Origin of the sequence: Arthrobacter sp. SLBN-53 (assembly GCF_006715585.1) — a bacterium.
GTDB classification, from domain to species: Bacteria; Actinomycetota; Actinomycetes; order Mycobacteriales; family Mycobacteriaceae; genus Mycobacterium; species Mycobacterium neoaurum_A.
The window spans coordinates 2569971-2799370 of sequence record NZ_VFNN01000001.1; the positions used below are offsets into that span (position 1 = coordinate 2569971).

Here is a 229400-nt window from a genome sequence, read left to right on the forward strand (position 1 = left end):
CACGCCCCAACACTATCGGGCCGGGGGTTGCCGGCCACTACGCCGAGAGCAAAACCTTGCGCAGTCCGGGCGACTTGTAGTTAAGTAAGGCTTACCTCACTAAGGGAAGGTGGCAGATGACTGTGACGGCGCCGACCACAGCCGAACGGATCCGCAGCGCATGCGCACGCGCCGGCGGGGCAATGCTGGCCGTGGAGGGATTCAACGGGCCCACGTCCATCGAGCCGATCGCCACCCCGGTGCACCATCTGCTCGCCGACGGGTCGTTCGCCATCACGGTGCCGGCCGACGGACTGATCACCGGCATGGCGGTCTCGGCCGGATCGGCAGGCATCCAAGCCGTCCTGGAGATGACCGACTACGCGCCCCTGCCCCTGCGCGAACCGGTGCGCGCGCTGGTGTGGATTCGTGGACGGATGTTCCTGGTACCCGACGCCGAGGTCGCGCCCATGTTGGACGTGATCGCCACCGAGAACCCCAATCCCGCTCTGCTACAGGTGAACACCGGCATCGGCGGTCGTGACGACGAGACCCCGTACGCACTGGCGCGCCTGGAGATCGAATCGGTCGTGGTGGCCGATTCGACCGGCGCGGAGTCCGTCGGCCTCGGTGCGCTGCTCGCGGCCGATCCCGACCCCTTCTGCGGCCTGGAATCGTGCTGGCTACGCCACCTCGAATCGGCACACCGCGACGTGGTCGACCGACTGGCCGACCGGCTGCCGCACACTCTGCGCAGCGGCCGGGTCCGGCCGTTGGGCCTGGACCGCTACGGCGTACAACTGCGCGTCGAGGACGCCTCCGGTGACCACGACGTGCGCCTGCCGTTCGCCAAACCCGTCGATGACGTGACCGGACTGAGCCAGGCCATCCGGGTATTGATGGGCTGCCCGTTCCTCAACGGGCTGCGCGCGCGCCGCATCTGATCCGTCTAGCCTGGCGCGGTGACCGGTCCGTCCCTGCCGAGCGAACATCTGCCCTCGCGCACCATCCGCCTCGAGATCGGCGTCGTGCTGGCGGTCACCTTCGGGTTGAGCGCGTACACCGCATCGTTGCGCCTGATCGAGGCGGCGCTGCTGGGGCTGAGCGGTCAGACGGTCACCCTCAACGAACGCCGATCGCCGTTCGACCTGATCGACCTCGGACTCAACATCGCCTCGTTCGCGCAACTCATCGGATGGGGCGCACTGGCCCTGTACCTGTTGTGGCGCAGCGGTTACGGGCCCGCCTCGATCGGACTCGGCAGATTCCGGATACACCCCGACCTGACCGGCGGACTCGGCCTCGCCGCATTGATCGGGCTGCCCGGGCTCGCCCTGTACATCGGCGCCCGGCTACTGGGCCTCAGCGCCGCCGTCGAACCTGCCGAGATCAACGACACCTGGTGGCGGATTCCGCTGCTGCTGGCCATCGCATTCGCCAACGGGTGGGCCGAGGAGATCGTCGTCGTGGCCTTCCTCATCACCCGCCTGCGGCAGCTGCGCATCACACCCGCCGTCGCACTTCTCATCTCGGCGCTGCTGCGCGGCACCTACCACCTGTATCAGGGCTACAGCGCCGGGCTGGGCAATATCGTCATGGGCCTGGTGTTCGGCTACGTCTGGCTGCGAACCGGTCGGCTGTGGCCGTTGATCGTCGCGCACGGACTCATCGACGCGGTGGCCTTCGTCGGCTACTCATTGGCCGCCGACGAGCTGGCTTGGTTGGGCTGAGATCGTCGCGGTGAGCGCTACATTCGCAGAGTGAACTCCGACCGGTCGCCGCGCGAACCCGTGCCGGAGATCCGCCGCCGCTCGGGCCACCGGCCGCCACCGACATGGCCACCGAATCCGGCGACGCCGCCGCCCCGCATGCCTCCGCCACCCACCCCACGCGCGGCACCGCCACCCACCCCACGCGCGGCACCGCCACCCACCCCACGCGCGGCACCGCCGCCCACCCCACGCGCGGCACCGCCGCGGCGGCACCCGGGGCCACCTCCCCCAGTGCGCAGGCAGCCCGCACCGCGACCACCGGCCCCGCCGCCGCCCGCCACGAAAACCCGCCGCCCGCACCGAGCCCGCCGATGGGGAGCCGTCCTGGCCGCCATCCTGATCGTGATGACCAGTGCCGCCATCGGCGGCACACTGTGGCTGGACTCCGCGCTGCAACGCATCGCCGCGCTGCCCGACTATCCCGATCGGCCACCGGCCGGTCGTGGCACCACCTGGCTGCTGGTCGGCTCGGACAGCAGGCAGGAACTGTCGGTCGACGAGCAGAACACCCTGGCCACCGGCGGTGACCTCGGCAACGGGCGCACCGACACCGTGCTGTTGCTGCACATCGGCGGGCTGTTCGGCGGAGCCTCACCCACCATGGTGTCGCTGCCCAGGGACTCCTATGTGTCGATACCGGGGTACGGCCAGGACAAATTGAATGCCGCCTACGCGCTGGGCGGGGCACCCTTGCTGGTGCAGACCGTCGAACAGGCCACCGGCATCAGGCTCGATCACTACGCCGAGGTCGGTTTCGGGGGATTCGCCCAGCTGGTGGATGCCGTCGGCGGGGTGACGATGTGCCCGGCCGAGCCGATCATCGACCCGCTCGCCGGTATCGACCTGCCCGCCGGATGCCAGGAACTCGACGGGCGCAACGCGCTGGGTTTCGTCAGGTCCCGGGCCACCCCGCGCGCGGATCTGGACCGGATGATCAACCAGCGCGCGTTCATGTCCGCCCTGCTGAAACGGGCAACCAGTCCCTCCGTGCTGCTCAATCCACTGCGCTGGTATCCGATGGTCGACGCGGCGGCCGACGCCGTCAGCGTCGACAAGGGCGGTCATATCTGGGATCTGGCGCGGCTCGGCTGGGCCCTTCAGGGCGACCCCATCACGACGACGGTGCCGATCGCGGAGTACACGACCAGCGATGTCGGGTCCATCGTCGTGTGGGACAGTGCGGCGGCCGAGCGGCTTTTCGCGGCGCTGGCCGCCGACACCGCGGTTCCTGCCGATGTGCTCGACACCGACCACCCCTGACCATTCCAGCAAACTTTTCCGCCGCCCTGTAACCGCCGTCACAGCGTTTAGGAGTGGCTAACCTGAATAAGGTTCACCTTGGATGACACGCCGTCTGACCTGGTCTATCTTGGTGATCATGACCGACGCAACCACACTCGAAACCAAGTTCAACAGCCTCCTGCGTGAGCAAATCCGCAGTGAATTCACCGCGTCGCAGCAGTACATCGCCATCGCCGTGTACTTCGACGGATCCGACCTGCCGAGGCTCGCCGCGCACTTCTACGGACAGGCTGTCGAGGAACGCAATCACGCCATGATGCTGGTGCAGTACCTCCTCGACCGCGATGTCGACGTCGAGATCCCCGGCGTGGACTCCGTCCTCAACAGCTTCGAGACTCCGGCCCAGGCCCTGCGCCTGGCGTTGGAGCAGGAACGCTCCGTCACCGAACAGGTGTCCCGGCTGGCCAGCGTCGCCCGCGACGAGGGCGACTACCTGGGTGAGCAGTTCATGCAGTGGTTCCTCAAGGAGCAGGTCGAAGAGGTCGCCACGATGACCACTCTGGTGCGGATTGCCGAACGAGCCGGCTCGAACCTGTTCCATCTGGAGGATTTCGTGGCCCGCGAGCTGAGCACCGCCACTGCCGACCCGAGCGCACCGAAGGCCGCGGGCGGCAATCTCTGACGGTTCCCGCCCGCCCGGTGAGTCAGTCTCGGCCGGCGCCGGTCAGTCCGTTCTCCAACCAGTCCTTGGTACGGCCGGGGTGATTGGTGGCCACCCACGCCACCTCCAGATCCCGGCAGTACCGGACATCTTCGTAATGGTCGACGGTCCAGCAATACAGTGCACGTCCCTGCGCCGCGGCGCGGTCCACCAACTCGGGATGCTCCCGCAAGGTCGCAATCGACGGCCCCACCGCCGTCGCCCCGACCGTGGTGGCCGCGCTGCCGCCGAGGAAACGCGAGGTCTCGCCGAGCAACACCGTCGGTAGCATCGGCGCCGCCCGGCGAATCCGCCAGACCGCGGCCGCCGAGAACGACATCACCACTGCCCGCGCAAGGTCCGCCGAAGCCGGCGCGGCGACGCCGTACCGGTGCAGCAACGCGAGCACCTTGCTCTCGACGAGCGCTCCGTAGCGCACCGGATGCTTGGTTTCGACGAAGATCTTGACCGGCCGCTTGCTGTCGAGCACCAACGTCAGCAGCGTGTCCAGGGTCAGCAGGCCGGTGTCCCCACCCCCGCCCCCGTCGCGGCCACCGGTGTGCCAGGAACCGAAGTCCAGTTCCCGCAACTGGGCGAGCGTCATCTCCGACACCAGGCCGGTCCCGTCGGAGGTGCGGTCCACCCGGCGGTCGTGCACGCAGACAAGGTGCCCGTCGCGAGTGAGCCGGACATCGCACTCGACGCCGTCGGCGCCCTGCTGCAATGCCAGCTCGTAGGCGGCAACGGTGTGCTCGGGGCGCTCCGCGGATGCACCGCGATGGGCGACGACGAACGGGTGTCCGGTCTGCGCGCCTTCGGCTGCCTCACCCGCGGTCATATCGCTATGCTGCCGGGTTCCGGTCTTCAGCCTCAACCGTAGCGACAGATTCCATCGGCTCAACGGCGGGATCGGAGGTCTTCGGCGGCTCGGCCGCGACCATCACCCAGCGATGCGCCGGGCGGTCCACCGGCGTCCGCTCGAAGCCCTGATATACCTGCCACACCAGCAGCAACGTGGCCAGCGCCACAAGGTAGGCGATCGTCGTGATGACCGTGTTGTCGGCGATGCGCTGGGTGTCGGTGTAGAAGACCGTCAGGATCGTGGTGACGATCGAGGCGATCGACACGACGTAGCTGACGAACCACGTGATCCACCAACTGACGATCCGTAGACCGCGTCGACGTTCCAGCCTGGCCAATTCGACGACGTACACCGGGGCCAAGACCAGGTTGATCGGCGGGACCATGCAACCGATCCACAGCCGACCCGGGGTGCGCGGATCCTCGGCCCCCTGGTGGGCGAACGCCGCGGCCCGCCGCGCGATCAGCCAATTGGTCAGGATCAGCCCGCTGGCCAGCACCCCGAAGAAGGCGAACGCGCTGGCCGCCACGGGCACCCACGTCGCAAACCCGGCGACGAACGGATTGAGCAGAGCACCGCGGTTGTAGAGCATCAAGGCGTAACGCAGCATGTGCAGCACCGCGGCCGCGCCGAGCAGGATCAGCGTGGTCACCACAACCAGCCGCACCGCGCTCGGAGCCGGGCCCCGACGGCCCGTCTCGGTGGCCTCGGCGCCCGCAGCCTGATCGAACCTGTCGTAGAGCCCCCATCGCGGGATCGCGCTGTACCGCGGGGTCGGCCCCAGCGGTCGGGGACGCCGTCGCGGCGGTGGTGGGGCTCCCGGCCGTACCGCGATCCAGCGGTAACCGGACGGGGGTTTTCCGGGACCGGACGGCCGCGGCGGCTGTGCCGGGGTTGCCGGTTCGGACCCGGGCGCCATGAGAGTGCCGCGGCAGCGTGGACACCACGTCCGCTGGCGGTCGCGCACATTCCACCGCGTCCCGCACTGGGCACAGACCTGGATCACGCGACCAGCCTACGACCCCGAGCTGACCGGACGGCCCGCCTGTACCCAGGACAGCATGCCGCCGGAGACGTTGATCGGCTCGAAGCCGTTGCGGGCCAGATACTGGGCCACACGCTGGGACCGCCCACCCGCGTGGCAGATGACGTACAGCGTGGCGTCGCGGTCGATCTCATCGATCCGCGCGGGCACATCTCCCATCGGGATGTGCTGCGCGCCGGCGATGTGCCCGCTCTGCCATTCGTCGTCCTCGCGCACATCGAGCAAAACGGCATCGGCTCCGAACTCCGCCGGCAGTTTGCCGACCTCTATCTGCTGCACATCTCCGTCAGACATGCCGACCATGCTGGCATGGCCCGGGCGACCGCGCATCGATTCCCCGGCAGCAATGTCCTTGCTATCCACAGTTTCCACAGATTCATCCACAGGCTGGGGGCCGATTTGGCCCTCAGAGCCCGGCCTCAGCTGTGAATCCGCCCAGAGCCTGTGGATAAACCCCACCCGAAGGCCCCTGCCGATCAACAAGCGGCGCATCCGCTGAGCAAAAATATTGGCCATCTAACTTTCCGAGACGGCATTTTTCGACCGGTTGCAATCTGTCGGATTCGGACTCCGGGGCAACCGACCGAGCGATCTACAGACTCGATTTTTCTGCGCGGCAAACACGGTCTATGATCGGCGTCACAACAGTCCGTGTGACAGATCTCACTGGGGGGACAGGTTGATCGTGCAGGTCAGGAGCGTCTGATGGCAGTACACCCGCTTGGGCAAGGATCGGCGGTCCCGCCGTCGGACTGGCAGTCGTCGCCGCGTTACACCAACAACCAGGTCGTGGCCCTCATCCGGGCGGCCGTCATCGCGCTCGTCCTGATCGGCGTACTCGCCGTCATCGTCCTGTTCTGAGCCGCCTTCCGAGCGTGCCGGGACCCGCTCCTTGCGGTGCGCCCAGGGATGGAGCAAGGTTGAGCTCGAGCTTGTTGTCGAGATATCCGACGCCGAACTCCACCGCGATCCCCATGACTAGGAAGGAACCCAGTGGCTGAATACACCCTGCCCGACCTCGATTACGACTACGGCGCCCTGGAACCCCACATCTCCGGCCAGATCAACGAACTGCACCACAGCAAGCACCACGCCACCTACGTCAAGGGTGTCAACGACGCCGTGGCCAAGCTCGAAGAGGCCCGCGCAGGAGACGACCAGTCGGCGATCTTCCTCAACGAGAAGAACCTGGCCTTCCACCTCGGCGGCCACGTCAACCACAGCATCTGGTGGAAGAACCTCTCCCCCAACGGCGGCGACAAGCCCGAAGGTGACCTCGCGGCCGCCATCGACGACCAGTTCGGCAGCTTCGACAAGTTCCGCGCCCAGTTCACCGCGGCAGCCAACGGACTGCAGGGCTCGGGCTGGGCCGTCCTGGGCTACGACAGCCTCGGCGACCGCCTGCTGACCTTCCAGCTCTACGACCAGCAGGCCAACGTCCCGCTGGGCATCATCCCGCTGCTGCAGGTCGACATGTGGGAGCACGCCTTCTACCTGCAGTACAAGAACGTCAAGGCCGACTACGTCAAGGCCTTCTGGAACGTCGTCAACTGGGCCGACGTCCAGGACCGCTACACACGCGCCACCACCAAGACCGGCGGCCTCATCTTCGGGTAAGTCCCCCCGTTCGTCGGAAGCCCCGCGTGCCATGGCACGCGGGGCTTCCTGCATCTGGTTGGCACTCCGCTCCTCTTGCGTGCTAACCCGCCACTGCAGCATCCTGAGTCACAGCGACCCACAGCTGTGTCGGAGTAGCAGCGAGCGACTGTCGGGAGGCCAGATGGACACCGGTGCCGGTAAGGCGATCGAGATTGCCCCGTTCCATTCGCGAGGCACCCTGAAGGGGTTCGTGGTCTCGGGCCGCTGGCCGGATTCCACCAAGGAATGGGCGCAGCTGCTGATCGTCGCCGTCCGGGTGGCCTCACTGCCCGGCTTGCTGTCCACCACGACGATCTTCGGTGTGCGAGAAGAACTTCCCGATCAGCCCGAGCCGGGCACGGTCGGACTCGTCCTCGCCGAGGGGCCGGTGGTGGGGGATTCGGCGCTGCCGCCCGGGTTCTTCGCCGACCACCAGCCGCCCGCACTGTTGATGCTGCACCCGCCGTCGGAGACGACGCCGTCGCTACCCGAGTGCGCCGGCGCAGCCTCCGGATGCGTCCTGTTGCCCGGGATTCCGCACCTCGGTCTGGAGCACAGGGCGGCATGGGTGGAAGCGGAATCCGACGGCACCATCACCTCCATGGTGAGCCGGGTGGGCGTCGATCCGATCAGCCATCCGGACACCGCCATCATGGCGATGCTGCTGGCCGCCTGAGCCGCCCGCATCGGTACCGGTTCGGCCACGAACCGGCGGGAATGGCTGCGTAGTGGCCAGCAATTCTGTTGCACCCGTCGAGGTGGCGGGTGTCTACCTGCCCTGGACTTCGCCCGTTACCCCAGCAAAGCAGACCACCGTCTTTGCTGTGTGACGCCTGCGCACAGGCGATCAGCTCTGGGGTCAGAGTGACAACATGTCAAGATCAGTTGATCTCGGCAAAACAACGTCTGCGTCATTATTTTCTTCGCCAGCTTTGACAGCGTTTCGGCGATCACATCGTTGACGTGCACTACATGCCCTCGCCCGACACCCAAACTGGGGGTAGTGTTACTTTTCAGTGGTTTGCACTTGGTTGTGGCGTTAACTCTCGCTACGATGATCAGCAAATACGAAGCACGTGCATTCCGCTCGTACGCCATGTGGAGGAAAGTTAGATGAGCAAGACGTTCGCCGCCCGACTGAACCGCCTCTTCGATACGGTTTACCCTCCGGGCCGGGGACCGCATACGTCTGCTGAGGTGATCGGCGCCCTGAAGGCCGAGGGCGTCACGATGTCCGCTCCGTATCTCTCCCAGCTGCGCTCGGGCAACCGTACGAACCCGTCGGCCACCACGATGACCGCCCTGGCCAACTTCTTCCGGATCAAGCCGGCCTACTTCACCGATGACGAGTACTACGAGAAGCTCGACAAGGAACTGACCTGGCTGGCCAGCATGCGCGACGAGGGCGTGCGCCGTATCGCCGCGCGCACCGTCGGCCTGTCGCAGGAGTCGCAGCAGGATCTCGCGCAGAAGGTCGACGAGCTGCGCCGCCGGGAGAACCTCGACGGCTGAATCCCTCCACGGATCACCAACCGAACGGTGCCGAGCGCATGAGCGCGCGGCACCGTTCGTGCGTTCAGGGGTGCTCGACCAGATCCTGATACTGCTCGGCGATCGCCAGGATCCATTCCCGGTCGGACAAGGTCATCGGCTGGCGTAGCCAGTTCAAGCCGGGGAACGACGCGTGCGTATCGGCCGCGGTGTCGTCGCGGCCCTCGTATATCCACCTGGCGATGCCGCGAGCCTGTTCCTCGGCGGGCACCGGCGGTGAGTCCAGGTCGGCGATATCGGCGATGTTGAGCGCCTGTTCGGTATCGGGCTTGGCACCCACCGAGGTGGCACGGCGATGCTCACTCTCGGCGGCGATCGCCTCCAGGTAGAGCGAGTCGGATATCAGGGACATCTGCTCGGCCACCCGGAACAACAACGGTCCGCGGGGTCGCACACCGATACCGACATCCGGGTGACGCTCGTTGAGTTCGGCCAGCAGCGGTGCGATCATCCGCATCTCGCGGCGCGCGCCGAACCAGTCCTCGATGCTGGGTAACAGCGCCCCGCCGGCGACGACCGCCATGGCGCAGCCCAACAGTGTCGCGGCTGCGCCGACGCCGAGCGCGTCGGTGGTTCCGACTGCGCGAAGCAGGAAGAAAGCGCTCGCCAGCACGATGAGCACCATGCCCATGCTGAAGACGAACAGCGCCCGCCCACGTCGGGTGCGATTGGAGTGGCGGACTCCCGCCCATGCGACCAGTGTCAACGCCAGAAGCACGTAGAGCATCGGCAGCAGCCAGGCCGAGGAGCCGCCCGGCGCCAGGTGCCGACGCAGGTACTCCTCGGGCGCCATCTCGGCTTCCTTCTCCCTACGGAAGAACCCGACAAGGGTGACCACGGCGATGCCGGCGGCGAAGACGTACTGCCCGACGGCAATCCGGCGGATGGTGGCCGGCGTGCGATCGGAGGCCACCGTCGTGATCATCACGCAGCTGCCCGCCGCGCACGCGATCAACGCCACCTGACTCAGCGCCACCGAGACATTGGGCCAGCGCAACGCGGTGTCAATGAGCAGGGTCAGGGGCTGCCAGTTGAGGGCCGCCACGATGCCCAGACTCCCCAGCGCGAGGATCATCGCAGTACTCACCAGGGATTGCTTGTTCACCAACGCCCAGCCGATTCGTAGGCCGGTGGCCAGTCCGAGCAGACCGGCGATCACCCAGACCGTCAACCAAACGCCTCCCCGAGCCGAACCTGCACGATCGACGATCGATCCGAGGGCAACCGGCCCAATCGGTAGATCAACAACGCCGCGAAATCCTCGGCCTCCTGCTCGGCTTCCTCACCCGCCGGGCCCATGCAGCCGGTGCGCTGATTGAGCATGTAGCCGATCAGGTCAGAGCCGGCGAGCTCGGTGACCTCGCGGGCGGCCTCCACGACCGGCGTGCCGGCATGTCCGAGGACCAGATGGCCCAGTTCATGGGCCAGCGTCCGGTCCCAGGCCGGCAACCCCTTCTGGATCAGGAAGACGTCGTGATCGGCGTACTGACGCCATTGACCGCACACTCCGGCGGGGAGATCGGCCATCTTGATCTGGATCGGGCGGCCCTGGTCGTCGGCGACGGCCTCGACCAGACGTGGCAGCGTGACCTCACCCCGGCGCGGGGCGAGATCGAGAACGGAACTCACGGCACGGGTCACCCGACGGCTCGCAGGCATGAGATCTCCTTTCCGACCATTCCACTATGGCGCTGACGTTCGCTGAACGGGAGTGAAACGCTCAACTCGCGAGCCACCCCGGCCTGCCCGCCGAGGCGACGGCGCTGCCGGATTTGCTGGCGCGGCTCCGAATGCACGTCGTCACCATCCTTTGCACGTCGGCAGGCAGATCCGCAGGCCTTCCGGCAATTCTCGCACACCATGTCGGATGTGTTTGCTGGCGCCATTCCTCGGCCAGGTCGGCGGGGCAGCGAAATGCGGGGCATGGTAAGAGCGATAGGGTTGGCCGCGACGTAGGCATGTGCTGTGCCGACCGCATGACACATCGACGATTATGACCGGGAGGCGCCGCCGATGGCCCTGTTCAAGCGACGCAAGAGCCGGGCGACACGGCGCGCCGAAGCCAAGGCGATCAAGGCGAAGGCCAAGCTCGAGGCCAGGCTGGCGGCCAAGAACGACGCCCGGCGCATCAAGGCCGACCGCAAGGCGGCGACCCGAGCGGTCAAGGCGCAGCTCAAGGCTCAGCACGACAGCGACCGCGCGGCCCTGAAGGTGGCCGAAACCCAGTTGAAGGCGGTGCGCGAGGGCAAGCTGCTCTCGCCGATCAAGATCCGCCGTGCGCTGACGGTGTCGCGTCTGCTGGCTCCGGTGCTGGTGCCGCTGGCGTATCGGGGAGCGATCGCGGTTCGTGGTCTGCTCGACCAACGGCGCGCGGATCAGCTCGGCGTCCCGCTGAGTCAGGTGGGCCAGTTCTCCGGCCACGGCGCCGCGCTGTCGGCACGCATCACCGGCGCCGAGCAGGCGGTGCGCCGGGTCGCCGAGAAGAACCCCAAGGATGCCGAGACGCGCGCCTTCGTCTCCGCGATCAACGATCGGCTCACCGATCTCGCGGCAGCGGTGACGGCCGCGGAGAACATGCCGTCAGCGCGCCGCCGGCAGGCGCACGCGGCCATCGGCGATCAGCTCGACGGTATCGACGCTGACGTCCTGGCCCGGCTCGGGTTGCCGTGATCCGGCTTCTTGCCGCCGTGGTCGCGGCACTGTTCGCCCTCCTCGGTTCCAGCGGCGCCGGTGTCGCGTCGGCGCACGCCGCGCTGGTGTCCTCCGATCCGGCGGCCGATGCGCAGTTGGCTGAGGCGCCGAGCACGGTCCGGGCGACCTTCAGCGAGGACCTGCAGAGCGCATTCGCCGCGATGACGGTCGTCGGTCCGGACGGCAACCTCTGGTCGACCGGGGACCCCCGGATCACCGGTCCGGTGGCCGAGGTCGACCTGCGCCCGCTCGGTCCGGCGGGCACCTACACCGCCAATTACCGTGTCACCTCCGCGGACGGACACGTCATCAGCGGATCCTGGTCGTTCGAGCTGACCGTGGCCCGCACCGCGACACCGGGTCCGCCGGTCGCCGCGCCTGCGGCCGCCGACCCGGCGGTCGAGCGCGGACTGCCGGTATGGCCCTTCGTCGCGGGCGCGGTGGTGCTCGTCGGCGCCGGGGTGTGGTGGAGCCGACGCCGACGTTCGTGAGCGGGCTGCGGCGCGCCGGGCAGGGTGTCCTGGTCGCGACGGCTGGTGTGGTGCTGGCCTGGGCGCTGGCGCGTCCCCAACTGTCGGTGCCGATCGCGTCGACCCGCATGCTGGCCGACGGTGCGGCGGTGGTGGTGCTGGGCTTGGCCGTACTGCCGTATCTGGACGTCGCGCGTTATCGGACCGAGCTGGCGACCCGCAGATCGCCCGCGCTGGCCACGGCCGCGTGGCTGTGGCTGGCCGCCGAACTCGTGCGGTTGATCACCGCGGCTGCCGCCACCGCAGCGGTGGACATCGGCGATCTCGCGGTCGGGACCACACTGCAATACGCGACGGCGACCGTTGCCGGCCGCACCGACCTGATCACGGTGCTGTGTGCCGCCGCCGTCGGAGCGGCCGCGATCGCGGCTCGCGGTGCCGTGGCATCAGCGACGATCACCGGTATCGCCGCGCTGGGCCTTGCCGCACGCACGCTGTCCGGTCACCTTTCCGAAAGCCCGCTCGGCGGTGTCGCGGTGACCCTGCACGTCCTGGCCGCGGCCGTGTGGTGTGGGCTGCTGGCGGCGATGCTGCTGACGGTGCGGCACCGCGGGCAGTGGGCGCGCTTGTTGCCGCGGTTCTCGATGTTGTCGCTGTGGTGTGTGCTGGTCCTGATCGCGGGCGGCATCGTGAGTGCGGCAGCGGCGGTTCCGCTGGATTCGCCGTCGGCGCTGGTGGCGACGGGGTACGGGCGGCTGTTGTTGGCAAAGGTGGCGGTCACCGCGGCGTTGATGGTGCTGGCCTGGCGAAACCGGCGGTCATGGGTGCCTTCGGCGCGCGGGCACCGGGTGAGCGCCGAGGGCTCCAGTCGGCGCTCGGGCATAGAGCTGGCACTGATGGCGGTGGCGCTGATGTTGGCGGCCGCGCTGGCGGTCACCGGTTAGCCGAATCCGGGAGCTGGCATGATGGGAATTCCGACCACTTCCTGCAAAGGAGCAACAGACATGGCCGACGAGCAGGACCTTCCCGAGCAGAAGGACCCGGCTGAATCGGCTCTGCCCGCGGACGGGCCCGCCGAGTCGGCGCCGGCCGAGAAGGCTGAGCCGGTGACGAACGCGCCCGCGAAGAAGGCCGCCCCGGCCAAGAAGGCTGTACCCGCCAAAAAGGCCCCCGCCAAAAAGGCCGCGCCGGCGAAGAAGTCTGCCCCGGCCAAGAAGGCCGTGCCTGCAAAAAAGGCCCCCGCCAAGAAGGCGCCACCGGTCAAGGCCACCCCGGCGCCGGCGGCTCCGACAGCGATCGCCAAGGAAGCCGCCAAAGAAGTTGCCGCCCAGGCCAAGTCGACTGTCGCGACCGCGTCGCCCGGCCCTGTCGTCGCACCGGCAGTCGGGCCCGATCAGTCCCGGCTGCCGCTGGCCGTGGCCGTCGCCGTCGGGCTACTCGCCGTCATCGTGGTCCTGCTGTCCCGCCGCGGAGACAACGACTCCTGATCCGCACTTGACCCTGACGTGGCTCAGGGCTCATAGCCAAGGGCAGGGACTAACGGACCGTCGGCAGTGTCGCCGCACTCACCGGCGTCTCTGTGCGCACTCTGCATCACTACGACCACATCGGGTGGAGGCGCCCAGCGTGCGGACCGCCGCCGGGTACTGCGGTGACACCGATGCCGACGTGTGGAGCGTGCAGCGCACCGCTGGGGCATCCCATTGACCGCCCAGGAGCAGGTCGAGATCTTCGGCACCACCGCATTCGGCGCCGCTGAGCCGTCGGGGCTGGCCCAGTTCGTGCACGACATCGTCATCGATAGCATCATGGAATGACTGTCCAGCCCCGCGCCACGGCCGATCTGGTCGACGAGATCTACCCCGACGTCCGCAGTTGTGATCTCCAGTTGCGCAACTACGGTGCACGCGCCGCGTTCGCCGGTCCGATCACGACTGTGCGGTGCTTCCAGGACAACGCGCTGTTGAAGTCGATCCTGTCGACTCCCGGTGAGGGTGGCGTCCTGGTGGTCGACGGGAACGGTTCGCTGCACACCGCGCTGGTCGGCGATATCATCGCCGGGCTCGCGGCCGACAATGGCTGGGCCGGGGTGATCGTGCACGGTGCGGTGCGGGATGCGGCGGCGCTGCGCACCATCGACGTCGGCATCAAGGCGTTGGGCACCAATCCGCGCAAGGGAACGAAAACCGGTGCCGGAGAACGCGATATCGAAGTCAGCTTCGGTGGCGTGACGTTCGTTCCCGGTGAGATCGCCTACAGCGACGAGGACGGGATTGTGGTCGTCGCCGGAGGCGACGCATAAGCCCCGTCGCCGGAGGCGACGCATAAGCCCGTCGCCGGAGGCTGCGAATAGGCCTCCTCACCCCGTCTGCATTGCGCCGACTGGGGCACCTCCCACTGGCGAGCAGACGCGTATACCCCCGAAATGAACCCATTTCGGGGGTATACGCGTCTGTTGAGGGTCAGGCCGAGACGGCCGCGCGGTGCTTTGTGAACAACAGCGACTCCTCGTCGACCTTGCCGTACCGGATGGTGCGCAAGTCGATGAAGTAGTTCTGCTTGAGCCGCCACGGCGCCTCCGAACCCGACTTGGGCAGTGTGTCCATGGCCCGGCGGAAGTAGCCAGGGGTGAAGTCCATGAAGGGCTCTTCCTTGACCGCGGATCCGGGATGCTGCGCCTCGACACGGTCGAATCCGTTGTCGTCCATGTAGTTCAGCACCCGGCAGATGAACTCGGACACCAGGTCGGCCTTGAGCGTCCACGACGCGTTGGTGTAGCCGAAGGTGATCGCCATGTTGGGCACACCCGAGAGCATCAGCCCCTTGTAGGTCATCGACTTCGTCAGGTCGATCGGCTCGCCGTTGCGCAGGGCCTTGGCGCCGCCGAACAGCTGCATGTTCAAACCCGTTGCGGTGATGATGATATCGGCGTCCAGATGCTGCCCGGAGGTCAGCTGGATTCCGGTCTCGTCGAAGCGCTCGATGGTGTCGGTGACGACATCGGCCTTGCCGGAGCGGATGGTCTTGAACAGATCACCGTTGGGGGCCAGGCAGACTCGCTCGTCCCACGGGTTGTAGCGCGGGCTGAAGTGCTTGTCGTAGTCGAAATCCTTGGGCAGTCGACGGGTGGCCATCTGGCGCAACGCACGCTTGAACACCGACGGGAATCGCCGAGCGATCTGATACTGGCCGGTGGCATAGCCGATCGCCTTCCAGCGATTCACGAAGTGCGCCATGTTCTTCGGCAGATACTTGTTGGCCTGCGCTGCCACCGGATCCTCCAGCGGCAGGGCGCCGATGTAGGTCGGCGAGCGCTGCAGCATCGTGACATGACCGGCTCCCCCGTCGACCAGCGACGGGATCAGGGTCACGGCGGTCGCGCCGGACCCGATCACGACGATCCGCTTGCCCGCGTAGTCCAGATCCTCCGGCCAGTGCTGCGGGTGGATGATCTTGCCCGTGAAGTCCTCGGCGCCGGCGAAGGTCGGCGAGTAGCCCTCGTCGTAGTTGTAGTAGCCGCTGCAGACCGACAGGAACGAAGCGGTGATCTGCTTCTCCTGGCCGTCGACCTCGACGGTGACGGTCCACCTGTTGTCGGCATCGGACCAGTCCGCCGCGGTGACCTTCTGACCCGTGCGGATGTGCTTGTCGATGCCGTTCTCGACGGCGGCCTCGTTGATGTAGTTCCAGATCGAGGCGCCATCGGCGATCGACCGGGACGAGGTCCACGGCTTGAACCGGAACCCGAGGGTGAACATGTCGGAGTCCGAGCGGATACCGGGGTACTTGAAGAGATCCCAGGTGCCGCCGATGTTCTCCCGACGCTCCAGGATGACGTAGCTCTTGGATGGGCAGCGGTCCTGCAGATGCCACGCGGTGCTGATACCGGAAATGCCGGCACCGACGATCACGACGTCGAAGTGTTCGTTCATGGGACCGACGGTATCAACATGGTGTTGACTGAGTCAACGGTGTGTTGAGAAAGTCGACACGGTGTTAAGGTTGGGCCGTGACCACCGCCAGCCCGAGTCGCGGACGTCGTGCCGCGCGGCCCTCAGGGGACGAACGACAGCAGGCGATCCTGGACACCGCATCCCGACTCATCCAGGAGCGGTCCTTCTCTGACATCTCGGTCGACGACCTGGCCAAGGGGGCCGGCATCTCGCGCCCGACCTTCTACTTCTACTTCGCCTCCAAGGAGGCGGTGCTGCTTTCGCTGATGGATCCGCTGATCAAGCGCGCCGACACCGGTTTCGACAACGCCATGGACACCATGCCCGCCGAACCACACAAGGCGATTCGGCGCGGTATCGAGATCTTCTTCAGCTCCTTCGGGTCACACCCGGCCACCGCGCGCGCCGGAGTGGAGGCCGTCCACAGCGTTCCCGAATTCCGGGCCGTGTGGGCCGGTCTGATGCAGAAGTGGATCGGATTGACCGCCGCACTGATCAACGCCGAACGGCAGCGCGGCGCGGCCCCGGACACGTTGCCCGCCCTTGATCTCGCGACCTCGTTGAACCTGATGAACGAGAAGATGATGATGGCGGCCCTCGCCGAGGACCGACCGTCGGTCCAACACGATCGCGTCGTGGACACCCTCACCCACATCTGGCTGACCAGCATCTACGGCACCGCACCCTGATCTTGTCGGAGGCAGATGCGAACATATGTTCGTGTCCGGTGCGACTGCTGGATCGTCGGCGCAGAAGGCGGTCATCCTGCACGCTGATCTCGACTCGTTCTACGCCTCCGTCGAGCAGCGCGATGACCCGAGCCTGCGGGGCCGTCCGGTCATCGTCGGCGGCGGAGTCGTGCTCGCGGCGAGCTACGAGGCCAAGGCCTACGGCGTGCGCACGGCGATGGGGGGCCACCAGGCCAAGCGCCTGTGCCCGCAGGCAGTCGTCGTCCCCCCGCGGATGCGGGCGTACTTCGAGGCGAGCCGCGCCGTGTTCGAGGTCTTCCACGACACCACGCCGCTCGTCGAACCGGTGTCGGTCGACGAAGCCTTTCTCGACGTGGGCGGTCTCGGCCGGGTGTCGGGCACGCCCATACAGATCGGCGCGCAGTTGCGGGATCGGGTCCGCGTGGATGTCGGGCTGCCCATCACCGTCGGCATCGCCCGCACGAAATTCCTGGCGAAGGTCGCCAGCCAGGAGGCCAAACCCGACGGCCTGCTCCTGGTCCCGCCGGACGGCGAACTGGCATTCCTGCATCCCTTGCCGGTCCGTCGGCTCTGGGGCGTCGGCGCCAAGACCGCCGACAAGCTGCGCGCGCACGGTATTCAGTCGGTGGCCGATGTCGCCGAACTGAGCGAGACGTCCCTGGGTGCCATGGTCGGCCCAGCGATGGGCAGGCAACTGTTCGCCCTGGCGCACAACATCGACCGCCGCCGGGTCAGCTCCGGCGTCCGGCGACGCTCGGTGGGGGCGCAGCGGGCGTTGGGGTGGTCGGGCAGTGATATGTCCGCAGCCGAAATCGATGCCGTCGTCATCAATCTCGTGGACCGCATCACGCGACGGATGCGCGGATCGGGACGCACCGGGCGCACGGTTGTATTGCGCCTACGGTTTGCCGATTTCGGCCGGGTGACCAGGTCGCACACCATGCCGAGGGCGACCTCGTCCACCGATGCGGTGCTGGCGGCGGCGCGGGACCTGATGGCTGCCGCGGTCCCGTTGATCGCAGAACGCGGGCTGACGCTCATCGGCTTCGCGGTGTCCAATATCGATCGCGATGGTGCCGCACAGCTGGAGCTGCCCTTCGGCGCGTCGGCTGATCACGATGCGCTGGACGCGGCCGTCGACGAGGTCCGCCAGCGCTTCGGCAACGCCTCGGTCACCCGTGGGGTGCTACTGGGTCGCGATCCGGGACTGGAGATGCCGATGCTGCCGGATTGAGTAGTCTCACCGATTCGCCGCACAGCCGCTCTGCGGCAGCATGGCGCCATGAACGCATTCAGCGATACGGCGAAAGTCACGGCGGCATTCGCCCTGCAGGCCCACATCGCCTTTGGGGTGAGCTTCGTCAAACGCTGATCGCCGAACACAATCCGTTCACGTCAGCGAGCTAGCGTTTCCGGCCGGCCCACGCCAACAGTCGATCCGCCGACCAGCTGTTGACGATGCGATCCAGCGGGACCGCGGAGTCGAGTGCCCTTTGCGCGCCGTAGCCCAGGAAGTCGAGCTGACCGGGGGCGTGCGCGTCGGTGTCGATGGAGAAGTCACACCCGATCTGCAGTGCCAGATCGAGCAGCCGGGTGGGCGGATCGCGTCGCTCGGGCCGCGAATTGATTTCCACCGCAACACCATTGTCCCGGCAAGCAGTGAAGACCGCTTCAGCGTCGAACTGCGATTCCGGGCGCGTCCCCCGGCCACCCTCCACCAGCCGACCGGTGCAATGGCCCAGGATGTTCGCCTGGCCGCCGCTGACCGCGCGCACCATTCGGCGGGTCATCGACGGTGCGTCCATCTTGAGCTTGGAGTGCACGCTGGCGACGACGATGTCGAGTCGCTCGAGCAGCTCGGCCTCTTGATCCAGTGTGCCGTCATCGAGGATGTCCACCTCGATCCCGGTGAGGATGCGCATCGGCCAAAACTGTTCGCGCAGTTCGTCGATGACGTCGAGTTGACGGCGTAGACGTTCTGCCGACAGTCCGTTGGCCACCGTGAGCCGCGGGGAATGGTCGGTCAACGCGCAGTATTCGTGGCCCAGTTCGGCTGCGGCGGACATCATCTCCGGGATCGGCGCAGATCCGTCCGACCAGTTCGAGTGCAGGTGAAGATCTCCCTTGAGTGCGGTGCGGATCTCGCCGCCACCGAGGTCGGCCGCCGACTCGCGCAGCGCGACCAGCGTCTCGGGCTCGCGGCCGGCCCACGCCTGCGCGATCACCGTGGCGGTCTTGGGACCGATGCCCGGTAACGTCTGCCAGCTGTTCGCCTTGCCGACCTTCTCGCGCTGCTCGGGCGTCATGGCCTCCACCACGTCGGCGGCCTTGCGGTAGGCCATCACGCGCCGCGAATCCTCGCGCGCGCGATCCTTGTAGTAGGCAATCCGGCGAAGAGCCTGCACGGGATCCATGCCTCCAGTGTGCTCCCGGCCGCAAATTTGATGCACTGCGCCACCGACGACTGGCGGTAATGTCGAGAGGGACCTGCGGGGAGGTTTCATGAGTCTGTTGAGCAAGGCATTCGACCTGTTGAGAAAGTACGGAGATGTCGTCGGCTTCGACTGGTCCAAGGGTCCCGGCCCGCTCGACAAGATTCCGAACTTGGGTGAACTCGGCCTGACATCGTCACCTATTCTCGCTGCGGCGCAACTGACCATCAAAGGCATGAAGCAGACGACCGGATCCGGCGACCCCGAGGACGGTGCCGATTTGAAGAAGTCGGCTGCGAAGTACACCGAGGCCGGAGATCTGATCTTCGATGCGGCCCCGAAAGAGGACCGTTGGGACGGGACAGCCTCCGGCGTGTACAGGGAGAAGAACGCAGGGCACTACTCCCGTACATACGGCGTTGCGGATGCGGAGGCAGATATGCACCGCCTCATCCACCAGCTAGCGGCACAGGTCACCGTCGCACGACGAGACCTTGATGACCGTATCCAGTTCCTTGCAGACGTGGATACCGCGACCTCCTGGATGAACGCGGTCCCGGGTGGCGCAACGGTGAAAGCCGCCTCGGATTTGGCAACCGCCACCGTCGTCCTGGGACAAGCCACCTCGGATCTGGCCATACTGACAGCCGAATCGGTGTCTAAGAGCAGCGAGATCCGGTCCTTGGTGAAGGTGTACAACGACGCTGCGGGACAGATCATCATTGGCGCGCCCATCGGGAAAGACGACAACAACGACGGCAAAGATGACAACGCAGTCCCCTGCGACGAGCCATTCGGCGATGAGCGGACCGAAGGGACCCTTCCGTCACGGACCGATCCGAACGAGAACTTCACCTTGCCCCAACCGCAGGGGCCGACCGTCGAGTACCCGCCCGCAACCCCGTACGCCGAACATCGATAGAGGAACAACCGTGGCAACCGATTCCGAACAGAATCTCCGTGTACTAACCGAGCATATCGACCAGATCGCGGCCAGCCACGGCACGGCCGCCGGAGTGCTCAAGGTAGCCGGAGAGACGGTGAACGATATCGGCAACCGAGTTTCCGACACTCACGGTGTCGCGTGTTTCGCGAGCAACTCGGCCATAGCCGATGTTGAGAGGGCGCGCGACGAAGCACGAAAGAAACTGTGGCACATGTCCTATGACCTGAGTCAGAGGTTGACCATGGCTTCGCAGAACTACAACAACGCCGATTGGCGCGCCTCCAAAGATATCGGCGCGTGCGAGTTCTGAGTGCCCTCGGTGCCCGACTACATGGACCCTTGGGATAACGAGACCAACGAGGTGCTCGAATCCGACACGCCGATAAGTGATCTAGGCGCTTTCGACGAGTACCTCCCACCGGTGCCGAGCGGCACAGCAGTGCACAGTTGGGATTCGGAGCTGCCTGACGATGCAAATGGTTCACCTGATGTCTTCTTCACGGTCAGCAATCCCGCTGGGGATGTAGCTGTCACCGCACTCCTGGGCGGGAGAATCGATCGCATCGATCTTGAACCCAGCGTTTGCAAAATGACCGAATCGGAATTGTCCGAAGAGATTACGTTCCTTTCTGCGCTGGCCTCTCAGAAAGCGCTTGCCGCGCAACATGGTGTGATCACGCTGCTGATGCAGGACATGGGATACGAGGGCGGGCTTGTGCACGAATTCTTGGAACGCGATCTAGGCCTGCCGTCACCCGAGAGCTACGTCGAACGTGTCGCCACTGCTTTCTCCGGCCGGTACGGGCAAGGATGACGATCCGTTTGCGTCGCGGTCGAGCGCTGCTCGTACTGGTGCTCGTAATCGCAGTCCTCGCCGCATTGGCCACCTTTTGGTGGCTTCGCAACGGTCGATACGTGTACGGTCGGTGGGTCTGGCAACCCGAGCAGGTCGAACTACTTCCGGACATGCGCCAAGCACCTGTAACGGGCTGGCGGACAAGCACCTTCGATCTCGGGCTGCCATCCCCAACTGCGAACGGATCCGCACCGACCATCGCGGCGAGCAATGTCCCCGGCTCTCCGAAACCGCTGATCGGAGCATCAGGTGAACGCGCGTACTTCCTGGCCACCAGTTTGGCGAGTGCAGATCCGAAGTGGTGGTTGGCAGGTATCGATACCGGTAACGGCCACAGCATCTTCGATGCCGTATTGCTCAGCACGGGCACGCTGGCACCTACCTGTTTGCTCAACGGACCGGACCAGATCCTCTGCGTCGAACGATCCAGCGAGGGAGGGGCGACGATCATCGATGCCGATTCGGGCGACGTGATCTATCGCGGACCCACGGACATCAAAGCCAACAACGGCAGTTTGAATCTGAGACAACTCGGTCCCTACGCCGTCGCGACCTCACAGGACAAGGGCATCTACGGCATCGGCGACCGCGCTGAGACGACATGGTTCGTGCCAGGAGACGGATCACCGACTGCGGTGTCTGACGCACGCGTCGGCATGGAGGGTTCCGTGCTGAGCGCTCAGCGGAGCACCAATCCCCGGCGCGGAGATTCCATGGTTTTCTCGGTGGCGGACGGTAGGCCAGTTGAGCCCGACGTCGAAAAGGGCGCCAGCCTGCACGATCCTGTCGTCTATCGCGGCGGTTTCGCTGCAAACGTCCAGTCGGAGGACCGTAGATACCTCGGCACATACTTCTTCGACGAGTCCGGCAGAACGCTTGCCGAAGTAGACGGCAGGTTGGTCGGAAGCACGCTCATTGATCTGCCGGTGATCGCACTTGGCGACTCGGATGAAGTCACGGTATTCACTCCCGACGGCTACCGGTTGCTTGATGTCGCCGGACAGGGATTCAATCGGGTCGGGACCACCCTGTTCCTCATGGAGAACGGCACCCGGGAGTTTCCCGAATGGCGCCAGTACGACCTCAAGACCGGCGCCAAGGGTCCGGTGTGCGATTTCCCGATGCACCGTCTTCTCGGCACCGACGGTTCGGCGCTGGTGTTCGAGACCACGAATCGCCAGGCGGGACGTCTCGCCAGCGCCCGCGACATGGCGACCTGTGCGGACCTGTGGGTTCTTCCTGCCGAACCCAATTCCCTTCAACGGGTGTGGCGTATCGGCTCCAATCTGATTCAGCTGTCGGCCGATGGCACGGAACTCAGCTCGCTGGTCCCGCGAGGACAGTGACGCAAGCCGGAATTTCTCGGCAACGTGACGAGTTCCCCAAGTGTGGACTTTGCCTTCAAAACCTCGCCGCAGAACACCACCTGGTCGGACATGCTGGCCATCTGGAAGACCGCCGATGACATCGACGTCTTCCAGTCAGGGTGGACCTTCGACCACTTCTATCCCATCTTCTCCGATTCGAGCGGCCCGTGCCTCGAGGGCTGGACGACGCTGACCGCGCTCGCCCAGGCCACCGAGCGGCTGCGGGTCGGAGTTCTGGTCACCGGTATTCATTACCGACACCCCGCCGTGCTGGCCAATATGGCCTCGGCGCTGGACATCATCTCGGGCGGCCGCCTGGAGCTCGGGATCGGTGCCGGCTGGAACGAAGAGGAGTCCGGTGCCTATGGCATCGAACTCGGCACCATCAAGGAGCGTTTCGACCGCTTCGAGGAGGCCTGCGAGGTCCTCAAGGGCCTGCTGAGCCAGGAATCCACCACATTTGACGGCAAGTTCTACCAACTCAAGGACGCCCGCAACGAGCCGAAGGGCCCGCAGCAGCCGCACCCCCCGTTCTGTATCGGCGGCAGCGGCGAGAAGCGGACTCTCCGGATCACCGCGAAGTACGCCGACCACTGGAACTTCGTGGGCGGCACCCCGGAGGAATTCGCCCGCAAGCGCGCTGTGCTGGCAGCGCATTGCGCCGATATCGGTCGCGACCCGAAAGAGATCACGCTGTCGGCCCACATCCGGCTCGGCGAGGATCGCAACTATCGCAGAGTCGTCGAAGACGCCATAGCGCTGGGCGCCGAAGGCCTGGACCTCGCGATCATCTACCTGCCGCCGCCGTACGACCCTGCGGTGTTGGAACCGCTCGCCGAAACCATCAGGGATTCGGGGCTGCTGACACGTCCTTAAATATGACGGTCACGAAATTATTACGATTCGGCAAACCTCGCTCGATCCGGTCCGCCGCTCGCCGACGGGCCGGATCAGCAGCCGTATCGAAGTAACTCTGCGGACGTGATGAGCCGCTCGTGCTTAGCTGGGAAATCGCGACTGCGGCGGGGATGACGTAGCCATGACCAGGCGATTCGACTCACCCGCGACCGCGAATTGGGCGTCATGTACACGGTAGGAACTCCTACGGTCGGCGAATAGCTGCACCGTGGGGTCACTTTACCCGAAGACCCCTGTGCCGCCATTAGACACCTGTGACGCGGCTAACACCAACCGGCACGCCGATTAAAAATCGGATGTTTCTGGTGTGGCTGATGTTGCTGATGTGATTCAGCGTAGGTAGCTACCCGGCAATTGGTAGCCCGCCGGCGCACACCCTCAGCGCTGCGGCGCCGCCGTCGGCGCAATCGGTCGCGGCAACGCGGACTCACCCATCAGGTAACGGTCGACACCCGCCGCGGCAGCCCGGCCTTCGGCAATCGCCCACACGATCAGGGACTGTCCACGGCCCATGTCACCGGCGACGAACACGCCGGGGACATTGGTCTGGAAGTCCTCGTCGCGGGCGACGTTGCCGCGATCGGTCAGCTCGACGCCGAGCTCGTTGAGCAGGCCCTCGCGCTCCGGGCCCACGAAGCCCATCGCCAGGAAGACGATGTCGGCCTCGAGCTCGAAATCCGAACCCTCGACCTTCTCGAACTTTCCGGCCTTCATCTGGACCTCGTGCACCTTCAGTGAGGACACCCTGCCGTCGGTGCCGCGGAACTCTTCGGTGTTGACCGAGAAGACGCGCTCGCCACCCTCTTCATGCGCCGAGGCCACCCGGTACATCAGCGGATACGTCGGCCACGGGGTCGACTCGGCCCGGGTCTCCGGCGGGCGCGGCATGATCTCGAACTGGTGGACGCTGTGCGCTCCCTGCCGATGCGCAGTGCCCAGGCAGTCCGCACCGGTGTCGCCGCCGCCGATGATGACGACCTTCTTGCCCTTGGCGGTGATCGGCGGCTCGCCGTCGGCCCCGGCGACATCGTCACCCTGCTGCAGGCGGTTGGCCCACGGCAGGTACTCCATCGCCTGGTGGATGCCCTCGAGTTCACGGCCGGGGATCGGCAGATCGCGCCAGGCAGTGGCACCGCCGGCGAGCACGACGGCGTCGAACTCCTCGTCCAATTGCTCGACGGTGATGTCCACACCGACGTTCACGCCGGTGCGGAACTGCGTGCCTTCGGCCGCCATCTGCTCCAGGCGGCGGTCGATATGCCGCTTTTCCATCTTGAATTCGGGGATCCCGTAGCGCAGCAACCCACCGATGCGGTCGGCCCGCTCGAACACCGTGACGCTGTGGCCGGCCCGGGTCAACTGCTGCGCGGCAGCCAGCCCGGCCGGGCCGGAGCCTACGACGGCGACCTTCTTCATGGTCCGAACAGTCGGGACCATCGGCGTGACCCAACCCTGGTCGAAGGCGTTGTCGATCAGCTCGACCTCGACCTGCTTGATGGTCACCGGGTCCTGGTTGATTCCCAGCACGCAGGACGCCTCGCACGGTGCGGGGCACAGCCGCCCGGTGAACTCCGGGAAGTTGTTGGTGGCGTGCAACCGCTCGATACCGTCGCGCCAGCGGTCCCGGTACACCAGGTCGTTCCACTCGGGGATCAGGTTACCCAGGGGGCAACCGTTGTGGCAGAACGGAATACCGCAGTCCATACACCGCGATGCCTGCACCTGCAGGGTCTCGTGGTCGAAGTCTTCGTAGACCTCTTTCCAGTCCTTCAGGCGCAGGTCGACCGGCCGCCGGGCCGGGGTCTGCCGGACGGTGTGCTTGAGGAAACCGCTCGGATCAGCCACGGGCCGCCGCCATGATCGCCTCGCCCACGTCCTGGCCGGAGTTCTCGGCCTCCTCGATGGCTACCAGCACCCGCTTGTAATCACGGGGCATCACCTTGACGAACTGCTTGGCCGAACCATCCCAGTCGGCCAGGATCCGGCGGCCCACTGCCGAATCCGTCGTATCGACATGCGCCACGATCATCTCCTGCAACACCTCGAGGTCCTCGGCGCTCAGGTCGTCCAGATCGACCATCTCGCCGTTCACATTGCCGGGCAGCCGGCCGTCCGGGTCGTAGACATACGCGACACCGCCGGACATGCCTGCCGCGAAGTTGCGCCCGGTGCGGCCGAGAATCACGACCTTGCCACCGGTCATGTACTCACACCCGTGGTCACCGACGCCCTCGACGACGGCGTGGGCACCCGAGTTGCGCACCGCGAACCGCTCACCGACCTGACCGCGCAGGAACGCCTGCCCGGTGGTCGCGCCGAACAGGATCACGTTGCCCGCGATGATGTTGTCTTCGGCCACATAGTCACTGGGCGCGTTGCCCGGCGGGCGCACCACGATCCGGCCACCGGAAAGACCCTTGCCGACATAGTCGTTGGCGTCACCGTGCACCCGCAGCGTGATACCGCGCGGGACGAACGCCCCGAAGCTGTTACCGGCCGAACCCTCGAAGGTGATGTCGATGGTGCCGTCGGGAAGCCCTTCGCCGCCATAGGCTTTGGTGACCTCGTGGCCCAGCATGGTGCCGACGGTCCGGTTGACGTTGGCGATCTTTGTCGTGAACCGCACCGGCGTGCCGGCATCCAGCGCCTCGCGGCACTGGGTGATCAGCTGCTGGTCAAGCGCCTTGTCCAGACCATGATCCTGACGCGAGCTGCAGTACAGGTCCTGGTTCATGAACGCCGACTCGGGCTCGTGCAACACCGGCGCGAGGTCGAGCTTGTGCGCCTTCCAGTGCGCGGCGGCCTCCGTGGTATCCAGCGCACCTACCTGGCCGACCATCTCGTTGACGGTGCGGAAACCCAACTGCGCCATCAGTTCCCGAACCTCTTCGGCGATGAACATGAAGAAGTTCTCCACGAACTCGGGCTTGCCGTTGAAGCGCTCGCGCAGCACCGGGTTCTGGGTGGCCACACCCACCGGGCAGGTGTCCAGATGGCACACCCGCATCATGATGCAGCCCGAGACCACCAGCGGAGCCGTCGCGAATCCGAACTCCTCGCCGCCGAGCAGGGCGGCGATCACGACATCGCGACCCGTCTTGAGCTGGCCGTCCACCTGGACGACGATGCGATCGCGAAGACCGTTGAGCAGCAGGGTCTGCTGGGTCTCGGCCAACCCGAGCTCCCACGGGGCGCCGGCGTGCTTCTGCGAGGTCAGCGGGGTGGCACCGGTACCGCCGTCGTGCCCGGAGATCAACACCACGTCGGCGTGCGCCTTCGAGACACCCGCGGCCACGGTGCCGACGCCGTTCTCGCTGACCAGTTTGACGTGGATGCGCGCCGACGGGTTGGCGTTCTTCAGATCGTGGATCAGCTGTGCCAGATCCTCGATCGAGTAGATGTCGTGGTGCGGCGGCGGGGAGATCAGGCCGACACCGGGTGTGGAGTGCCGCACCTCGGCGACCCACGGGTACACCTTGTGACCCGGGAGTTGGCCGCCCTCACCGGGCTTGGCACCCTGCGCCATCTTGATCTGGATATCGGTGCAGTTGGTCAGGTAGTGGCTGGTCACACCGAATCGACCGGAGGCCACCTGCTTGATGGCGCTGCGCCGCCAGTCCCCGTTCTCGTCGGGTTCGAAGCGGTCGACGCTCTCGCCGCCCTCACCGGAGTTCGAGCGTCCGCCGAGGCGGTTCATGGCGATGGCCAGCGTCTCGTGCGCCTCTGCCGAGATGGATCCATAGCTCATGGCACCGGTCGAGAATCGTTTGACGATCTCACTGGCCGGCTCGACCTCGTCGAGCGGAACCGGTTCGCGCACACCCTCTTTGAACTTCAGCAGGCCGCGTAGCGAAGCCATCCGCTCGCTCTGGTCATCGACCAGCTTGGTGTACTCCTTGAAGACCTCGTACTGCCCGGTGCGGGTCGAATGCTGCAGCTTGAACACGGTGTCGGGGTTGAACAGGTGGTATTCGCCCTCACGGCGCCACTGGTACTCACCGCCGACCTCGAGCTCACGGTGCGCCCACTCGTCGGGCCGGTCCAGGTAGGCCAGCTCGTGGCGGGCCGCGACATCGGCGGCGATATCGTCGAGATCGATACCACCGGTGGGACAGTGCAACCCGGAGAAGTACTCGTCGAGCACCCGCTGGTTGATACCGATCGCCTGGAACAGCTGGGCACCGGTGTAAGACGCCAGGGTGGAGATGCCCATCTTCGACATCACCTTCAGCACACCCTTGCCGGCGGCCTTGACGTAGTTGGCCTTGGCCGCGTCGCTGGACAGGCCGGTGATGACGCCACGGTCGATCATGTCGTCGATCGACTCGAACGCCATGTAGGGGTTGATCGCGGCGGCACCGAAACCACACAGCATCGCCATGTGGTGCACCTCGCGGGCATCACCGGACTCGACGACCAGACCGACCTGCGTGCGGGTGCGCTCGCGGACCAGGTGGTGGTGCACGGCGGCGACCGAGAGCAACGACGGGATCGGAGCCAGCCACTCGGTGGATTCGCGGTCGGAGAGCACGATGATGCGGGCCCCGTTGCGGATCGCCTGGCTGACCTTGGTGCGGACGTCCTCCAGCGCGCGGCGCAGACCGGCACCACCATCGGCGACGGGGTACAGGCAGCTCACCACGGCTGCACGCATGCCGTGCTGGTGGCCGTTGATCTCATGATCGGGGTCGACGTCGACGAGCTTGGACAGATCGGCGTTACGCAGGATCGGCTGCGGCAGCACGATCTGGCGGCACGAGTTCTCGTCCGGGTTGAGCAGGTCGCCCTCGGGGCCGACGGTGCCCTGCAGGCTGGTCACCACCTCTTCGCGGATGGCGTCCAGTGGCGGGTTGGTCACCTGGGCGAACAGCTGCTGGAAGTAGTCGTAGAGCATCCGCGGCCGCTGCGACAGCACGGCGATCGGGGTGTCGGTGCCCATCGAGCCCAACGCCTCGGCGCCGGTGCGCGCCATCGGCGCCACCAACAGGTTGAGCTCTTCGTAGGTGTAGCCGAACGCCTGCTGACGCAGCACCACGCGGTGGTGCGGCATCTTGACGTACTTGCCGGGAGGCAGATCGTCGACGTGGAAGAGCCCGGCGTCCAGCCACTCCTGATAGGGATGCTCGGCGGCGAGCTGCGATTTGATCTCCTCGTCGGAGACGATGCGGCCCTGCGCGGTGTCGACCAGGAACATGCGACCCGGCTGCAACCGGATCTTCTGCACGACGGTGGACGGGTCGAGGTCCAGCACGCCGGCCTCCGAAGCCATCACGACGAGGCCGTCTTGGGTCACCCAGATGCGCGAGGGGCGCAGGCCGTTGCGGTCCAGCACGGCGCCGATGACGGTGCCGTCGGTGAAGCAGACCGATGCCGGGCCGTCCCACGGTTCCATCAGCGAGCCGTGGTACTGGTAGAACGCCCGCAGCGCGGGGTCCATCTCGGTATTGCGCTCCCAGGCCTCCGGGATCATCATCAGCACCGCGTGCGCGATGCTTCGCCCGCCAAGGTGCAGCAGTTCGAGGACCTCGTCGAAACGGGCGGTGTCCGATGCGCCGGGGGTACAGACCGGGAAGATCTTGTTCAGGTCGTTGTGGTAGCCGAACACGTCGGTGTGGATGAGCGCCTCACGGGCCTTCATCCAGTTCTCGTTGCCGGTGACGGTGTTGATCTCACCGTTGTGGGCGACGCGGCGGAACGGATGCGCCAGCGGCCAGGACGGGAAGGTGTTGGTCGAGAACCGCGAGTGCACGATGCCCAGTGCGCTGGTCAGCCGCTCGTCCTGCAGGTCCAGATAGAAGGCGCGCAGCTGCGGGGTGGTCAGCATGCCCTTGTAGACGAATGTCTGTCCGGAAAGGCTTGGGAAGTAGACGGTTTCGCGCCCGGGGCCGTCCTGACCGGGACCCTTGGTGCCCAGCTCGTGCTCGGCGCGCTTGCGGATCACGTAGGCCCGGCGCTCCAGATCCATGCCGGAGGCACCGGCGATGAAGACCTGTCGCAGCGTCGGCATCGCGTCGCGGGCGAGCGCGCCCAGCGAGGAATCGTCATGCGGGACGTCACGCCAGCCCAGCAGCTGCAGCCCCTCGGCCTCGACGATCTTCTGCACGGCCTCGCAGGCCAGGTTGGCATCGCGGGCGGACTGCGGGAGGAAAGCGATACCGGTGGCGTAGCTGCCCTCGGCAGGAAGCTCGAAGCTCAGGCCCTGCTCTTTGATCACCGCGCGCAGGAACTCGTCGGGAACCTGGATGAGGATGCCCGCGCCGTCACCGGTGTTGGGCTCGGCCCCGGCGGCACCGCGGTGCTCCAGGTTCAGCAGCGCGGTGATCGCCTTGTCGACGATGTCGCGGCTGCGGCGACCGTGCATATCGGCCACCATGGCCACGCCGCATGAGTCGTGCTCGTATGCGGGGTTGTAGAGGGCGCTGGGCACATTTCCCATCGGTAATCCACCTGACCCTTACTCTCATGCCTGCGTGAATCGGCGTCCACTGTCGGCAGTTACCAGTGGCCTGGCGTTCGCGGCGCCTTCGTGCAGCACTGAACGACGGCTTTTACCCACTCGCCACAAGTTGCCAAAACGATATGACAAAGACCGCAAGGCATGCCAACTTAGCCAGCCCTAACTAGACTGTATGGCCCGCTTTTCTCCGGATCTGCGCGGCCACGCCACACATCGGCCGATAACGTTGTCCGGCAATCCATTTCACAACACCTCCCGCGGCCGCGCGCCACCGCAGCCTGACAGTCACTCTTGGCACCCTCGGTCAAAATGTTTGCCGTGCAGAATACAATAGGCTTTGAACTGCACTTTTTATGCGTCATTAGTTTGCTCAAAGACTAGCCAGATTCTTAGACAATCCCGCGGATACCCCCCCAGTGGTACGGGCCGCGTCCGGCGGGGCGAAGCTGAACGGTGATGTCATACCCACTGGACACCCCGACCGGCCGTTTCGGCATCCACGATGTCGAGCAGGGACCGACCACGTATTCGGCCGCCCTGCCGGTCGCAGCATGGCGCAATCCGTTCACCGGGGCACCGAGTATGGCAGCGCTGGGCGTCTTGGTGGATCACATCGCCGGCTACCCCAACCACGCCCGGCGGCCTGACGGCCATTGGACGGTAACCAGTGAACTGACAATCGAATTCTGCCCGGGCGCACAGCACACGCTGACCGCCGAGCAGGCTGCGCCGATCATGGCAACCAGTCGGACACTCGGCGTCCCGGCCGGAACGTCGCTGTCGGTATGCGACCTCACGCACGACGGCCGCCCGATCGGCCATGCCACCATACGTTCCTTCTACATCGAAGCCGCTTCGGGCATTGCAAATCTGCCCGCCCTGGAGCCGGACTCCGACACGATTCTGCCGACCGAACTGAGCGATCTGCTTGCCGTCGAGGTGGCCGAGCCAGGTGGTGAGGCGGGCGGCGCACGGGTATTGCGCCAGCATGCGCACCCGGCAATCAACAACCACCTCGGCGCGGTGCACGGTGGAATCGTGGCCGCCGGCCTGGAGCTGGTGGCCGCAGCCGCACTGAACACCGACCCGGCGCGGCCCCCGATGCACACCGCTTCGCTGCGCATCAACTATCTGCGCCGGCTGATCGGCGGCGGGAAGGCTCACTACCGCGGAACCGCGCTGCACGCCGGGCGGAGCAGCGGAGTGGCCGAGGCCCAAGGCATCGACGCCGACGGCCGGCTGGCGCTGACGGCCCGCCTGACGGCGTACCGGGACTAGGTCACGCGGCGGTGGAGATTCGGCGGCGCCGCATCTCCATTGCGGAGCGATCGTGTCTCGACCGGTCCGAACGGCGCGCCCGCGGTGGGACTCTCGGCGAATCAGCTGTTGCCCGACCTAGGAGCGGCGCCGTGTCCACAACCGCCATGTCCACACCCACCATGACACATCGACTCGCAGCCGAGTTCATCGGCACCTTCTGGCTTGTGCTCGGCGGATGCGGTAGTGCCGTGTTCGCCGCCAAGTTCCTCGCCGGCGACGGTGTGTCGCTCGGCATCGGCTTCCTCGGTGTCGCATTGGCGTTCGGGCTCACGGTGCTCACCGGCGTGTACGCCTTCGGCACCATTTCGGGCGGCCACTTCAATCCCGCGGTGACGCTGGGTGCGGCACTGGCGAAGCGGGTGGAGTGGAGCGCGGTGCTGCCATACTGGATTGTCCAGGTGATCGGCGGGTTCGCAGGCGGTGCAATCATTTACGCGATCGCCAGCGGGGCGCCGGACTGGAGCCCCACGGGGAACATGGCCGCCAACGGCTACGGCGTGCACTCACCCGGCGGATACTCGATGTGGGCGGTGCTGATCACCGAAGTGGTCCTGACCTTCATCTTCCTGTTGGTCATCCTCGGTTCGACCGATGATCGCGCTCCGAAAGGTTTTGCCGGACTGGCAATCGGATTGACGCTCACCCTGATCCACCTGGTATCCATCCCGATCTCGAACACCTCGGTCAACCCGGCGCGCTCCACCGGCGTCGCGTTGTTCAACGCCGATGGAGCGCCGAGCCAGCTGTGGCTGTTCTGGCTTGCCCCGCTGGTGGGAGCGGCCATAGCCGGAGTCGCCTATCCGCTGTTGTTCGGTGTCGCAGAGGAATTGGCCGATCGACCGGTTCGGGACGACGCGCTCGACGGACGCTGAACGGCCTCGGCGGAGCCGACGTCAACGGGCCTTGTCGGCGGAGCCGACATCAACGGGCCTTGTCGGCGGCGCCCTTCTCGGTCGACTTGCCCTCGTGCACCAGGGTGCCACCGGCACTCTCCAGGTGCGCGCGCACGAACCACTGGAACTTCTCCAACTCGCCGGCATGTCCGATGAGCATGTCCTGTGAGACCAGGTCGATGTCATCGAGGCGCTCGATGTTCTTGCGGGTGTCCTCGATGATCCCGGTGTAGACCAGGTCCAGGGCGGCCAGATGGGCCTGGACCTTGTCACGGTTCACCGAGTAGTCATCCCAGGTGCGATCATTGATGATCGCGCCAGGTGTTCCGAGCGGTGACGCACCGAGTGCCGCAATACGTTCGGCAACTTCGTCGGCATATCCGCGGACCAGGTCGACCTGCGGGTCGATCATCTCGTGTACACCGATGAAGTTCGGCCCCACGACATTCCAGTGCACGTGCTTGAGGGTCAGGTGCAGGTCGTTGTAGCGGCTGAGTTGCTTCTGCAGCAGCTCGGCCACCTCGGCTCCCTGCTTGTCGGTCAGTCCAGGGATGGTGAACGCAGTCATGGTCGCTCCTTCGCGTGACGTCGTGTTGTCTTCGGCATCGACGTGCCCGACGCTCGTTTACCCAACCGCGCCGCGCGGTAATCACCGGCCGATCAAAGCGCCCGCAGATTGGGAATGGCTTGTCTCGGTGCCCGGCGCGGGTTGATCGCGAGCCCACTGGCGTAGAGCAGTCGGACTGCGCGCTGACGATGCGGCCGCAACGGCTCGAGCAAATCCACCATCGCGGCGTCGTCGATCGGGACGCCGAGCAGGCTCAGCCCGACCGTGGTGGCGAGATGATAGTCACCGACCGAGATTTCGTCGGCGTCGCCGAAAGCGCGCTGCACCGTTTCGGCGGCGGTCCATATCCCCACGCCCGGCAGCGATCTCAGACCGCGGACCGCCTTCTCGGCGGTCAACCGTTCCAACGCGTCGCCGCGCTGTGCACACCCGACGACGGTTCGGGCCCGCCCAGGGTCCACGTTGGCCAGATGGAACTCCCAGGACGGAATGCGCCGCCACACCTCCGCGCTCGGCGGCACGCGCATACCGGCCGGCGCCGGACCAGGGGCCGGCCCGCCGAATTTGGTGGTCAGGATGCGCCAGGCCCGGAAAGCGTCCTTGCCATAGACACGCTGTTCGATGATCGCCGGGATCAGGGCCTCCAGCACCCGGCCGGTGCGGCCCAGCCGCAGGTGCGGAACCCGTCGGCGCGCCACCGCGATGGTGGGGTCGGTGGGCATGAATCCGGCATCGTCGTCGTCGACGCCCAGCAATGCGGGCAGCCCGTCGATGAACTCGGCCGCCCCAGCTCCCCATGCTTCGCACTCCACGGTGTCGACGGCGGTCTTGGCTATGCGGGCGGTGACCGGGCCGGTGCGCATCAGCGATGTCCGCCAGATGTCGGTGCCGACGATCTGATAGCACGGGTCGCCGCCGCCACGTCGCAACGGGGCCAACGTCAGACCGGGACTGACGGGCCCGTCGAATCTGAGCGTGGCGGACGGCACGCCACCCAATCTAGGACAGTTGTACGCGTGCCTTGTCCGGGTAGAAGGCGACCCGGCCGGCGATCTCGGCGACCGCCGGGTAGGGCTGCCGATAGCTCCAGATGACATCGGGCACGTCACCGACGTTGTAGTAGTTCGCGTCGCCCTTGTACGGGCAGTAGGTCGTCGTCGCGCTGTCCGAGAGCACGGCGGGGTCGACGTCGGCCAGCGGGACGTACTGGACCGGCGGATAGCTGGCCTCCTGCAGGGTCAGCGCGTCGTCGGTACGGGCCACGACGGTATCGCCGACGGTGACGGTGACCCGCCGTCCGGTGGGCGTGATGGTGATCGGGTGCTCGGCATCGGGCTGCCGGGGTTGCCGGGCTGTCATGGCCACTTCAACACAGCGGTGGCGACCGTGATTCCCGTCACCGGCCGGTGGTTACCATCGCTGCATGAGTGCACCGGTCCAAGCATCCGTCACCATCGCTGCCGAACCCGCCGCGGTCTACTCGCTGATCACCGACCTACCGACGATGGCGTCCTTGGCCGAGGAGGTGCACGCCATGTCGTGGACGAAGGGGTCCGCGGCTGCACCCGGTGCGGTGTTCAGGGGGCGGAACCGCAACGGCGCGAAGTCGTGGAGCACCACCTGCACCGTCACCGCGGCCGATCCCGGTAGCGCGTTCGCCTTCGACGTGAAGTCGGCGATACTGCCGATCGCGCACTGGCGCTACGACATCGTCGCCACCGAGGGTGGGTGCACGGTCACCGAATCGGTCTGGGACCGGCGCGCCGGGTGGTTCAAGAAGTTCGCCGGGCTCGCCACCGGTGTGAGTGACCGTGACAATGCCAATGCCGAACACATCCGGCTCACTCTGCAGCACCTCAAGGAGCGTGCGGAAGCCTAGGGTTTGCGGGTGATCAGATCGGCCACCCGCGCGATCGGTGATGTCTTCGCCGATCCGCTGCGCGCCTCGTGCCGATCGGCCACCTTGTACGCGGTGTAGAGACCACGGACCCCGAGCCAGCGCAGCGGTTCCGGTTCCCAGTTGCGCGACTGGTGACCGACCCACGGCAGTTGGGTGCGGTCGGTGCGGTGCCCGAGGACCAGGTCGGCCAGCGTGCGCCCGGCCAGGTTGGTGGCGGTGACCCCGTGCCCGACATAGCCGCCCGCCCAGCCGAGGCCGGTCGCGCGATCCAGCGCCACCCCGGCCTCCCAGTCCCGCGGTACCGCCAGAACCCCACACCAGCCGTGGGCGATCGGAACCTGACGCGCCTGGGGCAGCAGCGAGTGCAGCACCTCGGTCAGCGATCGGATGGTCCGCGCGGGCACCCGGCCGTCATCGTCGGTGCGCGAACCGAACCGGTAGGGCACACTGCGCCCGCCGATGGCGATTCGGTCATCGACGGTACGCTGGGCATAGAAGAAGCCGTGCGCAGTATCGCCGACGAGCTCTCTTTCCCCCCAACCGATCTCATCCCACAACGCGACGGGGATGGGCTCGGTGGCGATCATCGAACTGTTCATCGGCAGCCAGCGGCGGTGCAGACCCGGCAGCGCCGAGGTGAATCCTTCGGTGGCGCGTAGCACGATGGGGGCCCGCACGGTCCCGCTCACCGTGACGGCGCGGCCCTGGACGATCTCGTGGACAGGAGACCGCTCGTAGAGTGCGACCCCGAGGCGTTCCACGGTGTCGGCCAGGCCACGAACCAGTGCCGCCGGTTGAACGCGCGCGCAGTGCGGGGTGTGGTAGGCCGAGAGCATTCCGTCGAATGCGATCCGTTGCGCCGCTTCCTCTTTGGTCAGCTCGGTGACGTCGTTGAGCCACCTGCGTTCCTCGGCGACGGCGGCGGACAGCCGGGCGGCCTGCGCGGGATTGCGGGCGATTTCCAGATTCCCGCCCTTGACGGCGCCGGCGTCGATACCCTCGGCGGCCGCGACCGCGATCACCTCGTCGACCGCGTCGTTCAGCGCCCGCTGCCAGGCCAAAACCTTTTCTCGGCCATGGCTTTTCGCCATCCTGTTCCGGTCCCCGGGAACCAGACCCGACAACCAGCCGCCATTTCGACCGGACGCACCGTAGCCGGCGAACCGTGCCTCGAGCACGGTGATCCGCAAGGACGGGTCGGCCTTCTTGAGGTAATAGGCCGTCCACAATCCGGTGTATCCGGCGCCGACGATGCACACATCGGCATCGCGATCACCCGGCAGGCCGGACCGCGGCGTCGGAAGCGTGTCGAACCAGTGCGATACCTGACCGTTGATCGTGGGCACCTGACGATTCTGCCAGTCGCGTTGTCGGTGGTCAGGCGGATGGTGGGGCCCAAGCACTCACGGAAGGGGCACATCATGTGCTGGCAATGCGATCATCCCGGAGCCACCCGGGCCGATTACCTGGAAGTCCTGCGCCGCGCAGCGAGAAAGACCGGCTGGGCCGTGCAGTACGTCGAGACCGATCCGCCATTCGCGTACACCATCGGCTTGGCCGACGCGGGACTGCCGGAACTACTCATCACCGGCCTGCCGCCGGAACGTTCCCTGGGCCTGTTGAACGCGGCGGCTCACTACATGGTGCACGAGACTGAGCCGTTGCCCGGCGACACCATGGACTTCGGGGACGATGTGGTGGCCGAATTCGTCGAGGTGAGCGCACCCGATGTGCACATGGGGTGGGCGGTGGCCTACCACGGCGGACCCGTTCGCGGCATGCAGGTTGCCTGGCGCGATCACGACGGCCACTCCCCATGGTGTCCCGATTTCAATCTCGGCGGTCCGCGACAACCTGTGCTCGGTATCCGGGGGCCGACCGCGGGCTGACGCGGAGCGCCGGTAACCCCGCCCCCGCCCGCGAGCTCGCACGAGTTGTCATACCCCGGTTTGTCATACCCCGGTGGCATGATCGAACGTATGAGCGAACGGTCGGGTGTGGGGGTCCACCTCGATGCCGCGCGCGATCAGCTACTGGCCGAACGGGCCGCGGTGGCGGCCAAGGTGCTCGCGGCGGGCCGGTTCGCCCTGGCCCGGATGGCCGAGCTCGGGCACGGATTGCAGGATCTGATTGTCGATGACTGGGAACTGGTGGCCGCCGAACTGGGTGCGGAGCTGGGAATCAGCCGGGGCCGGGCCTGCACGCTGATCACCCAGGGCCGTGACCTGCTCACCCGACTCCCGGCCTTCGCCCAGGTGTTCGCCGGGGGTGGGGTGGACCTGCGGGTGCTGCGGGTCATCCTGCACCGCTGTGCGTTGATCACCGACCCCGACATCACCGCCATCATCGACACCCAGCTCGCCGCGGCCGCCCCCTCGTGGAACGCACTGTCGGATGAACGGATCGCCGAGCTGATCGACTGGATGATCATCGAGATCGACCCCGTCGCGGTCCGCCGCGCCCGCGAGACCCGGCGGCGCCGCCACCTGACCGTGGCACCGGTCGGGGACGGGATGGTCGAAATCCACGGCCTCGTCGACGCCACCAAAGGGGCGGTCTTCGACCAGAGCGTCGACGCCCTGGCCCGCACCGTGTGCCCGCACGATCCGCGCACCCACACCCAACGCCGCGCCGACGCCCTCGACGCACTGGCGCTGCGGGCGACCAGCATCGCGTGCCGGTGTGGACGCCAGGACTGCCCGGCAGCAGGCAACGAAGTGGCCACCGGTCAGTTCATTGTTCACGTGCTCACCGAGCAGGGCAGCATCACCGCCGCACAGACCGAACGCCGCGGCCCGGCGAAGACACGGGCCCCGGCGTTGCTCCCCGGGTACGGGCCCATCACCGCCGACCAACTCGCCGACCTGCTACCCGCAGCCCGGATCCGGCCCGTGCCCGAAGCAGAGGATTTGGGTACCGAACCCGGCTATCACCCGTCCAGAGCGCTGGCTGATTTCGTCGGCTGCCGGGACCTGACGTGTCGCTGGCCGGGCTGCACTGTGGTGGTGGCGCGCTGCGATATCGACCACACCACACCCTGGCCGGCCGGGCCCACCCATCCCTCGAACACCAAGCTGTACTGCCGCATCCATCACCTGATCAAGACATTCCACTGCGAGCCCCGCGGCTGGACCGACCAACAACACCCCGACGGCACCCTCACCCTCACCGCCCCCAACGGGCGGGTCTACACCACAAAACCCGACGGCGCGTTGTTCTTTCCCGCCCTGGCCATCCCGTCAACAGCCCTGATCACGGCACCGGCGCCACCACCAATGCCGGGCCGAGAACGGGCCGCCCCCAGACGATCCCGCACCCGCGCACAGAACCAGGCCTACCGAATAGCCCACGAACGCGCACACAACCGCACCCACATCGACACCCACCCACCACCGTTCTAAGCGCCGGAGGACCGGCGAGGCACCGGCTAGGTTCTCTTGCGCGAATTGCGCAGCTCTACCCAGAACCGGGCCGCCTCGGCGATGGAGTCCTCCACCGGCGTTGGCTCCCAACCGAGTTCACTGCGGGCCTTGGTGCAGTCGACCGGCGCCTCCGCGCGCATCAACCGCAACGAGACCAGCGAGAGCTTCTCGTCCGACTTGCGCAACCGCCCCTTGACGGTGCCCAGCGCGGCCAGCACGTAGGTCAACGGCAACGGGATCGACCGCGTGGGCGGTGCGACACCGACTGCGGTGGCGGCGATCCTGGCCACCTCGGCATTGCTGATCATCTTCTCCGAGATCAGATATCGCTCGCCGACGCGTCCCTTCTCGGCGGCCAGGATCAGCGCCCGCGCAGCATCGTCGACGCCGACGGCTTCGAGCTCGATACCGCTCATCACGAAGGGCAGTTTCCCGAAGGCCGCGCCCGCGATGATCGCTCCATGCGGGGTGCGCCCCCAGTCCTTGCCGCCAAAGGTCGTCGACACGCACATCGCCACCGCCGGCAGCCCCCGCTCGCGGGCATACGACAGCACCAGGTTCTCGGCCTGCACCCGCGACTGCACATACGGGGTGAGGCCCCGGCGGCCGATGACGTCGCCCTCGGTCGCGACTCGGCCGCGACGCCGCCCGACCGTGGCATAGCTGCTGGTGAACACGAACTTCTGCAAACCGGAGGCAATCTCGGGTTCGACGGCGATGTTCAGCACATTGCGGGTGCCCTCGACATTGGTGCGGAACAGCGGCGAAGGATCACGCAACCAGCCCCGGGTGTCCACCACGCAGTAGTAGACCGTCTGCGCACCGGTCATCGCGGCGCGCAACACATCGTTGTCCCAGATGTCGCCGACGAAGCGCTGCACATCGAGGTCGTCGATGCCGATGGTGTTGGCGCCCGCACGCACCACCACCCGCACATCGTGGCCGTCGGCCACCAGTTGTCGGGTCAGATGCGAGCCGAGATAGCCGTTCGCGCCGATCACCAGGACCGGGGACGTCTCCGTCATCGCGCCATACCCTTCATCCATTCGGCGGCCTCGTCGTCGAGGGTCCCGAGTTGCTGCGCCTTCTTGCACCACTTCATGGCCGCGGAGACAAACCGGAGCGGGTTGTAGATGTCCTCCTGCCGGCGCCACAGACCGTCACCGGCGTAGGTGAGGATCGAGATGTTGGTGGCGCTGATGATGGTGCCGTCCCCGGGATCACGCATGGGATTGTCGAGTTCGCAGATGACCCGCGCGGTGGCTTCGTCGATCACCGACCACAGCGACGGAAAGGCGGTCATGTGGTTACCCGGGAAGGTCTCCATCGTCTTCCAGATCCACGGCCGCACCTGCTCCCGGCCACGCATCGTGCCTGCGGCGTGCTCCACGTACTCGACATCGGGGGTGTACTGGTCCACCCACGGGTCCCAGTCCCTGGTGGTCGCGGCACGAGCCACGGTCTTCTCGAAGGCGGTGTACGCCTCGGCCAATTCGTCACGGGTGAATGGCGTCACACCACAAACTAGAACACGTTCTAGCTGGGTTTGTCGAGATTTCTGGCAACGGCCAGCACCACCCGGTCACCCAGCGGTTCGTCGAGGCGGACCTCGACACTGCCGGGCACGGCCTGCGCGATGCACATCCGGCCGATCGACGAGGGCGGCATACCGCCGTTGAGATCCACGGTGACGGCCTCCGGGGTCTCGTCGACCAGGACGTGGACGCCGAAACAGTCTCGGGCACCGGAGACGAAGTTCAGCAGCAATCCGTCATCGCTGCGGCTCCACGACTCCACCTCCGCGGCATGTGGGTTGAGTATCTGCGGATTGTCGGCGAACACTACCCGGTCCGGGTCGACAGGAACCTCGGGCGGGACGTCCGCAGGACTGGCCGAGGCGACCGGAAAACCGGCCGTGAGCAGGCAGCCGGCGTGGATTAGACCGACGAGCGCTGTTGTTACAGCTCTACGCATGGGTTCCACCGTAACGGCGGAGCACAATGGATGGTGAACCGAAGCAAAGGAGTGATAGCGCATGAGCGACTTCCAGAAGGCCATTCTGGCCGGCGGCTGCTTCTGGGGCATGCAGGATCTGATTCGCAAGCAGCCGGGGGTCGTGTCGACGCGGGTGGGCTACACCGGCGGCGAGAACGAGCACGCCACCTACCGCAACCACCCGGGCCATGCCGAGGCGATCGAGATCACCTACGACCCCGCCGAGACCGACTACCGGGCATTGCTGGAGTTCTTCTTCCAGATCCACGACCCGTCGACGAAGAACCGTCAGGGCAACGATGTCGGCAGCAGCTACCGGTCGGCGATCTTCTATGTCGACGACGAGCAGAAGTCGATCGCGCTGGACACCATCGCCGATGTCGACGCCTCCGGCCTCTGGCCCGGAAAGGTCGTCACCGAGGTGGTACCGGAGGCCCCCTTCTGGGAGGCCGAGCCCGAGCATCAGGACTACCTGGTGCGCTACCCGACCGGGTACACCTGCCACTTCCCGCGCCCGGGCTGGAAGCTGCCCAAGCGCGCGGAGGTCTGATTCACCGGGCGTGTAGCACCACCCGCCCACCGCGCTTGGGGGTGAAGGCCACTCCACGTGAGTGCACCTTCTCCCCCGGCGCGGTGGTGGTGGCAAGAGTGAAGTGCCGCAACACCGTTCGCAGGACGATATCCATCTCCACGTTCGCGAACACCGCACCGATGCAGCGCCGGGTCCCGCCGCCGTAGGGCACCCAGGCCAGCGGCGGACGGTTGCCGACGAACCGCTGTGGATCGAATCGATCGGCGTTGTCGAACTCACGCTCGTGCAGCTGCGACAGGCTCACCACGATCGAATGTCCGCGCGGGATGACCCACTCGCCGAGTTCGAAGGTCGGTGAATAGATATGCCGTCCCGAGAAGTCGATGACGGTGCGCACCCGCTGGGTCTCGAGGATGACGGCTTGGCGGTACTCATTGGCGGTGTCATCTCCCGTCGCTTCGCTCACCAGCCTGTTCAGCACGTCCGGATGCCTGCTGATCCGCTCGAACACCCACCCCATGGTCGAGGCCGTGGTTTCGTGACCGGCCGCCAGCAGGGTCAACAGTTCGTCGGCGATGTCCTGTCGCGACATCGCGGTGCCGTCCTCGTAGGTGCTGCGCAGCAACAGGGCCAGCACGTCATCGCGCTCGTCGAGACGCGGATCGGCTGCGACCTCGTCGATGAGCCTGCCGACCACCTCGTCGTAGCGGCGGCGATACTCGGCCAACCGGGTCCAGGGATGCCAGCGGCCGTAGTCCCGCTTCGGAGTGGGCAGGGTCGCGCACCGCGAGCCCAGCGTCACCCACGGCGGGATGATCCGGCGCAGTTCGTCGAGGTGAGCTCCGTCGGCACCGAACACCGCGCGCAGGATCGCGTTGAGGGTTATCCGCATCATCGGTTCGAGAATCGGAAACTCCTGCCCGATAGGCCAATTCGCCGACTCGCGCAGCGTCTCTTCCTCGAAGATGCGTTCGTAGTTCTTGATGCTCTTGCCGTGGAACGGTGGGGTGAGCAGCTTGCGGCGACGTCGGTGCTCGGCACGGTCGAGCGCGAAGACCGAACCCGGCCCGAGGATGCGCGACAGATTGGGTTGGATGTTGCCGACATCCTCCGGGCTGGCCGTGAACAACTGCTTGGCCAACTGCGAGTCGGTGACGATCACCGTCGGGCCGAAGACCGGCAGCTGCATACTGAAGGCAGACCCGTACCGACTGGCCAGACGCGCGACCACCGGACGGCGGAACAGCGCAAAGCCGATGCCGAGCACCGCTCGGTTGAAGGTCGGGCCGGGAGGCAGGTTGATGGCGGGGGTATCGATACGTTCGACGGTCGCTTCGCTCATGACCACACTCCAGACCGGTTGGTGGTACTGCGGTGTACCACGGGGTGTGAGCTACGGTACTCCCCGGTACCGCCCCGGGCAAGACCCGTTCGACGAGGAGGGTTGATGAGCGACGACACGTCGTTTCGGGTTCGCCTGCTCGACGGGCTGGCCGCCTCGATCGCCGAGCGCGGCTATCGCACCACCACGGTCGCCGATATCGTGCGCCACGCTCGCACCTCCAAGCGCACCTTCTATGCCGAATTCACCGACAAGGAACAGTGCTTCCTCGAGCTGCTGCGCGCCGACCACGAAGCACTGATCGCCGAGATCCGCGCCGCGGTGGATCCGCAGGCACCATGGCAGGACCAAATCGAGCAGGCCGCCTCGGCCTACGTCGCCCACATCGACGCCGGGCCGGCGATCATGCTCAGCTGGATCAGGGAACTGCCCGCCCTCGGCGCGACGGTGCGCACCGTGCAGCGTTCGGCGATGAGCGGACTGACCGAAATGCTCGTCGAGCTGACCAGCAGTCCGGGCTTCCAGCGCGCGGACATCGCACCGGTGAGCCGCGAACTCGCGGTGATCCTGCTCGGCGGGCTCCGGGAGCTCACCGCCCTGACAGTCGAGGACGGCGCACCGGTGCAGCGCATCCTGGCGCCGGCCATCACCGCGGCGGCGGCGATCCTCGGGGCGGATCAACGCAGGATCAGCCGCGCCGATTTCAGTAGCCGCAGCGAGATCTCCGGATAGTCCTCATAGCCCATTCCTGCCCACACCAGCGTTCCGGTGTAGAGCAACTCGAGCGCCTCGATGACATCGGCGTCGACCGCCGCCCCCAGCGCCGCCACGAGACGGCCTCGGATATCGGCGCCGATACGCCCCCGCAGTGCGTCGACATCGGGATCCTTACCGAGCAGCGCGTTGGTCACCGCCCCCGCGAATTCCGGCTCGCCGGCCACCAGCGCGGAAATGTGTTCGAGCACCTCCAGCACCCTGGTCGCCGGATCCTCGGACTCGTGGGCGGCCAGCGGCGATTCAGCGAGCCGACGCCAGAACACCTCGGCAACAAGGTGTTCCTTCGACGAGAAGTATGTATAGGCCGTCGCGGCACCGACGCCGGCCTCCGCGGCCACCCGACGCACGGTCAACGCCGCGAAACCATCCCGGGCCAACAGATCCAAGGCCGCCCTGCCGAGGCGATCGACGGTGTCGGCCTGCTTGGCGCTCAACCGACGGCGCGTCGACTCCAGGGTCGCATCGGACACGTGTCCAGACACTACTGCAACCCCGGCCCACCAGCAACGGTAGGTTGTCTGCCATGAGCACCGCGCAGGCCGACCTGCCGTCCGAAACCGCCCGGCTCTTCGCGTTCGCCGAGCAGGTCACCGGCTTCCTGCCGGCCGACGAGGGGCGTGCGCTCTACGACGCGGCGGTGCGCTACCTGGCCGGCGGCGTCGGCGTCGAGATCGGCACGTACTGCGGTAAGTCGACGGTGCTGCTCGGGGCGGCCGCCGTGCAGACCGGCAGCATCATCTACACCGTCGACCACCACCACGGGTCCGAGGAACACCAGCCGGGGTGGGAGTATCACGACACCAGCCTGGTCGACCCGGTCACCGGCCGATTCGACACCCTGCCCACCGCACGGCACACCCTCGACCTGGCGGGCCTTGACGAGCACGTGGTGGCCATCGTCGGGAAATCGCCTGTGGTCGCCAAGGTCTGGGCCACGCCGGTGCAGTTCCTGTTCATCGACGGCGGTCATACCGAGGAGGCCGCTCAGCGCGACTACGACGGGTGGGCCAAGTGGGTGGCCTCCGGCGGCGCTCTGGTGATCCACGACGTGTTCCCCGACCCGAAGGACGGCGGACAGGCGCCCTACCACATCTACCGGCGCGCCATCGATTCCGGTGATTTCACCGAGGTGTCGGTCACCGGCTCGCTGCGGCTGCTGGAGCGTCGCTAACGCCCCGCCGGACCGGATGTAGCGCAAGCACAGTCGAATTCGCTCTCCAGTCCGCGCGGAAGGTCGGTCCGGAAGATACCCGCAGCCGGGGTGGTGCTCGACAGCGCGTCGGCGGCCAGGATCATCGCCGCACCCGTCCACGTGGTCCGCTCCTCCGGCCAACGCTTCCCGTCGGCGAACACCAGTCCGGTCCAGTAGGAACCGTCACCTTCGCGCAGGTGCTGCATCGCGGCGAACTGTTCGCGGGCCCTGGCGCGATCACCGATGGCGTCCAACGTCAGCACCAGCTCGCAGGTTTCGGCACCGGTGACCCATGGCCGATGATCCACACAGCGGATGCCGAGGTCCTCGACCACGAAATCGTTCCATCGCGCTTCGATACGGGCCCGTGCGGCATGCCCGCGCAACGCACCGCCGAGCACCGGGTAGTACCACTCCATCGCGTGAGAGTCCTTGGCGTTGAACGACTCCGGGTGCTCGGCGATGGCATGGCCCAGCTGGCCGAGCGCCACCTCCCACTCCGGTTGCGGGTCGTCCAGATAGTTGGCCAGTGCCAGCGCACACCGGATGCTGTGGAAGATGCTCGCGCAGCCGGTCAGCAGCGCCTCCTCGATCAGACCGGCATCGCTTCTGGCCCAACCGATCTCCCCACCTGGGAGCTGCATCGTCAGCACCAGGTCGATCGCGCGGGACACCGTCGGCCACATCAACTCGGCGAAGCGGCGGTCACCGGTGATCAACACGTGGTGCCACACACCGGTCGCGATATAGGCGCAGAAGTTGCTGTCGGTGTTGGCGTCCTCGATGACGCCGTTACGCAGCTGGATCGGCCAGGACCCGTCCGGCCGTTGAGCCGTCCGGCTCCACTCGAAGGCGGCCCGCGCCGGCTCCAGCAGCCCGGCCACCGTCAGCGCCATCGCGTTCTCGACGTGATCCCAGGGATCGGTGTGTCCGCCCACGGACCACGGAATGGCCCCCGAGGACTCCTGGGTCTCGGCGATCGAGACCGCGGTCTGAAGGCATTGCTCGGGTGTCAGAACACCGGCAACACCGGGGATCTCGCGGGCGGTCATCTCAGGCCGTTGGTTTGCGGAAGTAGAGGGCGACGCTCTTGCCGATCAGCGGATTCAACGCGGCCTCGGCCTGCTTGGTGACCCATGGCCGGCTCATCATGTCCCACACCAGCAGCTTGTGATACGCGGTCACCACCGGGTGATCGGGCTTGTCCACGCCGACAGCACATTTGAGCCACCAGAACGGCGAGTGCAGCGAATGCGCATGCTCACTGTGGGTGAAATGCATTCCCCGGCCGGTGATCTTGTCGCGCAACTCGTCGGCCTTGTAGATGCGGATATGGCCGCCCTCGTTGGCGTGATACTCGTCCGAGAGCATCCAGCAGACCTTTTCCGGGAGCCAGCGCGGCACCGTGATCGCCAGCGCGCCGCCGGGTTTGAGGACCCGGACCAACTCGGCGATTGCCGCGTCGTCGGCGGGTACGTGCTCCAGGATCTCCGAGGCGATCACACAGTCGAAGGTTCCGTCGGCGTAGGGCAGGTCGAGAGCATCACCCTTGACGGCCTCGGCACGTGCCGAGGCCGGAGCCTCACCCTGCTCCTTCATCGCGGTCAGGATCGCGTCGACGTCATTGAGATCCTCGACGCTCTGGTCGAAGGCGACGACGTCCGCACCCCGCCGGTAGGCCTCGAAGGAATGCCGTCCGGCCCCGCAACCGACATCGATGACCGATGTCCCCGGGCCGATACCAAGTCTGTCGAAATCGACGGTCAGCACGCAGTGCGTCCTTTCTGAATTCTCTGGGCGGCTCGCTGGTAAACCGCGACGGTCTGTGCCGCAACGGATTCCCAGCTGAACACCTCGACGGCCCGGCGACGGCCGGCCGCGCCTAGGCGCTGCCGCTCGGCAGGCGAATCGAGCAGTTCACCGAGCACGGTGGTCAATTGATCGACATCGGCGGGCGGCACCAACCTGGCGCACTCGCCCTCGGCTCCCAGCACCTCGGGCAACGCGCCCGCCCGGCTGGCGACGATCGGGGTACCACTTGCCATCGCCTCGACGGCGGGCAGCGAGAAACCCTCGTACAACGAAGGGATGCAGGCGATCTCGGCCGAGGCCAACAAGCCGGCAAGATCCTCGTCGGACAATCCGCTGGAGATGTGCACGATATCGGAGATGCCCAGTTCGGCGATGAGCTTCTCGGTCGGACCGTTGGGCTCGAGCTTGGACACCAGCTGCACATCGAGGTTGTGGTGGGCGCGCAGCCGGGCCACCGCATGCAACAGATTCCCGACGCCCTTGAGCGGCACGTCGGCGCTGGCGATGGCGATGATGCGCCCGGGAACCCGCGTCGGCGACGGTGTGAACAGATCGGTGTCCACCCCCAGCGGCACCACGTGCAGCTGGTCGGCGCTCACCCCGAAATCCTCGGCGATATCGGCCGCCGACGTCGAGGAGACCGTCAGCAGTTCGGGGATGGCGCGCGCGACCTTCTTCTGCGTCTCGGCAAAGGCATACCACCGCCGGACCAGCGGCTTGCGCCACCACGGCGCGGCGGCCACCTCCAGGACCCGGTCCCTGGTGATCGGATGGTGCACCGTGGCAACGACAGGCAATCCCATGTCCGCGATGCCCAGCAGCGCCGATCCCAGGCTCTGGTTGTCGTGCACGACATCGAACTCGTCGCCGCGCTCGGCCATGATCCGCTTGACCCGCATACAGAACGTCTTGGGCTCGGGGAATCCGGCCGTCCACATGGTCAGCAGTTCGAGCACGTCGATGTGATCGCGGATCTCACGCGGGTGCGGAACCCGGAACGGATCGGGCTCGCGGTAGAGGTCCAGGCTGGGCACCTTGGTGAGCCGGACCCGCGGGTCGAGGCCCTCCGGATAGGGCTGACCGGAGAACACCTCGACCTGGTGGCCGAGCTCGGCAAGGCCTTGGGACAGGTACCTGACGTAGACGCCCTGCCCACCGCAATGGGTCTTGCTGCGATAGGAGAGAAGAGCGATACGCACGTCAGCTCAATCCGCTGAACTGCGGCGCAGGCATGCTGGACATGTGTCCAGACTATAGTTCGACCCGCTGGGGGGCGCAACGCGGCCCGGGTCGGATCGGTAGCACGAAAGCGAACGGTCTGCCGAAGCCGAGGCCCTCCAGTTGCGCTTGCCGGACAGCCGAGACGGTGACCTCGCGCAGTTCGCCGGACGCCGGATCGAAACAGCGCAACCGTTCTCCGGTCACCGACACGATCAGGACCCAGTGCCGCGGGATGAGGTGTCCGATCAGCATCGGCACCGGAGCGCCGGCCCGCACGGTGTCCAGCACATCAGCCAGCCCATCGGCCAGCCCATCTGCCCCGGCACCCACCCGCCCGGGTAGCAGACCGCGTGCGATCCGCCAGCGACAAGGCACCCCGCAGCGGTCCGCGATGGCGGCGGCCAGACCCGGCGGGGTCATCCCCAGCCGCCGCGGCCAGACCCGGTTCACCAGCCGATGCACCATGTCCTGTTCGGTGCCGAACCAGCCGGGACCCGTCTGCAGCCGCGACCGGTAACCGTCGTCCAGCAACGCGGCGGCGACCACCGCGACGGTGGGACCGCAGCTGATGCTGTCGCGTTGCCGTAGGCGATAACCGGCGAGCTTCATCGACACCGAGGCTAATCGTGACCCGGTACCCCTGGTTTCGGATAACCGATTCTGGCAACATTACCGGCCGGTAAGAACGTCGACGGCGACTCAATCGGGGGTGCAGATGGCAGGCACGTTGTCAGTCTTGGCAGTGGAGGCCACCGAGGGTGGTGGCGCCGCGCTGGACCAGATCATCGGTATCTCGATCGCGACCGCCATCATCACCGCGGGGCTGCTGTGGATCGGCATCCTGCACCGCACCCGCCGGATCACCTGGCTGGGCAACCTCGGCGACAAGGTCGGCGCCAAGATGAACCGGCCCGCCTGGGTGGCCCTGCCGACACTGCTGTTCACCTCGACGATCATCTGCGCCATGTTCGGCTTCATCTGGGATGTCAGCCTGCACATCGGCAAGGGCCGCGACTCCGGCCCGTTGGCCAACCCGGCGCACTACTTCATCCTGGTCGGACTGTTCCTGCTGTTCATCGCCGGTTCGATGGCGATCATCCTGCCCCACGAGAAGCCCGGGCCGGCGGCCATCAAGATCACCAGGACCTGGTACGCCCCGGTCGGCGGAGTCCTGATGGCTGCCTGCGGTCTGTACGCGCTCATCGGCTTCCCGCTCGATGACGTCTGGCACCGCATCTTCGGCCAAGACGTCACCCTCTGGGGGCCGACGCATCTGATGTTGATCGGCGGTGCCGGCCTGTCCCTGGTCGCCGTGCTGCTGCTCGAACACGAGGGCCGGCTCGCCTCGGGGACCGCGGCCGACGACAGCTCGCTGCCGACGGTGCTGCGGTACTTCGCCTTCGGCGGCCTGGTCATCGGCATGTCGGTCTTCCCCGTCGAATACGACTTCGGCATCGAGCAGTTCCGGCTGGTCCTGCACCCCATGCTGGTCGCCGCGGCGGCCGCACTGGCACTCATCGCCGCGCGGATCACCATGGGACGCGGCGCGGCCATCGCGGCCGTGCTGTTCGCCCTACTGATCCGCGGCATCGTCGCCGTGGCCGTCGGCCCGGTGCTCGGGGCGCCCTACAGCTGGTTCGCGCTGTACCTCGGCCCGGCCCTGGTGGTCGAGGCGCTGGCACTCACCCCATTGATCAAGCGGCCCATCGTGTTCGGCGCGGTGGCCGGTGCCGCCATCGGGACCGTCGGGCTGTGGCTGGAGTCCTTCTGGATCGACGCCGTCTTCATGTATCCGTGGCCCACCTCGATGTGGACCGAGACCGTGATCACCGCCGCGCCCGTCGCCGTTTTGATGGGCATGTGCGGCGCGCTGCTGGGCATCGTGCTCACCGGGCGACCGCTGCCCAAACGCGCGGTGAGCATCGGCATCATCGTGGCGACCGTGCTGACCATCGGCGCTGCCGTGGGCAACGGGTTGAACATCTCGGTGCCGCAGAACGCCAGCGCGCAGATCACCCTGACCGAACTTCCCAGCCCCGCCGGCCAGCGGCTGGTCAGCGCCGATATCCGCGTCACCCCCGCCGATCTGATCAGTGAGGACCCCGAATGGGTGTCGATGCTGTCCTGGCAGGGCGGACTGGACAACGAGCGCGGACTGGTGGTCGACCACCTGGAGCGGCTCGGGCCCGGGCACTACCGCACCACCCGCCCGATGCCGGTGTGGGGCACCTGGAAAACACTGGTCCGTGTCCAGGACGGCCGGACCATGGCCGCCGTGCCCGTGTTCCTGCCCGCCGACCCGGGTATCGGTGCCACCGAACTGCCCGCCGAGCGGTCGATCGATCGGCCGTTCGTCCAGGAGATCGAGATCCTGCAGCGCGAGCGCAACCTGGAGGTGCCGAGCTGGCTGTTCACCGCGGCCTCCCTGGTGGTCCTGCTGTGCTCGCTCATCCTCATCGCGGCATTGAGCTGGGGTGCGGGCCGGATCAACGACCGGGAGATGCGGGTGGACGCCTAATCGACACCCAAACATCCGGTGCCACAACACTGAACACGTCGATGACCTATCTGGCCGACCATTCACTGCTGTTGGCGCTGCCGGCTTTTGCGCCTGCGGTCGTGGTCGCGGGCGTCGTCGCCTATGTGGCGATCCGGGACCGGCGCACCCCCGACGATGACGAAGACACCGACGAGGAGAGGACGTAGTTTGCGGTCACTGATCGTGTTGGCCACCGCGGCACTGGTATCGGTGGGTTGCAGCAGCCGGCCACCCGACCGTCCCGAGGAGACGGCCCAGCCCGCCGCGTCCGCGGTCCCGACCCTGACCGACCAGCAGGCGGCACCGGAGCAGGTGCTGCTCGAGGTCACCATCGCCGGCGGCCAGGTCACCCCGACCAATCAACAGCTGCGGGCCCGTGTCGGTGAGCCGATACTGATCCGGGTCACCAGCGACACACCCGACGAACTGCACGTCCACGCCACCCCCGAACACTCCTTCGAAGTGAAATCCGGTCCGGCACAGACGTTCCAGTTCACCGTCGAGGTGCCCGGAAAGGTCGACGTGGAACTGCACGAGGCGCATCGGGTCGTCGCGACCATCGCGGTGCAGTGACCGTACTGGCGCACGGGCTGGGCGGCTCGACCGACCTGCCCATCCCGTTCACCTACGCGCTGCTCGGCGCCGCCTGGACACTCACCTTCACCTTCGCCCTGGTCGCACTGGCTTGGCGCACACCGCGATTCGATGCCGACGCGCCGGGACGTCCGCTGCCCGACATGGTGACCCGCGTCGTGGACTCGGCCATCACCCGCTGGGGGCTGGCCGGCGCCGGTGTCGCGTTCACCGTCTGGGTCGCCGTCGCGGCCGTGACCGGTCCGCAGGATTCCCGCAATGCCCTGCCCGGGGTGTTCTACGTGCTGCTGTGGGTCGGATTGGTGGCGTTGTCGGTGCTGTTCGGCCCCGTCTGGCGGGTGCTGTCGCCGGCCCGCACCCTCGCACGCCTGCTGGGCGTGCGTGGTGCCCGCATCACCTACCCGGCCCGGCTGGGCTACTGGCCGGCAGCGGCCGGGTTGTTCGCCTTCGTCTGGCTGGAGCTGGCCAGTCCCGACCCCGGATCGCTTCCGGCGGTGAAGATCTGGCTGCTGGTGTACTTCGGGATCACCATGGTCGGTGCGCTCGGGTGCGGGCAGCGCTGGTGTGCGCGAGCCGACCCGTTCGAGGTGTACAGCATGGTGGCCTCGCGGTGCGCACCGTGGCGGCGCAACCCGGACGGCCGCATCGCTATCGGTAACCCGTTCGACCGGCTGCTATCGCTACCGGTCCGCCCGGGCATCGTTGCCGTGCTGGCGGTTCTGCTGGGCTCCACGGCCTTCGACAGCTTCTCGGCCATCCCGGGATGGCGCAACTTCGTCGACGCGCACGCCGACGGACAATGGGGAGCCAGCGCCGTCAAGACGGCCGGGCTGGCGGTCTTCGTCGTCACCGTCGGCGTGACGTTCAGTCTGGCGGCCGCGGCCACCGGTGGTGTGGACCGCGCGCGGCGCAGGCAACTGCCGGGTTTGATGGCGCACTCGCTGATACCGATCGTCATCGGATACGTGTTCGCCCACTACCTGACCTACCTGATCGAGAAGGGTCAGCAGACGGTGCACGCGCTGCTCGGGCTGCAGGACGCGCAGGTCTATTACCTGCTGTCCATGCACCCGTCACTGCTGGCATCGCTCAAGGTGGGCTTCGTGCTGCTCGGGCATGTGGCGGGGGTGGTGGCCGCGCACGACCGCGCGCTGCGGGTACTGCCCAAGGGGCATCAGATGACCGGGCAGCTGGCGATGATGCTGGTCATGGTGGGCTACACGTTCCTCGGGCTCTATCTGCTCTTCGGCGGCTGAGCAGTACGGTTGTCTGCATGCGTGCGCTGATCGTGGTGGATGTGCAGAAGGATTTCTGTGAGGGCGGATCGTTGGCCGTCGAAGGTGGTGCCGCCGTCGCCGGTGCCATCACCGGCCTGCTCACCGGTCACGACTACGACCATGTGGTCGCGACCATGGATTTCCACATCGATCCCGGTGAGCATTTCTCCGATACCCCGGACTACCGGGTGTCCTGGCCTCGGCACTGCGTGGTCGGCACCCCCGGAGTGGACTTCCACGAAAATCTCGACCCCGCCGCGGTCGAGGCGGTGTTCACCAAGGGTGAGTTCTCGGCCGCCTACAGCGGTTTCGAGGGCACCGATGCCGATGGCACTTCGCTGACCGATTGGCTGGCCCGCCGCGGTGTGGACGCCGTGGACGTGGTGGGTATCGCCACCGACTACTGCGTGCGGGCGACCGCGCTGGACGCCGCTGCCGCCGGGTTGCGCACGCGCGTGCTGCTACCGCTGTGCGCGGGAGTCGCCGCGGACACCACAGCCGAGGCGGTGACCCTGCTACGGGCGCGCGGCGTCGAGGTCACCGAGTAGGGTCCGCGGTGCCGTAGTCCGACAGCTGCCCGATCAGTTCTTCGGCATAGGCCAGGTTCCGGGCCAACTTCGCGGACGCCTGCCGGGCACGCTCATGGCAGTCGGCCAGGTGATGCCTGGCTTGGGTTTGCCGTTCTGGGTCCGACGACACGTCACCGATCACGGCGAGGGCGTCGAGCAGCTCACGCATCTCTTCGAGCGTGAAGCCCAGGGGCTTCATCCGCCGAATCGACAGCAGGCGATCGATATCTCCGGCGGTGTAGAGCCGGAAACCACCGGCTGAACGCGCCGAGGGGGTCACCAGACCGACTTCGTCATAATGTCGGATCGTCTTGATGGACAACTCGGTTCGGGCAGCGACATCGCCAATCTGTAAAAGCTCGCCCACGCTACGCCCCCTAGTGGGCGGACTCCATGCGACCACTGAGGCGGGCATGGCGCTGCGCACTGTTGTCGTTCATCCCGATGATGGTGACATTCTTACCCTTGGCCGCGTACTTGGTGGTGATCGCATCCAGGGTGGCCACCGTCGAGGCATCCCAGATGTGCGCCTGACTCATGTCTATGACGATGTTTCGCGGGTCGGCTTCGTAGTCGAACTGGTATATGAGGTCGTTGCTCGATGCGAAGAAGAGCTCGCCCCGGACAGCGTAGACGCGGGTGTCCGCATCGCTCCCGGCATCGGAGTCCGACATCTCGACAACCTCGGTCAGGTGTGCGACGCGGCGGGCGAACAACACCATGGCGGTCAATGTCCCGACCCCGACCCCATAGGCGAGATTGTCGGTGGCCACCGTGACCGCGACCGTCGCCAGCATGACGGCAGTTTCGCTCTTGGGCATGCGACGCAACGTCTTCGGGTGCACGCTGTGCCAGTCGAGAGTGGCCACCGACACCATGATCATCACGGCGACCAGGGCAGCCATCGGAATCTGCGCGACCAGGTCACCGAGGCCGACAACGAGGGCGAGCAGGAACGCGCCGGCCAGGAAGGTGGAGATCCGGGTACGGGCACCCGAGACCTTGACGTTGATCATGGTCTGGCCGATCATCGCGCAACCGCCCATGCCACCGAACAGACCGGTGACCACATTGGCCACCCCCTGACCGATTGCCTCACGCGACTTGTTCGAGGGCGTGTCGGTGATGTCGTCGACGAGTTTGGCCGTCATGAGCGACTCCAGCAGACCCACCACCGCCATGGTCAACGCGTAGGGCGCGATCACCCCCAATGTCTGCCAGGTCCACGGCACCTCCGGAATCAGCAGCGACGGCAGGCTGGAAGGAAGCTGCCCCTCGTCGCCGACGTTCGGCACCGACCAGCCCAGTCCGATCGTGGCAGCGGTCAGCACGACGATCGCCACCAGTGGGGCGGGGATCGCGGTGGTGATCCTGGGCAGCAGGATCATCAGCAATATCCCGACCGCGACCATCGGATACACCAGCCACGGAACACCGAGCAGGTGCGGAACCTGGGAGACAAAGATCAGGATGGCCAGCGCGTTGACGAATCCGACCATGACGCTGCGCGGGATGAACCGCATCAGACGGGCCACCCCCAGGCCGCCGAGGATCACCTGGATGACACCCGCCAGCAGCACCGCCGCGATGAGGTGATCCAACCCGTGGCTGCGCACCAAGGGCGCCACCACCAGCGCGACAGCTCCCGTCGCGGCGCTGATCATCGCCGGTCGGCCACCCACCAGGGCGATGGTGACCGCCATGGTGAACGAGGCGAACAGTCCGACCCGTGGGTCGACGCCGGCGATGATGGAGAACGAGATCGCCTCGGGAATCAATGCCAACGCAACCACCAGGCCGGCGAGGACCTCGGTGCGCAGCCGTCGCGGTGAGCGCAATGCGGCCAGTACAGACTGTTCCCGCGCAGGGGTGATGGGCACGAGGGACTCCTCGAGAAGCTGGTGATGTGGTGCGCCACGCTGCGCCAGAAGTGTTGGACGGAAACACTGTTCGCGTCCGCCTCGCCAACCCTACCCCGAGGGGAGAGTTGCGGGGAAATCGGCGCGTCGGATCGACCGGCCGGCCCGTCCGTCATCGCGCATGCAGATAGCTCTGTAACAGAGGTAATGTGTGGGCCATGCGCACCCGCACCGATCTGGCCGGCGAACTGTTCGGCGTGGTCGGACGATTCCGTCGCCAGCTGCGCCGATCCACAAAAGGCACGGCAGGCGGATTCGACCACGACGGTCTGACCCAGTCACAGACCGAGCTGTTGCGACTCGTCGGCCGCCGCCCGGGGGTATCGGTGCGCGACGCGGCCGCCGAGCTCTGCCTGGCCGCCAACACCGCCTCCACGTTGGTCTCCCGGCTGGCCGCCGACGACCTGTTGATCCGTTCGGTGGACAGCAGCGACCGCCGGGTGGGCCGGTTGCGGCTCGCTCCCGCCGCGCAGCAGATCGCCGACTGGTCCCGCGATGCCAGACGCACCGCACTGGCGGGGGCGCTGGACCGACTCGACGACGACCAGATCGCCGCGCTCACCGCCGGACTGGACGTCCTCACCGAGCTCACCCGGATCCTGCAGGAGGACAACACATGACCCCGCCTGCCATCGACTGTCGCGGACTCACTCATCGCTACGGCAAGTTCACCGCAGTGGACGAGCTGGATCTGCTGGTCCGACCGGGTGAGACGGTGGGCCTGCTCGGGCCCAACGGGGCCGGCAAGACCACCGCGATCCGCGTACTGACCACCCTCACCCCGATCCAGGATGGGCAGGTCCACATCTTCGGCCTGGACGCCCGCCGCGACACCATGGACATCCGTTACAACATCGGCTATGTGCCGCAACAACTCTCGATCGAGGCGGCGCTGACGGGTCGGCAAAACGTCGAATTGTTCGCCCGCCTCTACGATATCGGGCGCCGGGATCGCGCCGCCCGGGTGACCGAGGCGATCGAGGCCATGGGACTCTCCGCGGTCGCCGACAAACCCGCGGGCAGCTTCTCCGGCGGTATGGTGCGTCGTCTCGAGCTCGCGCAGGCACTGGTGAACCGTCCCTCGCTGCTGCTCCTCGACGAACCGACCGTCGGTCTGGATCCGATTGCCCGCGACAGTGTCTGGGACCAGGTCGAACGTATGCAGCAGGACTTCGGGATGGCGGTGTTGCTGACGACGCACTACATGGGCGAGGCGGACGCCCTGTGCGATCGGGTGGTCCTGATGCACCACGGCCGGCTGCAGGCCGAAGGCACCCCGTCCGAACTGAAGTCGACCGTCGGCAAGGACGCCACCCTGGAGGACGTGTTCCGCCACTATGCCGGCTCGGACCTCGACAACGCGGCGCAGGCCGGCCTGCGTGAGGTCCGCGCCGCCCGAAGGACGGCCCGCCGTGTCGGTTGATATCCCCGTACCCCTGGTCCGGGACCCGCGCGGCTGGCGCCGGATACCCGGAATCGGCTCGCGGATGGGCGCATTCGCCCTCGTCGAGGTGCAGAAGCTGCGGCACGACCGCACCGAGTTGTTCACCCGTATGGTGCAGCCCGCCCTGTGGCTGATCATCTTCGGGCAGACCTTCAACCGGCTCGGCGTCATCGACACCGGCGGCGTGCCGTATCTGGCGTTCCTGGCACCGGGGATCATCGCGCAGTCGGCACTGTTCATCTCGATCTTCTATGGCATCCAGATCATCTGGGACCGCGATGCGGGCATCCTCGCCAAACTGATGGTCACTCCGGCACCACCGTCGGCCCTGATCACCGGGAAGGCGTTCGCCGCCGGGGTGCGTTCGGTGGTGCAGGTCATCGGTGTCGTCGCGCTGGCGTATGTGATCGGTGTGCACATGACGGTGAACCCGTTGCGCATCCTCGGCGCGATGGCGGTCGTGATGCTCGGCTCGGCGTTCTTCGCCTGCCTGTCGATGTCGCTGGCCGGGCTGGTGCGCAACCGGGACCGACTGATGGGCATCGGCCAGGCCATCACCATGCCGCTGTTCTTCGCCTCCAATGCGCTGTACCCGGTGGAGGTCATGCCCCAGTGGTTACGCTGGCTGTCGGCGGTCAATCCCCTGAGCTATGAAGTGAATGCCCTGCGCGGCCTGCTGATCGGAACGCCCACCAATGCGGCGTTGGACATCGCGGTGCTGGTCGGGTCGGCGGCGCTCGGAGTGCTCACCGCATCGGCACTGCTGCGCCGGCTGGTGCGTTAGTTGCCCAGCAACCGGTCCAGTGCACCCAGCGGGATCGGCAGCCAGGTCGGGCGGTAGCGCGATTCGTAGCCCACCTCATAGACCGCCTTGTCCAGCTCATAGGCCAACAACACACCGGCCGAATCCCACGGATTGAGTCCGCCGACCGAGGCATACCCGTCGCAGAAAGCCTTGCGGTTGCGCTGAACCCACTCGCGGGCGGCCACCTCGAGGTCGGCATCCTGGACCGCCAGCAACCGTTGCGAGGCAACGTAATCGTAGGAGCGCAGCATTCCCGCCACATCTCGCAGCGGGGAGTCCGGGCGACGGCGCTCGGCCAGCGGCTGCCCGGGTTCGCCCTCGAAATCGATGATCAGCCAGCCGGCGGGCGTGTGCAACACCTGACCGAGGTGCAGGTCGCCGTGGACGCGCTGTTGCGGGGTCGGCTCGTCGGCGACCTGCCGATAGCACTGCTCGATCTGGGCGAGGCGTGCGGCGACCTCGGGCACCGACGACGCCACCGACCGGGCCCGATCGATCAGCGTCTGTGCCGGGAACGCGGTCATCCGGCTGCCGAGGGTCTCGGCCAAGGACAGGTGCACCGAGGCCACCGCCTCACCGAGCAGGAGTGACTCCTGCACGAAATCCGCTTCCGCCGAACGCAAATCCTCGGTGCGCCGCTCGGCCACCGACCAGCCGTCGGATGATCCCGCGGCGAAGACGCTCACCATGCCCAGCGTGTACTGCTCACCGTTCCAGGCGATTTCATAGGAGCCGAGCAGTGCGGTGATATGCGGATTACCGGCCAGCGCCCGGGTCAGTTCGATATCGGGGTTGATCCCGGGGGTCAACCTGCGGAATGCCTTCATGATCGAGTGGTCGCCGAACACCACGCTGGTGTTCGACTGTTCGGCGCCCATGCTGCGCACCGGTGTCGCCGGACCCCACTGGGCGTCGGGTTCGGCCGAGAAGCTGACCGGTCCGATCGTGGCGGATTCGCCGATCAGCCCCAGCAGTCGGCCGGCCACCTCGGGATCGGTGAGGGCGTCGTATCCGGTGCGGCCGGCATCGGTGCCGATCGCGGTGTGCTCGGCGCCGGAGTCCCAGCGCACCATCACCTGATAGCGATCGACGGACCCGTCGGCGTAGTCGACTTCGAGCAGGACCAGGTCGAGGTCCTCGCCGAGTGGCACCACCGTCGGGCGGACGTCGGTCAGGTCGCGGCCGCGCCCGCCGTACCACCGCTGTCGGGGTAGCCACTGGGCGAACGGCAAGGTCATCGCTTCTCCAACGTAGTCGCGGGGCGGCCCGGATGCCGTCCCCTTCCACCCTCGTACCCGACTGTGCGTCCGCGTACACCCGCCCCGGGTTTCGGTAGGGTGCCGCTATGGCTGATCTGCGCGACCACGGCGATCCGGGCGACGCCCCGTCGATCCCGCCACCGACGGCCCCGGTGAGCGACGCCACCCGCCCGTCGGCTGCGGAGGAGGCGCGCACCATCGCGGCGTCCACCAATACCGCGACGCTGGCCACCCTGACCTCCGACGGTGATCCGTGGGCATCCTTCGTCACCTACGGTCTGCACGAGGGCGCACCGGTGCTGTGCGTGTCCAACCTCGCCGAACACGGCCGCAACCTCGCCGGTGACCAGCGGGCCAGCATCGCCATCGTCGCCCCCGAGACGCCGGACGACCCGCTGGCATCGGGTCGCATCACGCTGGCCGGCGTGGCCGTCCGGCCCACCGGCGCCGCGCTGGACGCCGCCCGGCAGGCCCACCTCGACGCGGTTCCCGCCGCCAAGTACTACATCGACTACAGCGATTTCACGCTGTGGGTGCTCGACGTACAGCGGGTGCGCTGGGTCGGTGGCTACGGCCGGATGGATTCCACCACCGGGGCGCAGTACACCGCCGCCGCACCCGACCCCGTCGCGCCGCATTCCGCGGGCGCCATCGCCCACCTCAACGCCGACCACGCCGATGCGCTGACGGCCATGGCCAGAGCGCTCGGTGGATATCCCGATGCCACCGCCGCGACCTGCACCGGGGCCGACCGATACGGCCTCGACCTGCGGGTGGACACGCCCCGCGGAATCGCCTACACCCGGGCCGGTTACCTCAAGCCCATCGATGGCATCGGTGAGTTGCGCGCGGCCGCAGTGGAACTGACGCGGCGGGCCCAGCGGGGCTGAACCGTTCTCACACCGCCCCTGCGCGGTGCAATACGATCGCCGTATGCAACGTCCGGACAGCTGGCAGGCCGCCTTCGATCTGATTCGCACCCGCGCCCACGAGCGGCGCGAGGAGCCGTTCAAACTGGTCAGCGGCCAGCTGAGCCATGACTACATCGACGGCAAGCACGCCATCGACAACGGTGAGCGGCTCGCCACCGTCAGCCGCGCCGTCGCCGATCTGGCCGCCGCACACGGTATCGAGTTCGACGCGGTCGGCGGGTTGACCATGGGCGCCGATCCGTTGGCCCACGGCATCGCGATGGTCACCGGAGCGGCGTGGTTCTCGGTCCGCAAGGAACAGAAGCAACGCGGCCGCGAACAGTGGATCGAGGGCACCCGACTGTCCCCCGGTGACCGCGTTCTGCTGGTCGACGATGTGATCAGCACCGGCGGATCGACCAAGAAGGCCTACGACCGGGTGCTGGAGGTCGGTGTGACGGTCACCGGGGTGATCCCGATGGTGGACCGCGGTGATGTCGCGGCCGAATTGTTCGGCGGTCTCGGTGTACCCTTCGCGGCCCTGGTCTCCTATCGGGACCTCGGCATCGACCCGGTCAAGGCCGTCTGACCCGCGACCGCTACTCTGCGCCGCCTACTCGGCGACGACTACTCTGCGCCGCCTACTCGGCGACGACTACTCTGCGCCGCCTACTCGGCGACGACGAGCACGCCGCTCGGTTCCAGCCCCACGGTGACCCGATCGCCCGGCGCGAACGCCCGTGCCGCCGAACTGTTCATCTGGGCGTAGAGCGCCGCGCCGTCCGCCGACGTCACACTGACCCGGGATATCGCGCCGAGGAACGACACCGCGACCACCGTCGCCTGCCCCGCCGGATCGGCCTGCACGGTCACCGATTCCGGGCGCACCATCGCCACTCCGGCGCCGTCCACCGAGCCGGGCAGCGCGGGGACCGAAACGCCGAGCAGGCCGGCCGTGCCGCCGGACACCGTGGCCGCCACCTTGTTGCTGAGCCCGACGAAATCCGCGACGAATGGGGTTGCCGGGTGGGCGTAGAGCTCGGCCGGGACCGCCAGCTGCTCCAACCGGCCGGCGTTCATCACGCCCACCCGGTCGGCAACGGCCAGCGCCTCCTCCTGGTCATGGGTGACGAACAGCGTCGTCGTCCCCACCTCCAGCTGCACCCGGCGGATCTCGTCACGCAGCTGGATCCGCACCTTGGCGTCCAGCGCCGAGAGCGGCTCGTCGAGCAGCAGCACCCGCGGACGCACCGCCAGCGCACGGGCCAGCGCCACCCGCTGCTGCTGACCGCCGGACAACTCGTCGGCATAGCGCCCCGACTGGGCAGACAACCCGACCAGCTCCAGCATCTCGGCCGCCCGCGACCGCCGTTCGCCGGCACCCACCCCGCGCATCTTCAGCCCGAAGGCGACGTTGTCGAGCACCGTCAGATGCGGGAACAGGCTGTAGGCCTGGAACACCATCCCCATATCGCGCTTGTTCGCCGGCACCCCGGTGATATCGCGGCCGTCGACGAGCACCGATCCCGACGTCGCCTCCTCGAGGCCGGCCAGGATGCGCAGCGCGGTGGTCTTGCCACAGCCCGACGGCCCCAGCAGGGCCACCAGCTCCCCCGGTTCGATCCGCAGGTTCAGCCCGTCCAGGGCGTTCACCGTCCCGAAAGTGCGTGTCAGGTCCCGTAATTCAACAGCCACGCTCATGAGTGTCCGCGCCGCCTCTTCCGTCCGGTCAGCAACGACAGCCCCAACAGCAGCCCGAAGCCGAAGATCAACGTGGCCAGCGATGCCGCCACCGATGTCGGGCCGTCACTTCGGCCGAGTTCGACGATCTGCACCGGCAGCGTCTGGAATCCGGACAGTGAGGCCACGGTGTACTCGCCGAGCACCACGGCGATCGAGATGAAGGCCGCCGACAGGATGCCGGTGCCGATATTGGGCACGATCACCCGCACGATGGTCGACGTCCAGCCCGCCCCCAGCGACCGGGCCGCCTCCGACAACGTCCGCAGATCGATCGCCGACAGCGCCGAATCCAGCGCCCGGTAGGCGAACGGCAACACCAGCACGATGTAGACGAATGTCAGCGTCAGCGCCGACTCACCGAGCAGGTAGGTCACCCACAGGTACACGTTGCGCAGCCCGACGACCACCACCAACGCGGGAATCGTCAACGGCAGCAGGCACAGGAACTCCACCAACCGATTCGCCCACGGGGCACGCAGCCGAACCCAGATCATGGTGGGGACCAGCAGCGCCAGCATGGCCGCCACGGTCAGTACCGCCAGCAGCAGCGAGGTGACGATCGCGGTCAGCAGCGCCTCATCGGTGACCAGATTCGACCAGGCCGCCATGGTGCGGCCGCCGCCGAACGGGTCACGGGTCGCGAAATCGGCCATCGCATAGAGCGGGAACAGGAAGAAGGCACCGAAACCGAGCCACAGCAGGACGCGCACAGGCCGGGTCATCGCAACCACCGGGCGGTCCGGCGCACCAACAGGTTGTAGGCGATCATCACGATGGCGACCACCACGATCATCTCCAAGGCAAGGGCATAGGCCAGCCCGGCCTGACCGAGCACCACCTCACTGGTCAACGCCGCGCGGATCAGCAGCGGCACAATCGGACTGCCCTGACTGACCAATGCCGCCGCGGTGGCATACGCGGCGAATGCGTTGGCGAACAACAGCAGTGTCGAGCCGAGGAAGGCCGGCGTCAGCAAGGGCAGTGCCACCGTCCGCCAGTACTGCCAGGTGCTCGCCCCCAGGCTGACCGCGGCCTCACGCCACTGCGCACGCAGGCCCTCCAGGGCGGGCAGGAACACGATGACCATCAGCGGGATCTGGAAGTAGGTGTACACCAGGATCAATCCCGGCAGGCTGTACAACCAGCCGCCCGGCGCGATGTTCACACTCAACAGGTTCTGCAACCACAGCGTGAGCACACCGTTGATACCCACCGTCGCCAGAAATGCGAAAGCCAATGCCACACCGCCGAACTGAGCCAGCACACTGGACAGGGCCAGCACGGCACGCCGGATCAACGAGCGCGGCGGGCTGCTCAGGATCAGCCAGGCCAGCACCGCGCCGCCGACCGCACCGATCAGCGCGCTCGAAGCCGAGAGCACCAGACTGCGCACCAGCGCGGTCAGCGGCGCCTGGCCGAACAGCGCGCCGACGAGTTCGAGGGAGAACCTGCCGTCCACGACGAAGGCGTTGACGATGACCGTCACGGTCGGGATGAGCAGGAAGACCGTGACCACTGCCAGGAACGGCAGCAGCGGAAGGGCCTGCCGGAGGTAGCGCACTTCTCAGCCGATGGCCTTGGCCCAGTTGGCTTCCAGATATTTCGTCGCGGCCGCGTTCTGCTCGACGGTGACGAAGGTGGCCGCACCGTCGACCGGAGGCAGGGTGCCGTACGTCTCGCGATCGATGGTGCCGTGGGTGACCATCCAGTCCGCGCGAACCGGCCGTGCGCCACCGGCGAGGTACAGGTTCTGCCCCTCGTCGCTGTACAGGAACTCCTGCCACAGCCGCGCTGCCGCGGGATGCGGCGCGTCTTTGTTGATGGCCTGGAAGTAGTAGCCCGCCACGGCCGCATTGGGCGGGATGACGACCTTCCAGCCCGGAACCTTCTTGGACTGTTCGACATTGAGGTAGTCCCAGTCCAGCACCACCGGTGTCTGCCCGGAGGCGATGGTGGCCGGGGTGGGGTCGACCGGCAGGAAGTTGCCCGCCTCGTTGAGTTTCCGGAAGAACTCCACCCCGGGGGCGATGTCATCGGGGGAACCGCCCTGGGACACGGCGACCATCATCACGCCGGAGAACGCGGCCCCGGCCTGTGTCGGATCACCGTTGAGTGCCACCTTGCCCGCGAACTCGGGCTTGAGCAGGTCGTCGACACCGGCGATGGTGGGCACCTTGGTGGAGTCGTAGCCGATGGACATGTAGCCGCCATAGTCGTTGACCCACAGACCGTCTGGATGCTTGAACGAGTCCGATATCTCACCGAAGTGCTCGACTTTATACGGCGCGAACCTGTCGGTGTTGGCCAGTGCCACCGACTGCCCGAGATCGAAGACATCCGGTGCGGTGCTGCGGCCCTTCTGCTGTTCGGCGGCGTTGATCTCCTCCTGGCTGCTGGCACCGGGTTGAGTCGAGTTCACCTTGATGCCGTACTTGTCACCGAAGGTCTTGATGATCTGGCCGTAGTTGGCCCAGTCATCGGGCAGGGCGATGACGTTGAGTTCGCCCTCGGCCTTGGCCGCCTCGATCAGGCCCTGGATACCGCCGAAATCGGCTGCCGAGGTGGCGGTGCGGGCGTTGCTGCCGCCGCCTTCGGTGGCCTGGTCCTTCTCCGGCGGTGCACAGGCGACCAGGCCCGCCCCGACGAGCACCGCCGCGGCGACTGCCATTCCTCGTCGCTGCGTGCGACCGGTCGACGAAATCAACATGTGGGAACCTTCCGATGGGCAGACGACCGGTTGGTGGCCGTGACCTGACATCTCGGTGAACGAGGTCCGACGCTACCGGGTTCTACGATCGGAGGATGGCCGAACCGCATGCCCTGTTCGCCGACGCACCCGTCGCCGCGCTGTCCACCGCCGACGATCACGGGGTGCCGCATCTGGTGCCGGTGGTCTTCGCCGTCGACGGCAACACGGTGTACACGGCGGTCGACGCCAAGCGGAAGTCCACACAGCGGCTGCGCAGGCTGGCCAATATCGAGGTGAACCCGCGGGTGAGCCTGCTGGTCGATCACTATGAGGACGACTGGTCGGCGCTGTGGTGGGTGCGCGCCGACGGCACGGCCACCGTGCATCACGACGGTGAGCAGATGGCCATCGGATACGGGCTGCTTCGCGCGAAGTACCCGCAGTACGAACGCACCGCGCTCGACGGCCCAGTGGTGGAGATCAAAGTCCACCACTGGGCCGTCTGGCAGGCCTGATTACAGCAGGCCGAGAAATTGCAGGTCGGTGACGTACTTGACGATCACGTCCCGGCTGACATGCGGAATATCCTTGTCCGGACCGATTTTCGCTTCCTGCACCGCCGTGCGGAACACATCGGTGGGCGCCATGGCGCCGTTCACCGGCAGGCCCGGGGTGGTGTAGTTGTGCAACAGCGGCAGCAGTGAAGCCTGCCGTTGCCGGTCCGGCAGCGTCCGCAAGGTGGCACCGAACTGCTCGAACCACGCCTGGTAGTCATCGATACGCCGGATCGGGTGTCCCGCGTCGATGAGCCAGTCGACGAACTCGTCGAGACCGAGACCGTCATCGTGCGGGTTCATCACGTGGTAGGTCTCGAAACCGTCGGTGACATCGGCACCGAGGGTCGAGATGGCTTCGGCGATGAACTCGACCGGCAGGCCGTCATAGTGGCTGCGCTGCCGATTGCCCTGGGCGTCAAGCTGATTGAACGACTTCGGGGCGATACCGGTGGCCACCAGGCTGAACATCATCCTGGTGAACATGTCCGGCAGGTTGAGCTGACCGGCGTAGCTGGTGTCGGCCAGGATCATGTCGCAGCGGAACACCGAGACCGGGAGCCCGAACTGCTCGTGCGCCTCGCGGAGCAGAACTTCACCCGCCCACTTGCTGGCCCCGTACCCGTTGGCGTAGCTGTCGTCGAGCACCCGGGTGGCGCTGATCTCGCGGATATCGGCGTCCTCGACGAAGCGCCCCGGCTCGATACCCGCCCCGACACCGATGGTCGAGACGTACACGAACGGCTTGATGCGGGTGGTCAACGCGACGCGAATCAGCTCGGCGGTGCCGAGCGCATTGGGCCCGAACAATTCGTTGTAGGGCAGCACGTGGTTGACCAGGGCCGCCGGGTCGACGATCAGGTCGACCGTATCGGCCAGCCGCTGCCAGGTCTGGCGATCCAGTCCGAGATCGTGCTCACCCTTGTCACCGGCGAGCACCTCCAGGTGCTTGTCGGCCAGTTCCCGATAGTGCGCAACGAGTTTCGGGTCACCCGTGTCGAAGGTGGCATCCAGGCGCGCGCGTGCCTCGGCATCGGAGCGGGCCCGCACCAGGGCGATCACCTTGCCGTCGACCAGGTTCATCCGTTCCAGCCACTCCAGGGCCAGGTAGCGGCCAAGGAATCCGGTGGCGCCGGTCAGCAGGACGGTGCGCACATTGGTCGCCGGTCCGGCAAGATCGCGCGCGGCCGCCAGTGTCTCGGCATCGATGAACTTGTCCAGGGTCAGGTCGGCGGCCCGAGCCACCGTGGCGTCCTTGCCGTGCACCGAGGCGAAGCTCGGCCGCAGACCCGAACCGGAGCGCTGCGTCTCGATGTGCGCGGCAATCGAGGCCAGATCCGCTGTCGGACTGACGATCACGCTGACCGGCACCTCGGCGTCGAAGATGTCGGCCAGCAGGTTGCCGAATGTCAACGCCGACAACGAGTCACCACCGAGATCGGTGAAATGCACATCGGGTGCGATATCGGAGCTGGCGGCGCCGAGCAGTGCCACGGCGGCACGGCCCACGGTCTCCAACACCGGCGCATCGGCACCGGTGGCCCGCAGTGCCTGCAACTCGCCGGCCTGGCCGTCGGCCAGATCGGTGTAGAGCTGCTCCAGCTCGGCACCGTAACGCTCCTTCAGTTTCGGCCATGCCAACTTCTTGATCCCGGTCAGCAGCCCGTTCTCGGTGGTGAACTCCTTTGTCTCGACCAGGAAGTCGCGCGGGAGTTCGTAGCTCTGCAGGTCGGCCTTGCGCGCCGCCGCCTTCAGCGAATCGGCGATCTCGGCCTTGGTTGCAGCGGGGTCGGTGGGCACCACCACGGCCAGCAGGTAGGGCCGGGCGCTGTTGCCGTAGATGTAGATCTGGTGCACCAGTGGCGCGGTGTTGAACACCGCTTCCAGCTTGGAGACGGTGACGAACTCACCCTGGGACAGCTTGAGCACATTGTTGCGCCGGTCGATGTAGGCGACCTGGTCGGGACCGAGCTCGGCCACGATGTCACCGGTCCGGTAGAAACCGTCCTCGTCGAAGACCGACGCCGTGACCTCGGGGCGCTTGTAGTAGCCCGGGAACAGCTGCTCGGAACGGATCAGCAACTCGCCGCGGGGATGTGGCACATCGGTCGAGTGGTAACCCAGTTCGGGAACATCGACCAGCTTGTACTCGAGCACCGGCGGCCGGCTGATCTGACCGTCGACGAAGACCGCACCGGCCTCGGTCGAGCCGTAGCCCTCGACCAGGTGCAGATCCAGCAGCCGCTCGACCCACGCCTTGAGTTCGGGGGAGATCGGCGCCGAGCCGGTGAGCGCGCTGACATAGCGCCCGCCCAGCAGATTGGTCCGCATATCGGCGAGGATGTCGGCCTCGGAGCCGCCGTGGGTGGCGCGGCTCTGATAGTCCTGGAACAGCATGTCCCACACCCGTGGGACGAAATTGAGCTGTGTCGGGCGTGTCAGGGCCAGATCCTCCAGCAGTGTGGACAGGTCGGCTCGGGCGGCGAAATTGACGACGCCACCACTGGCCAGTGAGGCGTAGAGGATGCCGCGTCCCATGACGTGGCTCATCGGCATGAAGCTCAGCACGATCGCCGGAACGTGCCCCTGGCGGGCATCCCAGTGCGAGTTGATGGCCGGTCGCCAGATGTCGGCAACCTTGCCCTGCGGGTACATGGCGCCCTTGGGGGCGCCGGTGCTGCCGGAGGTGTAGATCAGCAGCGAGAGCGGATCACCCTCCTGCGCCGGGATCGCGACGTCCGGGCGTTCGGCTCCGGCGGCGATCACCTCGTCGAGGGTCACCAGGGCCTGCCCGTCGAGCCGGGCCGTGGCGGCGGCGACGGCCTCGCGGTCGTCGTCGACGGCGGGGTTCTGATCGAAGACCACCACGGTCGCCACACCGGACTCCAGCGCCAGCGTCACGGCGTCATCGAGGTGGTTCACATCCGAGGCGATCAGCGCCGGTTCGGTCTCGGCGACGATCGGGGCAAGGGCGGCGGCCGTCGCACTGGTCTGCAGCGGGACCGAGACCGCCCCGAGCTGGGTCAGGGCGATGTCGACGACCGTGAAGTCGACGCTGCCGAAACCGAGAATGGCCACGCGGTCACCCGGGCGCACGGTGTCGGACCAGGCATTGGTGACGGCACGGACGCGGTCCCACAGCTGTCCGTAGGTGATGGTCTCGAAGTGGCCGAGCAGCTCGGCACGGGTGCGTCCGGTGGCTTCATCGGTGACAAGTTGGACCGCACGGCTGCCGAGCGCGGACCGCTCGGCGTATCCGGTCAGGACGGTGCGGATGATCTCGGGCAGGCGCATCTCGGGAGCGGCGACGGCGTCGGCGATGGCGGGGTCTGGTGCCGCGGCGGCGAACTCGGGATCGGTGGCGTACAGGTCGGCCAGGCGCTGCTGGTCATCAAGATTTTCGGCGAACATCACACTTCCTCGGATCTACTCACGACGTATTGCAACGGCCGGGGACCTCATCGTCCTCACCGACCAACGCGTACAACGTTAGCAAAACTAAAGATATGCCCCAACGCCACAACCTGCGGATTTCCTGCCAAACGGCTGTCAGGACCGGTGTGCCTGGGCTTCCAACCGTTCCTCGTAGGCGCCCTCGTCACGCCCCAGCGCGATGGTGGCCGCGGTCATGGCCAGGACGGCGATGGTAAGCACCACCGACTCCCAGCGGTTCGCGTTTAGGGTTTCGCCGAGGAGGAACACGCCGAACAACACCGCGGCGATCGGTTCGACGACAACCATGGTCGGGACCGACGTCTGCAGCGATCCGGCGTGGAACGCCGACTGCTGCAGCAGGGTGGCGAGTACGCCCAGCGCGACCAGAGCGTAGGGCACCGGGGTCGCCAACACCGCGACGGCACTTCCGCGGTCCAGCATGAACATCAGAATCTTGGTCAGCACCGCGACCAGACCGAACATCACGCCGACCGCGACCGCCAACGGCACCGCACGTTTCCAGCCGGTATGGCGTACCGCGAACACCACGCACCCGATCACCAGCACCGAGCAGATGGTGATGACGAAAGCCACCGTCGGCGCCGGAGCCACCTGTTCGTTGACGCGCGGGTGGGCCAGCGGGACGAATACCGCCAGGGATGCGGTGAGCAGCAGTGCCCACAACCAGGCCCCGCGTGTCACCCGCCGGTGCGCCAACCGGGCGCTGAGCGGGAGGGCGAACAACAGCGCCGACACCAGCAGGGGTTGGACGACGATGAGCGATCCGTTGTCCAGCGCCAACGCCTGGAAGACGAACCCGGCCACAGCCGCGGCCGTCCCGGCCCACCACAGTGGACGTCGCAGCAGGGTCGCGAACATGACGGTGCTGACACCGTGTTCCTCGGGTACGTCGAGCGTCGCGCGCTGCCGCACCACGATGCCGATGGCGGCGAAAATCGCTGCGCACAATGCGAACACGACGACGAGCAGCTGGTCGATCACCGGCGCGGCCTCATCGTCACGCCACCACCCTAGGTGGTGACGACCGCCGACGCCCGGGCCGCCGCTAGTGCTCTTCGGTGGGCAGCTCCGGTGCCGTGTCCGCTCCCGCCGGCCCGCTCGATGTGGGCTCGGGTCCTTGCGGCGTGCGCACCTCGATACCGTGATCTTCCTCGTGATCCCCCTCGTGATCCGTCTCGTGGCCTGCAACGTCGGCAAGGCCGGTGGGGTCCGCGGGGTCTGTCGGATCGGCAATATCGGCAATATCGGCGGCATCGAGTGATTCGGTCTCGCGCCCGGCCGTGTTCACCCGCGCGCCGAACCCGGCCCGCGGTCCGCGGGTGTGCTCGACGATCGGGGCCGACGAATCCACGACGGTGGCCTCGGCCACCGGTTTCGGCTCGGGTGCTGCCGGTGCCGGCCGTGCCGGGGCCTGCGGTGCGAAGATCGCGCCGAGCGGCGGAAGGAGCGCAGCTCCGGTCGGTTTGCTGTAGTCGGAGCGGTCGTATCCCAGTTCGACCAGTGCCCGCAGCGGCCGCTCGATGGCGTCGAGCAGCAGATCCGGCAGTATCCCGCGAAGGGGCGTCAGCAGCGGCAGGCGTTCGGTCGGGATCAGGTAGTAGGTGGTGTCGCCGTGCTGCTGGTGGTAGCGCGGGTCGCCGGTGTCGATGCGCGACAGCGCCGTCGCGTCGAGATCCTGGGTTCCGCCGTGCAGATAGATGATGCCGAGGATCGCGTTGGCGGTGGCCAGCACGTTCAGCGGATAGGTCGGGAAGTCCGCCCACCCGTCGTATTGGCGGGCGATGTCCACCGTGGCCCCGGTCCCGGGTTGCGGGTCGCGCACCACCGGTGTCGGACCGCTGAAGGTGATGTCCAGCAGTGGCACGTACAGGCCGCCGAACCGCGCCATGATCCCGCCGTTGGGCCGCCCCGGATTCTCGACGAGGACGTAGTTGACACCGTTGGCCTGGTGGCCGCCCTTGTAGGCGGAGGCGACCACCGCGCCCTGCGAGTAGCCGAACACCGTGTCACCGGAGACCGGCAGCTCGCCGAGGTTGGCCACCCCACGCCCGACCGAGGTGTTCCAGGTCGGGTCCTGCAGGCCACCGGAGGAGAAGGGTCCGATGGCCGCGGGGTAGTCCACCTGCCGGAAATCACCTGGCCCGCCCAGCCCGGCGCCGGTGTACATATCGGTGACGAAATCCTGCGGTGACTGGTGCCCGGTGGTGTTCCCGATCCGGGTGCCCTCCAGGTAGTAGGTGCTGCCCGCGAGCACCGGGGCGGCCTGCGACAGTCCGACCGCCAGGGTCAGCACCGAGGCCAGCCCCACGACATGTGTTCTGGACAACCCGGCTCCGCTCGCTCGGAACAACGATTTCGCCGGATGCTACTCCGAGAAAGTTTGCTGAGCGGCGGATCGCGGGTCGTCCGAACGGCTTAATCCGTTTTCTGCTCGGAGGGCTCACCGCTCGTCTTGTCGACCTTCTTGTCGACGACCCTGGTCTTGTACAGGCTGGCGACCGTGGTGATGACGAGCGTGACGATGATGACGCCGAGGCTGGCCAGCGTCGGGATGGTCGGTACGTGCACGGGCTCGCCACCGTTGATGAACGGCAGCTCGTTCTCGTGCAGGGCGTGCAGCACCAACTTCACGCCGATGAAGCCGAGGATGAACGAAAGCCCCTGGGACAGGTAGACCAGCCGCTTGAGCAGATCACCGAGCAGGAAGTAGAGCTGGCGCAGACCCATCAGTGCGAACACGTTGGCGGTGAAGACCAGGTAGGGCTCCTGGGTCAAACCGTAGATGGCCGGGATCGAGTCCAGCGCGAACAGCAGGTCGGTGGTGCCCAGCGCGATGATCACCAGGAACATCGGGGTGATGACGCGCTTGGAGTTCTCCTTGACGGTGAGCTTGAGCCCGTGCCATTTGTCGGTGGTGTTCAGGTAGTTGCGCGCGAACCGCACCACACCGTTCTCACCGTCGTCATCGTGATCGGTGTCCTTGGCCAGTTTGATGGCGGTGTAGATGAGGAACGCGCCGAAGATGTAGAACACCCACGAGAACCGTTCGATGGCGACCGCACCCAGGGCGATGAAGATGCCGCGGAAGATCAGCGCCAGGATGATTCCGACGAGCAACGCCTGTTGCTGGTAGATCCGCGGCACCTTGAAGCTGGCCATGATGATCAAGAAGATGAACAGGTTGTCCACCGAGAGGCTGTATTCGGTGAGCCATCCGGCAAAGAATTCGACACCGTACTGGCTGCCGTGGAACGTCCAGGTCCAGATGCCGAAGGCGATCGCGAGGCCGACGTAGAACGTCAGCGCGATCGAGGTTTCCCGGGTGGACGGCTCATGTGGCCGGCGGCCGAACACGAGGATGTCCACGAGCAGGACGCCCAGTGTGACGGCGAGGGTGATGCCCCACTCGAGGGTGGACACGTTCATCTATTCAAGACCTCCGGTCGTCGACAAAACGGCCGAGGTCTCTTCCGCCTGCGCAACGTGACGCGGGCCCGCGGCACCGGTCGTCCGAATGTGAACGACGTGATGACGACACCGCAGCGCAGGAGTACTCCCCTCGCGGCCGATTCTGTCAGACGTTCCCGTCCTGAGCGAATCGAACCCTGTCCGGTTACCCCTCGCCGGCGGTCGTGGTGGTCGTTGCTGCCGTCGTCTGGAAGGGGTCGACGAAGAACGGGTTCTCCGCCGAGGTGGTCTCGTCGGTGGGGCCGGTGCTGACGCTCGTGCTCTCGTCGGTGGTGCTGGTCGTGGTACTCGTGGTCTCGTCTGTCGTGCTTGTAGTGGTCGTCGGGCTCGTGGTGGTCGCCGTGCTTGTGGTGGTGCGAGACGTCGTCCGCGACGTCGTCGTCGGTGAAGTCGTCGTCGGTGAAGTCGTCGTCGGTGAAGTCGTCGGTGAAGTGCTGCGGGAGACGCTGGTGTCCGGGTACACCTGGGGTCCGCCGGTGGGATCGACCGAGCTCTCCGCGGTGTTCAGCACCGCGTAGATCAACACGCCGATGGCCAGCACGCCGGCCACCCCGGCGCTGACGATCGCCCAGGATTCCTCGTACCAGGGAACCGGCACCTCGGCGCCGGCCCGGTCGCCCGCATCGTCTGTCACAGGCGCTGATGGTAACGACGTTTCACCCCCTGACGACCGAATCGCCCCGCACGACGACATCCACCGGGGTGAGCGGTCCGTGGGCCGGGCCCGTGATCACCGCGCCGTCGAGACCGAAGCTGCTTCCGTGACAGGGACAGATCAACTCCGCACCGGTCACCTTGGACACGGCGCAACCAGCATGCGGGCACACCGTCGAGAAACCCCTGATCCGACCGGGTTGTTCCTGGGTCAGCACGATGTCGTCGACGACGAGTGCCGATCCGACCGGCACATCGGCGGTCTTGGCCAATTCGGTGTTCTCGGCCGGCTCACCGGGCGTCTGCGGGGCAGCCGAAGGAGTGTCCGCGGATCCACATGCCGCGGCCGCGCCCAGCGCGCCGACCGCCATCGCACTCCCGGCCACCATCCGCCTACGCCCCAGGGTCATGGCGCTCATTCTGCGCCCGGAACCGCCGTCTCAGCGGCGAAACACCACCCATCGCATCGCGCCGTACATGAAGACGGCCTCGCAGCAGCCTGCCGATAATCGCGCCAGGTGGTACTGCAGTCCCGCGGTGACCAACGAGGTCGGCAGCGCGACGATGAACAACAGGTAGTTGATCGCCACCACCGCCGCATAGACCGCCAGCTGTGGACCGACGGTGGCGTGGGAGCGGAAGTTCAGCGTGCGGTTGAGGAAGTAGGCCAGCGCGAACGCGCAGACATAGCCGACCGTCAACGCCACCGGCAGCGGCGCGCCCACGCCGCTGTAGAGCAGGGTGAGCAGGGCCATGTCGATGCTGAAGGTGAATCCCGCGATCAACGCGAACCCCAGAAAGGTCGGCGCGACAACCGAACTCAACCCCCAAGGGAGCCGACCGACGACTGCCGCACAGAACCGGTGGAAACGTCCCACCCGACCGCCGGGCACCGTTTCGGCCGTCACGGCCACCACTGTGGCATCGGCAGGTGACGGCACCGTTATCGGTGCGCTAACGGATGGCGAGGGTGGTACCCGTCTCCTGTTCGGCGAACTGGACCAGCCGCGCTGCGGCGGCGTAGTCACAGGCTTGCACCGATCGGCCGATGAGCACCGGCACCCCCTTGAGCCCGAATCGACCGTCCACCCCGACATAGCTGCCCGGCGGGATCGGCTCGGTGATGCAGTACAGCGTGGTCGCCGCCCCGGCCGCGGCGTCGTTGGCCAGTGGGCCGGCCACCAGCTTCACGCCGCGGGCCACGAGCCTCATCACCGGGGTGTCCGACAGCGCAGGAAGATTGGAGTCGACCCAGCCCGGGTGGGTGAGCTGGCTGGTGATCGGCGATCCGGCCTCGCGCAGCCGGCGGTCGAGCTCCAGGCCCCACAGCATGACGGCGAGTTTGGACGCCGCGTAGGCGCCCATCACGGTCCACTTGTCGGTGCGCAGGTGCATGTCCGACAGCCGCAGGGTCGCCGACTCGTGTGCCTGGGAACCTACGTTGATGATCTGCGACCGCACACGGTCGAGCAGCAGGTTGGTCAGCGCGAACGGCCCGAGCAGGTTGGTCGCGATGGTCGCCTCGAACCCATCCGCGGTCTCGGTGCGGTGCTGGAACAGCGCGCCCGCGTTGTTGATCAGGATGTCGAGGCCGTCGATTCCTGCCTCGCCGAGGCGGGCCGGAAAGCCCCGCACCGACGACAGGTCGGCGAGATCGAGTCGGACCACCGAGGTTCGGCCCCCGATCTCCTCGGCGCGTCGAGCGCCGAGTTCGGTGTTGCGCACCGCCATCACCACATGTGCGCCGGCGCCGGCCAGAGCCGCCGCGGTCGCCAGCCCGACGCCGTTGGTGGCTCCGGTCACCATCACCGTCTGTCCGGTCATATCGCCGAGCCGAGCAGGGTTCCATGAGAAGGCCATAGACGTCAGGTTAGCCGCGCTGAATTTTGGTACCGTTCGCTATGCTTCACGGGCGTGACCAGCGCGATCATTATGACTGGCTGACCGCATATCTGGCCGCCAGAGATCTTCAGGTGCCCACCTCGCGCGTCGTCGCCGCGCTCATCGGCTCCCTGGGTGTCATCTCGGTGCTGGTGACGGCGATGAGCTCGGGGCTGCAACATTCCTTCCGGTTCGCACTGGCGGTCGTGCTCTTGGTGGTGTGCACCGCGATGGTGCTCATGTGGTCGCGGTCGGACTGGCCGCCCAGGTGGCAATCCCAGGTGTGTCTGGTCGCCGGGACCGTGCTCATCGCCGCGACGTGCGTCTCCGATCCCGACCCGGTGCTCGGGTTGCTCGGCTCGGTCGCTTTCACCGTGACCACCGGGTACGCCGTCATCTTCCATTCGCGGAGATGGCTCCTCGGGGTCTGGGTGGTCCAGTTGGCGACCCTGATCGTGCTGGCCTGGCGGCTGGTGTCCATCGACTACGGCCTTGCGGTGGCCAGCGTCGTGTTCGTGGTGCTGATCAATGCCTTCATGGTCTTCGCCTGCGAATTGGTCCTGCGGCTCATCGGGTCGGAGAAGCCGCACGGTGAGATCGAACCGCTGACCGGTCTACTCAATCGCGATGCCTTCTACGACAGCGTTGCGACGCTGATCGGATCCCGCAGTCGCCATGACGACCGGTACCTGATCCTGATCGTGGTGAATCTGGACAGCTTTTCGCTGCTGACCGCGATGTCCGGCAAGACGGGTGGTAACCGTGCCAGGGTCGCCATCGGGCAGCGTCTGCGTGAGACGGTGCGTGGCGACGCGGTGATCGGCCACCAGGGTGATGCGGAATATCTGGTCGCCGACGTGTTCACCACCCCCGACCCGACCCCGCTGGCCGAGCGCATCCTCGGCACCATCAAGTCGGCGCCGTATCAGCTGACCGCCAGTCTCGGCGTGGTCAGCACTCCGCTCAAGCCGCTGACCGAGCAGGCCTCCCATGACGTGCTCGACGAGTTGCTGACCATCGGCACCGGGGCGATGTACGAGGCGCGCAAGTCCGGCGGGAACCAGTTCCGGCTGCTGCTGTCCCCCGCGTTGGCCAGTACCGACGGCGATGATCCCGACGACCGGCCGGAGATCGAGCGCTCGGCCTGACGGTCCGCCCGGCTCAGCCGACCAGCAGCCTGCTCCGGAACAGCTCGAGCACCTGGTCCAGTGCTGCCCGTGTCGGGGTGCCCGACTTGTCGATCAGATGCTCGGTGAGAACCGAATGGGCCGACATCATCGCGTCGGGATTGGCGTCCGAGCCGCTGAGTTCCACTGCGATGAATCCGTCGCCGAGTTGTTCACGCAGGAAATCGAATCGTTGCGCGGGCACCATCGTGTCGGAGTCGAAGCGCAGCCCGAGCACCTTCAGACCCCGGGCGCACCGTCCCTTCACGATCTCCAGGTCGGCGGGCGAGATGTCGATGGAGTTCTTCTGGGCGGCGGTCAGGGCTATCGGCATCGACGGCTGGGACAGCACCGGTGCGAGCAGGATCTCGTCGGTGGCCATCGCCAGGGCGTAGCCGCCGGTGAAGCACATGCCCACCGCTCCGACCCCAGGACCGCCGCAGCGCGTGTGCTCGGCACGGGCCAGCGCGCGCAACCAGCCGACGACCGGTGACGTGCGGCCGGTGGCCCAGGTGGTGAACTCCTTGCTGATGCAGGCCGGCACCATCGAGGTGGCCAGCGCCTTCACCCCGGCCAGCTTGCTCGCGTTGGGGTCTCGGCCCGGCACCCCGAACAGATGGGGCAGCACGGCGGTGCAGCCCAGCTCGGCGACCTGCCGCGCGAAGGCCGCGACCTTGGGGGTGATGCCGGGCATCTCGGCGATCACGATGACCGCGGGACCGCTGCCCTTACGGAACACCGTGCGGGTCTTACCGTCATGGGTGAACTCGGTGTGGTCGAAATCCGCGAGATCGTCATCCGACACGGCTGTGCTCCTCTGCTGGCGCGGTGTGCGACATCATCGGCAACAGTATGTCGCCCGTGCCCATGCCGTCATCGGGTGGCCGTCCTCAGGTGTAGGGATCGACGATCTCGGCGTGGGCCGGTTCGGTGCTGATCTCGACGGGGCGGCGCAAGCGCTGAGCGTCGAGCACCATCAGCGCGACGTGCAGCGAGGTGCGTGACTCACCGTCGTCGAGGTCGACGCCGAGGGCGGCCTCGATCGCGGCGAGCTTCTTGTACAGCGCGGGCCTGCTGATGTGCAGTCGCGCGGCCACCGCCGCCTTGTTGCCTGCCAACCGCAGATACTCGCCGAGCACAACGATATTGGCCTGATCGCCGGCCAGCAGCGCCTTGAGCTCGCTCTCGGCGAACGCCTGCACGCGGTGGTCGCTGCGCAGCAGCGCGATCAGTCCGCGCAACCGGACGTCGGCGGCGCGGTAGTACGGACGGTGCGCCTCGTTCATGGCCAGCGCGACCTCGGCGATGTGGGCGGCCTCCCCCATCCCATATATCGCATCGATCACCCGGTGGACCGAATCCCCTACTGCCAGTGCGCTGTCCGGTACGCCCTCGACCCGGCGGATCTCGCGGCGCAGCTCGGTACCCAGCGCGCTCAGCGCACTGTCCGCCGGCTGGGTGACGCTCAGCGACAACACCATCCAGATCTCACCGGCGCGTCGCACGGAGAACAGTCCGGTATGTCCGGAGGCGTTCACCGCATGCATGACGGTATCCAGCAGCGAGATGTTGTGACGTTGCCCGACAACGGGATCCGCGGCCGGGTGAGGTCGGTCGATGCGCACCGCAGCGGGCACGTACCTGGCGCTGGACCGCAGGCCCAGTGCGTGCGCCCGGGCCGCGACCTCGGACTCGTCGGTGATGCGGCTGCGCAGCACGTCGTCGATCAGTCCGGTCTGGGCCTGGTGGGTGAGCCCGGAGCGGTCGCGCTCGATCATCCGATGCAGCGCCAGCGCCACCCCGGCGCGCTCCAGCACCATCCGGGCGCGTGATGCGTCGGCGGATCGGCGCGGCACGATCAGGCGTCCCCACTCCTGGGTGCGTGGACCGACCGCGGTCGTGGTCCAGTGTTCGGCCTCGGCGGTACGACGGGATCGCTGCTCCCAGTCCCGCAGCAACACGGCGGTGGGCCCGCCGCCGGGGACGCCGGCCACCGCCAGCACGCGATGCGCCAGATCTTCGAGGACGACCGGTTCCTCGAGCATGCCTGCCGCGGCCTCGACGATGCCCTCCAGCGAGGCGCGCTTCATGCTCAGGTCGGTGAACGTCTCGTGCACGCGCCGGTCGAAGTCGACCCGGTCGAACTGATCGGTGACGATCATCCGGTGCACCGCCTCGGTGATCTCGACGAACCGCACCTCGCGGTGCAGCGCGACCAGGGCCAGTCCGAACTCCTCGGCGTAGCGCCCGGCATCGGGCGGCAGCGCGGCCTCGCCGAGTTCGACGACGACGCCGAGCACACCGGCGGCGGCCATCCCCTGCAGGTAGCGCCGCGGGTCGGCACGGAGGGCGGCACCGGTGGTCAGCACCAGCTCGCCGCCCTCCACCAGGGCGGACAGGTCGGCGATATCACTGACGTGCACCCACCGGATCGGTTCGTCGAACCGGCGCGCGCTGAGCACCTCGGGTTCACCGCGCTGCAGCACCGGTAGACCGATGACGTCGGCAACGGTCAGCTTCATTTACACACTGTAACTACATAGCCGAAATTAGAGACAGTTTGTCCAGATCGGACTATGCGCTGGGTCCCACACTGGACTCACCACCCACAGAAAGTGAGCGCATCGCGATGCAGGCCACCATTCAGCACTGGCTCAACGGCACCTTCTTCGAAGGCACCTCGGGGCAGACCGCCCCCGTGACGAACCCCGCCTCGGGCGCGGTGACCGGCCAGGTCGCGTTGGCCTCGGTCGCCGACGCACAGACCGTCATCGCCGCCGCCGCCGCCGCATTCCCCGCCTGGCGCGACACCTCCCTGGCCAAACGCACCCAGGTGCTGTTCACCTTCCGCGAACTCCTCAACGCCCGCAAAGGCGAACTCGCCGAAATCATCACCAGCGAACACGGCAAGGTCGTCTCCGACGCCCTCGGCGAAGTAGCCCGCGGCCAAGAAGTCGTCGAATTCGCCTGCGGCATCCCCCACCTGCTCAAAGGCGGCTACACCGAAAACGCCTCCACCAAGGTCGACGTCCACAACATCCTGCAACCCCTTGGCCCGGTCGGGATCATCTCCCCGTTCAACTTCCCCGCCATGGTCCCCATGTGGTTCTTCCCCCTGGCCATCGCCGCCGGCAACACCATCGTGCTCAAACCCTCCGAAAAAGACCCCTCCGCCTCCCTGTGGCTGGCCAACCTCTGGAAAGAAGCCGGCCTGCCCGACGGCGTGTTCAACGTCCTACAAGGCGACAAAACCGCCGTCGACGAAATCCTGACCAACCCCGCCATCAAGGCCGTGTCCTTCGTCGGGTCCACCCCCATCGCCCAATACGTCTACGCCACCGCCACCGCCACCGGCAAACGCGTCCAAGCCCTCGGCGGAGCCAAAAACCACGCCGTCATCCTCCCCGACGCCGACCTCGACCTGGCCGCCGACGCCATGGTCAACGCCGGCTTCGGCTCCGCCGGGGAACGCTGCATGGCCATCTCCGCAGCCGTCGCCGTCGGCCCCATCGCCGACGACCTCGTCGCCAAAATCGCCGAACGCACCACCGGCCTGAAAATCGGCGACGGCACCAAAAACACCGACATGGGCCCCCTGGTCACCAAAGCCCACCGCGACAAGGTCGCCTCCTACATCGACGCCGGCGAAGCCGACGGCGCCAAAGTCGTCGTCGACGGCCGCCAGGTACAAGCCGACGGTGGAGCAGACGGCTTCTGGCTGGGCCCCACCCTGCTCGACAACGTCACCCCCGACATGAGCGTCTACACCGACGAAATCTTCGGCCCCGTCCTCTCCGTCCTACGCGTGGACACCTACGACCAAGCCCTACAACTCATCAACACCAACCCCTACGGCAACGGCACCGCCATCTTCACCAACGACGGCGGCGCCGCCCGACGCTTCCAAAACGAAGTCGAAGTCGGCATGGTCGGCATCAACGTCCCCATCCCCGTCCCCATGGCCTACTACAGCTTCGGCGGCTGGAAAGCCTCCCTCTTCGGCGACTCCCACGCCCACGGCATGGAAGGCGTCCACTTCTACACCCGCACCAAAGCCATCACCACCCGCTGGCTGGACCCCTCCCACGGCGGCATCAACCTCGGCTTCCCCGAGAACGCCTGATCCCTTCCCGGCGAGCGTGCGTGTCTGCACCCCAACACGCCCCTCGCGGACGGGAGTCCGCGCACGCTCGCCGGGTAATCCGTTACCCGCTGCCGCCGCACTGAGTGAAAGATGGACCTATGACGACCACCCCTGACATCGCGACTCTGCCGAACGGTCTGACCGTCGACGAGGCCCGCGCCGAAGCCGCCCGCACCTATGAACTCGACCGCGCCCACGTGTTCCACTCCTGGTCCGCGCAGGCACAGATCAAGCCGATGACGATCGTCGCGTCGGAGGGCTCCTATGTCTGGGACGGTGCGGGCAACAAGCTGCTCGACTTCTCCGGCCAGCTGGTCTTCACCAACATCGGGCATCAGCATCCGAAGGTCGTCGAGGCGATCCAGGCCCAGGCCGCCAAGCTGTGCACCATCGCACCCCAGCACGCCAACGACGCACGCTCGGAGGCCGCCCGCCTGATCGCCGAGCGCACGCCCGGCGATCTGAACAAGATCTTCTTCACCAACGGTGGTGCCGACGCCGTCGAGCACGCCGTGCGGATGGCCCGGCTGCACACCGGCCGGTACAAGGTGCTCTCGCGCTACCGCTCGTACCACGGCGGCACCGACACGGCCATCAATCTGACCGGTGACCCACGTCGTTACCCCAACGATTACGCCAGCGCCGGCGTCGTGCACTTCAACGGACCGTTCCTGTACCGCTCGTCGTTCCACGCCGAGAACGAGCAGCAGGAATCCGAGCGCGCGCTGGACTACCTGGAGCGCCTCATCCAGCACGAGGGGGCGACGTCGTTCGCCGCGATCATCCTCGAGTCGGTGCCGGGCACCGCGGGCATCATGGTGCCGCCCCCCGGCTACATGGCCGGTGTGCGGGAGATCTGTGACAAGTACGGCATCGTCATGATCGCCGACGAGGTGATGGCCGGATTCGGCCGTACCGGCGAGTGGTTCGCCATCCAGAACTTCGACGTGACACCGGATCTGATCACCTTCGCCAAGGGTGTCACCTCGGGGTACGTCCCGCTGGGTGGCGTCGCGATCAGCGAGAAGATCGCCGCGACATTCGCCGACCGCGCCTACCCCGGTGGGCTGACCTACTCCGGCCATCCGCTGGCCTGCGCGGCCGCGGTCGCGACCATCAACACGATGGAGGACGAGGCAATGGTGGCCAATGCCAAGCGCATCGGCGCCGACGTGCTCGGTCCCGGCCTGCACGACCTGGCGGCCAAACACCGCTGTGTCGGCGAGGTGCGCGGCCTCGGCGTGTTCTGGGCCGTCGAGCTGGTGGCCGATCAGCAGACGCGGGAACCGTTGGCGCCCTACGGCGGATCGAGCCCGGCCATGAACGCGGTCATCGCGGCATGCAAGTCCGGCGGACTGCTGCCGTTCGCGAACTTCAACCGCATCCATGCCGTTCCGGCCTGCAACATCAGCGATGACGAGGTCCGCGAGGGCCTGGCCATCCTGGATGCCGCGCTCAGCGAGGCCGACGCCGCACTCTAGGAACCCACACACATCGATGGTCGTGCACCCAACCGGGTGCACGACCATCGACGTTTCAGGCGGTGTTTCAGGCCAGCAGGTATCCGCCGAGTCGTTCGCGCGCCTCGTCGGGGATCGGGGTGGGCCCGTCGTCATCGAGCATCACCAGCACGGTGTCGCACAGGCTGACGCAGGTCTGGCCGACGAACAGGGCGGTGGACGCCACGTAGGACGTGCGGCCGAGCTTGCCGATACCCAGCCCGGTCTCGATGGTCGCCGGCCAGTGCACCTCGGCAAGAAAGTGCACGACGTTGCTGGCCGATACCAGCCGGACCGTGCGCGATGCCGGCTGGTAGATGTCGGGGAAGATCTGCTCGTTGAACTCCGCACGCGCGGTCTCGTGCAGTGACTCCAGGGCAAGGTTGTTCACGTGTCCGTTGGCGTCGACGTCACCGTATCGGGCGATGGCCAGCCCGGTCACCGGGTAGAGAGCCTTGTCCGAGCGGGTCGGGTGCGGGCGCTGGATGGGTGCGACGAGGGACTGATCATGCTGGCTCATATCGGCGCAAGTAGATCACGACGTAGGGTGACGAGCATGGTCGACCTGCATCCCGCGATGACGGTCCTGGAGCCTCTGCTGGGTATCTGGGCCGGGCCCGGCGCGGGCGAGTACCCCACGATTCCGTCTTTCGAGTATCAGGAGTCGATCACCTTCGGTCACGTCGGGAAACCGTTCCTGTCCTATAACCAGCACACCCGTTCACGCGCCGACGGACGACCGCTGCACGCCGAGACGGGTTACATCCGGATACCCGAGCCCGGCCGGGTCGAATGGGTGTTGGCGCACCCCACCGGCATCGTCGAGGTGATGGAGGGGTCATTGCAGATCGGCGACGACGGTGCACTGACCATGACGATGCTCTCCACCATCGGACGGTCGTCCTCGGCCAAGGATGTCAGCGCCATGGCCCGCACCTTCACACTTCGCGGTGAGGAGCTGAGCTACACCGTTCAGATGGCCGCCGTCGGCCAACCGCTGCAGCACCACCTGTCCGCTGTGCTGCGCAAGGACGCGCCGTGAGCGATCGCGAGGGCCGCATCCGGGTTCCCGACGACCTCGACGCGATCACCGATCGGGGCATCGAGGATACCGGCGAGGTCGATTCCGCTGCCGTGGAACGGATCTGGGATGCTGCCACGTACTGGTACCAGGCCGGTATGCACCCGGCCATCCAGGTCTGCCTGCGACGCAACTCCAAGGTCATCCTCAATCGCGCCATCGGACACGCCTGGGGGAACGGGCCGCACGATCCCGCCGACGCCGAGCGCATCCCGGTGCGCACCGATACGCCGTACTGCGTGTACTCCGCCGCCAAGGCGATCACCACCACCGTGACCCACATGCTGGTCGAACGCGGCGCCTTCTCCCTCGAGGATCGCGTGTGTGACTACCTGCCCGACTACACCAGTCATGGCAAGGACCGCACCACCATTCGGCATGCGCTTACCCACAGCGCCGGCATCCCGTTCGCCACCGGGCCGCGGCCCGATCTGAAGCGGATGGACGACAGCGAGTACGCGCGCGAGATGCTCAGCCGGATGAAGCCGGTGTACCGGCCCGGTCTGGTCCACATCTACCACGGTGTGACGTGGGGTCCGCTGATGCGTGAGATCATCTCGGCGGCCACCGGACGCGGCATCCGCGATATCCTCGCCGAGGAGATCCTCGATCCGCTCGGTTTCCGTTGGACCAATTATGGTGTTGCTCCCCAGGATGTCCCGTTGGTTGCACCGAGCCATGTGACGGGCAAGCCGTTGCCCGCGCCGATTGCCAAGGCATTCAAGATGGCCGTCGGAGGTACTCCCCAACAGATCATCCCGTTCTCCAACACGCCCGAGTTCCTCACCGGTGTCATACCGTCCTCGAACACCGTCTCGAACGCATTCGAGTTGTCGCGGTTCGCCGAGATCCTGGTCCGCGGTGGGGAACTCGATGGGCACCGGGTGCTGGCGGCAGACACGTTGCGTCGGGCGACGGCCGAAGCCCGCCGGCTGCGCCCGGATCTCGCGACGGGTTTACAGCCGATGCGCTGGGGCACCGGCTACATGCTGGGGTCCAAGCGGTTCGGCCCGTTCGGCAAGGATGCCGGCGGGGCCTTCGGGCATACGGGGCTGACCGATATCGCGGTGTGGGCCGATCCGCAGCGCGCATTGTCGGTGGCGGTGATCAGCAGCGGCAAGCCGAGCGGCCACCCGGAAGCCAAACGTTATCCGGCGCTGCTGGACCGGATCAACGCCGAGATCCCGCGGATCGCCTGAACCCCTCGGCTGCTGTGAGCAGCCTCACCCGCCGAAATGCATGCGCTTTCACCGCTTCGTCACGACCAACAGTCAGCAACGAAGCGAGAAAGGACGCCCATCATGGCAGATATCACGAACAAGGCAGAGGAATTCGCCGGCCGCGCCAAGGAGACCGCCGGCGATCTGGTCGGCAATGACGACCTGAAGGCCGACGGCGCCGCGGACAAGGCGACCGCACAGGTCAAGCAGGGGCTCGACGCGGTCGCCGACAAGGCCGAGGACGCGGCGCAGGCCGTCACCGAGAAGGCCGAGGACGCCAAGGAGGCGGTGACCGAGAAGGCCCAGGATGCCAAGCAGGCCGTCGCGGAGAAGACCGATGAGGTGAAGCAGGTCGTCACCGAGAAGACCGATTCCCGTGTCGCGATCGCCGCCGTCGCCGGCCTGGCCGTCATTGCCTTCCTGGTGGTCCGCCGCAATCGCGGGAAGTCACGTCGGCAGAAGCACCCGGTGGCCAAGAAGGTCGTGGCGGCGGGTGTGACCAGGGCCCTGACGCACTGAGTTCGCCCGTGCGACTGCTCAGACCGCTGCCATTGCCTCGAGAGCCTCGAAGCGGGCAAGCACCTCGGCCTGCAGCACCGCGACCGCCGGGTCGGACGCTTTGCGGGGTCTGGGCAGATCGACGTCGATGACCTCGTGGATGCGTCCACCCGGCGCGAGCACCACGATCCGATCGGACAGCTGCACCGCCTCGGTGACGTCATGGGTGACGAACATGACGGTGCGCCGGGACTCCAGCCAGATCCGTTCCAGATGCTCGCGCAGCGTCCGCGAGGTCATCGCGTCGAGGTGGCTGAACGGCTCGTCCATCAGCAACACATCGGGTTCGACAGCGAACGCGCGGGCGATACCGATCCGCTGCTGCTGGCCACCCGACAACTGCGCGGGAAACCTGTTGCCGCAGTGGCTCAGTCCGACCAGGTCCAGATAGTGTTCGGCCCGTTCCTGCCAGCCTGCACGCTCGTGCTGCACGAAGCCCAGATTCGCCATCACGGTGCGCCACGGCAGCAGTCGGGGATCCTGGAACACATAACCGACCCTGGCGTCGTCGGAGCCCGAGCGCAGGCGCACGCTGCCCGAGGTGAGCGTCTCGATTCCCGAGACGATATTGAGCAGTGTGGTCTTTCCGCTGCCCGACGGTCCGACGACGGACACGAATGTCTCACCCGAGATGGTGAGATCTACCCCGTCGATGACGCGGGTGACATTCCCACGGCGGTCGGTGTACTCCTTGACCAGATTCTGGATATCGATGGAAGCCATGGCTTTTCCTTAATTTCGGTACGGTCGGGTGGTCAAACTGTGCGCCAGCGGGTGGCGTAGCGCTCGATGGGTCCGAGGATCACCAGATCGGCGATGACGAGCAGCAGGATGAAGACCAGCACCCAGGCCAGGAAGCCGTCGAGTTGGTTGGCGTCATACCAGTACCGGGACCGCCAACCGACGCCGGAGGTGGCGCCGAACCACTCGGCAAGCAGCAGGCCGTTCCAGGCGCTCATGATGGCGAATCTGACTGCGGCCACCGTGGATCCGGCGACAGCGGGGACGACGATCTGACGCAGCACCGTCGTCCGGGAGACCCCGAAAGCCCGCGCCATCAGCACCAGGTCGGCCGGTACCGCTCGGGTCGCCTTGGCGATGTTGACGATCACGAACGGCAACCCGGACAGGAACACCGTGACCACGGGCGTCAACCAGCCGAAGCCGAACCACATCGTGGTCAGCAGCGCCCAGATCACCGCCGGTATCGCCAGGGCCGCGGCATTCAGATCGGAGAAGGCCAGGTCGACGACCCTGGACAGGCCCATCAGCACCCCTATCGTCGCACCGACGATCAGCGCGGCGGCCAGCCCGAGCAGGAAGCGGTTCATGCTGATGGCGAGATTGGTCCACAATTCGCCGATGGCGGCCTCGGACCGGAGCCGGCCGATGCTGTCGGCCAACGAGGGCACCCGGTTGCCGAACACCACGGCCAGCTGCCAGGCGCCGATGATGGTGGCGATGGCGGCGAATATCGCTGCGGCCGAGCCGGTGTGGGCACGCATCTGCCGGACGGTCATGGTGGTCATGCGATCTCCTTGCGCCATGCGAAGAACCGGGTTTCCAGGTGGGCCAGGCCGCGCTCGATCAGCACCATGGTGACGATGAACAGTGCGGTCCAGGCGAGCATGTCGTCGACCTGGAACTCCTGGTAGGCCTTGCGGATCATGAAGCCGACGCCGTTGCTGGCACCGAACACCTCGGTGAGCGCCTCGACCTTCCAGGCCATGGCGAATCCGTACCGCACACCCGCGAAGACGAAGGTGGTGAGGGCGGGAAGGTAGAGGTGGCGCAGGATGTCGGTGCGGCGGCGATCGAAGGCCCCACACATGGCGAGCAGCTTGCCGTCCACCGATCGCACGCCCTCGGCGACGTTGATCGCGATGAACGGGGTGGCCACCAACGCGGACACGACGATGGGGCCGCCGGCGCCGACGCCGAAGATGAGCAGGCCGAACACCGCGTAGGTCAGGCCCGGCATATTGCCGAGCACGAACAGCGGCAGCGAGAAGTAGGAGGTCATGAATCGCGAACGGCCCATGGCGAATCCGATGAGTAGGCCGGCCACCATCGCGATGGCGAAACCTGCGGCGATCTTGACGATGCTGGCGCCGAAGTTGGTGAAGGCCTCGCCGGAGGCGATGATATCGATCACGCGGACGGCCACATCGGCGGGGTTGGGCAGGATCGGATCGTTGACGATCACCGCGGCAAGCGCCCACACACCGAGCGCACATAGCAGCGCTAGACCGGAGACCAGCCAACGCCGATGCTGGGGCGGCAGGCGTACGGGACGCCGGGCGGCGGGCGATACCGCCCGGGTGACGGTCTGGGTCACTGCGGGGCTCCTTCGGTTGCCAGGAATTGCGGGTCGACGATGTCGTCACCGATGACTCCGGTGGTGCGCATCAGGTCGAAGATCGAGCTCTCGTCATCGGCCCATTGCGCATCGAAGCGGACCTCATCTACCACCCAGTCATGCTGGGCCACATAGGCCTTCATGAACTCGATGTCTTCGGGCGAGGCGACGGCGAAATGCTGCGGGTACTGCTCGATCATGTCGTCGCGGTGCGCCCGCCATTCGGCGAGTCCGCGGTCCCAGAGGTCCAGGAATGCGGCCACCTCACCGGGGTGCCCGTCCACCCAGTCCCTGCGGGCGACGAAGACGTTGCCCATCGGACCGTCGTGGCCAGGTGCCTGCAGCTCGGCGAAGAGGTCGGCCGAGGACTTGCCGTCATAAAGTGCCCGCACCGAACCATCGCGCAGTTCGCGAGCAGATAGATCGGGGTAGCAGATACAGGCATCGATCTCACCGCGTGCCAACAGATTCGACAGGTTCTGGATATCGGCGACCACGATGTCGACATCGCTGGGGCGCTCACCCGCGGCGACGAGATTCATACCGTGCATCTGCTGCACGAGTGCACTCCATACCAACGTGCCCGACACAGTGGTGAAGACACCGAGTCGTCGACCCCGCAGATCCTCCAACGACCGGGCGGGATCATCGGCACGGACCAGGATGCGGCTGCGTTCGGCGTTGTAGCGACCGATGATGACGGTCTCGCGCTGGGTCTGCTCTTCAAGGGCCGGGACCTCGAAGGAGGCCGAGGAGATGATGTCGGCGTGCCCACCGGCGAACAGCCCGAATTCGTCCCAGGTGGCGCTGGTTTCGATGGAGTAGCCGGTGTCGCGTTCCCATTCGTCGATGACCCCGGTGTCATGCATGTAGTCCCAGATCGGGTCTGGGGCGAAGGTGAACCGGATGACACCGTCCTGGGCCGAGCGGGACGAGGCCGGACCGCCGAGGCCTGCAGAGCAGGCCGTGGCAGCCACGATCGTGAGTGCCGAGGCGAGGGCGGTGGCAATCCTGGCGAGTCGAGTTGCTGTGATGGTCGTCACGAGAACACCATGCGGGTGACGTGGCCCGACCGACAATGTCGGCGGACACACTCTTGGCCCCGAGCCTATGTCGGTGCAGACACCCGGTCCGGCAGCAGCGGCGGGCGGGTGGCACAGGCGCGCGTCGCGTTCCACCCGCACCGGGGCATCGCGGTCGGTACTGTCCCGGGAACAGACAACAGACCGGAGACCCGTATCCCCATGACGCCGCCGTCCGCCGATGTGATCGTGGTCGGTCACGGACTGGCAGGTCTGGTGGCCACCCACGAGCTCGTCGAGGCGGGCAGACGCGTTCTGCTGCTGGACCAGGAGGGTCCCGTCGATTTCGGCGGTCAGGCCTACTGGTCGTTCGGAGGGTTGTTCATGGTCGACACCCCCGAACAGCGGATGTGTGGAATCCGGGATTCACGCGATCTCGCGTGGCAGGACTGGTTGGGTTCGGCGCAGTTCTCCGACGGCGACGATGACCATTGGCCGCGGCAGTGGGCCGCGCACTATGTCGACTTCGCCGCCGGCGAGAAGCGCCGCTGGCTGCGCGGACTGGGTTGGCGTGCCTTCCCGCTCCCGGGCTGGCCCGAACGGGGTGGGCACGGCGCACTCGGGTCCGGAAACAGCGTGCCGCGCTTCCATATCACCTGGGGCACCGGCCCGGGTCTGGTCGATGTCTTCGCCCGCCGGGTGCTCGACGCCCATGCGCGCGGCCTGGTGACCCGGCTGTTCCGACACCGCGTGACCGGTCTGGACGCCACCGGCGGCCGCATCACCGGTGTCCACGGAACACTGCTCGCGCCGTCTCCACATCGGCGTGGCGCGCGTTCGAGCGAGACCGCGGTGGGCGAATTCAGCGCCACCGCAAGCGCTGTGCTGTTGGCGACCGGCGGCGTCGGTGGCAGCCCGACGATGGTGCGGCAGCTGTTCACCGAGGGCTTCGGCACCTTTCCCGACGACATGCTCTGCGGCAACCCCGCCTACGTCGACGGATCCATGATCGCCGTCGCCAAACGGGCCGGGGCGAAGATCGCCAACGAGAACCGGCTCTGGTTCTATCCCGATGGCGTCACCAACATCGATCCGGTCTGGCCCAATCACGGAATCCATGTCACCGCAGGCCCGTCGGCGCTGTGGCTCGACGGCGGCGGCATCCGATTACCTCCGCCGCTGTACCCGAACTTCGACACCGTGGGAGCCGTCCGGTACGTGATGGCCTCCGGCCACACCCACTCGTGGCTGGTGATGAACGCCGAGATCTTCGCCAAGGAGTTCGCGATGTCCGGTCAGGAACTGAACCCGGCGATCACCGGAAAACACCCGTTGGCGGTGATACGCGGTCTGCTGCGTCCTCGATTGGGCGGTTTCGCCGAGAAATTCCTGGACCGTGGAGTTGATTTCGTGCAGGCCACCACCATCGGTGAACTGGCCGCCCGGATGGCCGTCGACCCTGCTGTCCTGGAACGTGAGGTCACCGCCCGCGACTCCCAGGTGGGTAACCGCTACAGCAAGGATCCCCAGTTCGCGGCGATCTACAACGCCCGCCGCTACTGGCCCGACCGTTTCCGCGTCGCCAAACCGGGGCGCATCCTGGATCCGCAGGCCGGCCCCTTGATCGCGGTCAAGCTGCACATCACGACGCGGAAGACGTTGGGCGGGGTGCAGACCGATCTTCAGGGCCGAGTGCTGACCGAGACCGGGACCGTTTTGGAGGGCCTCTACGCCGCGGGGGAGGTTTCCGGGTTCGGTGGAGGCGGGATCCACGGCCACCGTTCCCTGGAGGGCACATTCGTCGGCGGCTGCCTGTTCACCGGCCGCGCCGCGGGCCGCAGCATCGCAAGGAGTGTCGGATGAACATCGGGGAGTTCCTACTTCGTCGGCTGGCCGAGGTAGGCACCACACACGCCTTCGGTGTGCCGGGCGACTACAACATGTCGTTCCTGGAGCAGTTGGAGGCGCATCCGACGATGCGCTGGATGGGTAACTGCAACGAGCTCAATGCCGCCTATGCCGCCGACGGCCATGCGCGCTCGGGAAGGCCGGGCGTACTGATCACCACCTACGGCGTGGGCTGCCTCAGCGCGCTCAACGGGGTGGCAGGCGCGTACTGCGAACACATCCCACTGATCCATATCTCCGGCGCACCGCCCGCGCACGCGGTACGTGACCGTAAGTCGTTGCACCACAGCCTGCTCGACGGGGGTTATCGCAACGTCCACCGCGCGTTCACTGAGTTCACCGAGTACTCGGCGACGATCTCGACCGACAACGCGGTCGAGGTCATCGACCACGCCCTGCGGGTGGCGTTCCGGTCACGTCGTCCCGTCCGCCTCGAGTTGCCCTCGGATCTGACCCACGTCGACATCGCCACACCCGAGGACGCACTGACCGTCGGTGACGCCGAACCGGCGCACCGGGAAGTTCTCGCCGCAGCCGGGCAGCTGTCCGAGATGTTGTCCCGGGCGCGGCGGCCGGTGGTGGTCTTCGACGCGGCCGCCGTGCGTTGGGGTGCGTTGCCCGCGATCGAGCGATTCTGTTCCCAGCTGGACATTCCGTACTTCTGCACCTTGCCCGCCGTGCACCACGCCGACCCCACGGCCGAGCAGTACCAGGGCATGCTGCCCGGCGCCGCGGGTCAGGCCATCTTCGACGACAGTGATCTGGTGATCACCTGCGGCTTCACCAGATCCGATGTCACCACCGCGTGTTTCACACTGGACTTCTCGGGCAGGTCGGTCGTGCGGCTGGAGCCCACGTACACCCAATTATCGGACAGCACCGTGTATTACGGCACGACCATCGACGCGGTTCTGGGTTCGGTCGATACCACCGTCGGCCCGCGGTGGTGGCATACCACGGCGCGGGGCCGGGCCGACGAGCCCGGCGGTGGCGAACTCACCGAGGAATTCTTCTTCGGGCAACTGCAACGATTCCTACGCGCCGGCGATGTGCTGGTCGCCGAAACCGGCACCTCCGCCCAGAACACCGTCGGGATGTCGCTGCCCGAAGGGGTCAGCTATATCAACCAATCGAGCTGGGGCTCAATCGGGTACGCGCTTCCCGCCCTGTTCGGTTCCCTGGTCGCCCGCCCGGACCGACGGCATGTGCTGTGCACCGGCGACGGTTCGTTCCAGGTGACCGCGCAGGAACTGTCCTCGGTCATCCGGCACGGGTTCGCGCCGGTGATATTCCTGCTCAACAATCGCGGCTACACCATCGAACGATCGATCCTGGGGGCCACCTCGGCCTACAACGACGTCGCCGACTGGGCCTACCCCGATGTGCCACGGGCATTCGGCATCCACGACGACCGACTGTTGGCCGCGGTCTGCACCACGCGTTCCGAACTACGGGACGCACTCGCCGCTGCGGCGGACACCGATCGCCTGGTGTTCATCGAGGTGGCCTTACAGCCGCTGGACATGACCGCGGCCACGGCCGCGGTCGGAGAAGCCACCCGCGTCTTCGATTACGGCGTGAACGGCCCGCCGAACCGGTAGCGGCCTCGCGGTCAGGCGCGCGACGCGGCGCGCACCAGCAGGCGCAGCAGCACTTGGCCGACCACCGCGAGCGGCGCCTTGACGAGAGGGAACGAGGCGGTCGAGCCGATCGTGTAGTCGATCTGCGTCCCGGTCCCGGACGGGGTCAGCCGGACCTCGCCGGTGTAGCCGGGGAACGGCGTGCCCGACAGCGCCTTGTAGCCGAAGACATGGGGTGCCTCGAAGGTGGTGACCTCTTCGACGATATCCGGTCCGGGTCCGGGTGTGCTGATCCGGCGCACGGCCCCGAGTCCGTTGGGCTCGGGAGCGCCGGGGCGTCCCAGGGTGACGCTGATTCCGGGCCCCCAGCCGGCCATGCCCAGGTGGTCGGTCAGGGTGTCCCACACCTTCTGGATATCGGTGTCGACGGTGGCGTGCGCGGTCACATGCATGAACGCCATCCTGCCCCACCGGTTGGTAGACCCGCATACGTGACGTCGATCACTCTTGCCTAGGGTGGCTGCATGAGTGCGACAGCAGATGCCGAACGGGTCGCCGAACGTGCCAGGCGAGTCGTCGAGGAGCACGACCCGAAGGTGGTGCCGATCCCGGAGTTCCTTGCCGCCTGTTACGACGCCGGTCTGGCGTGGGTGCATTTCCCCGAGGGCCTGGGCGGCATGGGGGTGTCCCGGGGACTGCAGGCCGTCGCCGACGCCGTCCTGCAGGGTGCCGGCGGGCCGATGCCGCTGGGGTTGAACCCGATGGGCTACGGGATGGCCGCGCCGACGGTGCGCGAACACGCGCAATCCGAGGAACTCAAGCGGTTCTGGCTGCGGCCGCTGGCCAGCACCGAGGACATCTGGTGCCAGCTGTTCTCCGAGCCCGGCGCCGGATCGGACCTGGCGGGCCTGGCCACCTCGGCGGTGCCCGATGGTGACGAGTGGGTGATCAACGGCCAGAAGGTGTGGACCAGCCTGGCGCATCGCGCGCGCTGGGGCCTGCTGTTGGCCCGCACCGATCCCGGGGTCGCCAAGCACAAGGGGCTCACCTACTTCGTTCTGGACATGCACGCCCCGGGCGTCGAGACCCGTCCGCTGCGACAGCTCACCGGGCAGGCCGAGTTCAACGAGGTCTACATCACCGATGCCCGAATCCCGGATGCCCACCGGCTCGGGGCGATAGGCAACGGTTGGGGTGTCGCGATGACGACACTGATGAACGAGCGCAGCGCGCTGGGCGGTAGCGGATCGCGCCGTGGTGCGGGCACCATCTCCGAGGCCGTCGGGCTGTGGGCGGCGCGCCCGGACCTGCAGACCCCGGTGCTGCGCGACCGATTGGCCCAACTGTGGTTGCGCTCGGAAGCACAGCGCCTCACCGCGCAGCGCTCACGGGCGACCGCGAGCGTCGGCGGCCCCGGCCCGGAGGGGTCGATCGGCAAGCTCGTGGGCGCCGAGCTCAACCAGCACATCTACACGTGGTGCATGGATCTGCTTGGCGCCGAGGGCATCCTGTACCACAGCTACGCGCTCGAACGCGATGACGACGGTGACTGGCGGGGTCCGGTCCAGCAGCGTTTCCTGCGTAGCAAGGCCAACACCATCGAAGGCGGGACATCGGAAGTGATGCGCAACATCCTGGCCGAACGAATCCTGGGGTTGCCCGGGGATCTGCGCGCTGATGCGGGCATGCCGTGGAAGGAGATTCCGCGTGGCTGAGGAGTTTACGGATCAGCCCGACAAGAAGGCTGAGGAGTTTACGGATCGTGAATTCGTGTTCACCGATGAGCAGAACCAGTTACGTTCCGCGGTAAGGAAGTTCGCCGCGGACAACTTCGGTGAGGCCAGTGCCCGGGCACAGATGGAGCGCGAGCCGCGGTTCGACCGCGCGGTCTGGCGGCGGCTGGGCGCCGAGCTCGGCGTGCTCGGCCTCACGGTGCCCGAATCCGACGGCGGATTCGGCGGCACGCTGGTCGACCAGGCCATCGCGGTCGAGGAATTGGGTGCGGCATTGGCCACCGGGCCGTTGTTCGGGACGGTCTACCTGTCGATCCCGGCGCTGGTGGCGGCACCGGCAGGGGCCGCGCGTGACGAGCTGCTGGGCGCCCTGATCGAGGGGGCCCGTACCGCTGCGTTCGCGGTGCCCGACCGGGCGGGCGCATTCGATCCGGCCGCCGTCACCGTTTCGGGGACCGACCGACTCACCGGCACCGTCGCACGCGTCGTGGACGGTGCCGCCGCCGACGAGCTGCTCGTCGCGGCGCGTGGCGGCGGCGGGGTGTCGTTGTATGCAGTCGACGCCGACGCCGAGGGTGTGTCACGCACCCCGTTGGTCACTCTGGACCTGACCCGTCCGCAGGCCGATATCGCATTGCAGGACGCCCCGGCGCGACTACTCGCCGGACCCGACGAGGCCGCTCGGGTGATATCGCATGCCCTGCAGGTCGGCTCGGCCCTGCTGGCCGGCGAGCAGGTGGGCGCCGCGCAGCATCTGCTCGATCTGTCGGTGGCCTACGCGACGTCGCGGTTGCAGTTCGGTAGGCCCATCGGCTCGTTCCAGGCGGTCAAGCACCGGTTGGCCGAGGGCATGGTCGACCTGGAGCATGCCCGCTCGGCCGCCTATCACGCGGCATGGGCCATCGGGGACGGCTCCGACGACCCGGCGTTGGCGGCCAGCATCGCCCAGGCAGTCGCCTCGGCGGCCTTCAGTCGTATCGCCGCGGACACCATTCAGGTCCATGGCGGCATCGGTTTCACCTGGGAGCACCAGGCACACCTCTATCTCAAGCGGGCCACCACCGATGCCGCCCTGCTGGGAAGTGCGGAGGCGCATCGCAATCGGGTTGCCGAGCTGGTGCTCGACACCGCCGAGCCGAAGCCGCCGCGGGTCGCGACCGGGCGTTAGCAGACATTCACGACCGACACAAGGTGCTGGTGGGCCGAATTTTCGGACCGGACGGCTGAGTGCAGCGGATGCCGAATTCCGAAGACTCAGGGGGTGCTCTCACCAACCCGCCGACAATTGCTGTTCGGTCTCGCCGCGGCCCCGCTCGTCCTGAGCATGGGGTGCTCGCGCACCACCGCCGCCGCCGAGCGCTCGACCCGTCCGCTGCCGATACCGCCGCAGGCCGATTCCACCGTCGTCGACGGGACCCGCACCTTCGTGTTGCGGGCGATGTCCGGGCACACCGAGATACGGCCCGGCGTGCGGACGGCGACCTGGGGATTCAACGGGTCCATCCTCGGTCCGACACTGCGCGCGGGCCGTGGGGAACAGGTCGCGGTGCGCGTGCAGAACGAGTTGGCCGAGCCGACCACCGTGCATTGGCACGGCATGCACGTTCCCGCGCAGTGTGACGGCGGTCCGCATCAGACCGTGCCGGCCGGTGATTCTTGGGAACCCCATTGGGAGATAAAACAACCCGCGGCGACGCTCTGGTATCACCCGCACCCGCACGGTGCGACCGAGAAGCACATCTACCGAGGACTGGCCGGGCTGTTCCTGATCGATGACGACGCCGTCGACGGACTGCCGCGGGACTACGGTATCGACGATATCCCGCTGATCGTCCAGGACCGCAGGTTCACCGCTGCGGGAGCGCTGGACGAGTCCGACCCCACCGATATCGGACTTCTCGGTGACACGATCCTGACCAACGGCATTACCGGTGCCCATCTTTCGGTGACCACGCAGCGTGTGCGGTTGCGTCTGCTCAACGGGTCGGGCGGCCGGCTCTACAACTTCGGGTTCGGCGATGATCGCCGCTTCCACATCATCGCCGGTGACGGAGGTTTGTTGACGGCTCCCGTCGAGGCTTCCCGCGTCCAGCTCTCCCCAGGGGAACGCGCCGAGATCGTCGTTGCTTTCCGGCCCGGTGAATCCGTTGCGCTGCAGTCGTTCCCCATCGAGAACCGGGCCGGACTGGCCGATGACGAAGCGGCCCGCTTCGGCGTGGACGATGCGTTCACCGTCCTGGCGATCCATGCCGACGACACGCTCGGCCGCAGTCCGGTACTACCCGCGACGCTGGCCGCGTTACCGGCGCTGCCCGATGACGCGGCGGCGGTGCGGCGGCAGTTCGACCTGCAATGGTTCATGATCAACCGCAATCGGATGGACATGAACCGCATCGATTTTCACGCGACGGTGGATACCGACGAGATCTGGACCGTGCGCAATGTCGACAACTGGCCGCACAACTTCCACGTCCACGACACCCAGTTCCGGATCATCGACATCGACGGTGCCGCGCCACCGGCACACCTTGCCGGCTTCAAGGACACCGTGTACATCGCTCCGGCGCAACGGATACGGATCGCCGTTCGCTTCACCGACTACACCGATCCCACGTGGCCGTACATGTACCACTGCCATCTCGCCTGGCACGAGGACCAGGGGATGATGGGACAATTCCTCGTCCTCGGCCCCGGGCAGCAGCCGGCGGGTCCGCCGGCGACCCCGATGGCGGGTCACGCCATGCGCTGATACCCGTACACCGCTAGCTGTACCCGATTCTGGGCGCCCAGCTTGGTCATCAGGTTCGCGACATGGGTCTTGACCGTCGTCACCCCCAGATGCAGGCGTGCCGCGATCTCCTGATTGGACAAGCCCTCGATCACCAGCGGCAGCACATCCTCTTCGCGTTCGGTCAGCGGGACCGGTTCCACCGCCGCGGTGCCGCGTGCGTCGACGGCCCGAAGCACCAAGCGTTGCAGCACATGCGCCGACAACACCAGTTCCCCGGCGGCCACCCGTCGCACCGCGGTGAGCAGTTCACTCGGTTCGGTGTCCTTGACCAGAAACCCCGACGCGCCGGCGGCCAGCGCCCGGTACAGGTGTTCGTCATCATCGAACGTCGTCAACACCAGGATCTTCGAATCGGCCCGTGCCGAGCGGATCTGCTCGGTCGCGGTGATGCCGTCCACCCCTGGCATGCGGAGATCCATCAGCACGACGTCCGGCATCAGTTCAGCGGTGGCACGGACGGCCTGCGCCCCATCGGAAGCTTCCGCGACCACCTCGATGTCCTCGGTCGAATCGCAGAGCATCCGCAGACCCGCTCGTACCAGGCGCTGGTCGTCGGCGATCACGACACGGGTAACCATGCCCGCACCTCCCATCCCCGCTCACCGCGACCGGAGCGGAAATCGCCGCCCATGAGTGCCAGCCGCTCCGACATCCCGACGATCCCCAGCCCACCCGCCGATTCGTCACCACCGAGGTTGTCCACTCGGATGTCGATGCCACCATCGCGTCGTGTCACGCTCAGCGTCACCGGGCCCACGGGCTCGGCATGTTTCATCACATTGGTCAGCGATTCTTGGATCACTCGCAGCACCGTGAGCCTGGCCATCGCAGCCAGACCCGTGCCGTCACGCTCGATATCGGCGGTCACCGCGAAACCCGCGGCGCGGGTGCGTTCGATCGCGGCGTCGATCTCACTCCACAGTGCTTCGGGTTCCACCATGGCAACCTCGTGCAGATCCGGATCGCGCAGCGCGCTCTGCCATCTGCGGATATCGGCCAGTGCGTCCGCGGCCGTGCGGTGCACGTCGCCGAGTACCTCGGTGACGCGCGGGTCGGCACCATCGATCACGTGTTCGGCGACTCCGGTGCGCAGAACGATCGATGCCATGTGATGCGCGACGAGGTCATGCAGTTCGCGCGCCATCGCGGTGCGCTCCTGGGCGCGGACCTGCGATTCGGCGGCCGACCGTATCTGACGTTGGCTGCGCAGATACAGGCCGAGCAGCAGGGGGAGCCCCAAAGCCGCTGCCACCGTGGTCAGATCGGCCGCACCCCAGCGCTGGGCGTGCTCATCGAGCTCCACACCGAGCAGCAGCGCGGCCAGCCAGGCCGCACTCGCCACCGCCACGACCCGGTTGCTGTCTACCCGGGCGGTCAGGTCGGCCAGTGCGATCGCACCGAGATAGGGCACCACTCCCGACAGGCCCCAGGCCTGATCGGCGAACATCGGCACCGCAAGTACCGACAGGATCAGCGATACCGGCAACGGCCAGCGCTCACCGCAGAGGAAGACCACCGCCGATACGCAGGCCAGCATCCAAAAGGACAACGAGACGCGGAACTCCCCGGGAAAGGTGCTCACCGCCAGCAGCAACGGCGTCAACACCAGTGGCACACTCCGGAGCAGCAGGCGGTGCACGCGATCAGGCTATCGCCTCGGTCCAGGATCCGGACCCAGCCGCTCAGCGGTCGCGCACACCGCCGTAGATACCCCGCTTGACGATCCACGGCTGGAGTACCCGCTCGATCGACCAGGCCGGGAATCGGAACGCGCGCCCGGTCGGGGTGAACACCTCCAGACCGTCGGGTTGCGCGCCGAGCACCGAGCCCCACCGCCGCGCCGCCGGGCGGAACCGGCGCGGGGCACCCCGCCGGTCGAGCTGGACCCGGACATTGTGGGCGACCAGCCCGTCGGCACGATTGCGCGCCGAGGACCGCAGCGGATCGCTGGCCGCGACATCACCGATGGCGAAGATCTCTGGGTGCCCGGGAGCCTGGAGCTGATCGGTGACCGCGACAAAGCCGGCGTCGTCGAGCAGCTCACCGGGTAGCCATTCGGTGTTCGGCCGCACCCGACCGATCGCCCACAGCACGGCATCGGCATACGCCTCCGACTGGCCGGTACTGAATTGGACCGCCCCGCTGGTGATCTCGTCGCACTGGAAGCCCTCGGGCACCACGGCGCGATGCCGGGGATACAGCGCGACGCCGGTGTCGAGCAGTCGGCGCTGTACCCGGTGCCACACCCGCTCGTGATGCTGGGGCAGCGCGCGGTCGCCGGGAAAGTAGAGCGCGACGCGTGCCCGTGGGAGTGCTGCGGCCAGATTGGCCGCCGCGCTGACCGCGGCCGCGCCCCCACCGAGCACCGCGATGGTCGACGCCGCAGCGAGGCGCGCATGTGCGGCGTGCAGCTCGGTGTCGATCTGATCGTTGGACTGCCGGTGTGGGTGCCGCCAGAAGCCGTTGCGCACCCCGGTCGCGATGACCAGCGCGTCATAGGGCTCGATGGTGGTCGCCGTACCGGTATCGACCGACACGGTGCGCGCCCCCAGGTCGACCCCGGTCAGGGTGCCGTGCACCGTGTGTACCGGGTCGAGCGCTCGGTATCGGTGGAAATCGATCCAATAGTGCCGAGCCCAGTCGTCGGGGCGGGCCAGACGGATCCCCAGCTCCTGGCCACTGACCACACCGGGCTTGGACGAGACGCCGACGACGTCGAAGTGCTTCGCCAGCTTGATCGCGGTCAGCACTCCCGCGTCGCCCAGACCGGCGACCACCACACGCTGCATGCCGTCATCTTCGCCGCCGCCGCTTCGGTTGTCGGCCGAAAGCCACGGAAAGGTCGTGAGAAATCGTCTTCCCGGCGGTAGGGGCGCCATCCGTAGGATCGCGGAGGTGAAGCTGCGTCGAACCCGCACCCCGTCCGGCCTTCAGATCGAATTCCTTGCTCCCGAGGGTGACTGGCGGCCGGCGTCGAGCAGCACCGCGCTGGGCGGGCGGGTGTTCGACGCCGATTGGGAGGCCGAGCAGGCCGACCGGCACCTTCGGCACAGCCCACATCTGCTGCCGTTCCAGCCGCTGTCCTTCCGCGACTTCATGCTGTACGAACAGCACAACATCGATGCCGCCCGGGGTCTTATCCGCCGCTTTCATCCCGGTCTACACCGTGCCGCGGCGGCATACGAGAAGGTCACCGGCCGCCCCGCACCACAGCTTCGTCCCAAGCCGCTGTTCTACCGCCAGCCGATCTATTACATGGGTAATGCTCAGACCTTTGTGCCGACCAGCACACCGGTCACCACACCGAGTTACTCCGACGCGCTCGACTTCGAGCTGGAGCTCGGGTTCGTATTGTCGGCTCCGCTGCTCGACGCCACGCCCGCCGAAGCCGAGCGGGCGGTCGGCGCCTTTGTCGTCGTCAACGACTTCAGCGCGCGCGATGTCCAGCGCTCCGAGATGGACAGCGGATTCGGCCCCCAGAAGTCCAAGCACTTCCTGAGCTCGATGTCAGATACCGCCGTCACCGCCGATGAGGTACTGCCGCGCATCGACGCACTCACCGGATCGGTCGTCGTCAACGGTGCGACCGTCAGCATCGTCCGAAGCGGCGGTATGGCGCACGGGATCGGCGAAGTTCTGGCCCACGCCTCGCGCTCGGAACAGCTGCACGCAGGCGAGCTGTTCGCCACCGGGACCCTGACCGGTGGCTCCGGCATGGAAACCGGTCACTGGTTGCGTCCCGGCGACACGCTGACACTCACTCTCGACGGGGTGGGCCGGATCGAGCATCTCATCACCTAGAACACCCGGGCGGCAATCGTGCGCTCGAGGCGAGAGAAAACCTTTCTCCAATTAGTTTTCTGCTCTTCGTTATATGCAGCGGTTAGATAATCGGTACGGACCGAGAGTTCCACACCACGGCGCAGCCGGCGGGCTCGCCGACCGGTTCGAACAGCAACGTGCGTCAATCGAGCTGAACGCCAGCTGATCCCACCTGATGGCATCGAGATACGTTGTTGGCAAGGATATATCGGTGATGGCTGGAGCAAAGCGGAAGCAAAGCGCCGATATTCACCCCTCGAGGCACCGGTACATCGGTATAGTCAAAATCCGTCACGATCGAAAACAAGGGCTCGGTCCACGGGATGTCTGCTGTGCGACCGGCGTCCGCAAGAATGGAGCCAAGACCACACCGGGGGAGGTCTTTTCGTCCGATGGCAACGGAACTGACGCGGATCTCCGCGGACCTGAGGACGACCATGGAATCACTCCTTGGGACCATCGACGACTTGGCACGCGAACTGGTACGCGTGCTCGGAGTGAACCAGACGGATCGCCGGGCCCTCGAACTCATCATCTTGGCCGGTGACAAGTCCATGACCCCGGGAATACTGGCCGACAGGCTCGGCCTCACCGCCGCAGGCACCACGATCGTGCTCAACCGCCTGGAGAAGATGGGGTATGTCAGCCGGTCGCTGCATCCCACCGATCGGCGGCGCGTCATCGTGCTGGCCACCGACCTGGCAGCGCGCCGGATCTCCGAACTCCTCCACCCGCTACTCGACCGTGGGGCAAAGCTGCTGGCCAGCGATTACGACGCGCGAGAGATCGCCTTCGTCGCCGAGTTCCTCAATCGCACCATCGCACTCCAGCAAGAGCATCTCGACCATCTGCGCGAGTTGGACCCCTACCCGCACTGACCCGTCCACACCGGCACCACGACACTGACTCCGCGGGATCCACCCCGCGCTGCACGCCCTCGGGGTGGCCATGGTCGAGCGCCGCACGGCGCCCCTATTTCGGCGTGACCAAAACAACGCAAGGCGGAATTTCGTGCAAATACTTTCAGCAATTAATTAATCGCATTTAGTTGTATTTCTGTGAGTACAGGAAACCGCATAAAGGATTTGCCTGATAGGCACTCGACCCGGCACAGCCTGGCCTTTTTCCACTCGGTACTTTTGCCCGGCGCGCATAACGGTCGGGATATTGCCATTCCTTACTTGCCGCCGATTTTCTCAGGTAACTTCCAGCTACCCAGCCCGACAATTACCAGGAGAATGCATGAGCGCGACCGTACAACCACGTCTGAAGATCGGCATTGCGGTGGCCGGTGCCAGCGCGATAGCGCTCGCCCCGATCATTCAGCCGATGCCCGATATCGCGGAGCCGCTGGCGCGTTCGGTGTCCACGGCGGCGGTAGCGCTCAGCGCGACGACCAACCCGATCGAGCAGTGGCTGCAGATCATCAACACCGCGATCGCCAATGGCGGTGCGCTCGCCCAGACCTACCTGGCCAATCCCGCACCCATCCTGCGCCAGCTGATCCTCAACGGAATCGGCTATGGCGAGCAGACGTTCACCGCGCTGCAATCGACCGTGACCGCGTTGATCGACAACCTGCGCTTCGACAACCCCGGCGGCCTTCCGGTGAACGTCCAGAACGCCTGGGATCAGATCATGGCCGGTGACATCGCCAATGGTCTGCCCGCGCTCTACGGAGCGTTCACGGGATACTTTCTCTTCAGCGCCTTTCCGCTGATCAATCTGCTGGAAATTCCCTCCACGATGGCGCAGAACTTCGCGAATGTCGTCGAGGCCGGGGTGCAGGGCGCTCTTGGGCTCGTCTTCGGCACTCTCTCCATTCCCGCAGCCGTCGTCGGGGCCACCGCCGACCAACTCCAGTCCATTCTCAACGCCGTCCAAACCGGCGACTGGCTGGGTGCGATCAACGACGCATTCGGTGTACCCGGTGCGATGGTCGGCGCCTTCTTCAACGGCTTCGGCTTCAACGCCGGGTTGCTGAGCCCCGACGGATTGATCGACATGGCCATCAGAGCGCTCAACTCGGTCGCCGAGGCGCTCGGTGCGGCACCGCCGGCGGCGGCGATGGCTGCGCCGCTCGTGGCCAAGGCGGCAGACCTGGGACCCTCGGCATTGCCTGCGGATGAGTCGAACGTGACGACGGTGGTCCTGCGCACCGAGGGCGCTGCGGGCGCTGAGAACACCGAAGGCTCCGCCGCCGTTGAACCCGGCGCCGAGCAACCTGCAATCGACGGCACCACTCCCGCCGAGCCGCTGGCAGCAGAACCGGAGGCCGCCGAACCCGACCTGACCGAGCCGGAGATCACCGAACCCGACCTGACCGTGCCCGACCTCACCGCGCCCGACCTCACCGAGTCCCTCTCGGCAGAGCCCACCGACACCGAGGCCGAGTCCGAGCGCGAATCCGGATACCAGGATCTGCGGTCTCCGTCGGCTGAGAGCACTGATGGCGACCTCGGCACCGGAAATGCCCGCAGCAGCAGGCCGACCGAGTCCACCGACTCCGCTCGGCCGAGCAGCCGCGAGGATCGCGCGGAAACCAGCGACTCGGGCAGCAACAGCGGCCCTGAGGCCGGCGGCGGGTCGTCGGCAAGTGAGTCCTCCGGCGCCGCGGCATAACGACCGCGCCGTCACGACTCGTGGGCCCCGCTCCTGAACGAGCGGGGCCCACTTTGTGTGGTCCCGCGGGCACGGGAGTTTCAGCTCATCGAAATAGATCTGCGCAGAGAAAGGACGACAATGACCCTCGGCTGGAATTCCTCCGACCGAGGGTCATTGCACAACTATTCACGTCATGCAAAGCCGCAGAATTATGCGGTCAAGCGATCAGGTGACGTTGGTGGTGGTGAGCGTCGGCGACGGATTCGGGTAGCACGACGTCGCAACGTTGATACCGGGTGACACGCGGGTGGTCATGGTCATGCCGGGACTGGAGTAGCTGGTACCGGCGTACTTGCTGGTGATCGTTCCGGGAGCGTTGGCCGTGACGTTGATCGTGACCGCGGGCGGTGTGAAGCTGCTGCCACCGCTGATCGGGCCGGGAACGGTGAGCACCACATTGGACCCCACCAGGGCCGCCGATCCGGACACGGTTCCACCGGATGTGCTGGTGGAGACGAATGTCGAGTTCGCCGGGACCGGAATGATCATCTTCAGATTGCTGATATTCGTCACCGTGAAACCGGAGGCGGACGACGGCACGCTCGACGAGCCCGGCGTGAGGGTGATGGCTACCGGAGAACCCGCGGTCACCGATGCCGGCGCGGTACCGTCGACCGAGGTGTTCATGCTGGAGTTCTGGGAAACACCCAGGACCGTGCCTTGGCAACTCCAGTTGACGGTCGTGGCCGCGTTCGCGACTCCGGCGAAGCACATGGCGGCCGCGAGCGCCATCGGGGTTACCGCGCCGACGCGAAGCATCGTGGACGTATTCGATCGCATTACTTTCTCCCAAACGGTGAGGGTTACGGCGTGGCCGGAAAGCAACGCCGCGGTGGAACGCAGAAAAGATAACCCGCCGAATTTGAAATTCCGTGCACATATTCGACACGTTTTGATAGCAATATCGGTTAATTCAATTTAACTATTCGGCGCAAGAATTAACACGAATGCGAATAGCGCTATGCGCAACAATTAAAATATTCGGCGCGATACCGGGTGGCCCCGCTACCGGATCGCCGCGATGGCCTTGTAGATCCGCTGTTCACTGACCGGTCGCGGGGTCCCCAGCTGCTGAGCCCACAGACTCACGCGCAATTCCTCGATCTGCCAACCGATATCGGCGACATCCTGCCCGGCGGCGCGAGCCGGGGAGAGGCTGCGCAGCAGGTCGTCGTAGGCGTCCTCGACGGCGTGTACCCGGTCCATCCGCTCCCGGTCGGCCACCAGTCCGTGCGGCAGCCGTTCCATCCGCCTGCCGATCGCCAGCAGATAGCGGGTCAGGTCGGCCAGTTTGGTCACACCGGTCAGCGTCACGAAACCCTTCGGGAGCAGGCGACTCAGTTGTGCGCGGACATCGGCGACGGCGTCGACCTGGGCAGGGGCGGGCCTATCGGGGATGGCCACCTGCGCCTCGTGCGCGGCGGCCAACACCTTGTCCACCCGCCGGGCGACGTCCATCGTCGTGGCGGCCAACGACCTGCCGACCTGCGCCGTCAATGCCTCGAAATCTCGGCGTGTCCAGACCACCTCGCGGGCGAGTGCGTCCACTGCGGCATCGGCACAATCGTCGAGCAAGGCGGCCAGAGAGCCGTCGGGGCTGGTGTTCAGCGTCAACCGGGCGCGCATGTCCAGTCCGCGCTCGACCGCCTTGACCGGCGAGGGCACCGACAGCCGCACCAACCGGCGCAGACCCGGACGCATCACGGCGGCCTGCTCGGCCGCCAGCGCAAAGACCTTCACATCCACGGCGGCCCCGGTATCGACGAAGGCCGGGAACCCGCGCACGGTGTGCCCGCCGCTGACCTGCTCCACGCTGCGCGGCAACTCGTCCAGATCGGCGGGCCAACCGGTCAGCCCAGTGCGCTCCCACGAGCCCGCCACCGCGCGGGCGACCGCCCGCTGCACCGGTGCCGCCAATCGGTTCTGCAGCGCGGCAAGGTCTTTGCCACGGGCCACCTCCGCACCCTCGGCGGTCTCCACGGCAAACGTGACCCGCAGATGCGCGGGCACCTTGGCCACGTCGAAGGCCTCCACCGGCACCACCACCCCGCTGCGCCTGCGCAGTTCCCTGGCGATCTCGGCCAACAGAGACCCGTTCTCGGGGTGCAGGTCGTCCAGGATGGCGCGGGCGGTGTCCGGCGCCGGAACGAAGTTACGGCGCAGATCCTTGGGCAGCGACTTGATCAGCGCGGTCACCAGCTCCTCGCGCAGTGCGGGCACCTGCCAGGCGAATCCGTCACCACCGATGCGGGTCAGCACCTCGACCGGGATGTGCACCGTCACACCGTCGTCCGCCGCACCCGGCTCGAAGCGATAGGTCAGCGGAAGGGCCAGATCCTCCGTGCGCCAGGTGTCGGGATGCTCGTCGGACTGCTCGGTGCGCAGTAATTCATCTCGGGTGAAGGTCAGCAGATCCGGTGTCTTGTGCCGCTGCTTTTTCCACCAGGCGTCGAAGTGCCTGGCCGAGACCGCCTCCGGCGGTATCCGGGCGTCGTAGAGGGCGAACAGCTCGTCATCGCCGATCAGCAGGTCGCGGCGTCGGGCCCGTTCCTCGACCTCCTCGAGTTCGGCGCGCAGGCGGGCGTTGTCCCGGAAGAAGTGGTGGCGGGTCTGCCAGTCACCTTCGACGAGGGCATGGCGGATGAACAGTTCGCGCGAGACCTCCGGGTCGATCTGGCCGTATCCGACGGACCTGCGCGGCACCAACGGCAACCCGTACAGGGTGACGCGTTCGAAGGCCATCACCGCGCCACGGCGGGCGTCCCAGTGCGGTTCGCTGTAGGTGCGCGCCACCAGGTGCCCGGCAACCCGTTCGATCGCGTCGGGGTCGACGCGGGCCGCCGTCCGGCCGAACAGGCGGCTGGTCTCGACCAGGTCGGCGACCACGATCCAGCGCGGGGGCTTGCGGGTCAGTACCGAGCCCGGCGCCAGTACGAACTTGGTGTTGCGCGCCCCCTGGTAGTCACGACCGTCACCCTCGCGTAATCCGATGTGGGACAACAATCCGGCGGTCAATGCGGCGTGGATACGACTCGGGTCGGCATCCTCGGACACCTCGCGGATGCCCAGATCACCGGCGATGCTGCGCAGCTGTCCGGCCAGATCCTGCCATTCCCTGATCCGCAGGTAGTGCAGGAACTCGTCACGGCACATGCGGCGGAATGCACTGCCGGACCGTTCCTTTCGCTGTTCACGCAGGTACCGCCACAGGTTCAGGTAGGACACGAAGTCCGAGTGTTCGTCGGCGAAGCGGACATGCTTCTGCCGCGCCGCCTCTTCCCGGTCCGCCGGACGCTCACGCGGGTCGGGAATGGACAGCGCGGCGGCGATCACCAACACCTCGCGCACGCAGTTCTCGTCGTCGGCGGCCAGGATCATCCGGCCGATGCGCGGGTCCAGCGGCAACCTCGCCAACCGGCGGCCGATCTCGGTGAGCGTGCCCGAGGAGTCGAAGGCGCCGAGCTCCTGCAGCAGCTGCACACCGTCGCGGATGCTGCGCGCGTCCGGCGGGTCGAGAAACGGAAAGTCCTGCACGTCACCGAGTTTCAGCGCCGCCATCTGCAGGATCACCGCGGCCAGGTTGGTGCGCAGGATCTCCGGATCGGTATAGCGCGGCCGTGCTGCGAAGTCGGCCTCCGAATACAGCCGGATACAGACACCGGGCGCGGTACGGCCGGACCGGCCCGCCCGCTGATCCGCCGAGGCCTGCGATATCGGCTCGATCGGCAGCCGCTGCACCTTGGTGCGCCGGCTGTAGCGGGAGATACGCGCGGTACCCGGGTCGACCACGTAGCGGATACCCGGGACCGTCAACGAGGTCTCGGCGACGTTGGTGGCCAGCACGATCCGACGGCCCGAGCGACCGGGGGTGAACACCTTCTGCTGCTCGGCGGTCGGCAGCCGGGCGTACAGCGGCAACACCTCGGTGTTGGGCAGATCCTTCAGAGAATCAGCAGTATCGCGGATCTCGCGTTCTCCGGACAGGAACACCAGCACATCGCCGGGCGGTTCGGCCTCCAGCTCGCGGACCGCGTCCACGATCGCCTCGGTGGGGTCCCGCACCACGTCGGCGGTGCCGACCATGGATTCGGTACGCACGATCTCGTGGTCGGGATCGTCGGGATCCGCCGGGTCGTCGGCGTCGCCGGAAGCACCCACGGGCACCTCCAGCGGCCGGTACCTGATCTCCACCGGATACGTCCGCCCGGACACCTCGACGATGGGGGCGGCCACCCCGTCGATCGCGAAGTGCTCCGCGAAGCGTCCCGGCGCGATGGTGGCCGAGGTGACGATGACCTTCAGGTCGGGACGGCGCGGTAACAGCTCGCGCAGATAGCCGAGCAGGAAGTCGATGTTGAGGCTGCGCTCATGGGCCTCGTCGAGGATCAGGGTGTCGTACCGCAGCAACCGGCGGTCGCGCTGGATCTCGGCGAGCAGGATGCCGTCGGTCATCAACTTGATCAGCGTGGCGTCGCTGGCCTGATCGGTGAAGCGCACCGTGTAGCCCACCGTGGACCCGAGCGGGGTGCCCAGTTCGTCGGCGATGCGCTGGGCCACCGTGCGTGCGGCCAGCCGGCGGGGCTGGGTGTGCCCGATGGTGCCGCGGATGCCACGGCCCAGCTCCAGGCAGATCTTCGGCAACTGGGTCGTCTTGCCCGACCCGGTGGCCCCGGCCACCACCACCACCTGGTTCTCGCTGATCGCCTTCGCCAGTTCGTCGCGGCTGTCGGAGACGGGCAGATCTGGGTAGCTGATCTGCGGTACCGCGGACGCCCGGGTGTGCACCAGTGCCTCGGCCGCGGCGAACTGGGCGAGCAACTGCTCCGGCGGGTCACCGCGCAGGCCCTTGAGTCGGCGGCCCAACCGGGACGCGTCGCGGTAGGTCAGACCGTCCAGACGGGCGTACAGCTCACGGACGGCGGGGTCGGACACTCACACGAGGCTAGCCGGAGCGGCCCGGCGACCAGTAGTCGAGCATCGCGGCGAAGGTCTCGAAGGCCGGCCGCGACGGACCGTAGGCCGCCTCGAAGTGCACGCTGAGCGGGAAACCGAGGGCGCCGACGCCGTCGATCACCCGCTTGTACAGATCGAGCATCTCGCGTCGCTTCTCGGCCGGGTCCAGCCCGGCGATACGCGTCACGAACTCCTGCTCGGCGGCCACGGCCGCATTACCGGGGTCCTGGATCAGCCAGTTGATCAGGCCGACCTTGGACTCCAGCTGCGGCACGAACCCGAAGGACAGCAGGATCTCGGGGCGGTGGTCGGTGGACGCGGCGAACTCGGTGAGGAAGTCCACGATGGCATCCGAGTACAGCAGCTGGGTCATGCCGTAGGTCGCGCCCTGGTCCAGCTTGAACGAGAACCGGCCCTGCTCACCCTCGCGGGTCGGGATGAGGATGACACCGCGATTGGGCACCAGCGAGGCGAAGGTCGACAGCGCATCGGTGGGGGCGACGCCGCCGCCCTCGCCGTCCTTGAGGGTGCGCGGCACACCCACGAAGGCGATGCCGTCGAAGTGTGCCGCGTTCAGTTCGGTGAGCCGGCCGCGCAGGGCGCTCTCGTCGAGGAAGGACGTCACCTGGGTGCACAGTCCGCGCGCCTGCGGCAATTCGGGCTGGATCAGCGACCAATACTCCAGCACATCCATCTTGGGCTTCATCTCGACGGGACGGTCATCGTCCTCGTCGATCATCCCGGGGATCATGATGTGTCCGAGGGACACGCCCGATTCGGCGGACAGTGCCCGCACCTTGGCCGCCTCGTCGACGGCGTACTGCGCACCCCGTTCCACGTTCGGTGGGACGAGTTCGAGTGCGATGGTGTGAAGCGGCACGACCGCCACCCTAAACGGCGCGGTGCCCGCGTGATACACCTCCACCCATGGCACAACGCTGCATCTTCCCCAGCGCGACGGGTCCGGAGCTGGCCGGGATCATCGACCTGCCCGAGGGACCGGTGCGCGGGTGGGGAGTGTTCTCGCACGGGTTCACCCTTGGCAAGGACTCACCGGCGGCGGCCCGGATCTGCAAACAACTGGCCGCCGACGGCATCGGCATGCTGCGATTCGACGCACTCGGACTGGGCGGTTCGCGGGGCGACTGGGGTGACGGCTCGTTCACCGTCAAGGTGCACGATCTGATGGAAGCCTGTCGGTTCATGGCCGACCGCGGTACCCCTGCCGACCTGCTGGTGGGCCACTCCTGGGGTGGGTCCGCCGCGATCGCCGCCGCACGGGACTGCCCGGGGGTGCGTGCGGTGGTGACCGTCGGCGCACCGTTCGATCCCACCCATGTCGAGCATCAATACGACGCCTGCCTGGAGCAGGTGTTCGCCGAGGGCAGCGGGCAGTGGATGGTCGGCGGCAAGACGCTGACCCTCAAGCGGGCCTTCGTCGAGGATGTCCGCCGTGCCGATCTGCGCGACAAGATCCGGGGCCTGAAGCTGCCGCTGTTGATCCTGCACTCCCCGACCGACAACACCGTCGGCATCCAGAACGCCAGCGATATCTTCCAGACCGCCCGGCATCCCCGCAGCTTCGTCTCCCTTGAGGGTTCCGAGCATCTGTTGACCGGTCCCGGTCAGGCCAAGCGCGCCGGCCGGATCATCGGCGCCTGGGCGGACGCCTACCTGGGCGGGTGAATCAGGCGCGCCCCGCCGCGATCATGTCCTCGCGCGGCACCACCTTGACGCGTTCGCGGCCCTGCTGGGCGCCGAGGGCGATCTCGTGGGCATCCAGGCGCTCCCACTCGGCCCAGGTGGTGTAGTCCACACCGCGACCGGCCAAGACCGCCAGCACGGCGTCGGGATCGGTGACCGCCGGCGGGGTGATGGCGGGCAGGTCGGCAAGCAGGCTGGAAACCGTCTCGGCCGCATCCGATTTCGTATGCCCGATGAGCCCGATCGGTCCACGCTTGATCCATCCCGTGACATAGGTGGCGTCGACCACCATCCAGTCGGCGTCGAGCACCCGGCCGGCATCGTTGGGAATCACGCCGGCATGGTGATCGAACGGCAGATCGGCCAGATGCGAGGACATGTACCCCACCGCACGGTAGACGGCCTGCACCGGCCAATCGGTGAAGTCACCGGTGCCACGGACGGTGCCGTCACCGATCAGTTCGGTGCGTTCGGTGCGCAGTCCCTCCACCCGGTCGGTGCCCAGTACCGCGACGGGAGCCTGGCACAGATGGATGTGGATGCGGTGCGGGGCGCCGGTCGACTCCCTGTCCATGTACTTCATCATGGTGTCGACGACGAGCTTGGTCGCCTTGGTCGAGTTGATGGCCTTCTGGCTCGCCTCGTCGATCTCGAAACCCTCGGGGTGCACGATGACGTCGACGCTCGGCGAGTGCGAGAGCTCACGGAACTCCATGGGCGAGAACTTGATCTGGGCCGGGCCGCGCCGGGCGAAGACATGGACGTCGGTGGCTTGGTTGAGCGCAAGCCCGGCGTAGACATTGCCCGGGATCTCCGTGCCGAGCTGTTCGTCGGCCGGTTTGGCCAGCACCCTGGCGATATCGAGGGCCACATTGCCCGCGCCGAGGACCGCGACCTCGCGGGCCTGCAGCGGCCAGTCGCGTGGCACGTCGGGATGCCCGTCGTACCAGGACACGAAGTCCGCGGCGCCGTGACTGCCCGGTAGGTCGATACCAGGGATGTCCAGCGGACGGTCGTGGCGGGCTCCGGTGGAGAAAATGACGGCGTCGTAGTGGCTGCGCAGGTCCGCCAACGAGAGATCGGTGCCGTAGTGGACGTTGCCGATGAACCGGATCTCGTCACGAGAGAGCACCCTGCGCAGCGCCTTGATGATCTCCTTGATGCGCGGATGGTCGGGGGCGACGCCATAGCGGACCAGCCCGTACGGGGCGGGCAACCGGTCGAACAGATCGACCCGGGCCTCCGGGTATTCGCTGGTCAGAATGTCGGAGGCATAGATACCTGCCGGGCCGGCTCCGATGACCGCCACACGGATCTTCCGCATCGAGACCTCACTTCCAGATATGGGTAAGGCGACCCTAACTTGGTACTCGCGTACCGCAAGGCCTACCTCCGAGACCTCGGTCACACAGCCCGGGCGGCCGTGGGCATCCGGCGGTAGCGTCGACTCATGAACGCCATGCCCGCAGCGTTCATCGGGCACGGCAGCCCGATGAACGCCGTCGACGACAACCGATACACCGCTTCGTGGCGGGCGTTCGGGCAGTCGGTCCCCCGGCCGCGGGCCATCCTCGTCATCAGCGCGCACTGGTACATCAACGCCACCGCCGTCACCACGATGTCCTGGCCGCGCACCATCCACGATTTCTACGGCTTCCCCCGTGAGCTCTACGACATCCGTTACCCCGCACCGGGTTTACCCAATCTGGTCGACGAGATCTCCGAGATCGTGCAACCCACCTGGATCGGTGCCGACGAGGACAGCTGGGGTATCGATCACGGCGCCTGGTCGGTGCTGGTGCACGCCTTCCCCGAGGCGGACATCCCCGTGGTCCAGCTGTCGATCAACGCCGAACAGCCGCTGGAGTACCACCTCAATCTCGGGGCGCGCCTGGCGCCGCTGCGTGACGCCGGGGTTCTGGTGCTCGGTAGCGGCAACATCGTGCACAACCTGCGCCTGATGGACTCCGGATTCGCCGATACCGGATTCGACTGGGCGACACGGTTCGACACCGCGGCGCGGGAGCTGCTCACCACCGACCCGGCCGAGGTACTCCGGTTGCGTGAGCACGCCGACTACCCGATCGCGGTCCCGACGCCCGATCACTTCATCCCGATGCTGTACTTCGCGGGCATCGCGGGCGCCCGACCGGCATCGGTGCTGGTGGACGGATACAGCTACGGCTCGCTGTCGATGACGTCCTACGTCGCGGACTGACCCCTGGCCAGCCGCACCGCCGGGGCGGTCGAGGACGGCAACAACGCCGCGGGGTCCGCCGGCCGATGCACCCGGACCCCGATGCCGTCACCGAACCGGTAGGGCTGCGCCTCGATGATGCCGACGAGTTGCTTACGCAGACGTGACATCTCGGCCCGCACCGTCACCACCCGGCTCCGGTCACCGTAGAGGTCGGCCGCCAGCTCCGGCGCGGTACGTCCGGCCCGATGAACGGCGAGCACCAGCAGGATCTCCGCGTGCCGGGGCGAGATGTCCTGCCGCCACGCCCCGGACGGCCCGGCCAGTTCCAGCACCGGCTGGTGGCGCAGGTCCAGCGTCAACTCGGCGGCGGCTGCGCCTTCGTCGTGGGCCGCATCGGAGACCGGGCGCACCAACCACCCGCCCGACAGCGGCTCCAGCTCACACGCCCCCAGCGCCGGTATCCATGCCCTGCCCGGTCCGGCCTTCTGCGGCAACATGATCCGGTTGTGCGGCGGCATCGAGTCGACCGCGGCCACCCACCCTTCCGGATCGACGGCCAGCGCCGGCTCGCCCAACCGGGCCAGCATCGGGGCCGCCACCGCCCGCAGCCGGTCCAGCGTCCGGGCGTGTGCCTCCCGCAGCTGCGATTCGGCCAGCCGCGCCACCAGGTCCACCAGTGCGATCGTGGTGGGGTGCACCGTCGATGCCGGGCCGGACACGTCGACAGCGCCGATCACATGCCCGGTGCGCGGATCCCGGATCGGCGCACCCGCGCAGGTCCACGCGTGGTGACTGCGCAGGAAGTGCTCGGCGGAGAAGATCTGCACCGCACGCCGCGACACCAGGGCGGTGCCGATGGCGTTGGTGCCGACCGCCGACTCGCCCCAGTCCGCCCCCTCCACGAACCCCAGCCGGTCAGCGTTGCCGAGCACCCGCGGTGTCCCCGAGCGCCACAACACCCGGCCGCGCGCGTCGGCGACCACCAGGATGTTGCTGCCGTCGGCGATCACCGATTCCAACCCGCGGGTGATGTCCTCCAGCACCGTCATCAGCCCCGAGGACTGGCGCAGCAGATCCAATCCACTGCGGTCGATATCCGGGGGGTCGTGACGCTCGGGATCGATCCCGCTGTCCAGCAAACGGTTCCATGATTCGGCAATCACCGGACGAGGCTTGGCCGGTGATCGACCGCCGGCCATGGTCGCGTCGTAGACCTCGGATAGCAGCATGGCGTAACGACGCGGGTCGTCGCCGACGGCGACCGCGGGCTCGGGGTTCGAGGCACCTGCCACCCGTTCGATTGTGCTCCCCGTCACACGGGCTGTCACGCGCGGGTCACCGATAGACCATGCCTCCGTCGATCAACCCGGCCTGACCTGTCATATAGGCCGCACCGGGTCCGGCCAGGTAGGCGACGAATCCGGCGACGTCCTCCGGGGTTTCCGGCCGCCCGAGGGCGATGGTGGCGGAGAACTTCTCGAAGGTCTCCCCCTCCTTCGCACCGGTCAGTTCGGCGAACCGCTTGTCGATCTCGACCCACATATCGGTGCCGACCACCCCTGGGCAGTACGCGTTGACGGTGATGCCGTCGGCTGCGTGCTCCTTGGCCGCGGCCTGGGTGAGCGCGCGCACCGCGAACTTCGTGGCACTGTAGGGACCGAGCATCGCGAAACCCTCGTGCCCGGCGATGCTGGACGCATTGATGATCCGGCTGATCTTGCCGCGCTCTTTGTTTCCGAGCGCGATGAACTTGGCGACGGCTGCCTGAATACCCCACAGCACTCCGTCGACGTTGATGGCCCACAACCGCGACAGCTGCTCGGGGGTCACCTCGGCGATCGGCCCGACCAGCGCGATACCGGCGTTGTTGACCATGATGTCGAATCCGCCGAGGGCCGCGGCGGCATGCTCGACGGCGGCGAACACCGCATCACGGTCCGCGATGTCGGCGACGAATGTGGTCACCTTGGAACCGATTTCGGTGATCTCGTCGGCGACCTGGGCCAGCGCGTCCGCATGGATATCGACCAGCGCGATATCGGCGCCCTGGCCGGCCAGTTCATGGGCGATACCGCGGCCGATACCGCGGCCCGCGCCGGTCACCAGGGCCACCTCGCCCAGCAGCGGGGCGGGGATCGTACGTGTCATATCTGTCTGCGTCATGGTTGCACCAGTACTTTCATCTTGGTTCCGGCATGCAGGGCCTCGAAGCCCTCGTCGATGACATCGTCGATGCCGATGGCGGTCACCCAGCCGGTGGTGTCGTAGGCACCCTCGGCCATCAGGCCGATGACGGCCTGGAAATCGGCTGCGGTGTAACACAATGAGCCCTGGATCCGGGATTCGTTCATCACCAGGTTCAGCAGCGGGGTGGTCAACGGCTTCTCGTAGATCGCGACGCTGACCATCGCCTTGCGCGCCCCGACACATGCCAACGCGGTCTCGACCGCCGGTGCGACACCGGCGGCGTCGTACACCGCGCCCGCGCCGTGCCCGTCGGTGTGATCGGCGATGAAGCCCGGCACGTCCAGTGCCGTCGGATCCAGCGTGCGGGCACCGAGCGCCTCGATGGCCGAGCGGCGGGTCGCCGAGGGCTCGACGACGAACACATCCTCGATCCCCTTGCCGCGCAGCGCGAACCAGAGGCCGATACCGATCGGCCCGGCGCCGAACACCATCGCGGTGCGGTCGGGGGCGGGATCGCCGAGCGTGGCGGCGTGATAGGCCACCGACATCGGCTCGACAAGGGCACCGAGTTCGAGCGAGACATTGTCGGGCAGCTTGTGCAGCATGTCGGTCGGCACCACCGTGTACTCGGCCATCCCGCCGTCGGACATCAGACCGTGAAATCCGATCTGTGCGCAGATGTTGTAGGTACCGGCCCGACACGGTCCGCACCGTCCGCAGCGGTAGATCGGCTCGATGGCGACCCGGTCGCCCTCGGCCCACCCGGCGACCCCCTCGCCGAGCGCGGTGATGGTCCCGGAGAACTCGTGGCCCATCACGATGGGCAGTTGCGCACCGGTCAACGGATGCGGTTCGGTCGGCACGAAGATCGGGCCCGCGTAGTACTCGTGCAGGTCGGTACCGCAGATGCCGTTGTAGCCGACCTGCACCTTCACCGTTCCCGGCCCGGGGTCCGGTTCGGGAACGTCGGTGACATCCACTTTGTTGGGTCCGTAGTACACAGCTGCTTTCATGTTCATATTCCTATGTGAGCTGGCGCACAGCCGAAAGGGTTGCAGGGGGTTGCAGCCCTTGCGCCGCCGCAAGCCTCGGGTGTGAGCTGGCGCACATGACTCAGATGATTGATGCGCCCACCCCAGTCCGCTCACCGCAAGACCGGGTAGATGCCTGGCTCGCCGAATTCGAGACCGCGCTGGCCACCCGCGACATCGATCACGCCGTGGGGTTGTTCGCCGTCGACAGCTTCTGGCGTGACCTGGTGTCCTTCACCTGGAACCTGAAGACGCTCGAGGGGCGCGAAAGCATCGCCGCCATGCTGACCGAACGCCTCGCCGGCACCGATCCGGCGGGGTGGCGTACCCGCGAGACGCCCACCGAGGAGGACGGCGTCGTCACCGCATTCATCGAGTTCGAGACCGCCGCCGGCCGGGGCATCGGACATCTGCGGCTTCGCGACGAGGACGGCACCGACCGCGCCTGGACACTGCTGACCGCGCTGCAGGAGCTCAAGGGACACGAGGAACGCAAGGGAACGCGTCGCGTCATGGGCGCGGTGCACGGCAGCGATCCCGATCCGCGGTCATGGGCCGAGCGCAAGGCCGCCGAGGACGCCGAGCTGGGCCGCACCGTCCAGCCCTACACGCTGGTGATCGGCGGCGGCCAGGGCGGTATCGCGCTCGGCGCGCGGCTACGGCAACTCGGGGTGCCGGCGATCGTCGTCGACAAGCACGAGCGGCCGGGCGACCAATGGCGCAAGCGCTACAAGTCGCTGTGCCTGCACGATCCGGTCTGGTACGACCACCTGCCCTACCTGCCCTTCCCGCAGAACTGGCCGGTGTTCGCGCCGAAGGACAAGATCGGTGACTGGCTGGAGTTCTACACGCGCGTGATGGAGGTGCCGTACTGGGCGAAGACGAGCTGTCTTTCCGCCACCTTCGACGAAGACAGCAAGACTTGGACCGTAGAGGTCGACCGCGACGGTGAGCGGCTCACCCTGCATCCCACCCAGCTGGTGCTGGCCACCGGCATGTCCGGTAAGCCGAATGTGCCGGTGTTCCCTGGCCAGGACGAGTTCCGCGGCGATCAGCACCACTCGTCGGCGCATCCCGGTCCCGACGCCTACGTCGGCAAGAAGGCCGTGGTGATCGGCTCGAACAACTCCGCACACGACATCTGCAAGGCGCTGTTCGAGAACGGTGTCGACGTCACCATGGTGCAGCGGTCCTCCACGCATATCGTCAAATCGGACTCGCTGATGGAGATCGGTTTGGGCGCACTGTATTCCGAGCAGGCGCTGGCCGACGGGATGACCACCGAGAAGGCGGACCTGACATTCGCGTCGCTGCCGTACCGGATCATGCACCAGTTCCAGATCCCGCTGTACGACCAGATGCGCGAGCGCGACAAGGAGTTCTACGAGCGTCTGGAGGCGGCCGGGTTCGAATTGGACTGGGGCGACGATGGTTCCGGGCTGTTCATGAAGTACCTGCGGCGCGGGTCGGGCTATTACATCGACGTCGGCGCCTGCGATCTGGTCGCCGACGGCAGCATCAAACTCGCCCACGGTGACGTGGAACGGCTGACCGCGGACTCGGTGATCCTGGCCCATGGCACCGAATTGCCGGCCGATGTGGTGGTCTACGCCACCGGGTACGGCTCGATGAACGGCTGGGCGGCCGACCTGATCGGCCAGGACGTCGCCGACAAGGTGGGCAAGGTGTGGGGCCTGGGCAGCGATACCACCAAGGATCCGGGACCGTGGGAGGGCGAGCAGCGCAACATGTGGAAGCCCACCCAGCAGCCCAACCTGTGGTTCCACGGCGGCAATCTGCATCAGTCACGGCACTATTCGCTGTATCTGGCGCTCCAGCTCAAGGCCCGGTACGAGGGTCTGCCGACGCCGGTGTACGGGCTGCAGGAGGTACATCACCTGTCCTGACCGCTCCCCTTCCTCGGCGAGCAGACGCGTATACCCCCAAACAGGCAGGCTTTCAGGGGTATACGCGTCTGCTCGTGGGGAGAACCAGCAGCCGATCTATCCGCTCAGGCGCAGGTCACCAGACCCAGACAGACATATCGTCGGGCGGGTAGTTCTGGCAGACAGCGGTCGATGCCGCGACGACACCCTTGTTGTTGAAGAAGATCTTGGCCCAGTTCGGCCAATTCCAGGCCAACTGCTCGTAGAAGGCGTTGGTGGCCGTGTCCTCCGAGTACTGCCGGCGGCCCGCGTAATCCATGGCGAAGAACCAGTGGATACGGTCCTGGACGGCGCGGTGCACCTCGGGGGACTTGTTGTTGTAGTCGATCATGTAGCGCTCGTAGTAGACCGGGTTGGTGTCGCGGGTGGCGGCCAGGATCTGCTCGGCGGTGCACGGGGTCTTGAGGATCTTGCTGGGAATCGGGTACTCGTCGGTGGCATCGGCGGAGGCGACCGGTGCCAGCGTCAGTGCCGCCGCGGCGGCCAGCGCGGCCAGTGTCAACTTCTTGATCATCGTTGTCTCCCTTACTGGGTGAGCAGGACGCGCTTGTCGGGGCAGTAGTAGTTCATCGCGGCGCCGAGGAATTGGTAGGTCTGCTCGGTGCTGGTGCCACGCGCCAGTTGGTCGGAGACGAACTTCGCCGAGTCCCGTGCGGTGGCATCGACACCGCGATCGAGTCGTTTGCAGGCGATCTTGCCGATCCAGGCGTTGAAGTCCTTCTGCCCGTAGATGCCGTAGGTGTGCAGTTCCTTGGCGAAATCGCTGTCCGGGTCGGCCTGCGCGGGCGCGGCCAGCGCCAGGGAGCCCGCCGCCAGTGCCGCGGCCACCACCGCGGTGAATCTCGTCATCGCCATCACGGACTCCTTACTTCTCCGGTACGCCGGCCGACACCGGTTCCGTCGGCGGCGTGGGCCACGGGGACGGTAGCGGCCGTCGGCGGACCTGCTGGGGCCACCAGAACCACTTACCCAACAGCGCCGCGATCGAGGGTGTCATGAAGGCCCGGATCACCAGGGTGTCGAACAGCAGACCCAGACCGATCGTAGTGCCGACCTGACCCATGACGGTCAATTCGCTGACCGCCATCGAGATCATCGTGAAGGCGAACACCAGACCCGCGGCCGTCACCACCGAACCGCTGCCGCCCATGGCGCGGATGATCCCGGTGTTCAGACCGGCGCTGATCTCCTCCTTGAGCCGGGCCACCAGCAACAGGTTGTAGTCGGCGCCCACCGCGAGCAGGATGATGACCGCCATCGGCAGAACCATCCAGTGCAGCGGGATACCGATGATGTGCTGCCAGATCAGCACCGAGATCCCGAATGCCGAACCGAGTGAGATGACGACGGTGCCCACGATCACCGCGGCCGCCACCACACTGCGGGTGATGAGCAGCATGATGATGAAGATCAATGCGATCGAGGCGATACCGGCGATGATGAGATCCCAGTTCGCGCCGTCCTGCATGTCCTTGTAGGTGGCGGCGGTGCCGCCGAGGTAGATCTTGGAACCCTCCAGCGGGGTGCCCTTGATCGCCTCCTTGGCGGCGTTCTTGATCGCGTCGATACGGGCGATCCCGGCGGGACTCAGCGGGTCCCCGTCGTGGCTGATGATGAAGCGCACCGCATGCCCGTCCGGGGACAGGAAGTTCTTCATCCCGCGTTTGAAGTCTTCGTTCTCGAAGGTCTCCGGCGGGAGATAGAACGAGTCGTCATTCTGGGCGGCGTCGAAGGCCTCACCCATCGCCGACGAGTTGTCCTGCATCGCCGACATCTGATCCTGGATGCCCTTTTGGGTCTGATACATGGTCAGCATGTAGCGCTGCATGTTCTTCATCGTCGCGATCATCTGCGGCATGAGGACGACCATCTGGGGCATCAGCTCGTTGAGACGCTCCATGTCCGGGATGATCTCTTCGAAGTTGTCGGTCATGACGTCGATCCCGTCGAGGGTGTCGAAGATCGACCGGATGGCCCAGCAGCCCGGGATGTTGAAGCAGTGTGGTTCCCAGTAAAAGTAATTACGCATGGGCCGGAAGAAATCGTCGAAATTGGCGATGTTGTCCCGCAATTCGGCGATGTCGAGCGACATGTTCTTCATCTTGGCCACCATCGACGCCGTGGTCTGCGCCATCTGCACGGTGATGGAGTTCATCTTCTCCATGCTCGTGATGGTGGTCTGCATGTCATCGGCCTGCTTGAGCATGTTGGCCATCATGTCCTGCTGGTACTTCTCGTTCATTTTCTGAGTCGTACCCTGCATGCTGATCTGGAACGGGATCGAGGTGTGCTCGATCGGCGTGCCCTGCGGGCGGGTGATCGCCTGCACGCGTCCGACGCCCTCGGTGCGGAAGATGGCCTTGGCGATCTTGTCGATCACCAGGAAATCCGCCGAGTTCCGCAGATCGTGATCGCTCTCGACCAGCAGCAGTTCGGGATTCATCCGCGCTTGCGAGAAGTGCCGCTCGGCGGCTGCGTAGCCCTCTTGGGCGGGCAGGTCTGTCGGCAGGTAGTTCCGGTCGTTGTAGTTGGTCTGGTAGCCGGGCAATGCCAGCAGACCGACCATAGTGATGGCGATGGCGCTCACCAGGATCGGGCCGGGCCAGCGCACGATGGCGGCACCGATCTTGCGCCAGCCGCGGGTGCGCATGGCGCGCTTGGGTTCCAGGGTCTTGCCGAACCGCGAGGCGATGCTGACGATCGCCGGACCCAAGGTCAGCGCGGCCAGCACCACCACGATCATGCCGATCGCCAGCGGGATACCCAGGGTGACGAAGTACGGCATGTTCGTGAAGTGCAGGCAGAACGTGGCGCCCGCGATGGTCAGACCCGATCCCATCACGACGTGGGCGGTGCCGTGGAACATCGTGAAGTAGGCGGCTTCTCGGTCCTCGCCCTCGGCACGGGCCTCTTGGTACCGGCCGAGTAGGAAGATCGCGTAGTCCGTTGATGCGGCGATCGCCAGCGTCACCAACAGGCCCGTCGCGAAGACCGACAGCCCGATGATGTCGTGGTAGCCGAGGAAGGCCACGACCCCGCGCGCGGCGAGCAGACACATCACCACCATGACGAGGGTGATGATCATCGTGACGAACGAGCGGTAGATCAGCAGCAGCATCACGATGATGACCAGGAACGTCAGGCCCTCGATCATCTTGAGGCTGCGGTCGGCCGCGATCTGCTGGTCGGCGGCCAACGCCGCGGGGCCGGTGACGAAGACCTTGAGCCCCGGCGGCGGCTGCATGCCGTAGACGATGTCCTGGACCTTCTCGATGGACTCGTTGGCCAGCGCCTCACCCTGGTTGCCCGCGGTGTAGACCTGCACGTAGGTGGCTTTGCCGTCGCCGCTCTGGGCGCCTGCCGCGGTCAGCGGGTCGCCCCAGAAGTCCTGGACATGCTGGACGTGCTCGGGGTCGGCCTCGAGCTTGCTGATCATCTCCTTGTAGAAGTCGCGATCGGCCTCGTCGAGCTGACGATCGGCCTCCAGCACGATCATGATCGAACTGTCCGAGGTGAATTCGTCGAAGACGGTGCCCACACGTTTGACGGCGATCACCGACGGGGCGTTCGACGGGCTCATCGACACCGACCGCATCTGGCCGACTTCTTCGAGCTGCGGGACGGCCACGTTCAGCAGCCCGATCAGCACCGCCCAGATGATGATGATCGGCAGCGCCAGCGTCCGGATCCACCTGGCGATACCGTCGCCGCGGTGGGCCTTCGCGACCGGGATGGCGTCGGTGCGGGGTTCGGCACCGCCGTCGGTCATGGTCATGCGGACTTCACCAGGCAGTAGGTGTGCGCGCCGACGCCGTTGACCGTGCGCTCGTCCTTGACCTCGTCGTCGACGGTGATCCGGCAGGACAGGGTGCTGCCGTCACCTTGGCCGGAGATCGTCGGGAACACCGACGGCGCGGTGGTGCTCAGCGTGATCTCCCAGGGCAGCGTGACGTTGTCCGCGCGCACCGGCTTGGCGTCCAGGTCCATGTAGTTGACGTTGGCCGTCGCGCCCGGCTCGCCCCAGACCTCGTACTTGACGACCTTGGGGTCGAACGGCTCGGAGTCGTCGGCGGCGCTGTTCTCGGTGGACACATATCCCGGCCCGGTGCCGAAGAACGTCCGCACCCGCATCACCGTGAACGTACTGACGAACACCACAGCGAGGATCACCAGCGGGATCCAGATCTTCTTCAGCACGTTCACTGCCGAGATGCCATTCGCTCTGTGACCTTTCATACCGCGTGGGGCCCACGCCCGGACGCCGGTCAGAGTAGCCTTGTCCGACTGCGGTCAGGTTAGCCATGCGGCTAAGCTTCTACAAGTCGCACGGCTAGAAAATGTGACGAGCGCTACTCATCTGCCGCGGCGCTGGACGCGACATGCCAAGGTGTCCGGGAAGCAAGGTGTCCGGGAAGCAAGGTGTCCGGGAAGGAGGAGGTGCCCAGTGGCCAAGCCGGTATCGCAGCGCGGGTTCGCGCGCGAGCGGGTCATCGAGGCCGCGCTGCACCTCTTCGCCGAGCGGGGCGTCAACGGGACCTCGCTGCAGATGATCGCCGATCACCTCGGCGTCCGGAAGGCCGCGATCTATTACCAGTTCCAGACCAAGGACGACATCGTGCTCGCGGTGGTGCGCCCGGTGTTCGACGATATGGAGCGCCTGGTCCGGATCGCCGAGTCGATCTCCTCGGCGGAATCCCGGCGCGACGCCGCGATCAGCGGGTTCGTCGAACTCGCCGTCCGGCACCGCCGCATCGGATCGATGTTCTACGGCGACCCTGCCGTGTTGACGCTGGTCCAGTCGCACCGCGAGTTCGAGGAGATCACCGACAGTCTGCGCGAGTTGCTGATCGGTACCACCCATGACGCCGAAACCCGGGTGACCATCGGGATGATCACATCGGGCATCTTCGGCAGCACCGCCGAGCCGCGCCTGCAGGACATCGCCGATGCGGACCTGCACCGGATCTTGCTGGACTGTGCGCAGCGGATGCTGCAGTCGTCACGACCCGCTGAAAATCTCACCTAGCTGTCCGCCGACCTCCGCGGGTCCCGGTGGCGGCAGCGAGGTGGTCACCGTGACCGTGGTCGTGGGTCGGGTGGTCGCCGTGGTGGTGGGGGCTGACGACGTCGGTGCAGAGGACGTCGGTGTGGAGGACGTCGGGGCCGACGACGTGGATGTCGTGGACGTGGAAGACGAGCTGTCCGAGGTGCCGGGTTCGTGCACGTCGGTCAGTGGCTCTTCCCGGATGACATCGTCGCCGACGCTGTACACCAGCGATTCCGGCGTCACGGTGTAGGACTGCCCCTCGTTGAACGCCACGTATCCGGTGCCGGAGCGGGTGGCCGACAGCACCAGTCGGGCACCGTCACGCACCCGGACGCCGCGGTATTCGAAACCACCGTCGGGGTCGGCGCAGATGGCCACCCGGGAGGTCTCGGTGGCCCCGAAGATCACCGCGGTGTCGGGGGACGCGCAGCGGGCGAACGAACCGAGGTAACCCTGGTCGTCGGATTCGGGGGCGGCGCCGGCCGGACCGGAGAACACCAGCAGCGCGGCACCGGCCACCGCGGCGGCGGCGGACAGTTGAAGAGCGGGCATGGCGGTCATCGACTCAAGCTGACCATGCACAGGCGCATTTCGGCCACCCGACGCGCCGTCGGTGGACGTAATTGACGGCCAACAGCCGGCGGTCGCCCGGACCTGGCGGTCCGCTAGGGGTCGCCGTACTCGTCGAACCAGTGAGCCAGCTTGCCCCGGCGGCTGACGGCGCGCAGCCGGGCCTCGGCGGCGGCCCGCATCTTCGCGGTGGTGACGATCAGCAGTTCGTCACCGGTGGCGATGCGGGTGTCCGGAAGCGGCACAAAGGTGTTGCCGTCCCTGATGATCAGGGTGATCACGGCGGGATCGGGCAACCGCAGTTCCAGGATGCTGACATTGTGCAGACGCGATGGTGACTGCACCGTCATCGTCAGCAGCTCCGCGTTAAGGACGTCCAGGGGCGCCGCCTCGACCTGGATCTCGCGGGTGGCGCCGGAGTCGGTGAGCCCCAGCAGCCGGGCGACCAGGTGCAGGCTGGGCGCCTGGATCAGGGTGAAGATCACCACCAGGACGAACACGATGTTCAGCAGCCGCGAGCTGCCGGACACCCCTGCCACGATCGGGAACGTCGCCAGCACGATCGGGACGGCACCGCGCAGCCCCGCCCAGGACAAGAAGAGCTGCTCGCGCAGCGGGATACCGAAGCCGACCAGTGACGCCGCCACCGAGACCGGTCGGGCCACCAGCAACAGCACCAGGCCGGTGACGATGGCGGGCACCAGATCCCGGCCCAGCTCGCTGGGATCGACCAGCAGACCCAGCAGCACGAACAGCCCGATCTGGGCCAGCCAACCAAGGCCCTCGGCGAAGGACCGCGTCGTCGTCCGGTGCGGCAGGCCGGAATTGGCCAGCACGACCGCGGCCAGATAGGCGGCCAGGAAACCACTGGCGTGCACACTGCCCGCGGCGGCGAAGGCCACCACGCCCAATCCGAAGGTGGCGATCGGGTACAGCCCGGATGCCGGCAACGCCATGCGGCGCAGGGTCAGTGCACCGACGAATCCGGTGGCCAGGCCGATCGCCGCGCCGGCGACGAGTTCGAAGACGATCTCCCACAAGGTGCCCGCCGGTTCGAAGACGAACGGCACGACGCTGAACATCAGCACCAAGATCACCGCCGGGGCATCGTTGAATCCGGACTCGGCCTCCAACAACCCGGCCAGCCTGCGGGGCAGCGGCAGCACCCGCAGTACGGAGAACACCGCGGCCGCATCGGTGGAGGACACGATCGCGCCGAGCAGCAGTGCCAGCTGCCAGTCGAAGCCGAGCAGGAAATGGGCGCCGGCCGCCGTGAGCGCCGTGCTGACCACGACCCCGACCGTGGCCAGCGCCCCGGCGGGTGCCAACACCCTTCGGATATCGGCGAATCGGGTGGTCAACCCGCCCTCGACGAGGATCACCGCCAGGGCAGCGGTGCAGATGTTGCGCGCCGCCTCGACGCTGTCGAACTGCAGACCGAGCCCGTCCTCACCGAGCACGACGCCGACCAGCAGGAAGAACAGCAGAGCCGGGAAGCCGACCCGGGTGGCCACCCGGGTGCCGACGATGCTCGCCAGCAGCACCAGACCACCGATCAGCAGCGCCAGGTACAGCTCGTGCAGCGTCATTTCACCCCCGCCCCCTTACCGCGATAAGTCAAACTAGCGGGGTGGCAGTGCGCAAGATGCGTATCGGGGTGGCCGGCGCGGGCAACGTCGGCCGATCCGTGGCGGGCGAGCTCGCCGGCTATGGCCACAAGGTGTTGTTGATCGAGCGGGAGCGACGGCGCTTCGAGCCGGATTCCGTGCCTGCCGCGGACTGGTTGCTCGGGGACTCGTGCGAGCTGTCGACGCTGCAGGAGGCCGGGGTACACACCTGTGATGTGGTGATCGCCGCCACCGGGGACGACAAGGCCAACCTCGTCATCGGGCTACTGACCAAGACGGAGTTCGGTGTGCCCCGGGTGGTGGCCAGGATCAACGATGTCGACAATCAGTGGCTGTTCGGCCCCGCATGGGGTGTCGATGTCGCGGTGTCGACACCCGGCGCCCTGGTCGCCGCCGTCGAGGGCGCCATCGACGTGGGACATCTGGTTCGCCTGATGGGCTTGCGTGAGGGCCGCGCGGCGCTGACGAAAATCACTCTGCCCCAGCTTGATCCGCTGGTCGGACGCCGAGTCGATCAGTTGGATCTGCCGCCGAACACCGCCCTGGTGACACTGGTGCGCGCCGGCACCGTGCTGGTGCCGGCGCGCACCGACGTGTTCGCCGCGGGGGATGAGTTGCTGTTGATCGCCGACAGCGCGCTGACCTGGCCCGGTGACAGCCAGACGATGCGGCTGCCCACCTGACCGTGTCTCGACCGTCACAACCCCCGACCTCGCCGTCGTGGTCGCGTCGGGCAGGCTGGTGGTCGACATGACTGCCGCTCCCCTTTCACCCGACCCGGATGCCGACCCCGATGCGCTGTTCACCGCCTTCGGTGAGTGGGCGGCGGGCAACGGCACCCAGCTCTATCCCGCGCAGGAGGAGGCGCTGATCGAGTTGGTTTCCGGGAGCAACGTGGTCCTGGCGACACCGACCGGATCGGGCAAGTCACTGGTCGCCACCGGCGCCATCTACGCCGCGCTGGCCGGTGATCGGGTCAGTTTCTACACCGCACCGATCAAGGCATTGGTCAGTGAGAAGTTCTTCGCCCTCTGCGAGGTGTTCGGCGCAGACAATGTCGGCATGCTGACCGGGGACGCGTCGGTCAACGCCGACGCCCCGATCATCGCCTGCACCGCGGAGATCCTGGCCAATGTCGCCCTGCGGGAGGGCAGCGAAGCCGATATCGGTCTGGTGGTGATGGACGAGTTCCATTTCTACGGTGATCCCGACCGCGGCTGGGCCTGGCAGGTTCCGCTGCTGGAGTTGCCGAGGGCCCAGTTCCTGCTCATGTCCGCCACCCTCGGTGATGTCACATTCCTGCGCGAGGACCTCACCCGGCGCACCGGTCGACCCACCGCGCTGGTCACCGGCGCCGAGCGTCCGGTGCCGTTGTTCTACTCCTATGCCACGACGCCGATGCACGAGACGATCGGTGAACTGCTCAACACCCGGCAGGCGCCGATCTACGTGGTGCACTTCACCCAGGCCTCCGCGCTCGAGCGGGCCCAGGCCCTGATGAGCGTCAACGTGTCCACCAAGCAGGAAAAGGCCGCCATCGCCGAACACATCGGCGCCTTCCGATTCTCCACGTCATTCGGGTCGACGCTGTCGCGGCTGGTGCGCCACGGTATCGGCGTCCACCACGCCGGCATGCTGCCCAAATACCGGCGGCTGGTCGAACAACTCGCCCAGGCGGGTTTGTTGAAGGTCATCTGCGGTACCGACACCCTCGGTGTGGGGATCAACGTGCCGATCCGCACGGTGGTGTTCTCGGCGCTGTCGAAATACGACGGCACCCGCACCCGGTTGCTCAACGCCCGCGAGTTCCATCAGATCGCCGGGCGCGCGGGGCGGGCCGGATTCGACACGATCGGCAACGTCGTGGTGCAGGCGCCCGAGCACGAGGTGGAGAACCTCAAACAATTCGCCAAGGTCGCCGAGGATCCCAAGAAGCGACGGAAGCTGGTACGTCGCAAGGTTCCCGAGGGGATGGTGCCGTGGAGCGAGAAGACCATGACCCGACTCGTCGAGGCCACTCCCGAAGCGCTCACCAGCAGCATGCGAGTCTCGACTGCCATGGTGCTCGATATCGTCGACAGGCCCGGTGACCCGTTCGCCGCGATGCGCCGGTTGCTCACCGACAATCACGAACCGCGCAAGCGGCAGCTCAGACTGATCCGCGAGACGCTGGGCATCGCCCGCTCCCTGCTGCAGGCCGGGATCGTGCAGCGTCTCGACACCCCGGAGCCCGACGGGCGGCGCTACCGGTTGACCGTGGATCTACCGGCCGACTTCGCGTTGAACCAGCCGCTGTCCACCTTCGCACTCGCGGCGGTCGACGTACTGGACGCCAGCGCAGAAACCTATGCCCTGGATGTGGTTTCGGTCATCGAGGCGACGCTGGAGGATCCCCGCCAGATCCTGGCCGCACAGCTGAAGAAGGCCAGGGGCGAGGCGGTCGCGGCCATGAAGGCCGAGGGCATCGAGTACGACGAGCGTATCGAACTGCTCGACGAGATCAGCTATCCGAAGCCGCTGGCCGAATTGTTGGAGCACACCTTCGCGGTGTATCTGCAGACCAATCCATGGGCTGCCGACGGGGCGCTGTCGCCCAAGTCCGTGGTCCGCGAGATGTGGGAAAAGGCCATGACGTTCCGGGAGTACGTCAGCCAGTACGGGCTCACCCGTTCCGAGGGTGCGGTGTTGCGTTACCTGTCGGATGCGTTCAAGGCGCTGCGCTCGGGGGTGCCGACGGCGGCGCGCACCGAAGAGGTCAGCGATATCGTCGAGTGGCTCGGTGAGCTTGTCCGCCAGGTCGATTCGAGCCTCCTCGATGAGTGGGAGCAGCTGACCAGCCCCGAACTGCCCCATGACGTCCCGGTGGCGGTACCGGCGCGGCCGCGGCCGCTGACCGGCAACGATCGCGCCTTCACCGCCATGGTGCGCAATGCCCTCTTCCGCCGGGTGGAGCTTTTCGCGCGGCGACGCTGGACCGAACTGGGTGAACTCGATTCCGGCTCCGGATGGAACGCCCAGCGTTGGGCTGAGGCCGGCGCGGACTATTTCGACGAGCACGACGATATCGGCATCGGTCCGGACGCACGCGGGCCCGCCATGGTGATCATCGACCGTCAACCGGGCCGATGGGAGGTGCGCCAGATCATCGACGATCCTGCGCGCGAACATGATTGGGCGATCGTCGCCGAGATCGACCTGGCCGCCTCCGACGAGGAGGGTGCAGCGGTGGTCCGCCTGATCAGCGTGGGGGCGGACTAGCCGACGGCACCGGAGCTCACGGAGATCCGGTGAGGCTGCGCAGCGTGTCGATCTCCCGCGGTCGGTATGGCCAGCCGTCGTCGAAGATCAGATCGTGGAACCACTCCCGGGGCGGGTCGAGATAGGGCTTGTCCCAAGAGTCCCACGGCAGGTAGGTCTGCGTCTTACCCGCCACCAGGCCCCAGGTGTACGCGCCGACGTGGCGTCGTTTCGCCACCGGCAGCACACCCTCGATGGTGCTGCCCTCGGTGCGCGCCAGGTATTCGGTACACATCATCGGTCTGCCCCATGGTTGGAGCTCCTCGATGCGCCTCTCGAATCCGGCAGGGTTGTCGTAGCTGTGAAAACTCAGCACATCGGCGAGATCCAGTTGAATGGACGCCATCTCGCTGCGCCGGGCAGCGTCACGCCATTCGCCTTCCCAGACACCGGTGGTCAGCGGTTGGACCGGATCCACCGTGCGCGCCCAGCGGAACACCTGTGGCAGCAGCTCGGCCACCAGTTCGGGCTTGTCCTTGCGCTCGGTCTTCGCATAGACCGCGGCGGGATTGTCCGGCTCATTCCACAGATCCCAGCCCAGGACCCGGTTGTCGTTGCGGAACTGGCTGATCACCCGGATGACATATTCCTGCAACACCTGCCGGTAGCGCCGGTCGTCGAGGCGTTCGGCACCGGGACTCTGCACCCAGCCGGAATTGTGCACCCCGCGGGTGGGCGCGCGTTGCGGCCCACTGCGGGGCAGCGGATCCCAACACGAATCGAAAAGAACCAATAGCGGCCGAATGCCGTGCTTTGCCGCGATATCGACGAATTGGCCCAGACGACGGTGGAATCCGACCCGATCCTGCGTCCACAGCTGATCGTGCAGGAATACCCGCACCGTGTTCAATCCGATCGAGCGGGCCATCCGCAGCTCGTTGTCGATGCGCGCCGGGTCGAAGGTCTTTGCCTGGAACATCTCCAGCTGATTGATGGCATTCGAGGTGATGTAGTTGGCGCCGACCAACCAGCCCTGAGCGCGAAACCACCGGTGCGCACGATCGGTCGACCATCGGCCCGCCACTGCCGCCGAGGCGGTGGGCGTCGCCGGCAGGGCTGCAGCCACAGGTGCCGCGAGCAACGGAACCTTGAGGAGTGTTCTGCGGCGCACCGTTCGATCTGACCGAATCCCGTTGGTGTGTCTCAGATCACGTACCAAGTTGTCGTCCTTCGATTTCGCAGTGGTCATCGATCCCCCGGACAGCCGTACCGTACCCGCATCGGCACCGGCGTACACAAATCGACCCGACGCTGGGTGCGCCGGGTCGATGTGTTGTCACTGTTCAGGGCGTGAGAATCACCTTCACCGCACCGTCGGCCTTGCGCTGGAAAATGTCATAGGCGTGCGGCGCCTGATCGAGCGGCAGCAAGTGGGTGGCGAAGGTGTCGACACCGAGCGGGTCGTCATCGCCGAGCAGCGGCATGATGTCGTCCACCCATTTCTTGACATTGGCCTGGCCCATCCGTAGTTGTACCTGCTTGTCGAACAGCGTCAGCATGGGCAGCGGGTCCGCCATTCCGCCGTAGACACCGATCAGCGATATCGTGCCGCCCCGGCGGACGATGTCGATCGCCGAGTACAGCGCATCCAGCCGGTCGACACCCGCCTTCTGTAGCAGCGGTTTGGCCAGGGCATCGGGCAGTAGTCCGCTGACCTGTTGTGCCACTTTGGCTATCGGTGAGCCGTGGGCCTCCATGCCGACGGCGTCGATCACCGAATCGGTGCCGCGACCGCCGGTGAGCTCCCGGATCGCCTCGCCGAGTTCGGGGTTCTGGTCGAGGTCGAGCGTGCGCAGTCCCCGCTGTTGCGCCCGCGCAAGACGCTCGGGTACCCGATCCACCGCGATGACGTCGTATCCCAGATGGGCGGCGATGCGTGCGGCCATGTCGCCGATCGGTCCGAGGCCGAGCACCGTGACCGAACCACCCTCGGGGATGCCGGCATAGGCCACCGCCTGCCAGGCGGTCGGCAGCACGTCGGACAGATAGACGAATCGCGAGTCCGGCGGACCCTCGGGCACCTTGATGTGGGTGAATTGTGCCTGTGGCACCCGCAGCAGTTCGGCCTGCCCGCCCGGCACCTGTCCGTAGAGTTCCGAGTAGCCGAACAATGCGGCACCCATCCCGTGTTCGCGCACCTGGGTTGTCTCGCACTGCGTGTAGAGGTCGAGGTCGCACATGTAGCAGGAACCGCACGAGATCTGAAACGGCACCACCACCCGGTCACCGACCTTGAGGTTCGTGACGTCGGCGCCCACCTCCCGCACGATTCCCATCGGTTCGTGGCCGAGGATGTCGCCCGGATTCATGAAGGCCCCCAACACCTCGTACAGGTGCAGATCGGAGCCGCAGATATTGGTGGAGGTGACCTCGATTATCGCGTCGGTGGGCTGTTCGATCTCCGGGTCGGGTACCTGTTCGACCCGAACATCGCGTTTTCCTTGCCAGGTGACAGCTTTCATGCAGCAGGCGATACCCGAGCATCGCGGTCCGAAACGGGGGCAGATCTCACGAATTCTCATGCGCGGTCAGATCGCGCGTCGCCGGACCTTCCAGCAGTGTTCCGTCCGGAGCGAATCGGGACCCGTGCAGCGGGCATTCCCACGCGCAGTCGGCGTCGTTCCAGGACACGATGCCGCCCAGGTGCGGGCACACCGGCGAGACCGTTCGGCGAACCCCGTCGACGACGCTCTCGGCGTGCAGTCGCCATGGCGGACCGGTCACCACGCCGCGCCCTTCGTCGGGGTCGGCACGGCGGGTAACGGGTTCGACCCAGCCCTTGGCCAGGTGATAGCCCACCGAGAGATTGTGCTTCAGCGCGGTCGACAGCCCGGTCAATTCGTGCGGGCTCCACGCGGCGAAAGCGCTCGCCCACGGCATGTGCCCACCGAGAATCTGTCCGGACAGCGCCAGTGCCGCGGCGATCCCGTTCGTCATCCCCCATTTGTCGAATCCGGTGGCGACCCACACATGCCGGTTTCCCGGGAGAATCGGTCCCGCATAGGGTAATTCGTCGATAGGCGAATAGTCCTGCGCGGACCAGTAATGCGTTTGCACGGCTCCCGGAAAGTGCTGCTTGGCCCAGTGCACCAGCTCGCGCACACCACCTGCCGCGTCCCGTGCTCTGCCGACGGTGTGACTGCCGCCGCCGACGATGAGCAGATCACCGGTGGGGGTCGGGGCGTAGCGCACCGACCGGGACGGCGAGTCCGTGGACAGGAACATCGGCCGGGTGATGTCACCTGGCACATCGAAAGCGACACAATACGATCGGTGCGGACTGACCTTTGCGAAGAAGCCGCCTCGGTCGAGGATGGGGATGCCGGTCGCGAGGATGCAGTGCTCGGCGGTCACCGTCGAGACGTCGCCGGACCGGTCTATGCGTAGCCGCGCCGGTGTGCCCACCGACACCGCCCGCACCCGCGCGCCCTGGACCAGGGTGCCATCGTGCCGTTCGAGTTCGACGACGAGGCTGTCCAGCAGCGGAATGGGATCGATCTGTGCCTGGTCCGGCAGCCGCACCCCACCGGCGAACGGGAAGGGCACGTCGGCGTCATCCACCCATTCGGCAGGCAGCCCGGATGCTTCGCACGCCGCGAGTTCGGCTCGGGCGGAGTCGATCCCGGAGTCGAACTGCGCGTAGGTATAAGCATCCTCGCGTTGCACGCTGAGCCCATGGGCGTCCATATGGTGCAGCAGCCAGTCGCGGCCCTCGGTATTGCCCTCGACATAAGCGCGCAGCACCCGGTCATCATGATGTGACCTGATCCTCGACAGTTTTGTGCCCTGTAGCAGGCTGACCTTGCCGGTCGTGTTCCCGGTCGTCGCGGCCCCGACGTGACGAGCTTCGAGCACCACCACCTTCTTGCCCGCTCGCGCCAGCAACAGCGCGGTGGTCAGGCCGGTGATACCGGCGCCGACCACCGCGACGTCGAACGTGTGCTCTTCAAGCGGGGCGCCCGGGTCAACCCGTCCGGCGCGGCCGTCGAGCCATAGCGATGTCATCGGGCCGCGATACCCGGGTTGCGGGACGTGCAAACGACCCGGCCGAACCGGGCGTCAGTCCGACGTGCCCTCGCTGTCGTCGAAGAAGGCCCATCCGTCATCGGACTTGACCTCCATGCGCCAGCCGAGTTCGGAGTTGTCTGCCTTCGAATCGACGAACCAGGCGTGCGCGTCCTGGGCGCTCTCGATGTCTTTGGTGTCGACGATGTCGCCGTGCGGGTTCAGAACTCGGTAAGTAGCCATAGCTCAGGTACTTTCCCGTTTTCGGCCCGGCCAACCCAGATCGGCCGGTATCGATTGGCCATCGCCGTCGTGGGTACCCGTTGACGATGACAGGTCCAGATCCCGAAAAGCACGAATCCGAGCTCGGCGAGCCCGACGTCGAGGACGATCCCAAGGTAGCCGGCTCACGTGCCGACGGCGACGACGGCGGTTCATATGTGGGCCGCACCTTTTCCGATGACGATTTCGACAGCGGCCAGACCGGTGCCGAAGCGCGCAGCGAGGCCGACTAACGCAGTTCGATATCGACAACCAGCGGACGATGATCGGACAACTCGACGGCAGGTGCCTCGGCATAGCTCGCGCGTAGTCCGGAAGCGTCGGTGAGGATGTGGTCGAGCTGCCTGTTCGGGGCGTCCGCGGGAAAGGTCGGGGCACTGGCCAGCGATCGAAAGCCGGTACAGCGGGCCACGACGTCGGGGGGCAGATTCAGATCGCCGGTCAGGATGCGCGGGCCCGGTAGTCCCTGCAGATCACGCACCAATCGGCGTAGTTGCCGGCGATTCCATCCCGGCACGAACGACAGATGGGTATTGGCAACCGATATCGGCCCCAGCGGCGTGTCCAGTGCGGCGATCACGGCGGCACGGGGCTCCTCTTTGACCAGGATCACCTTCCTGGGCCCGGGTAGATACAGCGGAAATCGCACCGGAATCCGGGGCATTCTGACCACCTGCCAACTGGCGGCCGGGAATCGGGAGAGCAGCGAGATGCCGTACGCCGCGGTACCCGGCTGTTCTGCACCGTGGGCCGCCATCCAGGTAGCGCCCGGTGTTCCCGCGATCGCGGCAACGAATTGGTGCGCCACCGCACCCATCGCGTCGGCCGCCACCGCGGTGAGATCGGCGCGTCCCGATCGCTGCTGTTCGAGGTCGACCTCCTGCAGCGCGAGGATGTCCGGGTCGAGGCGTTTGATGCACTCGGCCAGACGCTCGGGGTGTACGCCCTCGCCGACAGTGCGTCCGTGCAGGATGTTGAAGGTGGCGATCCGCATGACCAATGGATACCCAGGTTTGGTCGGCGACTTCACGGACGCCTTAGCCGTGCCGGCCGCGTGCCCCGGGTCGATGCGTCAGTGATTGCGCAGCTCGTCGACGAGCTTGTCCTTGGTCAGTTTCGAGTAGCCGGTCATACCGAGCTCCTTGGCACGCTTCTTGAGGTCGGCGACGTTCCAGTCCTCGTAGGATCCGGACTCACCCCCTTTGCGCGCGACGGCGGATTTGCCCCGCGCAGCGACCGCGTTGGAGATGCGTGCCGCCTTCTCCTTCGAATTGCCCTGCTCGCGCAGGTCTTCATACATCTTCTCGTTCTTGATCGATGAATTCGGCATGTAGGTGGATTCCCGGCCGCATGCCGGTCGAAACGGGGCCGTCAGCCCTTGGCGACCTTGCGGACCAGGCTGCGGGTCGCCTTCTCCAGGATTGCCACGGCGGCCGCCCGGTCCTTCTGCCGTGCGGCGCGTTTGGCCGCGGCGGCGATCGTTGTGCCCTGCTCGTAGCCTGCGACCACCCGCGGATCGACATACGAGCTCCGCGCCACCGCCGGGGTGTTACCCAGTTCCTCGGACACCTGTTTCATCACCCCCGACACCGCGCGCTTGCGTCGGCGTTCCGTCTCACCCGGATCGGCCTCGGCGAAGGCCGCGGCCGCCAGCACCGTACCGTGCCAGGTCCGCAGATCCTTGACGCTGTACTCGTCGCCGACCAGCTCCTTGAAACGCGTGTTCAGGTCCGATGCGTGGATGTCGACCCAGCCCGAATCGTTGCGGCACAACAGCAATCGCTCGCTACGGGCATCGCGGCGCATCAGCGAGCGCACCGCACGCAGCACCTCGGGATCATCGATCTCCCATATTCTGCGCACACCGCTCTTGGCCGGAAAATCGAAGGCCACCGCGCCTTTTCGCAGGGTGACGTGCTCGCATTGCAGGGTCGCCAGTCCGTAGGACTCATGTTCCTCGGCGTACTGCTCGCCGCCGGCGCGGAAGTAGCCGAGATCGAGCAGGTGTAATGCCAGCGCCAGCACCCGGTCGCGGGACAGTCCGCGCCGGGTGAGGTCTGCGGCGATCCGCTCACGCCACGCGGGCAGCGCGGTCGACATCTCCAGCACCCTGTCGAACTTCTCCTCGGCGCGCTCCTCCTGCCAGGCCTGGTGGTAGAGGTACTGCCTGCGGCCCGCTGCATCGGTGCCCACCGCCTGGATGTGACCGTTGCCGTACGGGCTGATCCACACCTTGCGCCAGGCCGGCGGGATGACGAGATCCTTGATGCGGGCCAAGTGGTCGGCGTCCGCCAGCGGCTCACCGTCGGGACCCCGATAGGTGAAGCCCTTTCCCTTACGCAGCCGGGTGATACCCGGTCCGTCGAGAACACTCCGCCGCAACCGCATGCGTCCTATTACCCTGGTGGCGAGTGCTTTACACCTGTTCGGCGTCGCGCAGGATGTCACCGAGGCGATCCAGCGGATCGCCCTGCTCGGGATTCAGTCGGCGTTCCTGGACACCGGGTGTCGATGCGTTCCCCGGGACTGTCGCTGCCGGTGGCGGCGGCGCGCCGGCGGGCGGGGGTGGTGGAGCGGCCGGAAGCGGCTGCGACAGCGCCGCGATCTTGGCGTCCAGCCTGGCCGCCGCCTGCGCGCGAATTTCCCGGCGGTCGGGATCGGCATCGGTGTTGCCTGCGAAGCAACCCGGCGGTGCCTGCTCGACAACCTCACGGGCACGGCGATAGTGCTCGCGTGCGTCATCGGCCTCGACGTCCGCGACCGCCCGGTCACCCAGGGTCTCGCGCACCAGGACCAGATCGACCCGCAGCGGACAGGATCGACCGCCATCGACGCGACCGAGCACCGCTGCGAAGTCCTCGTCCGCCTCGACGAGTCGGCCATCACGCGCCGCGCTGACACCATCGGAGAACCGCTGCGCCGCATCACCATCCGCCAGCCCGGTCCACGTCAACCGGCCGGCGATGAGCAGCAGGACCAGGACCGCGGGGGCGGAGAACACCAGCATTCTCCTGCGCAGGGAGGTCACCGGCTCACCTCAACCCGGTCCAGCCGCGTGCGGCGCAGTTCCCGCAGCGCCTGGTAGAGCGCGAACAGCAGCAGAACCGCTGCTGCGCCGCTGAGCACCCAGTACAGCTCGAATCCTGACGCCGCCTGCCTGGTCGCCACCGGCTCACCTGCGGTGACATCGTCCGCGTCGAGCTGATCTTCGAGGGCACTGTCGGGGTCGCGCGGGAGGTAAGGCACCCCGAGTTGATCGGCGACGGTTTGTAGGGTCGATACACCGGCGTTTCCGTAGCCGAGCACCGCACCACCGTCCACCGAATTATCGGGTAGCGCGAATTCTCGTGGCGGAAGCTCAGATTCGGGTGCACCGGCGCCCAGGTAGAACACCATGTTCCGGGCCCTCGGGAATTGCTGGGTGGCCCCGATGAGCTGATAGCGCAACACGGTCGCCGCGGCACCGGCATTGGCGCTGTCGACGGCTGCGGTCTCATCGGGGCCGATCGCGGCGGCCAGCGGGCGCAGGCTCCACGTATCGGCGGACAACGGCCAGTCCAACGATGGCCTGGCCGCGAAGCCGATGACGGCGAAGCGGGCGCCGGGATAGCGGTCGATCAGGGCCGCGATATCACTGCGCGCCTGCATGATCGATGCCCCGGCCATATCGGGCGATCGGTCGACGACCACGAAGATGTTCGGGTCGCGGTCGCCGGCGACCCGGGTCACCGCCTGTTCGGAACCGATGACCGGGCGCACCAATGCGCCCAGCAGCAGCACCGCCGCCATGACGAGCAGGGCAATCGCGGCGCGCCTGCGGAGCAGGCCAATCGCGGTCGCGGTGATCACCAGTACGCCTGCGGCGATGAGCAGCCATATCGGCAGCGCGGGTTGCAGCGTCATCGACGGATCACCACCGGCAGCAGCAGCACGGCGGCGATCGAGAGAATTGCCGCCAGCACAGCGGGATCCGGGGTCTCCGACGCGTACGCGGCCGCCCCGTCGGCATCGGGCACCGCTGGCGGTGGGTTGCGGCGGATCTCGGCCAGCCGGGCACCCACATCGGTGGTGGCCGGGTATGCGCGTCCGCCGGTGGCCTCGGCCAGCTCGGCAGGCAGTCCGGCATCGGTGCTGACGGCATTGACCTGCACGGCGCCGTCGCGAACCAGCGCGCGCACGGCGGCGTCGCTGAACAACGCCGGCGCGGGATCGTCCGGCATATCGGCCGGTCCGATATAGATCAGCGACCGGCGTTGCGGTGCCGCGGATTCGAAGTCCGGGAATCCGGTCAGACAGAGCGCCAGGATGTCCGGGACCGTCGGGGCATAGTCGACATAGGAGACTGTCGAGGTCAACTGCCCCGGATCGGCGAACCGCGCCGCCGCGTATTGATAGTCACGGGTCAGCGGGATGACGCGTCGGTCGACCGACGTCAGGCCGATGCGCTCGCTGCCGAACCCCCGGACCGCCTCGGCGAAGTACCGCATGGTGGTCTGCACCGCCGCGTCGTCGTTCGCGGCACCGACGCACACCATGATGTCTTCGGGTTGAGCTGCCGCGGCCTGGCGTTGTGGGATGGGCAAACCGGTGGGTCGCGCGGCGGCCAGCGTTGCGGCCGAGAATGCCGCCAGCAGCAGGATGATGCTCAGTGCGGCCGCGACGGCCTGTCGCCGTGCGGCGCGCGCGTACTCCGGAAGGGCCGTCAGTCGCCGGGTGTTGGCCAGCGCGCGCGGCGGCCGCCCGGAAACCCGGGACGGCCAGAGCAGGGCGGCGGCGATGCAGCCCGCCAGACCCAGGCAGGCGAACACCACGACGGCCCACCACGTCAGATCCATTCGCGCACCAGCCGTTCCGCGGCGTCGGCGGCGACCTCGACATCGGTGATCGTGACGCGGTTGAACTGCACGTCATCGAGGGCGGTGAGCACGGGTGCCGCGGGGGCCAGGGCGCCCTCGGCGATCTCGGGAAGCTGCAGATACTCGGCGCGCTGTCCGGTGGTCTCCCGCAGGAAGCGGCGCACGTGTCCGCTGAGGTCCGATGCGGCGGCCGGCGCACTCAGATCGGCGCTCCGGTAACGCTTCCTGGTATCGGCGATGGCTCGCAACGCCCGCCGGCGCGTCATCGCCGTACGCGCCGCTCCCACCACGGCGGGTTCGGCCCGCCCCGGAGCGGTCCACCACAGCACACCCAGGTACCAACCGGTGACCGCGGTGACGATGATCCCGACGCCCCACAGCCATCCCACCGACGCCGGCGGCGCATCCATCAGGTACCTCAACAGATCATCCGGCACGGGCGTACACCCCTGTCATCGCCACCAGTGCCGGGGCAATACCCGCGCTCGAGGCGATCCGCGCGTGCGGCACCCGCAGCTCGGTCATGAACTCCGAAAGATCCTGTCTCCGTTGTTCTTCTGCTCGCCGGTAGGCACGCACGACCCTCTCGCCGAGGATATCGATGCCGAGCACGCGGCGACCGTCGGCGACGTCGTACCCGGCGCCGGGATCGCCGGGATCCACCGCGGGCCGGTCCTCGACCATCGCCCACAACACATCGTGGCGCGCGCCGAGTGACCGCAGCGCATCCCGCAACCGGTCGCTGATATCCGGCTCGTCGGAGACGACGATGACCAGCAAGGGATGGCGCTGATGGCGGGCCACCCATTGCAACTGGGCCACGATATCGCTGACATCAGGTTGGCCGCTCATATGCTGGTGATAGCGGTGCAGCATGCGTTCGATGTGGGTTTCGCCGCGCCGCAGGCCGATATCCACGCACCCCCGGCGATCGCCGGTGACCAGCCCGATCTCGTCCGAGCGCGGCAGGGTGATGAGTCCGATTGCGCCGATGATATGGGCCGTAAGTTGCCATTTCGGCTCGCCGGTCGGAGTCTCGGCACGGGCGTTACGGCCGCCGTCGGCGACGACCAGGATCTTGTGGTGCTTCTCGGTGACGAACTGTTTGACCAGGGGGTGGCCGGAACGCGCGGTGGCCTTCCAGTCGATGTCGCGGACGTCGTCGCCGGGGACGTAGGGCCGCAGCTCGTCGAATTCCATGCTCCTGGTGTGCACGAGGGCATACCGACCGCCGGCGAGCATGCCCGCCGCATCCCGGCCGATGTAGGCCTTGGCCGCATCGAGGTGCTTACCCATCGCCGCCTCAGGGGACCGGGACGGCCCGCAACACCGCGTCCACCACGGCATCGGGGGTGACTCTGGCGCTGGCGGCCTCGAACCCCAGGACCATCCGATGCCGCAGGACTCGGTGTGCCAGCCGCGCGATATCGTCGGGCAGGACATGATTGCGTCCACGCAGGACGGCCAAAGCCCTTGCGGTGCGGCAGAATGCGATGGTGGCACGCGGGCTCGCCCCGTACTCGATCAGCCGGGCGATATTCGCGGGAAGCCGGCCGTCCGGATCGCGGGTCACGCCGACCAACCGGCCCGCGTACTCCACGAGCACACGGTCCATGTGTACGGCACGCACGGCGGCCTGGGCGCGGCGGACGTCGTCGACGGTGACGACGGCGCGCGCGGGGTGATCGCGATCGTAGAGTCCGGCATCCATCCGCTCGATGATCTCGACCTCGTCCTCGACCGAGGGGTACTGCACCAGCTCCTTGAGCATGAAGCGGTCGGTTTGGGCCTCCGACAGCGGATAGGTGCCCTCCTGGTCCACCGGGTTCTGGGTGGCGATCACCACGAACGGGGACGGGATCGGATACTCCACGCCGGCGATAGTCGTCTGGCGTTCCTGCATCGCCTCCAACATGGCGCTCTGGGTCTTGGCGCTGGAACGGTTGATCTCGTCGAGCAGCACGATATTGGCGTGCACCGGCCCCAGTCGGGTGGTGAACGAGTTGCTGGCGGCCTCATAGATCTGGGTGCCGATGATGTCGCTGGGCAGCAGATCGGGGGTGCATTGGATGCGCCGGAAGCTGCCGTCGATGGATTCGGCGACCACTCGCGCGGCGGTGGTCTTCGCCAGCCCTGGGACGCTCTCGACCAGTAGGTGCCCACCGGCGAGCAAGGCGAGCAACATGGACTCGCGCAGCTGATGCTGCCCGACGACCTTGGTGGAGAATTCGGCTGCCACCGCGGCGGCGACATCTCGGGCATCACCTATTGCCGCCTCGGAGGGCTGCAGATGCGAAGCGGTCATGGATCCTTCCGGAGGTTGCCTGGCCGGCCACGAATACCCACCATGGGCGATCGCCAAGCGATGCCGGGCAATCCCGACCCGGTGCCGGATGGCTGTGCGCCCCGGTCCACCAGGGCCGTCACACCGACTGTGTGAATTTAGCTACGTTTGCTAAACATGGTTGGTGCCACAGCTCACCGACCCCGACGCGCTGGCGCGTCCGCGCGGGCCGCTGCGGTTGCTGTTGGACCCGGTGTTCGGCACCTTGTTCTGGGGCCGGATGTTCTCCATCGTGGCGGTCTGGACGCACAGCATCATCGCCGCCGTCGTGGTGTACGAGGCCACCGGGTCGGCTCTGATGGTGGGCCTGGTCGGGGTCTTCCAGTTCGGGCCGCAGCTGCTGCTCAGCCCGGTCAGCGGCCGCTGGGCTGATTCCGGTGATCCCGGTAGGCAGATCCTGCTCGGCCGGGTGCTGTGCATGGCCGGATCGGGTTCGATTGCGGGCTGGATGTTCCTGCAACCCGAGCAGCAGGGCACACCCGCCGCGGTGGCGGTCCTGCTCGGTTCGCTCATCGTCGGCATCGGCTTCGTGGTGGGCGGCCCTGCGATGCAGTCGATCGTTCCGGACCTGATCCGGCCGGGTGAGTTGTCGACCGCGATGGCGCTCAACAGCATTCCCATGACCATCGGTCGCATCGCCGGTCCCGCGGCCGGGGCATACCTGGCCGCCCACTTCGGCGCGGCCACCGGATTCGCGGTGAGCGCCTGCCTGCATCTGGTCTTCGCGTTGTTCATCGTCGCGGTGCGGTTGCCCGCGCCTCCGGAACGGGCCGCCGACGCCGACCGTCGGGTGCGGGCCGCGCTGCGGCACGTCTGGCGTGACCGCCCACTGCTGATGGCCTTGCTCGCCGTCACGACCGTCGGCGTGGCTGCCGACCCGTCGATCACGCTGGCACCCGCGCTGGCCGACGCGCTCGGCGGCGGCACCCAACTCGTCGGGATGCTGTCCGCCATCTTCGGGGTCGGCGCAGCGGTGGGGATGGGCGTACTCGCCATCATCGGCGGACGGCTCGCGTCCGCTCGGGTGTCCTTCCTCGGCTTGGTCGGGCTGGGGCTGGGATGTGCGGTACTGGCCGGCAGCGTCGCGCCCGCCGTCGCGATGGGCGGCTTCGCGCTGGCCGGGCTGGGTTTCGGCTGGGCGTTGACCGGTTTGACCACGGTGGTGCAGGAGCGCGCACCGCAGGACCTGCGCGGCCGGATCATGGCGCTGTGGATGGTCGGCTTCCTGGGTTCGCGCCCGATCGCGGCCGCGGTGCTGGGCGGTACGGCGGATGCGGTCAGCGTGCAGGCGGCCTTCGCGGTGGCCGCGGCGCTCACCCTGACGGTGGCGGCAGTGTGCCGACCCGCCGCCCTCGCCGGGCCGCTGCCCTGATACCGGCCTGACCCGCCGTCCCGACAGCGGAATTTTTCGGCAACCGGATTGTTATCAAGGTTTGGCCCGTTTGTCACACGGGTAACTTTGGTAACAGGCGCAGCAAAGCGTCACACCGGTAACTACGAAAGAGCCGAATGGATCACCGCCATGAACACAGTCCTCTTCCTCAGCGCCAGCGGCGCCACTTATGAGACCCGCGCCTACACCACCGCCGATATCACCGATCTCGTCAACGCCCAGGGATTACAGGCTCTGACCAGCGCCGATCATCAATTCGACTTCTGGTTCAGCCCCTCGGCCGGCGGCTGCCAACGGCGCGTCAACCGCACCGCCACCGAACTTCTGCTGGCCACGACCTCGCTCGGCGCCGGCAACGTACCCCTGCTCCGCGGCGCCGTGGTGATCGCCAGCCACGATGCCGACGGCGATCTGGACGGCCTGAGCTGGGAGCAGCTCGACCAACTGGTGGACCGCCACCGGTCACTGTCGGCGGGCAAGCTTCGCGCGCTCTGCAGGCGGATGAACCGCGACGAACGCCAGCGGCGCCGCCTGCTCGCCGCTCGCACCGCGACGCGCTCGGCCAAGACCGCGCAGGCGGCACCGAGAACACCCGTCGCGCACTGAACAGCACCCGCCAGACGCCATCAGGCCCGGTGTTTCGGATACCCATGAGCCGGCCGGCCGGATCCGCGCTATTTTGTGGCTCATGCTCAATGCCGAACGTGATGCGGTCGCGCTCCGCTTCGCGGAGTTGCTCCGCGATCTGGAGCGCACCCAGCCCAACGACACCGAAACCGCGCTGCGGGAGCTGACCGTAAACGCGGCGGCCGCGCTGCCGGGCGCCGTATCGGCCAGCATCACGGTCGCGACCCGCGAGGGTGAGGTCAAGTCGGTGGCCGCCACCGATTCGGTGGCCGACAAGATCGACGACATCCAGCGGCGCACCAAGCAGGGGCCGTGCCTGGAGGCCGCCTGGGAACAGCACACGATGCGGATCCGGGACGTCGAGACCGAACACCGTTGGCCGCTGTTCTGCCTGGAGACGCAGCAGAACACCAGCATCCGTTCCTCGCTGGCATTCCAGTTGTTCCGGAACCGCGAGGCCATGGGAGCCCTGAACTTCTACGGGGAACGCGTCGATGCCTTCGACGACGATGCCGTCGAGCTCGGATTGATCCTTGCCACGCATACCGCGGTGGCATGGAATCTGCTGGTGCGCGACGAGCAGTTCCGCAGCGCGCTCGCCTCGCGTGATCTGATCGGGCAGGCCAAGGGCATCCTGATGGAACGGTTCGGGGTGGACGCGGCAGGGGCGTTCGGGCTCCTGCGCAGGCTCTCCCAGGAGAGCAACACCCCCCTGGTCGATCTCGCCGAGCAGGTCATCGATTCCCGCACCGGGGAGGACCGACCCGCTTGAATTTCCTGACGTGGGTAAACTGAGCCCACAGACCGTGGGTTCAGGTACGACGCCCATCCGGAGCCATTTTTGTGGAGCCCAGATGACGTCCGACCCCGTTGCTACCGCCCTGCCCGAGCGCGCAGGCATCGATTCCAGCGATCTCGAACTGATCCAGAAGTACCTGGACCAGTGCTATTCGACCAGATTCGCCATCACCGGACCCGACGGTGCCGACCGCGGGCCGTGCTCGTGCACGCACGCCAGGGTGGATGTCGACGCCTTCGCAATCGAGGAGATCCGGCATACCGGTGCGGCCCAACTGCGGGCCGATCACGTACCGGCGGTCGTGGCATTGAACGTCCTGGCCGGCCGGGTCGAGGTACAGCACGGCGGATTCACCGCCGTCGCCGAGCGCGGGTCGTGGATTCTGGCTTCGAGCGGTCTCGGCGCCGTCCGGATCACCCTCGAAGACGTCCAGCTGCGTGCGGTGGTGGTGTCCAAGACACTGCTCGCCGAGGTCGCGGCGATCGACACCGAGTCCCCGTCGGTACCGCGCTTCACCGCGCTGATGCCCGACGATGCGCACACCACACATGCACTCGAGGCCACCGAACGGTTCCTGGACAGCTTGCTGGCGCCCGATAACACCACCGACGACCCGATCGTGCTGCGATCCGCGGGCCGGATGCTGGCCAGTGCGGTGCTCAGCACCTTCCCCAACGACCTGCCCACGGGCTCCACGGACACCGAAACCGGCGCCGACCAGCCCGCGCTGCTGCGCCAAGCGGTCAACTTCATCCAGGACAACGCCGCGCGCGATATCAGCGTCCGAGACATCGCGGCGGCCCTGTACCTGTCGCCCCGCACCGTCCAGTACCTGTTCCGGAGGCACCTCAACACCACGCCGACGGCGTATCTGCGCACCATCCGGCTGGCGCAGGCGCGCAAGGAACTCATCGCCGGCGACCGGTCGGTGACCACCGTCGCGGCGACGGCGGCGCGGTGGGGATTCGCCCACACCGGCCGGTTCGCCGTGCTGTATCGGCGAACCTACGGCGAGAGCCCGCACGAGACGCTGCGGCGGTGAGCCGTGCGGCACTTCGCCACGCGGCCGATGATCGTCGCAAACTGGATCCACCATCCCGGTAGCCTGGAAGCCGGTTGAGCAGCAGCCGCGCAGGTCGCCTCAGCGACACCCCGCTTCCAGTGAGGGCGTCATGACAGACACACTCCCCAGCGACACCCCGGTGCCCGTCGGCATGTCCCGGCGCGCCCTTCGGATGACCACGCAGTGGCAGGATTTCGACCTCGCCGTGGTGACCGTGACCGGCGAACTCGACGCGACCAACACCGACGAACTGCTCGACTATACGCTGAACAAGGTCGTGCTGTGCCAACGGATGGTGCTGGACCTCACCGATATCGACTTCTTCGGCTGTGCCGGCTACTCGATGCTGAAGACGCTGGAATACCGGTGCATCCTGGCCGATGTGGTGCTGACGCTGCTGCCCGGCCCGCCGGTGCAGCGCGTCCTCAAGGTGTGCGAGTACGCGGCCCGGCACGGTCTCTGACGCAGCGGCCACCGAGCCGCTGCCGTGTCGACCCGCCGGGGGCGACCATGCAAAGATCGGCTTCGATGTCCGCGTTGGTCGGCAGGAATGCCGAATGCCAGGTGCTCGACGCATTGGTGCGCACCGTGCGGGACGGCGGCAGCGATGTCCGGGTGCTGCTCGGACAGGCCGGTGTCGGCAAGACGACCCTGCTCGGTCATCTGCGCGCGTCCGCGGCCGACCTGCACATCCTCGATGCCACCGGCATCGAGTCCGAGATGGAACTGCCGTACGCGGGCCTGCATCAGGTGTGCGCACCCATCTTGAACCTGCGCACCGCGCTGCCTGCCCCGCAGCGCGCGGCATTGGAGAGCGCCTTCGGTCTGAGCGATACCGCACCGGCCCCGGATCGCTTTCTGGTCGGCCTCGCCGTCATCGGGTTGCTGGTCGCCGCCGCGGCGCAGCGTCCGGTGCTGCTGATCGTCGATGATCTGCAGTGGTTGGACACGGTGTCGGCCCAGACGCTGTTCTTCGTGGCACGCCGACTGCCCGACGTCCGGGTCGGCCTGATCCTCGCGTTGCGCACGCCGATCGACGGTATCGCCGGGTTGCCCGCGATGGCCGTGGCGGGGCTGACCGACGACAGCGCACGCGAGCTGTTGGAGTCGGCATTTCCCGGCCGACTCGACCCGGCGGTCCGTGATCGTATCGTCGCCGAGGCACGCGGTAATCCCCTTGCCCTGCTCGCTATTTCACAGGGGCTCAATGCCGTCGACCTGGCAGGTGGCTTCCAGCGGCCCGATCGGCGCCCGGTCGTCGCCGAGATCGAGGATCACTATCTGTCGACGCTGCGGTCACTACCTCCGGACGCCCGCCGCGTGGTGCTGCTGGCCGCCTCCGAACCCGTCGGTGATCCGTCGCTGCTGCGTCGTGCGATGGAGGTGCAGCGGCTACCTGCGTCGGCCGAGACGGCCGCCCGCGACGCCGGCCTGATCACCGTCGACACCCGCGTGCAGTTCCCGCACCCGTTGGCGCGCAGCGTCGCCTACCGCTCGGCAGGCACCGACGAACGACGGGCCGCCCATCGCGCGTTGGCCGCAGGCACCGACGCGAACGTCGACCCCGACCGTCGCGCCTGGCACCGGGCGCTGGCGGCCGACGGCGTCGACCCCGACGTGGCCGACGAACTGGAGGCCTCGGCCCGGCGGGCCCGTCAACGCGGTGGAACGGCCGCCGCGGCAGCGTTTCTCACCAGGGCCGTGGAGCTGACCCCCGATCCGGCGATCCGCGGCGCCCGCGCGCTGGCGGCCGCCGAGGCCCATCGCGAGGTCGCCTCGTTCGATGCCGCTCGGCAGCTGCTGGCGACGGCGCAGCTGTGCCCGCTGTCGGACCTGCAGCGGACACAGTGGGCACAGTTACGGACCCGCCTGATATTCGTCTCGGCGCGGACCAGCGGTGACGCCCAGGCGCTGCTGTCCGCGGTCGACCAGTTCCGCACGGTCGCAGAACAATTGCAGGTGCTGGACCCCCCGATGGCCGGTGCGGCCTATTTGGAGGCGATGACGGCGGCGATGTACGTCGGCCGCCACGGCGGGGCCAAGGCCACCGAGATAGGTGCGGCCGCGCGCACCGCTTTCGCCGGCACCGGGGGCGCCAGCCCGCTCGATCAGGTCGCCAGGGCGCTGGCCGACCGGCTGGCGTTGGGCGCCGCGGCCGCCATGCCCGCGGTGCGCGCGGCGCTGGAGGCGCTCAAGGCATCCGGCCGAGACCAGGTCGCCGGCGTCGGCAACGACTGGTTCTGGCTCGGCTTCCCGGCCGTGCACGAATCCCTGATCCACGAGGCGTGGGATGACGAGGGCTGGCGGGAGATCTCCGCATATGCCATCGCGCTGGCCACCGACCGAGGCGCACTCACCCTGCTGCCCGCATCCCTGTTGGCGCGCGCCGGATCCGAGATGGAAGCCGGTGAACTCGATTCGGCCCGCGATCTGGTCGGCAAGGCACACGAGATCTCGGTCGCGACCGGATACACACCGCCGCGCTACCACCGCCTCGTTCTCGCAGCCTGGACCGGCGATGACGCCGTGGCCTCTCGGCTGATCGACGACGCGCTCAAGGACAGCACCGCACGGGGCGAGGGCCGCATCACCGGGTTGGCCTACTACGGCGCCGCCGTGCTGAACAACGGCAGGGGCCGATACCCGGAGGCGTTGGAGGCAGGCTTGCGCGCATTCGCCTACGAGGACCTCGGTTTCCACAACGAGATGTTGTTGGAGCTCATCGAGGCGGCAGTCCGTTGCGATCAGCCCGAGCGGGCCGCCGAGGCGATGGAGCAGCTGCAGGCACGCACATTGGCCGCCTCGACCCCGCGCGCATTGGCGTCGCTTGCTCGGTCGCGGGCTCTGCTCTCCGACGGGCCGGCCGCCGGGGAGCTCTACCTGCAGGCTCTCGACCAATTCGGCAGGACCAGGCAGGCCGCCCAGCTGGCCAGGACGCACCTGTTGTACGGAGAATGGTTGCGTCGCAATCGTTCCACAAAGCAGGCCCGTGAACATCTACGCGTCGCGCACGAGTCCCTGCACCGCTTCGGTGCGACCGGATTCGCCGAACGCGCGCGGCGCGAACTCCAGGCCACCGGCGCCAAGACCCGCAAGCAGCCGACCGCCGCCGGTGACGCACTCACCTCCCAGGAGCAACAGATCGCCCAGCTGGCCGGCCGCGGGCTGACGAACCAGGAGATCGCCGGCGAGCTGTTCATCAGCGCCCACACGGTGGAGTATCACCTGCGAAAGGTCTTCGCCAAGTTGAACATCCGCTCGCGCCGTGAGCTCAGGGCACACATCTGAGGCGGCTCATGCGCCGTGTCGGTCACCCAGCATCACGATGTTGTCGGCGAGGTCGTTTCGGGGGATGGTCAGGTTGTTGGCCGGGAAGGCCGGGTCCGCGTAGCCGATACTCAGCCCGCACAGGATCGTCAATTCGTCGGGGATACCGAGCTGTTGCCTGACGAGGTCGGGATACAACGCGGTGGACACCTGGACGCAGCTGTCGATACCTCGGTCGGTCAGCGCCAGCAGCAGGGTCTGGACGAACATGCCCACACCGAGCGCATCGGGCAGCCCGAGATCGCGGTGCATACACACCATGCCCGCCACCGGCGCGCCGAAAAAGTCGAAATTTCGCAGCTGCGCCGCCCAGCGGGCCTCGGCATCATCGCGCGCCACCCCCATCGAGCCGTAGACCAGCGCTCCGAGCTCGCGTCGGAGCGCTGCGAACGAGTCGGGTAGACCGAGGTTCGCCGGCGGGTTCGTCCGCGCCTCGGCCGAGAGGGCGGCGCCGAGGGTGTCCCTGGCCGAACCGGTGGTGAGGTACAGCCGCCAGGGTTGCACGTTGGAGTTGGACGGGGCCCGCATGGCCAGCGCCAGCGACTCGGTCAGCAGCTCCATCGGAACGGGTTTGTCGCGCAAGAACATCCGGGTGGAGCGGCGACGCTGTACGACGTCGGTCAGGGTGCTCATCGGGCACCCAGCCAATCGACGAGCCGGGTCGTTGCCAGCTCGGCGCCGGGCCCGGTCACCAGGCTCGTCTCGGTGACCGGGGTTCCGAAGTAGGTGGCATCCGGATCGGTCACGATGCGCAGCCGGTCGGTACCCGTTAGCACCAGCGCGGCGAGTTCGGCGAACGACATGGTGTCCGGTCCGCCCAGGTCGTGCACCCCGTCGACCGGAGCCTCACCGGCCACCCGCGCCAGCACCGCACTCACCTCGGCCGCAGCGATGGGCTGGATCAGTGCATCCGGCGCGCGGACCACGCCGTCGGCGATCAGCGAGCCGGCGATCATCTCGGTGAACTCGTGGAACTGGGTGGCCCGCACGATGGTGTAGGGGACACCCGACTGTGCGACGGTGCTCTCCTGTACCACTTTGCCCCGCAGGTATCCGCCGCCGCGCAGGCCGTCGACACCGACGATCGACAGCAGGACGTGATGCCGCACACCGGCTTTCTTCGCGGCATCGCTGATGTTGGCAGAGGCGGCGGTGAAGAATGCCAGCGCGGCGTCATCGTCCATGGTCGGCGAGTTCAGCACGTCGACGACGATGTCGGCACCCGACAGCGCCTCGGCAAGGCCCGTGCCGAGGGCCGCGTCCACTCCGGATCGCCGGGATGCCGCCCTCACCCGGTGTCCCGCAGCGGTGAGCATGTCGACCAGCGGCGCCCCGATCTGCCCGGTGGCACCGATGACGGTGATGTTCTCGGTGGTCATGGTCGTTCTCTCCTCACGGTGCGTGAAACTGCTCCAGAAGAGATTCGCACCGGGAAGGGGGCACCCGGATCACGGAAAGCCCGTAGTCCCGCAGTGAGCGGTGGTCGATCAACCAGCCGTCAGCAGGATGTACTGGGCCGCCGTGCGCTGGTGCACATCGGGCAGGGCGTCCCCGTTCACCTCGACCGCGTACTCACCGGCCAGGGCAACACAGTAGAAGGATTTGCCGCGGGTGGCACAGTGGCTCTCCGGCAATTGCGGCACGGCATCCACGGCGGTGCCCTGGTTCAGGATTTCCTTGCTGAAGGCGTTGACGATCATCAACGCCGAACCCGGATTACGCGCCTGATACACACTTGCCGCAGCCATCGCGACCGTGGTGACGCCGGTGTCGGAGAACAGCGTCTTCGATTCCAGCGGGTTGGTCTGGAAGTGCATGGCGCCGCGCTCGTCGTACACGGCATTCTTCGTCGAACTCGGATTCGATTCTGCAGGAAGGGTTTTGGCAAGGAGTCCGGTCGGATCCAGCTCCACCTCCCCGAGCGCGTTCGGATCGGCGGGAGAAAACTTGTCGACCCGGGGCGCCTGCAGATCGACGACCTTCTGCACCAGCGCCGCCGCCGCGTCCGACCCGTCCACGGACTGGGCGAGTTGCATGAACACATAGGGGCCGTGCGGGGTGAAGGAACGGATGACCGCCCACGGCTTGTCCGATCCGGTCGGGGTGAACGGGTAGGTGAATGCCAGGGTTTCGGGGTGCCCGGGAATCATCACCGGTACGGGAGTGGCGCCGCGAACCGACTGCTCGGCGGTCGCGCTGTTCATATCTGTCGCGGCCGCCTGGGCGGCGGCCGGGTCCGGGAACCGCATGACCGCATTGATCAGGATGTGCTTGTCGGGAGCCTCCCGCGCGGAGGCGAAACCGTTGACGAAGCCATGGCCCTGTGCCCGCTGCGCCACACTGTCGGGTGAGAACTGCGACAGCGAGGTGGGAGTGTCCAACAGGTAGAAGGTGCTCAGGTACGGGGAGATGAGCTCGCGGTTGGCCTCCCACGGGCCGACGACGTGATCGGCCAGCCGCTGGGCGTCGACCACCGCCCCGGTCTTCGGGTCACCTGCCCGGCCCAGCGGAGGACGAGGCACCGTCGGATAGCTGCCCGCGTCCAGTTGCGCCGGACTCACGATCGGGGGCAGCGAGGTCTGCGGAGCAGACGCGGCGGGGCCGACCGGACCGCCTGGGGCCGGTGACTCCGGAGACGTACAACCTGCCAGCATGGCCACGACGGCAGCGGTGCCGACGACCGCGGGGAACACACCCATCCTCTTCACGCCCCGACCCTAACCCCGGCCACCGGCTCGCGTGCCGGGCTACCGGTGAATCATTGCGCCGCACCGTACTCCACCGCGCTTTCCGAGGAATCCACCCGCCCGTTGCTGGAGATGGTCAGCAGGTCGGGCATGACCGCGTAGCGTGCGCCGTCGGCGGGATTGACGGCGACGAATCCGGGGCCGGATCGCTGCGCGTTGCGGATCTCGAGGTTGGCACCGTCGCGCAATCGCTCACCGCGGTAATAGAAGTCGCCGGATGCGCTCTGACAGATGATCGCCAGCGACTGGGCGGTCCGGATCAGCGCGACCGGGGAGCCGGAGCTGTCGCAGCGGGCCGAATGCCCGACGAAACCTTGTGAGTCCGTGCCGGATACCCCGTCGACGGCGGCCCTCGACGGTCCCGCCTGCGACGGCCCGGCCGGCTCCGAGGACTGTGCCGGAGCGGCCAGTGGCGATCTCGATGACGGCGCGTCACCCCCGCCGAGTACCAGTGCCGACGCCAAAGCGGCTGCGATGGCGAACAATCCGATGGTTGCCAGCGCCACCGTCCACCGGGCGGATAGCCGACGCCTGGCGTGCGGCGGCAGCGGGGTCACCACCGAGGGATGCGGTGTCGGGTGCACGGCGGAGTACCGCTGGGTTCCCGCCGGCGGGCCGGCAAGATTCGGCACAGCCGGCGGGCCGGCAAGATTGGGTACAGCCGGCGGGCCGGCCAATCCGGGCACAGCCGGCGGGCCGAGCGGCCGCGCGTTGTCGACGGCCTGCACGGCCGCCCTGGCCAACTCACCCGCGGTCGGATACCGCAGGCCCGGGTCCTTGGCCATCCCTCGGGCGATCACGTCGTCGAACGCTCGGCTGACCCCGCGGCGCATGATGCTCGGCCGCGGTGGCGCGGAAAACATGTGTGCTGCCCAGACCTGGCGGACGTCCTCGCCGGCATACGGTTCCAGACCCGTCAGCGTCTCGTACAGCACGCAGGCGAGCGAGTAGACATCGGCAGCCGGGGCGCCGCGGTCACCGCTGAAACGCTCCGGCGCCAGGTAGGCACTGGAACCGACCACTAGCCCCGTCGAGGTCACGGCGGGTTCTCCCCCGCCGTGCGCGATGCCGAAGTCGACCAGATATGCGAAATCCTCGGCGGTCAACAGGATATTCTCGGGTTTGACGTCGCGGTGCACCAGGTTGGTGGCGTGTGCGGCATCCAGTGCCGTGGCCACCTGGGCGATGATCGACACGGCGCGGCGCGGCGCGAGTGCACCCCGGTCGCGCAGGACGTCCTTGAGGCTTGGCCCCTCCACCAGGCGCATGTCGATGTACAGCACACCGTCGATCTCGCCGAAGTCGTGCACGGGGATTATGTGCGGTGCGTGCAACCGTGCGGCCAGCCGGGATTCGCGACGGAACCGGTCCCGGAAGCTGGGGTCGGTCGCCAGGTCGGACCGCAGCAGCTTGATCGCCACCACGCGGTCGCGGACGGTGTCGTACGCGCGATACACCTCGCCCATGCCGCCCACGCCGAGCACGGATTGCAGCTCGTAGGGGCCGAACCGGGCGCCCAGCCTTGAGCCGCCCTTCACGGAGCCCACATCTCGTCCTTTTCGTTTCGGAGGTCGCCGACGGGTTTCCCGCCGCGCAGCGATCCCTAACTACAGCGACGGTGCGGAGGCGCTCACAGAGTTCATCACCAGCTGATACAGCGGCAGACCCCACGCGTGCGGACCGCTGGTCGACGGTTCGTACGCCGTGTGGATGGCGATCGACGAGGCGGGGATCTCCTCGAGCTCAGGGTTGTAATCGCAGACCGGGTCGCCGACATCACAGACGCTCACGGTGCGGGCGCCCATCCGCGGATCCAGCGGCGAGGTATCGGTGGAGGCCAGGAAGGAATGCTCCTGCGCGACGCCCTTGCCAGGGCCGGGCAGCGCGGCCGCCGACCCGAGGTTGATGGTGGTGTCGGCGGGCAGCCTGTCACCGTCGGCGACCAGCAGCGCCGCGACCACCTGCGGGTTGTCGGCAAGATCGTGCAGGTTGCGGTGGACCACCATGGCGCCCTGGGAGTAGCCCGCCAGCACGACCTTCGACTGCGGGCACCGGGCGGTGTAGGCCTCGAGCTGATCTGCGGTCGCGTCGGTGCCGTCCTCGACACTGTCCATGAAGTTCATCCAGCCACCGAGCCCGCCTGCCAGCGGTACGGGCGCGGCCGGGTACTGCACCGCCTCGGCGGTCATGGTGCGCCCGCCGGCGGCCAGCGCATTGCTGAGCTGCTGGTAGGAGGCGTAGACCACGTCGCCCATACCGGCGTTGGACACCAGCTGTGCGCCGTCGCGCTGACCCGAACCGGCGGCGCCGATCCAGTGCACATCGGCGCAGGCCGGCTCGGCATCGGCGGTGGGCGCTGCGGCCAGCGCCGTCGCGGCCATCAGCGCGGCCGCCCCAAGTCGGAGGATCACATGGGTTCTATCGCCGCCGGCGCCCGCCGGCGTTACCGATAACGCACGAGACCCTGCTCACGCCGGTTGGTGCACCATCGCCCGGCGGAACTCGGTGGGGCTGACACCCCGGACCCTCTTGAATGCCGAACTGAACCCGAACGGATCGGAGTAGCCGACCGTGCGTGCGATCTCTGCCACGGTGGCCCGGTTCTCGATCAGCAGGTCGGCGGCCAAGGTCATCCGCCATGTCGTGAGATAGCTCGACGGTGGTTCGCCGACCAGGTCGGTGAAACGCTTGGCCAGCGTCGAACGGGCCACCCCGCAGCGTTCGGCCAGGGCGGCCACCGTCCACGGTGCTGCCGGGTCGTCGTGGATCAGCCGCAGGGCATCACCGACCACCGGGTCACGCTGCGCCGCCCACCAGGCCGGCGGCTGCCCGCCGGGACGGTCGAACCAGGTCCGCAGGGTGCACACCAGCATCCAGTCCAGCAGCCGGTCCAGCACCACCTGCTGGCCGGGGGCGTCGATGGCGACTTCGGCGGCCAGGTGCTCGAGCACCGCGTCGCCCTCACCTCCGCCCGGCACCCGCAGGACGTCGGGCAGTTCGTCGAGAAGCCGTCGGCTGATCTCACCGCGTACCGGGTAGGCACCGACGATCGCGGTGGTGGCATCGGCGCCACGGTCTCCGAAATCACTCCAGCCCAACCGATATCGGGTTCCGCCGCATTCGGGCACGGCGCATTCGGTGCCACATTCGACGGGGTCCGCGGTGCTGTCGAGATCATCGACGAAGGTGAAGGTCTGCGGGCCACGGACGATGACGGTGTCGCCGGCCCGCAGGGGTTCTGCCGCTCCGCCCGGGGTGACGATCCAGCCGCCTCCGGTCAGCACCGTGCACAGGGTCAGCGGTGCACCGTCGACGAAATGCAGATTCCATGGTGGCTGCAGGGTGGACCCGCCGAAGAGTGAGCCGTTGGCGCGCACCCCGCGGAACAGGTCTCCGAAGGCGTCCATGCCGACCAGCATAGGCCGCGTAGAGGATTGGACATGAAATCCAGCTCTTCAACCATGGAATCGTCCACGTATGCGCGGTTGACTGTCGTTCATGAGCAACGACACCATCCTCGTACTCGGCGCCACCGGCAAGACCGGGCGCCGCCTGCTGCCGCGGTTGCGACTGCTGGGTGTGCCGGTTCGCGCCGCCTCGCGATCCAGCGGCACCCGCTTCGACTGGTCGGCCCCGGATACCTGGGACGACATATTGGCCGGCGTGGCTGCGGTCTATCTCGTCGCGCCGCCATGGCCCGGACCGGCGGTCGACTTCCTGGCCCGCGCGGAGGCAGCCGGGGTGCGCCGGGTGACGGTACTGTCCGGTCGCGGCGCCGACCAGTGGGGCGAGTCCCCCTTCGGACTGGATATGCGGTCCGCCGAGGCCGCCGCACAGAACTCGACGCTGGAATGGACCATCTTGCGGCCCAACAATTTCGCGCAGAATTTCGACGAGGACCTGTTCCGGGCACCACTGCAGGCGGGAGAGCTGCTGCTGCCCGCCGGCGATGTACCCGAACCGTTCATCGACGTCGATGATGTCGCCGACGTCGCGGCGCGGGTATTGACCGAACCGGGGCATGCCGGCAAGGTCTACGAGCTGAGCGGACCGGAACCGGTGACCTTCGCCGCGGCCACCGAATTGATCTCGCGGGCAACGGGTCTGCCGATCGCGTACAAGCAGGTGACCGCCGAGGAGTACGTCGCCGCCCTCGTCGAGTCCGGCGCCGACGAACAGGACGCTGAGCACGTGGCGGCCATGTTCACCCTGATGGCCGACGGCGGGATCGCGGGCACCACCGGCGAGGTCGCCGCGGTCCTCGGGCGAGAACCACGCAGTTTCACCGAGTACGTGGCCCGCGCGGCCGCGGCGGGAGCGTGGGACCGGTGAGCGCCCTCACCACAGCAGACATCGCTCTGCTGCGTCGGCCACTGTACGGATTCCTCACTGTCGCAGGCGGTCCCGATCCCGCACAGCCACGACCGGTCTGGTACGAGTACGCCGACGACGGCACGATCGGGCTGTTCACCGAGGCCCGCTCGGTCAAGGTGCGCCGGTTGCGGCGGGACGCCCGCGCCTCGCTCGTGGTCACCGCGCCGGTCGGCGAACGGGAGCACTGGGTGTCGGTGGCAGGCAGCGTGGACATCCATACCGCCGGAGCCGCCGAGCTGGCGGCGAGGCTGGCGGCCCGCTACTGGGATCTGCAGGATCCGATCCGCACCCAGGAACTGGCGGCGATGCAGTCGGTCGAGCTGTTGCGGCTGGTCATCCACCCGGACACGATCGCCCGGTACGCGATGGGCTAGCGGGCGACCGTCACGACGCTACTTTCCGGCGTTGCGGGCCAGGTCGATGGCGTACTGGTTGACGAAGGTTCCCGCGCTGGGCTCACCGCGATCACACGAACCGTCGGATTCCCCGACCCGTTTGACCCACAGGTAGGCGTCGATCTTCGGGTTGGCCGTAGCGGTGGTCGGCGGCACGCCCAGGGCGCGCCCCGGCGGGTTGCACCAGCTCAACGGGCTGTCCGGCGCCGGTCCGTTCCCGTTGCGGGAGGTGTCGATGACGTAGTGGGCGCCGTTGGTCATCCCGGAGATGGCCTCGCCGTACCCGATCTGTTCCTCGGTGGTGAAGTAGTTCGTGGTGTTGAGGCTGAACCCACGCGCACGCTCGATGCCGACCTGGTTGAGCCTGTTGGCCATCTCGCCGGCGTCGACCCACCGGGAGTGTCCGGCATCGACGTAGACCGCGGCCGCGGGATCGCGGGTCAGGGTGTCCACCGCGTACCGGATGAGGTCGAAACGCTCCTGGCGCTGGTCGCCGGACAGGCAGTCCGCCATCGCCAGCGCGTCCGGCTCCAGGATGATGGCGGCCGGCGCCCCGCCGAGTCCGGCCGAGATGGCGTCGATCCACTGGCGGTAGCTGTCCCCGGAGCCGAAGCCGCCGGCGGCGAAGCTGTAGCAGTCGCGGTGCGGCAGCGCGTAGATCGCGAGCACCGGCGTCGCCCCGGCGCCTTGCGCGGCACCCACGAGCTTGCTGACCGTCCCCGACACCGTCGATGCGGGGAAGGCCTGGTCCAGCCAGTAGGCCTGCGGGGTGTTGGCCACATAGTCGAGCTGCGGGTTGCCCGGCGACGACTGTGCGGCCCGCATTGCCTTGGAGATGGGATCGACATAGAAGGGTCTGCCGGCCAACGGGTTCGCCTCGCTGGCCAACCGCACCTGCGGCGTGGGGACAACCGGGAGGCCGACGCCGGCGACGGCGGCTATGGCGGCGATGGCGAAGAAGGGGGCAAGCCACCGCGCGACGGTGCCAGCAGCAGAGGACATCACATCCACAAAAGTTAGTGCGGCTCGGTGTTGAAGGCCAATCGCTCACGCCCTGGTCACGGGCCATTTCGCGCCATGGCAAACTTGCGGTTGCCGGTCCCGCGCGACACCACGTGCCACTCCCGGTCCGCACCGCACCGCCCAGCAACACAGCGATGGCATTTTGCGGGTCGTCACAGCAGCACCACGGGTTGCAGCGAGCCCGTCGCACGGTGCGGTCACGGTCCGCGGAGCCCGGTGCTGCCGTGCTCGTGGTCGGTGGTGACCCAGTGCCAGAAGTCGGCGTCCTCGGTGATTCTGCGGAACTGCTCGAAAACCTGCTCATCGGACAGCTCGTCACCGTCCGGGTAGGCATCGTCGGGGTAGGCATCGATGAAGGCCAGGTCGTCGCGGTCGACGCTGTCGGACTCCCCTGCGTCATCGGTCTGGAAGTCGCGTGAGTTGCAGCGTGCGGGTTGCGCGCCCCGGATGAGCAGTTCGGGTCGATGGAAGTAGTTGATGCGAGATTGGCCGTGATCCAACGCCGCCGGGGGATGCCATTCGCATTCATTGCGGGCGTTGAACATGGTGGTGTAGCCACCCGGGCGGACCATACGGTTGTCACACCCGCATGCCAGGGTCAGATCATCGACGTTCGTATAACCACCCTCGGCGAAATCACGGTCCCCGTGGTGGACCTGGCAGCGGTACGCCCCGGCCGTGCAGCACGGTTTGGTGCAGCCGCCGTCGCGAGCGATCAGCATGATCCGCTGGGCCGGACTGGCGGTGCGCCGGGCTCGGAAATAGTTCAACGCGGCACCGGTGGCCCCATCGAAGATCGCCAGGTAATGGTTCGCGTGCCCGCCCATGCGAATGACGTCGCGGATCGGGAGTCTCGTCCCACCCCCGGATACACCGACCCCGGCGCGGGACTCCAAGTCCTGCAACGTGGTGCGGATGATGACCGACACGGGCAGTCCGTTGAGTTGGCCCAGATCGGTCATCAACGCGATCCGTCCGATCGCGATCATCGCGTCATGGGTGCGTTGGGCGACGGTGCGGTGATCATTGTCGACCTGAGCCTGGGTGGGCGTGCCGCTGGTACACGGCCGTTCATCGTCAGGGTTACACATGCCCGGTGCGGCGAAGCGCGCCAGCAGCGGTTCCCACACCGCGGCCGCTTCCGGGGTCAGTGATCCGGTGATCACGGCCATGCCGTCGCGACGTTGCGCCCCGATCGCGACACCTCGGCCGCGTTGGCGTTCGGCGTCATCGGGAAGGGGCCCGTCCTGATCGAGCAGGAACAGTTTCAGGGCGGCGGCGTCCTTGAGTTCCTTGGGACCCACCCCGACCGCCAATGTCACCAAGTCGGCTTCGAACGTCTCTCGTTCCGCGAGACCGACGAACCCGGGCAGGTCGGCCATGGCGTCGCGCAGCACCCTGACATGCTCGGCCGTGATCAACCCGCCGGCTTGCGCAGCCGCCACCACGGGTAGGAGCGGGGGCAAGGGCTCACCGGTCAACGCGCGGCGCGGCCCCAACACCGCAGCCTCCTGCAGACGCCGGCCCGCTTCTCCGGGCGACAGACGCCACCGGATCCGCAGTACGGCATTCCAGGATTTGGCGCCCATCTCCCTGGCGCTCGTCTCTTGCTGCAGTTGGTTCAGCAGCCGATGCCCTTGAGCGGGCAGTCGGCAGGTCAGCGTTTCGAACTCGTCGATCAGCGCGACCAACTCACCACGTGACAACGCACCGAGCTCGCAATCGGCGAACGCATCGAGGGCAGCCCGCAGTCCCGCCATCGCTGCCATCACCTTCGCCACCGCCGTCGTCATGATTCGAACATACATTCGACCACCGACAAGTGGCGCGGGCGACGGTCAGGCGGCCACCGCCGGCGGCAGGGCCAGTGCAGCGCGCAGCAGGGTACGCCCGCGATGCAGCCGGGAGAGCACCGTTCCCATCGGGGTGCACATCATCTCGGCGATCTCGCGACAGGAGTAGCCGTCGATGGCCGCGTAGCAGAGCACCTCGCGAAACTGCTCGGGCAACCCGGCCAGCGCCGAGGCCACCGCGTCGTCAGGCATGACCTCCAGCACCTCGGCCTCCGCCGATTTCGCCCCGCGCGCCGCGCTCACCGCGGTGACGTCATCGCAGAGAAACTCCGGGCGCCGCACACTCTTGCGGTAGTTGCCGATATGGGTGTTGGTCATGATCCGAAACAACCAAGCCCGCAGATTCGTGCCACGCTCGAACGCCTCGAAACCGGCGAACGCCTTCAACAACGTCTCCTGCAGCAGCTCCTCGGCATCGGCGCGGTTGCGCGTCAGACGGAACGCGCCGCGGCGCAACACATCCAGATGTTCGCGCACATCGTGGTCGAAAGTGTCAGCGAGGGCGGCATCCATGGTGGGCTCCTTGATGGTCGAAACTGATGGTCAGAGCTGATGGTCGAAGCTGGTGACGCCTGCAATCCTGTCGCGCAGCCGCATTCCACGTCTGCACCGCTGACGCCAAAGGCCGACCACGGCCACCGGTAGCCCTCGATACCCGCTAGCGGTACCGCTCGACCCCACCGACCGGCCCGGCCTGGCCTCGAACGGCCTCGGGCGGTCTCGGTAGACCAACAGCGCGGTCACGGTTACATGACGTTATCCGCAACGTCGACAACGTAATTCGCCACATCCGAGGTGCCATTTGGGCACGCCGGGGACCCGGCCCGGGTTTACCCCCGAACCCGCGGGCACATTTTGACATATCGGACAATTCGATACCCGCCAAGGTCGTTGCGATCGAAACTAGCTGGAAACGGGCCTCGGCACCGCACCCGAGCGCGTCATCTCCCGCCGACGGTCGTCCGCCCGAGTGATCACGGGCGGTTTTGCTGACTCCTCTCGGGGCGCGGGCCACGGTGGCGAACGGTGGCCGAACATCCGGTCCACGACCCGTACTGCGGGAATACTGTTGCGCCGCTTACATTGATCGCCGTCACAGCTTGTTCCGCTCCGGACTGCCAGAGAGGCCGTCATGCTGTCTCCATCATTCCGCCGCGCCGCACGACGAGCACGAATCGTCACACTCATCGCGGCCATGCTGTGTGCAACCTCGGTTCAGATACCCCTCTCACGTGCCGCGGCACCGCCGCGGGTCGACGTCTCGGCACGCGCGCTCGGTATCGCGGAATCGAATCTCTACTTCATGTCTCCGGACGAATTATCCACCGCAATACAGGCTTTCGAGGTCATGGGAGTCACCCAGATCCGGATCTTCCTGCCATGGCGAGCCATAGAGCCGTCGCGGGGTACCTATAACTGGACGATATCCGACCGGATACTCGACGCCGCGGCCGACAAGGGAATCGCAGTGGTCGGCGCGGTGACGAGTACTCCTATCTGGGCCGCCGACAACGGATTCTGGCTGCCGAATGCCGCCCCGCGGGATCCCAGCGATTACGCGTCCTTCATGACGCAGGTGGCCATGCGTTACGGCGCGGGCAGCAGCCGGCCGCGCATCGCGGCCTACGAGATCTGGAACGAACCCAACGCGAACATAGGATGGTCGCCCGAACCCGATGTCGCCGGTTACACGACCCTGCTCAAAACGGCGTATTCCGCGATCAAGACCGTCGAGCCAGGCGCACTGATCATCGGCGGTGTCCTCGGCGCGGGGCTCAGCTTCGGGACGTGGACCATCAATCCGGTCGACTACCTCGCCCAGATGTATGCCAATGGCGCACGCGGCCATTTCGACGCGTTGTCCTTCCACCCGTACAACTTCTCCAGCAGCTTCTCCGCCGGAATGCCGTACGCGAACACCCCGTACCGGCAATATCTGTCGATGCGGCAGTTGATGGACCAAGCCGGCGACACCGACAAGCTGATCTGGACCACCGAATACGGTGTGCCGACCTCAGCGGTGGACGCGACGACGCAGGCGGCCTGGATCATCGACTTCGCCGACACCTGGTCGAAACTGCCCGGCGTCGGACCGATGTTCATCTATTCACTGTCCGACCGCCCGAACGAGACGCCGTGGGGAATCTACGACACCAACTGGGTGGCCAAGCCCGCAGTGTCGGCGATCCATGACTGGATCGCCGAGCACACCGGCGCATCGGTGCTCCGACAGCTCAGTGGAGGCTGATTCGAGTCGACATCCACCGCATGGCTGTCACGGTGTCGACTCACTGACCTGCCCGTCTCGGACCGTCCAATGCCGGTCGAGGCGGACATTCTGCAGCATGCGCCTGTCGTGGGTGACCAGCAGCAACGTCCCGTCATACCCGTCGAGCGCCTGCTCCAGCTGCTCGATGGCGGGCAGGTCCAGATGGTTCGTCGGTTCGTCGAGCACCAGCACGTTGGTACCGCAGGCCTGCAGCAGCGCCATCCCGGCGCGCGTCCGCTCACCCGGCGAGAGGTCATCCACCTCCCGCTCGACATGGTCGGCCCGCAGGCCGAACTTGGCCAACAGCGTGCGCACATCGGCGGTGGGCCAATCCGGCACGTGCTGCTCGAAACGGTCGACCAGTCGCCCGGGACCGGTGAATTCGGTTCGGGCTTGGTCGATCTCGCCGATCGCCACGCTGGCACCCATGCTCGCCCGTCCGCTGTCGGGTGCTCGGCGACCGAGCAGCAGTCGCAGCAGCGTCGACTTTCCCGCACCGTTGGGACCGGTGATCCCGATTCGATCGCCGGCACTGACCTGAAGCGATACCGGACCGAACAGGAAATCGCCCTGCCGCACAGCGGCATCATCCAGCGTCGCCACCACCGAGCTGGAACGCGGTGCCGCACCGATGCTGAACTGCAGTGACCACTCCTTGCGCGGCTCCTCGACCTCTTCCAGACGAGCGATCCGGCTCTCCATCTGCCGGACCTTCTGTGCCTGCTTCTCACTGGATTCCGACTGCGCCCGGCGGCGATTCTTGTCGTTGTCCGGAGCTTTGCGCATCGCGTTACGCACACCCTGGCTCGACCACTCTCGCTGAGTCCGCGCCCGCGCCACCAGATCCGCCTTCCGGTCGGCGAATTCCTCGTACTCCTCGCGGCGATGCCTGCGCGCGACCGCGCGCTCTTCGAGATAACTCTGGTAACCACCGCCGTAGACCGTGGTCTGGTTCTGCGCGATATCGAGTTCCAGCACGCGAGTAACCGTGCGCGTCAAGAACTCCCGGTCATGGCTGACCAGCACGGCCCCGCCACGCAGATCCCGCACGAACTGTTCGAGTCGTTCCAGACCGTCGAGGTCGAGATCGTTGGTGGGCTCATCGAGCAGGACGATGTCGAACCGGGACAGCATCAGGGCCGCCAATCCGACCCGGGCCGCCTGGCCACCCGAAAGAGCCGTCATGAGGGTGGAATCCGGCTCGACGTCCAGTGCCAGATCCGCCAAGACCACCGGCAGCCGCTCCTCCAGGTCGGCCGCACCGGTGGCCAGCCAGTGATCCAGCGCCGTGCCGTAGGCATCGGCGGCGGCATCGGATTCCGACAGTTTCTCCGCCGCGGCCTCCATGGCGGCGGTGGCGGCCGCGCATCCGGTCCGCCGCGCGATATAGGCGGCGACGCTCTCTCCGGCGATACGTTCGTGCTCCTGCGGTAACCAGCCGATGAACGCGTCGGCGGGGGCACGGCTGATCGTGCCGTCCAATGGCGACAGATCTCCCGCGAGGATCCGCATCAGGGTGCTCTTGCCCGCACCGTTGGCCCCGACGACACCGAGCACATCGCCCGGGCTCACCGTCACGTTCACGTTCTCGAACAACGTCCGGTGCGCGTACCCGCCGGCCACGTCCTTGACCACGAGCGTGGCGGTCATGCGGGCACGCTCGCGCCGCAGATACCGCAGATCTCGAACTGCGCGCGCCCCCAGCGCGCGATCGGGACGAAGAACAGGGTGAATTGCCGGTACCGCCGCACCAGCGACCACACAGTGGTGTTGTGACAGCGCGGGCAGGTCCGGACGCCGGCCTCGCCGAGCAACTTCTGTTTGGTGCCGAAGCCGAAGATGAAGAGCACGGCTCCAGCCTAGAGAGACACACCGCCCACCACTGGATCGCCGCTGCACGAGCAGCTCGGCGAGACCATGGTGGCCGGTACCCCTCGATCCCGGATTCCGGCGCCCCGGCCGTTGCGCGTTAGGGTGCTGGAGACAACTTCGGCAAATTTGCAGATAGAAGATGTGAGCCCCACATGATCCCAGCAGCAGAAGCGTCGGCACTCCAAGAACGGGTCGGCCACTACTACCAGATGGACGGTACGTATCTGGTGGGTCGGGAGAAGATCCGCGAGTTCGCGCGCGCGGTGCAGGACAAACACCCGGCGCACTGGGATCTGGACGCGGCCCGCGCACTCGGCTACCCGGGGCTGGTCGCGCCGATGACCTTCACATCTACTCCCGCCATGGCCTGCAACCAGCGCATGTTCGAGCAGATCGTGGTCGGCTACGACATGTACCTGCAGACCGAGGAGGTCTTCGAGCAGCACCGCCCGATCGTGGAAGGTGACGAGCTGACCATCGATGTCGAGCTGACCTCGGTGCGCCACGTCGCCGGCCGCGACCTCATCACCGTCACCAACACCTTCACCGACACCGCGGGCGAGGTGGTGCACACCCTGCACACCACGGTCATGGGCATCGGCGCCGAGGAGGTCGATCCGGCGATCCGGCCCGCGGTGCAGGGCGTGATGATGCACGGCATCAACATGCTCGGCGCCGAGGACTCCGATGCGCCGTACGAGAAGGAGGTCCGGCCGGGGGGCACCGTGACCGTCGCCGACGGCAGCAAGCGCAGGCCCACATCGCGATCATTCGCCGATGTGGCTGTCGGCGACGCGTTGCCGACACAGCAGGCGCGACTGTCACGAGGTGACCTGGTCAACTACGCCGGTGTGTCCGGTGACGCCAACCCACTGCACTGGGACCAGAACATCGCCAAGCTCGCCGGGCAGGACGACGTGCTGGCCCACGGGATGCTCACGATGGGCCTGGGCAACAGCTTCGGTTCGGCATGGTCCGGCGACCCGGGCGCGGCGACCCGCTACGCGGTCCGGCTCTCCCAGCCCGCGATCGTGCCCGCCGTCGGCACCGAGATCGAGTTCACCGGGAAGATCAAATCGCTGGACCCCGAGACACGCAGCGGCGTGGTCGTGGTCGGGGCCAAGTCCGGGGGACGCAAGATCTTCGGTTTGGCGACGCTCAGCGTCCGGTTCAGCTGAGTTCAGTGCTCGTCGACGCCGGCCCGCACGCCGGCCTCGGCGAGCGCGGCAAGCACGGCTTCACGATGCGCGCTGCCCCGAGTTTCCACGGTCAGCATCACCTCCACCTCGTCGAGCCCCAACGTCGGCGCCGTCCGGCGATGGACGACATCGAGCACGCTGGCCCCACTGGCGCTGACGACACTCAGCAATCCGCTGAGCCCGCCCGGCCGGTCGGGGATCACCGCTTTGACGACCAGATACCGGCCGGCCGCTCGCAGCCCGTGGTTCATCACATGGGTCAGGACCAGTGGATCGATATTGCCGCCGGAGAGCACGGCGCACACCGGACCGTCGACCGCCGATGTGCCGGTCATCAGCGCGGCTACCGCGGCGGCTCCGGCGGGCTCGACCAGCAGCTTGGCACGCTCCAGGCATAGCAGCAGTGCACCCGAAAGCGCCTCCTCGGACACCGTCACCACCGAGTCGACGAGTTCGCGCACATGGGTGAAGGGCACCTGCCCCGGTAAGGGGACCGCGATCCCGTCGGCCATCGTCGCCATCGACTGCACCCGAACCGGCGCACCGTGCCCCAGCGATATCGGCCAGGCCGCCGCACCGGCGGCCTGTACGCCGATGACACGGACCCGCGGTGCCAGATGGTGCATCGCCGCGGCGATGCCCGCCACCAGACCGCCGCCGCCGGTCGGCACCAGAATGGTTGCCACGTCCGGTATCTGGCGCAGTATCTCGAGTCCGACGCTGGCCTGTCCCGCGACGATGTCGAGGTGGTCGAAGGGGTGGATCAGCACCGCCCCGGTCTCGGTGGCGAACTCGGCCGCGGCGTCGAGGGCATCGGCCAGCGTTGCCCCCACCAGGTGGACCCGACCACCATAGGCCTTGGTGGCGACCACCTTCGGCAACGCCGCGTTCTCGGGCATGAACACCGTCGACTCGATGCCCAACTCCGTTGCTGCCCAGGCGACCCCTTGCGCGTGGTTGCCCGCGCTGGCCGCCACCACACCGCGTGCGCGTTGCTCACCATCGAGATTCGCGATGCGGTTGTAGGCCCCACGGGGCTTGAACGAGCCGGTCCTCTGCAGGTTCTCGCATTTCAACCACACCTGCCGACCGGTACGTTCGGACAGCACCCGCGATGCGATGACCGGGGTCTCCCGGATCACCGGGGCCAACAGCTCGGCGGCCGCGGTGATCTGCTCGAGAGTTACCAGCGCCGGATCCACCACCCCATCGTTGGCTACCAGACCGACAAGGTCAACGATCCGGCCGCGCTGTTCACCCCGTCGGTATCGGTCGCGACGATCAAGATGGTGCGGGTTGTCCACGCTCCCTGGGTGGCGGAGAAGGTGACCGCCTTGAGGGCATCTTCGTACTGCTGCTTGGTCGCGATACCGGAGAGGGTAAGTGTCCTGGTGCCGGCGTCATAGCTGGCGGTCACCGGGTTGTTCGGCAGTCCCGCGAACACCAAGGTGTCGCCATCCTTGCCGAACGCCGTGACCCGAACCGTCACTTGCTGCAGGTGGCTGGAGTCCGCATCGACGATGGAGACGGCGGCGACAGGGTTCATCGGTGAACTGCCGATGGTGTACGACCGGCCGCCTATCGGGGTGACAAGCGGAACCAACCGCGTCGGTGAGGACACACCGACGGTGACGAATCCCGGTGCGATGTTCTGGATACCGTGCTCGTCGGTCGCCGAGATCGTCAGACCACGAACCAGCGCCGCACCCTGGGTGGCACTGAACGTCACCGCCTTGAGCGCCTCCTCGTACTGAGCCAGCGTCCCCGCACCGACCAACGTCAACGTCCGGGTGTTCTCGTCCCACGTCGCCGTGACCGGATTGCCCGACGGCGCAACATAACCCAACACATCACCGCTCTGGCCCAACGTCGCGATCTTCACCACGACCTTGGACAACTTGCCCGAATCACCATCGACGATATCCACCGCGGACACGATCTTCGACGGATTACCACCGATGGTGAAACCACCACCGGCAATCGGGGTCACCAGCGGCGGAAGGGTCGGAGCGGCAGCGACGTTGACGGTGACGAATCCCGGTGCGATGTTCTCGACACCGTCGGAGTCGATCGCCGAGATCGTCAGACCACGAACCAGCGCCGCACCCTGGGTGGCACTGAACGTCACCGCCTTGAGCGCCTCCTCGTACTGAGCCAGCGTCCCCTCACCGACCAACGTCAACGTCCGGGTGTTCTCGTCCCACGTCGCCGTGACCGGATTACCCGACGGCGCAACATAACCCAACACATCACCGCTCTGGCCCAACGTCGCGATCTTCACCACGACCTTGGACAACTTGCCCGAATCACCATCGACGATATCCACCGCGGACACGATCTTCGACGGATTACCACCGATGGTGAAGCCACCACCGGCAATCGGGGTCACCAACGGGGGAAGGGCGGTGGCCGGCCACACCGCCACGGTCACGAAACCCGGGGCGATATTGGGAACATCATCGGAGTCGGTTGCCGAGAGCGTGATTCCGCGTACCAGCAGCGCGCCCTCGGTTGCCGAGAACGTCACCGCCTTGATCGCCGCCTCATACTCGGCGAGCGTCCCCGTCCCCTCCAGCGTGAGGGTCAAGGTGTCGGGATCCCAGGTCCCGAGGATGGGGCTGTCGGTGGGGGCGGTGTAGGACAGGGTGTCACCGGTTTGCGCCAAGGTGGCGATCTTGATGACGACTCGTTTGAGTGTCGTCGAATCACCGTCGACGATATCGACCGTCGACACGATATGGGCCGGCTGTTCACCGAGTTTGTAGCCACCGCCCACGATCGGGGTCACCAACGGTGGCGCCTGATAGACCGGGTCGACGGTGACCGGAACCGTGATCGTGAGGTTGTCCGCCTCGGCGATGCCGAGGAACCGCGTGACCGTCTCGACCAGCGTCTGGATCTGGCCGAGGACCCCCGGCAGATGCTCGGAGTCGTCGCGCACGACGATCTGGAAGCTGTCCACCAACGGCTGCCCCGTTACCAGTGCGTACGGGGTGTAGACGAACTTGCCGGTGATGAGGTCGCGGTACACCCAGCCCTTTTCGGGCTGGATGATGTCGTAGGTCAGGACATCACCGTTGGGGTCGGTGGCGTTGAGGTCGATGTAGACCTGACCGAGGACGTTCTGTTCGTAGACAATGGGCCCGGCCACCGGTGTCCGATTGACGAAGGTGTGGCTGATCTGCCGAGCGACCCACGCCATCATCGTGTTCACCAGGACATCCAGCGGTGACAGCGCGGGAGCCGACTCGTTGGCCGTGGCGCTTGCCGCGTACATCTTGGGTGTGTCGGTGCCACCGGACACGGCGGAGTCCCGCACCGACGGCGCCGGAGCCACCTCGGTGCCCGGGGCCTGCTCGGCCGGCTCCTGCTCGAGCGGGGCCGGTTCGGACTCCGCGGACTCCGGAATCGACTCCTCGGTCTCGGCAGCTGTGTCGGTGTGCTCCACGGGTGTCGTGACGACCGAGGCCGGTTCGACCGACGCGAGCGGCGGCCGGGACTTGCGGCCGGGATCGGTATCGGTGTCGGTGTCGGTGTCGGTGTCGGTGTCGGTGTCGCCTACCGGCTCGGCGGGGTCGACGATGACATCGGTGGGTTCGTCGGTGTCGATCCCGGTGTCTGTCTCGGTGTCTGTCTCGGTGTCGACGCGTCCGGGATCGATCGCGCCGTCGCCCTCGTCGTCATCAGCCCCGTCATCAGCCTCGTCATCAGCCCAGTCACCGGACCCGCTACCGGCCTGCCCTGCCGATGCACCGCCGGTCGGCGTGTGCCCCGAGTCGGTGTCGCGGTCGGAATCGACGCCGGACCCGGCCTCCGGACCCGTGGCCGGTGAGTTCTTCGTGTCGCTCGCAGATGAGTCGTTCCCGCTGTCGGATCGCGACGGGGACTCGGTGCCGGTATCGGCGTAGGCGGGCTGGGCGGCCCCGGCGATGGCGAAGCCGACGCCCAGCGACACCGCGAGCGCGCCGACGCGGCCGATGTGCAGCGCATACGCCGACGTCCCCTTGCGGGCGTGACGTGGCTGACCTGCGATGTCACCGGACTCCAGGAGTCCCCTGGCCTGCCAGGTCGACTGGTCGCTTCGCGTGACGCGGTGACGGGCCGGGGCTGCGCACATAAGAGTTGTTCTCCAAAGCTCGTTCCGTGCCCCCGTGTCAGTCGGGATTCGCGCGCGCCTCCCCTGCGCCCACGATCCCGTGATGCCGTCGGCCGAACTCCGATGTACCAGGCGTTGTTCGGCCTCCCAGACTGTAGGGGTGATTCCGATACCGAAGTAGCGTTATGAGAAACAAATTTTGCATTCGCAACTATTGAGCAATGCCATCCCTGTGAATATCCTGAGCAAACCAAGGCGATGTCATCTGCCAGCAAATAGTCACATACGTCAAATTGGTCGAGCCCCGTACCGCAGGTCCGCACCCCCAACGGCGGGCCTGCCGCTGACGACCCTTCCGACGCAGCCCACCGGTGTGACCCAAGTCGAGAAACTGCACCGAAAATCTGATTAGCTGTGAAGGCCAGCATCACACTGGCGCGTCGTCACGTCCTGACCACGGATCTATAAAGGAGCCGATCAATGTTGCTCAATGCCCGTCGTGCGGTAGTCGGAATCTTGGGAGCCGGCGCGGTCACCGGCGCGGCACTGCTCGGTGCCGCCCCCTCGGCATTCGCCGAGCCCGTCCCGCCGCCGAACTGCACGGCAGCCGACCTGGCGGGCGTGCAATCCGGTGTGTCGGCGGCGACGTCGGCCTACCTGTTCACCCGCCCCCAGGTGAACGAATTCTTCACCAGCCTGCACGGTCTGCCGCACGACCAGATCGAGCAGAAGGTCAACGATTACTTCAACGCCAACCCGCAGATCGGCGCGGAGCTCAAGAACATTCGCAAGCCGTTGCAGGATGTCCGCCTTCGTTGCGGCGATGTCGACAGCGACGGGGACGTCGATATTCTCTGACCCCCAGCGGATCTCCGTCACAGGGCACCGCCCGACGGGGCACCGAACGCCGAAACCCGGATGAGCGCCGCACGCGCCATCCGGGTTTCGGCGTTTCGGTGGGCGCATGCCGACGAAAAAACAAGCGCCGGCAGCCGCATGACGCGGATGCCGGCGCTCGCCGAAAACTGGGGTCAGAGAATCCCGATGCCCCCGTAGCCACCGTAGCCCCAGGGCCACATGCCCCACTGGGTCTCGCCGAGCTCGCCGGGCGAGCTGGTGATCTGAGCGTTGCCCGGGGTCTGGCACACGGTGCTGGATCCGGAGACGATGCTGCCGGCCTGCGTGCAGCTGGGTTCGGCAGATGCCATCGGGGCGGCCATGATTGCGCCGACAGCACCTGCGCCGGCGAGCAGGGCAGCAACGGTCAAACGTGACGTGATCACAAGGGTCCTTTCATCGGATAGATGAAAGCGTACAGCGAATCGTCAGGAATCGGGGCTGTGTACAACAAGGTTCATTCATCGGTGACCGGCCGGGAGCGCGGGATGAAAACCGCGATCACCGTGCACAGCGCGGCGGCACCGAGGCCGAAGAGGAAGGCCGCGTGGAATCCCGTGGCGCTCGGAACCGGCACGCCCTGCACCACTTCCGCCGATCGGGTGAGCACCGCGGCGATCACGGCGGCGGCGGTGGCCGTACCGAGCGAACGCATCAGGGTGTTGAGCCCGTTGGCAGCACCGGTTTCCGATGCCGGGACCGCCCGCATGATCAGCGTCGGCATGGCGGCATAGCCGAGCCCTATTCCGATGCCGATGAGGATGTTGATGACGAGGATGTGCCCGGCATGCAGATCGGAGAGCACCGCCACCACATAACCGGAACCCATGATCGCCGCGCCGGCGATCAACAGCGGTTTGGGTCCCCACAGCGCGATCAGTCGACCCGAGATGGGGGACATCGCCAGCATCGCGAGACCGGCCGGCATCAGATACAGGCTCGCCTGCAGCAGCGGCATGCCCAGCCCGCCCGCTTCGACCGGCAACTCAAGGAGTTGGGGAAAGGCGATCTGCGAAGAGAACAGCGCGAAGCCCATGGCGATCGAGGCCAGGTTGGTCAGCAGGACCGGGGCGCGGGCGCTGACCCGCAGATCCACCAGCGGTTCCCGGACGCGCAGCTCCAGCCATCCCCAGATCAGCAGGACGATCATGCCGCCGACCAGGGACCCCAGTGTCGATGGCGATGTCCATCCCCACTGGTTGCCCTGCGAAATGGCAAGCAGCACACCGGACAGCCCGATCGCCAACCCAAGGATGCCGATCCCGTCGACGCGGCCACCTGCTCGTATCCCGCTCGCGGGCACCAGGGTCCACATCAGGGTGAAAGCGATCGCGCCGAGGCCGGCGGCGAGCCAGAACAGCACATGCCAGTCGAAGTGCTCGGTGACGAAGGCGCTGATCGGCAGCCCGAGTGCGCCACCGACGCCGAGTGTGGCGCTGACCAGGGCGATACCCGAGCCGAGCCGCTCGGCCGGGAGGGTATCGCGCAGGATGGCGATACCGAGCGGGATGACGCCCATGCCGACACCCTGCAATCCCCTACCGACGATCAGCGGAACCACCGTCGAGGACAGTGCAGCGACGACCGAACCGAACATCAGGACACCGAGCAGGCTCAGCGCGATTCGGCGCTTGCCGTACATATCGCCGAGCTTCCCGGAGATCGGCGTGCAGATGGCGGCGACCAGCAGGGTGATGGTGATGACCCACGCGGTCTGGCCGCTGGACGCGTCGAGCAGCTGCGGCAACTCACCCTGGATCGGGATGAGGATGGTCTGGGTGAAGGCCGCCGTCATCCCGGCAAAGGCCAGCGCCCCGACGACCGGCCCGCTGCGCGCACCGGGCACCGGCGGACCGGGCGGAGTGTCGACCGCTGCCCGGGTATCGACTGTCATCAACGTCCTCCCTCACCTGGCCCGAGTCACGCTACCGTCGCGTGAGACTGAGTATCAAGTTGAAGCCGCAGTTTCTCTTCTGATATTCCGCATCAGTTGCGTTAGTCTTGCCCCATGGCCGCCGGAGTACGGGAGCGCGCACGGCTAGCCCTGCGCACCGAGATCGCGCAGGCGATGAGCGAGCTGTTCGCCCGTCGGGGCTTCGATGCGGTGACGGTCGAAGAGGCCGCCGGCGAGGTCGGCATCTCCAGGGCCACCTTCTTCCGGTACTTCGGGTCCAAGGAGGACGCCGTCCTGGCGGCCATCGAGGCGTCCTCGATCGACTACGTCGCCGCTTTGCGGGATCTCCCCGCCAGGGCCGATGAAACCCCGTGGCAGCTGATACAGCGGGCCTTCACCGACGCGCTGACCCATATCGACGAGCACTCCGAGCTGGAGCGCTCGCGGGTGCAGATGATCAACGCCACCGTGTCACTGCGCACCAGGATGGCGCAGCGTCGTTTCGCCTACGAGGACGCGCTCACCCCGGTGCTGGCCGCCCGCATCGACACGCCCGAGGCGGCCCGGCCGGTCATCGCCGCCGCCCTGGCCTGCCTCGATCTCGCGTGGCGCCGATGGGCGGCGGGTACGGCGCGCACCATGGCCGAATCCGTCGACACGGTGTTCGCCCACCTCGGCTCGGCACCATAACCGGTGAGAGATCTGAGCCCGTTGCCGCGATACTGAGCACTCGCCCGCCACGACGAGCTTTCCGGAGGATCCGAGCCGCCCATGACGACTGTCGCCATCTACCTCGTCGTGACGTTCGGGCTGGGCGGACTCGCCATGGCCTTCCGGCTTCCCCCGCTGGTCGGATTCCTGGCAGCCGGTTTTGTCATCAATGCCCTCGACGTGGAGCACATTCCGCAGTTGGAGATCCTGGCCGATCTGGGCGTCACCCTGCTGCTGTTCGCCATCGGGCTGAAGCTCGACGTGCGGATCCTGCTCCGCCGCGAGGTGTGGCTGACCACATCGGTGCACATGCTGATCAGCGTCGTGTTCGGCGGTGCCGCACTCTGGCTGGCGGCCGTGGCCGGGATGTCCATGCTGACCGGGCAGAGCCTGCAGACCATCGCGCTGCTGGCCTTCGCACTGTCCTTCTCCAGCACCGTTTTCGTGGTCAAGGTGCTGGAGGAGCGCGGTGAATCCCACGCGCTGTACGGCCGCGTCGCGATCGGCATCCTGGTCATGCAGGACATCGTCGCGGTGGTGTTCCTGACCGCGACCAGTGGTCACCTGCCCAGCCCGTGGGCATTGGCGCTGGTCGGCCTGTGGCCGCTGACGCGGGTGCTGCGCAAGATCTGGACCCGGCTCGGGCACGGCGAGATGCAGTCGCTGTTCGGCATCGTGATGGCCTTCGTCCCCGGCTACGCCCTGTTCTCGGCCGTCGGCCTCAAGGGTGACCTGGGTGCGTTGATCATCGGCGTCCTGTTGGCATCGCATTCGGCATCCTCGGAACTGGCCCGTTCGCTGTTCCACATCAAGGAGCTGCTGCTGGTCGGATTCTTCGTGTCGATCGGGCTGACCGGACTTCCCGATCTCCCGACCATCGGCGTGGCGATGCTCATGGTGCTGCTGCTGCCGTTCAAGGCAGGCTGGTACGTCGCCCTGCTGTCGCTGATGCGGCTGCGGCACCGCACCTCGCTGCTGGCCGGCCTCAGCCTGATGAACTACTCCGAGTTCGGGCTCATCGTGGTGTCGGTCGGCGTCTCGGCAGGCATGCTGGCGCCCGCCTGGCTCGTGGAGATGTCCATCGCGGTGGCGCTGAGCTTCGTGGTCTCAGCCTTGGTGAACGGTCGCGGGCACCTGATGGTGGAGAAGATCGCCGCCCGGCTGCCCGCCCAGGACGAACAGAAACTGCAGCCCGAGGAGCGCCCGGTCGATGCCGGCGACGCCGAGGTCGTGGTGATCGGCATGGGTCGCGTCGGGTTCGCCGCCTATCAACGCCTTACCGATCACTACGGCTTGCGGGTGGTCGGTGTCGACTACGACGGGCGTCGCATCCAGCGGCTCGCCGAGGATGGGCTGCGGGTCGTCGAGGGTGATGCCACCGACCTGGACTTCTGGCACCGGCTGCGGCATTCGGAATCGGCGCGCATCGCCATCCTGGCCATGCCTCGGCACGGCGCCAACGTCACCGCACTCGACTGCCTGCGCGAGTCCGGTTTCAGCGGCACCGTTGCCGCGGTGGCCCGCTACGACGACGAGGTGGCGTGGGCCAAGGAGCAGGGCGTCGAGATCGCCTTCAACGTCTATGCCGGCGCCGGACTGGAGCTGGCCGATCAGGTGGGTGGTGGCCCCGCCCCGGCGACGGTCGATCCAGATCTCGACCCAGAACCCGAAGCCGTCGAGGACCAGAAACCGCGCTGAAGCCATACCGAAGGCCGACAGTGCACATCATCCGGCCGAATCATCGGCTAGAGAATGTCCACGACACCGTCGCCGTTGGTATCTCCGCATCGAATCTTGGCTTCCTGCAGTGGTTTACGTATTCCTTTGAGCTCAGCAGCCATCTGCGGGTTCGCGGCGAAGAAGGCATCGACCTTTGCCTGCTTCTGCTCATCGGGCAACGGATGCAGACTGGTGAAGAAGTCGTTGGCCTGTTGGTGGGTGAACAGGTAGGCCGACGTCGAAGCAGACACCCCGGACGCAATGCCGGCGAGGTCCGCCGCGGTGCAGTGGTCGGGCGCGTGCGGAGGCTCGGCCATGGCAGGCGGGGCTGCCGCCACACCAGCAATGGCGGCAGCACCCAAGGCTCCGATCGCAAGACGGCGCGTGGCATTCAACACTGTTGTCTCCTATCACAATTGACGACCTCTCAGCGCTACTGTAGGCCACCGTGGCAGAACAGGAACCTGGCAGAAGACTGCAGGATTCCTTCACACACGCTGGCTGATTTCGCCAGGCGCCGTGCCGGTTCGCTATCGCGACCTATGATCGCTGCACCGAGGAAAGGTATGAGATATGAAGGCTCGCTTGGCCATCGCCGCCCTGCTCACCGCAACCGGTATCTGCGGACCCGTCTTGGTCGCGCCATTGGCGGCAGCCGATGAGCCCGACATACCGTCCTGCACCAACGCGGGCAACATCGTCTCCGGATCGTCGACGGTATGCCAGAGTCCCGGTGATGCTCAGCTCACCAGTTCCCCGGGCGAGCTGGGTCAGACCCAGTTCGGAATGTGGCCCTGGAGTGGAGGTATCGGAATACTCTGAACCGCCCGGACAGCACGCTTCTGTGCAGATCGGGCCTCTCCGCCGCGCTGTCCGATGGCTCGAATTTCATTGGCGGAAGGGAAGATGCCGCGCCGGTCGCCACATACAGCGAGGGCGCCCGCATTGCGGGCGCCCTCGCTGTATGTGCTGTGCTGAAGTCAGTGCCGAACGGAGGTGTCGACCTGGGGCACCTTGACCGTCGGGTAGAGCTGGTTGAACCACGGGTAGTAGTCGTTGTTGTCCGGGTAGTAGATACCGTCGGTCTGCGGCACCATGTCCAGGGGTGCCTGCGCCTGTGCGGGACCCGCCAGTCCGACGACCGCTGCGGTGAATGCTCCGGCGATCATGCCCGCCAATCCGATCTTCTTCATCGGTCTCGCCTCTTTCTTGTGACTGCTGTTCCGATATCCGCTTCAACAGCACCCGCGGGCGATTTGATTCCCGCCGTCAGCCATAGAGATGTAGAGCACGCGCCGCCTCGGTGGCGATCCGGCCGGCGAGCGATCCGATGGGCGGACCGCCCGGCTGATGGATGACGTTGGCCAGCACGACGATGTAGGTGTCCGAGCCGGGATCGATCCACAACGAGGTACCCGTGAAGCCGGTGTGACCGAAACTGCCGACGGGCAGCAGCGACCCGCGCGGTGCGGAATACGCGGTGTCGACATCCCAGCCGAGGGCGCGCACATTTCCGTCGGGCAGCTCCTGGCCACGCGTCATGAATTCCGCCGACGCCCGTGTCAACGGGAACGGACTTCCACGGCCGGCCAGCCGGTCGAGCAGGGCTTGGGCGAACCGGCCGACATCGGTAGCGGTGGTGAAGACACCGGCATTGCCCGTCGCGCCGCCCATCCGGCGGGCGGTCGGGTCATGGACGGTGCCGCGCAGCAGGTACCCGAAGTCGGGGTTGCGTCCCGGGGTGTCCCCATCGTGCGAGGTCGGTGCGATACGCGCCAGCAGGTCGGTCGACCAGGTCCCTGGCGCACACCGCTGCGCTCGGGGGCCGTCCGGTTCTGCCACCACAGCGCCGCCGCGCACACCGTGCGGCCCACAGGCCTTCGCGATGGGTAGGTAGCGGGTGTCGGCCATGGCCAGCGGCGCGAAAACCGCAGAGTCGGCCTGCTCGTCGATATCGCGACCGGTCAACTTCTCGACGATCGCCCCGAGCAGGATGAAGCCGATATCCGAGTAATGGAAGCCTTGGCCGGGTTCGGTCACCACCCACGCGCCCTGAGCCCTGCGGAGACCCTCGGGCTTGTCCGGTTTCTCCAGCCCCCAGGGACCGTCCAGGCTCAGGTCCCCCGCGATACCCGAGGAGTGGGTGAGCAGCATCCGCACGGTCACCAGCGCGCGGCGCGGATCACCGGTCGGGTTGAACCCTGGCAGATAGGTCTGCACCGGTTCGTCGAGGTCCACCCTGCCCTGCTCGCGTAGTTGCATGACGGCCGTGGCCGTGGCCAGGCTCTTTGTCAGCGAGGCCAGATCGAAGAGGGTGTCGGTGGTCATCGGCTCCGCGGGCGCCGGGATCCCGTCCAGACCCGGTTCGCCGGCCAGCCTCCGGTCACCGAAGGCACGGCGGAAGACCACGGTGCCGCCGTGCCCCACCTGAACCACCGCGCCCGGTAGCCGGTGCGCGGCGATCGCCTCCTCGACCGCCCCGCTCAGTGCGGAGAAGGCGGCGGGCGCAATGGGAGCGGGTGGTGGGCTCGGATTTTCGGTCTCGCCGGGCGCAGGCGAGTCGACGGAAGACGAGGCAGACGAGGACGTGGCCGACGAGGACGTGTCGGCCGACCGCGGGCGATCCTGGTGGCCACAGGCGGAGACTGCCACGATGGCGCACACGATGCCGATGGTGGCCACGACGCGGCAGAGCGGGACAAGGTTCGCCATCGATGGACCACGACCTGTCGGGAAACGGTTGACGCAGAGTCGGCGACCCCTCGACGCCGACTGCTGCACGTAGCATCATAAACGATTACGTACACAATTGAGGCATGTGGAGTGCCGGGGGGTGCACAGTGGCTGCCAAGTTGCCGCCGGGACGGCACCGTCTGACGCGCGAAGAGGTCGCCGCCGACCAGCGCCGCCGGATGATCGCCGCGCTTGGCGAAGTGTTGCAGGACAAGGGTTTTGCGGGCACCACGGTCACCGACATATCCGAGCGGGCCCGGGTGTCCAAGCAGACCTTCTACGAGCACTACGACAGCAAGCAGGCCTGCTTCCTCGATGCCTACGCACGCATCCACGACCGGGTCAGCCTCGCCGCCGGCACACTGCCGGAGAAGTCGACCCCCTTGGATGTGTTCAGCGCGGTCCTGACGAACTATCTGGACACCCTGTCTCGCGACCCGGCGATGGCGCGCGTCTACCTCGTCGAGGTATATGCCGCGGGGCCCGAAGCCCTGCACGCCCGGATGCGCTTGCAGCAGCGCACGGTCGACAGCGTGCAGGAGGTATTCGGGATCGACGACGACGAAGGCCGGTTCGCGTGCCGCGCCCTGGTCGCGGCGATCGCCTCGTTGGCGACCCACGAGTTGGCCGACAGCGACTCCGGCGACGTCCGGTCACTGCATGCACCCCTGGTGGCGTTGGCGCAGCGACTGTTCGGCGCCTAACATCCCTGCACGGTTGCGGCGGCCGCGTCATCCAACACATCGGCGATCTCTCCGCGGCGCCGCCACGCGGCCTGTTGGCGCATCGCGCCGTTGCCTACGCCGTAGACCCGTTCCAATTCGTCTGCCACGAATTCGAGATCGCCGACGGTACGCAGTGCGGGCGCGAGGTGATCGACCATCGACCTGAGTAGATCGATCGCCGGTGCGCAGCCGTGTCCCCCGAGGTCGACCGCCTCACCGGCCAAACCGTCGTGCGCCGACCGCCAGTACGCCGCGTTCAGCTCATGCCCCGAAAACTGCACCACCGGGGTGCCGCGGCCGTCGTCGTCGAGGGCGGTCATCACCGCCGCCCTGATCAGCGCGGCGTGTAACACCGTCTCGGCGACGGTCGCCGGCACATCGGCCACCCGCACCTCGACGGTGGGGAAGTTCGCCGACGGTCTGACATCCCAATAGACCATCCCGTCGTCGAGCATCGCTCCGGATTCCACCATCATCTGCACCGCACCGTCGTAGTCATCGGCCGATGCGAAATACGGCGTCGGGCCTGCGCTGGGCCAGCGCGACCACAGGATGTGACGCCAACTCGCGTGCCCGCTGTCGGCGTTGCGGTAGATCGCCGAATTGGCGGTGAGCGCCAACAGCAACGGCAGCCAGCGACGCAATCGGTTGCTCACCCGGATCGCGGCATCACGATCCGGAACCGCCACGTGCACATGGCAACCGCTGATCCCCTGCTCTCGGGCGATCATCCCGAACCGGGATGCGATCTGCCGGTACCGCGGCGTATCGGTGACCGGGAAGTGCTCGGGCAGGGTCGGCGGCAGCCCGACGGCCAACAACCGGGCGCCGGCGGCGTCGGCCGCATCGGCGGCCCCGCGCCGCAGCCTGCGCAACTGCGACCGCAAGTCCGCGGGATCGTCACAGACCTTCGTGGCGGTCTCGACCTGGCAGCTGGTCAGTTCGAGTTGTAGGTCGACACCGCGACGCTCGGCGTGCTCGGCGACCTCACGGTTGACCGGCAGCGGCGCCCCCGAGTGCGGATCTATCAGGAGGAATTCCTCCTCGACGCCAAATGTTGGGTGACTGGTCATGGTGAGACCTCAGGTGCCCTCGAACCGGGAACCGGAAACACCGACTACGGGTTTTCCGTGGTCCGCGCGGCCCGATCCGGATGTCACTGTCGAGGTATCTCATCGAGGAAAGGGATGCGCGATGCCTACCACCCAGATCGTTGTCATCGGCGGCGGATACGCCGGTGTGCTGGCCGCCAACAGAGTGCTCCGACGGGCCGATGTCGACGTCGCGCTGGTCAATCCGCGTCCGGAGTTCGTCGAACGCATCCGGCTGCACCAGCTGGTGGCCGGTAACGACGACGCCGTCGCGGACTACGCCACGGTGTTGTCACCGCGGGTGCGGCTGATCGTGGACTCGGCCGACGAGATCGACGCCGATGCCCGCAAGATCCGGCTCGCATCCGGATCGTCGTTGGCATACGACCACCTCATCTACGCCGTCGGCAGTACCGCCGCGGTGCCAGCCTCGGTACCGGGGGCGGCCGAATTCGCCTATCCGCTGGGCGAATTGGAGGCCGCTCGCGCATTGGCCACCAGGATGGCCGACCTGGCGCCGTCGGCACCGATCGTGGTCGTCGGCGGCGGCCTCACCGGTATCGAGGCGGCCGCCGAGTTCGCCGAGAGCGGCCGCGCGGTCACCGTCGTCACCGATGCGTTCGGGCCGTCGCTGGCCGCGGGTGGCCGTCGTTCGGTGGCCGCGCGGCTGCACAAGCTCGGTGTCGGCGTCGTGGAGAACGCCAGGGTGGCCGCCGTCACCACCGATCACGTGTCACTCGCCGACGGCCGCGAGGTGCCCGCCGCGGTGACGGTGTGGACCGCCGGGTTCGGCCTCCCGAGCCTGGCCGCCACCAGCGGATTGGCCACCGACCCCCTCGGCCGTCTGGTCACCGACGAGACACTGACCAGCGTCAGCCATTCGTCCATCGTCGCGGCCGGAGACGCGGCCGCACCCTCGGCGCTGCCGTTGCGGATGAGCTGCCAGCTCGCCATGCCGCTGGCGGCGCAGGCCGCCGACACCGTGCTGGCCCACATCGAGGGCAGGCAACCCCGCGTGCTCAACCCGGCGTCGGTGGGTCAATGCATCAGCCTGGGCAGGCACGCGGGCACCATCCAGCTGTCCCGCTTCGACGACACCGCCATCGGATTGCACATCGGGGGCCGCCTGGCCGCCACCATCAAGGAATCCGTGTGCGCCGGGACGCTGAACTTCCTGGCCAAGGAGGCACGCAAACCGGGCAGTTACTTCTGGCCGCGCGGCGGCAAGCGGGCCGAACAACTCTCCGCCCGCCCGGTTCACCCGTAGGTGGCGTCGACGAACCGACTGCGCACCGCGGGCGACGGGATGGGGCAGGTGTCGTACTGCCCGCCCACGTGATAGCGCACCTTGGCGAACGCGGCGTACAACCGGTCCCGCAGGAACGCCGGGATCACCCGCGCGGCCGATGCCAGCTTCCAGTACCCGCCGAGGTAATCCGCGACCGCCAGCATCGCCGCCGATTCGGTGCTGACCGTCTCGGCGCGCCCGCCCGGGTCACCGACGAAGACGACCGAGTCCCGGCCGGCGAGGTGGGGGTGGCGCGCGATGACGCCCCTGGCGAAATCGCTGTCCAGTGCGGCGAAGCGCAGAGTTCCGCGACTGTCGAAACGCAGGATGGTGCGCACGGCGCCGTTGCAGACCCCGCACACACCGTCGTAGAGCAACACAGGTGCGTTCGATTTGGTCGAAGTGCTCATCGGGTCCTCCGGTGGATACCTGACATGTTCACCGGGTTCCCACACCCGCGGCCGAGAAACCGGATGTGGATCACCATGCCGGCGCGCGAGGGGTGCCTGATCGGCTGTGCGCGGTCTCACACTGGCTGACCACGCATGACCTTTGCCGGCCGGGCCCGGCGTCCATCCCGCTCGGATGCGTTCAGATGTCGGGTCGGCGGACTACGATTTCCCCGGCAACCCGGCCCCGATGGAGAGAACGAGCAGTGAGTTACAACGCCGCAGACATCACCGAACTCGATGATGTCCAGCACACCCGTCTGCGGCCGGCGGTCAACCTGGGCCTCGACGTGCTCAACACCGCATTGCGGGAATTGGTCGACAACGCGATCGAAGAGGTCGCCGATCCCAGCCACGGCGGATCGACGGTCACCATCACCCTGCACGCCGACGGTTCGGTCAGCGTCGCCGATGACGGCCGCGGACTTCCCGTCGACTCCGATCCGGTGACCGGTAAGAACGGCATCGTCAAGACGCTCGGCACCGCGCGCGCCGGCGGCAAGTTCTCCGCCCACACCGACGCCACCAGCACCGGTGCCGGGCTCAACGGGATCGGCGCCGCGGCAGCGGTGTTCATCTCCGCCCGCACCGACGTCACGGTGCGCCGCGCCGGCAAGACTTATCTGCAGAGCTTCGGCGCCGGATATCCCGGCACCTTCGAGGGCAAGGATTTCGACCCCACCGCACCCTTCACCCGGGCCGACACCCAGAAGCTGCGCGGTGTCGGCAACCGCAGACCCGATGCGCACGGCACCGAGGTGCGCATCCTGTTCGACAAGGCCGTCGTCCCGGACTCCAGCATCGATATCGGCGAGGTGCTGCTGCGCGCCCACGCCGCGGCGCGGATGTCCCCCGGCGTGCACCTGGCCGTGGTCGACGAGGGATGGCCCGGTGAGGAGATCCCCGCCTCGCTGCTCGAGCCGTTCGACGGCCCGTGGGGCAGCGACACCCTGCTGGACCTCATGTGTACCGCCGCGGGCACCCCGTCGCCGGCGGTGCGCGCCGTGGTGGAGGGCCGCGGCGAATACACCACGGGGCGGGGGCCGACACCGTTCCGGTGGTCGCTGACCGCGGGCCCGGCCGAACCGGCCACCGTTGCCGCGTTCTGCAACACCGTGCGCACCCCCGGCGGTGGTTCCCATCTGACGGCCGCCATGAAGGGGCTGTCCGAGGCACTGGCCGACCGCGCATCCCGGATCCGTGACCTGGGCCTGGCCAAGGGCGAGGACGGCCCGGAACCACAGGATTTCGTCGCGGTGACCGCCTTGGCCGTCGATACCCGCGCACCCGACGTGGCCTGGGATTCCCAGGCCAAGACCGCGGTGTCCTCGCGTTCACTCAACGTGGCGATGGCCCCCGACGTGGCCCGCAGCGTCACCATCTGGGCGGCCAATCCGGCCAACGGCGACACCGTCTCGCTGTGGACCAAGCTGGCCCTGGAATCGGCGCGGGCCCGGCGCAGCGCCGAGGGCGCCAAGGCGCGTTCGCGCGCGGCATCCAAGGCCAAGGGACTGGGCACAAATCTGTCCCTTCCGCCCAAGCTGCTGCCGAGCCGCGAGACCGGACGCGGATCCGGTGCCGAGCTGTTCCTGTGCGAGGGCGACTCGGCGCTGGGCACCATCAAGGCCGCCCGCGATGCCACCTTCCAGGCGGCCTTCCCGCTGAAAGGCAAGCCGCCCAACGTGTATGGGTTCGCCATCAGCAAGGCACGGGTCAAGGACGAGTTCGACTCGATCGAGCGGATCCTGGGTTGTGGACTGCGCGACAACTGCGATCCCGAGCTGTGCCGCTATGACCGCATCCTGTTCGCCTCCGACGCCGACCCCGACGGCGGCAACATCAACTCCAGTCTCATCTCGATGTTCCTGGACTTCTACCGCCCGCTGGTCGCGGCCGGGATGGTCTACGTGACGCTGCCGCCGCTGTTCGTGGTCAAGGACGGCACCGAGCGGATCTACTGCCAGGACGAGTCCGAACGCGACGCCGCGGTGGCCGAGTTGAAGGCCAGGTCCAAGCGCAAGGTCGAGGTGCAGCGCAACAAGGGTCTCGGTGAGATGGATGCCGACGACTTCTGGAACACGGTGCTGGACCCGCAGCGGCGCACCGTCATTCGGTTGCATCCCGACGATGCCGACAAGAAGTTGCACCACATCTTGTTCGGCGGGCCACCGGAAGGCCGGCGCACGTGGATGGCCGATGTCGCCGCCCGTGTCGACACCGCCGCTCTGGATCTGACCTAGGAAGAAACTCACCGTGACCGCCACCCTGGACATACCAGAGCAGAATCCCGATCTGGTGCTCGATCAGAGCGCCGACGATTACTGGAACCACTACCAGCTCACCTTCGCGCTCTACAGCGTCAGCGACCGCGCCATCCCCTCGGCGTTCGACGGGCTCAAGCCCGGTCAGCGCCGCCTGCTCTACCAAATGCACGATTCCCGGCTGCTGCCGGGGAACAAGCCGCAGAAATCCTCGAAGATCTGTTCGGCGGTGACCGGCAATCTGCATCCGCACGGCGGGGCCTCGATGTACGGTGCCGCCGCGCTGATGGCCGCCGAATTCCAGCGCGTGAAGGTGATCGACGGACAGGGCGCCTTCCCCCGCATCCAGGGCGATATTCCCGCCGCCGACCGCTACACCGAGATGCGGTTGTCGGCACCGGGGGCCGCGCTGACCGCCGAACTCGACGATCACGCGGTGCCGATGGTGTCGACCTTCGACGGTGAGTGGGTCGAGCCCACCATGCTGCCCGCGCAATGGCCGGTGCTGCTGTGCAACGGCGCGATGGGAATCGCGGAGGGCTGGGCCACCAAGGTGCCCGCGCACAACCCGCGCGAGGTGATGGCCGCGTGCCGAGCGCTGCTCGCCAGGCCCAACACCACCGACGACACCCTGATGAAGTTGATCCCCGGCCCCGACTGGGGTTGCGGGGCAACCGTTGTCGGCACCGCTGGGCTGCGGGAGTACATCACCACCGGGCGTGGACAGCTCACCGTGCGCGGCACCGTCAGCGTCGACGGGAAGAACTGCGTCATCACCGAGCTACCGCCCGGTGTCGCGAGCAACACTGTGCAGGAACGCATTCGGGCACTGGTCGAATCCGGCGAGATGTCCGGCGTGGCCGATATGTCGGACCTCACCGACCGCCGCAACGGCCTGCGCATCGTCGTCACCGCCAAACGCGGGTACAGCGCCGAACAGATCCGCGATCAGCTGCTGGCCCTGACCCCGCTGGAGTCCACCTTCGCCGCCAGCCTGGTGGCCCTCGACGAGGACCGGGTGCCGCGCTGGTGGAATGTCCGCGAACTGATCGGGGCCTTCCTGCACCTGCGCGACTCGGTGGTGCTGCATCGCAGCGAGTACCGGCTGGAGAAGGTCACCGCCCGCCGCCACCTGGTGGCCGGCCTGATGAAGATCCACCTCGACATCGACGCCGCCGTCGCGGTGATCCGTAATTCCGAGACGGTCGACGAGGCTCGCCAGGGCCTGCAGAAGCGCTTCGAGATCGACGAAGAACAAGCCAATTACGTTCTGGCACTGCAGCTTCGCCGACTGACCAAGCTCGATGTCATCGAACTGCAGGCCGAGGCCGACAAGCTTGACGCCGAGTTCGCCGAACTCACCGAACTGGTCACCGATCCCGATGCCCGCCGCAAGGTCATCGACAGGGAACTTGTCGAGACCGCCAAGCTGTTCAAGGGTCCCGAGTTCGACCGCCGCACCGTGCTCGACGCCGAGGCCACGCCGGTGACCGCCGGCTCCGACGAGGACGGCCCCCGCGAGCGCAAGGTCAACACCGCCTGGCGTCTCGATGACCGCGGCGTGTTCTCGGACAGCCACGGTGATCTGCTGACCTCCGGTCTCGGCTGGGCGGTGTGGACCGACGGGCGCGTGAAGTTCACCAATGGCAACGGCCTGCCCTTCAAGATCCGGGATATCCCCGTCGCACCGGATATCACCGGCCTGCTGCGGTCCGGTGTGCTCGGCGAGGGCTACCACCTGGCGCTGGTGACGCGGCGCGGAAAGGTGCTGCGCATCGATCCCGCCGCGGTGAACCCCCAGGGGGCGGCGGGTAACGGCGTGGCCGGGGTGAAGCTCGGCGGTGACGGTGAACCGCAGGACGAGGTGATCGCCGCGCTGCCGCTGTCCTGCCAGAACGGCGAGGCCATCCTGTCGATCTCGGAAAAGGGCTGGAAGGTCACCGAAGTCGCCGATATCCCGGTCAAGGGACGTGGCGGTGCCGGTGTCGGTTTCCACCCGTTCGTCGCGGGTGAGCATGCGCTGCTGTCGGCACAGGTGTCGGCCACGGGCTACGTGCGAGGCAAGCGCGCGGTGCGGGCCGAGAAGCGCGCCAAGGCGTCCAACAAGGGTTCCGGCACCGACGTGCTGCCCGCCGAATCACCGGCCTGAGCGAGGTGCCGACCCGCTAGGTGATCTGGTCGGGTGCGCGTTCGGAGATGGTCAGGGTGGCGCGCAGGCCGCCCAGCGGGCTGTCGCCGAGTTCGAGGCGCCCACCGTGCAGCGCGGCCTGCTGGGTGACCAGCGCGAGCCCGAGCCCCGAACCGCCGGGCGCGGCGGTACTGCCGCGCGAGAACCGCCCGAGCACCGCCGTGCGCTCCTCGGCGGGCAGACCGCAGCCGTCGTCATCGACGACGATCTGTAACCGATCGGGTAACCGGTTACAGGTCAGTGTGATCCGGCTGGCACCACCGTGCGTCGCCGCGTTGCGCACCAGATTGTCGACCGCCAGCCGCAGCCCGCCAGACCAGCCCCACACCGTGACGTGGTCGTCATCGGCGACCGTGATGTCGACGGTGGGGTGCACTCGCGCGTTCTCCCGCACCACCCGGTCGAGCATGTCGGTCACGTCGATCAGCTCACGGTCCTCGGCTTGAGCGAGCTGCCCCGAGGCCAGCTGTCCGAGTGCGGTGATGGTGGCCTCCACCCGGCGCTGGGCGCGCAGCAGGTCGGCGACCACCTCGTCACGCTCCTCGGCGGGCAGGTCGTGGATGCGCAGCGTATCCAGATCCGCACGCATGGCCGTCAACGGTGTGCGCAGTTCATGGGCGGCATTGGCCGCGAAATCCTGTGCAGCCTGCAGGGATCGGGTGGTGGCCTGCTGCGCGGCGGCCAGCCTGCTCAGCATGCCTGCCATCGCGTCGGAGAGTTCCTCGGCCTCGCGGGCACCCTTCACATTCGGCACGCCGCCGCTGCCCAACGATTTCGTCTGCTCGGTCAGCCTGCGCAGCGGGCGCACCGCGGGGCCCGCCAACAGCCAGCCGAACCCGCCGGCCACCAGCACGGTGAGCACGCCGACCGCGAGATACACCGGAATTCTCGTGGGGCTCAACAGAATACTGTCGGCACGAATGCCCAGCGACAGCAGGATGCCGCCACCCTGCTGGTCCATCGGGATGGTCCGCACCCGATACTCGACACCGTTGACCTCCACGGTCTCGGTGCCCGGTGCCAGGGCGGGCAGCTGAAAGCCGCGCTGAAAGACCACCTGACCGGTGGAGCGCGACCGGCCTGTGGTCAGCACCCCGCGTCTGGGGTCGGACAGCTGTTCGGGGAACATGCTGGCCTCGACGATCGAATCGAGACGGCGATCCAGTTGTGCGGCATCGTTGTTGGCCAGTACCAGTGATGTCAGCACCGTGAAACCGGCGACGACGGCGGCCGCCGCGACGGCGGAGGCGATGGCGACCCGAGTGCGCAGTGACAGCCGAGCCACGGACTACGCCTCCTCCCGCAGCACGTAACCGATCCCGCGGACCGTGTGGATGACCCGGGGGCGATCCTCGCGCTCCAGCTTGCGTCGCAGATAGGAGATGAACACATCGGCGACGTTGGTGTCGACGTCGAAGTCGTATCCCCACACCAGCTCGAGCAGCCGCTGCCGGGACAGCACCACACCCGCGTTCTCGGCCAGCACCGCGAGCAGATCGAATTCACGCTTGGTCAGATCGGCACGCTCGCCGTCGACGTAGACCAGCCTGCGGGCGGTGTCGATGGTCAGCGGGCCCACGATCATCACATCGGATTCGCGTTCGGCGTGACTGGCGCGGCGCAGCAGGGCGTGCAACCGGGCCACCAGCTCACCGAGATCGAACGGCTTGGTCAGGTAGTCATCGGCACCGGCCTCCAGACCGGCGATCCGGTCGTTGACGGTATCGCGGGCCGAGAGCACACAGATCGGGATCTCGTTGCCGAGCGCCCGCAGCGCCGTCACCACCGCCACGCCGTCGAGTTCGGGCATCTGCACGTCGAGCACCAGCGCGTCATGGGCCTCGCTGGCGAGCATGCGCAACGCCTCGCGGCCGTTGGAGGCCACCCGCACATCGAATCCGGAATGCCGCAGCCCGCGCGCTACCGAGGTCCGGACATCCGGGTCGTCATCGACCATCAGCACCGTGCGGCCGGTGCTGTCGGACGGGGAGTGTTCCAGCGTGGTGCGCACCCCTGGATTATGGCGTGCGCTACGGGATTGCGCGGAGGACCGGGCCAGGCAGGGCACCGGTGCCCTGGGCGACGGGACTTACCGCGTCCCCGGCGGCGGGTAACCCGGCGACCGGCGATCCTGCTGAGGACGATCCGGCCGTCGGCGACCCGGCACCGGTCAGGCCGGTGGCCGGCTGCTGTACGGCTTGCATCAGGCCGAGCACCTGAGGCAGCGAGATCGGCAGCTGGCACTGTGTCGACAACCGCACCAGGGGTGCCTGCAGGCGCTGCATGTCCTTGGCGGCACCGGGCTTGGCGTCGAAGTAGGCCTTGGCGGCGGCGAGGGACTGCGGCCCGGCGGGTTGCGCGGCGATCGTGGTCAACGCCTGATTGGTGTCGGGGTGGGTGTCGAGGTAGTTGCCCATCGAGGTGGCCACCGAACCGATGGTCTTGGCGATCTCGCTCGCCTCACACGGATCGGTCTCCGCCCCGGCGCCCGGCGCCGAGATGACAGCCACCACACCACCGGCGGCCAGGCAGCCAGCGAATGTCGCCAACAGGCCGCGACGCAGCGCGGCGGAGCCACTGGGAATCAGATTCATCGGAAATCTCCTTCGGGTGGGACACCACTGGCATGGCTTGCGAACTCCCACTTTCGACAAGGCACGTATCCCCGACCCGGAACGACCAGCCGCCATCATGCCATCTGCCCGATCACCGGGCCAACCGGCACAGCAAACTCGCAGGTGGCGCCGAGGGGCGGACGTTGCGAGGTGGTCACAACCCTGATCGGGCACCGTTCACCGCACAGCAAGCTGCGGTACGCTCTCGCTTACCAGCATCCGGGGAGAAAGGCCAGGGGCGCCATCCAGCAGTTCATGATGCGCTTGAGCAGCAGCCTGCGCAGATATCGCTGGGCGGTGTTTGTCGTATGGGTGCTGCTTCTCGTGCCCTCCGTATACCTGGCCATCAACCATTCCGACCGGCTCACCGGCGGCGGGTTCGAGGTCGCGGGATCGCAATCGCTGGACCTTCAGCACCAGCTCGAAGAAGATTTCCCGGACCAGGGCGCCTCACCGCTGGCGCTGGTGGCGGTGCCGCGCGCGGACGCGTCCTTCGAGGATATGAACGAGGCCGTCGCGCAGCTGCGAAGCATCGCCGGGGAAGTGCCCTCGGTCACCGAGGCACCCAACCCGCGGCAACCGCCGCCCGCCCCCGACCGGCCCTATGTCGTGCAGTTGAAGGTGGACTTCAACAACAGCGGCGCGGTCGACATCGCCAACCAATTGCGTGACAAGGTCGGCATCGAAGGTGAGCAGGCGGGACTGTCCGACAACGGCAAGGTCCGCCTCTACGTCATCGGCCAGGGCGCGCTCGGCGCCGCCGCGCAACAAGCCACCAAACATGACATCGCGCAGGCCGAGAAGTGGAACGCACCGGTCGTCCTGATCATCCTGCTGGCGGTCTTCGGGTCGCTGGCCGCGGCCGCGATGCCGCTACTACTCGGCATCTGCACCGTGGTGGTCACCATGGGCGTGGTGTTCCTGCTGTCCCATGTGATGGCCATGTCGGTGTTCGCCACCTCGACGGTGTCCATGTTCGGCATCGCGGTGGCGGTGGACTATTCGCTGTTCATCCTGATGCGTTATCGGGAGGAGCTGCGGGCCGGACGCGATTCCGCGCAGGCCATCGACGGGGCGATGGCTACTTCGGGGCTGGCGGTCGTGCTGTCGGGCCTGACGGTGATCGCCTCGGTCAGTGGCATCTATCTGATCAACACCCCGATCTTGGAATCGATGGCCACCGGAGCCATCCTCGCGGTGGCGGTCGCGGTGCTGACCTCGACCACCCTGATCCCTGCCGTGCTGGCGACCTTCGGCCGCTCGGCGGCCAAACGGTCCAGGCTGTTGAACTGGTCCCGGCGCCCGGACACCACCCAGTCACGCTTCTGGACGCGCTGGATCGGTGCGGTCATGCGCCGACCGTGGGTGTCGGCAACGTTCGCCGCGGTGATGCTGCTGGTGATGGCGGCCCCCGCCTTCGGGATGACCCTCGGTAACAGCATGCTGCGCCAGTTCGACCCGAGTCACGAGATCCGCGGCGGGGTGAACGCCGCCGCCGAGGCGCTCGGTCCCGGCGCCCTGGGCCCGGTGCGGGTGATGGTCACCTTCCCCGACGGGCAGGCCGACGGCCCCGCCGCGCAGGCCGCGCTGGCCACCGTGGGACGCACCATGGCCGAGGGACCCGATGTGGCGGCCGTGACACCGCCGGTGATCGGCAAGGACAACGACAGTGCGCTGCTGTCGGCAGTGCTCACGGTCGACCCCGAGGACTTCCGGGCCCGCGATGCGGTCGACTGGATGCGCACCGAGCTGCCCAAACTCGACATCGGCAACGCGCAGATCGACGTCGGGGGACCGACCGCGCTGATCAAGGATTTCGACGACCAGGTGTCCATGGCCCAGCCGTGGGTGTTCGTCTTCGTCGCCGTCATCGCCTTCGTGATGCTGCTGATCGCGATCAGGTCGGTGTTCCTGGCGCTCAAGGGCGTGCTGATGACCGTGCTGTCGGTCGCGGCCGCCTACGGCAGCCTGGTGGTCGTCTTCCAGTGGGGCTGGTTGGAGGACCTCGGGTTCGCCCCGTTGGAGTCGCTGGACAGCACGGTGCCCCCGCTGGTGCTGGCGATGACGTTCGGTCTCTCGATGGACTACGAGATCTTCCTGCTCACCCGCATCCGGGAACGCTTCCTGATCACCAACAACACCCGCGACGCGGTCGCCTACGGCATCTCCACCAGCGCGCGCACCATCACCAGCGCGGCGCTGATCATGATCGCGGTGTTCATCGGATTCGCCTTCGCCGGTATGCCGCTGGTGGCCCAGATCGGTGTCGCCTGCGCGACGGCCATCGCGGTCGACGCCACGATCGTGCGGCTGGTCCTCGTGCCCGCGTTGATGGCGATGTTCGACGAATGGAACTGGTGGCTGCCGCGCTGGCTGGACCGCATCCTGCCGTCGGTGGACTTCGAGAAGCCGCTGCCCAAGGTCGACATCAGCGACCTGGTGCTGGTGCCCGAGACGGCCCTGGCCGCCCCCGGTGCCGATCTGCGCATGGTGGTCAAGTCCGCCGCCAAGCTCAAGCGCCTGGCCCCACAGACCGTGGTGGTCCCCGATCCGCTGGCCTTCACCGGCTGCGGACCCGCCCCGGGGGAACGCCGGCTGTCCGGACGGCTGCCCACGATCACCTCCACCGGTTCGATCCCCCGGCCCGTGCACCCGGTGACGATGTGGCGCGGCCGGATCAACGTCGCGCTCGACGCGCTGGAGACCGCATCGGACTCCGAGAGGCTGCCCGTCCAGCGCCGCAGCCCGATCGAGGCGACCACCGTGCAGCTGCCCACCGGCGACCGGTTGCTCATCCCGACCGGCGCCGAGACACTGCGGATGAAGAGCTATCTGTTGATGTGCCGCAACACCAGCCGCGACTTCGCGGAGTTCGCCCGACTGGTCGACTCGATGGAGACCGACACCGCGGCCCGCGTCCTGACCGGCATGGACCGGTATTACTGTGGACAGCGCCCTCGGGCGCACTGGGTCGCCACCCAGCTCGTCCGCAGGCTTGCCGACCCACGGCCTTCGGACGACCCGGACGCTCCGGCACCGGCCGAGACCGATTGGGACCAGGTTCGGCAACGATGCCTGTCGGTGGCGGTGGCGATGCTCGACAGAACAGAGCTGGAGGAGGCGAGGTGACGGTGGCAGCGCAGCCCACTGACATGTCCCCGGCGGCCGACGGACGGCCCGTCGAATTCTGGCCCACCTCGGCCATTCGCGCCGCCCTGGACAATGACGATCTTGCGGTATGGCAGCGCATCGCCGCGGCCATCAAGCGGGATCCGTTCGGCCGCACCGCGCGCCAGGTCGAAGAGGTCCTCGACACCGCGCACCCGTACGGGGTGTCCAAGGCACTCGCCGAGGTGCTGGACAAGGCCCGGGCACATCTGGAGGCCAATGAGCGCTCCGAGGTATCCCGGCACATCCGCGAACTACTGGAACGGTCCGGTCTCGGCGTTCCGGAATTCGCCTCGCGGATCGGGGTGCCCAGCGAGGACCTCACCGGATGGCTCGAAGAGAACGGCTCGCCACCGGCGACCCTGATGATCCGGATGCGCAGGCTCTCCGACCGGTTCGCCAGGATCCGCGCCCAGCGCGCTCAGGCCTCCGCCGAACGCTGAGCTCAGACGTTCACCGGGGCTGACCTCAGCGGGCGTTGATCGGCGTCACGTCGGTCACCAGCCACGTGCCGTCGGTCTTGGCGAGCGTGACCCGCAGTGCCAGCACCGCGATATCGGCCGGTTTGCCCGGGGTGTTCTGGGTGCCGCGCATGACGACGGCCACGCTGGCCGCTGCCGGACCGATCGCCTCCACCCCTGCCGATACCGTCTGCGCCTGACCGGATACGTTGCGGCTGGTCAGATCCTTTGCCACGGCCTGGAATTCGTTGCGGTAGCTCTCGGCCCGCTCCGGCGACATCAACGCGGTGGCACGGTCGATGCCGGTGTTCGGGCTGCTCGGGCTGAACGTTGCCGAGGCCTCCGCGACGCTGCTGGCGATGCCGACGACCTCGGCACTGTCACGGCCGAGGTCGCGGTCGGGGACAGTCCACCGGATGTAGCCGACGAAGACGGCCGCGACCGCGAGGACGGTGGCGGTCGCCACGACCCCCAGCCGCAACAGCGGCCCGTCGTCATCGGTGCCCACGGTGACCCCGTCGCGGCGGAACAGCACCGCGTTGACCACCACGCCCTGCACGATCAGTAGGCACAGCGCCGTGCACACCGCCACCCACCAGCGCGGCCAGTCCAGCGCACTGCCGATGAACACCAGCGCCAGGATCGCCAACGCCGGCGCCAGGATGTCGACGCCCGCGACCCGTACCCGGTTGATCATCGGATGGTCTCCAGTCGCGAGATCAGCAGCGAGCCGTCGACATCGGAGACACCCAGGCGCAGATTCCAGCGCACCGTGGTCGGCTGGGCGCCGGCGTTCTGGCTGACCGAGGTGGCGACCACCAGCACCGTGTCGGTGCGTGATGCCACCGTGGCGAGCTCGGCAGGGGGCGCGTCGGTGTCCTTGGCGCCGTCGGGGACCCGGTGCATGGACTCGATCGAGACGGACTCGACCTGGCCGACGGTCTGTGACTTCAGCTTGCCGACCAGATCGGCGAACGGTGTCATGGTGGCGTCGAAATCGACGTTGAGCTGGCCGACGGTGCCGTCCCGCAGTTGCTGCAGATTCTGCGGTGCGTTCTCGGAGTTCATGTTGATCAGCAGCGCGGTCCAGTCCACCGCCGCCTGCAGGACCTCGCTCTGGTGGGTACGTTCGGCCACGTCGGCGCGGTGTCCGGTCCACACCATGACGCCGAGCGCCGTGGCCGCCAGGGCGATCACACCGAACACGATGCCGGCGATGCCGTAACGGGACAGCACCCTGGTTTGCTCTTCGGGCATGGCCGTGAGGCTACCGGTGAGCTCTGGCACCATGAGAGTGTGACGTCTACAGAACTCCGCTCCGGCATCGATCTGCGATACGTCGACGCCGATGTGCGTCCCCAGGACGACCTGTTCGGCCACGTCAACGGGCGCTGGCTGGCCGACTACGAGATCCCCGCCGACCGCGCCACCGACGGTGCCTTCCGCACCCTGGCCGACCGCGCCGAGGAACAGGTACGCGACATCATCACCTCCGCTTCGGCGGCCGACGGACCCGATGCCCAGCGCATCGGCGATCTCTACGCGTCGTTCATGGACGAGGCCGCCGTCGCACAGGTCGGCGTGGCCCCGCTGCGCGCCGAGCTGGACACCATCGCCGCCGCGGCCGACCGGGACGCACTGGCAGCGGTGGTGGGCGCCCTGCAGCGCACCGGCGTCGGTGGCGGTGCCGGGGTGTATGTGGACACCGACTCCAAGGACTCCACCCGCTATCTGCTGCACATCTCCCAGTCCGGGCTCGGCCTGCCCGACGAGTCGTACTACCGCGACCCCGCCCATGCCGCCATCCTGTCCGCCTACCCCGAGCACATCGCCCGCATGCTCACCCTCGTCCACGGAGAGGGTGACCATGCCGCGACGGCGCGCCGCATCGTGGACCTGGAGACCAAGCTGGCCGCGGCGCACTGGGATGTCGTCAAGCGCCGTGATGCCGACCTGACCTACAACCTGCGCACCTTCGCCGAGTTGCCCTCCGAAGCGCCCGGATTCGACTGGGCGGGCTGGGTCGGCGCGTTGGGCGCGAGCCCCGAAGAGGTGGTGGTCCGCCAGCCGGATTACCTGACGGCGTTCGCCGCGCTGTGGGCGGGCGAAGACCTCCAGGTGTGGAAGCAGTGGTTGAGCTGGCGGCTGATCAGCGCGCGTGCCTCGTTGCTGACCGACGACCTGGTGGCCGAGAACTTCGCGTTCTACGGGCGCACGCTGTCGGGGACCGAGGCCATCAGGGACCGCTGGAAGCGCGGCGTCGGCCTGGTCGAGAGCCTGATGGGCGACGCCGTCGGCAAGCTGTACGTGGCACGGCACTTCCCGCCGGAGGCCAAGTCCCGGATGGACGAGCTGGTGGCCAACCTGCGCGAGGCGTACCGGGTCAGCATCACCAGCCTGCCGTGGATGACCCCGCAGACCCGCACCCGCGCGCTGGAGAAGCTGGACAAGTTCACCCCGAAGATCGGTTACCCGGCGAAGTGGCGGGACTATTCGGCGCTGGTGATCGACGCGGGTGACCTGTACGGCAACTACCGGCGCGGGTACGCCCTGGAATACGACCGCGACCTGGCCAAGCTCGGCGGCCCGGTGGACCGTGACGAGTGGTTCATGACCCCGCAGACGGTGAACGCGTACTACAACCCCGGTATGAACGAGATCGTGTTCCCTGCCGCGATCCTGCAGCCACCGTTCTTCGACGCCGAGGCCGATGACGCCGCCAACTACGGCGGTATCGGCGCGGTGATCGGTCACGAGATCGGGCACGGCTTCGACGATCAGGGCGCCAAATACGACGGTGACGGTAATCTGGTCGACTGGTGGACCGATGCCGATCGCACCGAATTCGGGCAGCGCACAACGGCATTGATCGACCAGTACGAGCAGTTCACCCCGCGGGCACTGGATTCCTCCCATCACGTCAACGGTGCGTTCACCGTCGGGGAGAACATCGGTGACCTCGGCGGGCTGTCCATCGCGCTGCTGGCCTACGAGCTGTCCCTCGGCGGCAAGGAAGCCCCGGTGATCGACGGCCTGACCGGCGTGCAGCGGGTGCTGTTCGGCTGGGCCCAGGTGTGGCGCACCAAATCCCGTGAGGCCGAGGCGATCCGGCGCCTGGCCACCGATCCGCATTCGCCGCCGGAGTTCCGCTGCAACGGTGTCATCCGCAACATCGACGCGTTCTACGACGCGTTCGAGGTCGGCACCGATGACGAGCTGTACCTCGAACCCGAACGGCGCGTACGCATCTGGTAGCGGGCCGGTCGGGGATCTACCGGGCTTCAGGCCGCGAAGGATCAGCCCGGCGAGGACTGCACTCAGGTAGGAGATAGTGCCAGCAGAGCTACCTGGATTCAGCTTCGCGGCCGTCTGCCCGACGAGACCGAAACCTGGTAGATCTCGCCCCGGCCCATCTACGCAGAACGGCCCACTTTCCCTGGGAAAGTGGGCCGTTCTGCGTGAACTCCGGCGTCAGAACATCTGCCAGTCCGAGGCCCCGTCGGGCTGGTTGTACAGACCACCGTCGGTGTTCTTGATGACGACGGCATCACCGGAACCGAAGTTGTCGTAGAACCACTTGGCGTCGGCGGGGGCGAGGTTGATGCAGCCGTGGCTGACATTCGTATTGCCCTGGTCGGCCACCGACCACGGCGCGCCGTGCACGAAGATTCCGCTGTTGTCGATGCGCACGGCATCCTTGACGTGGGTCTTGTAACCCTCCGCGGAGTCCACCGGGACTCCGTAGGTGGAGGAGTCCATCACGATATCGGCGAACTTCTCCAGCACGTAGTAGGTGCCGTTCTTGGTCTCGTGGCCGGATTTGCCCAGCGAGACCGGGAACTCCTTCTCCACTTCGCCGTTGCGCACCACCGTCATCGTCTTGGTGGCGTCGTCGACCGTGGCCACCAGCTGCTCGGGCACGGTGAAGCTGGACTTGGTGCCCGCGGCGTCGATGTTGACCACCGTGCCGATGGGCCAGAAGTCCTGCGGGCGCCACCGCAGCTGCGTATCGGTGACCCAGTAGAACTGGCCGGGCACCGGCGGGTTCGAGGTGATGTGCACCGCGTCCTGGGCCATCTGCCGGTTGGCGATGGGCCGCTGGAAGTTGATGTAGATCGGCTTGGCCGCACCCGCGATCGACCCGTTGACGGGGTTGAACGACGGCGGCACGAAAGGCGGCAGACCGCGGAACGGATTCGGGTTCTGTCCGGGCGGGGTGCCCGGCGGGATCGGCAACGGCTGCGCGCCGGGTCCACCGACCGGGGCGAACGGATCGGCTGCCGTCGGCGTCGCGGGCGGAGCCGGTGGCGCGAACGGGTTGGGGAATGCGGGCGGGGCCGGCGCGGGTGCCGGCGCGGGCGGAACGGGCTCCGCAAGGGCCGACGGGCTACCGATACCTGCTGCGACGACCGTTGCGGCCGCCAAGATCGCGCTGGCGAGTTTCCTTCTCGTCCGCTGCGACATATGTCACCTCCACTGGCATATCTGCAGACCAGTCTGGCACAGCGCGTCCACCGGCTAACCCTGGCGAGGCCGGACGGACCCCTCATCACCGTCCGACCTGCACCACTGACCTGGGATGTTCATCGCCGGTGTGAGTCCTGCCGTTACAGGGGCGAGCAACCACGGCAGGGCGGCAACGGCGATCATCACCATGGCGGTCAAGGCCGCCGACGCGCTGAGCACGGCGAACGGCCCGCCCGCGGCGAACAGGGCGCCACCGGCCAGGGCGCCGGCGACGATGCCGGCCTGGAACGTCGCCACGTAGAGCCCGGACGCACCGTCGGGGTCCTCGGGTGCGCTGTTGATCGCCGCGGACTGCAGCATCGGCGGCAGCGCCGTCGACATGGCGCCCCACGCCAGCATCCCTACGACGCCGAGCACCGGCCGCGGGTCGCCACCGGCCACGGCCGCCAGCCCCGCGAACGCGGCGACCAGCCCTGCCAGCGCGGTCATCAGGACCGCTCGCGGCCACCGGTCCAGCGGGCGGGCGAACACGGCCATGGCGACCAGTCCGGCCACCCCGAACCCGGCGAGCACCGGCGCGGTGGCGGTGCCCGTGACCTCACCGATGACGACGGCGATGTAGGTGTAGGACATGAAGTGCGCGCTGACGCCGACCAGCGTGAGTCCGCACAGGGTGGCCAGCGCGCGGTTGTGGCACCACCGGCGGCCGCCCAACCGCGTCTGGGCCGCCTCGGTGGCCGGCAGCATCGGTAGCAGCAGCCGCGCGGCGAGCGTCACCGCCGCGGCCGCCACGGTGACCGCCGCGACCGCGGCGCGCCAACCCCACGCCTGCGATATCAGCGCCGTCATCGGGTTGCCCGCCACCAGGGCAAGGGCGGTGCCGGCGTACACCGCCGTGGTCGCCCGTCCGCCGTGCCCGGGAGGAACCAGCCGGACGGCGATCGGGGCCAGCACCGACCACATCAGACCGTGGGTGAGCGCGCACAGCACCCGCGCCACCGAGAGCACCGCGAAGTTCGGTGCGAGCATCGAAAGGGCTTGCGCGACAGTCAGACACACCAGGGTCAACAACAATGCCCGGCGCCGCGGCCAGCGCGCCGTCCAGCGCACCAGCGGCAGGGTGGCCACGGCGGCGATCAACGCATAGCCGGCCAGCAGGGTGCCCACCGTCGCCGGCGCGATGTCGAGGTCGGCCGCGATGGCAGGCAGCGCCCCGACGGGCAGGATCTCGGCGGTGACGTAGACGAACGCGGCGGCCGCGAGCACCGTCAGTTGCGCGTACGGTTTCACGGTCATGCTGGAACGCCACGGTAATGCCGTGGCCGCCCCGAACCCGAGAGGACGCGCGATGATCGTCGCCTTCAGCATCAGCCCGTCGGGCACCGGCCGCTCCGACGGCTCGGTCAGCGAGGCCGTCGCCGCCGCGGTGCGCGTGGTGCGCGCGTCGGGGCTGCCCAACCGGACCTCCAGCATGTTCACCGAGATCGAGGGCTCCTGGGACGAGGTCTTCGACGTCGTCAAACGTGCCACCGAGGCGGTGGCACCGTTCGGTACCCGGATCTCACTGGTGCTCAAGGCCGATATCCGACCTGGCCACGATGGCGAACTCGACGGCAAGCTCGCGCGCCTGGAGTCCGCGATCGAGAACGCCGAACGGGTCTGACGGCGGTTAGGAGCGGACCAACCGGGCGATGGCCGCCGACGCCTCGGCAAGCTTGACCTCGGCCTCCTCACCACCCGCGGCGACCGCGTGGGTGACGCAGTGGCCGAGGTGCTCGTCGAGTAATCCCAGGGCGACCGACTGCAGCGCGCTGTTGACCGCGCTGATCTGGGTGAGGATGTCGATGCAGTACTTGTCGTCATCGATCATCTTGGCGATACCGCGCACCTGACCCTCGATGCGCCGCAACCGCTTGGCGTAGTTCTCCTTCTGCGGCGAATAGCCGTGTTCTGCATCGGCCATCGATTACCCGCCTCCCAACAGTTGCTGCATGTGACCGGCCTCCTCTTGGCGCGTGCTGATGATGCCTTGCGCCAGCGTCTTGGCGTTGGCGTCCTGACCCTCCTGGATCTCGGTGGCGGCCATGGTCAGGACGGCCTGGTGGTGGTTGAGCATGGCCTGCAACCACAACCTGTCGAACTCGGGACCGCGCAGCGCCGCAAGCCGTTGCATGGCGCCCTCGTCGAACAGGTTGGGCCCCTGCGGTACCGGACCCTGACCGCCCTGCCGGCCGTCGGTCCACTGCACCAGCAGGGCGTTGACGGTGTCGGTCTGCTGTTTCTCGCTGACGGCAAGCACATCGGCGAGCGCCTGCATGCGTGGGTCATCGGAATTGGTGCGCACCAGCGCGATCATCTGATCGATACGCGGACGCTGGGCGAGCAGGGCATCGGCGAAGGCGTGATCGATGGCGTTGACCCCCGGAGTGCCCGGTGCGGGCGATGTCGCCGAAGCGGCGGAGGCGCTCGACGCCTCGGGTGCACCGGCCTGTCTGCCACAGCCCGGCACAAGGATGGCCAGCATCGCCGCCACCAGCACCAGCACCCGTCTCATGCAGCAAGGCTACCGGTACCCCAGAGGGGTATCAGCGGGGGTTTGGGCTGGCCGTGGGCCGAATGCATACTTACCTGCATGCCCTCAGCACCGCAGGCCCGTCCCGGGGTCGATATCAAACCCCGCAGCCGCGACGTCACCGACGGATTGGAGAAGACCGCCGCCCGCGGGATGCTGCGCGCCGTCGGAATGGGTGACGACGACTGGGTCAAGCCGCAGATCGGCGTCGGCTCATCCTGGAACGAGATCACCCCGTGCAACATGTCGCTGCAGCGGCTGGCGCAGGCGGTCAAGGGTGGCGTGCACGCCGGCGGCGGCTACCCGCTGGAGTTCGGCACCATCTCGGTCTCCGACGGCATCTCCATGGGCCATGAGGGCATGCACTTCAGCCTGGTGTCCCGCGAGGTGATCGCCGACAGCGTCGAGACCGTCATGCAGGCCGAACGCCTCGACGGGTCGGTGCTGCTCGCCGGCTGCGACAAGTCGATCCCCGGCATGCTGATGGCGGCGGCCCGCCTCGATCTGGCATCGGTGTTCCTCTACAACGGCTCGATCATGCCCGGAACGGCGAAGCTGACCGACGGCACCGAGAAAGAGGTCACCATCATCGACGCCTTCGAGGCCGTCGGTGCGTGTGCCCGTGGCCTGATGTCCCGCGAGGACGTCGACATCATCGAGCGCGCGATCTGTCCCGGCGAGGGCGCCTGCGGTGGCATGTACACCGCCAACACGATGGCCTCGGCCGCCGAGGCACTGGGATTGTCCTTGCCCGGCAGCGCATCCCCGGTGGCCATCGACTCACGTCGCGACGAATACGCGGCCCGGTCCGGCGAGGCCGTCGTCGAGCTGCTGCGCCGCGGTATCACCGCCCGCGACATCCTGACCAAGGAGGCGTTCGAGAACGCGATCGCGGTGGTCATGGCCTTCGGCGGTTCCACCAACGCGGTGCTGCACCTGCTGGCCATCGCCCGCGAGGCCGAGGTCGAACTGACGCTGGCGGACTTCACCCGCGTCGGTAACCGGGTACCCCACCTGGCCGATGTGAAGCCGTTCGGCAGGCACGTGATGAAACATGTGGACGAGATCGGCGGTGTGCCGGTGGTCATGAAGGCGTTGCTGGATGCCGGACTGCTGCACGGTGATTGCCTGACCGTGACGGGTCAGACGATGGCCGAGAACCTGGCCCATATCGAGCCGCCGGACCCCGACGGCAAGGTGCTGCGCGCCATGAACAACCCGATTCATCCCACCGGTGGGATCACCATCCTGCACGGCTCGCTGGCCCCCGAGGGCGCGGTCGTCAAGTCCGCCGGCTTCGACTCGGACGTATTCGAGGGCACGGCACGGGTTTTCGAGCGCGAGCGGGCCGCACTGGATGCCCTCGAAGACGGCACCATCACCCACGGTGACGTGGTTGTCATCCGTTACGAGGGCCCCAAGGGTGGGCCGGGTATGCGTGAGATGCTGGCCATCACCGGCGCGATCAAGGGTGCGGGCCTCGGCAAGGACGTCCTGTTGATGACCGACGGCCGATTCTCCGGTGGCACTACCGGATTGTGCGTCGGGCACATCGCACCCGAGGCCGTCGACGGCGGCCCGATCGCCTTCGTGCGCGACGGTGACCGGATCCGCCTCGATGTCGCCAACGGCACCCTCGACCTGCTGGTCGACGAGGCCGAATTGGAGTCCCGCAAGGCAGGTTTCGAGCCGCTGCCGCCTCGGTACACCACCGGCGTGCTGGCCAAGTACACCAAGCTGGTGCAGTCCGCGGCCGTGGGCGCGGTCTGCAACTGACGGCAGGCCGGGGATCACCTGGCCGCGGTGCCGCCGCGGCGTAGGTGGGCTTCCACGATGTCCGCACCTAGGGGCACTCCCCCGGTATCGGCGAAACCGCGGGCGACGGCGGCCGCACCGCCGGTCATCGACATCGCGTCGAGGATGGCGGTGCGCAACCGGTCCGGGGTCAGCCGGCGGGCGGGCAACCGGGTTCCGCAGCCGGCGACCTCCACGCGGCGGGCCACCTCGAACTGATCTCGCCCGAACGGCACGACGCATACCGGTATGCCGCGACTGAGTGCCTTCTGCGTGATGCCCATGCCGCCGTGGGTCACCACGCAGACGGCGCGGGTGAGCAGCAGCGAATGCGGGACGAACCTGGCCAGGGTGACACCGGTCCGGTCCTGGGTGGGCACCGGACCGGCCGGCGACGTCGCCACCAGATGCAGGTTCAGTCCGTCGAGCGCCTCGATCGCCGCACCCACCAGCCGGGTGTCGGCCTGCGGGACCGAGGATGTGGTCACCAGGACGATGGGCCGGTCGATATCGGCGAGCCAGTCCGGCTCCTGATCGCCCACCGGATCGAACGCCGCGGGGCCGATCAGGTGGACTTTCGGCCCCCATTCGGTCTGCCGGTACTCGAAGGGTTTGCCGGTGGCCACCAGGACCGCCGGTGCGCGACGCAGCAGCTCATCGGCGGTCTGCACGGCGGGCAGCCCGAGGTCGGCGCGGACCGGGGCGAGTCCGGTGGCGAAGGGCCGGTCGAAGACCCGGCGGGTGACCGTCGCGATGCCGTGGTCGCGGATGCGGCCCCACGGACCTCGCCACGGCCGGGCGCCCGCACCGAACGGCGGCAGGCCGGGCGCCCGCAGGTAGGGGGTGAAGGGAGACAGGACGAGCCAGGGAACATCGCCGGTCTCCAGGTAGGAGATCGCGCCCCACGAGTTGGAATCCACGATGACCACATCTGGGCGCACCGTCTCGACCGCGCGCCGGATATCGGCGACTTCCAGGGCGGCGCGGCGGGTGAGCACCCGCACGGTGTCGGTGGCGGCCCGCAGCACTGAGACATCGGCCTCGTCGTGGTCGTGTTCGACCGCCTCGATCGCCGGGTCCACGGCTTGTACGGCGAACCCGAGCCGCCGGCACAGCCGGGTGCCGTCGGCGAGAGTGCGCACGTGGATGCGGTGACCCCGGCCGGCGAGTTCGGTGAGCAGCGCGCAGAACGGATACAGGTGCCCCAGCGCCGGCGCGGTGTACGCCAGGATCACCGCCATGCCAGGACTCCCTCCACTGTGTCGGCCACGTCAATTGTCATTCGCGGCACCGCCCACAGTGGATCGGGTCAGTTCGTGAACGGCTTCCTGGCGGCCATGGACTCGATGCGGCGTACCGCCACCTCCAACACCGGCAGGTAGGCCGGCGCCCACCACGGCGCCGTCATCCACACCGTGCAGCCGCCGCCGGGTCGCGGTTCGACACCGTGCTGGGTGGCCGGTACGCCGGCGACATCCCACCCCCAGCTGTGGCCGGGATCGAATTCGCTGATCACGAACGGCAGCGGAACCCCGACCGGTGTCCAGACCCGTCCCGTCGCGCCCAACAGGAAGGCGGTGCCGTCGAGCTCGGCGCGCGCGACCGTGGGACCCCACCGCGGCCACGCGTCCAGATCGGTGAGCAGCTCCCACACCGCGTCGGCGGGGGCATCGACCGTTCGTTTCGCCGTCCACACGGTTCTGCTGGTACCCACCGCCGAGGTGGCCGAACCGCGCGCAGTCGGCCGGTCGGGCGACGCCGGGGCTCAGCTGACCAGCGCGACGGCGAACCCGTCCCAGCCCTTGGCCCCGACGGTCTGGATGGCCGCGGCGTCCAGCCGCGGGTGGCTGCCCATCAGCGCGATGGTCTCGCGCACCGCGATCGCCTGCCGATCCTGCGGGTCGGGATCCAGCACCCGGCCGCCGCGGGCGATGTTGTCGCAGATGATCAGCGCACCGGGTTCGGACAAGGCGATCGCCGCCTCGAGGTAGGCCGGATTGTTCTCCTTGTCGGCATCGATGAAGAACAGATCGAACGGCCCCTTCAGCGTGGGCAAGGTGTCCAGCGCGGCGCCGACGATCACCTCGACCCGGTCGGCCACGCCGGCGCGCTCCAGGTTCTGCCTGGCGATCTCGGCGTGCCGGGGCTCGTATTCGAGGGTGACCACGCTGCCCTGCGGGCCGACCCCGCGCGCCAGCCAGATGGTGGAGTACCCGGCCAGTGTGCCGATCTCCAAGGCGCGACGGGCCCCGGTCAGCCGGGCGTACAGCGACAGCAGCTTGCCGTGCTGCGCGGAGACCTCGATGGCGGGCATCCCGGCCGGGCCCGTCGAGAGCCGCGCGGCGCGCAACGCCTCGTCCTCGGTGTTCAGCAACTCGTCGTACAGCGCGTCCAACGCGGCGTAATCGCTCATCCGGACACCCCTTCCTTCGCGTAGATCACCCGCAGCACGTGCTGGGCTTCCGGTCCCATCACGCACCCTGCCAAATCGGTCATCGTGCCGACGAATCCGGGACCATGCGGCTCGCCGTCATCGCTCAGATGGCCGGTCAGATGGTGTGCCAGCTCGTGCAGGACGACCAGCTCGCGCAACGCCCATCGGCTCTGGCCGTCCGGCACGGCGATCACGCCGGGTTCGTAATGTGCCGCGGTGACCCCGCGCCGCGCCCGCACCGCGCACATCCCCGCCGCGGGCCAGCGCAGCCGCACCGCGGGCAGCGCGAGGACATCCTCGACATAGCGGCGCACCGCGTCCACCGACCCGAACCGCGCCTCCGGCGGCAGCGTCAGCGCGGTGCCGAAGAAGTCCAGCGATCCGCGACCGTCGGCGCGGTCGAACAGCGTGCGCACGAATTCCTCTGCGGCATAGACCTTTGCCCGTTGCGCATCGCGCATCAGCGCTCCAGGCGGGCCCGCGCCCCGGACAACTCCTGCGGCGGACCGAGTCGCGCCCTTCGCCCGGCGCGGTCCCCGGCCCGGCGGGCCTCCGACGAGTACCCGGCGGTGGCACTGCTGGCCCGCCATGTCCCCCGCGCCGCCGAGGCCTTCCGGTAGAACGAGGTCAGCTCCAGGTCCTTGTTGCGCAACGCCACCGCGGTGCCCGGCACACCGTCGGCGCCCTCGGTCGCCGACCGGCGCGCATCCTCTCGGGCCTCGGACAACCGCTGCCCCACCCGCGCGCCGAAGGCCAACTGGAAGTTGATCCGGGCGGTGATCGTCGGCGTCGGCCGGTGCGCGCCGGTGGCCAGGTACTCCTTGGACGCCCGCACCATCTGCATGACCAGGCTCGAATACAGCGCATGGCTGGCATCGATGTCCTCGGCGAAACCGTATGCGTAGACGAACGTCGAGTTCGATGCCACATCGCATTTCACATCATTGGCCAGTGCGATCACGACGAACAGCTGGACGTAGGTGCGCAGTCCGCGGGTGCCCGGATCACCGATGGTGATGGTGCGTTGCACCGGGGCCTGCGCGGCGGTGCGGGTGGCCGAGTGCGCGCGGGCCACCGCAAGGTCGATCGAGGTGGCGGTGGCCAGCCGCTGCGCGGCAGCCAGGAACGCGTCCGCCTCATGCTGGTTGTCGGTGCCCTCGGCCTGCCGCAGCAGGGCCGCGATGCGGGCGAGCATCTTGTCGCTACTCATGTGGCCAGGCTAGGTAGTCGCGCCGACAACGCGGCCCGCTCGACCGTAGTTATCCACAGGCCGCCGGTCATGGCTCGACGAAGGTGTCCAATGCCGTGACCAGCTGCGGTGACAGCGGATCCGCCTTGGCGTAGTTCGCGACATTGTCGGTCGGGTCATCGCGCAGGACATGGTTGACGCCCTTGAGCTCGACCACGGTCAGGACGGTCCGCCGAAGCGCGTCGACCAACGGACGAACTCCTGTGCACGGGGCCTGCCCGTCGGTATCCGAACAGGTCAGCAGGACCCGCGTCGCGGTCGGCACCTTCGCTGCCAGCGCAAGCGGGTCGATCGAGTCCGCCTCCACCACGGCCTTCACGTTGCCCGCGTTGAGGATCGCGCCGAGCCCGTCGGGCAGCTGCGCGGGTGCGGTGCCGCGGGTGCGGGCCTGCTCGACGGCCGCGGCCCAGGCATCGAGCACCTGCTGCGCCTGTTCGGCTGTCTTGGCGCCCGAGCTCCGGGCGGCCTCGACATCGGCGCGCACCCGGTCGGTGACGATGTCCAGATAGCGTCCCGGCAGCGGCTGGAGCAGCCCGAGGGCGTGGATCTTCGGGGAGTCCGGGTCGATATCGTCGGCCAGCGTCATGGCGTGGATGGTGCCCTCACCAAGGGCGTACACCGAGATCTGGTCGGCATCGGTACCGGGCCGCGCCGCCAGATAGCGCACCGCGGCCCGAGCTCCCGCCGTGTAGGCCGCACTGCCGACGTCCGCGGGATTGGTGGCGTACGGACCGAGACCTGTCTTACCGGTGCCGACCTTGTCGTAGCGCAGCGAGGCGATGCCCTTGCCGGACAGGTATTCGGCCAGCTGACGCATGTTGCCCACGGGACCGGCCACGGCATTGTCCCCGTTGCGGTCGGTGGCACCGCTCTCCGAGATCAGCAGTGCCGCAGGCCCGGTGTCGTCACCATGGTGGCGGTAGGTTCCGTGGATGGTGAGACCGGCCGCATCGGTGAAGGACACGTCATCCTCCACCCAGCCCTGCTGGGCGTCGCCGTCCCCGGATTCTCCCGACGAGCACCCGACCACCAAAAGCAGCGCGGCGAGCAGCGAGACGATCAGGCGGACAGTACTTTTCACAGTCTGGTCGCAATCCACGAAGTGACGTCGTCGAGGACCACGGCGCGTTCGGGTTCGTTGAACACCTCGTGGTAGAGCTCGGGGTAGACCTTGAGGTTCACATCCGCCGAGCCCACCCGGTCGACCAGCAGCTCGGAGCCGGCGACCGGGATCAGCGAGTCCTGACCGCCGTGCACCACCAGCAGCGGCGCGGTCAGTACCGCGGCGCGGCGCGGCATCGTCTCGCCGACTCCGATGAGCGCCTTGGCGATACCGGCGGGCAGCTTGCCGTGGTGCACCATCGGATCGGCCTCGTAGGCCGCCACCACCTCGGGATCGCGCGACACCGCGTCGGCGGGCAGGTTCTCCACCGGCAGGCCGGGCAGCAGGCTGCCGAGCACCTTGGCGACACCGATCATCAGCGGGGACACGCCATCCTGGGCGTACACCGCCGGCCCGGACAGCACCATGGCTGCGTAATCGTCGGGATGCTCCACCCCGTAGGTGAAGACGACGCCGCCACCCATGCTGTGACCGAGCACCACCCTTTTCAGTTCGGGATGCGCAGCGGTCGCCAGCCCCACCAGATGGTGGAAATCATCGGTGTACTCGGAGATGTTCTTCAGGTAGACGCGCTTGCCGCCCGAGCGTCCATGCCCGCGTAGGTCCAGGGCATAGGTGATCAGCCCGGCCTCGCCGAAGCGCTGGGCGACATGGTCATAGCGGCGGGCGTGTTCGGCGTAGCCGTGACAGATCAGGACCACGCCGGTCGGGTCGGTTCCCGGCGTCCACACGTCGTAGACGATGGGCACTCCGGAGACACCGTCGAAGGTGCGTTCACTGCGCGTGGTGGCCACGCGGTGAGCCTATCGGCACACCGCCGCAGGCCCCGCTTGTCGGTCCCGGTCGGTAAGCTCTCGTGGGTGACCGTCCTCACAGCGGTAGACGACAGATTCGATTCCAAGGACGCGTTCCTCGCCGACGCGCAGCGGTATCGGCGGGAACTGTTGGCGCATTGCTACCGGATGACCGGTTCGGTGCACGATGCCGAGGACCTGGTCCAGGAGACCTATCTGCGAGCCTGGAAGTCCTACGACCGGTTCGAGGGCAAGTCCTCGGTGCGCACCTGGCTGTACAAGATCGCCACCAACACCTGCCTGACGGCGCTGGAGGGCAAACAGCGCCGGCCGTTGCCGTCGGGGCTGGGCACCCAGAGCGCCGATCCGCACGCCGATATCCACGAGCGGCGCGAGGTGCCCTGGCTGGAGCCGCTGCCCGATGCCGAGGATCCGGCGGATCCGCAGACGGTGGTCGGCACCCGCGAATCGGTACGGCTGGCCTTCGTGGCGGCGTTGCAGCACCTGTCGGCCAGGCAGCGGGCGGTCCTGGTCCTCCGCGATGTGCTGCAGTGGCGGGCCGCCGAGGTGGCCGATGCCGTGGGCGCGACGACCGCCGCCGTCAACAGTCTGCTGCAACGCGCCCGCGCTCAGCTCGAGGCCGTCGGTCCGAGCGCAGACGAGGTGCTGCGGGCGCCGGAGTCCCCGGAAGCCCGGGAGCTGCTCGCCCGCTACATCGCCGCGTTCGAGGACTACGACATCGACTCGTTGGAGAAGCTCTTCACCGACGAGGCCATCTGGGAGATGCCCCCGTTCGACAGTTGGTACGTCGGCCCGGCGGCCATCGGCGCGCTGTCCCGGGACAAATGCCCGGCCGAACGCGCCGGCGATATGCGCTTCGTGGCCACCACCGCCAACGGCCAGACCGCGGCGGGGATGTATCTGCGCAACCCGGAAACCGGTGTGCACGAGCCGTTTCAGCTGCACGTCATCGATATGACGGCGGCCGGTATCACCCACGTGGTGGCATTCCTGGACACCGCGCTGTTCCCGACGTTCGGCCTACCCGCCCGCCTCTGATCGGTAGGCCCGCGTGAGGGCCGCGATATCGAACTTGCCGAAGGTCGCCAGCACCGCGGCATCGAGTCGCCGGTTGGCCTCGACATCGCCGCGGCCGAGCATGTCGAAGTACTCGGTGGGGGTGACCTGCCAGGACAGGCCGTACTTGTCCTTGAGCCAGCCGCACGGCTGCTCCTGACCACCGGCGACCAACCCGGCCCACACCCTGTCCAGCTCCTGCTGGCCGGTGACCCGCACCTCCAACGACACCGCCTCGGTGAACGTGAAATGGGGTCCGCCGTTGATGCCGACGAAGTGCTGGCCGCCGAGTTCGAACTCGACGAGCACGGGCACGTCCTGCGGTGAGGGCGCGTCGGGATGCGGGGCGTGGGTGGCGACGATCCGCCCGTTGCCGCCGAAGGCGGCGATGTAATGCGCCGCCGCCTCTTCGGCTTCTCGGTCGAACCACAGATTGGGGACGATGCGCGCGGTGATCTCAGTCATGCCGATATCGACCGGTATCCGCCGCAGAATTCATCGCAGCGTCCGCAATACGACATGTCAAAGCGCTCAAATTGCCAGTTCAGAGCCATGGAAGACATCTATTTGGAACGTGTTCTACTATTGCTGTCCATGAAGACCAAAGGTGCCCTGCTCTGGGAGCTCAATTCGCCGTTCACGGTCGACGAGATCGATCTCGGAGATCCGGTCGCCGACGAGGTTCAGATCCGTATGCACGCGGCGGGTATGTGCCACTCCGACTACCACATCACCACCGGGGCGACCCCGATCGGACTGCCGGCACTCGGCGGGCACGAGGGCGCGGGCGTCGTCACCAAGGTGGGCAAGAATGTCACCGGCATCGCCGAGGGCGACCACGTCATCCTGGCGTTCATCCCGGCCTGCGGTCAGTGCCCGCCGTGTCTGAAGGGTTTCCGCTCACTGTGTGACCGCGGGGCCGTGCTGCTGGGCGGCAAGGCGATCGCCGACGGCACCAGCCGCATCCACGCCGGCGGCCGTGAGGTCTCGCCGATGAACCTGCTGGGCACCTTCTCCCCCTATATGACGGTGCACAAGGACTCGGTCGTCAAGATCGACGACGATATCCCGTTCGAGACGGCGGCCATCATGGGCTGCGCGGTGCCGACCGGCTTCGGATCGGCCACCAATGTCGCCGAGGTGAAGCCCGGCGAGACCGTCATCATCGTCGGCGTCGGCGGCATCGGCATGAGCGCGCTGCAGGGCGCGGTGATATCCGGGGCCAAGCAGGTCATCGCGATCGATCCGAACGAGTGGAAACGCGATCAGGCGATCAAATTCGGCGCCACCCACGTCTATCCGTCGATGGCCGAGGCCATCGGACCGGTGATCGACACGACCTACGGCCTGATGGCCGACAAGGTGATCATCGCCGTCGGTGAGATGAAGGGCGAGTACATCGAAGAGGCGATGATCCTCACCGCAAAGACCGGTACCTGCGTGGTGACCGGAATGGGTTCGATGATGGACGCCGACGTCAAGCTCAACCTGTTCCTGTTCACGATGTTGCAGAAGACGTTGAAGGGCAACATCTTCGGTGGCGGCAGCTCACATGTGGAGACCCCGCGCCTGGCCGCACTGTACAAGTCTGGCCTGCTCAACATCGACGATATGATCACTCGCACCTACAAGCTGGAAGACATCAACACCGGCTATCAGGACATGTTGGACGGCAACAATATCCGTGGCGTCATCCGCTTCGACGAGTCCGACTGGTAAGCACCACACACACAAACCGCCCACTCCCGGTTCGGGAGTGGGCGGTTCTCGTCGTGTCGCTCAGGCCGCGTTCTGCCCGCCGCCACCGGAATCGTCGGCCGATCCGCCGGATGCCGAATCGTCATCGCCCGCTGCGCCGTCATTGCCCTTCGGACGCACGCTCAGCTGCTCTCTGGCCTGCGCCGCAGACTCCGCTTCGGCCTCTGCCTTGGCTTCTGCCTTGGCCTCCTTGGCAGCCTCGCGCTCGGCAGCACGCCGCTGTGCCGTGGTCAACCCGATGACGACATCATCGTCGACGGTCTCGGCGATCTGCTCCGCGGGCTGCTCGGGCGCCGACGCGGCCGGTTGCTCCTCGACGACCTGCGCGTCGGCGCCGCGACTGCGCTGGAGTGCGGCACCCTGCTGCCCGCCTTCGGCCCCGACGACGGTGTCATTGGCGGACTCGCCGCCGGTGGACTCGTCGCCGGTGGACTCGTCGCCGGCGAGGCTGCTGCCGGCGTCGGATCCCGGCGAATCGAGCAGCCCGCCGAGCACCTTGTCGACGTTGCCGGTGAGCAGATCGCCGATGCCCGACAGCGCATTCGGCGCGGTGTTGTTGTCGGTCGTCATCGCGGTCTGGAACCCACCGGCGAACTGGCGCAGCACATTGGGCAGCACCTGGTTCCAGTCGACGTCGGGCATGGTGCCGAACCGCACCGGGGTCGCCGCGGTATCCAGCGTGCGCTCGTAGGCACCGGTCTCCTCGTTGAAGAACGCATCGGAATAGCCGAGATTGACCAGACTCGTCAATGCCGGGGACAGTGCGTTCGCCAGCCCGTTGACGATATTGGCCACCGGCGCCAGCCCGATCAGCCGCAGCACATCGCCGGCCAGGTAAAGCGGCTCCAGCATCGGCAGGGTGTTGGCGCGCACCGTCAGATAGATATTCGTGTTCGGCGAGTTCTGCTCCGCCAGCTCGCCGACCAGCCCCTCCAGGGCATCGGTCAACTGGCCGACGGCCGCACCCGCGTCGATCCCCCGCAGCATGTACGTCGGCAACGCACCCGCTGCCAGGTTGTTCAGCAATGTCAGCGGATTCGCCCATGCCGCGAAGTCGGACATCAACTGGTACTGCACGGTGGCGTCGACCTTGACCGGGACCAGGTTCGCGCCGCCCAGGGACAGCCCGGTGTCACCGATCGGCGTGCCGCCGCTGCTGCCGATCGCGACATCCGGTGTGATCCCGTCGATTCCGAGCAGCTGGAATAAGTCGGCGAATCGGGCCATGATGCCGCCGTTGGCACGGCCTGCATTGTTGAGCAGGATCGCCGGCAGGATGGTGAGGCTACCGAGCAGTGGGTTGGTGCCGACGTAGTCGATCCCACCGGGCTGTGCGGACAGCTGCGCCAGCACGTCTCGGTAGGCTGCGCCCGCGGAGAAGGCTCCCATCCCGGTGCCGATGATGATCGGGATTCGGACCGATGCGATGTCCTGGTCCGGAATGGCGCCGATGGCACCGTCGACGGCCTGGTTGAGGGCGTCACCGATGCTGCCCGTGCCACTTTCGACCAGACCGCCCACCAGATCGGACACGTTGCCCTGCAATTGGCCGCTCAGGTTGTCGGCGAGATTGCCGATCAGCGGCTGCAACGCGCCGAAGAGCAGATTGCCGACCGGGATGTTGACCCCCGACACCCGGAAGTTCAGGCCGCTCAGCGCGCTCCGGATGCTGTCGGTCAGGTCGGCCTCCACCGTCTCGGTCGCATTGCTGACGATCTGCGCGACGATACCGTTCAGCGCCGGCGTCAGGACCGTCCCCAGGTCGGCGGCCAGCGATCCGTCGGCTAATGCATCGGCCAGCGCCGCAGCGAGATTGGTCTTCAGCGTCGAGGTGCCCAGATCGAGATAGCCCGTGCTGTTGACCGAATCGGCGATCGCGGACTGGGTGCCGGGAACCCAGCCCAGGTCGACGCCGGCGAGCAGTCGCGCCATGGTGAACAGCGGACCGGCGGTGGTCATGGTCAACGCGCCGCTGTCGGCGAGGCTGCTCAGGTTCAGGCCCACCAGGTCCAGCAGATTGCCGAGCTGAAAGTTGCCCTGGGCATCGGCCAGGTCGGCGGCGTTGAACAACGTGGTCAACAGGTCCGGCAGCAGCGGGGTCAGCTCGGCGGTCAGTTCGTCGGCCGTCGGCAGGATGGTGGTCAGGTTGTTCATGATGCTGCCGGCGACGGATCCCGCCACACCGTTGGCGATGTTGGTGACCCCGTCCGAGCCCACGACGTCGACCAGACGGATGGTGACGGCGGGCAGGAAGCTCACCGGTCGCACCGACACACTGACCGCGCGCAGTTGGGCGTCGACCGCCGCGGCGATCGCGGTCTGCAATTGCGCCTGCAAGGCCGCGGCATTCTCGCCGGTCGTCGCCGAGCTGAGGAAGTCGGTCAACGCCGAGCTGATGGCCGCGGTGACGGCGGCGTTCAGACCCGAACCGGGATCGTTGAGCCCGAGGGTTGTCAGCAGGGTGTTCACGTTGACGGTGCCACCGTTGGCGTTGATCAGGTCGGTGAGCAGGCTGTCCGGCACCTGTGCCAACAGCGTGTCGAGCGTGACGCGGGGCTGCGCGCCGAAGGTGTTCACCAGCGCCGGGAGCAGGGTGTTCACCACGTGCTGCAGTTGCTGGTACGGCGTGCTTGCCGCAGCGAGACTGACATTGCGCTGCTCGATCAGCTGTTGTTCCTGCGCCAGTAGCGCGGGCGGGGTCGGTACCACCGCCGCGGTCGCCGTCGCCGTCGCAACCGTCGCCGTCGTGACCATCACGGTCGTGGCCGTGGCCATCGTCAGCAACGACTTCTTGATCTTGTGGCTACTTTTTGTCCGTCCTGATGTCGCCACTGACAGCACCCCCGCGATTTGATGAAATGACCATTCCGCGGTGACTGTACACATGTCCGATGATGTGTTTCCGGCAAATGAACTGGCCTCTTGGGCCATTTTTGTCTTCTCGCACGTGCCGGACCTTCACGGTGCGGAAATTAGCTGAGAGGCTTCTCAAGTTACTGTCCAGGCAAATTTGACTGTTACCGCCATTTAGGCAAGCTATCGTCGGCGCCCGGAAATTCGGACTGCAGTCCTCGATCAGAGGTCGAGGCGGTCGATCGTCCAGTCGATATCGTCGAAATGCGGCATCTCTCGACCGTCATCGACACCGATCTCCTGCTTGATCAACGCCTCGAGTTTGGCGCTCGACGCCAGCACCATCTCGGCGTTCTCGCCCTTGGCCGCGGCCAGGTTCGTCATCTCACGAGGGTCTTCCCGGAGATCGAACAGTTCGACGTCGTTGAACTCGTACAACTCGTCGAGGTTCTGCGGCCGGTTGCGCTCGGTGGGCGCGAAGTAGCGGGTGAACTTGTAACGCCCGTCGAACATCGTCCGCAGGCTGCCCCGCTTACCCAGGTCCGGCCGGTAGCCTGCCGCGGCCATCGCCTGCTTGGGGTTCTTTCCGGCGGCCTTGGCATCGGCGACGATCCGGATGGCCTCGCTGTCGTTGGTGGCCAGCCCGCTGTAGGTGAACAGCACGGCCTCGCGCACCGTGTGTTCGTCGGCGGCCTGCGGATTACCCAGTGCCGCACTGAAATCCCGCCCCGGCAGGTCCCGGCCTGCCACCTCGCCCTCGTTGCCCGCCGTCACTCCGGCGAAGGACAGCAGACTCGGCGCCAGGTCGATATGACCGGTCAGCGATGAAACGCTCTGTCCCCCGGCCACATCCGGGTGCACGATATGCAAAGGCAGATGGATGGCCTCCTGGTAGGCGAACGGCCCTTTGCCACGCAGGCCGTGGGCGCCGCCCATCTCACCGTGGTCACTGGTGAACACGACGATGGTGTTGTCGGTCAGCTTCAGGTTGTCCAGCTCACCGAGGAGCAGCTGCAACTGCTGATCCACACTCCGGATGCTGTTGAGGTAGAAGTCGGAGAACCGGCGCCAGCGCTCCTCCTCCGGCGGGATGGTGCCCAGCGCGTAGCCCCACGCCTTGAGGTACTCACCATGTGCGGCGGGGCGCCCCGGTTCGTTCATCGGTTGGGTCAGGCTGGTGGGCAGCGCGGTATCCCAGCTCTTGGCATAGAGCTCGTTCTCCGGCGCCCGGGCGGCCTCCATCAGCAACCGGCCATTGTCCTGGACATTTTGCCCGGGGGCATCGGTGTTGAAGTACATGATGTCGTGCGGGTTGACCAGGCTGACGAACAACGCCCACGGCTTGTTCTCGTCGGCCAGCGTGCGGCCCTGATCGCGCAGCCACGACACCGCGCTACCGCCGATCATGTTGTCGTAGTGGTACCCGCCCAGGGTGTGGGTCAGCACGTCGCCCGGCCAGACGTAGTCGGAGAACCCGTAGGCCTCCATCTCCTTGGTGAACAGACGGTCGGGCTGCTCGGTCTCGAAGGCACTGTTGAGATGCCACTTGCCCTTGTAGGCGGTGTAATAGCCGGCCTTGCGCAGCATGTCGCCCACGGTCGGGATGTCGGTGCTCATCGAGTCGACGTAGGGCATGTCGACGTTTTCGAACATCCTGTTGTCCGGTGTCTGCAGCCCGGTCAGGATGACCGCACGGGAGCTCGTGCACATGACGGCCGGGCAATAGTGCTGTGTGAACGTGACACCGTCCGCGCGCAGGCGTTCCCGGCCCGGAAGTGACATCCCGGACGGCCACTCGTCGAAGTAGCGCTCCTGATCGGTGAACACGAAGACGATGTTGTGTTTGGCCGCGGACGGCAGGCCGGTCTTCGGGGTAGCCGGCGTGACAGCCGGTTTCGCGGCGCACCCGGCGGCGGCCGCGGCGACGGACACACCCGCCATGGCGAGAAATGTCCTGCGATTGGGCCCCTGATATGCGGTGGTCACGGCTGCCCGCCCTTCGTTTAATGTAGTGATCTATACATTAACTGTGGCAGGAGGATTTGCCTACGTGAGATCGTTGACGACGTGACCGACCACGGGGCGACCGATCACGGGGCGACGTATCACGGGGCGACCGACCACGAGCAGGCACCGGCATCCCGGCAGCGGGCGCGTCGCACCCGCGCCAACGGCGACCGTTCCCGGGAGCGCATCCTGGGCGCCGCCACCGCGGTCGCCACCGAACGCGGTTATGACGGGACCACGATCTCGGCGGTCAGCAGGGCCAGCGGACTACCGCCGACATCGATCTATTGGCATTTCACCGACAAGGACGACCTGATCGCCGCGGTGATCGACCGTAGCTACCAGCGGTGGGCCGGTGCGCTGCGCCTGCCCACCGATGGCGATGCCGACAGTTGGGCAGGCCACATCGGGCTCCAGGTCGCCAAGGCGCTCCAAGAGGAGCCGGACTTCCTGCGCCTCGGACTCAAGCTCGCGCTCGACCGCCGTCCGGCCGAGCGGCACGCCAAGACGAAGTTCCTGCAGAGTCGCGCCGACGCATTCGACCAGTTCGCCAACATCATCCGCGCGGTCGCACCGGGGCTGGCCGACGACAGGGTCGAGGCACTGACCACCTATCTGATCGCCGGCGCCGACGGCCTGTTCATCGCCAACGAGATCGACGGAAACGCTCAGCGCTTCGTCGAGTTGTTCGAACTGCATGCGCGGCTGGTGTTCCAGCACGCGATCGGATTGCTCGACTGAGCGACGCCGCACTGCCCCGTCTCGGACACAAGAAGCCCCCGCACCGTGTGGTGCGGGGGCTCCCGTTCGGTACCGGGACTACTACCGGGACTACTTCGGTGGCATCCGGATGCCGCCGTCGACGCGGACGACCTCGGCATTCATGTAGGAGTTGGTGATCAACTCGATGACCATGGAGGCCAGTTCCTCGGGCTTACCGAGACGATGCGGGAAGAGCACCGACTGACCCAGCTTGGCCTTGAACGCCTCCGACGCTTCGCCCTCACCGTAGATCGGAGTGTCGATCAGGCCGGGTGCGACCGTGTTGACACGGATGCCCGCGGCGGACAGATCCCGGGCGACCGGCAGGGTCAGGCCGACGACGCCGCCCTTGGACGACGAGTAGGCCGCCTGGCCGATCTGGCCATCGAAGGCCGCCACGCTGGTCAGGTTCACGATGGCGCCGCGCTCACCGGTCTCGGTGAACTCATTGCGGCTCATCGCGGTCGCGGCCAACCGGATGCAGTCGAAGGTGCCGACCAGGTTGATCTCCAGCACCTTCTTGTAGGCGTCCAGGTTGTGCGCCGAGTCGAACTCGCCGTCCTTTCCGATGGTCCGCTGTGCCCAGCCGATACCGGCCGAGTTGACCAAGGCACGCAGCGGGCCCAGGTCGATGGCGGTGTTGACCGCGTCCAGGATCTGATCGGTCTTGGTCACGTCGACGGTGACGAACACACCACCGATCTCCTTGGCGAGGGCCTCACCGCGTTCGGCGTTGAGGTCCGCGACGACGACCCGGGCACCCCGGTCCGCCAGCTGACGTGCGGAGGCGGCGCCGATACCCGACGCGCCACCGGTGACGATTGCGCTAGCTCCATTGATATCCACGTCGACAGACTAAGGCCTCCCGACCGGTGGGTTGAGGCCGACCGAGAATCTCAGAACTCAGAAGGTCCGCACCACCCGGATCATGGCCCAGATGAACAACGCGACGAAGGCGAGCATCGCCACACAGGCCATCTCGTAGAACGGGCTGTGCAATTCACCGAGGAGATAGACGAAGAACGGCAGGCACAGCCACCCGAGCAGGAAGATCACCACCGGTCCGCGCTTGCTCGGGCGTGGCGGGATCTCCTCGACATCGTCGAAGATGTCGTCGAAGTCCGGCGCGCCGGGGTAGTCCTCGTCGGCCGGGCTCATGGGCCGATGGTAACCAGGACCACCGCCGGGTCGCCCGCTGTCGTTCAGCGCAGCCGCGTCAGGACCGTGGACAGCCACTGTTGCACCGCGCGGGCTTGCGACTCGGTCATCCCGTCGAAGACCGTCGCACGCACCAGGGCGGCATGTGCCGGTGCGGCGGCCTGCAGCGCCGCCCTACCGTCGGCCGTCAGATCGACCACGGCGGCGCGTCGGTCATCGTCGGCGCCGCGTCGCCCGACCAGTCCACGCGCCCGCATCCTGGCGAGTTGATGGGACACCCGACTCTGCTCCCAGCCAAGCCGGGCGCCCAGATCGGCGACCCGGCACCCCGGCGCCTCGTCGAGGGCCACCAGCACGTCATAGTCGGCCAACGACAGGCCACAGTCCCGTTGCAGTTGCCGGTTCATCGCGGTCTGGAGCAGGCCGGTCATCTCCAGGTAGTTGCGCCACATCGTCTGCTCCCGCGCGTTCAACCACATGGAATACATGACACATCATTTAAGTTGTGCTGTCCATAGCCGCCACCTAGGCTGGCATGTGAAATCGAGGAGCATCGATGACCCGCACCGCATCCGTGGACATCCGGCCCGCCGCCGACCGCGCCGCGACGAAGATCTCGTGGCTGGACTCCAAGCACTCGTTCTCGTTCGGTGACCACTACGACCCGGCCAACACCCATTTCGGATTGTTGTTGGTGAACAACGACGACCGTGTCGCCCCTGCGAAGGGATTCGACACCCACCCGCACCGGGACATGGAGATCGTCACCTGGGTCATGCAGGGTTCGTTGGTCCACCAGGACTCGACCGGTAACTCCGGTGTCATCTATCCAGGCCTGGCACAACGGATGTCGGCCGGGCGTGGCATCCTGCACTCGGAGAAGAACGACTCGTGGCGGCTGACCGGTAGCGAAACCCACAGCGAGCCGGTGCACTTCGTGCAGATGTGGGTGGTCCCCGACGAGTCCGGCCGTGACCCGGGTTACCAGCAGCTGGAGATCGACGACGAACTCCTGCGCGGTGGGCTGGTCACCATCGCCTCCGGGATGCCCGAGCACCGCGACCAGTCCGCCATCACGATCGGCAACAAATACGCCGCACTGCACGGCGCCCGATTGCAGGCCGGTGAAACGGTACAGCTGCCGCAGGCGCCCTACCTACACCTGTTCGTGCCGCGCGGTGCCATCACCCTCGAGGGCGCCGGCGAACTGGGGCAGGGCGATGCCGCCCGGCTCACCGCAACCGGCGGTCAGCGGGTCACCGCGTCCGAACCGTCTGAGATACTGCTCTGGGAGATGCATGCCGGTCTGGCAGGTTAGCCAACGGATCACCTGCGCCCTGATGGGGGCCGCGCTGGTCGCCGGGTGCTCGACCGATACCGGACCCACCACCGCGCAGTCGGGCACCGCCGATGCCACCGCCTCGGGCGCACCGCCGACGGCACCGCGCTCCGCGGAACTGACCGAGGTGGCGGTCGAGGTGCCCGACGGGATGCGTACCGCACCGTTCGACGAGCCCCGCCGGGCGATGGTCCCGGCGGGGTGGACACTGTCGGTCTGGGCTCGCACGGACAAGCCCCGGTTGATGGCCTGGGCACCCGACGGCGCTCTGCTTGTCTCCATTCCCAGTACCGGACAGGTGCTTTCGATGCGGGACGGCAAGGCGACCGTGCTGCTCGACGGGCTCACCCAGCCGCACGGGATCACCTTCGCCGCGGACCGGCTGTACATCGCGGAGAGCCACCGGGTCAGCTCGTACTCCTACCGCGAGGGTGCGGCCGTCGAGTCGCGCGTGGTTGTCGAGGACCTGCCCGATGCGCGCAGCCCGGACCTTCGCGGCGCCTACTCTCATGCCCTCAAGAGCGTCGCGGTGGGACCCGACGGTGCGGTGTACTTCTCCATCGGGTCCACCGGCAACATCTCCGAGCAGGACCGCACCGCGACACCCCCACGAGCGACGATCATGCGCGTGGGACCCGAGGGCGGTGTGGCCCAGCCCTTTTCGACGGGTGTCCGCAACGGGACCGGGCTGGCCATCGCACCCGACGGCGCCGTGTGGACCGCGGTGAACAATCGCGACAACATCGCCGATCCATCGACCGGGCGGGTCGATCCCGCCTACGTCGACGACAACCCGCCGGAGTCCGTTGCCAAACTGACGACCGGACGCGAACTGGGTTGGCCCTACTGCAATCCCGATGGGGGTCCGGCGAACCTGCCGCTGATCCGCGATGTGCAGACCAACCCCGACGGCGTCCGGCTGGACTGCGCCGCGCTACCGCCCATCGAGCAGAGCCTCGCCGCGCATTCGGCCCCGCTGGGCCTGAGCTTCACCACCGGGCAACTGCCGGCACCGTACGACAGCGGAGCGCTGATCGGCGTGCACGGTTCGTGGAACCGGCAGAATCCACAGCCCCCCGAGGTGTCCTACTTCGCCTGGCGCGACGGGGAACTCGGCGACCAGCAGACCTTGGTCGGCGGGTTCCAGGAAGCCGACGGGTCGCGCTGGGGCAGACCGGTCGCCGCAGTCACCGGCCCCGATGGCTCGGTGTACATCACCGATGACTACGCCGACGCGGTCTACCGCCTGACCCCGCCTACCTGACCGGTGTGCCGCGCCGCCCGGTGGCGCCGACGTAGATGGCGATCAACACGATTGCCACCGCGATGCCGACCAGGAACGGGATGATGGCAAAGCCGCCATTGGAGTTGGCGTAGCCGATTTGGTAGGTCGCCCAGCTACCGATGAGCGAACCTGCCGCGCCGAGCAGGATGGTCATCAGGATTCCGATGTTCTGCTTTCCCGGCATGATGAGGCGCGCCAGCGCTCCGACGATCAGTCCGACGATGAGGGCGCCGAGGATTGTTCCGATCATTGCTGCTCCTAGCTCGCGTGGCACAGCCTGTTGACTGATGCGCAGAGGAGTACCCAAAGCCACTGACGCTCAAGCGGATAACCCGATGCGCAACCGTGATGCGGTTGTGACGAAAGTTGACAGCGTTGCTGCTGTGATTGAAAGTGATCGTCTGCACCCCGCTTCAGAAGGAATGACCGTGCCCACCGTTGTCCCCCGCCTCCGGCGTTTCCTCGCTGGTACCGCCGCACTCGCGGTCGGTGCGGCGGTGGCAACGTGCACCGGGGCGCCGACCGCGTCGGCGGCGGATGGCCGCAGTTTGCTGGCCGCCGCGATCGCCAACACCAAGGGCTCCTATCTGGTGTACAACTTCGGCGGCGGGTATCCCGCGCCGTTGCTCGACGCCGGCGGTCGTTGGTATGAAGCGGGCAATGGCGGACGCGTGATGGTCATCAAGGGCGCCTCACAGCGGTTGGCGCCTCGGCTCTTGGTGGACACCCACAACGGCTATCAGGCGCGCTGCGAACGCACTCCGGGCGCCCGGACCGGTGAGGGTCTGGTCCAGGCCTCCGAGATCTACACCCCGATCGCCGCGTGGCAGGCGCTCGGGCAGCCCACGATTGCGGTGAACGCCAACTTCTTCGATATCCGCGGGCAGCAGGGCGGGTCATGGAAGACGACCGGATGCAGTTCACCGCTGGGCGCCTACGTCGACAACACCCGCGGACTCGGCAAGCTCAACCTGCCCCTGACCGGCACCCTGGCCTACGCAGGCAAACAGGGCCTGTCCGGGGGCAACGAGATCTGGACGCCCCTTGCCACCATGATCCTGCCGACCTCGGGCACCCCGTTCATGGTGATGCCACGTTCGGCCGACGATTTCGATGCGGCCACCCCGGTCATCACTGATCTGATCAGCAAGGGCACCCGCTTCGTCGCCGTCGCGGGCCTCGGGCTGCTGGCACCCGGCGACACCGGTCAGATGAACGATCCCGGGCCGTCGGCGGCCCGCACGGCGCTGGGTTACGTCCGCGACCGCGACGAGTTCTACGTTTTCCAGGGCGGCAGCTACACCCCCGATCAGATCCAGGATCTGTTCCGCGGCCTGGGATCTGATACCGCCATCCTGCTCGACGGCGGCGGCTCGTCGGCGATCGTGCTGCGCCGCGACACCGGTGGCATGTGGGCCGGCGCCGGCGTGCCAAAGGGATCGTGTGACACCCAACAGGTGCTCTGCGACTCCAAGGAACGCGCCCTGCCGAGCTGGTTGGCCTTCAACTGAGGGCGCACCCGCGCGGCCCAGCCCTCCCGGGACGGGTGCACTGACAGCTAGGCCGCCGCGGCGCTGTCCGACGAACCCGTACCCGCGCGGTCGGAATCACGGTCGGCGGTGCCGCCCTTCGCATCCGCATCGGGCGCAGTGGCCGTGCGATCGGTGGCGGTGCGATCAGTGGCCGTGCGATCGGTGGTCACGCCGGACGAGGCGCCCCGGCGGCCACCGAACGGGCTGACCGATCCCTCGTCGGAATCCGCCTCGGCGGCCGACTTCCGCTCGTCCTGCGCACCGATCTCCCGATCGTCGGTGTCATCTTCGGTGTCTTGGGTGGCCTGGGCGGCGACATCCTTGCTCGCCTCGTCGTCGGTCACCTCGTCCTCGGTCAGCTCGTCCTCGGTCACCTCCTCGTCGGTGACGTCCTCGATCACCTCGTCGTCGGCGGCTTCCTCTTCGGTCACCTCTTCGGTCACCTCGCCGGTGCCATCGGTGACCTCGTCGTCGGTCAACACGCCGGTGTCGACCGATTCACCCTCTGTCGCGGCATGTTTGGGCTCGGCTCCCGAATCCTCGGGAATCGGCGCGCCGGGATCGGCGGCATGTTTGCCGGCGGACTCCGCCGCGCCGGTATCCACCGACAACGTCACCATCGACGGATCGGTGTCGGGAAGGGCGCCGGGCCCGGCGGCTGTCTCACGCTGCGCATCGGCGGACTGGCCGGCCGGTTGCGCGGAGGCGAGCAGGGCATCGATGCCGGCCTGCAGTCCGCCGAGATTGAGCCCACCGGTGAGGGTTTGGATCAGCTTGCCCAGGTTCTCCAGGACGTTGGGCGGTGCTGCGGTGGGGTTGGCGCTGAAGAACTCCTTCTGGAAACCGTTGACCAACGACGTGAACACATCGTTCATGGCCTGTCCCCAGTCCACCGTGGGGAAGGACATGAACGGCGTCGCACTGCCCGCCTCGTCCAGGGTCCTGGTCCAGGTGCCGTCGGCATTGCGCACGACATCGGTGTATCCGAGGTTGACCAGGCTGGTCAGGGCCGGTGACAGCGCATTGGCCAGGCGGTAGGCCACCGTGCCCAGGGTGCCGAAACTGACGGTGTTGAGCACATCGCCGATCAGGTACAGCGGTTCCAGCAGCGGCAACGTCCTGGTCGCCAGGGTCAGATAGATGTTGATGTCCAGCGGGCTGCCCAGATCGAGCGCTCCGGCGACGGTATCGCCGACCTCACTGAGGATCTGGTCCAGCGCGCTGTCGAGATCCACCCCGCGCAGGATGTAGGACGCACCGATGGTGCCCGCCAGCAGATTGTTGAACAGCGACACCGGATTCGGCCAGGCCGCGAAGTCGGAGAAGGGCTGGTACTGCACGGTGGCATCGATCTTGATCGGCACCAGGTTGGCCGCGCCGAGTTCGATCCCGGTTCCCAGGACCGGGATTCCCACGCCCTCGTTGGTCGCTGCCACATCGGGTGTGCGGACGTCGATGCCCAGCAGATCGAACAACGGGTAGAACCTGGCGAGCATGCCGCCGTTTGCGCGACCGACATTGTTGGCCAGGATCATCGGCAACAGCGTGAGGCTGCCCAGCGGCCCGCCACCGCCACCCACCCGGGGTTGGTTGGCCAGGTCAGCCAGTACCTGCTGGTAGGCCGAACCCGCGGCCATCGCCCCGAAGCCGTAGCCGATGACGATCGGGATCCGCACGTCCATCAGACTCAGGTCCGGTAGGTCGATGCCGATGAGGATGCCCGTCACTCCCTCGAGCAACGGCCCCAGCAGCGGTATCTGTCCGACGGCGGCACCGGCCAGGCCCAGGACGGAGTCCAGCAGGGTCTCCACGCCGACCTGTAGGTAGGAGGTCGAATTGATGGCATCGGCAACGGCATTCGCCGTCCCGGGGGTCCACCCGATATCGAGCCCGACCAGCGCCTTGAGCAGGGTGAACGGCTCACCCGGGGTGATGATGTTGACCCCGGGGATGTTCAGAGCGGCCAGATTCAACGGCGCCGACAGGTCCAGTCCGACCAGACCCAGCAGCGCCGAGAGCGTGATGTTGCCCTGCGCATCGGTGATGTTCAGCAGGTCCAGGATGCCGATCAACAGCGGCGTGGCCGCGCCGAGGATCGGTGCCAGCACCGGTTCGAGCCCGATCGGCACCGCACCGAGGATGTCGTCGAGGAACGCGAGCGGGATCTTGCTCAGTACATCCTCGATGTTCAGCCCGAACCCGCCGCCGATGTTGATACCGGCGATGGCCCGTTCGTAGGCCTCGATGAACGCCTGCAGCGAGTCATAACCGATCCGGCCCGCGCCGCCGGTGAGATCCGCCAGGCTGCCCGGCGGGCCGAACGGACTCACTCCGGCGGTCAGATCGACCGGTTGCTCCACCACCCGCAGGTAGTGCTCCTCGGGGCGGGGCAGCGGGGCCGGCGCGGCCGCCCCCACCGTCATCGCCGTTGCCGTCGCCGTTGCCGCCGTGACCATTGCCACCCGCTTGGCGCGCTGTGCGGTCCTGCGGTGCTTGCCAGCCATTTATCCCATGCCTCCCCGACGAGTTCTGGGCAGGAACTTAGCATCGCCTCACGTGCGGTCTGAAGCTTTTGCTCAGGAAACCATCAGGGTTGGCGCATCACGCTGCGCAGCAGGCGGTCTCGGACGGTTGCCGGCAACCGTGTCAGCAAAGCCAGTTGGAGCTTCGGGCCGGCCCCTACGGCATAGCGTGCGCGAGGCCGCTTTTCGGTGAGCGCCTTGATCACGACGTCGGCCACGCGCTTCGGATTCACCGCCATCCGCTGGGACACCGGTACCGACTTACGCATACCGGAGATGTGCCGGGCATAGAGCGCCCGATACTCCGGCGACAACGCCGCTTCCGCATCGTCGACCATCGCCGGCGCGCCGCGCCACATATCGGTGTCGGTCTGGGCCGGTTCGATCAGCACCACCGGAATACTCCACGGCCGCAACTCCATTCGCAGCGCATCAGCGGCCGCCTCGAGCGCGAACTTGGAGGCGGCGTAGGCGCCGACCATCGGTGTGGACAGCCGGCCGTTCACGCTGGAGATGAACAGCACCCTGCCCTGGCTGCGGCGTAGCCTCGGCAGCACGGCCTGCGTCACCGCGAGCTGACCGATGACGTTGACCTCCAGCTGTTTACGCCACTGGTCGGCGGTCACGGTCTCCACCGGTCCGGCGACGACGATGCCGGCATTGTTGACGACCGCGTCCAGCCGCGCGGGCAGGGCGGCGTCCAGGGCGGCGATGTGCTCGGCGTCGGTGATATCGAGGATCACCGATGAAATGCGCTGTGGATGGGTGGCCGTCAGCATCGCGCCGTCGACGGTATTGCGCACGCCGGCAATGACGTCCCATCCCGCGACGGCCAACTGCTCGGCAATCACCCGGCCGATTCCTCGGCCGGCTCCGGTGACCAGAACTGTGGGCATGGGCTCAGACTAGCCGGGCTGGCCCACATCCGGTCCGAGCGCGAAGACCAGACCGGCCGTCGCGACCATGACCGCTGCCAGACCGATGACGGGTGCGACGACGTAGAGCGTCAAGGTGGCGCCCAACGCCGCGCCGGCACACATCGTCAGGACCACCGTGTAGCGCAATTTCTCGCGTTGGCCGGTGCCGCCGGCGAGCCTGCTGTCGAAGCCGATGCCCACGATCGTCTGGGTGAGCACCGTGGTGGACAGTTCGGCGATGCCGAACTGTCGGGCCGCGGCGTTCTGGATCCCGAAGGTGACGGCCAGCCCGGCGATGAGGATCAACTTGGTGTCGTCGTGGTAGCGCAGCACACCGGTACCGGCCAGGGCGGCGAGCGTCGTCAACGCCAGCACCTCGACGGTCAACGCCGTCGACATCCATCTGCGCACCGTGCCGAGGTGACGGACCATCCGACCGCCCACCATCGTGCCCGCTACGAAGCTCAGGAAGGCGACCAATGCCGCCGCCACGTCGACACCGGAATGCGGGACGAACCAGAATCCCAGGAAGATGACGTTGCCGGTCATGTTGGCGACGAACACATGTCCCAGTACCAACACACTGACCGCATCGACCAGCCCGGTCGAGAACGTCAGCAACAACAGCACGATGACCGTGCGGCGCTGCGATACCGGCGATTCCATGTGCGGACGCTACAGCCCGGACGTCACAGCCGGGGGGTGAGGTCCAGCGACGTGATGGCGTCCATCTGCGTGATGAGCCAGCGGGTGCCGTGCTTCTCCATGATCAGTCGGTAGGACAGATAGCGCAGGGACGGGATGTTCTTGGTCACCGGGCTGGTGGCCACCGAATTGGTGTAGACGATCGCCGAGGCGTTGTTCGCGTCCATCGATTCGACCGCGGCACCGAGCACCTGCGTGTTGTTCGACACCTGTGCCTGCTTGTTCGGCGCGGCGATCGCGTCGATGTACTTGCGGTATTCGACCTGGAAATCCCCGCCCAGATACTTCGCGGCGCGGTCCGGTAACGCCTCCATATCGTCGGGGGTATAGGTCCACAGGGTGCTGATGGCATCGGCGGCGGTGCCCGCGATATCCAGTTTGATTTGCACCTGCGCGCGGTCGACCAGATAGGGCGCGGCGGTGGCACCGGCGAATGCGGCGGCCGCGACGACGGCGATGGCGCCGACGGCCGCCAGGATCTTGACGCGTCGACCCGGTGGCCGGTGCGCCACCTTCACCGGTTCGGCCTGCGCGTCGGTCTCGGCCTCGTTCTCGGTGTCGGCCTCGTTCTCGGTGTCGGCCTCGTTCTCGGCGTCGTTCTCGGTGTCGGCCTCGTTCTCGGTGTCGGACGGCTCATCGGCCGTCTTGTCCGGCCCGATTTCCGGCCCGATGTCCGACTCGGTGTCCGGCCCGGCCTTCGGCTTGCGCTCCGACTTGGTCTTCGGCTGCGTGTCCGGTTCGGTCCCGCTCTCGGACCCGGTGGTCAGATCACCTGAATCAGTCGGCTGATCTTCCACTGCTGTCCTTCCTTGATCGCCGTTGCCAACCAACGACTTCCGGTCTCGATGGTCTGTTTGCCGTCGGGCGTGGTGCTGGTCATCTTGGTGGCCACCAGAACATCGGCGCTTCCGTCATCGTTCCACCGTTGGACACCCGCCTCCAACACCGTGCCGGTGGTCGGCTCCAGGCGGGCCACCTGCAGCACGATCTGGTTCTGTTTTTCGGTGAAGGTGGTCTCGAACTCACCGGTGCCTTCGGCCTTGATCCGGTCGGCATAATCGTTGGCGTTGAACGGATCGAGCGTCGTGTACGAGGTCATGAACGCGCGGACGTAGCCGAGGGCGTCGGCATCGCGGATGGCGGTCTGGCGGTCCGATTCGTGACCGACCACCAGGTAGGAGGCGAAGCCCAGCGCGGCGGCCATCAGCACCGAGACCAGCCCGGCCACGAAAGGCAGACCCCAGCGCAGCGGCCTGCGCTCCGGTGCCACGAAGTACTCGGTCCGGTCCGGATCGACCATGCGGCGCGGGCTCATCCGCCGCTCGCCTGCATCTGGGGCCGGGTCAGCACCGACAGGTTCTGCACCTGCCACTGCTCACCGGACTTGACGAAATCGACCCGCACGGTCGCGGTGATGAACCGCATCGCACCGGGATTGCTGCCGCGCTGGCCCTGCATGGCCAGCAACATCGATGCGGTGGTCGTCGTCGGCGGAGGCGACTCCAGGACCGCGCTGTTGACCGACCAGTACTCGTTGGACACCAGCGGGGCCTTGCGCAATGCGTCCTGCTGAGCGATCAACTGCGGGCGGTAGCTGTCGGCGGCCAACGAGCGGGCGCGCTCGAAATCCTGATCCGCGGTATCGGGGTTGTAGCTCAGCATCTTCTCCACGATGCCTGCGCCCTGAGCGGCGATCTGACCGCGGGCATCCTCCAGCGCCCGGTCACCGCGGTACACCACGAAGTAGCCTGCGGTGGCCGCCCCGACGCAGACCAACGCCACGCCGATCAGGCCGATCGCCACCGGTCTGCGCACATCGCGGTCCGGCTCGCCCACGCGGCGCACCTCGGTGCGCAGCAACAGGTCGGCGAAGGTGCGGCGACGACGGTCGACCAACGGCCACAGCCACCCCGCCAACAGCAGGGCGGTGTCGAGCAGATGGGCGAGATCGCGGATCATCAGCCTGCCGGTGTCGGGCGGGCTCTGATCGCCGGACGTACGGAACACCCGGATCCCGGTGACGGCGCGGCCCGCGGTCCAGCCGGTGCGCACCGGCAGCACCCAGCGGTTGCCCATCAGGATCAGTCCGGTCAGCACCGCCAGCCCGGTGTAAACCCACCACAGCGCGCCGAGGAACGGTGCGGTCCAGGCCAGCATCGCCAGGATCACGATCAGCACCACACCGAACAGGACGTCGATACCGAACGCGGCCGCCCGAGCCCCCCAGGATGCCGGGGGCTCCTGTGGTGCCGGGTCCAACTCGACCGCGTCGTCGAGGACTGCCGTCACGTGGTGACCTGCACGAGATTGGCGATCTTGTACGTGCCGTCGGCGCGCTGCATGGTGACCCGCAGCCGATACCCCTGCTCCTGGCCGGCGGTTTCGCTGTTGGTCACCTTGGTCCGCACGGCGACCAGCACATCGACCGATCCGTCATCGTGGTGGCGTTCCACCGCCGCCCGCAGATCGGCGACCTCGACCTGCACATTGGCGGCCTGATAGGCCTCCATCATCATCGAGCTGTAGAAGACGGCCTGCGCGCCGAAGTCGCCGGTCGAGCAGTCGACGATCCTGCCCTGCGCCGCGCCCATCGATGCCAGATCCGGTGCCTGGGTGGCGATGACGCAATCCTTGGCCGCCTGCAGGGCGACCGCGTCGTCACGGGCGATCTGGTCACTGCGCGCATTCCACTGGAGCAACAGATAACCGACACCGGTCAGGGCGGCGGCGGCGACGATCAGGACCACCGCGATGGCGGCAACCCAGCCGCTGCCGAGTCGTCCGGCAACGGTGCCCGAACCGGCATCGGCACCGGCGCTGCCGGCCGTGTCGATATCGCTGTCGGTGACCGTGTCCTCATCGGTGTCGGCCGCGGACTCGGCGGCCTTGGTTTCTTCGTCGGTGGGGTTCAGCCGGCTGGTGCCAGCATCTCCTTCCATCCGTTATCTCCTGGATTGCTCGAGTTGTTGACGGAGTACTTGACGCCGTCGGGTCCGACCACTTCACCGCTGGACGGGTTGTACACCGCGGCAGGACCTGCTGCCGGAGTGTAGATGCACGGATTGGGTTGCTGTCCACTGCAGGTGACGGTGCCCTGGCCAGGCGGGGTGAGCGGGTCACTGGTCGGCAGCGTGGTCTGCGGCGGAGGCAACTGGCTGGCCGGAAGCGGGTTCATCCCGTTGTTGATCGACGGCGCCGGGATGACCTGGCCGGGATTCACCGGACGGGTGCAACGTGCGCCGGCAGCGGGGCAGTCCACGATCTGGTTCGGATCGCCGTACCAGGGGTTGGTGCCCAGCGGCACATAGGGCTCCTCGCCACGGCACTCCCGCGGGGTCGCCGCGCGCTTGCCGGGGACGTCGACGCACGGGTAGTTACGCGCGCCGCGCACCGCGTTGGGTGCGTCCTTCGGGATCTTGCAGTACAGCCCCGACGGCAGCGGCTCGGTCTTGGTGTCCGCCGGTGACCGCCACTGCGATGCGGGCAGGAAGCCGGTCAGGCACGGCGGCGGTGAATTGATTCCCAGACCGAAGTGCAGCAGACCTTCCGGGGCGAAGATCGTCGCCGTCTGGGCGATCGCGGCACCCTGCGGGAGCACCACCAGCACCTGCTCGACGTTCTTGTTGTACCGCTTGAGCATGTCGAGGACGATCTCGAGATTGGCCAGCGTCTGCGGCAGCGACTCACGCACGTCACCGAAGACCGCGTTGAGCTGATCGGCCGTCGGGGCCGCCTGCTGCAGCCCGCTGCGCAGCGCGGCATCCTTCTCCGCGGTCTGCGCGCTGATGGTGTTCAGGTTGGCCGCCCACCGCGAGATGGCGTCACCCGAATTCACCTGGGACTCGATGATCGGTGCCGAGTTGTCGACGACATCGGTCAGCGCGGGCAGGTTCTCCCGGAAATCACCGGCGAGGTTCTGCGTCGCGTCGACAAGGCGCTGCAGGGACGGGCCGAGCCCGCCGACGGCCTTGGCGGTCTCGTCGAGCAGGACACCGATCTTCTCCTCCGGCAGGGCGGCCAGGCCGCGCTGCGCGGAATCCAGGGCGGGTCCCACCTCGGCGGGCACGGTGCCCTTGGTGATGGTGTCCCCGTCCTTGAAGTGCTGCGGCACATTATCGGGGGAGACGAGGTCGAGGAACTGCTCACCGACAGCGGATACCGAGTGCACATCGGCGCTGGCGTCGATGGGCACCTGGGTGTCGTTGTTGATGTCCATCGTGACCCTGGCACCGGTCTCGGTCGGCTCGACCTCGATCACCTTGCCGACCGTGGTGCCCCGGAAGGTGACGTTGGCGGTCTTGTACAGGCCGGCCGAGTTCGGCAGGTCCGCGTAGAGCCGGTACATGCCGATGCCGGCATAGGTCGGCAGCCGCAGATAGCCCAGCGAGAGCACCACCAGCGCCACCAACGTCAGCACGACGAAGATGAGCAACTGCGTCTTGATCATTCGGGTCAGCAGCATGGCTCACTCCGACCTTTCGATCAGCGGACCGTTGGGCGCACTGTTCGGGTTGGGGGTGAACCGCACATCCGGCATCATCGTCGCCGGATCGCGGCCCCAGGCCTGTTCCAGTGCCCGCAGCATGCCCGAGATACCGGTACCCGACAGGAAGCCGTTGTCGATGGCACTGAGCGTCAGGTCGATGGTCAGCGAGACGTTGATGTAGTCACCGCGGATCGCCTTCGGGATGTTCTCGATGTTGAACGGCACCGTGAGCAGCAGCTTGAGCGCACCGACCAGATACGGCGAGGCCTTGGCCAGCTCGCGCAGCGGACGCTGCAGATTCTTCAGGTTGGTGTTCAGATTCGCGTTGGTGTTGCTCAGCGTCTCGTCGGCCGTCGCACTGAGTCGGCCGAGCGAGGTCACCGCATCGGCGAACAGATCCCGGGTATCGGCGAAATGCTTGATCAGCGGCGGGAATTCGGTGAGCACGCGGTCCAGGGTCTCGGTCCGCTTGCTGACGATACCCAGCAGTCGGTTGGTCGAGTCGATGGCGCGGGTCAGATCCTCACGCTGCTGGTTCATCTCGTAGGTGAAGGTGTCCAGCCGGTTCAACAGCTCCCGGATCTCGCCGGAACGCCCGGTCAGGATGGCGTTCACCTCGTTCTGGATCACCTCGATGTTCGGGATACCGCCGCCGGTCAGGATGCCCGAGATGCTGGCGAGCGTCCGCTCGATGGTGGGAAACGCCGAGGACCGCTCCAGCGGAATGGTGTCCCCGTTGCGCAGCTTCTCCGGCGACGGGTCGTCGGGCTCGTCGAGTTCGACGTGCTGGGAACCCAGCAGCGACGTCTGCCCGATGCGCGCGAGCGCATTCTTGGGCAACTCGACACCGGGCTCCAGGTCCACCGTCAGCAGCGGCGTCCAGTTCTTCAGCTCGATCTTGCGCACCCGGCCGACGAACACATCGGCCACCCGGACCCGGCTGTTGGCGTTGAGCGCCAACGTCTCCGGCATCTGGATATAGATCGTCGTGCTGCCGTTCTGGGTGCCTGGGCCGCCGGGCAGCGGGACGTTGGCGATACCCCGCCACTGTCCACACCCGGTGAGCATCAACCCGGCGACGGCCAGCGCCACCGTACGGGTGGCGATCTTCTTCAGCTTCATCGTGCACCTGCCTCTGCCGGCAGCGCCGGTCCCGCCGGGGCCGCCGGTGCAGCCGGCGCCCCCACGGGCACGGCCGGCGGCGGATCACCCGGGATGACACCCGGCGCCGGTACCGGCGGCGGTCCGGGCTGCGGATACCACGGCGGGGGTAGCGGATTGTTCTGGTTGTAGGCATTCGGCGGGCCGGGCAGGTTGCCGCCCGGGGGCACACCGAAGGCGGGCGGTGCCGGCGGCGGCACGATATCGGGGCCACCGAGCAACGCGGCCAACGAATCCGGGGTCAGCATGTTCGCCGTGAACGGCTGCACCTCGACGCCCTGCATACCGGGCGCCACGATCCAGCCTGGCTCGTGGTTACCGTGCGAGAACAGGGTGTCGCGGGAGAAGATGCCCGGCACCGTGGTGTCCTTGTACCCCGGGGGCGGACGCAGCCGCGGCTCGGAGTAGGCGATCTGCTTGGGCAGCGTCATCGCACCGGCCGCCAGGTTCGTACCGAACGGCAGGTAGTTGAACTTGATCGCGTCCATGATCGGCGCCAGGTACTGCGCGCAGAGCTCCGCGGAATCCTGGTAACCCATCCGGCTACCGGCCTGGATGGAACTGCAGATGAAGTTCAGCGGATTGGAGAAGTTGGTGACGCCGGGCAGCACCGGAAGACCGACGATGCCACCCTGGTTGGGCGCGACCACGTTGACGACGTTGGCCACCAGGTTCGGGTAGGCGTGCAGACCGGTCTCCAGACCGTCACGCGGCTCGGGCTGCAGGATCGCGGTGGTGACATCCGACAGGTTGTTGATGTCGTTGGTCAGCGGGGTCGCGTTCTCGTCGAGGAATTTCCTCGTCGTGGACAGCAACGTGTTCAGATCGTCCAGCGCGTTGGCGACCTCACGGTCGGTGTTGGTGAACGAGTTGGTGAACTGCGCCAGGTCGTTGTTCAGCGCCACGAACTGCTGATCGCTCTTGTGCAGCGCGTTGACGAACACTGCGAGGCTCTTGACGATGCCGACGAAGTCACCGCGGCCCTCGTTCAGGGCGGTCAGTGCGTCCGAGAGGCCGGTGAGCGTCTTGTTGAACTGCTCGCCCTTGCCCTCGAAACCGTCGGCGAACGATTCGACGATATCGCCGAACGGGCCCTTGGGCTGCTCGGGTGTGGGGCCCAGATCGGCCAGCAACCGGGTGATCTGGTCGCGCAGCTGGTCGTACTCGACCGGGACCTGCGTGCGGTCCTCGTCGATGACCGCGCCGTCCTGCATCGCCTCACCGCCGGTGTAGGGCGGGGAGAGCTGGATGACGCGGGAGGCCACCAGCGACGGGTTCAGGATGGAGGCACTGGCGTCCGCGGGCACCTTGTACTTGCTGTCCCAGTGCAGCACGACCTTCATCCGGTCGCCCTGGGGCTCGATGGAATCGATGGCCCCGACCTTGACGCCCATGATGAGCACCTTGTCGCCGGGGTAGAGCGCCAGCGTCTGCGGGAAGTAGGCGGTGACCGTGGTGGTGGTCAGCTTCTTGTACACATTCCACCCGACGGCGGCGGCACCGACGGCGACCACGAGCACGATCACGCCGAGGATGACGCTCGCCTTGGAAAGCTGCGGCAGCTTGACGTTGCGGATGTTGAAGATCGTCGACATGCGGCGCCCTACCCTTCCTGCGAATTGGGCGGGAGGAACGGCGGATTGCCGGGCAGCGGCGCGGTGCCCGCCGGCGAGAGCTGCTCACCGGGTCCCGGTGGCGGCGGCGGTCCCGGCAGCGGCGGCGGCAGCGGCGCGCGGCTCGGGATCGGCCCCGGCGGGGCCGGAGCCCCCGGCGGACCGACCGGCACGGTGCGCGCTCCGGGCGGGCCCGGCACCAACGGCACCGGTGTGCCCGGCACGTTCGGCGGCAACTGGCCGGGGATGCCGGCACTCGGGACCCCCGGTGTCGGTCCGAGTCCGTGCACGTTCGGATCCGAGGTCTGCACGCCCACCGGCGGGGCGAACCCGCCGGGCACCGGACCGTAGGGTCCCTGGCTGAGCTGTGCGCACGGCAGCGGATTGCCCGGGCGGGGCAGGCCGTCGGCGGGCGGGGTGTACGAGCACGGCGATCCGGGCGGGACGGCGGGGCCCGGGAACTCCGGGGTGCCCTCGGTCACCTGCGGTGCGGGCGGCGGGGCGCCGTTCTCGAACCGCTGCCCGTTGGGATCGGGGAACTGGAAGGCCGGCAGTCCCGCATTGCGCCAGAACTCTTCCGGGTTGATGCCGCGCTTCTTGAAGGCGGCGTCGACGAAGGGCTGCAACAGGGTCGGCGGCAGCAGGTTGGCCAGCATCACCTTGAAGTACGGGCCCGACGCCAACGCCTCGGCAAGGGAGGTGATGAACTTGCCCGCGATGGACAGCGTGTCGGCGAGGTCCTGCTTACGTTCGTTGAGCGTGTCGCTGATGGTGTTGAGCTGGGTCAGCACCTTGTTCAGATTCGGGTTGTCCTGGATCAATCCGGAAACCTGTTGGGACACACCCGAAATCCGCTCAAGGAGCATGTTCACCGCATAGCTGCGCTCGTTGACCGCGGCCAACAGGGTCTGCGCGTTGACCAGCAGGGCGTTGACCTGGCCGCTGCGGTCACCGAGCACGGTGGCGATCTTGTTGGCGTTGGCGAGCAACTGCTTGAGCTGCTCGTCGCGCTGGCCGAGGGTGTCGGAGAACCGCTGCACCCCTTCCAGGGCCGCACTCAGGTGCGGGTAGGTCTGGTCGACCGTCTCGGACAGCACGTTCAGGGACTGCTTGACCGCCTGGGTATCCCAGCCCGCCGTGCCCTGCGTGACGTCGAGGAACGCGTCGTAGATCTGATACGGCGTCTGGGTCTGTTCGACGGGCAGGAAACCACGCGGTTCGAGGATCTCGTCACCGCGGGGCTCGATCTCGATGTTCTTGCGGCCCAACACCGTATCGGTACGGATCGCGGCCCGGCTCTCGGTGCCGATCTGCATCCCGCCGAGGGTGTAGCCGATCTCGACGCGGTCGCCCTCGATCTCCATGCTCTGCACGGTCCCGACGTCGACGCCGGCGATGCGCACCTTGTCACCGACGTTGAGACCGCCGGTGTCGTTGAACTGGGCGTAGTACTCCGGCACCGCGAACAGCATCGGCACGGTGGTGATGGAGGAGCCGACGCCGATGACCAGTGCCACGGTCACCACGCCCATCAGACCCTTGCGGATCCGGTCGTTGCCCTGGATGGTCCTCATTGGGGGGTGCACCTTCCCGTCGGCTGGGTGGTGACCCGCACCGTGCGGACCGGCCCACCCGGCTGAAGACCGTTGAGCCGCAGGGAGAGATCGCAGGCGTAGAAGTTGAAGAAGTCACCGTAGATGCCACCGGCGCGGCCGATGATCTTCAGCGAGGCCGGGATCTTCTGCACGATGTCGTCGACCTGGTCCAGCTGGTCGACCAGCGGCTGCTGGATGGTCTCCAGGTAGCCCAACGAATCACGCAGCAACGGTCGGTTGTCGGCCAGCAGGTCCGACAACGACCCTGCCGCATCGCTGATATCGGCCACCGACGCACCGATCGGATCGGCCCGGTTCTTCAGTCCGGTGATCAGCGCCTCGAAGTTCACCAGGGTGTCGTCGAGCTGCTTCTGGTGTTTGACCGTGGTGTCCAGCACGGTGTTGAGGTTGGTGATCACCTCGCCGATCGCCTGGTCACGGTCGGCCAGTGCCGAGGTCAACTCGGCCGTCTGGTCCAGGATGTTGTTGATGGTGCCGCCCTGGCCCTGGAAGATCGTGATGATCGAGTTCGCGATGTTGTTGACCTTGTTGGAGTCAAGGGATTTGAACAACGGACGGAAGCCACCGACGAGCGCGTCGAGGTCCAGCGCCGGCTCGGTGCGCTCCAGCGGGATGGTGCTGCCGGCGGGTAGCACGGTATTGCTGTCACCGCGTCGCAGTTCCACGTAGCGGTTGCCGATCAGGTCCAGATACCGGATGGCAGCGGTGGTTTCGGAGAACAGTTGCAGGTTGCGCTCGACCTCGAAGTCGACCCGTACCCGCTGCCCACCGTCGATGAGGGTGACGCCCTCGACCTTGCCGACCTCGACGCCGTAGGCGCGCACGAACTGGCCGGTGCGCAGGCCGCTGGCGTTCTCGAAGATCGCCGAATATCCCGTCGTGCGGTCGAACCGCAGTTGGGCGAACACCACGAAGATGACCGCGGTGAAGGTCAGCAGCACCGCGGAGATGGCGCCCAGCTTGAAGAGGGTTCCCTTGATGCTCATGGGATACGCACCTGTCGAATAATCGCGTCGCTCATGGGTTGATCGTGTTCTCCCCCACCTGGCGTCCCCAGACGTATTCCTGCATGATCGGCTGTCCGAGTTCGAAATGGTTGTACGGCGCGAGGCTGGCACCGGTGTCCATCACCAGGTACGGCATCGGCCACAGGTCACGGGTGATCGGCTGCCAACACCCCGGGCGTCCGCCCGGTCCGCCGGTGGCATTGACGCGAGGAAGGTTGTCGGGGAACACATACGGGTTGCCCACACCGACCACCGACGACTTGGTACGCAACGAGTAGCCGTTACCGCCGAGGGCATCGGCCAGCTTCGGGGCGCTGTCGTGGTAGTTGCGGATGGTGCAGAACAGCGCCGGGCTGTGGTAATCCAGCAGCTTGGAGGTGGGCAGCAGGTCCTGGGCGCCGCGGACCAGGTACGGGCCGCCACGCTCGAAGATGTCGGCGCCGGTGTTGCCGAATCCGACCGCGGCCATCAGCGCCTGGTCGATATTGCCCTGCTCGGCGTTGAGTGTCTGCGCGGTGGTCACCGCGTTGGTCAGACCGTCGAACAGGTCCGGTGCGGCGTCGGAGTACACATCGGCCAGATTGGCCAGCCCCGTCACGTCCCGACGGATCTGCGGCATCCGCGCATTCAGCTCGCCAAGGATGTCGTTGCCGTCGACCAGCGACTGTCCGAACTTGTCGCCGAGCCCGTCGAGCGCCTGGGCCGCCGCAGTCAACGTCTGGTTCAGCTTCACCGGGTCGATCTGCTGGGCGATCTTCATGATCGTCTCGAACAGCGTGTTGAACTCGGTGGTGGTAGCGGTGGCCTGCACGGTGTCCCCACCGGACAGTCGCTGCGCCGACGGATCGGGCGGCGAGAGGAAGGAGATGTACTTGTTGCCGAAGACCGTGGTGGCACGCAGCTCTGCCTGCACGTTGGCCGGGATCAGCGACAGGTACTTCGGGTCGACGTCGAGGGTCAGCTTGGCCTGCGGGACGTCACCGACGGTGACGACGCCGGACTCGGCCAGCCGCCCGATCGGCACACCGTTGAAGGTGACCTTCGATCCCGGATCCATCGCCAGGCCCGCCCGCTCGGCCATGACCGTCAGCTGCACGCGCTTCTCGAAGTAGCCGCGGAACTGCAACCAGGTCAGGGTAAGGACGAGTGCGCACACGAGAAGCAGAACGACACCGGCGACCTTGTAGGGCGGCGTCTTCGGCTTGACCAGTGGTGCGGAGGGCTGGGTCATGGCTACACCGTCAGGTTGAAGTTCGGGTCGGTGCCGTAGAGCGCCAACGAGGCGAGCAGGACGACCAGCACGATCGCGATCAGTGAGGTGCGCATCGAGCGACCGACCGCCTCACCGACACCCACCGCGCCGCCACTGGCGAAGAAACCGAAGTAGCAGTGGTTCAACATGATGATGATCGACATGATGATCACCTCGAGGAACGACCACATGACGTCATCGACCCGCAGGAACGTGTGGAAGTAGTGCTCGTAGGTGCCGACCGACTGCGAGTAGAACACCGTGGTGACCAACTGGGCGGACAGGAACGACAGCAGGATGGCCATCGCGTAGAGCGGGACGATGACGATGGCCCCGGCCATCAGGCGGGTGGACACCAGATACGAGATGGACTTGATGCCCATCACCTCCAGCGCGTCGATCTCCTCGCTGATGCGCATGGCGCCGAGCTCGGCGGTGGCTCCCGCGCCGACGGTGGCGGCCATCGCCTGGCCGGTGACCACCGGGGCGACGACGCGGATGTTGGCCAGGGCGGCGAAGAAGCCGGTGAAGGCCTCGACGCCGATATTTCCCAGTGACGCGAAACCCTGGATGGCGATCAGCGAGCCCGCCGAGAGGGTGACGAATCCGATGATCGCGACGGTGCCGCCGATGACGGCCATGGCACCGGTGCCCATGCCGATCTCGGCGACCAGGCGCAGCGACTCGCGGCGGTAGTGCTTGAACGCATGCGGCAGGTGCCCGACCGCCTGCACCACGAACCAGGCGACGTGGCCGAT

Annotated in this window: 224 protein-coding genes (2 of these 224 cut by a window edge); 92 read left to right on the plus strand and 132 right to left on the minus strand. The window is 67.2% G+C overall.

Going from position 1 to position 229400, the window contains the following annotated elements:
• Window positions 1–3 carry the beginning of a prephenate dehydratase gene (gene pheA / locus FBY28_RS12355; protein ID WP_141867119.1) on the minus strand. It extends 912 nt beyond the left edge of the window, so only the first 3 of its 915 coding nucleotides appear in the window; it begins with the start codon at window positions 1–3; its stop codon lies beyond the left edge, outside the window.
• A gap of 113 nt (window positions 4–116) precedes the next feature.
• On the opposite strand from pheA, the gene FBY28_RS12360 reads away from it, so the two are divergent.
• Window positions 117–923, plus strand: a complete 807-nt coding sequence (locus FBY28_RS12360; RefSeq protein ID WP_141867121.1) for a DUF2470 domain-containing protein — start codon at window positions 117–119, stop codon at window positions 921–923.
• Window positions 924–941: 18 nt separating this feature from the next.
• The gene (locus tag FBY28_RS12365) at window positions 942–1709 is read left to right on the plus strand and encodes a CPBP family intramembrane glutamic endopeptidase (protein ID WP_141867123.1); all 768 of its coding nucleotides are present in this window, start codon (window positions 942–944) and stop codon (window positions 1707–1709) included.
• A 17-nt stretch (window positions 1710–1726) separates the two neighbouring features.
• On the opposite strand, the gene FBY28_RS12370 is transcribed toward FBY28_RS12365, so the two are convergent.
• Window positions 1727–2113: a hypothetical protein gene (locus FBY28_RS12370; RefSeq protein ID WP_141867125.1), complete on the minus strand. Its 387-nt coding sequence runs from the start codon at window positions 2111–2113 to the stop codon at window positions 1727–1729.
• Here FBY28_RS12370 and FBY28_RS12375 point away from each other — a divergent pair.
• Together FBY28_RS12375 and FBY28_RS12380 are read left to right on the plus strand one after the other, a co-directional pair.
• Window positions 2097–3011, plus strand: coding sequence for an LCP family protein (locus FBY28_RS12375; protein ID WP_141867127.1), 915 nt, complete (start codon window positions 2097–2099; stop codon window positions 3009–3011). The genes FBY28_RS12370 and FBY28_RS12375 overlap by 17 nt on opposite strands.
• A gap of 118 nt (window positions 3012–3129) precedes the next feature.
• Window positions 3130–3675 carry a ferritin gene (locus FBY28_RS12380; protein ID WP_141867128.1) on the plus strand — a complete coding sequence of 182 codons (546 nt, stop codon included), beginning with the start codon at window positions 3130–3132 and terminating at the stop codon, window positions 3673–3675.
• Between the two features lie 22 nt (window positions 3676–3697).
• Here the strand turns inward: FBY28_RS12380 and FBY28_RS12385 are convergent, their stop codons facing one another.
• From FBY28_RS12385 to FBY28_RS12395, 3 genes are all read right to left on the minus strand, one after another.
• Window positions 3698–4531, minus strand: a complete 834-nt coding sequence (locus FBY28_RS12385) for a glycerophosphodiester phosphodiesterase (protein WP_141867130.1) — start codon at window positions 4529–4531, stop codon at window positions 3698–3700.
• Window positions 4532–4535: 4 nt separating this feature from the next.
• Entirely contained in the window at window positions 4536–5474 is a 939-nt protein-coding gene (locus FBY28_RS12390; RefSeq protein WP_216847646.1) for a DUF4328 domain-containing protein, read from the minus strand.
• Window positions 5475–5570: 96 nt separating this feature from the next.
• Window positions 5571–5894, minus strand: a complete 324-nt coding sequence (locus FBY28_RS12395) for a rhodanese-like domain-containing protein (RefSeq protein ID WP_141867134.1) — start codon at window positions 5892–5894, stop codon at window positions 5571–5573.
• A gap of 411 nt (window positions 5895–6305) precedes the next feature.
• On the opposite strand from FBY28_RS12395, the gene FBY28_RS25880 reads away from it, so the two are divergent.
• The 4 genes from FBY28_RS25880 to FBY28_RS12410 all read left to right on the plus strand — a co-directional run bounded on the left by FBY28_RS25880 (window position 6306) and on the right by FBY28_RS12410 (window position 8750).
• Window positions 6306–6461, plus strand: a complete 156-nt coding sequence (locus FBY28_RS25880; protein WP_174241614.1) for a hypothetical protein — start codon at window positions 6306–6308, stop codon at window positions 6459–6461.
• Window positions 6462–6593: 132 nt separating this feature from the next.
• Window positions 6594–7217, plus strand: a complete 624-nt coding sequence (locus tag FBY28_RS12400; protein WP_141867137.1) for a superoxide dismutase — start codon at window positions 6594–6596, stop codon at window positions 7215–7217.
• Between the two features lie 163 nt (window positions 7218–7380).
• Window positions 7381–7914, plus strand: a complete 534-nt coding sequence (locus FBY28_RS12405; RefSeq protein WP_019513376.1) for a hypothetical protein — start codon at window positions 7381–7383, stop codon at window positions 7912–7914.
• A gap of 437 nt (window positions 7915–8351) precedes the next feature.
• Window positions 8352–8750 carry a helix-turn-helix transcriptional regulator gene (locus FBY28_RS12410; RefSeq protein WP_019513377.1) on the plus strand — a complete coding sequence of 133 codons (399 nt, stop codon included), beginning with the start codon at window positions 8352–8354 and terminating at the stop codon, window positions 8748–8750.
• Between the two features lie 64 nt (window positions 8751–8814).
• On the opposite strand, the gene FBY28_RS12415 is transcribed toward FBY28_RS12410, so the two are convergent.
• Both FBY28_RS12415 and FBY28_RS12420 read right to left on the minus strand, forming a co-directional pair.
• A complete protein-coding gene (locus FBY28_RS12415; protein WP_141867138.1) occupies window positions 8815–9960 on the minus strand; it encodes a hypothetical protein in 1146 nt (381 codons plus the stop codon).
• A complete protein-coding gene (locus FBY28_RS12420) occupies window positions 9957–10448 on the minus strand; it encodes a hypothetical protein (RefSeq protein WP_023985011.1) in 492 nt (163 codons plus the stop codon). Before FBY28_RS12420 ends, FBY28_RS12415 begins: the two co-directional genes overlap by 4 nt.
• A gap of 354 nt (window positions 10449–10802) precedes the next feature.
• Between FBY28_RS12420 and FBY28_RS12425 the strand changes: the two genes are divergently transcribed.
• The 6 genes from FBY28_RS12425 (at window position 10803) to rraA (ending at window position 14252) form a co-directional block, all read left to right on the plus strand.
• On the plus strand, window positions 10803–11459 hold the full coding sequence (locus tag FBY28_RS12425; RefSeq protein WP_141867140.1) for a DUF6474 family protein: 657 nt from the start codon (window positions 10803–10805) through the stop codon (window positions 11457–11459).
• Window positions 11456–11971 (plus strand): copper resistance CopC family protein, encoded by a 516-nt coding sequence (locus FBY28_RS12430; protein WP_141867142.1) that lies wholly within the window; start codon window positions 11456–11458, stop codon window positions 11969–11971. The genes FBY28_RS12425 and FBY28_RS12430 overlap by 4 nt, the downstream gene beginning before the upstream one ends.
• The gene (locus tag FBY28_RS12435; protein WP_216847647.1) at window positions 11968–12894 is read left to right on the plus strand and encodes a CopD family protein; all 927 of its coding nucleotides are present in this window, start codon (window positions 11968–11970) and stop codon (window positions 12892–12894) included. Before FBY28_RS12430 ends, FBY28_RS12435 begins: the two co-directional genes overlap by 4 nt.
• Before the next feature lie 60 nt (window positions 12895–12954).
• Window positions 12955–13437 carry a hypothetical protein gene (locus FBY28_RS12440; protein ID WP_141867146.1) on the plus strand — a complete coding sequence of 161 codons (483 nt, stop codon included), beginning with the start codon at window positions 12955–12957 and terminating at the stop codon, window positions 13435–13437.
• Between the two features lie 183 nt (window positions 13438–13620).
• Window positions 13621–13767 (plus strand): hypothetical protein, encoded by a 147-nt coding sequence (locus FBY28_RS25885; RefSeq protein WP_174241501.1) that lies wholly within the window; start codon window positions 13621–13623, stop codon window positions 13765–13767.
• Complete coding sequence (rraA, locus tag FBY28_RS12445) at window positions 13764–14252, plus strand: ribonuclease E activity regulator RraA (protein ID WP_141867148.1); 489 nt, start codon at window positions 13764–13766, stop codon at window positions 14250–14252. The genes FBY28_RS25885 and rraA overlap by 4 nt, the downstream gene beginning before the upstream one ends.
• 160 nt (window positions 14253–14412) lie before the next feature.
• Here rraA and FBY28_RS12450 read toward each other — a convergent pair whose 3' ends face one another.
• The gene (locus FBY28_RS12450; protein ID WP_019510630.1) at window positions 14413–15882 is read right to left on the minus strand and encodes a flavin-containing monooxygenase; all 1470 of its coding nucleotides are present in this window, start codon (window positions 15880–15882) and stop codon (window positions 14413–14415) included.
• Window positions 15883–15959: 77 nt separating this feature from the next.
• Between FBY28_RS12450 and FBY28_RS12455 the strand changes: the two genes are divergently transcribed.
• Window positions 15960–16592 (plus strand): TetR/AcrR family transcriptional regulator, encoded by a 633-nt coding sequence (locus FBY28_RS12455; protein WP_019510629.1) that lies wholly within the window; start codon window positions 15960–15962, stop codon window positions 16590–16592.
• 25 nt (window positions 16593–16617) lie between these two features.
• Window positions 16618–17847, plus strand: a complete 1230-nt coding sequence (gene dinB, locus FBY28_RS12460) for a DNA polymerase IV (RefSeq protein ID WP_141867150.1) — start codon at window positions 16618–16620, stop codon at window positions 17845–17847.
• A 169-nt stretch (window positions 17848–18016) separates the two neighbouring features.
• Here the strand turns inward: dinB and FBY28_RS12465 are convergent, their stop codons facing one another.
• Entirely contained in the window at window positions 18017–19027 is a 1011-nt protein-coding gene (locus FBY28_RS12465) for a PHP domain-containing protein (RefSeq protein ID WP_141867152.1), read from the minus strand.
• An 88-nt stretch (window positions 19028–19115) separates the two neighbouring features.
• Here FBY28_RS12465 and FBY28_RS25765 point away from each other — a divergent pair, with 88 nt between their 5' ends.
• The 5 genes from FBY28_RS25765 to FBY28_RS12485 are packed head-to-tail and all read left to right on the plus strand — an operon-like array spanning window position 19116 to window position 23090.
• Window positions 19116–19967: an EspA/EspE family type VII secretion system effector gene (locus tag FBY28_RS25765; protein WP_160145479.1), complete on the plus strand. Its 852-nt coding sequence runs from the start codon at window positions 19116–19118 to the stop codon at window positions 19965–19967.
• Between the two features lie 10 nt (window positions 19968–19977).
• Window positions 19978–20301, plus strand: a complete 324-nt coding sequence (locus tag FBY28_RS12470; RefSeq protein WP_160145480.1) for an ESX-1 secretion-associated protein — start codon at window positions 19978–19980, stop codon at window positions 20299–20301.
• Window positions 20302–20310: 9 nt separating this feature from the next.
• A complete protein-coding gene (locus FBY28_RS12475) occupies window positions 20311–20805 on the plus strand; it encodes a YbaB/EbfC family DNA-binding protein (protein WP_141867156.1) in 495 nt (164 codons plus the stop codon).
• Entirely contained in the window at window positions 20802–22193 is a 1392-nt protein-coding gene (locus FBY28_RS12480) for a 9-bladed beta-propeller domain-containing protein (RefSeq protein WP_141867158.1), read from the plus strand. The genes FBY28_RS12475 and FBY28_RS12480 overlap by 4 nt, the downstream gene beginning before the upstream one ends.
• Window positions 22194–22217: 24 nt before the next feature.
• Window positions 22218–23090 (plus strand): LLM class F420-dependent oxidoreductase, encoded by an 873-nt coding sequence (locus FBY28_RS12485; RefSeq protein ID WP_216847648.1) that lies wholly within the window; start codon window positions 22218–22220, stop codon window positions 23088–23090.
• A gap of 420 nt (window positions 23091–23510) precedes the next feature.
• Here FBY28_RS12485 and FBY28_RS12490 read toward each other — a convergent pair whose 3' ends face one another.
• Both FBY28_RS12490 and gltB read right to left on the minus strand, forming a co-directional pair.
• Window positions 23511–24977 (minus strand): glutamate synthase subunit beta, encoded by a 1467-nt coding sequence (locus FBY28_RS12490; protein WP_141867160.1) that lies wholly within the window; start codon window positions 24975–24977, stop codon window positions 23511–23513.
• Window positions 24970–29568: a glutamate synthase large subunit gene (gene gltB, locus FBY28_RS12495; protein WP_141867162.1), complete on the minus strand. Its 4599-nt coding sequence runs from the start codon at window positions 29566–29568 to the stop codon at window positions 24970–24972. The genes FBY28_RS12490 and gltB overlap by 8 nt, the downstream gene beginning before the upstream one ends.
• 477 nt (window positions 29569–30045) lie before the next feature.
• Here gltB and FBY28_RS12500 point away from each other — a divergent pair, with 477 nt between their 5' ends.
• Together FBY28_RS12500 and aqpZ are read left to right on the plus strand one after the other, a co-directional pair.
• Window positions 30046–30867 carry a PaaI family thioesterase gene (locus tag FBY28_RS12500; protein ID WP_141867164.1) on the plus strand — a complete coding sequence of 274 codons (822 nt, stop codon included), beginning with the start codon at window positions 30046–30048 and terminating at the stop codon, window positions 30865–30867.
• 146 nt (window positions 30868–31013) lie between these two features.
• Window positions 31014–31781 carry an aquaporin Z gene (gene aqpZ, locus FBY28_RS12505; RefSeq protein WP_141870189.1) on the plus strand — a complete coding sequence of 256 codons (768 nt, stop codon included), beginning with the start codon at window positions 31014–31016 and terminating at the stop codon, window positions 31779–31781.
• A gap of 49 nt (window positions 31782–31830) precedes the next feature.
• On the opposite strand, the gene FBY28_RS12510 is transcribed toward aqpZ, so the two are convergent.
• The 3 genes from FBY28_RS12510 to FBY28_RS12520 form a co-directional block, all read right to left on the minus strand.
• On the minus strand, window positions 31831–32370 hold the full coding sequence (locus FBY28_RS12510; RefSeq protein WP_141867166.1) for a Dps family protein: 540 nt from the start codon (window positions 32368–32370) through the stop codon (window positions 31831–31833).
• 92 nt (window positions 32371–32462) lie between these two features.
• Window positions 32463–33359, minus strand: coding sequence for a DNA-3-methyladenine glycosylase family protein (locus FBY28_RS12515; RefSeq protein WP_141867193.1), 897 nt, complete (start codon window positions 33357–33359; stop codon window positions 32463–32465).
• Between the two features lie 10 nt (window positions 33360–33369).
• Window positions 33370–33729: a DUF427 domain-containing protein gene (locus FBY28_RS12520; protein WP_141867195.1), complete on the minus strand. Its 360-nt coding sequence runs from the start codon at window positions 33727–33729 to the stop codon at window positions 33370–33372.
• A 64-nt stretch (window positions 33730–33793) separates the two neighbouring features.
• Between FBY28_RS12520 and FBY28_RS12525 the strand changes: the two genes are divergently transcribed.
• Entirely contained in the window at window positions 33794–34249 is a 456-nt protein-coding gene (locus FBY28_RS12525; RefSeq protein WP_141867197.1) for an SRPBCC family protein, read from the plus strand.
• Here FBY28_RS12525 and FBY28_RS12530 read toward each other — a convergent pair.
• The gene (locus tag FBY28_RS12530) at window positions 34246–35616 is read right to left on the minus strand and encodes an NAD(P)/FAD-dependent oxidoreductase (RefSeq protein WP_141867199.1); all 1371 of its coding nucleotides are present in this window, start codon (window positions 35614–35616) and stop codon (window positions 34246–34248) included. The genes FBY28_RS12525 and FBY28_RS12530 overlap by 4 nt on opposite strands.
• A gap of 75 nt (window positions 35617–35691) precedes the next feature.
• Between FBY28_RS12530 and FBY28_RS12535 the strand changes: the two genes are divergently transcribed.
• A complete protein-coding gene (locus tag FBY28_RS12535; RefSeq protein ID WP_141867201.1) occupies window positions 35692–36159 on the plus strand; it encodes a DUF4262 domain-containing protein in 468 nt (155 codons plus the stop codon).
• A gap of 90 nt (window positions 36160–36249) precedes the next feature.
• Window positions 36250–37671, plus strand: coding sequence for an HNH endonuclease signature motif containing protein (locus FBY28_RS12540; protein ID WP_141867203.1), 1422 nt, complete (start codon window positions 36250–36252; stop codon window positions 37669–37671).
• Window positions 37672–37697: 26 nt separating this feature from the next.
• On the opposite strand, the gene FBY28_RS12545 is transcribed toward FBY28_RS12540, so the two are convergent.
• From FBY28_RS12545 to FBY28_RS12555, 3 genes are read right to left on the minus strand one after another with little or no spacing between them, the layout of a single operon-like run.
• Window positions 37698–38717: an NAD-dependent epimerase/dehydratase family protein gene (locus tag FBY28_RS12545; RefSeq protein ID WP_141867205.1), complete on the minus strand. Its 1020-nt coding sequence runs from the start codon at window positions 38715–38717 to the stop codon at window positions 37698–37700.
• Complete coding sequence (locus FBY28_RS12550; protein ID WP_141867207.1) at window positions 38714–39208, minus strand: nuclear transport factor 2 family protein; 495 nt, start codon at window positions 39206–39208, stop codon at window positions 38714–38716. The genes FBY28_RS12545 and FBY28_RS12550 overlap by 4 nt, the downstream gene beginning before the upstream one ends.
• 20 nt (window positions 39209–39228) lie before the next feature.
• Window positions 39229–39666, minus strand: coding sequence for a hypothetical protein (locus FBY28_RS12555; RefSeq protein WP_216847649.1), 438 nt, complete (start codon window positions 39664–39666; stop codon window positions 39229–39231).
• A 61-nt stretch (window positions 39667–39727) separates the two neighbouring features.
• Here FBY28_RS12555 and msrA point away from each other — a divergent pair, with 61 nt between their 5' ends.
• A complete protein-coding gene (msrA, locus tag FBY28_RS12560; RefSeq protein ID WP_141867209.1) occupies window positions 39728–40237 on the plus strand; it encodes a peptide-methionine (S)-S-oxide reductase MsrA in 510 nt (169 codons plus the stop codon).
• Window position 40238: 1 nt separating this feature from the next.
• Here the strand turns inward: msrA and FBY28_RS12565 are convergent, their stop codons facing one another.
• Window positions 40239–41561 (minus strand): cytochrome P450, encoded by a 1323-nt coding sequence (locus FBY28_RS12565; RefSeq protein WP_141867211.1) that lies wholly within the window; start codon window positions 41559–41561, stop codon window positions 40239–40241.
• A gap of 105 nt (window positions 41562–41666) precedes the next feature.
• On the opposite strand from FBY28_RS12565, the gene FBY28_RS12570 reads away from it, so the two are divergent.
• Window positions 41667–42293, plus strand: a complete 627-nt coding sequence (locus tag FBY28_RS12570) for a TetR/AcrR family transcriptional regulator (protein WP_141867214.1) — start codon at window positions 41667–41669, stop codon at window positions 42291–42293.
• On the opposite strand, the gene FBY28_RS12575 is transcribed toward FBY28_RS12570, so the two are convergent.
• On the minus strand, window positions 42239–42808 hold the full coding sequence (locus tag FBY28_RS12575) for a TetR/AcrR family transcriptional regulator (RefSeq protein ID WP_141867216.1): 570 nt from the start codon (window positions 42806–42808) through the stop codon (window positions 42239–42241). The genes FBY28_RS12570 and FBY28_RS12575 overlap by 55 nt on opposite strands.
• A 53-nt stretch (window positions 42809–42861) precedes the next feature.
• Between FBY28_RS12575 and FBY28_RS12580 the strand changes: the two genes are divergently transcribed.
• Complete coding sequence (locus tag FBY28_RS12580; protein WP_141867218.1) at window positions 42862–43509, plus strand: class I SAM-dependent methyltransferase; 648 nt, start codon at window positions 42862–42864, stop codon at window positions 43507–43509.
• Here FBY28_RS12580 and mmpH read toward each other — a convergent pair.
• The 4 genes from mmpH to FBY28_RS12600 are packed head-to-tail and all read right to left on the minus strand — an operon-like array spanning window position 43506 to window position 47172.
• The gene (gene mmpH, locus FBY28_RS12585) at window positions 43506–44582 is read right to left on the minus strand and encodes an MMP endo-(1,4)-3-O-methyl-alpha-D-mannosidase (RefSeq protein WP_141867220.1); all 1077 of its coding nucleotides are present in this window, start codon (window positions 44580–44582) and stop codon (window positions 43506–43508) included. The genes FBY28_RS12580 and mmpH overlap by 4 nt on opposite strands.
• A gap of 1 nt (window position 44583) precedes the next feature.
• A complete protein-coding gene (locus FBY28_RS12590) occupies window positions 44584–45300 on the minus strand; it encodes a class I SAM-dependent methyltransferase (RefSeq protein WP_141867222.1) in 717 nt (238 codons plus the stop codon).
• Window positions 45294–46541, minus strand: coding sequence for an MMP alpha-(1->4)-mannosyltransferase (manT, locus tag FBY28_RS12595; protein WP_141867224.1), 1248 nt, complete (start codon window positions 46539–46541; stop codon window positions 45294–45296). The genes FBY28_RS12590 and manT overlap by 7 nt, the downstream gene beginning before the upstream one ends.
• A 52-nt stretch (window positions 46542–46593) precedes the next feature.
• On the minus strand, window positions 46594–47172 hold the full coding sequence (locus FBY28_RS12600; RefSeq protein WP_141867226.1) for a hypothetical protein: 579 nt from the start codon (window positions 47170–47172) through the stop codon (window positions 46594–46596).
• Between the two features lie 127 nt (window positions 47173–47299).
• Between FBY28_RS12600 and FBY28_RS12605 the strand changes: the two genes are divergently transcribed.
• From FBY28_RS12605 to FBY28_RS12620, 5 genes are read left to right on the plus strand one after another with little or no spacing between them, the layout of a single operon-like run.
• On the plus strand, window positions 47300–49081 hold the full coding sequence (locus FBY28_RS12605; RefSeq protein WP_216847651.1) for a hypothetical protein: 1782 nt from the start codon (window positions 47300–47302) through the stop codon (window positions 49079–49081).
• Window positions 49082–49122: 41 nt separating this feature from the next.
• On the plus strand, window positions 49123–49269 hold the full coding sequence (locus FBY28_RS25890; protein WP_019510600.1) for a hypothetical protein: 147 nt from the start codon (window positions 49123–49125) through the stop codon (window positions 49267–49269).
• A 1-nt stretch (window position 49270) separates the two neighbouring features.
• Window positions 49271–49675 carry a putative periplasmic lipoprotein gene (locus FBY28_RS12610; RefSeq protein WP_141867230.1) on the plus strand — a complete coding sequence of 135 codons (405 nt, stop codon included), beginning with the start codon at window positions 49271–49273 and terminating at the stop codon, window positions 49673–49675.
• A complete protein-coding gene (locus tag FBY28_RS12615; protein WP_141867232.1) occupies window positions 49672–50952 on the plus strand; it encodes a hypothetical protein in 1281 nt (426 codons plus the stop codon). The genes FBY28_RS12610 and FBY28_RS12615 overlap by 4 nt, the downstream gene beginning before the upstream one ends.
• Before the next feature lie 17 nt (window positions 50953–50969).
• Window positions 50970–51521, plus strand: coding sequence for an isochorismatase family protein (locus FBY28_RS12620; RefSeq protein WP_141867234.1), 552 nt, complete (start codon window positions 50970–50972; stop codon window positions 51519–51521).
• Here the strand turns inward: FBY28_RS12620 and FBY28_RS12625 are convergent.
• Together FBY28_RS12625 and FBY28_RS12630 are read right to left on the minus strand one after the other, a co-directional pair.
• Window positions 51511–51909, minus strand: a complete 399-nt coding sequence (locus FBY28_RS12625) for a MerR family transcriptional regulator (RefSeq protein WP_141867237.1) — start codon at window positions 51907–51909, stop codon at window positions 51511–51513. The genes FBY28_RS12620 and FBY28_RS12625 overlap by 11 nt on opposite strands.
• A 10-nt stretch (window positions 51910–51919) precedes the next feature.
• Complete coding sequence (locus tag FBY28_RS12630; protein WP_141867239.1) at window positions 51920–53422, minus strand: SulP family inorganic anion transporter; 1503 nt, start codon at window positions 53420–53422, stop codon at window positions 51920–51922.
• Between the two features lie 197 nt (window positions 53423–53619).
• Between FBY28_RS12630 and FBY28_RS12635 the strand changes: the two genes are divergently transcribed.
• From FBY28_RS12635 to FBY28_RS12645, 3 genes are read left to right on the plus strand one after another with little or no spacing between them, the layout of a single operon-like run.
• A complete protein-coding gene (locus FBY28_RS12635; protein ID WP_141867241.1) occupies window positions 53620–54081 on the plus strand; it encodes a MarR family winged helix-turn-helix transcriptional regulator in 462 nt (153 codons plus the stop codon).
• Complete coding sequence (locus FBY28_RS12640; RefSeq protein ID WP_141867244.1) at window positions 54078–54884, plus strand: ABC transporter ATP-binding protein; 807 nt, start codon at window positions 54078–54080, stop codon at window positions 54882–54884. The genes FBY28_RS12635 and FBY28_RS12640 overlap by 4 nt, the downstream gene beginning before the upstream one ends.
• Entirely contained in the window at window positions 54874–55689 is an 816-nt protein-coding gene (locus FBY28_RS12645) for an ABC transporter permease (RefSeq protein WP_286178005.1), read from the plus strand. The genes FBY28_RS12640 and FBY28_RS12645 overlap by 11 nt, the downstream gene beginning before the upstream one ends.
• Here the strand turns inward: FBY28_RS12645 and FBY28_RS12650 are convergent.
• Window positions 55686–56948, minus strand: coding sequence for a maltokinase N-terminal cap-like domain-containing protein (locus FBY28_RS12650; RefSeq protein ID WP_141867246.1), 1263 nt, complete (start codon window positions 56946–56948; stop codon window positions 55686–55688). The two genes, FBY28_RS12645 and FBY28_RS12650, sit on opposite strands and share 4 nt — an antisense overlap.
• A gap of 107 nt (window positions 56949–57055) precedes the next feature.
• On the opposite strand from FBY28_RS12650, the gene FBY28_RS12655 reads away from it, so the two are divergent.
• Complete coding sequence (locus FBY28_RS12655) at window positions 57056–57859, plus strand: HugZ family pyridoxamine 5'-phosphate oxidase (RefSeq protein ID WP_019510590.1); 804 nt, start codon at window positions 57056–57058, stop codon at window positions 57857–57859.
• Window positions 57860–57902: 43 nt separating this feature from the next.
• Entirely contained in the window at window positions 57903–58469 is a 567-nt protein-coding gene (locus tag FBY28_RS12660) for an orotate phosphoribosyltransferase (RefSeq protein ID WP_141867248.1), read from the plus strand.
• Window positions 58470–58549: 80 nt separating this feature from the next.
• On the opposite strand, the gene FBY28_RS12665 is transcribed toward FBY28_RS12660, so the two are convergent.
• From FBY28_RS12665 to FBY28_RS12680, 4 genes are read right to left on the minus strand one after another with little or no spacing between them, the layout of a single operon-like run.
• Entirely contained in the window at window positions 58550–59581 is a 1032-nt protein-coding gene (locus FBY28_RS12665) for an ABC transporter ATP-binding protein (RefSeq protein ID WP_141867251.1), read from the minus strand.
• Window positions 59578–60345: an ABC transporter permease gene (locus tag FBY28_RS12670; protein WP_141867253.1), complete on the minus strand. Its 768-nt coding sequence runs from the start codon at window positions 60343–60345 to the stop codon at window positions 59578–59580. The genes FBY28_RS12665 and FBY28_RS12670 overlap by 4 nt, the downstream gene beginning before the upstream one ends.
• Window positions 60342–61184, minus strand: a complete 843-nt coding sequence (locus tag FBY28_RS12675; RefSeq protein ID WP_141867255.1) for an ABC transporter permease — start codon at window positions 61182–61184, stop codon at window positions 60342–60344. The genes FBY28_RS12670 and FBY28_RS12675 overlap by 4 nt, the downstream gene beginning before the upstream one ends.
• A gap of 3 nt (window positions 61185–61187) precedes the next feature.
• Complete coding sequence (locus FBY28_RS12680; RefSeq protein ID WP_286178007.1) at window positions 61188–62330, minus strand: ABC transporter substrate-binding protein; 1143 nt, start codon at window positions 62328–62330, stop codon at window positions 61188–61190.
• Window positions 62331–62425: 95 nt separating this feature from the next.
• On the opposite strand from FBY28_RS12680, the gene FBY28_RS12685 reads away from it, so the two are divergent.
• On the plus strand, window positions 62426–62827 hold the full coding sequence (locus tag FBY28_RS12685) for a TIGR03668 family PPOX class F420-dependent oxidoreductase (protein WP_141867257.1): 402 nt from the start codon (window positions 62426–62428) through the stop codon (window positions 62825–62827).
• Here the strand turns inward: FBY28_RS12685 and car are convergent, their stop codons facing one another.
• The 4 genes from car to FBY28_RS12705 all read right to left on the minus strand — a co-directional run bounded on the left by car (window position 62828) and on the right by FBY28_RS12705 (window position 69748).
• Window positions 62828–66277, minus strand: coding sequence for a carboxylic acid reductase (gene car, locus FBY28_RS12690; RefSeq protein WP_141867259.1), 3450 nt, complete (start codon window positions 66275–66277; stop codon window positions 62828–62830).
• Window positions 66278–66415: 138 nt separating this feature from the next.
• Window positions 66416–67303 (minus strand): DMT family transporter, encoded by an 888-nt coding sequence (locus FBY28_RS12695; protein WP_141867261.1) that lies wholly within the window; start codon window positions 67301–67303, stop codon window positions 66416–66418.
• Between the two features lie 64 nt (window positions 67304–67367).
• Window positions 67368–68648, minus strand: coding sequence for a PE-PPE domain-containing protein (locus tag FBY28_RS12700; RefSeq protein WP_141867263.1), 1281 nt, complete (start codon window positions 68646–68648; stop codon window positions 67368–67370).
• Between the two features lie 89 nt (window positions 68649–68737).
• Complete coding sequence (locus tag FBY28_RS12705) at window positions 68738–69748, minus strand: TerC family protein (protein ID WP_141867265.1); 1011 nt, start codon at window positions 69746–69748, stop codon at window positions 68738–68740.
• 206 nt (window positions 69749–69954) lie between these two features.
• Here FBY28_RS12705 and FBY28_RS12710 point away from each other — a divergent pair, with 206 nt between their 5' ends.
• Window positions 69955–70308 carry a hypothetical protein gene (locus FBY28_RS12710; protein ID WP_141867267.1) on the plus strand — a complete coding sequence of 118 codons (354 nt, stop codon included), beginning with the start codon at window positions 69955–69957 and terminating at the stop codon, window positions 70306–70308.
• Window positions 70309–70446: 138 nt separating this feature from the next.
• Here the strand turns inward: FBY28_RS12710 and FBY28_RS12715 are convergent, their stop codons facing one another.
• From FBY28_RS12715 to FBY28_RS12725, 3 genes are read right to left on the minus strand one after another with little or no spacing between them, the layout of a single operon-like run.
• The gene (locus FBY28_RS12715; protein ID WP_216847653.1) at window positions 70447–70854 is read right to left on the minus strand and encodes a Rieske (2Fe-2S) protein; all 408 of its coding nucleotides are present in this window, start codon (window positions 70852–70854) and stop codon (window positions 70447–70449) included.
• 30 nt (window positions 70855–70884) lie between these two features.
• Window positions 70885–71352, minus strand: coding sequence for a GtrA family protein (locus FBY28_RS12720; RefSeq protein WP_286178008.1), 468 nt, complete (start codon window positions 71350–71352; stop codon window positions 70885–70887).
• Window positions 71353–71398: 46 nt separating this feature from the next.
• A complete protein-coding gene (locus FBY28_RS12725) occupies window positions 71399–72304 on the minus strand; it encodes an SDR family NAD(P)-dependent oxidoreductase (RefSeq protein WP_141867269.1) in 906 nt (301 codons plus the stop codon).
• A 41-nt stretch (window positions 72305–72345) separates the two neighbouring features.
• Between FBY28_RS12725 and FBY28_RS12730 the strand changes: the two genes are divergently transcribed.
• Entirely contained in the window at window positions 72346–73473 is a 1128-nt protein-coding gene (locus FBY28_RS12730; protein WP_141867271.1) for a GGDEF domain-containing protein, read from the plus strand.
• A gap of 13 nt (window positions 73474–73486) precedes the next feature.
• On the opposite strand, the gene FBY28_RS12735 is transcribed toward FBY28_RS12730, so the two are convergent.
• On the minus strand, window positions 73487–74296 hold the full coding sequence (locus FBY28_RS12735; protein WP_141867273.1) for a dienelactone hydrolase family protein: 810 nt from the start codon (window positions 74294–74296) through the stop codon (window positions 73487–73489).
• 85 nt (window positions 74297–74381) lie between these two features.
• Window positions 74382–76013: a PucR family transcriptional regulator gene (locus FBY28_RS12740; protein ID WP_141867275.1), complete on the minus strand. Its 1632-nt coding sequence runs from the start codon at window positions 76011–76013 to the stop codon at window positions 74382–74384.
• A 107-nt stretch (window positions 76014–76120) separates the two neighbouring features.
• Between FBY28_RS12740 and FBY28_RS12745 the strand changes: the two genes are divergently transcribed.
• On the plus strand, window positions 76121–77614 hold the full coding sequence (locus tag FBY28_RS12745; protein WP_141867277.1) for a CoA-acylating methylmalonate-semialdehyde dehydrogenase: 1494 nt from the start codon (window positions 76121–76123) through the stop codon (window positions 77612–77614).
• Window positions 77615–77733: 119 nt separating this feature from the next.
• Window positions 77734–79116: an aspartate aminotransferase family protein gene (locus tag FBY28_RS12750; protein WP_141867279.1), complete on the plus strand. Its 1383-nt coding sequence runs from the start codon at window positions 77734–77736 to the stop codon at window positions 79114–79116.
• Window positions 79117–79183: 67 nt separating this feature from the next.
• Here the strand turns inward: FBY28_RS12750 and FBY28_RS12755 are convergent, their stop codons facing one another.
• The gene (locus FBY28_RS12755; protein ID WP_141867281.1) at window positions 79184–79654 is read right to left on the minus strand and encodes an acyl-CoA thioesterase; all 471 of its coding nucleotides are present in this window, start codon (window positions 79652–79654) and stop codon (window positions 79184–79186) included.
• A gap of 36 nt (window positions 79655–79690) precedes the next feature.
• Between FBY28_RS12755 and FBY28_RS12760 the strand changes: the two genes are divergently transcribed.
• From FBY28_RS12760 to FBY28_RS12770, 3 genes are all read left to right on the plus strand, one after another.
• A complete protein-coding gene (locus FBY28_RS12760) occupies window positions 79691–80176 on the plus strand; it encodes a peroxynitrite isomerase (protein WP_141867283.1) in 486 nt (161 codons plus the stop codon).
• On the plus strand, window positions 80173–81414 hold the full coding sequence (gene lipE / locus FBY28_RS12765; RefSeq protein ID WP_141867285.1) for a lipase LipE: 1242 nt from the start codon (window positions 80173–80175) through the stop codon (window positions 81412–81414). Before FBY28_RS12760 ends, lipE begins: the two co-directional genes overlap by 4 nt.
• 102 nt (window positions 81415–81516) lie before the next feature.
• The gene (locus FBY28_RS12770) at window positions 81517–81954 is read left to right on the plus strand and encodes a CsbD family protein (protein ID WP_141867287.1); all 438 of its coding nucleotides are present in this window, start codon (window positions 81517–81519) and stop codon (window positions 81952–81954) included.
• Window positions 81955–81972: 18 nt separating this feature from the next.
• Here the strand turns inward: FBY28_RS12770 and FBY28_RS12775 are convergent, their stop codons facing one another.
• From FBY28_RS12775 to FBY28_RS12790, 4 genes are read right to left on the minus strand one after another with little or no spacing between them, the layout of a single operon-like run.
• Window positions 81973–82716, minus strand: coding sequence for an ABC transporter ATP-binding protein (locus FBY28_RS12775; RefSeq protein ID WP_141867289.1), 744 nt, complete (start codon window positions 82714–82716; stop codon window positions 81973–81975).
• A gap of 32 nt (window positions 82717–82748) precedes the next feature.
• A complete protein-coding gene (locus tag FBY28_RS12780) occupies window positions 82749–83522 on the minus strand; it encodes an ABC transporter permease (protein ID WP_216847654.1) in 774 nt (257 codons plus the stop codon).
• A complete protein-coding gene (locus FBY28_RS12785; RefSeq protein ID WP_141867291.1) occupies window positions 83519–84331 on the minus strand; it encodes an ABC transporter permease in 813 nt (270 codons plus the stop codon). Before FBY28_RS12785 ends, FBY28_RS12780 begins: the two co-directional genes overlap by 4 nt.
• Window positions 84328–85395 carry an ABC transporter substrate-binding protein gene (locus FBY28_RS12790; RefSeq protein ID WP_141867293.1) on the minus strand — a complete coding sequence of 356 codons (1068 nt, stop codon included), beginning with the start codon at window positions 85393–85395 and terminating at the stop codon, window positions 84328–84330. Before FBY28_RS12790 ends, FBY28_RS12785 begins: the two co-directional genes overlap by 4 nt.
• A gap of 201 nt (window positions 85396–85596) precedes the next feature.
• Between FBY28_RS12790 and FBY28_RS12795 the strand changes: the two genes are divergently transcribed.
• On the plus strand, window positions 85597–87237 hold the full coding sequence (locus FBY28_RS12795) for an FAD-binding dehydrogenase (protein WP_141867295.1): 1641 nt from the start codon (window positions 85597–85599) through the stop codon (window positions 87235–87237).
• Window positions 87234–88883: an alpha-keto acid decarboxylase family protein gene (locus FBY28_RS12800; protein WP_141867297.1), complete on the plus strand. Its 1650-nt coding sequence runs from the start codon at window positions 87234–87236 to the stop codon at window positions 88881–88883. Before FBY28_RS12795 ends, FBY28_RS12800 begins: the two co-directional genes overlap by 4 nt.
• Window positions 88884–88894: 11 nt before the next feature.
• Here the strand turns inward: FBY28_RS12800 and FBY28_RS12805 are convergent, their stop codons facing one another.
• Window positions 88895–89314, minus strand: a complete 420-nt coding sequence (locus FBY28_RS12805; RefSeq protein WP_031601225.1) for an SRPBCC family protein — start codon at window positions 89312–89314, stop codon at window positions 88895–88897.
• Window positions 89315–89386: 72 nt separating this feature from the next.
• Between FBY28_RS12805 and FBY28_RS12810 the strand changes: the two genes are divergently transcribed.
• The 3 genes from FBY28_RS12810 to FBY28_RS12820 all read left to right on the plus strand — a co-directional run bounded on the left by FBY28_RS12810 (window position 89387) and on the right by FBY28_RS12820 (window position 93344).
• A complete protein-coding gene (locus FBY28_RS12810) occupies window positions 89387–90577 on the plus strand; it encodes an acyl-CoA dehydrogenase family protein (RefSeq protein ID WP_141867299.1) in 1191 nt (396 codons plus the stop codon).
• Window positions 90570–91763 (plus strand): acyl-CoA dehydrogenase family protein, encoded by a 1194-nt coding sequence (locus tag FBY28_RS12815; protein WP_174241618.1) that lies wholly within the window; start codon window positions 90570–90572, stop codon window positions 91761–91763. Before FBY28_RS12810 ends, FBY28_RS12815 begins: the two co-directional genes overlap by 8 nt.
• Before the next feature lie 93 nt (window positions 91764–91856).
• Window positions 91857–93344, plus strand: coding sequence for a multicopper oxidase family protein (locus FBY28_RS12820; protein ID WP_141867302.1), 1488 nt, complete (start codon window positions 91857–91859; stop codon window positions 93342–93344).
• Here the strand turns inward: FBY28_RS12820 and FBY28_RS12825 are convergent.
• Genes FBY28_RS12825 through FBY28_RS12835 form a run of 3 tightly spaced genes read right to left on the minus strand, consistent with a single transcriptional unit; the run spans window position 93329 to window position 96175 of the window.
• The gene (locus FBY28_RS12825) at window positions 93329–93964 is read right to left on the minus strand and encodes a response regulator (protein ID WP_141867304.1); all 636 of its coding nucleotides are present in this window, start codon (window positions 93962–93964) and stop codon (window positions 93329–93331) included. The two genes, FBY28_RS12820 and FBY28_RS12825, sit on opposite strands and share 16 nt — an antisense overlap.
• Window positions 93946–95025 (minus strand): sensor histidine kinase, encoded by a 1080-nt coding sequence (locus FBY28_RS12830; protein WP_141867306.1) that lies wholly within the window; start codon window positions 95023–95025, stop codon window positions 93946–93948. Before FBY28_RS12830 ends, FBY28_RS12825 begins: the two co-directional genes overlap by 19 nt.
• A gap of 43 nt (window positions 95026–95068) precedes the next feature.
• Entirely contained in the window at window positions 95069–96175 is a 1107-nt protein-coding gene (locus FBY28_RS12835) for an FAD-dependent oxidoreductase (protein ID WP_141867308.1), read from the minus strand.
• 106 nt (window positions 96176–96281) lie between these two features.
• Here FBY28_RS12835 and FBY28_RS12840 point away from each other — a divergent pair, with 106 nt between their 5' ends.
• From FBY28_RS12840 to FBY28_RS12850, 3 genes are all read left to right on the plus strand, one after another.
• The gene (locus FBY28_RS12840) at window positions 96282–97187 is read left to right on the plus strand and encodes a fumarylacetoacetate hydrolase family protein (protein ID WP_141867310.1); all 906 of its coding nucleotides are present in this window, start codon (window positions 96282–96284) and stop codon (window positions 97185–97187) included.
• A gap of 458 nt (window positions 97188–97645) precedes the next feature.
• Window positions 97646–98086 (plus strand): MarR family winged helix-turn-helix transcriptional regulator, encoded by a 441-nt coding sequence (locus FBY28_RS12845; protein WP_216847655.1) that lies wholly within the window; start codon window positions 97646–97648, stop codon window positions 98084–98086.
• 364 nt (window positions 98087–98450) lie between these two features.
• Window positions 98451–99830 (plus strand): hypothetical protein, encoded by a 1380-nt coding sequence (locus FBY28_RS12850; RefSeq protein ID WP_141867314.1) that lies wholly within the window; start codon window positions 98451–98453, stop codon window positions 99828–99830.
• Window positions 99831–100037: 207 nt separating this feature from the next.
• Here FBY28_RS12850 and FBY28_RS12855 read toward each other — a convergent pair whose 3' ends face one another.
• Window positions 100038–100361, minus strand: a complete 324-nt coding sequence (locus FBY28_RS12855) for a hypothetical protein (protein WP_141867315.1) — start codon at window positions 100359–100361, stop codon at window positions 100038–100040.
• On the opposite strand from FBY28_RS12855, the gene FBY28_RS12860 reads away from it, so the two are divergent.
• The gene (locus FBY28_RS12860; protein ID WP_141867317.1) at window positions 100354–100794 is read left to right on the plus strand and encodes a hypothetical protein; all 441 of its coding nucleotides are present in this window, start codon (window positions 100354–100356) and stop codon (window positions 100792–100794) included. The two genes, FBY28_RS12855 and FBY28_RS12860, sit on opposite strands and share 8 nt — an antisense overlap.
• An 83-nt stretch (window positions 100795–100877) precedes the next feature.
• Here the strand turns inward: FBY28_RS12860 and hrpA are convergent, their stop codons facing one another.
• Together hrpA and FBY28_RS12870 are read right to left on the minus strand one after the other, a co-directional pair.
• Window positions 100878–104804: an ATP-dependent RNA helicase HrpA gene (gene hrpA / locus FBY28_RS12865; protein ID WP_141867319.1), complete on the minus strand. Its 3927-nt coding sequence runs from the start codon at window positions 104802–104804 to the stop codon at window positions 100878–100880.
• Between the two features lie 10 nt (window positions 104805–104814).
• A complete protein-coding gene (locus tag FBY28_RS12870) occupies window positions 104815–105705 on the minus strand; it encodes a mycobacterial-type methylenetetrahydrofolate reductase (protein ID WP_141867321.1) in 891 nt (296 codons plus the stop codon).
• Between the two features lie 47 nt (window positions 105706–105752).
• Here FBY28_RS12870 and FBY28_RS12875 point away from each other — a divergent pair, with 47 nt between their 5' ends.
• The gene (locus FBY28_RS12875; protein WP_141867323.1) at window positions 105753–106511 is read left to right on the plus strand and encodes an alpha/beta hydrolase family protein; all 759 of its coding nucleotides are present in this window, start codon (window positions 105753–105755) and stop codon (window positions 106509–106511) included.
• A 1-nt stretch (window position 106512) separates the two neighbouring features.
• On the opposite strand, the gene FBY28_RS12880 is transcribed toward FBY28_RS12875, so the two are convergent.
• Window positions 106513–107853, minus strand: coding sequence for an FAD-dependent oxidoreductase (locus FBY28_RS12880; RefSeq protein ID WP_141867325.1), 1341 nt, complete (start codon window positions 107851–107853; stop codon window positions 106513–106515).
• Window positions 107854–107979: 126 nt separating this feature from the next.
• Between FBY28_RS12880 and ygiD the strand changes: the two genes are divergently transcribed.
• A complete protein-coding gene (gene ygiD / locus FBY28_RS12885; RefSeq protein WP_141867327.1) occupies window positions 107980–108747 on the plus strand; it encodes a 4,5-DOPA-extradiol-dioxygenase in 768 nt (255 codons plus the stop codon).
• On the opposite strand, the gene FBY28_RS12890 is transcribed toward ygiD, so the two are convergent.
• The 3 genes from FBY28_RS12890 to FBY28_RS12900 are packed head-to-tail and all read right to left on the minus strand — an operon-like array spanning window position 108732 to window position 111929.
• A complete protein-coding gene (locus tag FBY28_RS12890) occupies window positions 108732–110021 on the minus strand; it encodes a GAF domain-containing protein (RefSeq protein WP_141867329.1) in 1290 nt (429 codons plus the stop codon). The genes ygiD and FBY28_RS12890 overlap by 16 nt on opposite strands.
• 43 nt (window positions 110022–110064) lie before the next feature.
• Window positions 110065–110877, minus strand: coding sequence for an acetoin reductase (locus FBY28_RS12895; protein WP_141867331.1), 813 nt, complete (start codon window positions 110875–110877; stop codon window positions 110065–110067).
• Window positions 110878–110888: 11 nt separating this feature from the next.
• Complete coding sequence (locus FBY28_RS12900) at window positions 110889–111929, minus strand: 2,3-butanediol dehydrogenase (protein ID WP_141867333.1); 1041 nt, start codon at window positions 111927–111929, stop codon at window positions 110889–110891.
• A gap of 104 nt (window positions 111930–112033) precedes the next feature.
• Between FBY28_RS12900 and FBY28_RS12905 the strand changes: the two genes are divergently transcribed.
• On the plus strand, window positions 112034–113854 hold the full coding sequence (locus FBY28_RS12905) for an NAD(P)/FAD-dependent oxidoreductase (protein WP_216848085.1): 1821 nt from the start codon (window positions 112034–112036) through the stop codon (window positions 113852–113854).
• A 115-nt stretch (window positions 113855–113969) separates the two neighbouring features.
• Here the strand turns inward: FBY28_RS12905 and FBY28_RS12910 are convergent, their stop codons facing one another.
• The 4 genes from FBY28_RS12910 to FBY28_RS12925 are packed head-to-tail and all read right to left on the minus strand — an operon-like array spanning window position 113970 to window position 118096.
• Entirely contained in the window at window positions 113970–114407 is a 438-nt protein-coding gene (locus FBY28_RS12910) for a DUF5078 domain-containing protein (protein ID WP_030134069.1), read from the minus strand.
• Between the two features lie 11 nt (window positions 114408–114418).
• Entirely contained in the window at window positions 114419–114748 is a 330-nt protein-coding gene (locus tag FBY28_RS12915; protein ID WP_141867337.1) for a DUF732 domain-containing protein, read from the minus strand.
• Between the two features lie 10 nt (window positions 114749–114758).
• A complete protein-coding gene (locus tag FBY28_RS12920) occupies window positions 114759–117668 on the minus strand; it encodes an MMPL/RND family transporter (protein ID WP_286178019.1) in 2910 nt (969 codons plus the stop codon).
• Window positions 117665–118096 (minus strand): MmpS family transport accessory protein, encoded by a 432-nt coding sequence (locus tag FBY28_RS12925; protein ID WP_019514292.1) that lies wholly within the window; start codon window positions 118094–118096, stop codon window positions 117665–117667. Before FBY28_RS12925 ends, FBY28_RS12920 begins: the two co-directional genes overlap by 4 nt.
• Before the next feature lie 241 nt (window positions 118097–118337).
• Here FBY28_RS12925 and FBY28_RS12930 point away from each other — a divergent pair, with 241 nt between their 5' ends.
• A complete protein-coding gene (locus tag FBY28_RS12930; protein WP_019514291.1) occupies window positions 118338–118919 on the plus strand; it encodes a TetR/AcrR family transcriptional regulator in 582 nt (193 codons plus the stop codon).
• Here FBY28_RS12930 and FBY28_RS12935 read toward each other — a convergent pair.
• Together FBY28_RS12935 and FBY28_RS12940 are read right to left on the minus strand one after the other, a co-directional pair.
• Window positions 118893–119501 carry a hypothetical protein gene (locus FBY28_RS12935; RefSeq protein ID WP_141867339.1) on the minus strand — a complete coding sequence of 203 codons (609 nt, stop codon included), beginning with the start codon at window positions 119499–119501 and terminating at the stop codon, window positions 118893–118895. The genes FBY28_RS12930 and FBY28_RS12935 overlap by 27 nt on opposite strands.
• Before the next feature lie 104 nt (window positions 119502–119605).
• Complete coding sequence (locus tag FBY28_RS12940; protein ID WP_141867341.1) at window positions 119606–121099, minus strand: potassium/proton antiporter; 1494 nt, start codon at window positions 121097–121099, stop codon at window positions 119606–119608.
• A gap of 41 nt (window positions 121100–121140) precedes the next feature.
• Between FBY28_RS12940 and FBY28_RS12945 the strand changes: the two genes are divergently transcribed.
• Window positions 121141–121821, plus strand: a complete 681-nt coding sequence (locus tag FBY28_RS12945) for a potassium channel family protein (protein ID WP_216847656.1) — start codon at window positions 121141–121143, stop codon at window positions 121819–121821.
• A 67-nt stretch (window positions 121822–121888) separates the two neighbouring features.
• Window positions 121889–124396 carry a DEAD/DEAH box helicase gene (locus FBY28_RS12950; RefSeq protein WP_141867343.1) on the plus strand — a complete coding sequence of 836 codons (2508 nt, stop codon included), beginning with the start codon at window positions 121889–121891 and terminating at the stop codon, window positions 124394–124396.
• A gap of 16 nt (window positions 124397–124412) precedes the next feature.
• On the opposite strand, the gene FBY28_RS12955 is transcribed toward FBY28_RS12950, so the two are convergent.
• The 4 genes from FBY28_RS12955 to FBY28_RS12970 form a co-directional block, all read right to left on the minus strand.
• Window positions 124413–125546: a glycoside hydrolase 5 family protein gene (locus tag FBY28_RS12955; protein ID WP_141867345.1), complete on the minus strand. Its 1134-nt coding sequence runs from the start codon at window positions 125544–125546 to the stop codon at window positions 124413–124415.
• Between the two features lie 172 nt (window positions 125547–125718).
• On the minus strand, window positions 125719–126897 hold the full coding sequence (locus FBY28_RS12960; protein ID WP_141867347.1) for a zinc-dependent alcohol dehydrogenase: 1179 nt from the start codon (window positions 126895–126897) through the stop codon (window positions 125719–125721).
• A 46-nt stretch (window positions 126898–126943) separates the two neighbouring features.
• Window positions 126944–128440: an FAD-dependent oxidoreductase gene (locus FBY28_RS12965; protein ID WP_141867349.1), complete on the minus strand. Its 1497-nt coding sequence runs from the start codon at window positions 128438–128440 to the stop codon at window positions 126944–126946.
• 54 nt (window positions 128441–128494) lie between these two features.
• Complete coding sequence (locus FBY28_RS12970) at window positions 128495–128683, minus strand: hypothetical protein (RefSeq protein WP_141867351.1); 189 nt, start codon at window positions 128681–128683, stop codon at window positions 128495–128497.
• An 86-nt stretch (window positions 128684–128769) separates the two neighbouring features.
• Between FBY28_RS12970 and FBY28_RS12975 the strand changes: the two genes are divergently transcribed.
• Window positions 128770–128955, plus strand: coding sequence for a hypothetical protein (locus FBY28_RS12975; RefSeq protein WP_141867353.1), 186 nt, complete (start codon window positions 128770–128772; stop codon window positions 128953–128955).
• Here the strand turns inward: FBY28_RS12975 and FBY28_RS12980 are convergent.
• From FBY28_RS12980 to FBY28_RS13020, 9 genes are all read right to left on the minus strand, one after another.
• Window positions 128952–129716: an endonuclease/exonuclease/phosphatase family protein gene (locus FBY28_RS12980; protein WP_141867355.1), complete on the minus strand. Its 765-nt coding sequence runs from the start codon at window positions 129714–129716 to the stop codon at window positions 128952–128954. The two genes, FBY28_RS12975 and FBY28_RS12980, sit on opposite strands and share 4 nt — an antisense overlap.
• Before the next feature lie 78 nt (window positions 129717–129794).
• Window positions 129795–130052, minus strand: a complete 258-nt coding sequence (locus tag FBY28_RS12985) for a DUF7218 family protein (RefSeq protein WP_141867357.1) — start codon at window positions 130050–130052, stop codon at window positions 129795–129797.
• Window positions 130053–130093: 41 nt separating this feature from the next.
• Complete coding sequence (locus FBY28_RS12990) at window positions 130094–131110, minus strand: DNA topoisomerase IB (protein ID WP_141867359.1); 1017 nt, start codon at window positions 131108–131110, stop codon at window positions 130094–130096.
• A gap of 28 nt (window positions 131111–131138) precedes the next feature.
• Entirely contained in the window at window positions 131139–131750 is a 612-nt protein-coding gene (locus FBY28_RS12995) for a hypothetical protein (RefSeq protein WP_216847657.1), read from the minus strand.
• Window positions 131747–132625 (minus strand): vWA domain-containing protein, encoded by an 879-nt coding sequence (locus FBY28_RS13000; protein WP_141867361.1) that lies wholly within the window; start codon window positions 132623–132625, stop codon window positions 131747–131749. The genes FBY28_RS12995 and FBY28_RS13000 overlap by 4 nt, the downstream gene beginning before the upstream one ends.
• On the minus strand, window positions 132622–133557 hold the full coding sequence (locus FBY28_RS13005; protein ID WP_141867363.1) for a hypothetical protein: 936 nt from the start codon (window positions 133555–133557) through the stop codon (window positions 132622–132624). Before FBY28_RS13005 ends, FBY28_RS13000 begins: the two co-directional genes overlap by 4 nt.
• Window positions 133548–134015, minus strand: a complete 468-nt coding sequence (locus tag FBY28_RS13010) for a hypothetical protein (protein ID WP_141867365.1) — start codon at window positions 134013–134015, stop codon at window positions 133548–133550. Before FBY28_RS13010 ends, FBY28_RS13005 begins: the two co-directional genes overlap by 10 nt.
• Window positions 134005–134874, minus strand: coding sequence for a DUF58 domain-containing protein (locus FBY28_RS13015; protein WP_141867367.1), 870 nt, complete (start codon window positions 134872–134874; stop codon window positions 134005–134007). The genes FBY28_RS13010 and FBY28_RS13015 overlap by 11 nt, the downstream gene beginning before the upstream one ends.
• Before the next feature lie 7 nt (window positions 134875–134881).
• Window positions 134882–135883 (minus strand): AAA family ATPase, encoded by a 1002-nt coding sequence (locus tag FBY28_RS13020; protein ID WP_141867369.1) that lies wholly within the window; start codon window positions 135881–135883, stop codon window positions 134882–134884.
• 163 nt (window positions 135884–136046) lie between these two features.
• Between FBY28_RS13020 and FBY28_RS13025 the strand changes: the two genes are divergently transcribed.
• The 6 genes from FBY28_RS13025 to FBY28_RS13050 all read left to right on the plus strand — a co-directional run bounded on the left by FBY28_RS13025 (window position 136047) and on the right by FBY28_RS13050 (window position 143092).
• Window positions 136047–137294 carry an MFS transporter gene (locus FBY28_RS13025; protein ID WP_216847658.1) on the plus strand — a complete coding sequence of 416 codons (1248 nt, stop codon included), beginning with the start codon at window positions 136047–136049 and terminating at the stop codon, window positions 137292–137294.
• A gap of 150 nt (window positions 137295–137444) precedes the next feature.
• On the plus strand, window positions 137445–137921 hold the full coding sequence (locus FBY28_RS13030; RefSeq protein WP_141867373.1) for a hypothetical protein: 477 nt from the start codon (window positions 137445–137447) through the stop codon (window positions 137919–137921).
• 82 nt (window positions 137922–138003) lie between these two features.
• Entirely contained in the window at window positions 138004–138714 is a 711-nt protein-coding gene (locus FBY28_RS13035; RefSeq protein WP_216847659.1) for a GAF and ANTAR domain-containing protein, read from the plus strand.
• Between the two features lie 82 nt (window positions 138715–138796).
• A complete protein-coding gene (locus FBY28_RS13040) occupies window positions 138797–139783 on the plus strand; it encodes an AraC family transcriptional regulator (protein ID WP_141867377.1) in 987 nt (328 codons plus the stop codon).
• A gap of 130 nt (window positions 139784–139913) precedes the next feature.
• Window positions 139914–140267, plus strand: a complete 354-nt coding sequence (locus tag FBY28_RS13045; protein ID WP_141867379.1) for an STAS domain-containing protein — start codon at window positions 139914–139916, stop codon at window positions 140265–140267.
• Between the two features lie 65 nt (window positions 140268–140332).
• A complete protein-coding gene (locus FBY28_RS13050) occupies window positions 140333–143092 on the plus strand; it encodes a helix-turn-helix transcriptional regulator (RefSeq protein ID WP_141867381.1) in 2760 nt (919 codons plus the stop codon).
• 6 nt (window positions 143093–143098) lie between these two features.
• On the opposite strand, the gene FBY28_RS13055 is transcribed toward FBY28_RS13050, so the two are convergent.
• The 6 genes from FBY28_RS13055 to FBY28_RS13080 form a co-directional block, all read right to left on the minus strand.
• The gene (locus tag FBY28_RS13055; protein ID WP_141867383.1) at window positions 143099–143764 is read right to left on the minus strand and encodes a nitroreductase; all 666 of its coding nucleotides are present in this window, start codon (window positions 143762–143764) and stop codon (window positions 143099–143101) included.
• Entirely contained in the window at window positions 143761–144510 is a 750-nt protein-coding gene (locus FBY28_RS13060) for an SDR family oxidoreductase (protein ID WP_141867385.1), read from the minus strand. Before FBY28_RS13060 ends, FBY28_RS13055 begins: the two co-directional genes overlap by 4 nt.
• A gap of 108 nt (window positions 144511–144618) precedes the next feature.
• On the minus strand, window positions 144619–145830 hold the full coding sequence (locus FBY28_RS13065) for a DUF7373 family lipoprotein (RefSeq protein WP_524912045.1): 1212 nt from the start codon (window positions 145828–145830) through the stop codon (window positions 144619–144621).
• Window positions 145831–145889: 59 nt separating this feature from the next.
• Entirely contained in the window at window positions 145890–147425 is a 1536-nt protein-coding gene (locus FBY28_RS13070; protein WP_141867389.1) for a serine/threonine-protein kinase, read from the minus strand.
• Window positions 147426–147485: 60 nt separating this feature from the next.
• Complete coding sequence (locus tag FBY28_RS13075; protein WP_019514262.1) at window positions 147486–148289, minus strand: cutinase family protein; 804 nt, start codon at window positions 148287–148289, stop codon at window positions 147486–147488.
• Between the two features lie 57 nt (window positions 148290–148346).
• The gene (locus FBY28_RS13080; protein WP_141867391.1) at window positions 148347–149285 is read right to left on the minus strand and encodes an AraC family transcriptional regulator; all 939 of its coding nucleotides are present in this window, start codon (window positions 149283–149285) and stop codon (window positions 148347–148349) included.
• Window positions 149286–149376: 91 nt separating this feature from the next.
• Here FBY28_RS13080 and FBY28_RS13085 point away from each other — a divergent pair, with 91 nt between their 5' ends.
• Both FBY28_RS13085 and FBY28_RS13090 read left to right on the plus strand, forming a co-directional pair.
• Window positions 149377–150210: an NAD(P)H-binding protein gene (locus FBY28_RS13085; protein ID WP_141867393.1), complete on the plus strand. Its 834-nt coding sequence runs from the start codon at window positions 149377–149379 to the stop codon at window positions 150208–150210.
• Window positions 150207–150626 (plus strand): pyridoxamine 5'-phosphate oxidase family protein, encoded by a 420-nt coding sequence (locus FBY28_RS13090; protein ID WP_286178028.1) that lies wholly within the window; start codon window positions 150207–150209, stop codon window positions 150624–150626. Before FBY28_RS13085 ends, FBY28_RS13090 begins: the two co-directional genes overlap by 4 nt.
• 18 nt (window positions 150627–150644) lie before the next feature.
• Here the strand turns inward: FBY28_RS13090 and FBY28_RS13095 are convergent, their stop codons facing one another.
• The 3 genes from FBY28_RS13095 to FBY28_RS13105 all read right to left on the minus strand — a co-directional run bounded on the left by FBY28_RS13095 (window position 150645) and on the right by FBY28_RS13105 (window position 154036).
• Window positions 150645–151649 (minus strand): glycoside hydrolase family 6 protein, encoded by a 1005-nt coding sequence (locus tag FBY28_RS13095; protein ID WP_141867397.1) that lies wholly within the window; start codon window positions 151647–151649, stop codon window positions 150645–150647.
• A 218-nt stretch (window positions 151650–151867) separates the two neighbouring features.
• A complete protein-coding gene (locus FBY28_RS13100; protein ID WP_216847660.1) occupies window positions 151868–153463 on the minus strand; it encodes a DUF222 domain-containing protein in 1596 nt (531 codons plus the stop codon).
• A gap of 45 nt (window positions 153464–153508) precedes the next feature.
• The gene (locus FBY28_RS13105; RefSeq protein ID WP_141867401.1) at window positions 153509–154036 is read right to left on the minus strand and encodes a sigma-70 family RNA polymerase sigma factor; all 528 of its coding nucleotides are present in this window, start codon (window positions 154034–154036) and stop codon (window positions 153509–153511) included.
• 619 nt (window positions 154037–154655) lie between these two features.
• Between FBY28_RS13105 and FBY28_RS13110 the strand changes: the two genes are divergently transcribed.
• Window positions 154656–155771 carry a cellulase family glycosylhydrolase gene (locus FBY28_RS13110; RefSeq protein ID WP_141867403.1) on the plus strand — a complete coding sequence of 372 codons (1116 nt, stop codon included), beginning with the start codon at window positions 154656–154658 and terminating at the stop codon, window positions 155769–155771.
• A gap of 27 nt (window positions 155772–155798) precedes the next feature.
• Here FBY28_RS13110 and abc-f read toward each other — a convergent pair whose 3' ends face one another.
• Complete coding sequence (gene abc-f, locus FBY28_RS13115; protein WP_141867405.1) at window positions 155799–157442, minus strand: ribosomal protection-like ABC-F family protein; 1644 nt, start codon at window positions 157440–157442, stop codon at window positions 155799–155801.
• On the minus strand, window positions 157439–157642 hold the full coding sequence (locus tag FBY28_RS13120) for a zinc-ribbon domain-containing protein (protein ID WP_141867407.1): 204 nt from the start codon (window positions 157640–157642) through the stop codon (window positions 157439–157441). The genes abc-f and FBY28_RS13120 overlap by 4 nt, the downstream gene beginning before the upstream one ends.
• Window positions 157643–157816: 174 nt before the next feature.
• Here FBY28_RS13120 and FBY28_RS13125 point away from each other — a divergent pair, with 174 nt between their 5' ends.
• Entirely contained in the window at window positions 157817–158842 is a 1026-nt protein-coding gene (locus FBY28_RS13125) for a fused (3R)-hydroxyacyl-ACP dehydratase subunits HadA/HadB (RefSeq protein WP_141867409.1), read from the plus strand.
• A 2-nt stretch (window positions 158843–158844) separates the two neighbouring features.
• Here the strand turns inward: FBY28_RS13125 and ilvA are convergent, their stop codons facing one another.
• Both ilvA and FBY28_RS13135 read right to left on the minus strand, forming a co-directional pair.
• Window positions 158845–160065, minus strand: coding sequence for a threonine ammonia-lyase (gene ilvA / locus FBY28_RS13130; RefSeq protein ID WP_286178031.1), 1221 nt, complete (start codon window positions 160063–160065; stop codon window positions 158845–158847).
• A gap of 14 nt (window positions 160066–160079) precedes the next feature.
• On the minus strand, window positions 160080–162980 hold the full coding sequence (locus FBY28_RS13135; protein WP_141867413.1) for a ribosomal eL19 family protein: 2901 nt from the start codon (window positions 162978–162980) through the stop codon (window positions 160080–160082).
• A gap of 459 nt (window positions 162981–163439) precedes the next feature.
• Here FBY28_RS13135 and FBY28_RS13140 point away from each other — a divergent pair, with 459 nt between their 5' ends.
• Window positions 163440–163817, plus strand: coding sequence for a heme-binding protein (locus FBY28_RS13140; RefSeq protein ID WP_019514250.1), 378 nt, complete (start codon window positions 163440–163442; stop codon window positions 163815–163817).
• Between the two features lie 173 nt (window positions 163818–163990).
• On the opposite strand, the gene FBY28_RS13145 is transcribed toward FBY28_RS13140, so the two are convergent.
• Together FBY28_RS13145 and FBY28_RS13150 are read right to left on the minus strand one after the other, a co-directional pair.
• On the minus strand, window positions 163991–164242 hold the full coding sequence (locus tag FBY28_RS13145; RefSeq protein ID WP_019514249.1) for a hypothetical protein: 252 nt from the start codon (window positions 164240–164242) through the stop codon (window positions 163991–163993).
• Between the two features lie 71 nt (window positions 164243–164313).
• A complete protein-coding gene (locus FBY28_RS13150) occupies window positions 164314–165750 on the minus strand; it encodes an MFS transporter (RefSeq protein WP_174241620.1) in 1437 nt (478 codons plus the stop codon).
• 114 nt (window positions 165751–165864) lie between these two features.
• Here FBY28_RS13150 and FBY28_RS13155 point away from each other — a divergent pair, with 114 nt between their 5' ends.
• Together FBY28_RS13155 and FBY28_RS13160 are read left to right on the plus strand one after the other, a co-directional pair.
• Window positions 165865–166440, plus strand: coding sequence for a TetR family transcriptional regulator (locus tag FBY28_RS13155; protein WP_141867415.1), 576 nt, complete (start codon window positions 165865–165867; stop codon window positions 166438–166440).
• Between the two features lie 81 nt (window positions 166441–166521).
• Window positions 166522–168159 (plus strand): cation:proton antiporter domain-containing protein, encoded by a 1638-nt coding sequence (locus FBY28_RS13160; protein WP_141867417.1) that lies wholly within the window; start codon window positions 166522–166524, stop codon window positions 168157–168159.
• 47 nt (window positions 168160–168206) lie between these two features.
• Here the strand turns inward: FBY28_RS13160 and FBY28_RS13165 are convergent, their stop codons facing one another.
• Window positions 168207–168578: a heme-binding protein gene (locus tag FBY28_RS13165; RefSeq protein ID WP_141867418.1), complete on the minus strand. Its 372-nt coding sequence runs from the start codon at window positions 168576–168578 to the stop codon at window positions 168207–168209.
• Window positions 168579–168753: 175 nt separating this feature from the next.
• On the opposite strand from FBY28_RS13165, the gene FBY28_RS13170 reads away from it, so the two are divergent.
• On the plus strand, window positions 168754–169002 hold the full coding sequence (locus tag FBY28_RS13170; RefSeq protein ID WP_141867420.1) for a hypothetical protein: 249 nt from the start codon (window positions 168754–168756) through the stop codon (window positions 169000–169002).
• A gap of 158 nt (window positions 169003–169160) precedes the next feature.
• On the opposite strand, the gene FBY28_RS13175 is transcribed toward FBY28_RS13170, so the two are convergent.
• The gene (locus FBY28_RS13175) at window positions 169161–169373 is read right to left on the minus strand and encodes a hypothetical protein (protein ID WP_019514243.1); all 213 of its coding nucleotides are present in this window, start codon (window positions 169371–169373) and stop codon (window positions 169161–169163) included.
• Window positions 169374–169449: 76 nt separating this feature from the next.
• On the minus strand, window positions 169450–170892 hold the full coding sequence (locus tag FBY28_RS13180; protein WP_216847661.1) for a serine hydrolase domain-containing protein: 1443 nt from the start codon (window positions 170890–170892) through the stop codon (window positions 169450–169452).
• Between the two features lie 128 nt (window positions 170893–171020).
• On the opposite strand from FBY28_RS13180, the gene FBY28_RS13185 reads away from it, so the two are divergent.
• Window positions 171021–171617 carry a TetR/AcrR family transcriptional regulator gene (locus FBY28_RS13185; protein ID WP_160145481.1) on the plus strand — a complete coding sequence of 199 codons (597 nt, stop codon included), beginning with the start codon at window positions 171021–171023 and terminating at the stop codon, window positions 171615–171617.
• Here FBY28_RS13185 and FBY28_RS13190 read toward each other — a convergent pair.
• Window positions 171614–172711 carry a glutamate--cysteine ligase gene (locus tag FBY28_RS13190; RefSeq protein ID WP_141867424.1) on the minus strand — a complete coding sequence of 366 codons (1098 nt, stop codon included), beginning with the start codon at window positions 172709–172711 and terminating at the stop codon, window positions 171614–171616. The two genes, FBY28_RS13185 and FBY28_RS13190, sit on opposite strands and share 4 nt — an antisense overlap.
• A gap of 121 nt (window positions 172712–172832) precedes the next feature.
• Between FBY28_RS13190 and FBY28_RS13195 the strand changes: the two genes are divergently transcribed.
• Window positions 172833–173996, plus strand: coding sequence for an NAD(P)/FAD-dependent oxidoreductase (locus FBY28_RS13195; RefSeq protein WP_141867426.1), 1164 nt, complete (start codon window positions 172833–172835; stop codon window positions 173994–173996).
• On the opposite strand, the gene FBY28_RS13200 is transcribed toward FBY28_RS13195, so the two are convergent.
• On the minus strand, window positions 173987–174427 hold the full coding sequence (locus tag FBY28_RS13200; RefSeq protein WP_141867428.1) for a thiol-disulfide oxidoreductase DCC family protein: 441 nt from the start codon (window positions 174425–174427) through the stop codon (window positions 173987–173989). The two genes, FBY28_RS13195 and FBY28_RS13200, sit on opposite strands and share 10 nt — an antisense overlap.
• A gap of 245 nt (window positions 174428–174672) precedes the next feature.
• Between FBY28_RS13200 and FBY28_RS13205 the strand changes: the two genes are divergently transcribed.
• Together FBY28_RS13205 and FBY28_RS13210 are read left to right on the plus strand one after the other, a co-directional pair.
• Window positions 174673–176706 carry a toprim domain-containing protein gene (locus FBY28_RS13205; protein ID WP_141867430.1) on the plus strand — a complete coding sequence of 678 codons (2034 nt, stop codon included), beginning with the start codon at window positions 174673–174675 and terminating at the stop codon, window positions 176704–176706.
• 13 nt (window positions 176707–176719) lie between these two features.
• A complete protein-coding gene (locus tag FBY28_RS13210; protein ID WP_141867432.1) occupies window positions 176720–178876 on the plus strand; it encodes a DNA gyrase subunit A in 2157 nt (718 codons plus the stop codon).
• A 16-nt stretch (window positions 178877–178892) separates the two neighbouring features.
• Here FBY28_RS13210 and FBY28_RS13215 read toward each other — a convergent pair whose 3' ends face one another.
• The 3 genes from FBY28_RS13215 to FBY28_RS13225 are packed head-to-tail and all read right to left on the minus strand — an operon-like array spanning window position 178893 to window position 181509.
• Entirely contained in the window at window positions 178893–180200 is a 1308-nt protein-coding gene (locus FBY28_RS13215) for a sensor histidine kinase (protein WP_141867434.1), read from the minus strand.
• Between the two features lie 3 nt (window positions 180201–180203).
• The gene (locus FBY28_RS13220) at window positions 180204–180926 is read right to left on the minus strand and encodes a response regulator transcription factor (protein WP_141867436.1); all 723 of its coding nucleotides are present in this window, start codon (window positions 180924–180926) and stop codon (window positions 180204–180206) included.
• Between the two features lie 19 nt (window positions 180927–180945).
• Window positions 180946–181509, minus strand: coding sequence for a hemophore (locus tag FBY28_RS13225; protein WP_141867438.1), 564 nt, complete (start codon window positions 181507–181509; stop codon window positions 180946–180948).
• Between the two features lie 171 nt (window positions 181510–181680).
• On the opposite strand from FBY28_RS13225, the gene FBY28_RS13230 reads away from it, so the two are divergent.
• Together FBY28_RS13230 and FBY28_RS13235 are read left to right on the plus strand one after the other, a co-directional pair.
• A complete protein-coding gene (locus FBY28_RS13230) occupies window positions 181681–184659 on the plus strand; it encodes an MMPL family transporter (protein ID WP_286178035.1) in 2979 nt (992 codons plus the stop codon).
• Complete coding sequence (locus FBY28_RS13235) at window positions 184656–185141, plus strand: hypothetical protein (RefSeq protein ID WP_216847662.1); 486 nt, start codon at window positions 184656–184658, stop codon at window positions 185139–185141. The genes FBY28_RS13230 and FBY28_RS13235 overlap by 4 nt, the downstream gene beginning before the upstream one ends.
• A gap of 25 nt (window positions 185142–185166) precedes the next feature.
• Here FBY28_RS13235 and FBY28_RS13240 read toward each other — a convergent pair whose 3' ends face one another.
• Together FBY28_RS13240 and FBY28_RS13245 are read right to left on the minus strand one after the other, a co-directional pair.
• Window positions 185167–185856, minus strand: a complete 690-nt coding sequence (locus FBY28_RS13240; RefSeq protein WP_141867440.1) for a hypothetical protein — start codon at window positions 185854–185856, stop codon at window positions 185167–185169.
• The gene (locus FBY28_RS13245) at window positions 185853–186416 is read right to left on the minus strand and encodes an Rv1363c family protein (protein WP_216847663.1); all 564 of its coding nucleotides are present in this window, start codon (window positions 186414–186416) and stop codon (window positions 185853–185855) included. The genes FBY28_RS13240 and FBY28_RS13245 overlap by 4 nt, the downstream gene beginning before the upstream one ends.
• Before the next feature lie 39 nt (window positions 186417–186455).
• Between FBY28_RS13245 and FBY28_RS13250 the strand changes: the two genes are divergently transcribed.
• Complete coding sequence (locus tag FBY28_RS13250; RefSeq protein WP_141867443.1) at window positions 186456–188414, plus strand: M13 family metallopeptidase; 1959 nt, start codon at window positions 186456–186458, stop codon at window positions 188412–188414.
• A 216-nt stretch (window positions 188415–188630) separates the two neighbouring features.
• On the opposite strand, the gene FBY28_RS13255 is transcribed toward FBY28_RS13250, so the two are convergent.
• Both FBY28_RS13255 and FBY28_RS13260 read right to left on the minus strand, forming a co-directional pair.
• Window positions 188631–189623: a L,D-transpeptidase gene (locus tag FBY28_RS13255; RefSeq protein ID WP_141867445.1), complete on the minus strand. Its 993-nt coding sequence runs from the start codon at window positions 189621–189623 to the stop codon at window positions 188631–188633.
• A gap of 54 nt (window positions 189624–189677) precedes the next feature.
• The gene (locus tag FBY28_RS13260) at window positions 189678–190922 is read right to left on the minus strand and encodes an MFS transporter (RefSeq protein WP_216847664.1); all 1245 of its coding nucleotides are present in this window, start codon (window positions 190920–190922) and stop codon (window positions 189678–189680) included.
• A gap of 52 nt (window positions 190923–190974) precedes the next feature.
• On the opposite strand from FBY28_RS13260, the gene FBY28_RS13265 reads away from it, so the two are divergent.
• Window positions 190975–191289 (plus strand): thiamine-binding protein, encoded by a 315-nt coding sequence (locus FBY28_RS13265; protein ID WP_141867449.1) that lies wholly within the window; start codon window positions 190975–190977, stop codon window positions 191287–191289.
• Between the two features lie 6 nt (window positions 191290–191295).
• Here FBY28_RS13265 and ricR read toward each other — a convergent pair whose 3' ends face one another.
• Window positions 191296–191589 (minus strand): copper-sensing transcriptional repressor RicR, encoded by a 294-nt coding sequence (gene ricR / locus FBY28_RS13270; protein WP_141867451.1) that lies wholly within the window; start codon window positions 191587–191589, stop codon window positions 191296–191298.
• 3 nt (window positions 191590–191592) lie between these two features.
• Window positions 191593–192180 (minus strand): DUF305 domain-containing protein, encoded by a 588-nt coding sequence (locus FBY28_RS13275; protein ID WP_141867452.1) that lies wholly within the window; start codon window positions 192178–192180, stop codon window positions 191593–191595.
• A gap of 78 nt (window positions 192181–192258) precedes the next feature.
• Here FBY28_RS13275 and ilvD point away from each other — a divergent pair, with 78 nt between their 5' ends.
• Window positions 192259–193974 carry a dihydroxy-acid dehydratase gene (ilvD, locus tag FBY28_RS13280; protein WP_141867454.1) on the plus strand — a complete coding sequence of 572 codons (1716 nt, stop codon included), beginning with the start codon at window positions 192259–192261 and terminating at the stop codon, window positions 193972–193974.
• 14 nt (window positions 193975–193988) lie between these two features.
• Here ilvD and FBY28_RS13285 read toward each other — a convergent pair whose 3' ends face one another.
• The 7 genes from FBY28_RS13285 to FBY28_RS13315 form a co-directional block, all read right to left on the minus strand.
• On the minus strand, window positions 193989–195233 hold the full coding sequence (locus FBY28_RS13285; RefSeq protein WP_141867456.1) for a glycosyltransferase: 1245 nt from the start codon (window positions 195231–195233) through the stop codon (window positions 193989–193991).
• A gap of 68 nt (window positions 195234–195301) precedes the next feature.
• Window positions 195302–195688 carry an SRPBCC family protein gene (locus tag FBY28_RS13290; protein ID WP_141867457.1) on the minus strand — a complete coding sequence of 129 codons (387 nt, stop codon included), beginning with the start codon at window positions 195686–195688 and terminating at the stop codon, window positions 195302–195304.
• 69 nt (window positions 195689–195757) lie between these two features.
• A complete protein-coding gene (locus tag FBY28_RS13295) occupies window positions 195758–196405 on the minus strand; it encodes an O-methyltransferase (protein WP_141867459.1) in 648 nt (215 codons plus the stop codon).
• The gene (locus FBY28_RS13300) at window positions 196402–196887 is read right to left on the minus strand and encodes a TIGR04338 family metallohydrolase (RefSeq protein ID WP_174241621.1); all 486 of its coding nucleotides are present in this window, start codon (window positions 196885–196887) and stop codon (window positions 196402–196404) included. The genes FBY28_RS13295 and FBY28_RS13300 overlap by 4 nt, the downstream gene beginning before the upstream one ends.
• Window positions 196887–197636 carry a DUF2786 domain-containing protein gene (locus FBY28_RS13305; RefSeq protein ID WP_141867461.1) on the minus strand — a complete coding sequence of 250 codons (750 nt, stop codon included), beginning with the start codon at window positions 197634–197636 and terminating at the stop codon, window positions 196887–196889. Before FBY28_RS13305 ends, FBY28_RS13300 begins: the two co-directional genes overlap by 1 nt.
• 67 nt (window positions 197637–197703) lie before the next feature.
• Window positions 197704–198756, minus strand: coding sequence for an alpha/beta hydrolase family protein (locus FBY28_RS13310; RefSeq protein ID WP_141867463.1), 1053 nt, complete (start codon window positions 198754–198756; stop codon window positions 197704–197706).
• Window positions 198753–199592 (minus strand): alpha/beta hydrolase, encoded by an 840-nt coding sequence (locus FBY28_RS13315; RefSeq protein WP_141867465.1) that lies wholly within the window; start codon window positions 199590–199592, stop codon window positions 198753–198755. The genes FBY28_RS13310 and FBY28_RS13315 overlap by 4 nt, the downstream gene beginning before the upstream one ends.
• 66 nt (window positions 199593–199658) lie before the next feature.
• Here FBY28_RS13315 and FBY28_RS13320 point away from each other — a divergent pair, with 66 nt between their 5' ends.
• A complete protein-coding gene (locus tag FBY28_RS13320) occupies window positions 199659–200651 on the plus strand; it encodes a sigma-70 family RNA polymerase sigma factor (RefSeq protein WP_286178043.1) in 993 nt (330 codons plus the stop codon).
• On the opposite strand, the gene FBY28_RS13325 is transcribed toward FBY28_RS13320, so the two are convergent.
• On the minus strand, window positions 200634–201134 hold the full coding sequence (locus FBY28_RS13325; RefSeq protein WP_141867467.1) for a VOC family protein: 501 nt from the start codon (window positions 201132–201134) through the stop codon (window positions 200634–200636). The two genes, FBY28_RS13320 and FBY28_RS13325, sit on opposite strands and share 18 nt — an antisense overlap.
• 129 nt (window positions 201135–201263) lie before the next feature.
• Here FBY28_RS13325 and FBY28_RS13330 point away from each other — a divergent pair, with 129 nt between their 5' ends.
• Window positions 201264–202388, plus strand: coding sequence for an NDMA-dependent alcohol dehydrogenase (locus FBY28_RS13330; RefSeq protein WP_141867469.1), 1125 nt, complete (start codon window positions 201264–201266; stop codon window positions 202386–202388).
• A 60-nt stretch (window positions 202389–202448) separates the two neighbouring features.
• Here the strand turns inward: FBY28_RS13330 and FBY28_RS13335 are convergent, their stop codons facing one another.
• Together FBY28_RS13335 and FBY28_RS13340 are read right to left on the minus strand one after the other, a co-directional pair.
• The gene (locus FBY28_RS13335; protein WP_141867471.1) at window positions 202449–205202 is read right to left on the minus strand and encodes a beta strand repeat-containing protein; all 2754 of its coding nucleotides are present in this window, start codon (window positions 205200–205202) and stop codon (window positions 202449–202451) included.
• 300 nt (window positions 205203–205502) lie between these two features.
• Window positions 205503–207266: a sulfatase family protein gene (locus FBY28_RS13340; protein ID WP_216847668.1), complete on the minus strand. Its 1764-nt coding sequence runs from the start codon at window positions 207264–207266 to the stop codon at window positions 205503–205505.
• An 81-nt stretch (window positions 207267–207347) separates the two neighbouring features.
• Here FBY28_RS13340 and FBY28_RS13345 point away from each other — a divergent pair, with 81 nt between their 5' ends.
• Window positions 207348–208028, plus strand: coding sequence for a TetR/AcrR family transcriptional regulator (locus FBY28_RS13345; RefSeq protein WP_141867473.1), 681 nt, complete (start codon window positions 207348–207350; stop codon window positions 208026–208028).
• A gap of 90 nt (window positions 208029–208118) precedes the next feature.
• Here FBY28_RS13345 and FBY28_RS13350 read toward each other — a convergent pair whose 3' ends face one another.
• From FBY28_RS13350 to FBY28_RS13360, 3 genes are read right to left on the minus strand one after another with little or no spacing between them, the layout of a single operon-like run.
• The gene (locus tag FBY28_RS13350) at window positions 208119–208895 is read right to left on the minus strand and encodes an SDR family NAD(P)-dependent oxidoreductase (protein ID WP_019514206.1); all 777 of its coding nucleotides are present in this window, start codon (window positions 208893–208895) and stop codon (window positions 208119–208121) included.
• 57 nt (window positions 208896–208952) lie between these two features.
• Window positions 208953–209207: a hypothetical protein gene (locus FBY28_RS13355; RefSeq protein ID WP_141867475.1), complete on the minus strand. Its 255-nt coding sequence runs from the start codon at window positions 209205–209207 to the stop codon at window positions 208953–208955.
• A 44-nt stretch (window positions 209208–209251) separates the two neighbouring features.
• Window positions 209252–209686 (minus strand): MarR family winged helix-turn-helix transcriptional regulator, encoded by a 435-nt coding sequence (locus FBY28_RS13360; RefSeq protein WP_216847669.1) that lies wholly within the window; start codon window positions 209684–209686, stop codon window positions 209252–209254.
• A 77-nt stretch (window positions 209687–209763) separates the two neighbouring features.
• Between FBY28_RS13360 and FBY28_RS13365 the strand changes: the two genes are divergently transcribed.
• Window positions 209764–210525, plus strand: a complete 762-nt coding sequence (locus FBY28_RS13365) for a pirin family protein (RefSeq protein WP_141867479.1) — start codon at window positions 209764–209766, stop codon at window positions 210523–210525.
• Window positions 210506–211810 carry a PQQ-dependent sugar dehydrogenase gene (locus FBY28_RS13370; RefSeq protein WP_141867481.1) on the plus strand — a complete coding sequence of 435 codons (1305 nt, stop codon included), beginning with the start codon at window positions 210506–210508 and terminating at the stop codon, window positions 211808–211810. The genes FBY28_RS13365 and FBY28_RS13370 overlap by 20 nt, the downstream gene beginning before the upstream one ends.
• Here the strand turns inward: FBY28_RS13370 and FBY28_RS13375 are convergent.
• Window positions 211803–212081, minus strand: coding sequence for a GlsB/YeaQ/YmgE family stress response membrane protein (locus tag FBY28_RS13375; protein ID WP_141867483.1), 279 nt, complete (start codon window positions 212079–212081; stop codon window positions 211803–211805). The genes FBY28_RS13370 and FBY28_RS13375 overlap by 8 nt on opposite strands.
• A 178-nt stretch (window positions 212082–212259) precedes the next feature.
• On the opposite strand from FBY28_RS13375, the gene FBY28_RS13380 reads away from it, so the two are divergent.
• Window positions 212260–213342, plus strand: coding sequence for a phosphodiester glycosidase family protein (locus FBY28_RS13380; RefSeq protein ID WP_216847670.1), 1083 nt, complete (start codon window positions 212260–212262; stop codon window positions 213340–213342).
• Between the two features lie 47 nt (window positions 213343–213389).
• Here the strand turns inward: FBY28_RS13380 and FBY28_RS13385 are convergent, their stop codons facing one another.
• The 14 genes from FBY28_RS13385 to FBY28_RS13450 form a co-directional block, all read right to left on the minus strand.
• A complete protein-coding gene (locus FBY28_RS13385; RefSeq protein ID WP_141867487.1) occupies window positions 213390–215867 on the minus strand; it encodes a PE-PPE domain-containing protein in 2478 nt (825 codons plus the stop codon).
• An 83-nt stretch (window positions 215868–215950) separates the two neighbouring features.
• Entirely contained in the window at window positions 215951–216781 is an 831-nt protein-coding gene (locus FBY28_RS13390) for an SDR family oxidoreductase (protein WP_141867489.1), read from the minus strand.
• Between the two features lie 9 nt (window positions 216782–216790).
• Complete coding sequence (locus FBY28_RS13395) at window positions 216791–217468, minus strand: YoaK family protein (protein ID WP_141867491.1); 678 nt, start codon at window positions 217466–217468, stop codon at window positions 216791–216793.
• Between the two features lie 23 nt (window positions 217469–217491).
• The gene (locus FBY28_RS13400) at window positions 217492–218304 is read right to left on the minus strand and encodes a mammalian cell entry protein (RefSeq protein WP_141867493.1); all 813 of its coding nucleotides are present in this window, start codon (window positions 218302–218304) and stop codon (window positions 217492–217494) included.
• A complete protein-coding gene (locus FBY28_RS13405) occupies window positions 218271–218822 on the minus strand; it encodes an Rv1363c family protein (RefSeq protein WP_141867495.1) in 552 nt (183 codons plus the stop codon). The genes FBY28_RS13400 and FBY28_RS13405 overlap by 34 nt, the downstream gene beginning before the upstream one ends.
• On the minus strand, window positions 218819–219796 hold the full coding sequence (locus FBY28_RS13410; protein WP_141867497.1) for an RDD family protein: 978 nt from the start codon (window positions 219794–219796) through the stop codon (window positions 218819–218821). The genes FBY28_RS13405 and FBY28_RS13410 overlap by 4 nt, the downstream gene beginning before the upstream one ends.
• Window positions 219793–220446 carry an Rv1363c family protein gene (locus FBY28_RS13415; RefSeq protein WP_141867499.1) on the minus strand — a complete coding sequence of 218 codons (654 nt, stop codon included), beginning with the start codon at window positions 220444–220446 and terminating at the stop codon, window positions 219793–219795. Before FBY28_RS13415 ends, FBY28_RS13410 begins: the two co-directional genes overlap by 4 nt.
• Window positions 220416–221969 (minus strand): MCE family protein, encoded by a 1554-nt coding sequence (locus FBY28_RS13420; RefSeq protein ID WP_019514192.1) that lies wholly within the window; start codon window positions 221967–221969, stop codon window positions 220416–220418. The genes FBY28_RS13415 and FBY28_RS13420 overlap by 31 nt, the downstream gene beginning before the upstream one ends.
• A 3-nt stretch (window positions 221970–221972) precedes the next feature.
• Entirely contained in the window at window positions 221973–223115 is a 1143-nt protein-coding gene (locus tag FBY28_RS13425; RefSeq protein WP_019514191.1) for a virulence factor Mce family protein, read from the minus strand.
• Window positions 223112–224749 carry a virulence factor Mce family protein gene (locus tag FBY28_RS13430; protein WP_141867501.1) on the minus strand — a complete coding sequence of 546 codons (1638 nt, stop codon included), beginning with the start codon at window positions 224747–224749 and terminating at the stop codon, window positions 223112–223114. The genes FBY28_RS13425 and FBY28_RS13430 overlap by 4 nt, the downstream gene beginning before the upstream one ends.
• 8 nt (window positions 224750–224757) lie before the next feature.
• On the minus strand, window positions 224758–226341 hold the full coding sequence (locus FBY28_RS13435; RefSeq protein WP_141867503.1) for a virulence factor Mce family protein: 1584 nt from the start codon (window positions 226339–226341) through the stop codon (window positions 224758–224760).
• The gene (locus FBY28_RS13440) at window positions 226338–227369 is read right to left on the minus strand and encodes an MCE family protein (RefSeq protein ID WP_141867506.1); all 1032 of its coding nucleotides are present in this window, start codon (window positions 227367–227369) and stop codon (window positions 226338–226340) included. The genes FBY28_RS13435 and FBY28_RS13440 overlap by 4 nt, the downstream gene beginning before the upstream one ends.
• Window positions 227370–227400: 31 nt before the next feature.
• A complete protein-coding gene (locus tag FBY28_RS13445) occupies window positions 227401–228621 on the minus strand; it encodes an MCE family protein (RefSeq protein ID WP_141867508.1) in 1221 nt (406 codons plus the stop codon).
• 2 nt (window positions 228622–228623) lie between these two features.
• On the minus strand, window positions 228624–229400 hold the 3' portion of the coding sequence (locus tag FBY28_RS13450; protein WP_019514186.1) for an ABC transporter permease. It continues 93 nt past the right edge of the window; the window shows 777 of its 870 coding nt (coding positions 94–870); its start codon lies off the right edge, out of view; the stop codon is at window positions 228624–228626.

Bases quoted from the DNA above. Each gene is read 5' to 3' on its own strand.
- FBY28_RS12360 (WP_141867121.1), top strand. From the start codon at position 117: ATGACTGTGACGGCGCCGACCACAGCCGAACGGATCCGCAGCGCATGC.
- FBY28_RS12375 (WP_141867127.1), top strand. From the start codon at position 2,097: ATGACCAGTGCCGCCATCGGCGGCACACTGTGGCTGGACTCCGCGCTG.
- FBY28_RS12370 (WP_141867125.1), bottom strand. From the start codon at position 2,113: ATGGCGGCACTGGTCATCACGATCAGGATGGCGGCCAGGACGGCTCCC.
- FBY28_RS12380 (WP_141867128.1), top strand. From the start codon at position 3,130: ATGACCGACGCAACCACACTCGAAACCAAGTTCAACAGCCTCCTGCGT.
- FBY28_RS12385 (WP_141867130.1), bottom strand. From the start codon at position 4,531: ATGACCGCGGGTGAGGCAGCCGAAGGCGCGCAGACCGGACACCCGTTC.
- FBY28_RS12390 (WP_216847646.1), bottom strand. From the start codon at position 5,474: ATGGCGCCCGGGTCCGAACCGGCAACCCCGGCACAGCCGCCGCGGCCG.
- FBY28_RS12395 (WP_141867134.1), bottom strand. From the start codon at position 5,894: ATGTCTGACGGAGATGTGCAGCAGATAGAGGTCGGCAAACTGCCGGCG.
- FBY28_RS25880 (WP_174241614.1), top strand. From the start codon at position 6,306: ATGGCAGTACACCCGCTTGGGCAAGGATCGGCGGTCCCGCCGTCGGAC.
- FBY28_RS12405 (WP_019513376.1), top strand. From the start codon at position 7,381: ATGGACACCGGTGCCGGTAAGGCGATCGAGATTGCCCCGTTCCATTCG.
- FBY28_RS12410 (WP_019513377.1), top strand. From the start codon at position 8,352: ATGAGCAAGACGTTCGCCGCCCGACTGAACCGCCTCTTCGATACGGTT.
- FBY28_RS12420 (WP_023985011.1), bottom strand. From the start codon at position 10,448: ATGCCTGCGAGCCGTCGGGTGACCCGTGCCGTGAGTTCCGTTCTCGAT.
- FBY28_RS12425 (WP_141867140.1), top strand. From the start codon at position 10,803: ATGGCCCTGTTCAAGCGACGCAAGAGCCGGGCGACACGGCGCGCCGAA.
- FBY28_RS12440 (WP_141867146.1), top strand. From the start codon at position 12,955: ATGGCCGACGAGCAGGACCTTCCCGAGCAGAAGGACCCGGCTGAATCG.
- rraA (WP_141867148.1), top strand. From the start codon at position 13,764: ATGACTGTCCAGCCCCGCGCCACGGCCGATCTGGTCGACGAGATCTAC.
- FBY28_RS12450 (WP_019510630.1), bottom strand. From the start codon at position 15,882: ATGAACGAACACTTCGACGTCGTGATCGTCGGTGCCGGCATTTCCGGT.
- dinB (WP_141867150.1), top strand. From the start codon at position 16,618: ATGTTCGTGTCCGGTGCGACTGCTGGATCGTCGGCGCAGAAGGCGGTC.
- FBY28_RS12465 (WP_141867152.1), bottom strand. From the start codon at position 19,027: ATGGATCCCGTGCAGGCTCTTCGCCGGATTGCCTACTACAAGGATCGC.
- FBY28_RS25765 (WP_160145479.1), top strand. From the start codon at position 19,116: ATGAGTCTGTTGAGCAAGGCATTCGACCTGTTGAGAAAGTACGGAGAT.
- FBY28_RS12480 (WP_141867158.1), top strand. From the start codon at position 20,802: ATGACGATCCGTTTGCGTCGCGGTCGAGCGCTGCTCGTACTGGTGCTC.
- gltB (WP_141867162.1), bottom strand. From the start codon at position 29,568: ATGGGAAATGTGCCCAGCGCCCTCTACAACCCCGCATACGAGCACGAC.
- FBY28_RS12500 (WP_141867164.1), top strand. From the start codon at position 30,046: ATGTCATACCCACTGGACACCCCGACCGGCCGTTTCGGCATCCACGAT.
- aqpZ (WP_141870189.1), top strand. From the start codon at position 31,014: ATGTCCACACCCACCATGACACATCGACTCGCAGCCGAGTTCATCGGC.
- FBY28_RS12510 (WP_141867166.1), bottom strand. From the start codon at position 32,370: ATGACTGCGTTCACCATCCCTGGACTGACCGACAAGCAGGGAGCCGAG.
- FBY28_RS12520 (WP_141867195.1), bottom strand. From the start codon at position 33,729: ATGACAGCCCGGCAACCCCGGCAGCCCGATGCCGAGCACCCGATCACC.
- FBY28_RS12525 (WP_141867197.1), top strand. From the start codon at position 33,794: ATGAGTGCACCGGTCCAAGCATCCGTCACCATCGCTGCCGAACCCGCC.
- FBY28_RS12535 (WP_141867201.1), top strand. From the start codon at position 35,692: ATGTGCTGGCAATGCGATCATCCCGGAGCCACCCGGGCCGATTACCTG.
- FBY28_RS12540 (WP_141867203.1), top strand. From the start codon at position 36,250: ATGAGCGAACGGTCGGGTGTGGGGGTCCACCTCGATGCCGCGCGCGAT.
- FBY28_RS12545 (WP_141867205.1), bottom strand. From the start codon at position 38,717: ATGACGGAGACGTCCCCGGTCCTGGTGATCGGCGCGAACGGCTATCTC.
- FBY28_RS12555 (WP_216847649.1), bottom strand. From the start codon at position 39,666: ATGCGTAGAGCTGTAACAACAGCGCTCGTCGGTCTAATCCACGCCGGC.
- msrA (WP_141867209.1), top strand. From the start codon at position 39,728: ATGAGCGACTTCCAGAAGGCCATTCTGGCCGGCGGCTGCTTCTGGGGC.
- FBY28_RS12565 (WP_141867211.1), bottom strand. From the start codon at position 41,561: ATGAGCGAAGCGACCGTCGAACGTATCGATACCCCCGCCATCAACCTG.
- FBY28_RS12570 (WP_141867214.1), top strand. From the start codon at position 41,667: ATGAGCGACGACACGTCGTTTCGGGTTCGCCTGCTCGACGGGCTGGCC.
- FBY28_RS12580 (WP_141867218.1), top strand. From the start codon at position 42,862: ATGAGCACCGCGCAGGCCGACCTGCCGTCCGAAACCGCCCGGCTCTTC.
- mmpH (WP_141867220.1), bottom strand. From the start codon at position 44,582: ATGACCGCCCGCGAGATCCCCGGTGTTGCCGGTGTTCTGACACCCGAG.
- FBY28_RS12600 (WP_141867226.1), bottom strand. From the start codon at position 47,172: ATGAAGCTCGCCGGTTATCGCCTACGGCAACGCGACAGCATCAGCTGC.
- FBY28_RS25890 (WP_019510600.1), top strand. From the start codon at position 49,123: ATGACCTATCTGGCCGACCATTCACTGCTGTTGGCGCTGCCGGCTTTT.
- FBY28_RS12620 (WP_141867234.1), top strand. From the start codon at position 50,970: ATGCGTGCGCTGATCGTGGTGGATGTGCAGAAGGATTTCTGTGAGGGC.
- FBY28_RS12635 (WP_141867241.1), top strand. From the start codon at position 53,620: ATGCGCACCCGCACCGATCTGGCCGGCGAACTGTTCGGCGTGGTCGGA.
- FBY28_RS12640 (WP_141867244.1), top strand. From the start codon at position 54,078: ATGACCCCGCCTGCCATCGACTGTCGCGGACTCACTCATCGCTACGGC.
- FBY28_RS12650 (WP_141867246.1), bottom strand. From the start codon at position 56,948: ATGACCTTGCCGTTCGCCCAGTGGCTACCCCGACAGCGGTGGTACGGC.
- FBY28_RS12655 (WP_019510590.1), top strand. From the start codon at position 57,056: ATGGCTGATCTGCGCGACCACGGCGATCCGGGCGACGCCCCGTCGATC.
- FBY28_RS12660 (WP_141867248.1), top strand. From the start codon at position 57,903: ATGCAACGTCCGGACAGCTGGCAGGCCGCCTTCGATCTGATTCGCACC.
- FBY28_RS12665 (WP_141867251.1), bottom strand. From the start codon at position 59,581: ATGAGCGTGGCTGTTGAATTACGGGACCTGACACGCACTTTCGGGACG.
- FBY28_RS12670 (WP_141867253.1), bottom strand. From the start codon at position 60,345: ATGACCCGGCCTGTGCGCGTCCTGCTGTGGCTCGGTTTCGGTGCCTTC.
- FBY28_RS12680 (WP_286178007.1), bottom strand. From the start codon at position 62,330: ATGTTGATTTCGTCGACCGGTCGCACGCAGCGACGAGGAATGGCAGTC.
- FBY28_RS12685 (WP_141867257.1), top strand. From the start codon at position 62,426: ATGGCCGAACCGCATGCCCTGTTCGCCGACGCACCCGTCGCCGCGCTG.
- car (WP_141867259.1), bottom strand. From the start codon at position 66,277: ATGTTCGCCGAAAATCTTGATGACCAGCAGCGCCTGGCCGACCTGTAC.
- FBY28_RS12705 (WP_141867265.1), bottom strand. From the start codon at position 69,748: ATGAACGTGTCCACCCTCGAGTGGGGCATCACCCTCGCCGTCACACTG.
- FBY28_RS12715 (WP_216847653.1), bottom strand. From the start codon at position 70,854: ATGACCCTGGGGCGTAGGCGGATGGTGGCCGGGAGTGCGATGGCGGTC.
- FBY28_RS12725 (WP_141867269.1), bottom strand. From the start codon at position 72,304: ATGGCCTTCTCATGGAACCCTGCTCGGCTCGGCGATATGACCGGACAG.
- FBY28_RS12730 (WP_141867271.1), top strand. From the start codon at position 72,346: ATGCTTCACGGGCGTGACCAGCGCGATCATTATGACTGGCTGACCGCA.
- FBY28_RS12740 (WP_141867275.1), bottom strand. From the start codon at position 76,013: ATGAAGCTGACCGTTGCCGACGTCATCGGTCTACCGGTGCTGCAGCGC.
- FBY28_RS12745 (WP_141867277.1), top strand. From the start codon at position 76,121: ATGCAGGCCACCATTCAGCACTGGCTCAACGGCACCTTCTTCGAAGGC.
- FBY28_RS12750 (WP_141867279.1), top strand. From the start codon at position 77,734: ATGACGACCACCCCTGACATCGCGACTCTGCCGAACGGTCTGACCGTC.
- FBY28_RS12755 (WP_141867281.1), bottom strand. From the start codon at position 79,654: ATGAGCCAGCATGATCAGTCCCTCGTCGCACCCATCCAGCGCCCGCAC.
- FBY28_RS12760 (WP_141867283.1), top strand. From the start codon at position 79,691: ATGGTCGACCTGCATCCCGCGATGACGGTCCTGGAGCCTCTGCTGGGT.
- FBY28_RS12770 (WP_141867287.1), top strand. From the start codon at position 81,517: ATGGCAGATATCACGAACAAGGCAGAGGAATTCGCCGGCCGCGCCAAG.
- FBY28_RS12775 (WP_141867289.1), bottom strand. From the start codon at position 82,716: ATGGCTTCCATCGATATCCAGAATCTGGTCAAGGAGTACACCGACCGC.
- FBY28_RS12780 (WP_216847654.1), bottom strand. From the start codon at position 83,522: ATGACCACCATGACCGTCCGGCAGATGCGTGCCCACACCGGCTCGGCC.
- FBY28_RS12795 (WP_141867295.1), top strand. From the start codon at position 85,597: ATGACGCCGCCGTCCGCCGATGTGATCGTGGTCGGTCACGGACTGGCA.
- FBY28_RS12800 (WP_141867297.1), top strand. From the start codon at position 87,234: ATGAACATCGGGGAGTTCCTACTTCGTCGGCTGGCCGAGGTAGGCACC.
- FBY28_RS12805 (WP_031601225.1), bottom strand. From the start codon at position 89,314: ATGCATGTGACCGCGCACGCCACCGTCGACACCGATATCCAGAAGGTG.
- FBY28_RS12810 (WP_141867299.1), top strand. From the start codon at position 89,387: ATGAGTGCGACAGCAGATGCCGAACGGGTCGCCGAACGTGCCAGGCGA.
- FBY28_RS12825 (WP_141867304.1), bottom strand. From the start codon at position 93,964: ATGGTTACCCGTGTCGTGATCGCCGACGACCAGCGCCTGGTACGAGCG.
- FBY28_RS12835 (WP_141867308.1), bottom strand. From the start codon at position 96,175: ATGCAGCGTGTGGTGGTCGCCGGTCTGGGCGACGCGGGAGTGCTGACC.
- FBY28_RS12845 (WP_216847655.1), top strand. From the start codon at position 97,646: ATGGAATCACTCCTTGGGACCATCGACGACTTGGCACGCGAACTGGTA.
- FBY28_RS12850 (WP_141867314.1), top strand. From the start codon at position 98,451: ATGAGCGCGACCGTACAACCACGTCTGAAGATCGGCATTGCGGTGGCC.
- FBY28_RS12860 (WP_141867317.1), top strand. From the start codon at position 100,354: ATGATCATCTTCAGATTGCTGATATTCGTCACCGTGAAACCGGAGGCG.
- FBY28_RS12855 (WP_141867315.1), bottom strand. From the start codon at position 100,361: ATGATCATTCCGGTCCCGGCGAACTCGACATTCGTCTCCACCAGCACA.
- FBY28_RS12875 (WP_141867323.1), top strand. From the start codon at position 105,753: ATGGCACAACGCTGCATCTTCCCCAGCGCGACGGGTCCGGAGCTGGCC.
- FBY28_RS12880 (WP_141867325.1), bottom strand. From the start codon at position 107,853: ATGCGGAAGATCCGTGTGGCGGTCATCGGAGCCGGCCCGGCAGGTATC.
- ygiD (WP_141867327.1), top strand. From the start codon at position 107,980: ATGAACGCCATGCCCGCAGCGTTCATCGGGCACGGCAGCCCGATGAAC.
- FBY28_RS12895 (WP_141867331.1), bottom strand. From the start codon at position 110,877: ATGACACGTACGATCCCCGCCCCGCTGCTGGGCGAGGTGGCCCTGGTG.
- FBY28_RS12900 (WP_141867333.1), bottom strand. From the start codon at position 111,929: ATGAAAGCAGCTGTGTACTACGGACCCAACAAAGTGGATGTCACCGAC.
- FBY28_RS12905 (WP_216848085.1), top strand. From the start codon at position 112,034: ATGATTGATGCGCCCACCCCAGTCCGCTCACCGCAAGACCGGGTAGAT.
- FBY28_RS12910 (WP_030134069.1), bottom strand. From the start codon at position 114,407: ATGATCAAGAAGTTGACACTGGCCGCGCTGGCCGCCGCGGCGGCACTG.
- FBY28_RS12915 (WP_141867337.1), bottom strand. From the start codon at position 114,748: ATGGCGATGACGAGATTCACCGCGGTGGTGGCCGCGGCACTGGCGGCG.
- FBY28_RS12920 (WP_286178019.1), bottom strand. From the start codon at position 117,668: ATGACCATGACCGACGGCGGTGCCGAACCCCGCACCGACGCCATCCCG.
- FBY28_RS12935 (WP_141867339.1), bottom strand. From the start codon at position 119,501: ATGACCGCCATGCCCGCTCTTCAACTGTCCGCCGCCGCCGCGGTGGCC.
- FBY28_RS12940 (WP_141867341.1), bottom strand. From the start codon at position 121,099: ATGACGCTGCACGAGCTGTACCTGGCGCTGCTGATCGGTGGTCTGGTG.
- FBY28_RS12950 (WP_141867343.1), top strand. From the start codon at position 121,889: ATGACTGCCGCTCCCCTTTCACCCGACCCGGATGCCGACCCCGATGCG.
- FBY28_RS12960 (WP_141867347.1), bottom strand. From the start codon at position 126,897: ATGAAAGCTGTCACCTGGCAAGGAAAACGCGATGTTCGGGTCGAACAG.
- FBY28_RS12965 (WP_141867349.1), bottom strand. From the start codon at position 128,440: ATGACATCGCTATGGCTCGACGGCCGCGCCGGACGGGTTGACCCGGGC.
- FBY28_RS12970 (WP_141867351.1), bottom strand. From the start codon at position 128,683: ATGGCTACTTACCGAGTTCTGAACCCGCACGGCGACATCGTCGACACC.
- FBY28_RS12975 (WP_141867353.1), top strand. From the start codon at position 128,770: ATGACAGGTCCAGATCCCGAAAAGCACGAATCCGAGCTCGGCGAGCCC.
- FBY28_RS12980 (WP_141867355.1), bottom strand. From the start codon at position 129,716: ATGCGGATCGCCACCTTCAACATCCTGCACGGACGCACTGTCGGCGAG.
- FBY28_RS12985 (WP_141867357.1), bottom strand. From the start codon at position 130,052: ATGCCGAATTCATCGATCAAGAACGAGAAGATGTATGAAGACCTGCGC.
- FBY28_RS12990 (WP_141867359.1), bottom strand. From the start codon at position 131,110: ATGCGGTTGCGGCGGAGTGTTCTCGACGGACCGGGTATCACCCGGCTG.
- FBY28_RS13000 (WP_141867361.1), bottom strand. From the start codon at position 132,625: ATGACGCTGCAACCCGCGCTGCCGATATGGCTGCTCATCGCCGCAGGC.
- FBY28_RS13005 (WP_141867363.1), bottom strand. From the start codon at position 133,557: ATGGATCTGACGTGGTGGGCCGTCGTGGTGTTCGCCTGCCTGGGTCTG.
- FBY28_RS13015 (WP_141867367.1), bottom strand. From the start codon at position 134,874: ATGGGTAAGCACCTCGATGCGGCCAAGGCCTACATCGGCCGGGATGCG.
- FBY28_RS13020 (WP_141867369.1), bottom strand. From the start codon at position 135,883: ATGACCGCTTCGCATCTGCAGCCCTCCGAGGCGGCAATAGGTGATGCC.
- FBY28_RS13030 (WP_141867373.1), top strand. From the start codon at position 137,445: ATGAACACAGTCCTCTTCCTCAGCGCCAGCGGCGCCACTTATGAGACC.
- FBY28_RS13035 (WP_216847659.1), top strand. From the start codon at position 138,004: ATGCTCAATGCCGAACGTGATGCGGTCGCGCTCCGCTTCGCGGAGTTG.
- FBY28_RS13040 (WP_141867377.1), top strand. From the start codon at position 138,797: ATGACGTCCGACCCCGTTGCTACCGCCCTGCCCGAGCGCGCAGGCATC.
- FBY28_RS13045 (WP_141867379.1), top strand. From the start codon at position 139,914: ATGACAGACACACTCCCCAGCGACACCCCGGTGCCCGTCGGCATGTCC.
- FBY28_RS13050 (WP_141867381.1), top strand. From the start codon at position 140,333: ATGTCCGCGTTGGTCGGCAGGAATGCCGAATGCCAGGTGCTCGACGCA.
- FBY28_RS13055 (WP_141867383.1), bottom strand. From the start codon at position 143,764: ATGAGCACCCTGACCGACGTCGTACAGCGTCGCCGCTCCACCCGGATG.
- FBY28_RS13060 (WP_141867385.1), bottom strand. From the start codon at position 144,510: ATGACCACCGAGAACATCACCGTCATCGGTGCCACCGGGCAGATCGGG.
- FBY28_RS13065 (WP_524912045.1), bottom strand. From the start codon at position 145,830: ATGGGTGTGTTCCCCGCGGTCGTCGGCACCGCTGCCGTCGTGGCCATG.
- FBY28_RS13080 (WP_141867391.1), bottom strand. From the start codon at position 149,285: ATGGACGCCTTCGGAGACCTGTTCCGCGGGGTGCGCGCCAACGGCTCA.
- FBY28_RS13085 (WP_141867393.1), top strand. From the start codon at position 149,377: ATGAGCAACGACACCATCCTCGTACTCGGCGCCACCGGCAAGACCGGG.
- FBY28_RS13095 (WP_141867397.1), bottom strand. From the start codon at position 151,649: ATGTCCTCTGCTGCTGGCACCGTCGCGCGGTGGCTTGCCCCCTTCTTC.
- FBY28_RS13100 (WP_216847660.1), bottom strand. From the start codon at position 153,463: ATGACGACGGCGGTGGCGAAGGTGATGGCAGCGATGGCGGGACTGCGG.
- FBY28_RS13105 (WP_141867401.1), bottom strand. From the start codon at position 154,036: ATGGATGCCGCCCTCGCTGACACTTTCGACCACGATGTGCGCGAACAT.
- FBY28_RS13110 (WP_141867403.1), top strand. From the start codon at position 154,656: ATGCTGTCTCCATCATTCCGCCGCGCCGCACGACGAGCACGAATCGTC.
- abc-f (WP_141867405.1), bottom strand. From the start codon at position 157,442: ATGACCGCCACGCTCGTGGTCAAGGACGTGGCCGGCGGGTACGCGCAC.
- FBY28_RS13125 (WP_141867409.1), top strand. From the start codon at position 157,817: ATGATCCCAGCAGCAGAAGCGTCGGCACTCCAAGAACGGGTCGGCCAC.
- FBY28_RS13135 (WP_141867413.1), bottom strand. From the start codon at position 162,980: ATGTGCGCAGCCCCGGCCCGTCACCGCGTCACGCGAAGCGACCAGTCG.
- FBY28_RS13140 (WP_019514250.1), top strand. From the start codon at position 163,440: ATGTTGCTCAATGCCCGTCGTGCGGTAGTCGGAATCTTGGGAGCCGGC.
- FBY28_RS13150 (WP_174241620.1), bottom strand. From the start codon at position 165,750: ATGACAGTCGATACCCGGGCAGCGGTCGACACTCCGCCCGGTCCGCCG.
- FBY28_RS13155 (WP_141867415.1), top strand. From the start codon at position 165,865: ATGGCCGCCGGAGTACGGGAGCGCGCACGGCTAGCCCTGCGCACCGAG.
- FBY28_RS13160 (WP_141867417.1), top strand. From the start codon at position 166,522: ATGACGACTGTCGCCATCTACCTCGTCGTGACGTTCGGGCTGGGCGGA.
- FBY28_RS13170 (WP_141867420.1), top strand. From the start codon at position 168,754: ATGAAGGCTCGCTTGGCCATCGCCGCCCTGCTCACCGCAACCGGTATC.
- FBY28_RS13175 (WP_019514243.1), bottom strand. From the start codon at position 169,373: ATGAAGAAGATCGGATTGGCGGGCATGATCGCCGGAGCATTCACCGCA.
- FBY28_RS13180 (WP_216847661.1), bottom strand. From the start codon at position 170,892: ATGGCGAACCTTGTCCCGCTCTGCCGCGTCGTGGCCACCATCGGCATC.
- FBY28_RS13190 (WP_141867424.1), bottom strand. From the start codon at position 172,711: ATGACCAGTCACCCAACATTTGGCGTCGAGGAGGAATTCCTCCTGATA.
- FBY28_RS13195 (WP_141867426.1), top strand. From the start codon at position 172,833: ATGCCTACCACCCAGATCGTTGTCATCGGCGGCGGATACGCCGGTGTG.
- FBY28_RS13200 (WP_141867428.1), bottom strand. From the start codon at position 174,427: ATGAGCACTTCGACCAAATCGAACGCACCTGTGTTGCTCTACGACGGT.
- FBY28_RS13225 (WP_141867438.1), bottom strand. From the start codon at position 181,509: ATGAATCTGATTCCCAGTGGCTCCGCCGCGCTGCGTCGCGGCCTGTTG.
- FBY28_RS13240 (WP_141867440.1), bottom strand. From the start codon at position 185,856: ATGATCAACCGGGTACGGGTCGCGGGCGTCGACATCCTGGCGCCGGCG.
- FBY28_RS13245 (WP_216847663.1), bottom strand. From the start codon at position 186,416: ATGCCCGAAGAGCAAACCAGGGTGCTGTCCCGTTACGGCATCGCCGGC.
- FBY28_RS13255 (WP_141867445.1), bottom strand. From the start codon at position 189,623: ATGTCGCAGCGGACGAGAAGGAAACTCGCCAGCGCGATCTTGGCGGCC.
- FBY28_RS13260 (WP_216847664.1), bottom strand. From the start codon at position 190,922: ATGACCGTGAAACCGTACGCGCAACTGACGGTGCTCGCGGCCGCCGCG.
- FBY28_RS13265 (WP_141867449.1), top strand. From the start codon at position 190,975: ATGATCGTCGCCTTCAGCATCAGCCCGTCGGGCACCGGCCGCTCCGAC.
- ricR (WP_141867451.1), bottom strand. From the start codon at position 191,589: ATGGCCGATGCAGAACACGGCTATTCGCCGCAGAAGGAGAACTACGCC.
- FBY28_RS13275 (WP_141867452.1), bottom strand. From the start codon at position 192,180: ATGAGACGGGTGCTGGTGCTGGTGGCGGCGATGCTGGCCATCCTTGTG.
- ilvD (WP_141867454.1), top strand. From the start codon at position 192,259: ATGCCCTCAGCACCGCAGGCCCGTCCCGGGGTCGATATCAAACCCCGC.
- FBY28_RS13285 (WP_141867456.1), bottom strand. From the start codon at position 195,233: ATGGCGGTGATCCTGGCGTACACCGCGCCGGCGCTGGGGCACCTGTAT.
- FBY28_RS13295 (WP_141867459.1), bottom strand. From the start codon at position 196,405: ATGAGCGATTACGCCGCGTTGGACGCGCTGTACGACGAGTTGCTGAAC.
- FBY28_RS13300 (WP_174241621.1), bottom strand. From the start codon at position 196,887: ATGCGCGATGCGCAACGGGCAAAGGTCTATGCCGCAGAGGAATTCGTG.
- FBY28_RS13305 (WP_141867461.1), bottom strand. From the start codon at position 197,636: ATGAGTAGCGACAAGATGCTCGCCCGCATCGCGGCCCTGCTGCGGCAG.
- FBY28_RS13325 (WP_141867467.1), bottom strand. From the start codon at position 201,134: ATGACTGAGATCACCGCGCGCATCGTCCCCAATCTGTGGTTCGACCGA.
- FBY28_RS13330 (WP_141867469.1), top strand. From the start codon at position 201,264: ATGAAGACCAAAGGTGCCCTGCTCTGGGAGCTCAATTCGCCGTTCACG.
- FBY28_RS13335 (WP_141867471.1), bottom strand. From the start codon at position 205,202: ATGGCCACGGCCACGACCGTGATGGTCACGACGGCGACGGTTGCGACG.
- FBY28_RS13355 (WP_141867475.1), bottom strand. From the start codon at position 209,207: ATGAGCCCGGCCGACGAGGACTACCCCGGCGCGCCGGACTTCGACGAC.
- FBY28_RS13360 (WP_216847669.1), bottom strand. From the start codon at position 209,686: ATGTGGTTGAACGCGCGGGAGCAGACGATGTGGCGCAACTACCTGGAG.
- FBY28_RS13365 (WP_141867479.1), top strand. From the start codon at position 209,764: ATGACCCGCACCGCATCCGTGGACATCCGGCCCGCCGCCGACCGCGCC.
- FBY28_RS13370 (WP_141867481.1), top strand. From the start codon at position 210,506: ATGCCGGTCTGGCAGGTTAGCCAACGGATCACCTGCGCCCTGATGGGG.
- FBY28_RS13375 (WP_141867483.1), bottom strand. From the start codon at position 212,081: ATGATCGGAACAATCCTCGGCGCCCTCATCGTCGGACTGATCGTCGGA.
- FBY28_RS13385 (WP_141867487.1), bottom strand. From the start codon at position 215,867: ATGGCTGGCAAGCACCGCAGGACCGCACAGCGCGCCAAGCGGGTGGCA.
- FBY28_RS13390 (WP_141867489.1), bottom strand. From the start codon at position 216,781: ATGCCCACAGTTCTGGTCACCGGAGCCGGCCGAGGAATCGGCCGGGTG.
- FBY28_RS13395 (WP_141867491.1), bottom strand. From the start codon at position 217,468: ATGGAATCGCCGGTATCGCAGCGCCGCACGGTCATCGTGCTGTTGTTG.
- FBY28_RS13405 (WP_141867495.1), bottom strand. From the start codon at position 218,822: ATGAGCCCGCGCCGCATGGTCGATCCGGACCGGACCGAGTACTTCGTG.
- FBY28_RS13415 (WP_141867499.1), bottom strand. From the start codon at position 220,446: ATGGAAGGAGATGCTGGCACCAGCCGGCTGAACCCCACCGACGAAGAA.
- FBY28_RS13420 (WP_019514192.1), bottom strand. From the start codon at position 221,969: ATGCTGCTGACCCGAATGATCAAGACGCAGTTGCTCATCTTCGTCGTG.
- FBY28_RS13425 (WP_019514191.1), bottom strand. From the start codon at position 223,115: ATGAAGCTGAAGAAGATCGCCACCCGTACGGTGGCGCTGGCCGTCGCC.
- FBY28_RS13430 (WP_141867501.1), bottom strand. From the start codon at position 224,749: ATGTCGACGATCTTCAACATCCGCAACGTCAAGCTGCCGCAGCTTTCC.
- FBY28_RS13435 (WP_141867503.1), bottom strand. From the start codon at position 226,341: ATGAGGACCATCCAGGGCAACGACCGGATCCGCAAGGGTCTGATGGGC.
- FBY28_RS13440 (WP_141867506.1), bottom strand. From the start codon at position 227,369: ATGAGCATCAAGGGAACCCTCTTCAAGCTGGGCGCCATCTCCGCGGTG.
- FBY28_RS13445 (WP_141867508.1), bottom strand. From the start codon at position 228,621: ATGACCCAGCCCTCCGCACCACTGGTCAAGCCGAAGACGCCGCCCTAC.